Raw genomic sequence first — 230686 nt, forward strand, 5'->3', positions numbered from 1 at the left:
CCCCAACCAGGTCACCGGCGCAAACCGGAACCCCGTGAAGAAAAACTGGATTGTGTTCGCCAGGCACTTCGTACAACCTCGTGTCACTCACCCTCGCAGGTGGGAGTCGGTGTCCGTGTCGCTCTGACCTGGACAAAGTTACGCGAAGATCAACACAACACCAAATCGCCAGGTCAGAGCACTGCTGCGGGTTAACAACCGAGAATTTCCTCGAATTTTCTTCTACCGCGATGATTTTCTGTCGCCGCTGCGGTCTGTATGAGCAGGAACCAACAGGAACCGAAGCGATCAGTAATCAGTCAACCGACTTCAAGGAGCACTCCATGTCTCGTCTTCTCTTCGTCAACATGCCCGTCAAGGACGTCGCTGCCACGCGGGAATTCTTCAGCGGCCTCGGCTTCGAGTTCAACGACATGTTCAGTGACGAGAACACCGTCTCGATGATCGTCAGCGATTCCGCCACGGTCATGTTCCTGAACGAACCCCGTTTCGGGGACTTCATCTCCGACGACATCTGTGACACGTCGAAAGCTCGCGAGGCACTGATGTGTGTGTCGGCCGACAGCAGGGAAGAAGTCGACGCCTTCGTCGACGCAGCGATTGCTGCCGGCGGTAGCAAGTGGATGGAGCCCCAGGATCACGGCTTCATGTACGGACGCGCATTCCGCGACCTCGACAATCACGTCTGGGAGGTCATGTGGATGGACCCGGCTGCGACTGTTCCCCAGCAGTAGCGCAAAGCAACAGCAGTAGCGCATAACAACAGCAGTAACGAGTAGCCGCGCGGGTCCTCCACACGGGAGGGCTCGCGCAACTCCTTGCCCCTACAACTCTGCAGGCAGTCCGAACCGTGCGAACAGACTCAGATCGAAGAAACACGTCACGTGCGAGATCCCGGACTCGGTGACATCGAGAACGTGCAACTGGAAAGCACGGTGAACCCCATCGGGCTCGCGCATATAGAGGCCGAACGCCGGCTGGCCATTGGCGGCGGTCGGTAGTAGCCGCATCGCGCCTGGTCCGTCGGCCGGGCATTTGGTTCCGATGAGCTGCCCGATTGCCTCGGGGCCTTGGTACCAACCCTCGAACGGCGGCATCTCCCAGATGGCTTCGCGCGTGAACAGCTCCACGATGGCCTCGACGTCGTAGCTCTCGAAGCTGTGCACGTAGTCGCGAAGCAACTTCCGGGCAGCCTCGGTACTCGGTTCCACGAGATCGTCCTCAGTGGGCCCGATGTGATTGATCTGCGCGCGAGCCCGCTGCAGCAGGCTGTTGACCGCAATGGTTGTGGTGTCCAGGGCCTCCGCAACTTCCGACGCCTTCCACTGCAGAACGTCACGCAGGACTAGAACCGCACGTTGGCGCGCGGACAAGTGCTGCAAAGCGGCAACAAGCGCGAGCCTGACCGAATCGCGATTGACGACCATGACAGCCGGGTCATTGACGTCGCCCAACGCGGAATCCGCGATCGGTTCCAACCAGGCAATCTCGTTGCGTTCGATCAAATCGTCGGCCGGGTCCGAACTAGGTGCGCCGAGGCCGGTCGGGAGTGGACGCCTCGATCGCCCCTCCAGCGCGGTCAGGCAGGTATTCGTCGCGATGCGGTAGAGCCAGGTCCTGAGCGATGACTGGCCTTTGTAACCGTCGAACCCGCGCCAAGCCCGGATGAACGTCTCCTGGACTTGGTCTTCGGCGTCGTGGATCGACCCCATCATGCGATAGCAGTGCGCCAGCAACTCGCGGCGGTACGGATCGGCAAGAGTGAGGAAATCACTGTCCAACGCCTGATCGACTGTCATTTGTTCAGACTAGTGGCCGAGCGCCCGAAACACAGGCGCCGGCGAGAATTGGATCAGGCGGGCGCCTGCACCGCGGTCAACCGGGATTTCTTCCGGAGCACGAATCCCAGTGCTTCGTAGAGTCTGATCGCATTCGTATTCGATTGCACTGCATGGAGAAACGGCAGCTCGCCGCGCTCGCGAATCCCGGCAGCTACGGCACGGATCAGCGTCGTACCCAGGCCTCGACCCCGAAAGTCGCTGTCAGTGCACACCGCACTGATTTCCGTCCATCCCGGAGGGTGCAACCGCTCCCCCGCCATGGCAACAAGTCTTCCGTCGACGCGAATGCCGCAATAGCTGCCCATCTCGACGGTACGAGGAAGAAACGGTCCGGGCTTGGTGCGCTCGATCAATGCCAGAATTTCGGGAACGTCGCCCGTTCCGAGAAGTTCGACCGACGGATCAACGGAGACTTCGAGTGCGGACCCGTCCATCTGCACCGAGCCGAACTGATCCACAACGCGCCATCCTTCCGGCGGGCGATGATCAAATCCTCGTAAACCTACTGTGCCGCCTGGCCCTACGAGTGCGAGTAGGTTCTCCCAGTCTTCGGCGTCCAACTCGGGCGGATGACCGACAAACGGCGCGACAGTCGGGTCGTATCGCGCAACTCTCCCTGCCCAGCGAGCGAATTGCGCATGATGTCCGCGAAGTCCTTGTCGCACAGGGTCGTCCAGTGGATGGGTGTCGACATCCGTGTCAACCGTCTCGACAAACGACGCCAGGGTAGCCTCCGTGGTCATCGAACCTCTTCCTACCCAAGTCTGCCAGTGATGGAAGCGAACGAAACTCCCCGTCCACCTCGATCACAACGCTATGAACACTTGCTGTCGTAGTCTCCGGATAGAATCAAGATGATTCTGATTTCAGCCGCACTCCCGGCGACAACCAGGGTTCGAGCGCAGATTCTCACCAAGACTTTCGTCGCGACACCTGACCAACCGGAAGGCTGTTTGTCATGAGCAACCCCGACCCGATCAGATCCGCATTCCACCAGCTGCCACTGAAGGAGATGGACGCTGCGACGCTGGTCTTCGCCATCGAGAGCGCCGTCGACGAGATGGCACTCCCGGGCGAAACCTTGCGGCTCGCCATGGAGGTCGCGACCCTCGCGCACCTCGATCAGTTCAGAAAAAACGGAATCAAGTCAAACGAGGATCCCTACATCGTTCATCCCCTTCGGAATGTGTTGCGGCTGCTTCGGTACGGGTGCTCCGACGTCGAGATCCTGAGCGCAACCGCGCTTCACGACACGGTCGAGGACCGACCACACGCCGTCATCGCACTCCTCGGTGGCCAGACTGCGGACGACATGTCCGCATCCGAAGCGCAAGAACGTGCGTCAGCACTTATCGCCTCGCACTTCACCCACAAAATCGCCGAACTTGTTGAGGCAGTGACTAATCCAATCGACTACCCGCACGACAACACCACCGGCTACCAGGATCACGTCATCCGCGCGATCGCGGATCCCGCAGTGTTCCTCGTGAAGTTCAGCGACTTCGTCGACAACGCGGGAAGCGTGAAGTACCTGAACGAGATCGACAGACTGAGACTGGTCACGAAGTACGAACCGCTTGTGGAGCACTTCAAGCGGACTTCACTTGCTCTCGGCAACGCATCGCAGCTCCCTTCCGGAGGACTCGACGCGATCGCACAGCACATCGCAACCATCGAAGGCGATTTCTCGAATACGGTCCGACTGGACGTAAAAAATACTCGCCAGTAGTACCGATCAGTAATAATCGAGCAATCGGGAGAATTCTCCGAATACGCGATTTTGTTACCAGTGAGTATTCACTTTCTTGCCAATTTCATTACCATCGTGATCCGTGTCACAGAGCCGAATCTTATTGCACCACAATGACTTAAGGCTATAGGTGTAACCGTGGTTCACGTTGACTAATATTCTTCAATTCGCCCAGGTGACATGAGCGTCGACATACTGCATTCTTAGATAAACCAGGGATTCCCTGGAAGCAGACACAATATGTTGCTGATTCGTGATTGGAGCGGTTCTGAGTCCACGCCTGCAGGGTGGCACACAAGGCACACGTGGTGCAGCAGCGCACACGGTGCTTCGGCGCAAGGGACTCGACGAACCGGAAGGGCAATCACCTGCCGACGCGCAACCGGGGGAAACACAGCGCATCGCGGCGTAGTTCACGAACCGGACAATCCGGGTATGTGGGACACGGTCGGCTCATATCGCAACGTACGTGACGAAGAATCTCATCAAGGGACGGTGGCAGTGACAATGTTCAAACGAATCGCAGTGGTCAATCGAGGTGAGGCCGCGGTCCGCCTGATCAGGGCTGTACGCGAACTGAACGCCGAACACGACCACGGCATTCGCGTCATTGCACTGCACACAGAGGCCGAGCGGCGCGCCATGTTCGTCCGCCAGGCCGACGAGGGCGTGACGCTGCGCAGCACCGGCGCCGGCAGTCCGTATCTCGACTACGCCGAACTCGAGCGAGCACTTCTCGCAGCCAAGGCCGACGCCGTCTGGGTCGGCTGGGGCTTCGTGGCCGAGGACCCCACGTTCGCCGAGATCGTCGCGAAACTGGGCATCACGTTCATCGGTCCGAGTGCCGACGCGATGCGTCTACTCGGCGACAAGGTTGCCGCCAAGATCCTCGCCGAAAAGGTCGGCGTACCAGTCGCACCGTGGAGCGGCGGGCCGGTCGAGACCCGCGCCGACGCACGCCGTCACGCACAGGCAATCGGTTACCCACTGATCATCAAGGCTCGCAGCGGCGGCGGTGGACGCGGCATCCGCAAGGTGTGGGCCGAGGACGAACTCGAAGTTGCGCTCGAGCGCACTCAGGGTGAGGCCGAGCGCTCGTTCGGCGACCCCGTCGTCTTCCTCGAACGCCTTGTCACCGATGCGCGCCACGTCGAGGTACAGATCATCGCCGACAACCACGGCAACGTCTGGGCTCCGGGCGTTCGTGACTGCTCGATTCAGCGTCGCAACCAGAAGGTCATCGAAGAATCCGCTTCCCCCGTCCTCACCGAAGAACAGTCGGACCATCTCAAGGAGGTCTCGGCCGAACTCGTCAAGGCAGCCGGATACCACGGCGCCGGCACGGTCGAATACCTCTACCAGCCCGAGAACAAGCTCTTCACCTTCCTCGAGGTCAACACGCGCCTTCAGGTCGAGCATCCGATCACCGAGGTCACGACAGGCATCGACCTCGTCAAACTGCAGATTCTCGTGGCCAGCGGTGAAGAGTTGGTCGGCGACTGCCCGCCCGCGTTCGGTCATGCCGTCGAGGCTCGCCTCAACGCCGAAGACGCCGACAACGATTTCGCTCCCGCGCCCGGCACCGTTCAGCTGCTGAAGTTCCCCCTCGGCTCGGGCATCCGCGTCGACACCGGCATCGCGGCCGGCGACGTCATTCCGCCTGACTACGACTCGATGGTCGCGAAGGTCATCGCGTGGGGCCGCAACCGCTCAGAGGCACTCGCGCGTCTGCGCACCGCCCTCCGTGAAACCACCGTCGTACTCGACGGCGGCACCACCACCAAGTCTTTCCTTCTCGATCTCCTGGATCGCGACGAGGTCATCTCGGCATCCGCGGATACCGGCTGGCTCGACCGCACGGGCGCCCTCACCGGCGCCACACGCCGCGCCGACGTCGCACTGATCGCCACCGCCATCGATGCCTACGACGCCGAAGAGTCCCTCGAGCGTGCGGCCTTCCTCGCCTCGGCACGTGGCGGTCGCCCCCGCGCCAATCACGCGATCGGACGTACCGTCGAGCTCAACTACCAAGGTCAGGCATACAAACTGACAGTCGGGCGCATCGGCCCGCACCGCTACCGCGTCGACGGAGACGCAGGCGACATCGAGGTCGACGTCGATCGTCTCGGTGACTTCGAGTCACGTCTGGTGATCGGTGATCGCCGCTTCCACGTCGTTTCCGTCGTGAGCCCGGCTCGTTATCTCGTCGAGGTCGACGGCATCAGCCACCAGATCAGCCAGGACGACGCCGGAGTGGTCCGCGCGCCAGCTCCTGCCGTCGTGGTGGCCGTACCGGTCACGGTCGGCGACGACGTCGAAGCCGGCTCCACTCTGGTCGTGCTCGAATCCATGAAGATGGAGACCGCAGTCCGCGCTCCCTACGCGGGCAAGGTGCGAGAAGTTCTCGCTACCGTCAACTCGCAGGTAGATGCCGGCGCGCCGCTCCTGCGTGTCGACCAGGTCGGCGAGGAAGCTGTCACGGAAAAGGCTCCGCGAGTCGAATTCGATCTTCCTGCTGCGACTTCCGGTACCGACGCCCGCGACGACGCACTGGCACAGCTCGAAGCGCTGACCGCGATGCTCAGTGGTTACGACGTCAGCGGCAAGCACGCCAACGCTGTTCTGGCCGAGTACGACGCACTTCGCAGTACACTCGAATCCGAGGACCGCGTACTGGTGCAGGCCGAACTGGCCGTGCTGACCACCTTCGCCGACATCTGCGAGCTCTCGCGCAACAAGCCCACCTCGGGTGAGTCGGCGAAGGACGAATCCGTCCACAGCCCCCGCGAGCACTTCCACACCTTCCTGCACTCGCTCGACGCCGAGCGTGAAGGTTTGCCCGCGTCGTTCCGCACGAGACTCGAACGCGCACTTCGCCACTACGACGTCACCGATCTGGAAGATCGCCAGGCAGTCGAGGAAGCGGTCTACCGACTCTTCCTGGCTCTACAACGCATGGAAGCCCAGATCCCGGTCATTGCAGCACTTCTCGAAGGCTGGCTGGTCGGTGACAAGGCTCCCGGTTGCTCGGCTCAGGAGCTGAACGAGGTTCTCGATCGACTCATCGTCGCGACGCAGGTCCGCTACCCCGTCATCGGCGACGTCGCCCGCAACCTTCGCTTCCGGTTCTTCGACGAGCCACGAATCCGTAAGGTTCGCGAAGACGTCTACGACGGGGTACGCGGCAACCTCGCCTACCTCGAAGAGCAGCCGGACGCTGCTGATTTCGACGAGCGGATCGCCAACCTCGTCGCCACCCCCGAACCGCTCCTGGACCTGCTGGGTCGAAAGATCGGCCTTGGCAACCGCGATGGCGGGCCGCTGCTCGAGGTCATCACACGTCGCTACTACAAGATTCACTCCTTCGAGGACGTACGCGTTTTCGAGCACGTCGATCGCCGTTTCGTGACCGGTAACTTCGATCTGAAGGGCGACGGTCTGCACCTGGTATCGACGGTGGCCGAATTCGACGCTCTCGGAACCGCTCTCGACGATGTCGCCACGATCGCGCAGGATGCTCCGTCGGGTCGCGGCCTGGTGGTCGACATCTACCTCGACTGGCCGAATCAGCCCGCTGACGGCGACACGCTCGTCGAGACACTGCGTACCGAACTCTCGCGCAACGAGACGATCACCCGTTCACGGCGCGCTACGGTGATCATCTGCAACCCCAACGGGGATCCGGTCCGATGGGTCACCTTCCGTCCGGTCGACGGTGAACTGGTCGAGGACCACATCATTCGCGACATGCACCCGCTCACGGGTCAGCGTCTGGACATGTGGCGCCTGAAGAACTTCAACGGAAAGCGCCTCCCTGCTCCGGAGAACACCTACCTGTTCCACCTCTCCGCCAAGGAGAACCCGAAGGACGAGCGTCTGATCGCTCTGGCCGAAATCCGCGACGTGACACCGCAACTCGACGACGAAGGTCAGATGGTTGCTCTGCCGGCCATCGAGCGCACTCTTGCCGCCTGCCTCGACGGCATCCGCCGTGCGCAGTCCCAGCGCGGGGACAAGCGTCGACTCGCAGCCAACCGCGTCGTGCTCTACGTGTGGCCGGTCGCCGACGTTCCCAGCGAACGCTTCTCGGTGATCGCCCAGAACGCAGCCCGACTGACCGTCGGTGCCGGAATCGAAGAGATCACGCTCATCACCCGCCTGAAGGACCGAAAGGGTGGCGCACCCAAGGAAGTTGCGCTGCGCTTCTCCTACCGCGCGGGTGCCGGTGTGGTCATCAACAAGACCACTCCCCCCACCGAACCGCTGCTCCCCCTCGACGCCTATGCGCAGAAGGTTCAGAGTTCGCGGGCACGTGGCACGGTGTACCCGTACGAGCTGATTCCGCTCCTGACCGGCACCAAGGGCACCTTCGTCGAGCACGACTTCGACGAAGCGGGCGTCCTGTCCCCCGTCGAGCGTCCGTACGGACTCAACAAGGCCGGCATCGTCGTCGGTCTCGTGAACACTCCGACGCCGCGTTATCCCGAGGGGATGACCCGTGTCGCGCTCTTCGGTGACCCCACCAAGGCGCTCGGTACCGTCGCCGAGGCCGAGTGCTCACGCGTGGTCGCTGCCATCGACCTGGCCGAGAAGTTGAACGCTCCGGTCGAGTGGTTCGCACTGTCTTCCGGTGCCACCATCTCGATGGAGAGCGGCACCGAGAACATGGACTGGGTCTCGCGTGGCCTGCGCCGGATCATCACCTTCACCCAGAACGGCGGCGAGATCAACATCGTCGTCACGGGAATCAACGTCGGCGCTCAGCCCTACTGGAACGCCGAAGCCACCATGTTGATGCACACCAAGGGCATTCTGGTGATGACCCCGGACAGCGCAATGGTGCTGACCGGCAAGCAGTCTCTCGACTACTCCGGCGGTGTGTCGGCCGAAGACAACTTCGGTATCGGTGGTTACGACCGCGTCATGGGCCCCAACGGCCAGGCTCAGTACTGGGCCCCCGACCTCACCGCGGCGTGCGAGATCCTGTTCCGCCACTACGCACACTCGTACCTCGCTCCCGGCGAACGGTTCCCGAGGCGCGCGGCGACCACGGACCCCGTCGATCGCGACGTGCGTAGCTTCCCGCACACCCACCCGTCAAGCGACTTCGAGACGGTCGGCGACATCTTCTCCTCGGCGAAGAACCCGGATCGCAAGAAGCCCTTCGACATTCGCACCGTGATGCGTTCGGTGGTCGACCAGGACCACTCGGTACTCGAGCGTTGGGCCGACATGGCCGGCGCCGACACCTCGGTCGTTCTGGACGCGCACCTCGCCGGACATCCGGTCACGGTGGTGGGCATCGAATCCCGCGCGATCCCGCGTAAGGGTCGTTTCCCCGCCGACGGACCCGACACCTGGACATCGGGAACGCTGTTCCCGAACTCGTCGAAGAAGACGGCCCGCGCGATCAACGCCGCAAGCGGCAACCGTCCGATCGTGGTGCTGGCCAACCTGTCCGGCTTCGACGGTTCGCCGGAGTCGCTGCGCAACATCCAGCTGGAGTACGGCGCCGAAATTGGCCGCGCCATCGTCAACTTCGACGGACCGATCGTGTTCTGCGTCGTTTCCCGCTACCACGGCGGCGCGTTCGTCGTGTTCTCCGGCGCGCTCAACGACAACATGGAAGTTCTTGCTGTCGAAGGTTCGTTCGCCTCGGTGCTCGGTGGCGCCCCGGCCGCCGCAGTGGTCTTCACCCGTGAGGTGAACACCCGCACCAACAACGATCCGAAGGTGCAGCAACTTGAAGCAGACTTGGCAGCAGCCAAGGACGACACGGAGAGAGCACATCTGCGCGTCGAACTGAACGCTCAGCGCATCGCCGTCCGCTCCGACAAGCTCGGCGAAGTGGCATCCGAATTCGAAGCGATCCACAATATCCAGCGGGCCCGAGAGGTCGGCTCGGTGGATGAGATCGTCCCTGCCGCAGAACTGCGTCCGCAGATCATCGCAGCAGTCGAACGCGGCATGAAGCGCGCACTCGCGCAGTAAGTTTCTCCACACGTCGAGCGGCCCCCGCGAAATGCGGGGGCCGCTCGATGTGTATTCGGACCGCCGAATCGTCTCCAGACCGCACTTCGCTCAGACACCTTCGAGGGCCTCCCCGATCTCTTCGAGGACGTGATTGTGCCGCCCCATTGCGATCAGATGCCCCGCAGAGATGGTCGATCAGATGCCCCGCAGAGATGGTCACCGCCGCTGGCCCCTCGATTTCGAAGGCCACCATCAGTCCCATCACCGCAAAGTAGGCAAACAGTCAATCCACCGACACGGCCGTCGAGGAGCATGGTGTTGGCGTCGCCGGATCGCTGTCGGTCGACGCCGCCGATCCCCTAACAGCAGTCCATCGAAGAATTCAGCATTCGGACCCAACCCAACACCGACGGCGGCAATCACGATCCGATACATTTTTCGGCGAACCTGGCGAGGGCGCGCCATCGTCAGTGCTATGAGAGGGTACGGTGCGGGATGCAGCGACCACCTTCATCGACGGGAGTTCCACACAGTGGCGATCATCGGAAATTCGGACCTCGACATCTTCCGACTTAGCTTGGGCAGCAACCCTTTCGGTTGGACCGCAGACGAGCAGACATCCTTCGAGATCCTCGACTCGTTCGCCGAAGCCGGTGCAAACTTCATCGACACCTCCGACTCGTACACGGCGTCGGCTCCCGGAAATTCCGGTGGGGAATCCGAAACGATCATCGGGAAATGGATCACCGATCGCGGACTACAGAACGACATCGTCGTCTCCACCAAGGTGGGTAGCCATCCCGATTTCAAAGGGCTGAAGGCAGACAACATCGCAGCCGCAGCAGAGGCGTCGCTGCGCCGTCTGCAGACGGACTGCATCGATCTGTACTACGCGCATTTCGACGACCCGCAGACTCCGCTCGAACAAACGCTCGAAGCCTTCAATTCGTTGGTCGTCGCGGGCAAAGTTCGCTACCTCGGAATCTCCAACTACAGCCCCGACCGCATCCGGGAGTGGTTGCGGATCACCGAAGAGAACGGGTACGCCGCGCCGATCGCGCTGCAACCGCATTACAACCTGGTGCACCGTAAGTCGTACGAACCCGAACTAGCGCAGATCGCCACCGACAACAACATCAGCGTCTTCCCGTACTTCGCTCTCGCGTCCGGCTTCCTGACCGGAAAGTACAAGACCCGCGCGGACATCGAAGGCAGCTCCCGCGAACGGCTGACCGCCGGATATTTCAGCGACGCCGGACTCGACGTCGTCGCGGAACTGGCGACAATCGCGCAGGCACACGACAGCGAGATCTCGACCGTCGCGCTGGCCTGGCTGCTGACTCGACCGGGCATCACCGCACCGATCGCGAGCGTCAGCCGGCCGGAGCAGCTCCCGGCGCTACTGGACGCCCCGAATCTGGTGCTGTCGTCGAATGAACTGGACACTCTCGAACGGGTGTCGGCGGCAGTCGGCGCCTGAAATCAGGCAGTTTTGAGATGAGCGCCGAGGGCCGTGTTGTTGATCGTCCAGAACGACCAGCCGTCATGACTCTCGGTGTCGCCTGATATGTGACCGGTGACGGCATTTGCGGCGGCGGTCGGATCGGGGAATCGGCGGCCTTCCATCGGTCCGCGCATGATCTCGACCATCTCGGTGGTTTCGTCGAAGCGTCCGACCCAGCGGTATCCGTGGCAATCAGCCGTCATCTCGAGGCGATTGTCGACAACTTCGATCTCCTCGACACCGCTGGCGCGGCGCTTCTTCGCCGCGACCGGCGAAGCCTTGCGCTTGGCTGCGACCGGTGTCTCGACGTGAATGCTCGGATCCTTTACGGCAGCGAGGCCCAGAGCATCCCACCGATCGTGACCGTGCACGACGCGTCCGCGCGGGATCGCGTGATGACCTGTGCGATTGCGTCCGGGGCTGTCCATGATCCAGAGGTCGACCTCGGCGCGGATGTCGTCCGCGACCTCGTTGGAGGGCAGCATGAAGAACTCGTGCGGATCTGCTGCCAGGTCGACGAAGACCCAGAACTGCGAGCGCGTGTCGTCACTCTCGAGCGACTCGTCCTGACGCCTGGCCTGCCAGTCACCGTCGAGTTTGGAACGTACTCGGACGATTCGGCTGATGCCGTCTGCGCCCGTCACCTCGACGGGGTTACGACGTGAGTGCGTGAGGCGGACAGCCTTGCCCCCACGCTGCGTAGCTTCGGAAATGAACGCATTGATGCCGCGGCTTGCGGTGTCTTCCATGATCGACCTGTCTTGAAGCGGATACGCCCGCATCACCGGATCGGCACGGGGTTGAGCAAGGAGCGAATTCTCGGCCAGTTCTTCGTTCGTGCGGCCGGTCAGTACCTCCGACCTTACAGCTCCGACGTCGGCCTGACTACGGCGCCCGACGGTCGTTCCCAGAGGTCAGCAGTGCAATGTCCCCGTAAAGAGCCGCGCGGTGAGCGAACATCAGCTCTTCCACACCGTCGAATTGATCCCCGACGTAGTGCGTGTTTGCGGCCGAAAGTTCACGTGAACCGGAGCGCGCAAGGAGGTCGTCGATCCGGCTGTCGAGGCTCGCTGCATGCGCAACCGCGCGCTGCGAACTCAACTGATCCTCGGCCCGTGCGACCAGGTCACCGATCCGCGCGAGCGCCGCGACGCGTTCGACCAACTGGTCCCAGACCGCGCCGAGCGCTTCCTTGCGCGAAGCGATCCCGGCTCGGGTTCCCTCGTCGCGTGCCAACGCAGCCGCGTCGTCCAACTCCGCGAGAATCGAACGCAGCGCTACGGTATCGACCGCGATCTGGGTGATCTCGTCGGCCAGGTCGAGTTGATTGCGTTGGATGACAAAGTGGTCGGAATGCCAAGCGCTGGAGCTTTCGATCCGGTCGAACAGATTTCCGGCGAGGTAAAGAAGAGCGTCGTACTCGCCTGCACGTCCTTCGGGTTCGGAATCGACCAGTCCGTCGAGGACCTCCGCGATCCGCCTACTCGCGTCGGCGATGACGCCGGTTCTCTGGACCCGGCCCAGCTGGGCGGCGAGTTTGTCGAGCGCAGCGTTTCCGCCACTTGCCACGACGCCCAACCCCACCGGCAGCTTGGCTGGAACCGGGGTGCGGGTGAGCCCGGCAAAAAGTGCCTCACGTTGCTCGACGTCGAGATGAAGGCCGTCGCGGCGGTCCTTGCGAATGGCACGGACACTGCTCGCGAAGTGACGATTGGAATGCACTATCGCCGAACGCATCGACTGAACGCGCTTGTCGAGCGTCTGCACCCGCCGTTCGAGGACTACCTGAACAGGACCGATGCGAGTCGAGAACAGTCTGCGTCTGGTGCGGGCCAGTTCGTCGGTGAGGTAGCGCAACTCCGAGAAGCCGCCGATCTCCGGGAACGAGCGCCCGACACTGCGCCGGTTCGCCAGGATCGATCGCGTCGACTCGTCCGCATAGCCACCGGCAATCAGCAGTGCGACATCATCGGACAACTCCGGCCGGTTCGACTCGACGGTCCCCGCCGCACACCACTCCCTGACTCGAGTGGAGATGAGCGTTCGCCGTTCGGTCACCGACGCCACGACAAAGACGTCGTCAGTTCCGTCTGTCATCTCACGCCTCCTGCTGGTCGCCGGTTACCACTGTTCCAGAATCTGCCGACACGCGCCCGACCCTGCCCCTGAGCCCGACGCACCCCTGCCATACCGTAGGCGGGTGACCTCCCTGCGATCAGACGCGCACGCAGGTCACTCGCGCGCATCGAGGACTCCTCCAGCAGTTCAACCGCTGCTTCCCGACCTCGCGATCGAACAACTTCAGTCCCTGTTGCAAGTTCGTTCCTGGACTCTCGCGGAATGGTTCGCGATGGCCGACCAACGCGGATTCCTCGCGCCCGCTGCCAGCGTTCCGCTCTTCATGGAAGCCGCGCTGAAGTATCCCGAGCACCGCGAGGCGCTACTACGCCTCGCCGGTCGACGCGGGCAGTATCTGGCGGAGCAGAACCCGGATTGGGCCCAGCTACGACGAATCGGATCACGCCGGGACGAGCTGTGGCTTTCGCCCGATCCGGACGACCGTACGGCATGGTTCGATTACATACGTACGGTCGACCCGGAACTGGCGAGTGAAGAGCTCGAAATCGCCTGGAGCGAGGCGCCGACGGCAACTCGCCTCCATTTCCTCGACCATCTCGACGTCGGGCTGGGTGAACACGACTACGCACTCCTCGAGCGCGCACTGGACGATTCAGCCGTGCGGGTCCGTGAGCGCGCAATTCAACTCCTGCGGCAACTCCCCCGATCTCCGTTTGCCTCTCGCATGGTCACTCGCGCTCAGTCGTGGGTGCGGCTCGAGACGAAGCCGTTGCGACCCCGCCTGGCCGTCCGATTGCCGGGTTCGCTCGACGACCTCGCATTCCGAGACGGCATCGAAGACGTCCACTACAAGAACAAAGGCATCCGGCGCTGGTGGTTGCGTCAAGTTGTGACCGCCACTCCGCTGGCACTGTGGGAATCGATGGCCGGGTCGGCACGCGGCGCCCTCACCATCCCCGTAGAGAAGCAGTGGCGCGACGTGATGATCGAATCATGGACTGCGGCAACCGTCCTCCAGAAGAACACCGCGTGGGCGTCGGCATTTCTGGAGCGGGACGGGCGCACGACGGACCGGAGAATCGTCGCCATCGCGGACCCGCGCGAGCGCGTCGAGTACATCGTCGCCGGACACGCGGACGAGTACCTTCTGGGAGTCGACGGCAGCGCGCTACTCGACGGCATCGACCGCCCGTGGCCACTGCCCGTCGCCGAAAAATTGTTGAATGCCTTGGAAAACGAAGCGATGGAGCATGCTGCGACGGGCGAGGACTTGGGCATCCACTCGCGTCACAGTCACTTCTCCACCCTACGAAGTGTGCAGGCGCGCTTCCCTTTCGACGCGATTCCGCTTCTGCAAGACGCGGCGTCCCGGACGGGTGACGTCGGATGGAAACAAGCGTTCACCGACAGCGCCGTCAATATCGAGCAGCGCCGTCTCCGCTTGGATGTATTGCGCAACCACCACTGAACGGCGAAGGGGCCGCGCCCCGCTAACGGAGTGCGACCCCCTACCTGAGTCGTGAAAGGTCAGACCACGCTGACCATCTCGTGATCAGCCACACCGGCAGCCAACACCCGCAGGTGGTCTTCGGTGCTACCGAGCGTGTGCTCGATCGCAACGAGTCGGCTCACGTAATGACCCACCGGGTATTCGGCGGTCATACCGATGCCACCGTGCATCTGAATTGCTTCCTGACCGATGAGCCGAGCCGAACGCCCGATCTGCAACTTCACCCGCGAAGCGATCACGGGATCGACGACGCCGTCGGCAAGGGACATCGTCGCGTAGAGACTCATACTGCGCGCCAACTCGAGCGAGACGTACAGGTCGGCAGCGCGGTGCGTCAGCGTCTGGAACTTCGCGAGCGGAACACCGAATTGCTTACGCGTCTTGAGGTATTCGGTGGTCAGTCGCAGCGCCTCTTCCATCGCTCCGACAGCCTCGGCACACAGAGCAGCCTGCTCACGGATCTGCGCGGCTTGAATCAGAGCGGAAGCGTCGCCGCCCTCACCGAGCGCTTCGGCCGGAGTGTCGGTGAACTCGATCTGCGCACCGCGCAAACCGTCGTGAGTGGCGTAAGACTTGCGCACCAAACCGGAGGCATCGCTCTTGACGAGGAACAGTCCGACGCCACCGCTGGGGAGCGCAGCGCTCACGACGAGGATGTCCGCCGTCGCGCCGTGCCCGACGGGATTCTTGATCCCGGTCACGGTCCAGCCGCCGTCGACCTGCGCCGCGGTCGTAGCACGTTCGGTTGCCGGCCAACGGATTCCGGGTTCTTGATCGGCGAACGCCAGGAACGTGACGCCTTCGGCAACACCGGGAAGAATCGACGACCGCTGCTCTTGGCTGCCGCCTTCGGAGATGAGTCCGCCCGGCGTCACGACCGCGTCGAGTACCGGCTCAGGGGCCAAGCGTCGACCGATCTCGGTCATGACCGCGCCGGTTTCCACCGGACCCGCGTCCATGCCGCCGTCGTCCTCGGAGAACGTCAGGCCAAGCAAGCCGACCTCGGCCAGCTGCTTCCAGACCTGCGGGCTCCATCCGGGATCGGAGTCGATGATCGCATTGCGCTTCTCGGCGTCGTAGCTGCGCGCGAGGAGATCCTTGGTGGTGTCGCGGAGAAGTTTCTGCTCGTCGTTGAGTTCGAAGTCCATGCCACGCCTCACAATCCGAGGATCGAGGAAGCGATGATGCTGCGCTGCACTTCGCTCGATCCGCTGTAGATGGATACCTTGCGGTAGTTCAAGTACGTCGGGGCAGTGAGCTGCGCCCAGCTCGCGGAGGCGATGTCGCTACCCGCGTCGTACGGCAGTGAATCGGGGCCGGCCACGTCCATCAGCAGTTCGACACTCGCCTGCTGCAATTCGGAACCGCGAAGCTTCAGCAGCGACGACGCCGGATTCGGCTGTCCGTCAGCAGAACTGGCGACCACCCGGAGCTGAGTGAGCTCGAGGGCAAGCAATTCATTTTCGAGTTCGGCGAGTCGGGCAGCGAAGAGCGGATCTTCGAGCAGTGTTCCGTTGCCGACCTTGACCTCGGCAGCGCGAGCCTTGGCCTGCGCGAGACGAACCTTCGAAAAACCGACGCGCGTGACACCCGTGCGCTCGTTGCCGAGCAGGAATTTGGCGTAACCCCAGCCCTGGTTCTCTTCACCGACCAGGTTCTCTCCCGGGACGCGGACGTCCTCGAAGAACACTTCGTTGACCTCGTAGCCGCCGTCGATCAGCTTGATCGGGCGGACCGTGACGCCAGGCGTCTTCAGGTCGACGAGGATGAACGAGATGCCCGCCTGACGCTTGGGCGCATCGGGGTTGGTACGCACGAGGCAGAAGATCCAGTCAGCGTACTGTCCCAGCGTCGTCCACGTCTTCTGGCCGTTGATGACCCAGTCGTCTCCGTCGCGGACCGCACGAGTCTTGAGCGAAGCGAGGTCGGAGCCGGCCTCGGGTTCGGAGAATCCCTGGCACCACCAGATGTCGAGGTTCGCAGTCGCCGGAAGGAACTTCTCCTTCTGCTCCTGCGAGCCGAAGGCTGCGATGACCGGACCGACCATGTTGGCATTGAACGCCAACGGTTCGGGGACCGACGCGAGCTGAAGTTCGTCGAGCCAGATGTTGTGCTGGACCGGAGTCCAGTCCTTGCCTCCCCACTCGACCGGCCAGTGCGGTACCGCCAGACCGTGAGCGTTGAGGATCTGCTGCGCCTCGACCATACGGTCGCGCCCCAACTCCTCACCGTGGGCGTACGCCTCCCTGATGTCCGCGGGGATTTGCGTACGGAAGAACGTCCGCATCTCGTCGCGGAACGCTAGTTCCTCGTCGGTCAATGCCAGGTTCATCGGGATTCCTTCGCACTCGAAACCGGATTCATGTTCGGTTTGACCGTACCCCGACGACTCTGGAGGCGGAACAGGTACCGCAAAAAACGGCACTCAGGGCCGACTCCCTACACGGTTTTGAGGACCAACAAGTAACCCCCGCCCGCAGCGTCGATGCTCGTTTCGACGTTCAGCGACGGAGCCAGCCGCGACAACCGATCGATCAACCAGTCCGACGCTTCCTGGGCGTCGTCCTTGCCGGGGCAGCGAGCGACGGCGACGCGGCCACCCTTTCGCTCGAGTTGCTCCACGACCCCGATGATCGGAGCGGGATCCACGACGAACAACCGATCCGGCCATTCCACAACAGGTTTGACCGCACCCTTCTTGGTGTTGCATGCGCGGTGTGCCAAGCGTTCGACGCCACCTTTAGTTTTGCCACCCTTTTTTGCGGTGTTGATGCTGTCGATACTCGGTCCGCGCGGATCGTTGACGGACATGTCCGGATCGACCGTTTCGTCACACAGCCAGCAGCGCCAGGATTCACGTTCGCCGACTTCTTGAAGGGTGCTCATGTGGCAACGGTACCGTGCGCACTTTCGACTGCTTCCGCTACCAAAAGTGCGCACGGGCCGAAGGCCCTACATGTCCGCAATCGCCTCCAGCGGCTTCGTCTTGGCCGCTCTGTTGGCCGGCCACAGCGCCGCCAAGACGCCGACCACACCGGAGCCGATCAACATTCCGACCACCTGTCCCCACGGGATCGTGATCTTGTCGAGGCCCTGATCCGCGAGAGTGCTGACGAACGCCCACCCGAACGCGATGCCGAGAACAACTCCGACCGCCGCGCCGTACACCGCGATGAGCACCGATTCGAGGTAGATCGTGCGTCGCATCTGTCCACGCTGCATGCCGACGGCTCGCAGCATTCCGATTTCTCGTCGCCGCTCGACCACCGAGAGTGCCAACGTGTTGATGATGCCAAGGATCGCGATCACGACCGCGAGTGCAAGGAGACCGTAGAGGATTGCCAACAACGTGTTGATCTGCTGCCCCTGAGTTCCCTTGAACTCCTCACGATCCTGCACCTGGACGACAACGTACTTCTCCGTCGCCGTTTCGAGTTCGGATCGCAGCGTCGTCAGATCCGCCCCCGGCTTCGCCTTCACCAGAACCACGAAGTCCGGCAAGCTCTCCGCCGGCATCAGCTTCCGGTACGCCTCGTCCGAGACGATCCACGAACCGATCAGCTGGTTGTCCTCGAACACTCCCGCGACAACGGTCTGGTACTCGACGCCGCCGGGACCGGTCAGCGTCTGAGTCGAGCCGACAGTCCACCCTTTGTCGTCCGCAGTCGACTTCGAGACGAGCATGTTGTTGCCGGTCAGATCGACCGTGCCCTCGAGGATCTTGTACTCGAGCACGCCTTCGATCGGGCCGTCGAACGAAGCGCCTTGCTCGTCCTCACCGTCGACCTTCGCGCGCACTCCGTGCAAGGACGTCGCGCTCTGCACGTCGGGCACCTGCCGGACGGCGTCGGCCGCACCGCGCGGCACACCTATCGCGTTGGGTCCGGTCAGGATGTAGTCGGCCGAGACACCCACGTCGACAAGAGCATTGATACTCGCCTTGGCCGAGGAACCGAACACTCCGATGACCGTCACCAGCATCAGACCGAGAGTCAGCGCGAATGCCGTTGCGGCCGTACGACGAGGATTGCGCACCGCATTGGTGCGAGCCAGCCGCCCGATGGCGCCGAACGGCTTGGCGAACACGGCACCGAGCGCGCCGACGATCGGCCGCGACAGCGCCGGTGCCCCGAGAAGAACTGCGATGATCAACGAGAACGCACCGAGCCCGACGATCAGAGCCGCGCCGCCGCCGGTACCGCGAGAGCCGAACACGAGCAGTGCCACACCGACCACGCCGAGGATCGCACCGATCAGCGTCCGCACTCGCAGTGAGTCACCGGTAGAGGCGAACTCCTCACGCATGGCCGCCACAGGTGGGATCTTCGACGCACGACGAGCCGGGGCGTAAGCGCTGAGCGTCGTGACGACGACGCCGACCACCAACGCGACGATGATCGTGCGGGCACCCACCTGGAGCGGGCCTTCCGGCAGACCGACGTCGAATGTGTTGAGCAGACTGCGCAATCCGTAGGCGAGACCGATACCGCCGAGCAGACCGATGATGCTGCCGATGAGTCCGACCACGAGCGCCTCGGTGACCACGGAACGGCCGACCTGCGCTCGGCTGGCACCGATTGCACGCAGCAGTGCCAGCTCACGAAGGCGCTGCGCCACGATCATCGAGAAGGTGTTGTAGATGATGAACGTTCCGACGAGCAGAGCAATCGCACCGAACGCCAACAGGAAGTAGTTGATGAAGCTCAGCGCCGAGTCGACCTCGGCCTTGGTCTCCTCACGAACCTGGTCACCGGTCTGCACCTTGAGATCAGGGAATACCTGCTCGACGCGTTGCTGCAGTTCTGTCTGCGAGACCCCGGCGCCCGCAACGTCGATGTATTCGACGTGCCGACCGTCGGTGAAGAGTCCTCGTGCCTGTTCGTCGGTGAAGAGGGCACCGATGAATCCACCGGTGTCGCTACCGGCACCTTCGTAGATGCCGGACAGCGTCACGTCCACGATTCCGCGGGCCGGTGCCAGAACCTTGGCGGAGTCCCCCACCGTCAGTCCGGCTCGCTCGGCGGCGCTGGTGTTCAGCGCGACCTGGCCGGTCTGTGTCGGAGGCGAGCCCTCGACGAAAGTGTCGGGTTCGGCAATCGCCTGGCCCGGCGGTAGGTAGGACTGACCGATACTTGGCGCGCCGCCGGTCTGAACAGCACCGCCGTCTGCATTGATCAGGACGATTTGTCCGCTGACGGCCGGGGCTACCGCCCGGACGCCGTCGACCGCCGCAAGTTTGTCGACGTCCTCCACTGGAACGCCGCTGGTGTTGCGGTCTTCCATCGATACCCGGACGTCGACGCCCTGGGCGGTGTTCTCGAAAATCGAATCGAAAGTCTTCTGGAGGGTGTCGGTGAAAACGAACGACCCCGCGACAAAGGCCGTGCCCAGCACCACTGAGAGAACCGTCAGCGCAAGTCGCACTTTGTGTGCCGCCAAGTTGCGCAGGGAAACCTTGCGCATAGGCGAGTTGCTTACCGAAGCCATGTGCTCAAGCCCCGGCTTCCACGTTCACGACCGCCTGCGGAGCGTCCAGACGCTTCATCCGGTCGAGGACCGAATCCGCCGTCGGCTCGCGCAATTCGTCGACGATCTTGCCGTCCGCGAGGAATACCACCCGATCGGCATACGCCGCTGCCCGCGGATCGTGCGTCACGATCACCACGGTCTGATTGAACTCGTCGACCGCTGCGCGCAGGATCGAGAGCACCTCCCCGGAGGACTTCGAATCGAGGTTTCCGGTCGGCTCGTCGCCGAAGATGATCTCCGGCTGACCCGCCAGCGCACGCGCACACGCCACACGCTGCTGCTGACCACCCGACAACTCGCCGGGCCGATGATCGAGCCGATCCCCGAGCCCCAGCTTGGTCAGGACGCTGTCCAGCCAGGTCTGATCCGCTTTGCGTCCTGCGATGTCGAGCGGCAACGTGATGTTCTCGAGCGCCGTCAGCGTCGGCACCAGGTTGAACGCCTGAAAGACGAATCCGATGCGGTCGCGTCGTAGTTGCGTCATCTGTTTGTCGGAGAGCGTCGTGAGTTCCGTGTCGCCGATGAGGACAGAACCCGAACTGGCGGAATCCAGACCGGCGAGGCAATGCATCAGCGTCGACTTGCCGGAACCGGATGGCCCCATGATCGCCGTGAACTCACCGCGGGCAAAATCTGCGGACACCGAACTGAGGGCGTGCACCTGGGTATCTCCGGTGCCGTAGGTCTTGGACAGGCCGACTGCGCGGGCCGCGACATCCTGGGCGTGCGAACTCATGATCGCCTTTCCTGTTCACTTCGGTGCTACTTTGCGGGCGTGGCGGGCGCCCGTGAAAACACGGACGCCCGCAATGGTTGGTTCCATCCTGTCGGGTGTGGGGCCCGCCCGCCATCGGGGACCACCCTGATATCCACGGCCGAGCCGATCAGGGTCTGAGAATTGACGGCCATCCCAGGGGCGTGCATTGGCGAGAAACAGCGATATGAATGGCGGGCGCACACTAACCTTGTGACACCAATCACACGAGAGAGGCGGCCGAATGTCCGACGCCACCGCTGGAATCATTTTCGATCGGCTAGAGCACTGGGCGACGGTCAAGCCTGATCAAGCAGCGATGACCTTCCAAGGGACCGAGTACACGTGGGCACAGTGGCGGGACCGCATCTTGCGTATCGCCGCCGCCCTCGCCGAATCCGGCATCGGCGCCGGCGACACTGTCGCGTTCGTCGACAAGAATCATCTGTCCTGCCTCGAAGTCACCTACGCCGCCTCACTGCTCGGCGCCGCGAATGTCATTCCCAACTGGCGACTTTCGGGCGAAGAGCTGGATTACGTCCTCGCGGACTGTGGCGCTCGCATTCTGTTCGTCGGCAGCGATCTCCTGCCCCAGATCGTCGCCATGCGCGACCGATTGACGGCCGTCGAATCGATCTTCGCCGTCGGCGGTGAACACGACGAGTTCGAACCGTGGATCGACGAGGTCACACCACTGCACTCCCGCCCCGAGGTGAGCCCCGATGCCACCGCTCTTGTTCTCTACAGTTCCGGGACGACCGGTCGCCCCAAAGGTGTCCAGCTCACGCATCGAAACCTGTTCGCGCACAGCAGTAATGTCCTCGAAATCCTGCCGGCCCACGAGGATCACCGATTCTTGATCGCGATGCCGATGTTCCACGTCGGCGGAACGTGCTACGCCATCATGGCAATTCACACCGGTGGGCGCTGTTACTTCACGAGAGAAGCCGACGGACCGTCGATCTTCGCCGGTCTCGCCGCCGGAGCCAACATCGCCTTTCTCGTCCCACCGGTCATTGCCGGAGTCCTCGCCGCAGGCGAGCAGGCGGTCGCCGCCTTCACGGCATTCAAACGCATTACGTACGGCGCCGCCCCCATGCCCCTTCCGTTGTTGCGAGCAGCACTCGAGGCTTGGCCGGACACCGAGTTCGTCCAGGTCTACGGTATGACCGAAATGGCAGGTGTCATTACTGCGTTGATGCCGGACGTTCACCGCGACGAGGCGCAGGTCGAGCGCATGGCATCTGCAGGTACGGCGATCCCCGGCGTCGAGATGCGCGTGGTGGACCCGGTCACGCTCGAGGACGTGCCCACCGGTACGACCGGCGAACTGTGGTGGCGATCCGAACAGTGCACACCCGGATATCTGGGCAAGCCCGAGGCGACGGCCGAAACCATCACCGCCGACGGATGGTTGCGCAGCGGCGACATGGGCCGCGCCGACTCCGGCGGCTTCGTGTTCATCGAGGACCGTCTCAAGGACATGATCATCACCGGCGGCGAGAACGTCTACTCCCCCGAGATCGAACGCGTATTGGTGGAGCATCCGGCAATTGCGGAGGTCGCGGTCATCGGCGTTCCCGACGACCGCTGGGGTGAAACCGTCAAGGCCGTCGTGGTTCTCACCGCCGATGCGCAGATCGACGAAACCGAACTGATCACCTACACACAAGAACGCCTCGCAAAGTTCAAGTGCCCGACCAGTATCGACGTCGTCGAGATCCTTCCTCGCAATCCCACCGGAAAGATCCTCAAACGCGACCTCCGCAAACCCTACTGGGAGAACCGCGAACACAAGCTGGTCTGAGAACCCGTGCTGTAATGGGGCGGTGACTTCGCGCCGCCCCACCACACCCCGACCGAACGATCCGTGCCCGTGCGGCAGCGGCAACGCGTTGGTCGAGTGCTGCGGCAAGTACCTCAGCGGGGCGGCGCATGCCCCGACCGCCGAAACCCTGATGCGTTCGCGCTACACGGCTTTCACTCTGATGGACAACGAATACCTCACGCGGACTTGGCATCCCGACAATCGCCCCACCGAACTCGATCTCGATCCCAACCAGAAATGGCTCCGGTTGGAGATCCTGGACACCGAACGAGGCGGCCTGTTCGATCCCGACGGCGTCGTTGAATTTCGCGCTCACTACGCATTCGGGCGCGAGCGGGGAATGCTCCACGAACGCAGTCGATTTGCGCGAACTGACGGCAAGTGGCTCTACATCGACGGCGATATCGGTTAGGTAACTCCGGGCACCGCCGCCGCGGAACCCGATAACGCGAGCCCTACGATCGAGTCATGACAACGAACCGGACGAGATCATTTGCCGCTGTCGCTGCCATCGCAGTGGGCGTGAGCCTGACTGCCTGTTCGCAGGACGCGGAGACCACTCCCACGGCAGCCACCTCGGCCGTCACCTCGACTTCGAGCGCCGCAGCGTCGACCACAGAACCAGTCCCGACGGACAGCTCCGACAAGACATCGGCAGCGGGCACCGAATCCAAGCTCACCGTCGTCGACGTCCGCGTGGGCGAGCACGACGGATTCGATCGCGTCGTCTACGAGATGGGCGGCACCGGCACACCCGGATGGCGCGTCAAGTACGTCGACGCGGCCACGCAGGAAGGCAGCGGAAAGCCCGTGGACATCCAGGGCGCCGCAGTGATCCAGGTCCTGATCGACGGTTCCGCCTATCCCTTCGACAGCGGAGTCGAACAGTACTCCGGCCCCAACCCGATTCCCGGCGTCGGCGGAGTCGTGACCGAGGTCAACGGGTCGAACGTGTTCGAAGGAGTCACGCAGTCGTTCATCGGTGTGACCGAGAAGCAGCCGTTCACGGTGACGACGCTCAGCGATCCTCCGCGAGTGGTGGTCGACGTCGCCCGCTGAGGCCGCACTTGACCTGAAGTTTGGTTTAGGTTCTACCTTCGTGTCGTACCGGCCGCGTAATCTTCGTGGCCGGCGACCGGAGGGGCGAAGTCATGAGCATGGAAGTCACCGCGTGGAACGCGATGTACAACGCGATGCACGCGCAAGAAGATCGGCGCCCGTTCTCGAAGGCGACACTGAAGCGGATCGCGACGTTCGCAGTCCCGCAGAAACGCAATCTCAGCTGGTACCTCGCACTGAGCGTCGTCACGGCTGCGCTTGCCGTGGCAACACCTGTCCTCGCCGGGCGCGTGGTCAACGCGATAGTCGGCGGCGACGCCGTCGACGTGGTCGTCAAACTTGCCGCCCTGATCGCATTGGTCGCAATTCTCGAAGCCGCTCTGGGCCTGCTGACCCGGTGGCTCTCGGCCAGCATCGGTGAAGATCTGATCCTGCATCTGCGCACCACCGTCTTCGATCACGTCCAGAAGATGCCGATCGCGTTCTTCACCAGAACTCGAACCGGAGCGCTCGTCAGCCGTCTCAACAACGACGTCATCGGCGCTCAGCGCGCCTTCAGCGACACATTGTCCGGAGTGGTCAGCAATCTGGTCACGCTGGTGATCACGCTGATCGTCATGCTCGGGATCTCGTGGCAGATCACCGTGCTCGCGTTGGTACTTCTCCCCATCTTCGTGATCCCCGCACGGCGGATGGGCGCAAAACTCGCGGCACTCAATCGTGAAGCTGCCAACCATAATTCGATGATGAGCACCCAGATGACGGAACGGTTCTCCGCTCCCGGCGCGACTCTGGTCAAGCTGTTCGGTCGCCCTTCGCAAGAGTCTGCGGAGTTCGCGGTTCGTGCCAGGCGTGTGCGCAACATCGGAGTCCGGACCGCGATGCTGCAGTCCGTCTTCGTCACAGCACTGACGCTGGTCTCCGCGCTTGCCCTTGCCCTCGTCTACGGCCTCGGCGGCTTCTACGCGCTGCGCGGTCAGTTGGACGCAGGCTCCGTCGTCGCGATGGCGCTACTGCTCACGAGGCTGTACTCGCCGTTGACCGCACTGGCCAGCGCCCGGGTGGACATCATGAGCGCTCTGGTCAGCTTCGAGCGCGTATTCGAGATTCTCGATCTGGCACCGCTCATCACCGAGAAGCCCGATGCACGCAAGGTGCCGGAGGGCCCGGTATCCGTCGAGTTCAAGAACGTCACTTTTGCTTACCCGTCTGCCGACAAGGTGTCACTCGCTTCGCTGGAGGAGGTCGCGATACTCGACACCCGCGGCGGCGAGGACGTGCTGCACGACCTCTCGTTCCGCACCGAGGCGGGACAGATGATTGCCCTGGTCGGCACATCCGGAGCCGGAAAGTCGACCGTGGCGCAGATGATTCCGCGCCTTTACGACATCGACTCCGGATCGGTCGAGCTGGGCGGCGTCGACGTCCGAGACCTCAGTTCCGATTCCATCCGTGAGACCGTCGGCATGGTCACGCAGGACGGGCACCTGTTCCACGAGAGCCTTCGATCCAACCTGCTCCTCGCGCGACCGGATGCCACCGAAGAAGATCTGCGTGAGGTCCTGGAGCGAGCACGGCTCACCGACCTGGTTGCGTCGCTACCCGACGGATTGGAGACAGTGGTGGGTGAACGCGGATACCGCCTCTCAGGCGGTGAGCGTCAACGCCTGACCATCGCACGACTGCTCCTGGCCCAGCCTCGCATCGTCATCCTGGACGAGGCCACCGCGCATCTCGACTCGACGTCGGAAGCCGCGGTTCAGGAAGCACTCGGCGAAGCACTCGCCGGGCGGACTGCTGTGGTGATCGCACACCGTTTGTCCACGATCCGGGCAGCCGACCTGATCCTTGTCATCGAGGCAGGCCGGATCATCGAGCGCGGCAATCATGAGGATCTGCTTGCACGCGGTGGTCGCTACGCCGAGTTGTACCGCACGCAGTTCGACACCAACGCCAGGAAGAACAGCGCTCTCGAGCCGACGCCGATCTGATACTGCCCGCCCCCCTGCCACCACCCCACAAAAAACAGGCGCTGACCTCCTCACGGAGGTCAGCGCCTGTTTCAGTCTTTATGTCAAGACGTTGAAGCTGTACGTCAGTCGTTGTAGCGTTCGCGTCCGCCACCACGGCGGTCGTCACGTCCACCGCGTTCATCACGGCCACCACGCCCACTCGGACGTCCCTGCGGCGGGCCGAAATCAGGCTGCAGCTGGATCAGAACTCCGGAGATGCGTGTGCGACGCAGAGCTTCGAGAGTCTCATTGGAGAGGTCGGCCGGCAGCTCGACAATGCTGTGATCCGGGCGAATGCTGATGTGCCCGAAGTCGCTGCGACGAAGCCCGCCCTCATTGGCGATGGCACCGACGATGGCACCCGGCACGACGCGGTGACGCTTGCCGACTGCGATGCGGTACGCGGCCAATTCCTGACCCTCGGGTCCACGCGAGCGAGGAGCCGGGCCGTCGTCGAAACGGCGAGGGGGACGAGGTTCACGGGGCTCACGCTCACGACGCGGCGGTGCCGGCGGCTCGGGAGCCAGCAGGAATGCCTCACCGTCGCGCGACTGCAGTGCCAGGGCGGCAGCGATGTCGATGAGCGGAACGTCATGTTCCTGGTCGTAGTCCTCGATCATCTTGCGGAACATCGCGAGATTCTCCGATGCCAAGCTCTCGGTGATGGAGTCACCGAACTTGGTCACACGCTGGGCATTGACGTCGTCGACACTGGGAAGTTGCATCTCCGCAAGCGGCTGACGCGTCGCCTTCTCGATGGACTTGAGCAGATGACGCTCACGCGGAGCGACGAACAGCAGCGCGTCACCCTGACGACCGGCGCGACCGGTACGACCGATGCGGTGAACGTACGACTCCGTGTCATGGGGGATGTCGTAGTTGACGACGTGGGAGATTCGATCCACGTCGAGGCCTCGAGCAGCAACGTCGGTCGCGACGAGGATGTCGAGGGCGCCGTTCTTGAGCTGACCGATGGTCCGCTCACGCTGTGCCTGGACGATGTCGCCGTTGATCGCGGCAGCCGAGTGCCCGCGGGCGCGCAGCTTCTCCGCCAGGTCTTCGGTGGCCTGCTTGGTACGGACGAAGATGATCATCGCCTCGAAAGCCTCGACCTCGAGGACCCGGGTCAGTGCATCGAGCTTGCGCTGATGAGCAACCTGAATGTAGCGCTGCGTGATGTTCGAGGCGGTCGACGTCTTGGACTTGACGGTGATCTCGACCGGATTGTTCAGGTACTGCTTCGAGATCCGGCGAATCGAGCCGGGCATCGTTGCCGAGAACAGGGCAACCTGCTTGTCGCCGGGGGTGTCGCGGAGGATGCGCTCGACGTCCTCCTGGAAACCCATCTTGAGCATCTCGTCGGCCTCGTCGAGAACGAGGTACTTGAGATTGGTCAGGTCCAGGGTGCCCTTTTCGAGATGGTCGATGACACGACCCGGGGTACCGACGACAACGTGCGCACCACGGCGCAGGCCGGACAGCTGGACGCCGTAGCTCTGGCCACCGTAGATCGGCAGGACGTTGAGTCCGGGGATGTGGGCGGAGTACTTGCCGAATGCCTCGGCAACCTGAAGCGCCAGCTCACGCGTGGGAGCAAGCACCAGCGCCTGGGTCTGCTTGATCGACGTGTCGATCCGCGACAGAACGGGAACTGCGAAGGCTGCGGTCTTGCCGGTACCGGTCTGTGCGAGACCGACGACGTCCTTGCCTTCGAGCAGTGGCGGAATGGTGGCAGCCTGAATGGGCGAGGGCGACTCGTAGCCCACGTCTGACAGTGCCTTCAGTACCCGATCATCGATGTCGAGGTCGGCAAATGTTGGGGGTTCGGGGTCACGCTCAATATCACTCATTTGACCAGCAGTTTAGCGGATAGAGTATAGACACGACGACATACCGGGGGTGCATTTACGACAGATCCACCCTCCCAGCGGGTTTCGCCTAGCGTAGGAAGCATGACCGCAGCCACCACAGCCACCCCCGCCCAGACCGTTGTCGCGATTGCCCAATTCGCCCCGGGGACGGACAAGAAAGCCAACCTCGAATCACTGCGATCACTGGCTTCCGATGCAGCAGCACGGGGCGCGAAAGTTGTCGTGGCGCCGGAGTACTCGATGTTCACCGCACCGAAGACGGACGAGCGACTGATCGAGTCCGCGGAGGACCTGGACGGCGAATTCGGTTCGGCACTTGCGGCGGTCGCCGCGGAGTTCGGAATCTTCCTCGTGGCAGGAATGAACGAGCGAATCGACGACGTGAGCAGAATCTCCAACACCCTCGTCGCGGTGGACCCCAACGGCGAACTGGTGGCGACCTACCGCAAACTGCATCTCTACGACGCCTTCGGCTACCAGGAATCGGCCGTGATCCGTGCGGGCGACATCACCGAACCGCAGACTTTCGGGTGCGACGGCCTGACCTTCGGCCTCCAGACCTGCTACGACCTTCGTTTCCCGGAAGTCACCCGGCGCATCGTCGACGTCGGCGCTGACGTCTTGCTCCTGCCCGCCCAGTGGGTGCCCGGGCCGCTCAAGGAAGACCACTGGACCACTCTCGTGCGCGCCCGGGCCATCGAGAACACGATGTACATCGCAGCGGCGGATCAGAGCGCGCGCGGCGGCGCGGGTGCCAGCATGATCGTCGACCCGATGGGCGTCGTGATGTGTTCACTGGGCGAGCAGGTCGGGGTCGCCACCGCGGCTGTCACGGCCGCACGAATCGCCGAAGTACGCGAGAAGAATCCCGCTCTCGCGCTGCGGAGGTTCACGGTCTCGTCTCGGTGACCTGCAGCGAGTAGCGTCGAACAGGTCGGGGTTCGAGCTTCTCGAGGACATCGCAGTGACCCAGTATCGGGATCGATCTTCCGCCGGCAAATTTCTGGCCGGGCGGCTCGAGTCTTTGCGTATCGACAAGCCGGTCGTTCTCGGACTCCCACGCGGCGGAGTACCGGTCGCAGCGGAGGTGGCGGCGGCACTGAACGCTCCGCTGGACATCGTGGTGGTGCGCAAGCTCGGTAGTCCCTACAACCCGGAACTGGCGATGGGCGCTATCGGTGAGGGCGGCGTGCGGGTCCTCAATCACGACGTCATCGCAGCGGCTCGCGTCTCGAAAAGAGAACTCGTCGCCGTCGAACGCGACGAACGACTCGAATTGGAGCGGCGAGCGCGACTCCTTCGCGAGGGCCGGACCCCGGTTTCCCTCCTCGGACGCACTGCGGTGATCGTCGACGACGGAATGGCCACAGGTGCGAGCGCTGCAGTTGCCTGCCGGTGTGCGCGCACCGCGGGTGCCGCCTCGGTGATCGTCGCTGTACCCGTCGCCTCCCCCGAAGCCATGAGAGTGATCGCGTGCACTGCCGATCGCGTCATATGCCCCTTCGTTCCGGCACTGTTGGGCGGCGTCGGTGCCGCATTCGAGGACTTTCATCAACTCAGTGACGACGAAGTGCTGACCTTCCTCGCCTGAGAGGCCACCTCTCGAGCCTGAGCGCAGTCCAAGAGATCTCTGAGAATTTGTGATGTGTGCAACATTTCGCTCCTCGGTGCCGATAGCCCAAATGGAACAAAAAGAATTCGGCTTTCTGGAGGAACCGTGACCATCTCGACCGATACCGTCGACGCCGTCGCAGCCGCGTGCCGTGACCGCCTGGGCGACCCGTCCGCATGGGTTGCGTCAGACGCTTATCGACAGAGCCTCGCCCTGTGCATCATCGAATCCGTTCAGTCCACGTCGGGCCACAGCGAAGTGACCGTCGTCGATCGCTACCTCGCCTACCGGAAAGCCCGCGAAGACAAACCCGTCACGGACGGCGCACGCGAACTCCTCCGCACGTTCGAGGAAGCCGGGAGCTCGGATCAGTGGGCAGGCAAGATCGGCTCGTACAAGCGCCGCTACACGGCGACGGGTGTCCCCATCGAGGCACGTCACATCCAACAGGTCGCCGAGAAACTCCATCACTTGCGGATCAACAGCGTCGAGGACCTGCTTTCCGCTGCTGATTCCGACAACGCACTCGATGCGGTTCACCACGCCTGGGTCGACGCCTGCGGAGACGGTTCCGAAGTGACCTGGGCGCACCTGTTGATGTTGGCGGGAATCCCCCACACCGATCTGGGCACCGCTGCCGACACCTTCATCAGCGCAACACTCGGCACCAGCGAACTGCCGGGAGACACCTCGGAGATCCTTGCAGCTACTGCAGAGCAACTCGGAGTGGATCCGGACCGATTGGACTACGCAATTCGCCGCTGGTTGTCCGTACACGGCCGCACGCTCCAACACGTCGCCTGAGTAACCGTAAACAGCCGGTCACACTAAACTGCAGGTCAGCGCCCGACCAGTTCTACCGAATAGTAACGACAGTGCAAAATGCCGACTAATGTGATGCAATGCACATCAGAAATGTCAGTAGTCACTGGAGGGGTCAATAGTGCGCGAGTTCTCAGTTCCACAGTCGTTCTCAATTCCGGAGAACGTTTCAATGGCCGACTCCGTGTTCCGTCATGCCGAAGAAGACCCCACATTCGTGCCGTTCAAGAGGCCGTCGAACGGTGGATGGGTCGATGTCACCGCAGCTGAATTCGCGAAGCAGGTCTCCGCAGTTGCCAAGGGCCTGATCGCTTCGGGTGTCGAGCTCGGCGACCGCGTCGCTATCCTGTCCGCTACTCGATACGAGTGGGTCGTTCTCGACTACGCCATCTGGACTGCCGGCGGATGCACCGTCGCGATCTACGAGACCTCCTCCCCTGACCAGGCGCAGTGGATCCTCGAGGATTCCGCGACGACACTTCTGGTCGTCGAAACGGCCAAGCACGCGGAGACCCACAAGGAAGTCACCGACGGCGCAGAATCCCTCCGCGAAGTTCTGGTCATCGAGTCGGGTGCCATCGACGAGTTGTCCAGCCGCGGTTCCGCAATCACCGACGAAGAACTGCACACTCGTCGTCACCAGGTCACCGCAGCCTCGCCCGCGACCCTGATCTACACCTCCGGAACCACCGGACGCCCCAAGGGCGTTCAGCTGACGCACTCCAACTTCTACGCCGAGTCCAACGCCTGCCGCCTGGCCATGCCGGAGTCGATGGTCCCCGGCAAGAAGACGCTGATGTTCCTGCCGCTCGCCCACGTATTCGCGCGAGCGATCTCCTTCGGCGCTTTCGACGCCAAGGTCACCGTCGCCCACACGTCGGATCTGACGACGCTCCTCGAGCAGTTCGCCGGCTTCAAGCCCAACTTCATCCTGTCGGTGCCCCGCGTGTTCGAGAAGGTCTACAACTCGGCTCGTCAGAAAGCTGTCGACGGCGGCAAGGGCAGCATCTTTGACAAGGCTGCTGCCACGGCCATCGAATACAGCGAATCCCTCGAAAAGGGTGGCCCCGGACTGGCACTCAAGCTCAAGCACGCGGTATTCGACAAGCTCGTCTACTCGAAGCTGCGCGCAGCACTGGGCGGCGAGTGCGAGCGTGCAGTCTCCGGCGGCGCAGCCCTCGGTGCGCGCCTCGGCCACTACTTCCGCGGCGTCGGCATCCCGATCTACGAGGGCTACGGACTCACCGAGACCAGCGCCGCGATCACCGTCAACACCTCGAGCGCGCAGCGCGTCGGCACCGTCGGCAAACCGATCAACGGCCACGCCGCCAGAGTCGCCGAAGACGGCGAACTCCTCCTGCAGGGCCCGGTAGTGTTCGCCGGCTACTGGCACAACGAGAAGGCCACAGCGGAATCCATCGTCGACGGCTGGTTCCACACCGGCGACCTCGGATCGATCGACAACGAGGGCTACGTCTCGATCACCGGCCGCAAGAAGGAAATCATCGTCACCGCCGGCGGTAAGAACGTCGCACCGGCAGGCCTCGAGGACTCTTTGCGCGCGCACGCTCTGATCAGCCAGTGCCTCGTCGTCGGTGACGGTCAGCCGTTCATCGGTGCACTGATCACCCTCGATCCGGAAACACTGCCCGGATGGGTCGAGCGCAACGGCCTACCCGCGAACACCGCGATTGCCGATCTGGTGAAGAACGCCGATCTGATCGCCGAGATCGACTCGGCCGTTGCCGACGCCAACAAGAAGGTCTCCAACCCCGAGCAGATCAAGAAGTACACGATCCTCGAGGTCGACTTCACCCAGGAAACCGGCGAACTGACGCCGACGCTCAAGCTCAAGCGCAACATCATTCACGAAGCTCACAAGACCAAGATCAGCGACCTGTACGCCTGATCCTCGTCTTTCACGCGTCTGGCCCGGTTCGAATGCGAACCGGGCCAGACGCGTTTCAGTCTCCGGCGGACAGAAGTTCTCTTTCGATCTCCGGAGGCAGTCCGTGCACCGCACGATCCTCCCGCTGGGTCGGCAGAGTTTCCTGCTGCATCCACTCCCAGGTATCGCGCACGGTGCCTTCGACGGGACGGCACTGCAACCCGGTCCGCGCTGCCTTGGCGGTGTCGGCTTCGAGGAAACCCGCGAACTCGCCCTTTTGCGGGACCCAACACGGCAGTTGTGTCCACGGCTGCGCTCCAGCGGCCGCCAGCCTGTCCTCGTCGATCCACACCAATTCCGCGCCCGAACCGGTGGCGTCCACGCACGCCTGAAGGAGCCCGGAGGTTGTGGTGTGCCCGGACGGGCTGATGACGTCATATGCCCCGCCGATCCCTGCGACCAGTCCGGACAGGACAAAAGATGCGATGTCACGAACATCGACGTATTGCAGTGGCCTGGTCGGCACCCCGGGAGCAACGACGCGGCCTCCTGCGCCGATGCGCTGCAGCCACCACGGCAATCGCCCGATGTCCTCGTGTGGTCCGAGGATCAGCCCTGCCCTCGCGAGCAGTGCATTCGGGAAGAATTCCAGGACAGCGAGTTCGGCGCCGCGTTTGGCGGACGCGTAATCGCTGCCGTCGTCGGACGTCGCGGAAGCGGCGACCACAGGTGAGCACTCGTCGACGTGCGAGCCCCACTGGTAGACGGATCCGCTGGAAATGTATGCGTACCGTTCGACGTGACCACGCAAGACGCGTGCATTCTCACCGACCACCCGAGGGCTACCCGACCACGTGTCGACGACAAAGTCCCATCGACGGTCACCGAGCGCCTCGGCCATCGCTCGCTGATCGGTGCGATCCGCGAACAGGACCTCCGCATCAAGCGGTGGCGCTCCGGTGAGCCCCCGATGGAGCACTGTCACTTCCCAGCCCCGCGCCAGAGCGTCGTCGACGAGGGCGCGGCCGAGGAACCGTGTTCCTCCGAGCATCAGCAGCTTCATGACGGCCATCGTCACTCGAAAAGCGTCGTGCGGCAACATGTTCGTCTGGTAGCGCAATTTCCGGCGAGTGAGGCTCGGACGAAACGCTCAGATACCTCGCCCCGGATTGAGAATGTTCTTCGGATCGAATGCGGCCTTCACTGCGAGCATCATTTCGCGTTCGGTCTCGCCGACCATGTCTGCCATGTACGGCGCTTTGAGAACACCGATACCATGTTCGCCGCTGATCGTTCCGCCCAACGCCAGCGCCCCGGCGACGATGTCGTCGAACGCTCCGCGGGCACGATCCTGCGCTCCGGCTTCGGCGGCGTCGAACACGATGGTCGGGTGGAGATTTCCGTCGGCGGCATGACCGAAGGTTCCGATCGTGACACCGTGACGCTCGGCCGCCTCGCGGATGCCCCCCAGCATGGACGGTAACGCAGGCACGGGCACCGCGACGTCGTCGAGTAGCACCGTGCCCAACGCCTCGAGAGCAGGTAATGCCATCCGGCGAGCCGCGGTGAACTCTTCACCTTCCACCGGATCGTCGGTGTGGAAAACTTCTCGCGCCCCGACGCTTTCGCACGCCGCGGCACAGTCCGCTGCCTCGGCGGCCGCTGACCTACCGTCGCACTGGATGAGCAGCATCGCCCCGGCCGATTCGTCCAACCCCATCTTCGTCAGGCGATTGACCGCGCCGATTGTGACGTCGTCCATCAACTCCATCTGACACGGTTCGGCCACTGCCGACACGGCGAGGACGGCATCGATTGCGGACTCCGCGGAATCGAAAAACGCGACAACGGTGGTCGCGACTGTTGGCGCTGTACGCAGACGCATCGTGGCTTCGACGATGACCGCCAGAGTCCCCTCCGACCCCACGAGCAGATGTGTCAGGTCCAGCCCCGCAACATTTTTGCGCGTCCGTGCACCGGTACGGATCACACGCCCGTCGGCCAGCACCGCCGTCAGGGCCGCGACGTGATCACCGGTGACGCCGTACTTGGCGCAACAGATGCCGCCCGCATTTGTCGCCAGATTGCCGCCGATACTCGAGATGGCCCGGCTTCCCGGATCCGGTACGTACCAAAGTCCCTGCTGTGCAGCAGCTTCGGCGAGGTCGCCGTTGATCACTCCGGGCTCCACCGTGGCGGTGCGCGCGGCGGGATCGATCTCCAGAATGCGATTCATGCCCGCGACGCTCAGAACGATGCATCCGTCGAGCGCGTTGGCGGCGCCGGTCAATCCGGTACCCGCCCCTCGCGTCACCACCGGAACGGAGAGTTCGTGGGCCACCGTCATGACGGCGACGACGTCGTCGACCGTCTTTGCCTTGACCAGCGCGGCGGGTCTTCCGGCTGCGGTGAGCAGTGATTGATCCCGGACGTACGCACCCATTCGGTCGGGATCGGTTGTGGCCCTGTCCCCCAGCGCTTTCTGCAAGTGTTCGCCCAACAGATCGATACTCGTGGTCATTCCGTTCGTCCTTCGTAGAATCCGCGCACGTGGCGCTCGACCAAATCGGCAGCCTCGTCGGAGGCGCCGCGCTCGATCGCGTCGGCGATACCCTCGTGTTCTTTCAGCAGTGCGCCGAGTGTGGCTGCCGAGTTCTGTCGCGCGTCGAGTTCGCTCAGCAAGTAGCCGGCGATGCTGTCGCGCAGAACCGCCATGACCAACCCGAACGCCTTGTTCCCGCCCGCTCCGGCAAGCGCAACGTGAAAGTCGACGTCTGCGTCGTGGAAGGCGACCGAGTCGTCGGCAAGCGTCGCGACGCGCATCCGCTCGATCGCGTCCCTGGCGTCGCCTGGCACCGCACCGACTGTGCGCAGTGCAGCGGCTTCGAGCAGCACTCGTAGTTCGACAAGATCGCCCAGGGGAACTGCACCCACCTGCAACGCGGTACTGAGGGCGGTGGCTGCGGAATCGGCCGTATGCTCGTGCGTCACCCGAGGTCTGGCTGTCGACGTTGTGTCCGCGCCGGTCAGCAATCCCTGCGCCTGTAGGACGCGAAGTGCCTCACGGACCGTCGATCGACCCACCGAGAACGTCTGTGCAAGTTCCTGTTCGGTCGGCAAAGCCTCACCGACGGGAAGCGAGCCGTCGAGTATTGCAGCGCGGATTCTTCCCGACACGGCAAGGCTGAGCGGCATGCGCGACAACGGAGTCGTATCCATGCCGCGACGCTACCACCCCTTGCCTGCTTGTCTGACAAACTGTTTAATTAGTTTGATTCGTGACCCGGACCACAACAGAGAAGGTGCCGACCATGACCGACAAGCTCGAATTGGATCCCGCAACCACCGCCGTCGTGCTCATCGAGTACCAGAACGACTTCACCACCGAAGGCGGCGTCCTCCACGAGGCCGTCGCACCGGTCATGGAATCGAACGGACTCCTCGCGAACACCGCCGCGCTGGTGGATGCGGCCCGCGCGGCGGGTGTCACCGTGATGCACGCACCGATCACCTTCGCCGAGGGGTACAACGAAATCACCTCGCATCCGTACGGAATCCTCAAGGGCGTCGTCGACGGCAAGGCTTTCGTGAAGGGCTCGTGGGGCGCCGCGATCGTCGACGACCTCACCCCGAAGGACGGCGACATCGTCATCGAGGGCAAACGCGGACTCGACACATTTGCCAGTACCAACCTCGATTTCATTCTGCGCAGCAAAGGAATTCGCACGATCCTTCTCGGCGGTTTCCTGACCAACTGCTGCGTCGAATCGACCATGCGCACCGGATACGAGAACGGCTACCGGGTCATCACTCTCACCGATTGTGTAGCCGGAACTTCGGTCGCCGAACACGAGAACGCGATCACCTACGACTACCCGATGTTCTCGCATCCCGTCACGTCGAAAGAGGTGCTTGACGCACTCGCCTGAGAGGCCTACCTGGAATGCGCGAGAAGGAATTCACGGGTGACGCCAGTGACACTGGCGTAAACCTTCTCGTGCAGTAGGTCGTGACCGGCGTCCTCGAACTCGCGCATCTCGACGTTGCGCAGCGTCCGGGCCCAGCCTCGGACCGGATCGACCGGCGCGATCCGGTCGTCGGTGCCGTGAACGACCAACACCGGAATCCCGGCTTCGGAGAGTTCCGCCCACCCGTGTTGCTCGACCGCGCTGCGCGGAATGCCGCACAGCACCGCGGAGGCAAAATCGTGGTCGCGATGAGCCAGCATCGTCAGCGCCGCCACCGCACCCAAGGAATGGCCCATCACCGCCTGCGGGACGTCGGGCAGTTCCGCCAAAGCGATGTCAGCCAGCGCGGCTGCGTCGGCAGCAAGATCGGACAGCGGAGCGCCAACCCCCGGATCACCCTCCGACAAGCCGTGCCCGGTGTGATCGATCGCCCACACGTCTATCCCCGACGCCGTCATAGCACCCGCGAAGCGGTGGTACTGACCGCTGTGCTGACCGAGACCGTGAAGAAAGACCAATGACACCGTGGGCACCGCACCCCCTGCCGCCGGCCAATGCCGAAAGTGCACCTGACCGGTTCGTCCGTCGAAGAAGGGCATGATCGTCATTCTGCACTCCGCGACCGGTATCCGCGGCGCGTGGGCGATTACTGGCGGGTTGCCTTGTCGGTGAGCGATGGCACAATCGCCCTGTGTTCCTACTCGATGATCAGATCGTCTACAGCGCCAGCGACCTCTCTGCTGCTGCCTCGTGCGAGTTCGCGCTGTTGCGGCAACTCGACGCCCGTACAGGTCTGATCGCGGCCGAGGCCGTCGAGGCGGATCCGATGCTCGAGCGAACGTCGAGCCTCGGCGACTCGCACGAGCGCGAACAGCTCCAGAAGTTCATCGATCAACACGGTGACGGCGTCGTCATCATGCCGCGCCCGGAACACTCACGCTCGGGATTGACCGCCGCCACCCTGGCGACCGTCGAAGCAGCCCGATCAGGCGCTCCCGTGATATATCAGGGAACATTCTTCGACGGCCGGTTCCTCGGGTTCTGCGATTTCCTCGTCCGCGAAGGCGACACCTACGCCGTCTACGACAGCAAACTCTCCCGGCACGCCAAGGTGTCGGCGCTCCTCCAACTCGCCGCGTACGCAGACGCGTTGGAGCGCAATGCAATCGCCGCCTCCGCTCAGGTTCACCTGCTGCTCGGCGACGGCAGCACATCGTCACACGACATCGGAGACATCGCACCGGTGTTCGCGGCGCGCAGAGCTGAACTCGAACGAGTCCTCGACGAGCACCGCGCCGAGGGAAAACCAACCCAGTGGCTCGACGATCGGTACCTGCGTTGCGGCCGATGTGACACCTGCAGCGTCGAGGTCGAAAGCCATCGGGACCTCCTGCTGGTTGCGGGTGTCCGCGGCAATCAGCGCGAACAACTGATCGTCTCGGGGATCACGACAATCGACGAACTCGCCTCGAGCACTGGCCCAGTTGAGGGAATCCGCCGGGAGACCCTCGACAAACTCCGTGCGCAGGCAGCTGTTCAACTCCGCCAGGAACTATCCGGCGACGCCGAATTCGAGGTCTACGAGCCCTCGGCGCTCGGCGGTCTACCCGTCCCCGACGCCGGTGACATCTTTTTCGACTTCGAGGGCGATCCACTCTGGGCCGAGGACGGATCCACCGACTGGGGGTTGGAGTACCTGTTCGGCGTGGTCGAAGGGCCGGCGGACGACTACGTGTTCAAGCCGTTCTGGGCACACGACCGCGAGGGTGAGCGCCAAGCGCTCCTCGACTTCCTCGACTACGTCACCGCCCGCCGCGAAGCCCACCCCGGGATGCACATCTATCACTACGCCGCGTACGAGAAGTCGGCGCTGTTGCGCTTGGCCGCCCGTCACGGTGTCGGCGAGCAGACGGTGGACACGCTGCTCAGCGAGAACGTGCTCGTCGACCTGTATCCGATCGTCCGCGCCTGCCTACGGATCGGGCAACGCTCGTACAGCATCAAGAAACTGGAGCCGCTCTACATGGGTGAGCACGGCCGCGACGGTGACGTGACCAACGCCGCCGCCTCGGTCGTCGCTTATGCCGACTACTGCGAATTACGCGACGGCGGACAAGCCGACCAGGCCAGGGATCTTCTTCAGGGCATCGCCGACTACAACGAGTACGACTGCGAATCCACTCTCCGCCTGCGTGATTGGCTCGCCGAGCGCGCCGCAGAACACGGTGTCGAACTTCGTGAGCCGACCGGACAGATCAAGATTCCACTCGAAGAACTCACCGAATCGGAAATCGCGCTCCGCGACTTCGCCGGCCACAAGGCCGGTTCGACACGCACCCCCGATCAGCAGGCTGCTGCTCTATTGGCCGCAGCAGTGGGATACCACAATCGCGAGCGGAAGCCGTACTGGTGGGCCCACTTCGACCGATTGGTCACACCGATCGAAGACCTCGTGGACATCCGCGACGTCATGGTGGTCGAGCAGTCCGAAATCGAAGCAGACTGGCACAAGAGCACCCCGCGGCAGAAGAAGTTTCGTCGCCACATCCAGTTGACTGGGAGTTTCGGCACCGGAACGTCTTTGAGCCCGGGCAGTGACCTTTTCGCGCTCTACGCAACCCCCTCCCCGGATGCCGTTGCAAGCGAGAACCCCACCCAGCGCGGCACCAGCAGCGTCAAGGTCACCGCCGTCGTCAAGTCCGAAGGGCTCGACGTGGTCACCGTCGAAGAACTGCTCAGCGGTGACGAATACATCGATTCCCCAGTCGCATTGGCACCTGGTCGCCCGATTCCCACCGGACGTATGGAGAAGTCCATCGCCGCTGCCGCGTCCGCCGCCAGTGAGACCCTGCCCGAACTGCCACACATCGCAGCCGTCGACATCCTCAGGCGCAGCACCCCGAGAACCCTCTCGGGTTCACCGCTGCCAGCTGTCGGCACCGACAACAACTACGCGGACGCCATCACTGCCGCACTTCTCGACCTCGATGATTCCTACGTGGCGGTGCAAGGTCCTCCGGGTACGGGCAAAACCTACACCGGCGCTCGTGTCGTCAAGACACTGATCGAACAACACCATTGGCGAATCGGAGTGGTGGCACAATCACATTCGGTGGTCGAGAACATGCTCGGCGGCATTCTGAAAGCCGGCGTGGACCCCGCACTGGTCGCAAAGAAGGGCAGCCGCAGCAAGACGGCGGAATGGCAGGACATCGCGTCCGAGGAATACGCCGGTTTCATCGCCGAAGCGGAAGGCGTCGGCTGCGTCATCGGCGGCACTGCATGGGACTTCGCGAACACAGATCGTGTTCCCGCCGGCAGTTTGGACTTGCTCGTGGTCGACGAGGCAGGTCAATTCGCGCTGGCCAACACCATAGCCGTCGCGATCTCCGCGCGAAACCTGTTGCTACTGGGCGATCCACAGCAACTGCCGCAGGTCAGCCAAGGCACTCACCCCGAACCTGTCGACGAATCGGCACTCGGTTGGCTCGCCGAGGGACACGGCGCACTGCCACCCGAACTCGGCTACTTCCTCGAGAAGACTTGGCGGATGCACCCGGATCTGTGTGCGCCCGTGTCCGCACTGTCGTACGAGGGCAAGCTCCATTCTCAGGAAACCGTGAGTGCGGCAAGAAAACTCGACGGACTCGCTGCCGGAGTGCACACGGTGTTCGTCGATCACCGCGGTAATTCCACGTACTCTCCGGAAGAGTCGCAGGAGATCGTTCGCCAGATCCAGGGCCTTCTCGGTACGCCATGGACCGACCCGAGCGAGTTCGAGGGAACCAGGCCGCTGGAGCAGTCGGACATTCTCGTGGTCGCGGCGTACAACGCACAGGTGGGCACCGTCGAGCGCGATCTCACCGAGGCCGGTCTCACGGAGGTCGAGGTCGGCACCGTCGACAAGTTCCAGGGCCGCGAGGCCGCGGTGGCAATCGTGTCGATGGCTGCCTCTGCCGTCGAGGACGTCCCGCGAGGAATGTCGTTCCTGCTGTCGCGGAACCGCCTCAATGTTGCTGTCTCCCGCGGCAAGTGGTGCGCGATCATCGTCCGATCACACGCGTTGACGCAGTACATGCCCAATACGCCCGCAGGGTTGGTGGAGCTGGGCGCGTTCATGAGGTTGACGAGCTAGCCGAGTATTTTCACACCCAAAGCCTGTCCTACCCGAAGCATTGCCCTTCGCCGCGGTAGGTGGGAACCGAGGTTCGGGTGCCGTCGGCTTCGACCACGTACACGCGGTCGAAGCGCTCGCACAACTCGCCGGCCTTGGCGTGCCGGAACCATACCCGGTCGCCGATCGCGATGTTTCCGGCTTCCTTTCCGGTGACCGGGGTCTGAACTTCGCCTGCACCTTCGTTGCGGAGCAGTTTGAGACCGGCAGGCCAGATCGGCGACGGAACGCGGGTGGCTCCCGCAGGTCCCGACGCGATGTATCCGCCGCCGAACAGGGTCGTCACGGACGGGGTCGGCTTGCGCACTGCCGACAGAGCGAAAAACAGCGCAGGATCGGGTCGGAAGGCGCGGTAGCGGTCGAACAGGGTCGGTACATACAACCCGGAGCCTGCTGTTACCTCGGTCACCACAGGATCGGCCGAGCTGACCTCCAGCGACCCCGTGCCGCCGCTGTTGACGATCTCGAGTGCACCCACGGCATCGGTGACGGCCGCGACCACAGCGCCCCTTCTGGACGCCAATTCGCGCGCAGAGGCTTTCTTGACCCAACCGATCGGAGCACTGGTGTCAGGAAGGCCGGCAATCTGAGCTTCGTAGAACATCACTCCTACGACGGAGAATCCGCGCTGGCGAGCACGCGCCGCGAGTGCGGCGACCGCGGCAGGTTCGCGCAGTGGCGAGCGTCTTACGCCCAGATGGATCGGGCCGATCCGTAGTGACGCGTCGACGTCGAGACACACCCGGACAGGCGCATCCCCCGTCGACGCCGAACGAATGAGATCCAACTGTGCATCGTCGTCGATCATCAAAGTGATCGATTCGAGGGCGGTGTCGTCGGCCGCGAGATCCGCGATGGCGCCGCGATCCGCGGTCGGGTATCCCATCAGGATGTCCCGTGCGCCCAACCCGACCAGCCACAAAGCCTCTCGCAGTGAGTACGCCATGATTCCGCGGAATCCCCCGGACGCGGTCAGTGTGTCGCCGAGAGTTTCAGCCAGAACCGTCCGACAACGAACCGATTTGCTCGCCACTCGCACTGGTGTTCCACCGGCGCGGCGCACCAGGTCGGCTGCATTACTGCGAAGTGTGGTCAGATCCAGAGCGGCCAGAGGCGGGTCGAGTTCTCGCGTGGCAGCAGTGAGTCGATCGAGGGTCCGGGTCACAGATGATCCAATCGTCGCGGCGTGCGACCAGTCAATCACCAATACTGGACGTATGTCCAGGATGGAGCCTTTACTGGGGCGCGATCACAGCTTTGTTGGCAATCACCTGAACCATTTCTCCGAACTCCGCGATAGTCGCGTCGGAGTCACGATCGACCAGCCATCGCAGGACGAGACCGTCGATAAGGGCAAGACTCAGGCGCGCAATCGAACTCAACGGCTCGGTCCACACGGTGCCGGAAATCTTGGCGCACTCCTCGAGAAACGAAACCGCAAGCTCGTCCATGATTCGGTACTGCTCGAAAGCAACAGCCCCAGCACGTTCAGCGCCGAGATTACGACTGCGGAGAGCCTGCGCGGTGATTTCGTAGGTCAACAACTGCCTGTCCGGCGTTGCCTCGATAGTGGGCCACATTCCCGTCAACCCGATATGCAGCAATTCCTTGAGCCCCTGTACGCCGCTGAGATCCGGCGCGTGTCGCACCTGCGCGAACGCGTACTGCATCGACGCACTGAGCTGCAAAATGAGCGTTTCACCCATCGCCGCGATCAGCGCTTCCTTGCTCTCGAAGCAGTAATGAACGACGCCGAGCGATACGCCGGCCTCTTCTGCCACCGCCCTTACCGTCACAGAACTGACACCGCGTTGTTCCGCAATCGACAAAGCGGACTCGACCAATTGTGTGCGGCGTTCGTCCGCCGGGAGCCTGTTCAGCATCCAATGATCGTAGAACGCAAATGACAAAATCTTCGCGCAATACTTGCCTGGACGACCGTCCAAGTACATTATTGCGTAATGGCTTCGGACACTTGGCAGAACTGGGCGGGTACTCAAAGTGCCTCGCCGCGTCGCTTTGCGACGCCGACAAATACCCGTGAACTTTCGTCGTTGGTCGCCGAAGCTGCGGCGCGTGGCCAACGTGTGAAGGCAGTCGGCGCAGGCCATTCGTTCACCGGTGTCGCGGTCACCGACGGTATCCTCGTCAGCCTGGACAACCTGAACGGAATCGATTCGATCACGCCGACCGACGACGGCGCGCTGGTCACTGTTTTTGCAGGCACTCGCCTTCACGCCCTCAACGACGCCCTGTGGCAACGCGGATATGCGATGGCCAATCTCGGCGACATCGACGTCCAGTCACTGGCCGGCGCGACATCCACCGGCACGCACGGAACCGGCGCCCGATTCGGCGGTATCGCCACACAGATTCACGGAATCGAGATCGTTCTCGCCGACGGATCCGTCGTTACCGCAAGTGCCGACGAAAATGTCGAATTGTTCGAAGCAGGGCGTCTCGGATTGGGTGCAATCGGCATCATTTCGAAGATCACTCTCGCTTGCGTACCGCGATTCACGCTCCGCGCAATCGAGGAACCCGACACGCTGTCTCACATACTGGACACCCTCGAGAGCGATCGCCTAGGCCTGGATCACTTCGAGTTCTACTGGTTTCCGCACACCGACCGCGTGCTCACGAAGAGCAACACCCGACTCCCCGGAGATACCGAACCCGATCCGGTGGGCAAGGTCCGCGCGTTCGTCGACGACGAGCTCCTCTCGAACACACTCTTCGAAGGTGTCAATCGCGTCGCCACCCTGGCACCGGCCGCGATCCCGAGAATCAACAACGTGTCATCTCGACTGCTCGGCGCCCGCGAGTTCACCGATCGCAGCTACCGAGTATTCGCGTCCTCGCGCCGGGTGAAGTTCAAGGAGATGGAATACGCGATTCCCCGCGAACACGTCACCGAGACGCTCCACGAAATCGATCGCTGGATGAAGAAGTCCGGAACAAACGTCGCTTTCCCCGTCGAAGTACGTTTTGCTGCCGCCGACGACCTCTGGCTTTCGACCGCTCACGGTCGCGACACCGCCTATATCGCAGTCCATCAGTACCACCGCCGACCTGAAACCGAATACTTCGCCGCAGTGGAAGCCATCGCGCGCGCCGTCGACGGCCGGCCGCATTGGGGAAAAATGCACAACCGGACCGTCGACGACCTGCGTCCTACGTACGATCGACTGGACGATTTTGTCGCCGTTCGAGACAAGTACGACGCGAATCGAGTGTTCGACAACGAATACCTACGTCAGGTGCTCGGCGACTGACGGTCAGTGCCGCAGCAGTTCCGCTTTTCGCGCGTCACTGGCGAACGAGGCTTTGATCGAGTTCCGGGCGAGAGTGTCGCGCTCGGCCTCGGTCAGCCCCAAGGCTCGGCCCAGTTCGGTGAAGTTGTCGTCGACGTATCCCCCGAAATAGGCCGGGTCGTCGGAGTTGACCGTGACGATCAAACCCATCTCGAGCATCGATCGAAGCGGATGATCCGACAGCGAATCGAACACTCGCAGACGAACGTTCGACAACGGGCAGACCGTCAGTGGAATCTCCTCGTCGACCAGACGTTCGATGAGGGCAGGGTCCTCGAGCGCCCGGACTCCGTGGTCGATACGCTCGGCGCCGAGAATGTCGAGCGCCTGCCAGATGTACTCGGGCGGTCCCTCCTCACCGGCGTGAGCAACGACGTGCAAGCCCTCGGCACGCGCACGGGCGAACACGTCTTCGAACAGTGAGGGCGGGTTGCCGACCTCGGCGGAGTCGAGTCCGAGCCCGACGATCGGCGCCTGCAAACGAATGATTTCGGAGAAGATCTCTTCGGCGTCCTTGACCGGCTGATCACGGAGAATGGCGGCGATTGCCGCACTGCTGAGCCCGAACTCGCGCTCACTCGATGCCACCGCATCCATGATCCCGTCCAGGACCTCGGTCAGCGGAACACCACGGACTACGTGCGCCTGCGGATTGAAGAAGAACTCGGCATGCGCGACTCCGGCGGCAGCCGCCCGACGGAAATACGCCCGCGTCAGGTCGGCAAAATCCTCCGCGGTACGCAGGACGGCCATGTTGGCGAAGTAGAGATCGAGGAACGACTGCAGGTCGGTGAACTCGTACCTCGACTTCAGATCGTCGATGTCCTTGTACGGCAGATCCATTCGATTGCGCTCGGCGAGCCGGTAGATCTGTTCGGGTTCCAGCGAACCCTCGATGTGCATGTGCAGTTCGGCAACAGGAGTAGCCATGTCCGTTCAGCGCCCCTTCCAGACCGGGGCACGCTTCTCTGCGAACGCCGTTGCACCCTCGCGTGCATCTTCGGATGCGAACACCGGCGCCATCACCTGCAATTGCTTCGCGAAAGCTTCGTCGTCGGACCACCCGCCGGCCTTGACGATGATCTCCTTGGTGACCGCAACCGCGAGCGGTCCGTTGCGGGTGATTCGATCTGCCAGGTCGAGTGCGCCTTCGAGCGCCTTGCCCGGCTCGGTCAACGTGTTCACGAAGCCGTAGCGGTATGCCTCCTCGGCGGTGAAACTGTCACCGGTCAGGGCCAGTTCCAGAGCCTTCTGGTACGGAATCCGCTTGGGCAGGCGCAACAATCCGCCGCCACCTGCAACCAGTCCTCGCTTGACCTCCGGGATACCGAACTTCGCTTCGGACGACGCCACCACCAGGTCGGTGGCGAGCACGAGTTCCGTGCCGCCTGCCAACGCGAAGCCCTCGACCGCCGAAATGATCGGCTTGCGCGGGGGCCCTTCCGTGAATCCGAGACCGCGTCCCGGCACGAGTACGTTCTCGCCGGCCACGAATGCCTTCAGATCCATACCGGCACAGAAGTTTCCGCCTGCACCTGTCAGCACCGCCAAGGACAGATCGTCGTCCGCATCAAGCTCTTCGACCGCAGCGGCCAACGCGTGACTGACCGCCGAGTTGATGGCGTTGCGCGCCTCGGGTCGGTTGATGGTGATGATCAGCGTCCGCCCGCGCCGCTCGGTGAGAACCTCGTCCGCCATGATGTCCCTCTCGTTTGTCGACGATACTCGCGTGACTACGCGACGTTGCGTTCGACAATACGGACGAAGCCATCGGGGTCGATCTGCGCGGTGTCGTGAGTGCAGAACCACCCCTGGGTGAATCTCTGCGAGGTCGCTTCCGGCGAATTCCAATACCGACGCGTGACACTCGGCCCGCGGCACAGCAACTCACCGAAACCACCCGGCGCGTCCGGGCCGTACAACGCCACTTCCATTCCGCCGAAGGCGATTCCGACGCTGCCGAGGTGTGTGGGTGCCGACTCGGCCGGCAGAATGAGACCGGCCCCACAGGTTTCGGTTTTACCCCAACCGATCACATGTCGAGCGGCCGGGAACATCGTCAGCAGCTTCGCTTCTTGCTCGGCCGTGATCGGCGATCCGCTACAGTCGATCCACTGCACCGACCTCGAACCGGCACGCGCCGCCGGTCCGAGCGTGAGCAACCGTGGCTCGAGCAAGTCCTCGGGCCGCCCGGTCACGATGTCGACGGTATGCACACTCTCGCGCCAGAAGTCGCCGGCGAGGACCACCGTTCCACCGACCACCAGCGTCGCGAGCACGTGCACGAACTGACGCACAGACTTGAAATCATTGTCCACCAGCAGATTCCGCACACCTTCGACGCCGTAGTCGCGCGAGTGCAGAATACCGACGATAGCGGAGAGCACGTTCTCGTTACTCAACTCGACGCCCAGCATCTCGCCCGAAGAATCGGCGGTGTACGCGAGGATAGCCATCTCGTCCGGGGCCGCACCGTCGTCGATGAACGGAACACCTTGTGGGAGTTCACCATCGAGCACGAGCACCGAGCCACTGTCCGCGATGACGAAGTCCGCTGCATCGTCACTCAAGTGCACACCGACAGAGACCGGGACACCTCCCGCGAGGATGACGCCGAGGCACCCCTCCATCCATCGCACCCCCGCGGCGAAACGAATCGCCACACGATCGCCGATCTCGACGCCTCGCGACTTCAACCCGCCTGCGACCCGCGACGCTTCGGCCCACAGTTCCGCGAAGGTGACCTGCTCGCCGTCGACCTCCTCGACCGCAATGCGTGAAGAGAACCGATGGACGGCGATATCGAGGAGTTCGGACAGCGACGGGTCCAGTTGGCTGTACCGGAGCACCCCGTCACCCGCGCGAGTGACGCGGGCGTCGGCGAGGAGCAGATTTGAACACGGGTATTCCACAAGCGTCGACCGCATCGATACCTCCACGTCACTGACGAACCCACCGGCCCTTCGACTATATGACGTGGATCACAGTTCGTGGAGGTCTCTGACGATAAATGTCGGATATCTAATTTCCGGAGTAGACGGCCTTACCCGGGCCGACGTCGAGGAAACTGCGGACGGCGCCGCGCAGGTCGTCGGTGTCGAACAGCGCACCGGACACCCCGGGAGTCACCGAATCTGCATGAGCGATGCCGCCGGAACGCCACGCCGCCACGATCTGCTTGGTGGCGTCGTGGGCTCGCGTGGGTCCGTCCGCCAACCTGGTCGCGAGGGACCGCGCCGCACCGTCGACGTCGTCGTGGACTGCATTGACGACGCCCCAGGCGTGCAGGGTTGCGGCGTCGTACAGATCGCCGGTCATGACCAACTCCCGAGCCCGTCCGGAACCGGCGCGCTCGGCCAGGCGTTGCGGTCCGCCCATAGACGGCGTCAGACCGACCACAGTCTCGACCAGCCCGAACTTTGCCTTGGGCCCCGCGAGGATGATGTCGCAGGCCAAGGAGATCTCGAATGCCGCAGTCAGAGTCAACCCGTGCGCCGCGTAGATCACCGGGCACGGCAATGCCTCGAGCGGATGGCAGATCTGGGCGAACAGTTCGCGCCACAACTCCGCGCCCTGCTCCGGGTTCAGTCCGTCGAAGACGTGGACGTCGACGCCGGCCGAGTTGACCTTGCCCTCCGCGCGCAGGAGGACAGCTCGCGGCGGATTCTCGGTCAACGCTGCAACGTCGGCGATGACCGCGTCGAACATGGCCTGATCGAACAGATTGAGTGGTCCGTGCGCGAACGTCAGGACAGCCACCTCGGCACCACCATCGGTGGTGAAGCGCTCGAGACGGGTGGGGTGCGATTCGGGAGCAGTCATGCCGCCACACTGCCACATGGAACCGGCCTACGATCGTCGGGTGGACGGTCTGAGAAATGCGCTCGCGGACGTTGTGGGACACCGGTTCGTCGTCGACGACACCGACGTGTTGGCGACCCGTTCCACCGACCAGACGGGGCGCTACAGCGGGCACGCCAGCGCCCTGGTCCGACCCGGAAATACCGCCGAAGTCTCGGCAGTGCTGAACGTGTGCCGCTCCCACGGTGTACCGGTCACCGTTCAGGGCGGACGAACCGGCCTGGTCGCGGGCGCGGTGCCGGAGCACGACGACGTCCTGCTCTCCACCGAACGTCTCACGACGATCGGTGAAGTCGACGCGGCTGGCAGGCGGATCACCGTCGGCGCGGGAGTGACACTCGCGCAGGTACATTCCGCTGCGGCCGACGCCCGCCTGAAATTCGGCGTCGACATAGCGTCACGGGACACGGCGACCATCGGCGGCATGGTCTCCACCAATGCCGGTGGCTTGCACACGGTTCGATACGGGAACATGGCCGAACAGGTGCTCGGCCTCGAGGTAGTGATCCCCGACGGAACCACGATGCGCCGGTCACCGAAAGTGTTGGCCGACAATTCCGGATACAACCTGCCTGCACTGTGGGTGGGCAGCGAAGGAACTCTTGGTGTGGTCACGGCAGTCGATCTGAAACTGCGCCAGGTGCCGGCACACCGGGTCACGACACTGACCGGTTTCGACAGGCTGGAGGACGTCGTCGACGCGGGGCGAACGTTGCGCACTCTCGACGGCGTCGACGCACTGGAATTGTTGGACGGCCGCGGACTCGAACTGGCCGCACGACGGTTGAACGCGGCAGTGCCGACGGGGCGCGCGTGGTATCTCCTCGCCGAGGTATCCGCGGCTCACGATCCGATGGAAAGCCTGGCCGAAGCACTCGAACGCATCGCCCCGCCGGAAACTCCGTCGGTGGCAGTCGACGGCCCAAGTTCGACGCGCTTGTGGGCGGCGAGGGAATGCTTCGCCGAAGTGGTCGGACTCTTCGGTCCCCCACTGAAATTCGATGCGGCACTGCCCCTGGACTCGCTCGCAACCTTTGCCGAGGACGCCGCCGCGGTGATCGCGAATCGCGCACCGGAGGCGATCCCCGTTCTCTTCGGACACATCGCCGAGGGAAACATCCACCTCAATGTCCTGAACTGCCCGAACGCCGACACTGTCTACCGCAACGTCCTCGAACTGGTTCGCGATCACGGTGGAAACGTCAGCTCCGAGCACGGAGTGGGCTCGCTCAAACGCAACTATCTGGACCTGGCGCTCTCGGCGGAGGACATAGCCACGATGTGGGCGATCAAGCGAGCCCTTGACCCGAGCGACTATCTCAATCGCGCAGTGATGTTTCCCGACGCGCTTCGGCACTGACGGCCATCGCGTCGTCGTGGGCGTCGCCGCGTAGAGGCCGAGCGAAGCACACCGAGGCGACGAAACCGATGAGCAGCACACCTGCGGGCAGCCAGATCGACTCCGACATCGCCGTGCTGAACGGTTCACGGACGAACTCGGGTAGGTGACCCACCCCGGCTTCGGAACTACCGCCGGTCAGACCCTGGGCAGCCAATCGCGCGGTGATCAGAGCGCCGATCGCAGCGCTGCCGAGAACCGCACCCACCTGCCTGGTGGTGTTGTAGACGCCGGCGCCCGCGCCCGCCTGCATCGGAGGCAGGTTATGTGTGGCGGTGGCCGCGAGCGGAGACCAGATGCACGCGTTGGCGAAGCCGATCAGACCGATCGGCAGAAGCAGTTCCCAGATCGCGACGTCGGGAGACATCACCAGTGCCAGCCAGCCCAGGGCGATCGCGAACAGCAGGAAGCCGGTGCCCGCAATGTAGCGCGGATGCGTCTTGTCGACGAGCTTGCCGATGATCGGGGCAAAGATGCCGGTCAGCACGGCCATCGGAACGAGGAGGAGCGCCGACTGCGTCGGGGAGAGTCCGCGAACTGCCTGGGTGTAGAACATCAGCGGAAGGACCATCGACGTGATCGCGAAGCCCATCGCGGTGATGGCGACATTGGCGAGTGAGAAGTTGCGGTCCTTGAAGAGTTCGAGGGGAAGCAACGGCTCGTTCTTGTTGCGCGACTGGTAGAACACGAACACCGCGAGCAACACCACACCGGCGCCGATCAGACTCCAGACGAATCCGTTCCAGTCGTACGAACTGCCTTCCTGGATTCCGAACACGAGCAGGAACATGCCTGCGGCGCTGAGGATCACGCCGGGGATGTCGAACTTGTGCTCGCTCGTCGGCAGCGACGGAACCAGCTTCCAGGCGAGCAGGAAAGCGATGACACCAACCGGGACGTTGACGATGAAGATCCATTCCCAGCCGAGATTGTCGACCAACACACCACCGGCAAGCGGACCGACCAGCGTCGCAACGCCGGCAACGGCGCCCCACAGGCCCATTGCGGCACCACGCTTGTTCGGCGCGAAGGTGCGCGTGATGACCGCCATGGTCTGCGGAGTCATCATTGCGGCACCGAAGCCCTGGAAAGCCCTTGCCACGATGAGCATCTCGACGCTGCCGGACAGACCACACCACAGTGATGCGCCGGTGAACAGTACGAGGCCGATCATGTACAGGTTCTTCGGTCCGAACCTGTCACCGAGTCGGCCGGTGACGAGCAGCGGCACCGCGTACGCCAGCAGGTACGCGCTGGTGACCCAGACGACCTTGTTGATGTCGGTGCCGAGGTCCTCCATGATCGCAGGGTTGGCGACAGCAACGATGGTGCTGTCCACCAGAATCATGAAGAACCCGATACACAGCGCCCACAGCGCGTGCCAGGGATTGACCTGCTTTTCCATCTTCAGTCCTTAGGTAGTGCGGACGAGCCTGCGGAGCCGGCCAGCCGGTCGAGAAGTTCTTGTGAGAGCCAGGGCATTTCGCCGCTCTCGATGTCTGTCACCAACGCGCCGATCCACTCTCTTTCGGCGATCGTGAGTGCGTGGGCGTAGTCCGCACCCACCGTGAAGATTCGTGGTTTTTCCGCGGCCTTCACCGCTTCGTAGTCGACCTCGAATTTCGCAATCGTCTTGTCGAGGTGTGCGAGACGGATCCGAAGCATCTGACACGCAGTCGATGCGGAGAGGTTGTGCATTTCGGCGAGCGCGAGCGGCAACCGCGGATACTCCCGCACCGGAACCGCCAACATCTCACGTAGTTGGTGCTCGAGAGCATCACGGCCTCGGGCGGTGATCTCGTACGTCGTCCGTTCCGGTCGATTGCCCTCACGATCGGTCCCGATCGAAGCCAGCAATTCCTGCTTCTCCAGCCGGGAGACCGTGTGATAGAGCGATCCCGGCTTGATCTTCACCAGCTGATCGCCCCGTCGAACCGAGGCGAGTTGATACATCTCGTACGGGTGCATCGAACGCTCGGACAGCAGGCCCAGAACTGTGATTCCCAAAGGCGTCAGTGACACGTCACCCATGAGTCCCCCTCCCTGACAGGCCGCAGGTGCCTGACGAGCCGTATTTGACTATTTCTTGACTATTCCACGCGAAATAGTCCACATGGAATATACGACCTTCGGCCATCTCGATCAACCCGTTCGAACCGGACTAGCCTGTAGCGAGTGGACGATCATCACCTCGACATCATCCGACTCGCATGGGCACGCGAACTGGGCCTCGGCGACTCCGCGTTGCGACCAGCACACACCGCCAGAGTGGTAAGCGCCGACATCCACGTGCTGGACCTGGCCGGCGGTGGCGCGATTGTCGGACCACAGTGGTTCATCGAGCGCACGACGGACATCTCCGTCGAAGCGCTACTACAACCTGCGCGTCTACTCGACATCACCGGCGATCATGGCGGCCGAATCACCGGACCCGTCGACCTCGCTTTCCTCGGCGACTACACCGAGACACCACCAGAGGAACAACTGTTGATCTCCCACGAGGTCGACGACGCCCTCGCCGTTGCCGCTCTGTGCCCACCCGACGACAGCACCACCGCCGACCTCGAGACCCGCACGCGGTGGTTCACCGCACTCACCGATGACAACGAGGTACTCGGATGCGCGGCGTACTCCGAATTCCAAGGTTTCGTGGCAGATCTCACGACCCTGACAGCCCCAGCGCACCGCCGGCGCGGAATCGGCTGCGGAGTAACACTTCTGGCCGCGGAGGACGCACTGGATTCGGGATTGATCCCACAACTACGCACGAGTCGGGGCAGTGCGATCAGCGCAACGCTTCCACGTAAAGCCAAATTCGACGTTCTGGGGGCATACGCTCGGGTACACGTGCACCTGCCCAGTTGACACTCGAACGAGAGGAACCGCAGATGAGTACGGAAGATGGCGCGAGCGAACCGACATTCGTCGAAGAGGGTCGTGAATTCAAGCGCGACACCAACTACATCCAGACCCGGATCACCGAGGACGGTCGCGACGGTTACCCCGTCGAACCGGGGCGATACCGGTTGATCGTGGCGCGTGCCTGCCCCTGGGCAAACCGCGCCATCATCGTCCGCCGCCTGCTCGGCCTCGAAGACGTACTGTCGATGGGCATCTGCGGTCCGGTCCACGACAAGCGAAGCTGGACCTTCGATCTCGATCCCGGTGGCGTCGATCCGGTACTGAAGATCCCACGACTACAGGACGCGTACTTCGCCCGAGATCCCGACTACCCCAGGGGAATCACGGTACCCGCCATGGTGGAGATCTCCACGGGCAAGGTGGTCACGAACGACTACCCACAGATCACCCTCGACTTCTCGACGCAGTGGAAGAAGTACCACCGCGAAGGTGCACCGGATCTGTACCCGGAGCCTCTGCGAAACAAGATCGACGAAGTAGCCGAGTACGTGTTCCGCGACGTGAACAACGGCGTCTACCGCTGCGGGTTCGCCGGTTCACAGCAGGCCTACGACGAGGCATACGACACGCTGTTCGCCCGTCTCGATTGGCTCACCGAACGTCTTGCGCGGCAACGCTTCCTGGTAGGCGACACCATCACCGAAGCTGACGTACGCCTGTTCACGACACTGGCGCGATTCGATCCCGTCTATCACGGCCACTTCAAGTGCAACAGAAGCAAACTCAGCGAGATGCCGGTGCTGTGGGACTACGCGCGCGATCTGTTCCAGACTCCCGGATTCGGTGACACCATCGACTTCACACAGATCAAAGCTCACTACTACATCGTGCATTCCGAGATCAATCCCTCCGGAATCGTGCCCAAGGGACCGGAATTGACGCACTGGCTCGAACCACACGGCCGCGAACAGTTGGGCGGCCGACCGTTCGGGGACGGCACACCGCCTCATCCGCCCATCCCGTCGGAAGTGGTTCCAGCGCAGCACTGGGCCACCAGATAGATCGGGGCGACGCTACTCCCCTGCGTACGTCCCGAAACTCCAGTACACACCTTCTGGATCACGGCAGGTGAAACCTCGCGAACCGTAGTCTTCGTCGCGCAATCCCTGCGTGATCGTGGCACCGGCCGCGACAGCGCGTTCGTAGAGTGCATCGGCGGCGTCTGCGTCGTCCACCACGATGTACACCGAACCGATTCCGGGTGGTAGGCCGGCGATCGCCGAATCGGTCCGCGGGGAACCCAGCATGATGCCGCCACCGCCGGGCCAGTCGAGTTGGGCGTGGTCGACCACGTCCCCCTCTCCGTAGACGGCCTTCTCCACGAAACCGAAGGTGCTCACCAGAAAGTGGATTGCCGATCGGGCGTCGAGGTAGCGCAGTGTCGGCCAGATGGTCGTCGAACGAGGTTCCGAAGTGGCGGTCATAACACTCGAACTCCTGCCTGGGAAAACTCACGAAGAAAACCGAGTCTCGTACGAGCCTATGGCCCCTGCGATCACCGCCGCTACCGAAAACTTCACCTATTCTCGAGATACGGTCCACCTCGCTTCAGAGGAGGACAACTGTGGAGGGGCAGCAATGAGCAAGTCGACGAACAACGACAGCGGGCGTATCGAGAAGGTCCTCGTTTCCGTTCTCGACAACGGAAGCCGCCTGCAAGCGCCCGCAGTGGCCAAATACGTCAACCATGTCCGTAAGGCGCACCCCGACGAGTCACCCGCTCAGATCGTCGAGCGGATGGAGAAGATGTTCATTCTCGCCGTGACCGGAAGCGGCAGTGCCGTCGGTGCCACGGCCGCGGTGCCGGGCGTCGGAACGGTCGCGTCCATCGCTGCCGTCGGTGCGGAATCGGCTTTCTTCCTCGAAGCGTCGGCGCTGCTGACGTTGGCGATTGCGTCAGTGCACGGAATCTCCGTGCAGGATCACCAGCAACGACGCGCCCTGGTCCTGGCAGTCGCCCTCGGCGAATCCGGCATGGAGATCGTCCAGAAGGCCACCGGAATCACGGCCAAGAACTGGGGAACCGCGATCACGAGCAAGATTCCCGGACCCACGATGAAGGGAATGAACAGCACCCTCGTGCGGAAGTTCGTGACCAAGTACGCCGCCAGGCGCAGCGCACTGATCCTCGGCAAGCTCGTTCCCGCCGGGATCGGTGCCGTCATCGGTGGCGCGGGTAACCGGGCCATCGGCAAGGGCGTCGTCAAGAACGCGCGCGAAGCCTTCGGACCCGCGCCCGCCAGGTGGACCGATCACCTCATCGTGATGCCTGCCGACGATGCCGCACTCCTCCCCGAAACGCAGACACGCCGGGCCATCCGCAGATAGCTGTCCGGGCCGTAGGCTCGCATCACGTATTCGCCGCCGACCCGGGAGCAGCATTGACGAACACCGCAATGGGATCCTTCTCTGCGCCCATCGAGATTCGTGGGTTGACGAAGACGTTCAAGGCGGCGCACGCGGTCAACGACCTGAGCTTCGACGTCCAGGCAGGTTCGATCACCGGGTTTCTCGGCCCCAACGGTTCAGGCAAGACGACAACGTTGCGGATGCTCCTCGGGCTGGTGTCGCCGACTTCGGGATCGGCCACGATCAACGGCGCGCCTATGCGTTCGCTGCCCAACCCGGCGCGAACCGTCGGTGCCGTCCTCGACGTGGGCAGTCTCCATCCCAAGCGGACAGCGCTGGCGCACCTCGAGATCTACGCAGCCGCCATCGGTATGCCCACTCAACGCGCCGCGCAGGTACTGGGAATGGTCGGTCTGAGTTCGGTCGGAGCCCACAAGACCGGCACCTTCTCGCTCGGGATGCGCCAACGCCTGATCCTTGCCACGGCGATGCTCGGTGATCCCGAGATCCTTGTGCTCGACGAACCCGCGAACGGACTCGACCCCGAGGGCATGGCGTGGCTTCGTCAGTTCCTGCAGACCTTCGCCGGTTCCGGCCGAACGGTTCTGATCTCGAGTCACGCGCTTCGTGAAGTGGAAGCGACCGTCGACAGCGTGGTCATCGTCAGCGCCGGCTCACTCGTCTACCAAGGGACCATGGACGAACTTCGCCGCTCCCAGCGCAGTCGACTGCTCGTCTCGTGTTCCAACCCAGCGCTCCTCGCCACGGCATTGGCCGCTCGCGGAATCATCGACACCCAGATCACCCAGGACGGACGGCTCGCGGTGGGCGGCACCGATACGTCGGTGCTCCCGCCGGTGGCGTCGGCGGCCGGTGTCACGATCTTCGGTGTCGCGACCGAAGGCGCAGATCTCGAGCAACTGTTCCTCGCGATGACAACACCGCAGTACGCGGTTCCCCAGGTCGGTTACCACCGGCCTCCCGGCCCGGGTTCGGGACCGGGCTACTACGGCCCTGCCGCATACGGACCTTCCGGAGGACACCGATGACCACGCTCGTGCGCGCGGAGACACTCAAAGTCCTCACCCTGCGCTACTGGTGGGCACTGGCAATCGCACCGGTCGTCGTGGCTGTGCTGATTGCTGCCTCGACTCGGACGTTCGTCGAAGTTGTGGCCGATTCGGCCGACACCACTTTCGACGTCGATGTCGTGTCCACCGGCGTCAGCCTGGGTGTCTCGAACACGCTTGTCCTGGTGTTCGCGGCTGTCTTCGGAGCGCTCACCGCCGGATCCGAATTCGGCTACAAGACTCTCACCACAACGTTCCTCACAGCTCGCGGCCGCGACGGAGTTCTGGGCGCAAAACTTGCCGTCGTCGCGGTATTTGCCGTCGGCTACGCACTGGCGGTCGAAGTAGTCAGCATCGGCACGATGTTGCTCTTCGGCCGGGACTTCAGCTTCACCACCGATCTCTTCGCCATCTGCACCGCAGGCATTCTGGCGTGTGCGCTGTGGGCACTACTTGGCGCCGGGGTGGCCCTGCTCACCGGTTCGTCGATGGCCGGTGCCCTCTCGGTCATCCTGTGGTTCGTCTTCGGTGAATGGATCGTCCGCGCAGTGCTGCTCGCGATGGATCTCGGTGGGATCGGGGCCGCGCTTCCGGTGTCGGCCACGATCGGCACGATCGTCAACGCGGCACCGTCGATCGACGTCGACGCCTTTGCGTCCTGGCCGAGTGGCCCGATGATGTTGGCCGCTTGGGTCGTTCTGTTCTGCGGGCTCGGTTGGCTGCGAACCCGGACCCGCGACATCACCTGAAAAAGCTGTCTGGGGCCGGGTCTACCGTGGATCTCGATGAACACGATCAACACGGGCAGTCCGGTAGTTGGAGAGGCGGATCGAGCTCCGGGCTGGATCCGCCGCTTGGCCCACGCATGCTGGTTGCACCGGAGAGTTGCGATCGGCGCGCTTCTCGTCACCGTCATCGCTTCGGCGATCGACATCTCGTTTCCGCTCCTGACCCGCTATGCGCTCGACGCCGCCGGCCAGGAGAACCCGGGCAAGGTGATCGGGTTCGTCGCGTTGGCGATCGCGTTGCTCGCGATCGTCCGCTTCGCGTGCCAGTACGGCCGACGGATGCTTGCCGGCCGACTCTCGCTCGACGTTCAACACGACTTGCGGCTCGCCCTGCTCGGTTCGCTGCAACGCCTCGACGGACGAGGACAGGATCAGATCCGCACAGGCCAGGTGGTCTCCCGGTCCATCACGGATCTGCAGCTCGTCCAGGGTTTGCTCGCGATGGTGCCGATGTCCGCGGGAGCGCTCCTGCAATTCGTGCTGGCGATCGGCATCATGGCGTGGCTCTCGCCGCTGTTGACTCTCGTCGCTGTCGCCGTCATCCCCGCAGTAGGGCTGGTGGTGTTCCTGATGCGACCGATGCTCTTCGCCGCAACGTGGTCCGCGCAGCAGCGGGCCGCCGACCTCGCCCAACACGTCGAGGAAACCGTCACCGGCGTTCGCGTCGTCAAGGGATTCGGGCAGGAACAACGAGCCGTCGACCAGCTGGAGAAACATAGCCGCACGCTGTACTCCGAGCGCCTTCGCGCCGCGTGGTTGAACGCGAAATTCGCGCCAACCATGGCAGCCTTGCCCCAGCTCGGGCAGGTGGGAGTGATCGCTCTCGGCGGGTATCTCGCACTGCACGACAAGATCACCGTGGGAACGTTTCTCGCGTTCGCCACCTACATCGTGACGATGACCGGAGTCACCCGAACTCTGTCGTCGGTCATCGTCATGGCGCAGCTGGCGCGCGCCGCTGTCGAGCGTGTCTACGACGTCATCAACGCCCAGCCCGACATCGCCGATCCAGACCATCCGGTGGACCTGCCCGACGGTCCTCTCGGAGTCACCTTCGACGACGTGGCATTCGGATTCGACACCGAACGCGACGTCCTGACCGGGCTGAACCTCCGCATAGAACCAGGCGAGACCGTCGCCGTCGTAGGGCCGGCTGCGTCGGGAAAGACTGCGTTGTCTTTGCTTCTCCCCCGGTTCTACGCGCCGACATCGGGTCAGGTCAGCGTCGATACAGCCGACGAGACGTTCCCCATCGCCGAACTGCGTAGCGAGCAGCTTCGTGCGGCGGTCAGCCTGGTCTTCGACGAGCCTTTCCTGTTCTCCGACACCATTGCCGCCAACATCGCGCTTGGCCGCGAGGACGCCTCCGGCGAGGAGATCCGTGCTGCCGCTGCTTTGGCACAGGCAGACGCCTTCATCGAGGCACTCCCGGACGGGTACGACACCGTCGTGGGCGAACGCGGCCTGACGCTGTCGGGTGGACAGCGTCAGCGCATCGCGCTTGCCAGAGCCCTGCTCGTCGACCCGAGGATCCTGGTCCTCGACGACGCGACCTCCGCGGTCGACGCGGCAACCGAAGCCGCGATCTTCGACGCGTTCCGAGCCAGACGACGGCAGACCACCCTGATCCTCGCTCACCGGCGGTCCACCCTCACGCTGGCGGACCGGGTCGCGGTACTCGACGGCGGACGGATCATCGACTCCGGAACCGTGGACGAGTTGGAAGCGCGATGTCCCCTCTTTCGGGCGCTGTTCTCCTCCGCATCGGAACTACCGGCCGAACTCGACCAGGGCGACTCCGATGCCTTCGATCATGACCACCGCGAGCCGACAACCGCGCAGTTGTGGCCGCAGGCACCGGAATCCGAAGCCGACAACACCACCAGTGCCTCGCAGGGTGCCGGCGGTCCGATGGCCGGAGCACTCAGCGGAATCGCGGTGACGCCGTCCCTACGGGCAGCAGTCGACGCTCTTCCGCCCGCTCGCGAAGATCCCGGAGTCGCACCCGAAAGTCTGCGCGAATCGAATCCGCACTTCTCACTCCGACAAATCCTGAGGCCGGTTCGCTGGGTTCTGCTGGCAGTTGTCGCATGTCTTGCTCTGGACTCGGCTGCCGCGATCGCGTTCCCCTCCCTCGTCAGATATGCAATCGACCACGGGGTCGTGACCGCGGACAGCAGCACGCTCTGGATTGCGACGGCTTTCGGCGCGCTCCTGGTTGCCGCAGATTGGGTTGTCGTTGCGGTCATGACGGTGCTCACCGCCAGGGCAGGCGAACGCGTGTTGTTCGGACTCCGCGTCCGCAGCTACTCGCACCTGCAGCGGTTGGGCCTCGACTACTACGAACGAGAACTGTCCGGGCGCATCATGACGCGCATGACCACCGACGTCGACGCGCTCTCTTCGTTCATCCAGACCGGCATGTCGACGGCGATTGTGAGCGTCCTGACCGTCGGCGGAATTTCGATCGCGCTCCTGGCGACCGACGTGACGCTCGGCCTGGTGGCGCTGGCCGTCATCCCACCGCTCGTGGTCGCAACCGTGATCTTCCGCAAGATCTCCTCGGTGGCCTACCGCCAGTCCCGCGAGCGGATCTCGCTCGTCAATGCCGACTTCCAGGAGAACATCGCCGGCCTGCGAGCGGCCCAGGCCTACCGCCGTGAGGAAGGTGCGGCGCGCAGGTTCGCAGAACGCTCCGAGAGCTACCGCCGATCGCGGATGCGGTCGCAGCGAGCCATCTCGATCTACTTCCCATTCATCTCGTTCTTGTCCGACCTCGCGTTGGCCGCGGTCGTATTCGTCGGCGCGCACCAGATCGCCAACGGGTCGACGTCGCCCGGCGTACTGATCGCGTTCGTGCTCTACCTCGGTCTGCTGTTCGGACCGATTCAGCAACTCTCACAAGTCTTCGATGGTTACCAACAGGCAAACGTCGGATTGCAACGAATCGGCGACCTGCTGCGCACTCGAAGTTCGATCGAGACTGCCGACAGCGAGGATCTGATCGCGATTTCCGGACGGCTCGACGGCGCCGTCCATCTCGACGGAGTCGGGTTCCGGTACTCGGGCGCGGACGTCGACGCGCTCTCCGACTTCGATCTGCAGATTCCGCCGGGCACAACGGTCGCTCTCGTCGGCCGAACCGGTGCCGGTAAGTCGACAGTGGTGAAGTTGCTCGCCCGTTTCTACGACCCGACGTCCGGATCCGTCGACGTGGACGGAACCGACATCCGGAACTTCCACCTCCCGCAGTACCGACGTCGCCTCGGCGTCGTCCCACAAGAAGCGCATCTGTTCACCGGCACGGTCGCCGACAACATCGCGTACGGCAGGCCTTCGGCTTCGCATGCCGAGATCGAGGAAGCGGCGCGTTCCGTCGGCGCCCTGAATTCGATAGCCGACATGCGTGGAGGCATGAATCATCCCGTCGGAGAGCGTGGCCAGGGGCTCTCGGCGGGCCAGCGCCAACTGATCGCATTGGCCCGTGCCGAACTAGTCGACCCGGATCTTCTGCTCCTCGACGAGGCGACCGCGACGCTCGATCCCGCGACCGAACGAATGGTGCTCGAAGCAAGTCGGTCGGTCACCCGGAAACGGACGTCAGTCGTCGTGGCTCACCGCCTCGCCACCGCTGCCCGAGCAGACCTCGTTGTCGTAGTTGACCGGGGACGTATCGTTGAATACGGCCCGCACGATGTTCTGCGGTATGCCGGTGGTCACTACTCGGGACTCTGGGATGCATCGCAGGCACGTGAGGGGAATAATCTGACGTCGAGAACTGTCATCGAAGGCAACCCCGTCGTTTGACAGTCGGCACGGATTTGTACCGCCGAGAGGGAGTGCGCGATCGCAAGATCACGGACTTCCGTGAGACAGCTCACAAATTGTGTGCCGCACAATTGCTCGTCACACGCTCGGGCTAATCTCATATATATAGGCGCTCTGATCGGGTACCGAAATAGAAACGAGGCGAACACCTGCCGTGAGCAGCAGTTCTACATCCCAATTCGGACAGAACCAGTGGCTGGTTGACGAGATGTACCAACGCTTCCAGGACGACCCGTCGTCCGTGGATCCCAGTTGGCACGAATTCTTGACCGATTACGCGCCGGACTCGGCGAACACGGGAGGTGGAAACGGGACTGCCTCGAACGGCAACGCGGCTGCACCCGCCGCTGTTGTAGCTCCACCTGCTGCTTCCAAGGCCACGCCTCCCACCCCCAAGACCGCACCTCCCGCGCCGCCTGCCAAGGCTGCCGCACCGGCCCCCGCGAAGAAGGCAGCGCCCGCCGCCAAGGCTGCTCCGGCCAAGCCCGCAGCAGCCAAGCCCGCGGCGGCTTCTGCGAAGCCCGCCCCTGCCGGCGGAGCCGAGGAAACCAAGGTTCTCCGCGGCGCCGCAGCCGCGGTCGTCAAGAACATGTCGCTCTCACTCGAGATCCCGACAGCAACCAGCGTGCGTGCCATTCCCGCGAAGCTGATGTTCGACAACCGCATCGTCATCAACAACCATCTCGCGCGTACTCGTGGCGGCAAGATCTCGTTCACCCACCTCCTGGGTTACGCGATCATCCAGGCAGTCAACGCGTTCCCCAATATGAACCGGCACTTCGCCGAAATCGACGGCAAGCCGAACGCGGTCACGCCCGAGCACACCAATCTCGGACTCGCAATCGACCTTCCCGGCAAGGACGGCAACCGCTCACTGGTAGTTGCCGCCATCCGGAACACCGAGTCGATGAACTTCGTCCAGTTCCACGCGGCATACGAGGACATCGTCCGCCGTGCACGCGAAGGCAAGCTCACCGGCGAAGACTTCACCGGCGTCACCATCTCGCTGACCAACCCGGGCGGCATCGGCACGGTTCACTCCGTTCCCCGCCTGATGAAGGGCCAGGGCGCCATCATCGGCGCTGGCGCGATGGAATACCCCGCCGAGTTCCAGGGCGCCAGCGACGAGAAGCTGGCCGAGATGGGCGTCGGCAAGCTGATGACCCTCACCTCGACCTACGATCACCGCATCATCCAGGGTGCGGAGTCGGGCGATTTCCTGCGCACGATCCACAACCTGCTGATCAGCGACGAGTTCTACGACGAGATCTTCCACGCGCTCGGCAACCCGTACGAGCCGGTGCGTTGGCGCAAGGACGTGCCGGAAGGCGCCGTCGACAAGAACACCCGTGTTCTCGAACTGATCGCTGCATACCGTGACCGCGGCCACCTCATGGCCGACACGGACCCGTTGCAGTTCGTCAAGGACAAGTTCCACAGCCACCCCGACCTCGACGTCATCAGCCACGGCCTGACGCTGTGGGATCTGGACCGCGAGTTCAAGGTCGGCGGCTTCCACGGTCAAGAGAAGATGAAGCTGCGCGACGTGTTGAGCGTGCTGCGCGACGCGTACTGCCGCCACGTCGGTGTCGAGTACACCCACATCCTCGAGACGGATCAGCGTCAGTGGATCCAGGACCGCGTCGAAGGCCATCACGCCAAGCCTTCGGTCGCTCAGCAGAAGTACATCCTGAGCAAGCTCAACGCCGCCGAGGCCTTCGAGACGTTCCTGCAGACCAAGTACGTCGGCCAGAAGCGCTTCTCGCTCGAGGGCGCCGAAGCCGTCATCCCGATGATGGACGCCGTGATCGACCAGGCCGCCGAGCACCAGCTCGACGAGGTCGTCATCGGTATGCCGCACCGTGGTCGACTCAACGTGCTGGCCAACATCGTCGGCAAGCCGTACTCCAAGATCTTCACGGAGTTCGAGGGCAACATGAACCCGGCAGCCGCCCACGGCTCCGGTGACGTGAAGTACCACTTGGGTGCCAGCGGAACGTACATCCAGATGTTCGGTGACAACGACATCGCTGTCTCACTGACCGCAAACCCGTCGCACCTCGAGGCCGTCGACCCGGTTCTCGAAGGCCTGGTTCGCGCCAAGCAGGACATCCTCGACAAGGGCGAAGAAGGCTTCACCGTCCTGCCGCTCATGCTGCACGGTGACGCTGCATTCGCAGGTCAGGGTGTTGTCGCCGAGACGCTGAACCTCTCGCTGCTGCGCGGTTACCGCACCGGCGGCACCGTGCACATCGTCGTGAACAACCAGGTCGGCTTCACCACTGCACCGGAACATTCACGTTCGTCCGAGTACTGCACCGACGTCGCGAAGATGATCGCCGCACCGGTCTTCCACGTCAACGGCGACGACCCCGAGGCTTGTGTCTGGGTTGCTCAGCTGGCCGTCGACTTCCGTGAGAAGTTCGGCAAAGACGTTGTCATCGACCTCATCTGCTACCGCCGCCGCGGTCACAACGAGGGCGACGACCCGTCGATGACTCAGCCGGCCATGTACGACGTCATCGACACCAAGCGCAGCGTTCGTAAGAGCTACACCGAGTCCCTCATCGGTCGCGGTGACATCTCGCTCAAGGAAGCCGAAGACGCACTTCGCGACTACCAGGGCCAGCTCGAACGGGTCTTCAACGAGGTCCGTGAACTCGAGAAGTTCCAGCCCGAACCGTCCGAGTCCGTCGAACTCGACCAGACTCCGCCGGCCCGCCTTACCACGGCTGTCGCTCCCGAGGTTCTCGAGCGCATCGGAGACGCGTTCGTCAACGTCCCCGAGGGCTTCACTGTTCACCCGCGCGTCAAGCCTGTTGCCGAGAAGCGCCGCGAGATGGCCCGTGAGGGACATGTCGACTGGGCGTTCGCAGAATTGCTCGCGTTCGGCTCGTTGGCCGAGCAGGGTGCTTTGATCCGCCTCGCGGGTCAGGACTCCAAGCGTGGAACGTTCACGCAGCGTCACTCGGTTCTCATCGACCGCAAGACCGGCAACGAGTACAGCCCGATCGCCAAGATCGCTGCCGACGCCGAAAATGGCGGCAAGTTCATGGTCTACGACTCCGCACTCACCGAGTACGCGGGTCTGGGCTTCGAGTACGGCTACTCGGTGGGTAACCCCGACGCTCTGGTCCTGTGGGAAGCGCAGTTCGGTGACTTCGTCAACGGCGCGCAGACCATCATCGACGAGTTCATCTCTTCGGGTGAGGCCAAGTGGGGTCAGCTCTCCGACGTCGTGCTGCTCCTGCCGCACGGTCACGAGGGTCAGGGTCCGGACCACACCTCCGGTCGCATCGAGCGTTTCCTTCAGCTGTGTGCAGAAGGCTCGATGACCGTTGCGGTTCCGTCGACTCCGGCCAGCTACTTCCACCTGCTGCGTCGCCATCACCTCGACGGCATCCGCCGTCCGCTGGTGGTCTTCACGCCCAAGTCGATGCTGCGTAACAAGGCTGCAGTCAGCAACGTCGAGGACTTCACGACGGGCAAGTTCCGTTCGGTCTTCGAGGAGCCGGCATACGAGAGCGGTGAAAGCGCACGCGAATCGGTCAAGCGGGTTCTGCTGGTCAGCGGCAAGCTGTACTGGGAGCTTCTGGCGAAGAAGCACAAGGACGAGCGCGACGACATCGCCATCGTGCGTATGGAGCAGCTCTACCCCGTGCCGAAGCGTCGCCTCAAGGAGACCCTGGACCGTTACCCGAATGCGGATCAGTTCCGTTGGGTCCAGGAAGAACCCGCGAACCAGGGTGCGTGGCCGTTCCTCGGACTGGCACTGCCGGACCTTCTGCCGGAGACCTTGACCGGCATCAAGCGCATCTCGCGTCGTCCGATGTCCGCTCCCTCCTCGGGATCGAGCAAGGTGCACGCGGTGGAGCAGCAGGAGATCTTGGACGAGGCGTTCCTGCCGACCAACTGATCGGTGGCGTTCCTGCCGACCAACTGATCAGTGGCAAGCAATAAGGGCCGGGCCCCACATTCCGCAAGGAGTGTGGGGCCCGGCCTTTTGCGTGCATGTCAATTCGATTGCAGCAGACCCAGATCCGGCCCGGCATCGAAACCGACGGCGGCCAGTGCCAACGCGGGCAACGACTGAACCGTCAGGTCGATCAGTTCCTCGCGGGCGATGGCCGGCGCGCGGAGCCAACTGATGGTGGCTTCCTCGACAAACGCAATCCAACCGCGAACGGCCAACTCCACCTGAGGCGTTCGCGTCAGGCCGATCTTCGGGAGCTGATCGAGGGTCCTCTTCGCCATGATGTCGCGGGTCTGCTCGAACACCTCGCGCATCTGCGGATCCCCGCTGGCGGTCCCCCGGAGCAGTGAGACGTACGTATTGCGGTTCTCGGTCACGTAGTCGACATACGACGCCAGCACTGACCGGAGGGTGAGCATCGGATCGTCCGATTCGCTCGGCTCGGTGCGCTGGAGCATCTGTTCACTGCTGTGTCGGACGATCGCCAGATGGAACTCGCTTTTCGACGCGAAGTAGTGGAACAGAAGCCCACGCGAGACACCCGCTTGATCGGCGATGTCCTCGACGGAAATCTGTTCGAGCGGCCGTTCGGCCAGCATCCGCGCCCCGAGGTCGATGAGTTGCGCTCGGCGTTGCGCAGGGTCGAGCCGCGTTCGCTTTACTGCGTCCATGCCCAATAGACTACTGAATATTCGTCAATAAGCTATTGACCGTGACTCAATAAAGGCATATCGTTCCCTACATGAGTCTTCCAGTTACAGATACCTCAGCACCGGCCGCGGATACTCGCCACGTCGGCACACTGATCATCGGCAGTGGTTTCGCCGGTCTCGGTGCGGCGATCAAACTGGCACAGGCCGGCATCACCGACTACGTTGTCCTCGAGCGCGGCAATGACGTCGGCGGAACCTGGCGTGACAACAGCTACCCGGGCGCCGCATGTGACGTGCCGTCGCATTTGTACTCGTACTCTTTTGCACTCAACCCGGAGTGGACACGCTCTTTCTCCACCCAGCCCGAGATCTACAAGTACATCCAGTCGGTGGCCAACCGCCACAAGGTGCTCGACAAGCACATCTTCGACTGCGACGTACTCTCCGCCCGATGGGACGAGTCGTCGGCTCAGTGGCACGTCAGCACCAACAAGGGTGAATTCGTCGCAAAGATCGTCGTCTCGGCCGTCGGCGCACTGTGTGAGCCTTCACTTCCCGATATCAAGGGAATCGACGGCTTCAAGGGCGAGATCTTCCACTCCTCGCGCTGGAACCACGACGCCGATCTGACCGGCAAGCGCGTGGCCGTCATCGGAACCGGCGCCTCGGCCATCCAGATCGTGCCCGCCATCGGCAAGAAGGTCTCACATCTCGACGTGTACCAGCGCACGGCGCCGTGGATCCTGCCCCGCGCAGACCGCGAGTACACCAAGATCGAGCACCTCGCGTTCAAGTACCTTCCCGGCTTCCAGAAACTGTGCCGCACCGGCATCTACTGGATGCGAGAGACGCAGGTCGTCGGCCTGGCCAAAGCGCCGGTCTTCATGAAGCCGCTGCAGTTCGCCGCCGAGCGTCACCTGAAGGCTCAGATCAAGGACAAGGATCTTCGTAAGAAGGTCATGCCCAACTTCCAGATCGGCTGCAAGCGCATGCTGATCTCGAACAACTACTTCCCCACCCTCGCCCAGGACAATGTCGACCTGGTGACCGAAGGCATCGAGGAGGTCACCGCCAACGGGATCGTCTCGAAGACCGGCACCACGCGTGAGATCGATGCCATCGTCGTGGCGACCGGTTTCCACGTCACCGACTCCCCCACCTTCGCCGGAATCTTCGGCAAGGACGGGCGCTCGCTCGCCGAGGTCTTCGAAGAGACCGGCATGCAGGGGTACAAGGGCGCGGCAGTTGCCAACTTCCCCAACATGTTCTTCCTCGTCGGACCCAACACCGGCCTCGGACATTCGTCGATGGTCTTCATGATCGAGTCGCAGATCAATTACCTGGTCGACGCGATCACCACCATCGACAAGTACGACATCGGCACCATCGAGGTGCGCAAGGACAAGCAGGACAAGTACAACAAGGACCTGCAGGCAGCTATGTCCAAGAGCGTCTGGAACAACGGCGGTTGCGCCAGCTGGTACATGGACAAGCACGGAAACAACACCACCCTGTGGCCGGGCTTCACCTTCCAGTTCCGCAACGCCACCAAGCATTTCGACCTCGCGGCATACCGCAGCGTCGCCACCTCGGATCTCGGCGCCGTCGGCACCGCGAGCACTTCACAGATCGACCTCGACGACGAGAAGGCAGTAGCACAATGAGTGATTTTGCAGGCAAGGTCGTAGTCATCACCGGAGCAGGATCGGGCATCGGTCGCGCTCTCGCACTGAACCTGGCCGGCCAGGGCGCCAAGTTGGCGATCTCCGACGTGGATACCGTGGGTCTGGCCGAGACAAAGCGTCTGGTGGAGGCCATCGGAGCCGAGGTGAAATCGGACCATCTCGACGTCACCCAGCGCGAAGCGGTTCTCGAGTACGCAGACGCGGTTGTCGCCCATTTCGGCAAGGTCAACCAGATCTACAACAACGCCGGAATCGCGTACCACGGCACCTTCGAGAAGTCCGAGTTCAAGGACTTCGAGCGCGTCATGGACGTCGACTTCTGGGGAGTTGTCAACGGCACCAAGGCATTCCTCCCCCACGTCATCGCCTCCGGCGACGGGCATATCGTGAACGTGTCGAGCCTCTTCGGCCTGCTGTCGATGCCGGGTCAGAGCGCATACAACTCGGCTAAGTTCGCAGTTCGCGGCTTCACCGAGTCACTTCGACAGGAAATGCTGATCGCCAAGCACCCGGTGAAGGTGACCTGCGTGCACCCGGGCGGAATCAAGACCGCCATCGCGCGCAACGCCACCGCAGGCCCGGGCGAAGATCTTGCGGTCTTCTCCGAGTTCTTCGACCGCAAGCTCGCGCGCACCACTCCGGAAGATGCCGCCAAGACGATCGTCAACGGCGTTCGCAAGAGCAAGCCGCGCGTTCTCATCGGCATGGACGCAATCGCACTCGACGCCTGGGTTCGCCTCGTAGGATCGGGCTACCAGCGCATCGTCTCGATCGTCGCCGGCCGAATGATGCCCAAGTCCAGCTGAATTCGTTTTACAGCGCAGTTCGCATACAGAGTCAGGAGCCCTGCCGGTGAGCACGTTCACCCTTCCGCTGCCCGTGGTCGCGTTCTTGTTGAAGCCGTACTTCCGTCTGGCTTTCAACTCGCGACTGCCTTATCGGATTCAACGTCTGCTGCTCGAGGCCGGGGCACCACTGCAGCAGGTTCCAGCGGGCGCCGTCGTGCGCCCGCTGGAGCTCGCCTGCCGACCGGCGGAGAAGATCACCGTCGGCGCAACCGAGCGCCCCACCGCAGTTCTGTACCTGCACGGCGGTGCGTACACACTGGGTTCGCTGGCCACCCACCGTTCTCTCGCAGCGCATCTCGCGCGTGAATCGTCCAGTGCGGTCTTCACCTTGGACTACCGTCTCGCACCGGAGAACCCGTATCCCGCCGCTCTCGACGACGCGGTCTCCGCCTTCATGCAGTTGGTGACCGAGTTCGACTATTCCGAAGACCGCGTTGCCATCGCCGGCGATTCGGCCGGTGGCGGTTTGGCCGCCGCGACCGCTCTGCGTCTGATCGAACGTCACGGTGTGACCCCGGGTGCGCTTGCACTGATCTCACCGTGGGTCGATCCCGGCGATCGGGGTGCCACCAAGAAGGCCGACCTGGTGGTCAACACGGCGTGGTCCTTCGATGCCGCCGACGCTTACCTTGCCGGCGGCGATCGCACAGATCCCGGCTACGCACCGATGCACGGCAAGCTCGACGGGTTGCCGCCCACCCGGATTCACGTCGGTATCGAAGAAGTTCTCTATCCGCAGATCATGACGTTCACCGACAAGCTCTCCGCTGCCGGCGTCGATGTATCCCTGGTCGAGTACGCAAGACTGTGGCACGTGGCCCACGCACAAGCGTCACTGGTCAAGGAAGCAGCAGACGCCGTCGCCGATCTGGGCCGCTTCATCGCATCGAAACTGATTCGTGCCAAGGATGATTCGAGTTCAGCGGTGGGATCGAGCGCTCACTGACGGGTGTCCCACTCCGTCTATGTCACTGACGGGTGTCCCACTCCGTCTATGTCACTGACGGGTGTCCCACTCCGTCTATGTCACTGACGGGTGTCCCACCAGGTGCGGGCGACTTCCGAGGCTGACGCCTTGCCGGTCCGGACCTGATCGATCATCGCAGCGAGGTCGGTGGTGGACAGTTCACCGGCAACGACGCTGAGCGCCTTGACAGCCGAATCTCCCAGTGCGCCCGTTCGGAAGAGTGGAACGACGTTCTGCGCAGCCAGAACGTGATTCGAATCAGCGAGCACTGTGACGGCATCGGACTGCGCCAGCGCTGACAGCGTCGTGGTTCCGAATACCTGTGCACCGGGTACGTCCGCCGGTGTTGCCTGTTCGACACCGGCGAAGACACACTCGGCGCCCTCGGCCAACTGTTCTACCGCCCCGTCCTCGACGAATCTCACAGAGACGAGCGACGTCGCCGCGGCACACGAAGGGGCAAAGGCTTCTATCGTCTTCGCTCCCAACGACTGTGCGAATGCGGTGTCGAGTGCAACGACCGCACGGTCTTCGGCCATCGCATAGTCGGACACCGAAAGACCCTCCGGCAGAGAGCGACTCAAGGCTTCGAAGACGTCGTCGGCCTTGCGGGCCGGGGATGACGGGTCGTAGTGATCGAGCAGCGCGCCGGTGAACTCGGGTACCAACGTGACTCGGGCTGCGTCCAGGGCCTCTAGTGATTGGTTTCTGCCACCACCCACCGATTCGACGCGAGCCGACAGACCGGAGGAGGAGAGCACCGTCGAATACACCTCGGCCAACACCGAACTCTCCACCGATGCGTCCGCGGCCACCACGATCTGGTCGCGAGACTCCACTTCGGCGCTCTCTACCACCGAATCACCGTTTGCGCATCCGCTGAGAATCTGCAGGACCATCAGTGCTGCAACAACAGTCGAATACTTCGTGCGTGTGCTCTTCACCGAAATCCTCACATCCAATCCCATGGATCGAAAACCGTGCCATGTCGGTACCTATCGTTACACTTGTCGGGCGATGCGCGGTAACCAGTCTTGACGCAGCCACTCGGTGGCGGCGCCGTCGAAGCCACTTGGGTGGCTTCTCCACAAGGGATGGTTACCGACGCCCGAAACACGGGACGCCCGAAAAACCGGAAGGACGCTCATGCGCACCTCACGCTTTCGTTCCAACCGTTGGCTCGTAGCCGCGGCAACTGTCGTCTCGCTCACTGCGCTCACAGCGTGCGGTAGCAGTGACGGTGACTCCAACAGCGATCCCAACGCGGTCGTCGTCGGCTCCGCCAACTTCACCGAATCCGAGACGATCGCCAACATCTACGCCGAAGCACTGCGTGTCAACGGGTTCGATGTCTCCACGTCGTTCAACGTCGGCAGCCGTGAGGCGTACATTCCGGCGCTCGAGGACGGGTCCATCAGCGTCATTCCGGATTACACGGGAAACCTCCTGCAGTACTTGGATCCCGACAGCACAGCCACCAGCTCCGCTGACGTCCTCGCTGCCCTTCCCGCAGCCCTCGGGTCGGAATTGGCGATTGCGACGCCCGCGTCCGCCGAGGACAAGGACGCCGTCGTCGTCACCAAGGAAACCGCGGACAAGTGGAATCTGAAGACGATCGCGGATCTGGCTCCGCACTCCGCCGAGGTCAAGTTCGGTGCTCCGGCCGAGTTCCAGGAACGCCCAGCCGGATTGCCCGGTTTGAAGTCCAACTACGGTCTCGACATCTCGTCTGCCAACTTCGTCCCGATCGCCGACGGCGGTGGACCGGCAACCGTGAAGGCGCTCTCGTCCGGCGACATCACCGCAGCAAACATCTTCACGACGTCGGCCTCCATCCCGGCAAACAACTTCGTGGTTCTCGAAGACCCGAAGAACAATTTCCCGGCCCAGAACGTGGTGCCGGTACTGCGTGCGTCGAAGTCTTCCGACAAGTTGAAGTCGGTCCTCGATGCGGTGTCCGCCAAGCTCACCACCGAAGAATTGTTGGCACTCAACGTCCAGGTGTCCGGCGACACCAAGACGGAGCCGGCAGCGGCGGCCAAGGCGTGGGTGACGGCGCAGGGCCTCGACAAGCCGGTCTCGTAGTCACGTGATCACCTTCGAGGGTGTCACCAAGCAGTATCCGGACGGCACTACCGCCGTCGACCGTCTCGATCTCACCATCGAGGCCGAGTCGTTCACGGTGTTCGTGGGGCCGTCCGGGTGCGGTAAGACGACGTCGATGCGCATGATCAACCGGATGATCACACCGACGTCGGGCAAGATCTTCGTCGATGGCCGGGACATCGCCCAGACCGACGCGGTGAAACTCCGTCTCGGTATCGGGTACGTCATCCAGAATGCCGGCCTGCTTCCGCACCGCACCGTGATCGACAACGTCGCAACGGTTCCGGTGCTGCGCGGCGAGTCCCGCCGCGCCGCACGGAAAGCCGCGTTGAGTGTGCTCGAACGAGTCGGTCTGGACATCTCACTTGCCACTCGCTATCCCGGGCAACTCTCGGGTGGCCAGCAGCAACGTGTGGGAGTTGCCCGTGCTTTGGCAGCCGATCCGCCGATCCTGTTGATGGACGAGCCCTTCAGCGCCGTCGATCCCGTGGTGCGTGAGGATTTGCAGACCGAAATGCTCCGTCTGCAAAGCGAACTGAAGAAGACGATCGTCTTCGTCACCCACGACATCGACGAAGCAGTCAAACTCGGTGATCACATTGCCGTCTTCGGTCCCGGTGGGCGTCTTCAGCAGGTGGCGGCGCCTCGCGACGTGTTGGCCGCTCCGGCAACGGATTTTGTCGCCGGATTTGTCGGACGCGATCGCGGCTATCGGGGATTGTCGTTCCGCGCTGCCGACGAGGTTCCTCTTCACCCGGTCCGTACGGCCGTCGAGAACGAATTGAAGGCTCTGCGTCTCGAATTGGGCGAATGGGTTCTCGTGGTCACGGACAGTGGAAGCCCCCAGGGATGGATCGACGTGACCGGCGTCGAAGGCCTGCGCTCGGGACGCACCCTTGCTCAGTCGACGTCGGCCGGTGGTTCGCTGTTCTCCCCCGGCGGCGATCTCCGCCAAGCACTCGACGCGGCAATCTCGTCGCCTTCCGGTATCGGCGTTGCCGTCGACGGCGAGGGTTCGGTCGTCGGCGGGATCCTCGGTTCCGAAGTCGTTGCGAAATTGGCAGATCAGCGTCGACGCGAGGACGAGGAACGCAACCGAGTCGCCTTCACCGAGGGATTCGGGGCGTAGCGGCATGCGCTGGCTCATCGACAATTTCTCGACGGTTGTGGACTACTCGAAGACCCATCTGTATCTGGCGCTGTTGCCCTTGCTGATCGGCCTCCTGATTGCCGTGCCGGTAGGAACAGCGATCCGCAACGTCCGGTGGCTGCGCCGAATCACGTTGACCCTGGCGAGCATCGCGTTCACGATTCCGTCGCTCGCGCTGTTCGTCACGATCCCCCAGTTGTTCGGTCTCAAGACCCTTGATCCGCTCAACGTCGTGATCGCACTCAGCGTGTACGCGACGGCACTGCTCATCCGAGCTGTACCCGAAGCACTCGACTCGGTGCCGGACAACGTCATCGACGCCTCTACCGCCGTCGGGTTCACGCCACTACGACGCGCCCTGACTGTCGAGTTGCCGTTGGCGCTGCCGGTGATGATCGCGAACATCAGAGTTATTGCCGTTACCAATATTTCGCTGGTTTCGGTCGGATCACTGATCGGAATCGGTGGGCTGGGAGTTCTGTTCAAACAGGGCTACGACCGTGACTACCCGGATCAGATCGTTGCCGGCATCATCGCGATCGTCGTGCTGGCGCTCGCACTCGATCTGATCCTGTATCTGATCGGCCGATTCCTGACCCCGTGGACCAGGACGTCGAGCTCGTCGAAGGTTCCTGCCGTCCTGTCAGCCGAGGGGGAACCCGTATGAGCATCTTCACCGGAGCCTGGGACTTCATCGTCGATCCCGACAACTGGAGTGGCGACACCGGAATCGGCACCCGCATTCTCCAGCACCTGTGGTACAGCGTTCTGGCCGTGGCACTTTCGGCCGTGATCGCGGTGCCTGTCGGATTGCTCATCGGCCATCTGCGCCGCGGTGAGATCGTGGTCGTCAGTCTGGTCAACGCGCTGCGGTCACTGCCCACACTCGGCCTGCTGACCTTCCTCGTTCTGCTCATGGGACTCGGAGTCATGCCGCCGATTCTCGCGCTGGTGATCCTCGGCATTCCTCCGCTCCTCGCCGGCACCTACGCCGGAATCGCCAGCGTCGACCGTGGCGTCGTCGAGGCCGCGCGAGCGATGGGTATGACCGAACTCCAGGTACTCTTCCGCGTCGAGATTCCCAATGCACTCCCGCTGATTCTCGGCGGACTGCGTAACGCGACGCTGCAGGTGATAGCCACAGCGACCGTTGCCGCCTACGTCAACCTCGGCGGCCTCGGCCGGTACATCTTCGACGGTCTCGCGCTCTACAAGTACGACCGCGTGGTCGTCGGCGCAATCCTGGTCGCGGTTGTGGCTCTTGTCGTCGACGGTTTACTGGCACTGGTGGTCTGGGCTTCCGTTCCCGGTACCGGCAGGCTGCGCCGAACACCCGACCTCGCTCGTCTGTAGCTCGGTACCCACGAAAAAGCCCCGATCGGAACCTTGTGTGCGGGTTCCGACCGGGGCTTTCGTAGTCCCTCTTAGCTGGTCACGCCCTCAGCATGCGCTGCGGCCGCGACGGCTTCCGCTACTGCGGGTGCCACGCGAGGGTCGAGTGGGCTGGGGACGATTTTGTCCGCTGCCAACTCGTCGCCGACCACCGACAGGATTGCCTCGGCGGCAGCGAGCTTCATGCCTTCGGTGATGCGACGGGCGCCGGCGTCGAGCGCGCCCTTGAACACCCCAGGGAAGGCGAGAACATTGTTGATCTGGTTCGGGAAATCACTGCGACCCGTAGCCACGATCGCCGCGTACTTCGACGCGGTTTCGGGGTGAATCTCCGGGTCCGGATTGGAGAGTGCGAACACGATCGACTCGGGAGCCATCGAAGCGATGAGCTCCTCGGGGATCTTGCCCGCCGAGACACCGAGGAAGACGTCCGCACCTTCGAGTGCCTCGATGGCACCACCGTGCAGGTCGCGCGGATTGGTGCGGGCCGCGAGTTCTGCCTTCACCTCGTTGAGGTCGCTGCGCTCACCCGAGATGATGCCCTTCGAGTCCAGCACGATGACGTCGGCGATTCCCGCAGCGAGCAGGATGTTCGCGCAGGCAACACCAGCAGCACCGGCGCCGGAGATGACGACCTTGAGTGCGGTGATGTCGCGGCTCTGGACCTTCACTGCGCCCTTGAGTGCCGCCAGGACCACGATCGCGGTTCCGTGCTGATCGTCGTGCATGACAGGGCAGTCGAGAGCTTCGATGACGCGCTTCTCGATCTCGAAGCAACGCGGCGCCGAGATGTCCTCGAGGTTGACCGCGCCGAAGCTCGGACGCAGACGGATGAGCGTCTCGACGATCTCGTCGGGATCCTTGGTGTCGAGAACCAGCGGAATGGAGTTCAGTCCGGCGAAGTTCTTGAACAGTGCCGACTTGCCCTCCATGACGGGCAGCGAGGCGCGCGGGCCGATGTCGCCGAGTCCGAGAACCGCGGTGCCGTCACTGACCACGACAACGAGTCGGTTGGTCCAGGTGTATCGGTCGGCGAGGGTTTCGTCTGCAGCGATGGCGCGGCTCACCTGAGCAACACCCGGCGTGTAGGCGATCGAGAGGGCGCGCTGCGTATCGAGCGGCGCGGTGGTCTCGACCGAGAGCTTGCCACCGACGTGAGCGGCAAAGATTTCTTCGTCGGTCAGCTCGACCTTGGGTACGTTGATGGCTTCAGTCACGAGGGACACGATGACACTCCTGATTAGTCCAGCCTCATTCGGGGCTGGGTTACTGGGAAGTAATCCTCCGGACCGGTGCAAAATTTACGTTCACAACGGTCAGAGATCATTTCTTCCGCGAACGACTACTGAGAAGAAGAGCATTCGGCGTGCGCGAGAAAGTGGGCCGCAATACATCCGAAGCGTCATGGTGTGGGGCGGGTGAGCCCTGGCGTATCCATGCAATCTAGGTTCCGGGAGAAATTCTGACGAAACCTGCACTTCGGGGCCGGGCTGTGGCGCCGCCTCGAAGTAACTCCAGTTTGCCACCAGAGTCGGATCACAATCAAATCCTCCAAGCGGTCGGATTCCTCACCACACTCGAAACCCAGCCGTCATCCCCACCCAGTCATCCCCACCCAGTCATCCCCGCCGTGTCATCCCCACCACTGCGTCACCAACAACAGCCCCGCCACCACGAGCACGACCACCGATCCGGCAACCGCCGCGATACCCCGCCTGCGGTCACACCAGATCTGCGCGGCGAGAGCAACCACCGAGGCCGCAATGTGCGCAGTGATCGATGTCGTTCCCGGCCCCGGGAATCCGCGGTTTCCGCCCAGATATGCCGAACCGATGATCACGAGTGTCAAGACCACGATCCCGGCCGCCACGGTGCCGCTCAGGGCACGTAGAGCGCGGACCAGTAGCCATTGACGATTGTCGGCGGGATACTGGCCGTAGTCGTCTTCGTACTGATAGTCCTGATAATCCTGGTACTGGTATTCGTCCTCGTACCTGTCGTTCCGGTCGTCGTATGTCATCTCTTACGCTCCCGCGACGAATCCGCGGACTGATTCCGCAATGAGTTGAACCGCGATGGCGGCGAGCAGAAGACCCGCGATGCGTGCCAGCAGGCTGATGCCGCCCTCGCCCAGTATCCGGATCAGTGCCGTCGAGAACCGCAGGACCACGAACAGCACGAGGTGGATGGACAAAATCGCCAATGCGATCGCCAGGTACGACCCCGATTCACCGTCGGCTTGGGCGACAAAGACGATGACGGCCGCAATCGCGCCGGGACCGGCCATCATCGGCGTCCCCAGGGGAACGAGCGCGACGTTGACGTCGTCGGCTCCCTGCGGCCGGTTGGAGGCCTTGCCGGTCAGCAGTTCGAGTGCGATGAGAAGCAGCAGCAGACCGCCTGCGCCCTGCAACGCTGGTATGCCGATGTGGAGGTAGTTGAGAATCGCCTGACCGCCGATGGCAAAGACCGAGATGACCGCAAGCGAGACGGCCGGGGCCTGCCATGCCGCCCGATTGCGATCTTCACGGCTCTTGCGGCCGACCAGTGACAAGAACACCGGGATGACTCCGGGTGGATCCATGATCACGAACAGCGTGATGAACACGGTGAGGTAGAGCGTCGTGTCGAGCATCAGCGCCCCAATACCTCCACGCCGGTGGCGGCAGAGACGAGTTTGTCGAACTCGGCCTCGTCCGTGAGCTCGTCTCCGAGTCCGATCGTCTTGTTCTCGCCGTGGTAGTCCGAGGATCCGGTGACTGCCAGTCCGAGGTCGCCGGCCAGGCGCCGCAAGACGTCACGATCGTCGCTGCGATGGTCCGGGTGATCGACTTCGAGACCCCCGAGACCCAGCGCCGCCAGATCACGGATGTGGTCGAGTGCAAGCAGCCCGCCGCGCGAACGCGCCCGTCCGTGCGCAAGGACGGTCACTCCCCCGGCCGCTGCCACCAGCTCGACGGCGTACTCGAGCGGAGTGTCGTACTTGGGCACGTCGTATCGCCCACGACTGGACAACAGGTCGGAGAAGGCTTCGCTGATACTCGACACCACGCCAGCTCGCATCAGGGCCGCTGCGACGTGCGGGCGTCCGACAGACGGACCGGCGTCGGCGAGGATCTGATCGGGATCGACGGGCAATCCGTCGCGCGCCATCATCGTCGTCATCACCCGGATGCGTTCGACGCGTTCGGCGCGCAGTCGCTCACGTTCTTTGGCGAATTCGGGGTGCGTCGGATCGAACAGATACGCCAGCAGATGAACAGCCACGGGCCAACCGCGCTCACCTCGACCTTCGCACGACATCTCCATCCCACGAACCAGGGCGACGCCGGCTGGTAAGGCATGCGCGGCCTCGGCCCAGCCTGAAGTCGTGTCGTGATCGGTGATGGCGACTACGTCGAGTCCGGCGTCGGCTGCGGCACGCATGAGGGCAGCCGGGGTATCGGTGCCGTCCGATGCGTTGGAGTGGGTGTGAAGGTCTATTCGCACTGTTCCAGTGTGTCAGCAATCGGCAACTTCATCGCGCTCCGGTGGGCGAGCCGGAAGCTGACGTACGATTACGCCGCAGCGGCAGCGCAATTCGATCACGTGTCGCTGCAGTGCCGTTCCACTGCATCACTGGTTCCACTGCAATACAGACCGCGAAGGAGCGAGCGTGCCAACCATGCCGTCACTGCCGAATTGGTCGAACGGCAAATCGACGCAAGCTGATGCGCCCAAGATCCCCGTTCCTGCTGCACGCGCGATCGTCGACTGCGCGGTCTACGTGGACGGCGTGCGTTTGCCGGGCAAGTACACGCATCGCGCCGCGTTGGCCGAGGTTCGTAGTCGCGACAACGCCTTCGTGTGGGTAGGAATGCATGCACCCGACGAAGGTCAGATGCAAGACGTCGCAGCAACTTTCGGACTGCACGAGCTGATGGTCGAAGATGCCGTCCATGCACACGAGCGTCCGAAACTCGAACGCTACGACGACGTCATGTTCCTGGTGCTGCGCACGGTTGTCTACGTACCGCACGAGTCGGTGGCGACGGCGAGCGAGATCGTCGAAACCGGTGAGATCATGGTGTTTGTCGGTCCTGACTTCGTGGTGACCGTCCGCCACGGGGATCACTCCGAGCTGGCGAGCGTGCGCAAGTCACTCGAGCAGAACCCCGAGCGCCTCACCATGGGCCCGTTCGCGGTTTTGCACGCGATTACCGACCACGTCGTCGACAGCTATCTCTCCGTCATTCAGCTGGTCGAACAGGACGTCGACAGCATGGAAGAGCTGGTATTCAATCCGCGAAACACCGTTGCCGTCGAGCATATCTACCTGCTCAAACGTGAAATCGTGGAACTACGACGCTCGGTCACTCCACTCGGATTGCCACTGCTCCAACTCACCCAACCCGCGGGCGGCCTCGTCCCGAAGGAGATCCGCCGGTACTTTCGTGACGTCCGAGATCACCACACGATCGTGTCCGAACGCATCTCGGAATACGACGAGGTGTTGAGTTCTCTGGTCGATGCAGCACTCGCGAAGATCGCGGTGCAACAGAACACCGACATGCGCAAGATCTCCGCGTGGGTCGCCATCGCCGCCGTGCCGACCGGCGTCGCAGGTATCTACGGGATGAACTTCGAGAACATGCCGGAACTCGGATACAAATACGGCTATCAGTCCATCCTGTTTCTCATCGCCTCGGTGTGCGTCGGCTTGTTCTTTCTCTTCCGTCGCAACAACTGGCTGTGAACAACTCCTTCTGACTCCCTGTACTTGCCACCGTCGCAGGCGGACAATGGATATGGGTACGCATTTTCATTCCGTTCCCGAAATCCATTTTGCGACAAGCAAATTCAGATCCAAGGAGAAGTGGAGGGACAACCATGCCTACAGTCGAGCAATCCGTAGAGATCGCGTTGCCACCCAAGGACGTCTGGGAGTACATCGCCGTCGCCGAGAACTGGCCCAAGTGGGAAAACTCGATGGTCGAATGCACACAGATCACCGAGGGCCCGATGGGCGTTGGAAGCCGCTGGCACGGCGTCTCGAGAATCTTGGGCAAGCGTCTCGAGTGGACATCCGAATTCACCGAGTACGACCCACCGAGATCGTCGAAATCGACGTCCGTCGAGAGTCCGGTCAGCTTCTCGCAGACCATGACCTGCGAAGAAGTCGGTGACGGCACTCGGGTCACCTACCGACTCGACAGCGAAAGCGGACTAGGAGGCGTATTCGGCAAGATGGCCGACCCGATCGTCACGAAAGCATTTTCACGGACGGTTCGGGTAAGTCTCGAGAACCTGGCAGACATACTCGTGCACGCCGAATGATCTGACGGACAAAGCGCCAGAGCAGCCGGTACCACAGGGGCAGCCGGAACCTTAGAGCGAGGCGGCGGAACGGTGCGGATCGCGGATGTCGATCCCCGCCTCGGTCCACGCTTCCCGCAGTGCCTCTGCGCCGCGCAGGCGCACCCAGGCGGCTTCGGTACCGGTCAGGGGGACCACACCGAGGAAGCGCACCGGATCGAACGGCTCCGGCAGCGTCAGATCGGCGATCCCGCTGTCACCGAGAAGCACCGCCGTGAACGCAGTGTCCTTCCACAGCGGCTCACCCAGGTCCAACAGTGCGTCTTCGAGCAGCACGACCCCTTCGACGGACGGCGCCGCAGCCAGCACCGCGAGCATCCTGGCCACACCTGACGCAACACCCGTGCCACCGCGCAGGGTGAGCACCAACTCGGCGCGAGGACCGCGTGTGGGGTCTGCGACCAGTTCGTTGGGGTCACCCATCGGATGACGTGAGCACCCCAGTGTGGCGTAGCGAACCAGGCCGTCAGGCGACTCGAAACGCAGCACGTCCAGCGGTTCGACACCGAGGAACGTCACCGAGGCCGCGGTGGGGTCCGGCCCCTCGATACTGCTGACGAGATGGGCCCGGACGGAAGATACGACGCTGTCTGACACTCGTCCATCTAAACACCGTGCCCGCGAGGTTCGCAGCGCAGATACCTCGCGGTGGCGGTAGCGTCGTCGAAATGGTCTCCGTTCTCGCTGTGAGCGACGAGACCGTCGAATTCCTGTGGAGCAGTCAGGTTCGTTCCCTCGGAGTCGACGTGATCCTCGGCGCCGGCGATCTGCCGTTTGCGTATCTGGAGTACCTGTCGGATCAGCTGAATGCGCCCTGCGTGTTCGTTCCTGGGAACCACGACGCCGATCTTTCCGGATATTCGAACAAGAGATCGGGTTGGATGCGGGCCGGGATGCCGGCGCAGTGGCCAGGGCCGACCGGGGCGGTCAACGCCGACGGACGCATCGTGACCGTCGCCGGTCTGCGGATCGCCGGCCTCGGCGGTTCCATCCGATACAACTCGGGTCCCAATCAGTGGTCCGAGCGCCAGCAGAGCCGACGCGTCCGCTCACTCACCTGGCGAAACGCCTGGCAATCGCGGCTTCCCGGCGGTCGGGCGGGCGTCGATGTGCTGCTCACACACAGCCCCGCCCGCGGTGTCGGCGACGCCGAGGATCGGCCACATCGTGGGTTCGAATGCTTCACCCCCTTGATCCGCACCCTCGATCCGACAGTCATGATCCACGGACACATCCACCCGCACGGGCGAACACCTCTCGATCTGGAGGTAGGCCGGACTATCGTGCTCAATACCGTCGGCTTCACGCTGATGGAGATTTCCCCAGGTAAACCGCCGACGATCGTGAGGCGCCGACATGGCTCGTGACACCGGATTTCCCACAGCCGACGCGGAAAACGACTTCGCTCGTCAGCGTCGACGTGCCGACGTTGCACGTCTGGTCAGTTGGCTACGACGCGAACCGGACGACGTCAACGCGATCCTGCCGTTCGACGAAGTTGTCGCAGCTCTCGGTAAGGTCGGCGAGAAGTCTCTGGGCCTGCAGGTCGTCACCATCGAATCGATAGTCGGAAGTGTCGACCGCACAGGTGATTTCGACAGGTACTTCCGTCCGACGTCCACTCACTCGCGTGCTCGTTGGGAGCGACTTGCGGTGGCGCAACGACGCGGCGAATCGGTGCCACCTGTCCAGTTGTATCGCGTCGGCTCCATGCACTTCGTGATCGACGGACACCACCGAGTGTCCATTGCGTGTGCGATGCACCAGAAAACCATCGACGCGTACGTCACCGAAATCATCACGCGTATCTCACCGGAAGGCATCACTCAGCGCGCCGATCTGCTCATCAAGGACCATCGCCGACTATTCCTCACCCGCGTTCCGCTACAGGGTTCACAACGCGAAGCCGTCCAGGTCACCGACCCGTGGGAGTACGCCGAACTCAGTGAGTGTGTGGAGGCCTGGGGTTTTCGCCTCATGCAGGAGAAGGGCGAGTTCCTCGGGCGAGACACCGTGGCCCGCCGCTGGTTCGGTGAGGAGTTTCTCCCCGTCGTGCGAATGCTGCGGGGCGCCGACATGTTGCCCGAGCACACCGACGCCGAAGCATACTTGTGGATCGCCCGGGAGCGGTACCGACTGGTGCGGCGTCACATGTGGAATGACGAGATCGTAGCCGAACTACGCGATCGGGCACCACGAAAGCACAAGCCCGCTACGTAGCTACAGCGAACCGCACCTCTCGGGTCGGGATCTTCGGGTGCATGAACTTCAGCAACGAACGCGCTTCTTTCTCGATGGACGCGAGCGCGGTCTTCGGTTGCTGCGCAAACAGAGTCGCGCTCAACTCGACCGTCTCCTTGGCCGGCGTCACCGTCGCGAATCCCACCACCTTTCCGCGCACCAGGATGGCGGGCTTGATGATGCCGTTGATGGTGAAGACACGAGTTCGGTACTGCTCGTCCATGATTCGCGAGCGGTCGGCGTGCGAGAGCAGGATGTTGTCGAACGGAGCAAGGATTCTGACCGGCGGTGTTCCGGAGGTCGGTCGTGGCGCGTCCGGTAGATCGAATACCTCGGTCCCATTCTCGTTGACAAAGGTGATCAAGCCGGGACGTAGCCTCTCGAAGACCTCGGCGAGTCTCGTAAGCCCTGACCACGCTTGCGCATCTTTCACACTCGCGGGCCCGAACGCAGCCAGATAGCGCAGCACCATCGCGTCGGGATCTGGAGTTGAACTCACTTCTGTGCCCAGCCAATTCTCCAAGGTCGTCAGTGCCGGTGCTCCGGATCGTCCCCACAGACCTCGCGGTGGGACCTGGACCATCGGCAGAAGTCCTCGAACGCCGTGCGCCAGACCCTCGGCCGCGTGGCCGGGAAAGCGCTCTGCCAGTATCGGTCTCAGCTGCATCTGCGTGAGCGGCCCGTCCGCTACCAATTCGCGTCCCGCCTGCGCCAGCGCGTCGAGATCCAACCCGGTGAGCGCCGCACGCTGAGTGCTGTTGGTGTGGAGATCGCGTTCCATGATCGTCTGAACCGTGGCCCGGAAGGGACCCGCATCGGCGGCCGAGAGAGCAAAGACCGTGCCCCGCATGGCAACCAACCGCACCACCTGGCGCTTCTCGACAAGAGTGGAGAGGTCTTCTGCCGCGAAGTTCTTCAGCCGCGCCCACAGCGCCAGGTAGGGCGGATTCGGCGCCTGGGCCTGGAGTCCTGCCAAGTGCTCGATCGCATCCAACGCGCTGACCTCGGCCCGCCGAAGCAGGAACTGCCTCGCCAGAGTCGCAAGGTTGAGCTCACGATCGGTGATCAGCGTCATCGACAACTCCTCAGCGATCGTGGTCAGTGGCAGGGGCAGGGGCAGGGGCGATCTGGAACGGTATCTCGACTCGCGCGAGGGTTCCGGACTCTTCACCCGGTCCGACCGAGAACGAGCCACCCGCGGCAACAACCCGCAGTTCGTGCGAGAGCAACCCTATGTGGCCGGCCGCCCGCCGTTCGGCAATCCGATCGGCGCTGATCCCCCTGCCGTCGTCCGAGACCACCAGCACCGCACGGTAATCCAGTCGTGCGAGCTCGATCCGAACATTGTGCGCGCCGGCATGTTTGACGACGTTGCCCAGCAGCTCTCGGGCGGCGCCGAACAGGACGTCGTCCGCGGACGTGCGCAGATCATCGTTCCAGCCCGAAGTGTCGACGTCGACCACCACTCCGCCGCGTCCCTGCGCCGATCGGGCGAGGTCCCCGATTGCGCTGGCAAGGCCCACGTGAACTAGGACAGTGGGATGCAACTCCGAGACGGAAGATCTCAGCAGCGCTGTCGCTTCACCGAGCGCTTTCGCGGCTCGCGCCAAGGCGACAGGCTCCGCGCTGTCTGCCAATTCGTCGAGATCCATCCGCGCCGCGAGTACGTACTGGAGCGCCCCGTCGTGCAGTTGCTCGGACAGTTCTGTGCGCTCACGCTGTTCGAGCCCCATGAGCTCGGCCAGAAGGCTCGTGCGATGCCCGACGAGTTGTCCGATGGTCAGCACTCGTGATCTCTGAATCCGAGTCAATCCGACGGCGCCGGCTCCCACTCCGACCAAGGCCATGGTGCTCAACAGAATCGATGGCCACGGCTCGGAGTTCGAAGTCATCGTTGCCCAACTGGAAGCAAAAAATACACCGATCGTGCAGGCAACAACGCCGACACACACATCGGTCCGCAGTTGTGTACACGCCAGGACCGGAATGACGAAGAGTCCGTTGCTCAAGATGTCGGCGGTCCAACTCTGCTCGGCGGCGAGACCGGTCAGCAATGTCAGAGTTGCGAGCACGGCGAGGTCGACGAACAAGCCGAGCCAGATCATCGTCACCGGGCCGGTGCCCCCCTTGCGGATCCACAGCGCCACGGCTGCCGACCAGAGGGCATACGCGCCCAGAATCGCGAAACACCATCCCGCGTCGTTCATCGGCGGGACGAAGATCAGTGTCAGGGCGATGAACAGCACCAGAGCGCCGCGCACCGTCAGCTGCAGGTACGCACCGCGGTAGGCGTGTTCGCGCAATATCCGTTCGAGGTCCGGGCTGCCGGGCAGGTGCTCGGTTCGTACCGAGGATCCGTTCATCTGTCCTCCTGTGCCGCCCATCCCAGTTCCCTGTGAATGAGCTTCGCACACGAGATTTCACAATCAACCCGCAATACCGTGAATGGCACAGCATTCACCGAACCTCGACACCACGCAGGAGTGCTCATGATCTCGACCCGAGCAAGCAAGCGCCGCATCGCCACTCGATTTGCCCTCGCCGGCGCCATGGCAGCTGCACCGATCGCCGTGGTGGCCGGGACAGCACAAGCCGCCCCGGCCTCCACCCATCACGAGCAATTCGGCCGGTTGATCCCCCTGCCCGAGCCGGCCGACGTCGCACCCGGCCCCGAACAAGTACCGCTCCCTTGGGTCGCGACGTATTCGGTCACCTGGCCCGGATAGAGATTCACAGCAGCAGATTGGCTCCCGTACCGCCGTCGAACACTGCGATCTTGGCGGGATCGAACCACAGATCGATCGACCTGCCCTGAGCCACCGCGGACTCGGACGAGAGCCTGGCGACCAGTTGGCCGCCACCAGCGACGGCCGTTCCCGAATCTGCGGCGAGTTCCTCTAGTTCACGAGAATTGACGGCAGGACCACCGGCAAGGAAATACGCGTACTTGTCCGAACCCATCGACTCCAACACGTCGACGTCGACGGTGAAGGTCCCGCCGTGCGGCTTCTGCGCTGCATCGACCAGCGCCACGTCCTCGAAATGCTCCGGCCTGATTCCGACCACCACGTCCTTACCCGAGCCGCTGCCCGAGATCTTCGACTGCGCCGCCGCGGGCAGGCGAACATCGCCGATCGGCGTGCTGACTCCGTCGGCTGTCAACTGTCCGGGGAAGAAGTTCATGGACGGGGACCCGATGAATCCCGCCACGAACAGATTGTTCGGACGATCGTAAAGCTCCTGCGGCGCACCGATCTGTTGCACGATTCCGCCGCGCAGCACGACCACCCGATCGCCGAGGGTCATCGCCTCGGTCTGGTCATGGGTCACGTAAATCGTTGTCGTACCGAGCCGCTGCTGCAGACGGGCGATCTCCGTCCTCATCTGCACGCGCAGTTTAGCGTCCAGGTTCGATAGCGGCTCGTCCATGAGAAACGCCTTGGGGCTGCGCACGATGGCGCGTCCCATCGCGACACGCTGACGCTGACCACCCGACAGGTTCGCCGGTTTGCGATCGAGATGCTGGGTGAGGTCGAGCACCCGCGCCGCGTCGTCGACCTTGGCGTTGATCTCGTCCTTGGACATCTTCGCCAATGTCAACGGAAACGCGATGTTCTGCCGCACCGTCATGTGCGGATACAGCGCATACGACTGGAACACCATCGCGATGTCGCGATCCTTGGGGGCGCGTTCGTTGACACGCTCACCCGCAATCCTCAGCTCACCGGTCGAAATGTCTTCCAGCCCGGCAATCATGTTGAGGGTCGTGGATTTTCCACAACCGGACGGGCCCACAAGAATGATGAATTCTCCGTCGGCGATAGTGATGTCAACATCACTGACCGCCTTGGCTCCGTCCGGGTACAGCTTGGTCACCTTGTCCAGCACGATCTCGGCCACAGGCTTATCCCTTCACTGCGCCGGAAGTAAGCCCGGCCACGATACGACGTTGGAAGAACAGAACAAAGATGATGATCGGAATGGTGATGACCATGGCGGCCGCGGCGATGGACCCGGTGGGCTCCTCGAATTGTGAAGCGCCGGTGAAGTTCGCGATGGCCGCCGGGGCGGTGATGGAACGTTCGGTCGACGTCAGCGAAATCGCGAACAACAGGTCGTTCCAGCAGAAGATGAACACCAGGATCCCCGCGGTGACGATGCCGGGCGCGGCCAGTGGAGCCACCACCTTCCGGAACGCCTGACCCGGCGTCGCGCCGTCCATCTGCGCCGCCTTCTCGAGTTCCCAAGGAATCTCTTTGAAGAACGCCGAGAGCGTGTAGATCGCCAACGGCAACGCAAAGGTGATGTACGGCAAGATGAGTCCAGCCCAGGTGTCGAAGAGTCCGAGCCGTCGTTCGATGTCGAACAGCGGGCTCACCAACGAAATCTGCGGGAACATCGCGATCAGCAGCGCAACGCCCACCAGCAGCTTCTTGCCCGGGAAATCCAGGCGGGCAATGGCGTACGCCGCCATCGTTCCGATCACCACGGCGATGACCGTCGAGATGAGTCCGATGCCGATGGAGTTGATCAGTGCACTGGTGAAGGCGCTGGTGTCGAAGATTCCTCGGTAGTTGTCCAGGGTCCACTTCTCCGGAATGAACTTGCCGTCCTTGATGGTTCCGGCAGGTTTGAAGGACAGGCTGGCAATCCACAGGACGGGAACCAACGCGTACAGCAAGACCAGAAGGTTGACGACGGACCAGCTGATCTTGAGTCTGGGAGTCACGGTCATGTCAGCGTCCTTCCGTATCGGATCCGGGAGCCGAGGCACCGAAGAGTTTGATGAAGACGAACGCGATCAGAGCCACACACACGAAGATCAGCACACTGATCGCCGATCCGATGCCCAGGTTGAATGCCTTGAACAGGTTGTCGTACCCCAGGATCGACACCGAGCCGGTATCGTTCGCCCCCTTTGTCAGCACGTAGATGTTGTCGAAGATACGGAAGGCATCGAGTGTGCGGAACAGCAGCGCGACGAGGATGGCGGGTTTCATCAGCGGAAGGATGATGCGCACCAAGCGAGTCCACGCACCGGCGCCGTCGACCTGAGCCGCCTTGAGGAGGTCGTCCGGAACCAAAGCCAACCCGGCGAGCAGGAGCAGCGCCATGAACGGAGTCGTCTTCCACACCTCGGCAAGAACGATGATCGCGAGCGACGGGATCTGGTCGGTGAGTGGCGCACTGCCGTCGGGCAGGAGGTTGGCGAGGTAGCCGGTTCCGGGCGTCCACGCGTAGTACCAGCTGTACGCCGCAGCGACGGTGACGATGCCGTACGGGATGAGCACCACAGTGCGGACGAGGCCTTTACCCACGATCGTCCGGTGCATCACCAGCGCGATGGTCAGGCCTAGGACGAACTCGATGATGACCGAGATGACGGTGATCGACGTCGTCACGGCAAACGCCTGCCACCAGTAGCCGTCGGTAAGCACCGATACGTAATTGTCGAACCACACGAACTTTCGTTGATCCGGGAAGCGCAGGTCGTAGCGCTGCAAACTCAACCACACGGCGTAGACCACCGGATACGCGGTCACTGCGATCATGAGTATCGCGGCCGGCGCCACCAACCACAGGCCGAGTCGACGCTCCGCCGCCTTTCCGTCCGACATCTTCGACTTCTTGGAGTGCTTCGGCTCCGGCGAGGGGTCGGCGACTGCCGTTGCAGCTCCGGAGTTTTCGCTGTCGATCGTCACGGAATCAGCCCCTCCGAATTGACTGCCTTGCGTACCTGCTCGGCCAGATCGTTCACGGTCGATTCCGGATCGATGTTTCCCACAGGGTTGAGCGTGGCAGTGATGAGTGTCGAAATACTCTGATAGGCAGGAGAAACCGGCCGGACCGACGCGGTGTCCAGGCTGTCGCGAACCTCACGCCATGCCGGGTACGCCTCCTGGAACGCCGGGTCGTCGTACAGGCTCTCGAGCGTCGGCGGGACGCCACCGGCGACCGCGTTGTTGCGCTGATTCTCCTCGTTACGCAGGCATGTGAGCGCTTCGAAAGCGAGGTCCGGATGCTGACTGGTCTTGGCCACCGCGACGTTGAAGCCGCCGATCGTGACCTCCGCCGGTTTGCCCTCGATCACCGAAGGATAAGGAGCGGCAAGGAAATTCCGTTCACCGTTCACCGTCAGCACCGTATTTCCGGTGTTCTGGCTGGTGACATTGCCCTTGTCGTCGATATACGGAAGATCGCCCTTCTCGGCGTTCTCCATGATGCCAGGAAGCACGAACGGCCAATTGACTTGGAAGGCGGACTTACCGCTCTCCATGCCCAGGCGCGACGACGCTTCGTCCCCCTGCGAAATCGAGGGATCCGCCCCCTTCGCGGTGGCCACGCGCTTCATGACGGTCAGCGCCTGCTGGGCAGCATCACCGTCGGCGACCGTCACCGTGGTCCCGTCCGGCCCCACCACCGATCCGCCCGCACTGGCGAGAAGCGTGTTGAACCAGACCATCAATCCTTCGTACTGCTTGCCCTGCACGCCGATCCAGCTGGGTCGTCCATCCGCAGCCAGACCTTCGGAGATGTCGATCATCTGATCCCAGGTTTGGGGCGGCTGGCCGTCCGGCATCAAATCCTTTCGATACCAGAGCAATTGGGTGTTGGTGTTCAGCGGCGCCGCGTAGAGTTGGTCCTGCCATTTCGCCGACTCCAGCGGACCGTCGAGAGTCCCGTCGCTCACCTCGGCCGCGACGTCAGCGGGTAGCGGCAATGCCCAACCGGCTTCGGCGAATTCGGCAGTCCACACCACGTCGAGCGTCATCAGATCGAGTGACTTGTCATTGCCGGTCAGACGCCGGGCCAACTGAAGTCGCTGGTCGTCAGCGCCCTTGGGCAGAGTTTTCTGCTCGACCCGGTATGCACCGTTCGAAGCCACCGAACAATTGGCGGCTGCCTCCGCATACTGCTCGGCGCCGTCGGCGGCGGTGTAGAAGGACAGCACCACGCCGTCGTCATTGTCTGATCCACACGCGCTGAGCAAGGGCGCCAACAACAACGTTGCCGCGCCGAGCAGGCCCACCCTGTATCTCTTGTTCTGCACAGCCGTCCTCCTCGGGCGGCGAGACGGCGCAGTCGTTACGGCTGGCCGACGCACCGCACATCGGCACTTTTGCCGGAGAAGGGACCTATTTCCTTGTCCGGCAAACGGTCACGGGAAAGTGAGTATTACCTCGCCCGCGTGTACATAAAGTAACCGAGATCACACAAGTTGGCAGCCCGAGCAAGAATGTCAGATGGCGAGCTTGGCAAGGAGGTCGCGTGCCGACTCCGCCGTCTTGGGCTCACACAGTACGTCGTAGCGTCCGGCGACCAACTGCATCGTGGAGGCGAAGTCCCGCTGCCCACGCGTCGCAGCGTACGGGATGGTCGTCGAGATGACGCCGAAGATGATGCCGCCCACGATGCCCGCGATCAGCGGGGCGAGGAATCCACCGGTGACGATTCCGAGCACCAGGCCGAAGAACACACCGAGCCAAGCACCGGAGACGATGCCGCCACCGATCACCTTGGCCCACGTCAACCGACCGAGGACTCGCTCGACCTGCATCAGGTTCACGCCGACGATCGTGACGTCCTGAACCGGAAATTCTTGATCGGAGAGGTAATCGACTGCGCGCTGCGCTTCGGCGTAGGTGGGGTACGACCCGATGGGCCATCCCGAAGGCGGTGTCGGCAACGCTCCACGGCGCGACCCATTCGACGATTGACCGAGCGGATTGGACATGGCTGGCTGCGCTCCTCTTTTCGGGCACGTCATCCACGCGGATGACGCAAAGTACATCTACCCCTATTGTGCCCTTTACAGACCTGATTCGTTCGGCTATGCGAGCGTCAGGCGTGTTCGGGTGGCGTGAATTCCGATGTGCGCGTCATCCCCGCGGCACGCCCCTTGGCCGAAATCACCAGTGCCATCTTGCGACTCGCCTCGTCGATCATCTCGTCGCCGAGCATGACGGCACCCCGCCCTCCCCCGGCGGCCGAGGTGTGGAATGCGTACGCGTCCAGGATGAGTTCCGCACGGTCGTAATCGGATTGGCGCGGACTGAACACCTCGTTGGCCGCCTCGATCTGTGTGGGATGCAGTACCCATTTACCGTCGAAGCCGAGCGCTGCCGTTCGCGCCGCCGAACGAGTGAAGGCCTCGACGTCGCGGATCTGCAGGTATGGCCCGTCGATCGCCTGGACTCCGTGTGCCCGTGCGGCCATCAAGATGGTCATCAGAATGTGGTGATAAGCATCACCGCGGTCGTAGCCGTCCGGTTGCTCGCCGACGACCAGAGTTCGCATGTTCAGGCTCGCCATGAAATCGGCCGGACCGAACACGAGCGCTTCGACACGAGGGCTCGCGGTGGCGATCGCGTCGATGTTGGTCAATCCGATCGCGTTCTCGATCTGCGGTTCGATTCCGATTCTGCCGACCTCGAGACCATTGGCTTTCTCCACCTGCGTCAACAACAAATCGAGCGCCTGCACGTGACTCGCGTCGGGAACCTTGGGCAGCAGAATGGCGTCGAGATGGGCTCCGGCGCGGCCCACTACCTCCACGACGTCGGCATACGTCCATTCAGTGGTCCAGTCGTTGACCCGGACGACCTTGACCTGTTTGCCCCACCCGTCCTCGGCCAACGCGTCGCCGATCGACTCGCGAGCAACCTGCTTCGCCAGCGGCGCCACTGCGTCTTCGAGGTCGAGGAAGATCTCGTCGGCAGGCAATCCCTTCGCCTTGTCGATCATCTTCCGACTGCTGCCGGGAACTGCCAATACCGATCGACGGGAACGGTTGCGTGAAGTCATGTGCGGACTGCCCTTCTCGATTTTCGGTGGCGCCGTTGCAGATTTTGACGCTGGACGAATTAGCCTTGCAATCATGGCAGCAGCAGGCAAGGTATTTGCAGCCAGGCTTGCCGGCCTGGTTGTACTCGGCCCGGACGGCGAATCGATAGGTCGTGTGCGCGACGTCGTCATCACGGTCCGCATCGGACGCCAGCAACCGCGAGTTCTCGGCCTGGTGATCGAAATGTTCACGCGCAAACGCATTTTCGTCCCCATGTTGCGAGTAACGGCTATCGAGCCGAGTGCGGTCACCCTGACCACGGGCAACGTCAGTCTGCGGCGCTTCAACCAGCGTCCGGGCGAGGTTCTCGCTCTGGCGCAGGTACTCGATTCGCATGTGCGCGTGGACGACCCGGAACTCGAAGAGCTTCACGGCGCCGACACGATAGTCGTCGACCTCGGGATCGAATCGACGCGAACCCGCGACTGGGTCGTCTCGAAGGTCGCAGTTCGCGGCCATCGAGGACGCCTCGGTCGACGCGCGGCGATTCACGTCGTCGACTGGCAGCACGTCGCCGGCCTCACCCAGAGCGACCTCTCGCTCCCCGGCCAGGGCGTCGCTCACCTTCTTCTGCAGTACGAAGGGATGCGACCCGCCGACGTGGCCAACGCCATGCGCGAACTGCCGGAGAAGCGCCGCCACGAACTGGCCGTGGCACTCGACGACGAACGCCTCGCCGACGTCGTCCAGGAACTGCCTGCGGACGATCAGACCGATTTGCTGATGCACCTGGAAGTCGAACGTGCCGCCGATCTACTCGAGGCAATGGATCCCGACGACGCGGCCGACCTGCTGGGCGAGCTGCCCGAGACCGAAGCCGAATCATTACTGCAGTTGATGGACCCGCAGGATTCCGAGCCTGTTCGACGCCTGCTCGAACACTCCCCGGATACCGCCGGCGGTCTGATGACGCCTGAACCGGTGGTACTGACGGCCTCGACGACCGTCGCCGAGGCTCTTGCCCGCGCCCGCAACTACGACGTCACCCCGGCCCTGTCGAGCATGGTCTTCGTCGTGCGTCCGCCGACCGCGACTCCGACCGGACGTTATCTCGGCTGCGTCCACTTGCAGAAACTTCTGCGCGAGCCTCCAGCCAGCCTGGTGGGAGGACTTCTCGACACCGACATGCCCCGGTTGGCCCCGGACGACTCGCTGGCGTCGGTCACCCGATATTTCGCGACCTACAACTTGGTGTGCGGGCCGGTCGTGGACGACGAGAACCACCTGATCGGGGCCGTGACGGTCGACGACGTGCTCGATCACCTCCTGCCGGAAGACTGGCGTGAGGATTACTCCGACGACGAGGAACTACTCCGATGAGCGAACGGGCGTCGAGCACGACCGCACGGCAACGACTGGAAACGCCTCGCGGAAGCCGCCGGTTCAATCTCGATTTCGACGTCGAAGCTGTCGGACGCGTCAGCGAACGCATCGCCCGCTTCCTCGGAACCGGGCGATATCTCGCAATCCAGACGATCATCGTGATCGTCTGGATCCTGATCAACGTCTTCGCGGTGGCTCTGCAGTGGGACCCGTACCCGTTCATCCTGCTCAACCTGGCCTTCTCCACCCAGGCCGCCTACGCGGCGCCGCTGATCCTCCTGGCACAGAACCGTCAGGAGAATCGCGACCGGGTCTCGCTCGAGGAGGATCGCTCGCGCGCCGAGCAAACCAAGGCGGATACCGAATTCCTTGCCCGTGAACTCGCAGCTCTGCGCATCGCCGTCGGCGAGGTTGCCACCCGTGATTACCTGCGACGGGAACTTGAAGAGATCAAGTCGATCCTTGCTGCCGACGGCGAACCGACCCCGAAGAAGAAGCACCGTGACTCGAATACTGCGAAACAAAGTCACAACTAGCTGAGCGTTCGCTGAGTTTTGCTGCACGCACCGTGACCGATATGTAACGTGAGTCACAGCAATATGGATATCACGGTGGGTACTCCGGAGCGGGAGCGCCAGCAAAGGGGAATCGTGCGAGTACGCGGAATGATTGCAGCATCCACACTGGTGGGGGGACTGCTCGTCGTAACAGGTCCAGCGGCCCTCACTGCCGGAAGCGCACCGACCGGAGGGTCACAGGTTCCCATCGCGCTGGCGGGCGCCGCCTCGATTGCGCAGCCGGACTCTGTCGACTTCCTCCCGACGCCCCGCACGGTCCGAACGCAAAGATCTGCCCCGCCCAGCGATACGGTCGCCGGCGCCCCGGCAGCGCCTAACGCGGCGGCTGTCGTCCTCACTTCTCTGGGTATCCCCGAGATCGTCCTGAACGCGTACCGCTCCGCGGAGCTGGTGATGATGACCGAGGCACCGGGATGCGGAATCCCCTGGCATCTCCTGGCCGGCATCGGCCGCATCGAATCCGGTCACGCCAACGGCGGCAAGACGACATCGGTGGGAACAACGGTGACCCCGATCCTCGGCCCCGTCCTCGACGGACGGCTGGCAGGCAACGAAGTCATTCGCGACACCGACAAGGGCGCGATCGACGGCGACCCCACTCACGACCGCGCCGTCGGACCGATGCAGTTCATTCCGGCCACCTGGGCCGGATATGCCAGCGACGGTAACGGGGACGGAATCAAGGACCCCAACAACGTCTTCGATGCGGCACTCTCGGCAGCGAAGTACCTCTGCAGCGGCGGACTCAACCTGCGCGATGTCGCCCAGGAGACCAAAGCTGTTCTGCGATACAACAACTCGGCCGCGTACGCGGCAAACGTGATCATGTGGTCTACGGCCTACAAGAACGGCGTCATTCCTTCCGGTCAGCTGCCGTACACCTCGGGCATCAACACCGGCAGCTCGGCGATCAACGCCGCCGCCTCTGCAGATTCCGCCGCTTCGGCCGTACTCGCCGCTGCTGCGGCTACCGATCCGGCGGCCGGCGACAAGGAATCAGCGTCGACGTCGGCAACCCCGACCACCACTCCCCTCTTCCCGGGCCTGCCGGACATGCCTGCGCTCTCACCCGAGATCCAGGCACTGATCCCGCCGGGCGTAGTGCCGAACAGCCCGACTCCCGGACCCGACGCCGCCCGGAACGCAGCTCCCGGTCCGATCATCCCGCTCCCCGTCCTGACCTCACGGGGTCTCGTCTGGCCGATTCTGACGGCCGAGGGATGGCGCTGGCCCGACGATATGTGCGTGATCCTTCCGGACCCCGCAGCCCTCGATGCCTTGCAGGACGGCATCCTTCTGCCGTGCACTGTCCCAGGCATGGCTGTGGCCGCCACGGCACCCTCAACCGCCGATGCCGCGCCCGCGGAATCCTCGCCGCCCGCCGCCTCCTCGCCGGAGCCTGCACCGGCACCGGCTCCCGCACCGGAGCCCGCTCCGGCCCCTGCGCCGGCATTCGTGCCGTTCTTCCCGGGCCTGCCCGGCATGCCCGCTCTGTAACCAAAAAATCACGAAAGAACAGTGCATATGCCCCAAACTGCCCTTCTAGATCACGGTTGAATAACGGAAACGCAACAAATCAGGTAGCCTCGACTCCGTCAGTTGAACGGAAAACCTCCTCACGGAGGTTCAGGAGGCATACACAGTGGGTCGGCACAGCAAGAAGACAGATTCGCACATCCGTCGAAATTCGGTCATCGCGCTCACCGGACTCATCCCTATCGGACTCGTCACCGCAGCCAACACGGCCGGCGCCGCCCCCAAGGTCCCGTTCTTCAACACCAGCTCCGCCGAGACGGTCGACGCTGCGCAGGCCACGCAGGAACCGCAGGCGCAGATCCTGCCCGCTGTCGAAGCTATCGCCGAGCCCGCTCCCGCCGCAGCGCCGGAGCCCGCGCCGTTGGCTCCCGTGCAAGCGACTCCCCCGCTCCCCGCCTCCATGGCCGAGGGCGCACTCGGAATCCCGAGCGTTAGCGTCGCCGCGTACCAGAACGCCGAGCGGATCCTCGCCGTCGAAAAGCCCAACTGCAACATGCACTGGACGCTCCTCGCCGGTATCGGTCGCGTCGAATCCGGTCACGCCAACGACGGTAAGGACGCCGACGCGAACGGCAACCTCTACAAGCCCGTGATCGGTCTGCCGCTCAACGGCAGCCTGCCCGGTCAGGCCGTCATCATGGACACCGACGGCGGCGCCCTCGACGGCGACACCGTCTACGACCGTGCAGTCGGCCCGATGCAGTTCATCCCGTCCACCTGGAACCAGTACGCCGGCGACGGCAACGGTGACGGAATCGCCGACCCGCAGAACCTCTTCGACTCCGCACTGACCACCGGCAAGTACCTGTGCGACGGCGGACTGAACATGCAGGACGTCACCCAGGTCGCGTCCGCGATCCACCGCTACAACAACTCCGCGGCCTATGTCGCCAACGTTCTGGCCTGGTCGCTCGGGTACTCGACCGGCATCGTCCCCGCCGCATCGGACCTGCCGCGCATCCACTGACCTACCTGGACTTACCATGGAGTCATGTCTGTACTGACCGAGTCCGACGTTCGCTCAGCGCTCGCGCGAGTTCTGGACCCAGAGATCCGCAAACCCATCACCGAACTGGGGATGGTCAAGGGGATCACTCTCTCCAGTGACAACAGCGTCGACATCGGCATCTATCTCACGACCGCCGGTTGCCCGATGCGCACCGAGATCACCGAACGCGTCACCAAGGCCGTCGCCGATGTCGCCGGAGTCGGCGCGATCCGCGTCGAACTCGACGTCATGGACGATGCTCAACGAACCGAGCTCCGCAAGTCGCTTCGCGGCGATTCCGCCGAGCCGGTCATCCCCTTCGCCCAGCCGGGTTCACTCACCCGCGTCTACGCCGTTGCCTCCGGCAAGGGTGGCGTCGGAAAGTCCAGTGTGACAGTCAATCTCGCGGCGGCCATGGCCGCGCGCGGACTGTCCGTGGGTGTGCTCGACGCGGATATCTACGGCCACTCGATCCCACGCATGCTCGGCACCGACGCCAAGCCGACTCAGGTCGAGCGCATGATCATGCCGCCCGTCGCCCACGACGTGAAGATGATCTCCATCGCGCAGTTCACCCAGGGCAACACTCCCGTCGTCTGGCGCGGACCGATGCTGCACCGCGCGCTCCAGCAATTCCTAGCCGACGTGTTCTGGGGCGATCTGGACGTGCTGCTGCTCGATCTGCCGCCCGGCACCGGTGACATCGCCATCTCAGTGGCTCAGCTCATCCCGAGCGCAGAGATCCTGGTCGTCACCACACCGCAGCAGGCTGCCGCAGAGGTCGCCGAGCGCGCGGGCGCCATCGCCCTGCAGACCCGTCAACGTGTGGCGGGCGTTGTCGAGAACATGTCGTGGCTCGAACTTCCCGACGGCACTCGTATGGACATCTTCGGTGAAGGCGGCGGGCAGACGGTCTCCGATCGCCTCACGAAGGCCGTCGGCGCCAAGGTTCCGCTTCTCGGACAGATCCCGCTGGATCCGTCCGTCCGTGAGGCAGGCGACGCCGGGACACCGATCGTCCTCAGCGCCCCCGACTCACCCGCCGCCATCGCACTCAAGGACATCGCCGACAAGTTGGCCGTCCGTCAGCGCGGGCTGGCCGGAATGTCGCTCGGTATCAACACGGTTCGCAACCTCTAGAACCCCTCATACGAAAGGGCGCCTGTCACCGATCGGTGGCAGGCGCCCTTTCGTATGTCGAATCTAGGTTGCGTCGAAGTCCACGGGAGGACGTTCGCCGGCAGTGAGTGGCTTGTCCTTCGACAGCGTCTTCGGTTCCTGCACGCCACTCTGCGGCTTCTTGTCGAAGTTACCCGTGAAGATGGAGTCGTCACCGTCGAGGAGGTGCTGGGTGATCACAGCGCGCGGCGTCATTCCGCGCAGCTTGTTCAGATCTGCGAGTGGTTTACGCAGATCCTCGAAGTCGGTGCCCAGTTCTTCCTTGAGCTGATTGGAAGCGCCCGAAGCATATTCGCGCACCTGCCTCAGGGATTTCGTGACCCAGGAGACCGCACCAGGAAGCCGCTCAGGTCCCAAGATGACCAGAGCCGCTACGAGGAGGATCATGAACTCGCCCCAACCGATGTTGCCAAACACAGGGTCAGCCTACTGTGTGCTTGCTCGGTGCGCGCATGTCCGGATCAACCTCACAGGAAGATCGCAGAGCCCGATCAGTCCGACACCGGCGTGACCGAAATGTCGACCTGCCGTCCGTCGCGGATCAACTGAACGTCGACAGGCTGATCGACGGTCGTCGCGTTGACCGCAACCACCAGTTCGTCAGCGCTTGTCACCGGTCGGTCACCGACCTTGACGATGACGTCACCCTCGACGATCCCCGCACGTTGAGCGGGGCTGCCGTCGCGGACGTTGGCCACGGCAGCGCCGCTGGTCGCGTCGTTGACTGCGGTGCGGGCATTCACGCCGATGTCGGGGTGATGGACCTTGCCGTCGCGGATGATGGTCTGCGCCACCTCGGTGACCGTGTCGATCGGGATCGCGAAGCCGAGCCCGACCGAACCACCGGACTCACTGAGCATTGCCGTGTTGATACCGATGACGCGGGCTTCGTCGTCGACGAGCGCACCACCGGAGTTGCCGTGATTGATCGCCGCGTCGGTCTGGACGGCGTCGATGACGGCGTTGGTGTCGGTGCCTTCACCCGACAACCGCAGAGGCCGATTCAGCGCACTGACGATTCCGCGAGTGACGGTTTTGCTCAACCCAAGTGGTGAGCCGACGGCGACGACGTCGTCGCCCACCTGAACATCCTCAGATTTTCCGAGCTGAGCGACCGTCAGATTGTTGGCCGACACCTTGAGCACCGCGAGGTCTGTCTTGACGTCACGGCCGACGATCTGGGCGTCGGTCTTGGTTCCGTCGGAGAAGATCACCTGGATCTTCGCGTCCTGCGCGGGCGGAACGGCAGAGGAGATCACGTGGTTGTTGGTGACGATGTATCCCTTGTCCGAGATGACCACGCCGGATCCGGTACTTCCCTGGTCGCCGACGGCAACCTGAATCGACACCACGGAAGGCAGCACCGCGTCGGCGACCTTCGCCACCTGCGACTCCGGTTGTTCGCCGCCGCCGGATTGGACGAGGGTGACGCGTGAGCTGGTGAGTGAACTGCGATCGGCAGTGATGACCGTGGCTAACAAGCCGCCGACGAGCGCGATGACGAGCGCCATCCCGGCAAGTGCGGCCAGCGCCGAGGGAGCGACCTTGCGACCGAACAACACCTCACGCACATCGAGCTTCTGGGCGGGCTGCAACTGCACCGGCGCCTCGGACTCTGCGGGATTGCCCAGGGAGACGGCGGATTCCGGATCACGCCACGGATCGCTCGGCGGCTCTTCTTCGGGCGCGTTGTTCGCCGACGCCTCGGGATCGCGGCCGATCGACTCGGTGGCGTCTGCGGGTCGACCGAATGCTTCGGCCAGAACCGGGTCCGGAGCGCTGATCACGACGTCGGAGGACGGGGTCGATCGCGCGGCCACCGGAGTGAACGAGCCTTCGACTCCACTCGGCCGACCGAACACCTGGCGCGAGGCCGGATCGATCTGGGGTCGGTACACCGGGCGGGGGTCGAGTACCGGCGCATCTGCCGGTCTGTCCACCGAACCGTTTGCCGAAGAATCCGAACTCACTCCGGAGTGCCCCCTTTTTCCGTCAGTCACATCGTCCAGTATCACTGATCCGCGCCAGGAAGCAGGCGCGCGGCGTCATTTGCGCCAGCGACGGGAAAACCTCTTGCTGATGGTGGAGAAGCCCGCGGGCTGATTACCGACGGAACTGTCGGCGTTTTCCGAATTGGGTCCGGTAGTCGGACTGTTGCACGAGGGAATCTGGCTGAGAAGTCCCACCAGGGACAACGGCATCGTCATCTCGCCGCTTCGACGCAGCGCACCACGCGCCTGCTGCTGAGCATCGACGGCTGCAGCGCACTCGGCGCAGATCGAGATGTGATGGGAGGCCCTCAGGTAGGCCTGCATTCGGAGCTCTCCGTCGACGTAGGCAGCGATTGCCTCGCTGGCCAGATGTTCGGTCGAACCGAACTGGCGATGTGCCCGCGCCTCCGTCATTCGTCCCTCCAGGTGATTGACCACGTCCCGCTCTGCAGCTCGAACCCGACCGTCAGAAACCGACGAGTTCGGATTCGGCCGCGCGCTGCGCTGCCAGATGATCACGAATCGCCTGTCGCCCACGATGGATACGGCTACGAACCGTTCCGAGCTTCACTCCCAGTGTGGCACCGATTTCCTCGTACGACAGACCTTCGATGTCACAGAGCACGACAGCGGCACGAAATTCAGGTGCAAGTGAGTCCAGTGCGGCCTGCAGACCTGCGTCGAGGCGCGCGTCGTGGTAGATCTGCTCGGGGTCGGGACCGGGTGAGGGAACGCGGTCGTAGTCCTCGGGCAGCGCTTCCATACGGATGCGGTTGCGTCGGCGAACCATGTCGAGGAACAGGTTTGTGGTGATGCGGTGCAACCAGCCCTCGAACGTTCCGGGCTGATAATCGGAGAGCGAGCGGAACACCCGGATGAAGGTGTCCTGAGTCAAGTCCTCGGCGTCCTGGGCATCGCCTGACAGTCGGTAGGCCAGGCGGTACACCCGGTCACCGTGCTGACGCACGAGTTCGTCCCAAGACGGCATGGAGGACTTCTCACCAGTTGCATCGAACACAGCTGTGCCGATCAATTCGGAATCCACAGCCGATTCCGTCGTCAAAACTTCCGACTCTCGAGGGCGAGGCTCGTCGTTGACCTGGTAAATAAGTTGATCCTCCTGCTCGGGATCGCGTAGTTCGATCACCGCGTTGTCCGAATCACGTGATGCGCGATAATCGGGAGAACCAGCCGATGCTGTGATTTGTTCCCGATCACCGAGCTGCGAAAGACCAACTTGGTAAAAATCGATACCGCCGTGCGATCTTCGATCCGGCGATGTATACACCTTTTCTCATCGCGGTGTGCACGCCATATGAGGAGCCTGAGGGATTCCTGAGAATCCTGGTGACTGCGCGCCTTGCAGCGACAATCCGAACCGCCCGATAACCTCATGAGCGTGACCCACGCCGAACAGATACTCCGCCACGTCGAGGACGTAGTTTCCGAGGACGAGATTTTGACCGCGGCGCGAGATCGAGCGCTGGATCTCGGAGCCCATCCGGTGACGCCCGCTGTCGGCGCGACGCTCGCCATGTTCGCGAGAATGCTCGACGCGAAGACAGCCGTCGAGGTGGGCACCGGAGCCGGCGTGAGCAGCCTGTGGCTTTTGCACGGCATGCGCGACGACGGCGTCCTGACCACGATCGACAGCGAACCCGAACACCAACGGGCGGCCAAGCTGACCTTCCGCGAAAGTGGAATCGCTCCGGCACGCACTCGCCTGATCAACGGACGCGCTCTCGACGTCCTTCCCCGTCTCGCCGACGGCGGCTACGACCTGGTGTTCGTCGACTGCGCCGCGATCGACCATCCGCACTACGTCCGCGAAGGTGTCCGCCTGCTGCGCTCCGGCGGTGTCATCGTTCTGCACAACGCCCTCGCCGACGGTCGTGTTGCCGACAGTTCCGCTCGCGATGCGACGACTGTTGCGGTCCGGGAAGCAGCGAAGGCCGTGACCGAGGACGAGCGACTCATTCGAGTGCTCCTCCCCCTCGGCGACGGCCTCCTCTGCGCGAGCAAGCTTTAGATCCAGACGCCTTTCCCGATGGCGACGACGCCACCCTGACTGATGGCGAACCGTTCGCGGTCACGTTCGAGGTCGACGCCGATGATTTCGCCGTCACCGACCACGACGTTCTTGTCGAGGATCGCGCGCCGTACGACGGCACCCTTGCCGATGCGCACACCCGGCATCAGCACGCTGCCCTCGACGGTCGCGCCGTCCTCGATCATCACGTTGGAGCTGAGTACCGAATTACGGACCGTTGCCGCGGACAGGATCGACCCCGCACCGACCACCGATTCCTGGGCGAGTCCGCCCTTCACGAACTTGGCAGGTGCGAGGTTCTCGGTGGCGCCGCGGATGGGCCAGCGACGGTTGTAGAGATTGAAGATGGGATGCACGGACACGAGGTCCATGTGAGCGTCGTAGAAGGCGTCGAGGGTACCGACGTCGCGCCAGTAACCGCGGTCTCGATCGGTGGCGCCGGGAACGACGTTGTCCTTGAAGTCGTAGACCGACGCCTCCCCCGCGGCGACCAAGGCGGGAATGATGTCGCCGCCCATGTCGTGGTCGGAGTCGGAGTTCTCCGAATCCGCGCGGATGGCGTCCACGAGCACCTTGGTGGTGAACACATAGTTACCCATGGACGCGAACGTCGAGTTGGGGTCGTCCGGTGTCCCGGGAGGATGGGCGGGCTTCTCGAGGAACTGGGTGATGCGTCCGGACTCGTCACTGTCGATGCAGCCGAAAGCAAAAGCCTCGCTTCGCGGTACACGAATACCCGCGACCGTCACCCCTGCCCCGGATTCGATGTGGTGCTGCACCATCTGTTCCGGATCCATCCGGTACACGTGGTCGGCACCGAAAACAACGATGTACTCGGGGTCCTCGTCGTAAACGAGATTGAGCGACTGCAGGATTGCGTCGGCGCTGCCGGTGTACCAGCGCGGCCCGAGCCGCTGCTGGGCCGGGACCGGAGTGATGTACTCACCCGCGAAACCGGACAACCGCCACGTCTGCGAAATGTGGCGGTCGAGTGAATGTGACTTGTATTGCGTCAACACACAAATACGCAGATATCCCGCGTTGACAAGGTTGCTCAACACGAAGTCGATAAGTCGATATGCACCTCCGAAGGGCACTGCGGGCTTCGCTCTGTCCGCGGTCAGCGGATACAAGCGTTTGCCCTCGCCCCCGGCGAGCACGATTCCAAGCACATGCGGCTGGCTTCTCACACCGCTAACCTATCCGCACTGGTGAACTCCCGCTAGCGAAGCAGCCCGAGAGGTCCGATCGTGTCCCTCTCCGAACGGGCGGGGAAAGCGCGATCGGTAGCCGGATCGACCACGGGCGGTTAGGTTTAGCGCGTGCGAGTCGCGATGATGACCAAGGAATACCCGCCGGAGATCTACGGCGGCGCAGGAGTACACGTAACCGAGCTCGTCGCTCAGATGAAGCGGTTGTGCGAGGTCGACGTGCACTGCATGGGCGCCCCGCGCGAAGGCGCGTTCGTCCACTCTCCCGACCCCGCACTCGCCGGATCCAACCCCGCCTTGACTACGCTCTCCGCTGAACTGCGGATGGCGGACGCAGCGGCAGGCGTCGACATCGTCCACTCCCACACCTGGTACACCGGACTGGCCGGGCATCTCGCCTCGGCACTCTACGACGTACCGCACATCCTCACTGCCCACTCACTCGAGCCCAGACGCCCGTGGAAGGCCGAGCAGCTAGGTGGTGGCTATCGGATCTCGTCGTGGTCCGAACGCAACGCCGTCGAGCATGCAGACGCGATCATCGCCGTCAGTTCCGGAATGCGACTCGACGTCCTCGACGCGTATCCCGCTGTCGATCCGAGCCGCGTGCACGTGGTGCGCAACGGAATCGATACCGCGGTATGGCATCCCGGCGGATCTGCGACGCGAGCGCCGTCCGCGCTCGCGTCGATCGGCGTCGATCCAGCCGAACCCATCGTGGCCTTTGTCGGACGCATCACCAGGCAGAAGGGAGTTGGTCACCTCGTCGCGGCGGCACACCACTTCGACCCGGAGATTCAACTCGTGCTGTGTGCCGGCGCTCCCGATACACTGGAGATCGCCGCCGAGACGGAGAAGGCGGTGGCCGAACTGGCCAAGCATCGAGGCAACGTCTTCTGGGTGCGCGAAATGCTCCCGACCGAACAGATTAGGGAAATACTCTCGGCAGCAACGGTATTCGTCTGCCCTTCGGTGTACGAGCCCCTCGGGATCGTCAATCTCGAGGCGATGGCATGCGAGACCGCCGTGGTCGCTTCCGATGTCGGCGGTATCCCCGAGGTGGTCGCCGACGGCGTCACCGGGCGACTCGTGCATTACAACGCCTACGAGCCGAACGCATTCGAGGAGTCACTCGCGGCCACCGTCAATGCCGTTGTCGCCGACCGAGAAGGCGCCGAAGCGATGGGTCGTGCGGGCAGAATCCGTGCGATCGACGAGTTCTCCTGGGCCGAAATCGCCAAACAGACGATCGAGGTCTACGCGGATGCCGTCACGAGACGCTGATCCAGGTCAGATTTTGCGGTAGGTCGAGATCGTCGCCGACGCGGTGACGGTGCTCGGCTGCGGCAGCTTCGCCACGGCGGCAGCAAGATCGGCGGGCGTCAGGTGTCTCGCCGACGGTCCCATACCCACCAGGTCGAGGATGTCCTGGTGTGACAACGGCATCGTGAACTCGACCTCGTCGCTGCTCACACGGTCGAAGTAGCCGGCCATCGACGACTCGAGGCGTTCTACTTTGCGATCGTCGACCCGGACCATCGCAAGGATGTCGATCAGCTCGCGCAGATGCCTGTCGGTGGGCGTCAACACCACCAGAACGCCGTCATCGGCAAGAACACGATGAGACTGCGGACCGTTGCGCGGAGCGAACACACAGAGCACGTGAGACAACGCTCCGTCGCGAATCGGTAGTGGTTGCCAGACGTCTGCGACGATCGAGCCGATTCTTTCGTGGACCTTAGCAGCTCGCCGTGCCGCGAACTTGGACACGTCCAAGGCTATTGCGCGAGAATCGGGCAGCGAATCCACCACGTGAGCAAGGTATTGGCCTGTGCCTGCACCGATTTCGACGATCCGCGCAGGATCCAACCCAGCCGTAGTCGAGCAGGCCAGGGAGACGGCATCCATCAGTGGGTCGAAATGGCCAGCGCCGAGCAGTCGTGCACGCGCCGCGATCATCTCGGCACTGTCGCCGGTGAACTTCGTGGCTCCGCCGCTGATCAGGCTCACGTAACCCTGGCGAGCCACATCGAATCGATGTCCGCGGTCGCACTCGGCGGCGCCGTCCACCAACTCCAACTCGGCAGCGCACTGCGGGCAGGACAGAAGATCGATCACGGCGGAAAGCATTGATCCGTCCTTTCTACCTGCGGTGCGCACACACTTCAGGCCCCGTACCGAAACGGATACGGAGCCTGCGTGCAATCACGTGCTGTTGTTCGTACTGCTACAACCTGGACCCGACTAGCTGGTGACGTTCGTGAGTTCCACACCGAGCGCTGCAGCTTCATCCGGGGTCAGCTCGACGACGAGGCGTCCGCCACCCTCGAGTGGAACCCGCATGACGATTCCTCGTCCCTCTTTGGTTGCTTCGAGGGGACCGTCCCCGGTCCGGGGCTTCATGGCCGCCATCCTCTGCTCCCTCCAGATCTGCGCTGCATTGCTCTGCGCCTCGACTAACGGTGCGCCCCGCCAACAATCAGCGAGGCTCGTACCCTCCATTGTTCCCTATGGATGCGGGAACCGGGAATCTGAGTCACATTTAGGGGTGTTCAGTCGACCGTCACACCTGCGTCGGAACCCAACAATCAGCCACGTGATCATCGACCATTCCGGTGGCCTGCATGAGCGCATAAGCCGTGGTAGGACCCACAAACTTGAACCCACGTCGCTTAAGTTCCTTAGCCATGGCAGTCGACTCGGGAGTGACCGCCGGAACCTCTGCAATTGATGTAAGTCGTCTGGTGCGTCGAGGCGGCGAGAACGACCAGAGTAACGAATCGAGGTCCAGATCGGGTGAATTCACGAGCACTCGGGCGTTGGAAATCGTCGCTTCGATCTTCGCGCGATTGCGGACGATCGCGGCATCGGAGAGCAATCTCTCGACATCCGCAACTCCGTACGCTGCGACCTTGTCCGGATCGAACCCGTCGAAGGCTTCGCGGAACGCCTCGCGTTTGCGCAGAATCGTGATCCAAGAAAGCCCCGATTGGAATGCTTCGAGGGCGAGCCGCTCGAACAGTTCGTCGCGGCCGTGCAGCGGACGCCCCCACTCCTCGTCGTGGTAGTCGCGGTACAGCGAGTCACCGGGCGTCTCGACCACCCAGCCGCACCGAACCAGTCCGTCTGCCATCAGCCGTGTGAATCCTTCGACTCGGACTCAGTAGCCGCCGAAGACTCAGGTGCTGCCGAATCAGGCCCCGCCGCAGATACTTCGGACTTGGACAGGCCTTCAGGCTGGATCAGAATCTCAGACTTCTCGTCACGGCCCAGTTGTGCACGCAGAGAATCGATTTCCATTCCGAGGCGATGCAGAGCCCAATCCACTTCGCTCGCCTTGTAACCCCTCAGCACCTGCTGAAAGCGCAGAGCGTCGACATCCGCTCCGGTGACGTCCTCAGCCGGGAGCACGGTCGCCGTCGTGCCCGGAGGCAGCGGCGGCAGCTCTTCCGAGCGCCCGAACACAGCGCTGGCGGCGAGAAAGAGCATCGCGCCGACCAGTGCCATGACAATCAGGTACAGGAGGATCGTCATCATGGACCGATACTCCCATACCCGTAGGTAAGCGGTCAGACCCCCGCGGTGCGCACTATCGAATTCATCGGCGGTCGATCGACCAGCGATACCTCCGTGGTCTCGGGCACGAAAGAATCACCGTCGACCAAGAATTGGGTCAACCCGGCACCCGAATCCTCGATCCCGCACCGCCTGAGCATCGTTCCGATGATCTGCCGACTCATCACGCCGAGGTCGGCGAGCGGCCGGTTGCGATGCTTGCGCACACCGAGATTGACCTGACCGATCGCCGCCAGCCCCAACGTGTCGTACGTGTCGAGCAGCAAGCCGATCTCGACGCCGTAGCCGGGGGCGAACGGAACAGCCGAGAGCAACTCACGGGTGCCGGCGTATTCACCGCCGAGCGGTTGCAGTACCGACGTGAGTTCGGGCCGCAGCGCAGCCAACATGGGCCGCGCAACCAATTCCGTGACTCGTCCGCCGCCGTTGGCGTCCTCCGTGCCGCTCACGCGCAGCGGACGGCGGTAGTAGCCCTTCACCAGATGGATGCCGTCAACGGTGAGCAGCGGCCCCAGCAGTTTGGGCACGAACGCCGGATCGGGATTGATGAGATCGGAGTCGACGAATGCGATCAGATCGCCGGTGGTCGCTGCCACCGAACGCCACAGCACCTCACCCTTGCCCGCCGTCGGCGGGATGGACGGGACTGCGCTCTCACGACTGATCACCGTCGCTCCGGCAGCGCGAGCACGCTCGGCGGTTCGGTCGGTCGAACCGGAATCGAGAACGATCAACTCGTCGACCAAGCCACCGAGCAACGGATGAATGGTGTCGACCACCGCGGCAACGGTGTCCTCTTCGTTGAGTGCGGGCAACACCACCGAGACGGTTCGGCCACCCTTCGCCCGTTCGAGTTCAGCGACCGTCCAACTCGGATGGTCCCAACTGTTGGCTTCTGCCCATACGCGGGTCGGGCCCGCACCGGTGATGCTCATGCCAGACCTCGAACCGTACGTACCGGGGCGCGGCGTCCTTGGATCGCGGCCACCATGTCGACTACTCGGCGGGTGGACGCCACCTCGTGAACACGGAACACCCGGGCGCCGCCCGCCGCGGCCATTGCTGTCGCTGCCAATGTTCCCTCCAACCTCTCGGAAAGCTCCACACCAAGAGTCTCCCCGATGAAGTCCTTATTGCTCAGCGCCATCAGCACTGGCCACCCGGTGTTTACAAGAACGTCCACTTTTCGCAACAACTCGAGCCCGTGGAAGGTGTTCTTGCCGAAGTCGTGGGTGGGATCGATCAGAATCGCGTCACGCGGAACACCGAGAGCCAGGGCGCGTTCTGCCGCCGACACCACCTCGGAGACCACATCTGCGACGACGTCGTCGTAGCGCACACGGTGCGGGCGGGTGCGCGGAACCGCGCCGCCCGTGTGCGAGCAGACGATGCCGGCGCCCGTCTCGGCGGCGACCACAACGAGTTCGGGATCCGCACCGGCCCACGTGTCGTTGATCAGGTCGGCGCCTTCGTCGCGTGCCAGCCGTGCGACGCCACTGCGCCAGGTGTCGACGCTGATGATCAACTCGGGGTACTTGGCCCTGATCGCGGCGACGAACGGAACCACTCGCCTGACTTCCTCGTCGGCGTCGACGAGGTCACCCGGTCCGGCTTTCACTCCCCCGATGTCCACCAGATCGGCGCCTTCGTCGACGGCACGATCGACGGCAGCCATCGCCGCCGAGTCCGAGAACGTCGCACCCTGGTCGTAGAAGGAATCGGGAGTGCGATTGACGATCGCCATCACCAATGCGCGGTCGACCGCGACCGGACGCCCACACAGGGTGGGCGCCGGACCTGGCTGCGCGGTAGAACCGGAGAGTGAAGACATGCCACTCATACTGGCATGACGGAACTCGGTCTAGCCCTTGGGTACCGAGCCCGCCGCGACCTTTCCGACGTATTCGTCGTACGAGTCCACATAACCACCCTCGCGGCCCTCGAGAAGGTACAGAGTGTCGGCGCCGACGTCGTAACCCTCGTTGCGCAATTCCACCTTGCGCGACTTGAAAGTGCTGGTGTGTTCGAGTGAGTCGACGATGCGGATGAACAGCGGGACCGCGTAGTTGGGGAGCTTGCCGTAGAGGTGAGCCGCGACTTCGCTGCCCTCAAAACTCTGGCCGTCCCGTAGCTTCACCGCCGCCATGCCCGCGCGCCCGTCGGTGCCCGGAATCTCGACGCCGTAGACAACTGCTTCCTCGACGGCCGGGTGCGAACTCAGCGCGCCCTCGACCTCCGTGGTGGCGACGTTCTCACCCTTCCAGCGGAAGGTGTCACCGAGGCGGTCGACGAAGGCGACGTGGCCCCATCCCTGCTTGCGCACCAGGTCTCCGGTGTCGAACCAGGTGTCGTCGTCCTTGAATCCCCCGCGCACCAGTTTGCTGTTGCTCGCAGCTTCGTCTGTGTAACCGTCGAAAGGCGCCCGGTCCGTGATCTTGGACAGCAGGAGCCCGACCTGACCCGTGGAAACCTTGCGGAGTCGACCGTCGGCGGCGCGCAACGCTTTTCCAGTGTTCTCGTCGAACTCCACGACGGCGTGCGGCAACGGACAGATGCCTGCCGTCTTGTCCACGTTGAGTGCGTTGACGAACGCGATGTTGCATTCGCTGGCACCGTAGAACTCGGCGACGCGGGGAATGCCGAACCGCTGGGTGAATTCGGCCCAGATCTCCGGGCGCAGACCGTTACCCACCATGAGCCGAACAGCGTTGTCGCTGTCGGTCGGCTTGACCGGCTGATTGAGCAGATAGCGGCACAGTTCGCCGATGTACGTGAAGGCGGTCGCCTTGTTGACTGCGATATCGTCCCAGAACCGTGAGGCCGAAAACTGGCGTCCGATCGCGATGGTGGCACCGGACGCGAGCACCGAGGACAACGAGACCGTCAACGCGTTGTTGTGATAGAGCGGCAAGCAGCAGTACAGAGTGTCCGAGCCGCGCAAGCGCACGCCCATCAACCCGAGTCCTGACATCGACTTCAACCAGCGGAAGTGAGTCATCAAGCTCGCCTTGGGCATTCCGGTGGTGCCCGAGGTGAAGATGTAGAACGCCTTCTCTTTCGCCAGCACCTCGGCGGTAACCGCCGGGTTGGACGGATCAGCCGTCTTCGCCAGATCTTCGAGTTCGCTGACAAGAAGTTGAGCGGGCCCGGCAAATCCGGCAGGCAACGATTCGAGGGCTTCTTCGCACTCGTCGGCGACTACCAGGACGCGAGCGTCGAGCAGCGTAAGGCTGTGTGCCAGAACGTCGTCGCGCTGATTGTAGTTCAGCATGCCCGCTGCCGCACCGAGTTTGACGGCAGCGAGTGCGATCAACAGGGCTTCGGGAGTGTTCTTGGCCAGCACTCCGACGACGTCTCCGCGGTCGACTCCTCGTCCGCGGAGGACGTCGGCGTAGCGGTTCACCAGTTCGTTGGCCTCGGCATAACTGGTCGCGTGCCCCTCGAACCGGATGAAGGGGCGCGACGGGTGCGCGTGCGCGGCCTTCTGGAAGATCAACCCGATCGATTCCTTGGCCGAAGGCTTGCGAGTGAGCCCGGCGGCCCCCCGCGCCAGGATCGGTACCTCGGTGATCATCGACGGCAGTTTTGCCGCCAGATCCAGCAGGCTTACGGTCGAACGGGCTTCCGAACTCATGGCTCCCCTAACACGTATCCGGCGCCCATTCGGCCGCTCAGTCTGCGGCCACCTTACTGCACGGTAATAAAGCTCGCCATGCCCCAGGTCAGGGTTTCACGCACGCGTCTGATCAGGATCTGACGCACGCGTCGAGCGCCGCCTCGACGTCCGTCCGCACCAACAGTGTGTCCAGCGCCTGACGCCCGACGAAGCCGGTCCCGTCGAGCTTGTTCAACCACTCGAGCAGGCCGGTGAAGTGCCCGACGGGATCGAGCATCACCACTGGTTTCTCGTGCATTCCGAGGTAGCCGGCGGTCCATGTCTCGAACAGCTCTTCCAGCGTCCCGATTCCGCCCGGCAGCGTGATGAACGCGTCGGCGTGATCTTCCATCAGCTTCTTGCGTTCGCGCATGGTGTCCGTGACGATCAGCTCGTCGGCATCGACGTCGGCAACTTCCTTGTGCACCAGGGCCTTCGGAATGACGCCGACGGTCCAAGCGCCCGCCGCGCGAGCGGACTCGGCGACAGCGCCCATCATCGAGACGTTGCCACCGCCCGAGACCAACTGCCATCCGCGGCGACCGATCGCGGTTCCCACCTCTGCCGCCAACGCCAGGAAAGACTCGTCCACCGGCCCCGACGCGCAGTAGACGCAGATCGAGTACTTCTTGTCGGAATCGGTCACCATTCTTCTTCTTTCCCCAGATCTGCGGCCTCGTCGACGCCCTTGTCTGCGTTGAGGACGATTCGTACTGCTTCTTCCACGCTGTCGGTGACGTGCAGCAGGTTCACGTCGCCTTCGGAAATCTTGCCGTCACGCTCGAGGGTGCCGCGAATCCAGTCGACGAGTCCGGACCAGTACTCGGTACCGAACAGGACGATCGGGAAGCGCGTGACTTTGTGGGTCTGCACCAGGGTGAGTGCTTCGAACAGCTCGTCGAGTGTTCCGAAGCCGCCTGGCAGGCAGATGAATGCCTGGGAATACTTCACGAACATCGTCTTGCGTGCGAAGAAGTACCGGAAGTTGATTCCGAGATCCACCCACTCGTTGAGCCCCTGTTCGAACGGCAACTCGATGCCGAGACCGATCGAATATCCGCCTGCTTCGCTGCAACCACGGTTGGCAGCTTCCATGACTCCCGGCCCACCACCGGTGATGACGGCGTACCCGGCTTCGGCCAAGGCCGTTCCCAGTTCACGGCCGGATTGGTACTCGGGATGATCGACCGTGGTGCGGGCCGAACCGAACACCGTGACCGCACGGGGGACCTCGGCGAGCGCTCCGAAACCTTCGACGAATTCGCTCTGGATACGCAACACACGCCACGGATCGGTGTGTACCCAATCCGTGGGTCCGCGCTTGTCGAGCAAACGCTGATCCGTCGTGGTCTTCTCGTCCTTGCGCTTGCGTCGAAGCTGAACGGGGCCGCGGTGCTTGATCGACGAGCTCTGCTTCTTCGAAGCCGAATTCTTCTCTGGTGCCATGCGGCAAGGCTAACGGTCAGGCCGACAGATACTTCCTCAGCACGGCCGCGACGTCGGTGATCTGCTGCACCGGAACGTGCTCGTCGCGCTTGTGCGCGAGGTTCGGATCACCCGGTCCGTAGTTCACGGCAGGAATGCCGAGCGCCGAGAACCTGGACACGTCGGTCCACCCGTACTTCGCACGGAACTGACCACCGGCCGCCTCGATCAGGGCGGCAGCGGACGGGTTCGCCAAGCCAGGCAACGCGCCGGGTGAGGAGTCCGTGACCTCGAATCCGAGGCCCAGACCGTCGAACACTTCGCGCACGTATGCCTCAGCTTGCGCCTCGTTGCGATCGGGCGCGAATCGGAAGTTGACGTCCATCTCGGCTTCGTCCGGGACGACGTTTCCGGCGACACCGCCGGAAATCCGCACCGCCGACAAACCTTCGCGGTAGCCGCAACCGTCGATGTCGACCGAGCGCGGCTGGTAATTCGACAACCGCTCCAACGCTCCGCCGAACTTGTGAATGGCGTTGTCCCCCAGCCAGGACCTGGCCGAATGTGCGCGAATTCCCGAAGCCGTCAACCGAACCCGCATCGTGCCCTGGCACCCGGCCTCGATGAAACCGGCCGTCGGCTCACCGAGAATTGCGACGTCGGCCGTGAGCCATTCCGGGATCTCGCGTTCGATTCTTCCGAGTCCGTTGAACGTCGCGGCGATCTCTTCGCAGTCGTAGAAGACGAGAGTCAGGTCGTGGGCCAAGTTCTCGATGGTGGCCGCCAGGTGCAGGAACACCGCATCGCCCGACTTCATGTCCACGGTCCCGCAGCCGTGCAGGATGTCGCCGTCGCGTCGCGAAGGAACATTGTCGGCGATCGGCACCGTGTCCAGATGTCCGGCGAGCATGACGCGGCTCGGCAGCCCACGCGACGTACGCGCCAACACGGCGTTGCCGTTGCGGATGATCTCGAAGCCCGAAGTCTGCTCACGCAGCGCATCCTCGACGGCCTGCGCGATGACGGATTCGTCGTGCGAGACGCTGGGGATGTCGACCAGGGCGGCCGTCAAGTCGATGGGGTCCGAAGCAAGATCGAGGGTGCTCACACGCACCAGCCTAGGCCGGTGCACCCACCACCCAGTAATCTCTAGTCCCGTGAGCGCACAGGGAGCAACAGCAGTAGGTATCGCCAACGTGACCGCGGACGGAGCCGTCCTCGACACCTGGTTCCCGGCACCGGAGCTGGGAACATTCGACAAGACCGGTACCGAGAACGTCGAGGGAACAGACATTCCTTCCGATCTTGCGCTGCTGGCAGGCACTGACGACGCTCGCGAGGTCTCGCAGGTCGTCGTTCGCACCACCATCGCCGATCTCTCCAAGGCACCGGTCGACGCCCATGACGTCTACCTGCGCCTCCACCTCCTCTCGCACCGTCTCGTCGCGCCCCACGGCGTCAACCTCGACGGCCAGTTCGGCCTGCTCAGCAACGTCGTGTGGACCAACTTCGGCCCGTGCGCCGTCGAGGGCTTCGAGCAGGTTCGCTCGCGTCTGCGCATCCGCGGAGTCGTCACCGTGTTCAGCGTCGACAAGTTCCCCCGCATGGTCGACTACGTCGTGCCGTCCGGAGTTCGCATCGGTGACGCCGACCGTGTCCGACTCGGCGCACACCTCGCCAGCGGAACGACCGTCATGCACGAGGGCTTCGTCAACTTCAACGCCGGCACCCTCGGCAACTCGATGGTCGAAGGCCGAATCTCCGCGGGCGTCGTCGTCGACGACGGATCCGACGTGGGCGGCGGCGCCTCGATCATGGGCACCCTCTCCGGCGGTGGCAAGGAAACCATCTCCCTCGGCAAGCGCTGCCTCCTCGGCGCCAACGCCGGCCTCGGCATTTCACTCGGCGACGACTGCGTCCTCGAAGCCGGCCTCTACGTCACCGCGGGCACGAAGGTCACCGGCCCGGACGGCACCGTCGTCAAGGCCAAGGAACTCAGCGGCAAGTCCAACCTTCTCTTCCGTCGTAACTCGGTCTCGGGTGCCGTCGAGGTCGTGCCGTGGAAGGGCACCGGCGTCGAACTGAACGCTGCTTTGCACGCCAACGACTGATGAGTAGCACCGACGTCTCCGACGGAACAACCACCGCTCTCGGCCACGGTCTCAAGGTCCGCCATCTGACGATGATGGGCCTGGGCTCGGCCATCGGCGCCGGACTGTTCCTCGGAACCGGCGTCGGTATCGCCAAGGCCGGCCCGGCTGTCCTGATCTCCTACATCCTTGCGGGCGCCGTCGTGGTGTTCGTGATGCGCATGCTCGGTGAAATGGGCGCGGCGATTCCGGCCAGCGGTTCCTTCTCGCACTACGCGCGCTTGGGGATCGGCGAGTGGGCCGGCTTCGTGATGGGCTGGCTCTACTGGTTCATGCTCATCATGGTGCTGGGCGCCGAGATCACTGGAGCGTCGGCGATCGTGAACGACTGGGTGCCGTCGATCCCGCAATGGGTTGTCGCCCTCGTCTTCGTGGTGTTCTTCGCCGTCGTGAACCTGGCCAAGGTCAGCAACTTCGGCGAGTTCGAGTTCTGGTTCGCCGCAATCAAAGTCACCGTCATCATCGGCTTCCTGATCATCGGTGTCCTGCTGGTGTTCGGCCTCCTGCCTGATACCGACCCGGTCGGTACGAGCAATCTGTTCGGGCAGGGCGGCTTCATGCCCAACGGGTTGTCCGGCATTGCCGCAGGACTTCTCGTCGTGGCGTTCGCTTTCGGCGGGATCGAGATCGTCACCATCGCCGCAGCCGAATCCGAGAATCCGGAACGCTCCATCGCCGTCGCTGTCCGAAGCGTCGTGTGGCGCATCAGCGTCTTTTACATCGGCGCCATCTCGATCATGGTTCTGCTGCTGCCCTGGAACGACCCCGAACTCGAGAGCGGCCCGTTTGTGGCCGTCTTGAACAAGGCGAACATTCCGGGTGTTGCCGGGTTCATGGAACTCGTCGTAGTTGTGGCTTTGCTCTCCGCGTTCAACGCCAACATCTACGGCACCTCTCGTATGGCGTTCTCACTGTCGCGCCGCGGCGACGGGCCCGCTTTCATGGCGAAACTGTCGAGCACCGGAGTTCCGACGAATGCCGTTCTGCTGTCGGTGTTCTTCGGCTTCGTCAGCGTCCTGCTTAACTGGCTGCTCCCCGACGACCTGCTCGGCATCCTGCTCAACGCAGTCGGCGCTGCGCTGCTGGTCATCTGGATCTTCATCGTCGTCTCGCATCTGCGACTGCGTAAACAACTCGAAGCGTCGGGCAAGCTGACAGTTCGTATGTGGCTGTTCCCGTATCTGAGCTACGCGACACTCGCGATGCTCGGCGTGTTCGTCGTCCTCATGCTCTTCGACGCCGATGCACGTGCGCAGTTGATCTCGACCACCGTGTTGTTCCTCGTGATCGCGGCATTGGGTTTCCTGAACGCCCGCTGGCGTAAGCAGAATCAGCCCGCTTGATCTGTGTGCCTATGCATCTCGTCTGTTCACTACGACGACGCTGAGACCGAAGACGACGAGTACGAAGAGGGCGAAGTAGATCAGGCTGCCCCAGGGTCCCCAGTGGAAGTCGACGCTACCGCCGGAACCGAGAAAGTTGTTGGCGTTCATGAACGGCAGGAACGGCATGATCTTCTCGCCAATGCTGCCGAACAGGTTGAACAGATTCTCGATGAGCAGGGGCCACAACAGCAGTAGCGCGATAGCACCTGCAGACTGCCGGAGCAACGCTCCCACTCCGACTGCCAGAACCACGCAGAAGAACGCGTAGATCGGTGTTCCGTAGACGACCCGCCAGTTCTCGTCGCCGGACAGCGTAAGGAATCTTCCGGCGTCACCTGCTGTGGCCTTCGTCAGAGCGAAGGCGCCGAACGACAATACGAGAGTCAATACCGCTCCGAAACCGCCGATGAGGCCGGCCTTGGCGATCAGCACCGAAGCGCGATTCGGAACTGCCTGGAACGTGGTTCGGATGGTCCCGAAGCGGTATTCGCTGGTGATCGCGAGGGCCGCCATGATCATCAGAACCAACACCCCGAAGCCGGTCACTCCGCTGAGCGCCCCCGACACGGTCGGCATCATTGCACCGTTCGAATTGCGGAGCGACGACTTGGCGCTGAGTCCGAAAGCGGTCGCGAGCCCCAACCCGAGAACGACGATGATGATCGTGCACCACAGCGGCGACTTGGTCGTGGTGATCTTGATACGTTCAGCACTGAGAACAGCCATTACAGTGCACCTCCCATAGCCTGCTGTGTGTTTGCCTGCTGTGCATTTACATGGTGGGCTCCGGCACCCGGATCGATACCGGACGCGTGGTACTGGACATCGTCTCCGGTCAACTTCATGAACGCATCCTCGAGCGACCCCTGCTGAGACGCCAACTCGTACAACACGATTCCCTGCGAACCCGCCAAACCACCGATCACATCAGTGGTCGAATCCACCACCACCAACACCGGCTCCGATCCTGAATGCTCCTCGCGGACAGTCAGTCCGTGGGCAGTCAATGCGGCATGGAGAGCGTCCAATTGTGGGCTGCGCACGCGCACAGTCGACTCCGACGAACGATCCACGAACTCCGCCACCGTCGAATCCGAAATCAACCGACCCCGACCGATCACCACCAACTGCTCCGCCGTCAACGCCATCTCCGAGAGAAGATGACTCGACACGAGCACGGTGCGGCCCTCGGCCGCCAACCGCTGCATGAACTTACGAATCCAGACGATACCCTCCGGATCGAGACCGTTGACCGGCTCGTCGAACAACAACACCTTCGGATCACCCAACAACGCACCCGCCAACCCCAGACGCTGCGACATACCCAACGAGAACCCGCCGGCCTTCTTGCCCGCCACCTCGGACAACCCGACCAACCCGAGCACCTCGTCGACCCGGGACTTCGGAATCCCGTTCGAAGCAGCCATCCACTGCAGATGCGCCCGCGCACTGCGATTGGGATGCACCCACTTCGCATCCAACAACGCCCCCACCGTCCGCAACGGTGTCTTCAGCTCCCGGTACGGCTTGCCGTCGATCAACGCCGCACCCGACGTCGGCTGATCCAAACCCAGGATCATCCGCATCGTCGTCGACTTGCCGGCACCGTTCGGGCCCAGAAAGCCCGTCACGATGCCCGGCTTGACCGTGAACGACAAATCGTCCACCGCTTTCGTCGGTCCGTAAACCTTGGTCAATCCCCTCAGCTCGATCATGTGGACCAGTCAACCACGAAAACCGAACTGTCGGAACTTTACGCCGCTCACAGAGAAAACCGTTGCGCAAGTTCGTTGTCGACGCTATTGTCGAATGTATGTTCGACACTACCGGGGGGTAAAAGTGACGACGCCAGTAATTGAACAGGCGGTATCCGAACAGGCGATGTCTGAAGAGGCGATCGGACAATTCCGAGCTTCACTCGTCAGCATGGATCGTTCCATCGACAATGCAGCACGCGTGGACCTTTTACGCGCATTAGAAGAATTGAAGGCCAGTTGCGCTGGGGCCCAAGCCTTACTGGCTGCCGACCTCGATGCGTTCACCCGCAAGGACCGCAGCGAACGAGGTGTTCCGCGCTCATACCAGGGCCGCGGAATCAACGCGCAGATTGCACTCGCACGGAGGGAGTCGGCGTGGTTCGGAACTCAGCATCTGAACCTGGCCCGCGCACTGAACGACGAGATGCCGCACACACTTCGATTACTCGTCGACGGCTCCATCAGTGAGCATCAAGCGACAATCCTCATGCGCGAGACTGCGTGTCTCACCACCCAGGATCGCGCTACATTGGATCGCGAGTTCTGCTGCGAAGCTGCAATCTTGGACGGATGCGGCAACCATCAACTGACAGAAAGAATCCGCGCACGCACTGCCGAAATCGACGCCGACAGTGTCGCCAGACGAGCACGCAAAGCCGTGGGAGACAGACGAGTGACGGCGCGGCCTGCGCCCGACACGATGTGCTGGCTCAATGTGTTTCTTCCCGTCGCCGAAGGTATCGCCGTACATGCCACGCTCGGGCGCGACGCAGATTCCGTTCTTGCGGGCGGGGATGAGCGCACGCGAGCTCAGATCATGGCTGACCTCCTGGTCGAGCGCGTCACCGGAATCGGCCGCGCCACACCGACACCCGTTACCGTGAATCTGGTTGTCTCCGATCAGTCACTGCTGGGCGACAGCACCGACCCTGCACACGTCCACGGGTACGGACCTGTACCAGCCGACATTGCACGCGAATGGATCGCCAAGTCCAGCGAAGACTCCGAAGCGATGGCAACGGTCCGAAAGATCTACGCATGCCCCGACACCGGTGCGATGACCGCGATGGAGTCAACGGCGAGAACCTTCCCGAAGGGGTTGGCGCGATTGATCGAACTCCGTGATCGAAGCTGCCGCACTCCGTGGTGCGACGCGCCGGTTCGCCACCGCGACCACATTCGCGATCACAACAAGGGTGGACCCACCAGTGCAGCCAACGGCGCAGGATTGTGCGCGGCGTGCAATTACGCCAAGCAGGGCTTGGACTGGTCTGCCGAACCTGCACCAGGCAACCGGCATACCTTCACCACGACGACACCTACCGGGCACCGATATTCGTCTGCGGCTCCGCCACTTCCGATACCGTGGGCCGGTCCCGATGCGGCCTAAGTTCCTCGGTGCGCCAGTGCATTCACGAACACCTCGGAAATCTCCGAGGGATCGCGAGCGATGTACGTCGAACCGCCCGTCACGCGGGATATATCGGCGAGCGCCGCGGCATCAGCGTCGTCGGTGATGCCGATAGTGACGATGATGACCGGTCGAGCCGGATCCTGCTCGCGTGCAAGTACATCGAGCAGCTGCTCACGGCTGATGCTGTCAGGGTCTTCGTTGGCACCGTCGGTCAAGATGATGACGCTGTTGACCGCTCGCGGATCGTACGATTCCTGAACCTTACGGAAGGCGGCCAAAGTCGTGTCGTACAAACCTGTGGCGCCACGCTTGAGTTCGGTGAGCCGGTTCGCCTGATCCGCCATCAACTTTCGTTGAGTCACGCCGTCAACAATGGTGTCGTAGCGCCTGATCGGCACCAATTCCTGGAAGTCCTGGGTTCCGTTCATACCTTGGGAGAACGCCCACAGACCGGCAGCGACGCTGTCCGGGAAGACCTGATTGCCGGCAAGGGCCGCAGCAGTGGTCAACTGCATGCGTGTCTTGCCGCCGGCCGCCGGATAGTCCATCGAAGCCGACACGTCGATCGCGACGAGCGTTCGGATCGGCTTGGCCATCAACGCCCAAGCACCCAGTGTCTGATCGGCCACCGACTGTTCGGACACGGTCAGTGCCGTGACGTCACCGACTCCACCTTCGACAGCACCTCCGCCGGAAGTACGGAAACCGCTGCGTGTCAGAACTTCCTGTGCAGATTCACTGTGCAACAGGTCGGCGATGGCCTCACTCTTCTTGGCTGCGGCATAGTGCCGATCCGGTGCCGAAGCACTGACCACCAGGGGGTAATCCATGACCATGGTTCCCGTCGCCGGCACGGTCGCGGAAATCTTCGACTCGACCTTCGTGAACTCGACTACCTGCTGCTCAGTCGAAACACCGACCTTGCCGGAGCTGACCAATTCGGTGAGCATCTTCTGTCCAACCGGCTGATCTTCGGTACGAACACTCTCGGCTTGGGCATGAGGTACGAGGGCAGCTCGAACCGATTCGGAGGTGGCTCCGGTCTCCGCGAGAGCTCCGAGAATGGGCGCCGATGCAACCCCGGTGAACAACGGATTGCCCAGCGCAAGATCGGGGACCTGTAGCGCCGTGAGCCAACTGGCAAACTGTTCGCCACCGCCGGAGGCGAGGACGACGGGCGAGGTGGCGATGGAACCGCCGGCGGCAGCGACCGGTCCCTTTGCCGTCAATGCAGCTTTGCCGACCCACGCTGTCGAATCCGGTATCCACATGTCCGGAGCGTCCACACCTTTACCCAAAGTTCCCGCGACGTCGCCCGGCAGCGCAGAAGTGACCGTGATCCGCGAACAGCCTGTCTGCTCCGGCGACGATTCTGCGAGGATCTCCGTCACTGCAGGCGCGATCGCAGGATCTGCTGCCAGCGAGTACTCGTCGACGCTCTCGCATGAATCGGACTGTGTTGCCTTGAAGACCACCACCCCGGTGGCGACTACCGCGACGGCAACCAACCCACCCACTGCGTAGAACCCGATCGACCGCCCGCTGTCAGGACTCGAATGCCGTCCGCCCGCCATGAAATCTGCCCTTCCGAGGCCACTCGCACTAGGGCATACCGACGGCATGCGTGCGACTGGAGCTATCCCTACCGGGCGGTAGTGTAGCCAAGAACACAGAATTTCCAACTAGCGCTGAATCATCGACGAACCGGCGGGCCCACATTCCGGGACAGGCGGGCCGAACTCACGAAGCCTCGAGCGCCGGAGCGACTTTTCAGCAATCGGCTCCGCTCACCACAGGTCGCGCTTCTGGACCTTACCCATCGCGTTACGCGGCAGAGTCTCGGCAAAACGAACTTCGCGGGGACGCTTGTGCGCCGATAACTCTGCCCCGACCAACTCGACCAATTCGGCTTCGGTGACCTCGGGACTGCCTGGCTTGCGGACGACGACGGCGATGATCCTCTGCCCCAGATCGGCGTCGGGGACACCGATCACCGCAACTTCGGACACCGAGGGGTGCCCGAGGATGGCAGTCTCGATCTCGCCGGCGCCGACTCTGAATCCGCCGGTTTTGATCAAGTCGATGGATTCGCGGCCGACGATTCGGTGGAACCCACCCTCGTCGATGACGGCGACATCACCGGTCTTGAAGTAGCCGTCCTCCGTCCAGGACTCGGCGGTTGCGTCTGGACGGTTCAAGTAGCCGTCGAAAAGCATCGGCCCGCGTACCTGTAGGCCGCCGATGCTCTGGCCGTCGTGTGGCACGTCGTTGCCCTTCTCGTCACGAAGGCGAGTCTCGACACCGTGCAGCGGCACTCCGACCCACCCCGGGCGTCGCTCGCCGTCGAAACGCGTGCTCAGGGTCAGCATCGTCTCGCTCATGCCGTAACGCTCGATCGGCGTCAATCCTGTTCGCTCACGGAGCTTTTCGAAGACCGGCACAGGAAGCGGCGCGCTACCGGAAACCAGAAGTCGGGCACCGGACAACGCCCTGGCAGCTTCTTCGTCTTCGGCGATACGCGACCAGACGGTGGGGACACCGAAGTAGAGGGAGCCTTTGGCCCGTGCGTAGTTTTCCGGTGTCGGCTTGACAGTGTGGATCACTCGGCTACCGATCCGGAGGGGGCCGAGGATTCCGAGAATCAGTCCGTGTACATGGAAGAGAGGAAGCCCGTGCACCAGGGTGTCTCGCCACGTCCAGTCCCAGGCCTCGCCGAGCGCGTCGATCCCGGCTGCGATGGCCGAGCGACTGAGCAGAACACCCTTGGGCGGGCCGGTAGTTCCGGACGTGTACAGGACGAATGCTGTGGACTGCGGTGCCGGTTCGGGATAGCTGTGCCACGAGCGAGCGTGCAATCGGACGGGAACTACGGGCAGTCCTTCGCAGTGCTCGTCCGTTTCGCCGAGCCATGCCTGGGCACCGGAGTCACGCAGCATGTGCTCTCGCTCAGCCCTCCCCGAGTCCGGCGGGACCGGCACAACGGTGACGCCGGCAATCAAAGCCCCGACGACGGCGAGAATCGTTTTTGCTGTGGGAGTTGCCAATACGGCAACCCGATCGGCCTGCGCCACTCGCTCCGCGACCGAGGTCGCGGCACCGAGGATGGCACTCCGCGAGAGAACCATGTCACCGATCGTCACGGCGTCGTCGAGGTCGTCACCGCGGGCAACAGCAAGGGGGTTCAGGGATCTCAGCAGCACCACGACAGCATCTCACAGCGCGGATGGTCGCAAAATTTCTCCTGCCCGACGCGCGTCCATCGAGTGCGGCGGGAACAGCGTCACCAGTGCAGCCCCCAAGAGAGCCCCGGAAAGAACGGCAAATCCGTGCGCGTCGTCGACCGTCACCAGGGTTGCGCCGCCGACCACAATCACGGCAGTCAGAACAATCTCGGGCATTCGCGGGCGCACCAGTACGCCGATCCCCGCGGCCGCCGCTGCCAGAGCAAGTGTGGCGCCGGAGTTACCTGCGCCGGTCGACGGGAAAACTGCGGTGGTGAGCAAACCGAACAGCAGTTGACCGAGCAGGAAGAGAGCCAAGCCGCGTGCGGCGCCCCAGAGCCGAAACGCCGGCGGCGCAATCACCGCCAGCGTCACGAGATTGGTGACGGTTCCTGCGACCCCTCCGTCCTGGACGAGCACCGAGGTCAGAATGCGCCACCATTGACCGTCGCGAATCAAAGCGGGATCACGACGAAACATGTCCAGCAGTCCCGGCATCAGCGCCTGCAGGATCGACGGAACTGCCACCACCAGCCAAAGGAGCGCGGCTGAAAGAGGGAAGTCTCCGAATATTCGACGATCCTTCAGCCAGGTGAGCATCAGCGCAACCGAGGCAAGAACGACGGCGACGATCAGTACCGCGTCCAAGCCGCCGGTCCCTGAGGTGGTCACAGCGCGACCTTACATCGGACTGATACCGACATCAGGGAACCTGACACCTGCGAAAGCACACAGTTCAGGCGGAGAGGCGCTTTGCTGCTGCGGCGATTCGTTCGTCTGTCGCGGTGAGAGCGATCCGAACGTGCTTGCTTCCGCTCGGTCCGTAGAACTCACCGGGAGCAACGAGGATCCCGCGATCGGCGAACCAACTGACCGTCGCTCGGCATTCCTCGCCGCGGGTTGCCCAGAGGTAGAGGCCGGCCTCGGAATTGTCGACGGTGAATCCGGCGCCGCGAACAGCTTCGATCAACACGCTGCGACGCTCGCGGTACCGCTCGCGCTGGATGTTCTCGTGTTGGTCGTCGCCCAAGGCTGCGGTCATCGCGGCTTGGATCGGCAGCGGCAAGATCATTCCCGCATGCTTGCGCACCTCGAGCAGTTCCGACACCAGAGCAGGGTCACCGGTGACGAACCCGGCCCGATAGCTGGCAAGGTTGGACGTCTTCGAAAGTGAGTGGACCGCAAGCAAACCGGTCAGATCGCCGTCGTTGACGCGGGGATCGAGAATGGAGAGTGCATCCGCTTCCCACGTCAATCCGAGGTAGCACTCGTCGGAGACGACGATGGCGCTGCGCTCGCGTGCCCAGGCCACGACCTTCTGCAAGTGCTCGAGGCCGAGCACTTTGCCGGTGGGGTTGGACGGCGAGTTCACGAAGATCATCGCCGCCGACTCGGGACCGAGCTTGTTCAAGCCGTCGGCGCGCAGGACGCGTGCGCCTGCCAACTTCGCCGCGACCTCGTAGGTCGGATAGGCCAACTCCGGAATGACCACTAGATCGTCGGCTCCGAGACCGAGTAGTTTCGGCAGCCACGCGATCATTTCCTTGGTACCGATGGCCGGCAGCACCGCTGCCGGATCGATGTCGGGAATGTTGTAGCGGCGATCCAGTGACTCCGCCACGGCCTCGCGAAGCGCGAGCGTGCCATGAGTCGTCGGATATCCGGGCACCTCGGCAACAGAGGCCAGAGCCTCCTGTATCACCGGATCCACCGGATCCACCGGCGTACCCACGGACAGGTTCACGATGCCGTCGGGATGAGAGTGCGCCTTGGCCGTGACCTCGGCGAGCGAATCCCACGGAAAATCAGGAAGCCCAGCGGCCACCGGAGTACGAGGCAAGATCTCTATTCCTCACCCATGGGAGGCAGCGCCTTGATGAACGGCGTGTCGTAGTCGACCTTGCCGAGCTTGGCGGCTCCACCAGGCGAACCGAGATCGTCGAAGAAATCGACGTTGGTGCTGATGTACGCATTCCACTGGTCCGGGACGTCGTCTTCGTAGAAGATGGCTTCGACGGGACAGACAGGCTCACACGCGCCACAGTCGACACACTCGTCGGGGTGGATGTAAAGCATGCGTCCACCCTCGTAGATGCAGTCGACAGGGCATTCTTCGATGCACGCCTTGTCCATCACATCTACACACGGTTCAGCAATCGTGTAGGTCACTGCCGATCTCCCTGCCTTCCTGTCGTGCATCGCCGCTGCAACACGCAGTTGCTCGGGGCCGAAAATCCGATACGACTCTCACGTACCGCGGGAACAGCCTATTATCCCCCTGCCTACCGACTCTGAGCAGTCGGGGGTAACACATTTCAGCCTACTGCGGTGATGTTCCTCGACCGAATCGCGATCCATTTCTCCCCCAGGGCGGCCGCGCGTACCAGTGCGCCCCGCTCACCGAGGTAATCCGCCACGACGCCGACCACCGGAATCTTGCCGAGAATCTCGTACGGTTTTGTCCGCGACGGCCGCTTGTGCAGTTCGTCGGTGATGGCACGGAAAGTCTTCGACGTGCGCCACAAGGTCCCGATCAGTGCGAACGGGCGCCAGGTCTCGTCGGTGCCGCTGACCGACTTTTCGGCGAAATCCTCACCGGCGAGCAGATCTCGGGACTTCGTCTCTCGCCCGCACAGCACCGACGCCAGCAGGTCTACCTGCTGATCCCGTTCGGTCACTCCGTGTTCACGGGCAACCGCAACAAGCACAACGGCCTGATTCGCGAAAGCCAGCAGGTCCTGGATCGGCAACCGATTGAGGAGGACGCCGAAGATGCCGGGGAACGCGACGGCAACGGTGTTGAGTGCACCCAACCTGGTCGTCCACCACTTCGAGCGCTGCTCGTCCGTCATCACCGACCACGCCGCCGTCCCGGGGAACTTGACGACATCGAGGACCCAAGCGGCTGCGTCCAACACCATCGCGGCAGCGTTTCGCTCGGGATCAGTCGGCTCGAAGGTCCGACGCTTGATACCGAGCGGATCGCTGTAGGCGAGGTCGAGAACCGGGTTGATCCCCCACACCGCTCGATCGAGAACCTCGACGACCTTGCGGTCCCCCAATACATCAGCCATCAGGCAATCGCTCCTTCGCGTCGTGCATGTGTGGTGGTTCGCTCGCGCGCCGGACGTCCGATTCCCTCGGCGATGGCGCGCAGTTCTGCGACGGTCTTCTCGGACCCGTGTTCGGAGCCGGCCATCCGCGAGATCGTCTCTTCCATCAGCGTTCCGCCGAGGTCGTTGGCTCCGCCGTTGAGCATCATCTGTGTTCCGGTAATGCCAAGTTTGACCCAGCTGGTCTGGATGTTGGGAATGCGGCCGTGCAGCATGATGCGTGCCAGCGCATGCGCAGCGCGGTTGTCCCGATTGGTCGGCCCTGGTCGTGAAGCGCCTGCCAGGTACAGCGGCGCGCTCTGGTGGACGAACGGCAGAAGCACGAACTCCGTGAACCCGCCTGTGCGGTCCTGGATTCCGCGAAGAACGTTCAGATGCCCGACCCAGTGGTGAGGCTGGTCGACGTGTCCGTACATCATCGTCGAACTCGAACGCAGTCCTACCTCGTGGGCAGTGGTGACCACTTCGATCCACTCCGCCGTCGGCAGTTTGCCCTTGGTGAGGATCCAGCGCACCTCGTCGTCGAGGATCTCGGCTGCCGTGCCGGGGATGGTGTCGAGACCCGCCTCACGAAGGGCCGTCAGCCAATCCCTGATGCTTTCACCGCTGCGCGATGCGCCGTTCACGATCTCCATCGGCGAGAACGCGTGGACGTGCATCGACGGCACGCGCTTCTTGACGGCCCGGACCAGGTCGGCGTAACCGGTGACCGGTAGCTCCGGATCGATACCGCCCTGCATACACACCTCGGTCGCGCCGGCGACGTGCGCTTCCCACGCACGGTCGGCGACCTGGTCTGCCGACAGTGTGAAGGCGTCGGCGTCGCCCTTGCGCTGCGCGAACGCACAGAACCGGCAGCCCGTGTAGCAGATGTTGGTGAAGTTGATGTTCCGGTTCACGACGTAGGTGACGTCCTCGCCGACGGCATCCTTTCGTAGCGCATCCGCCAGCGCCACAACGGCTTCCAAGCCCGGACCCTCCGCAGTGGCAAGGGCAAGATATTCGTCGTCCGAGCATCCGGCGGGATCGCGTTCGGCACTGCGCAGCGCAGCCAACAGATCGGTGTCGACGCGAATCGGGGCGCTCAGCTCGAGTACCTGTTCGCGCACGGTCTCCCAGTCGCCGAACGCACTGCCCAGGTCACTGCGGGTCTCGGTATTGCGCCCGTCCGTGTCGATCTCGCTGTTGAGATCGACGCGTCCGCTCGATTCCCAGGACTCGTCCGGCTCCTGCCACGGCCGACCCACCGGCTTGGTGTCGGGCAAGGCGAGGCCGGTCTTGGGATCCGCGAGCGCCTGAACGTGGCCTGCGATGCGCGGATCGATCCACGGAGCTCCGGCCAGGACATACGCCGGCTGAGCCGCGGTGCGTTCGGTCAACGTGAAGCCACCCTCCGCACTGATCTCGGCCAAGGTCTCGAGGTTCGGCCACGGGCGCTCGGGGTTGACGTGATCGGGGGTCAGCGGTGATACCCCACCCCAGTCGTCGACGCCTGCGCCGAGCAGCGCGAGGCACTCGCTGTTCGAGACGAGGTTCGGCGGACTCTGAATCCGCATCGTGGGCCCGAGCAGTAGGCGCGCGACGGCGATGGCCGCGAGAAATTCGTCGAGTCCTGCATCAGGGGTGTTGCGCATCGCGGTATCAGGCTTGGCCAGGAAGTTCTGAATGATCACTTCCTGGATGTGGCCGAACGCCTTCTGCGACTTGCGTATCGCCATGATCGACTCGGCGCGCTCGAGGAAGTTCTCCCCGATGCCCACGAGAATGCCGGTGGTGAACGGAATGTTCAGTCGGCCTGCGTCGGTCAGGGTGCGTAACCGAACCGCCGGATCCTTGTCCGGGCTTCCGTAGTGGCATTCGCCCTTGTCGGTGAACAGCCGAGTTGCCGTCGTCTCGAGCATCATGCCCATCGACGGCGCGACGGGCTTGAGCCGCGAGAGTTCCTGCCAGCTCATCACACCGGGATTCAGGTGTGGGAGCAGTCCGGTCTCCTCGAGCACCCGAATCGACATCGCTCGCACGTAGTCGAGGGTGGAATCGTAGCCGCGTTCATCCAGCCATTGCTTCGCTTCCGGCCAGCGAGCCTCGGGGCGATCCCCCAGCGTGAACAAGGCTTCCTTGCAGCCCAATTCGGCGCCTGCCCGGGCAATTTCCAGAACCTCGTCCGGCTCCAGGAACATGCCGTGCCCTTCGGCACGCAGCTTCCCCGGCACGGTGACGAAGGTGCAGTAGTGGCACTTGTCCTGGCACAGACGAGTCAGCGGAATGAAAACTTTCCGCGAATACGTCACGGTGTTCGGCCGACCCGCTGCCAGCAGACCGGCATCGCGAACCTTGGCCGCCGAGGAACACAGATCGGTGAGATCGGTCCCACGTGCCTGCAGCAGCGTTGCCGCCTCGTCGACATTGAGGGTCGCTCCGTCGCGTGCGCGACGGAGAACTCGCCGCATCGCCGACGCTGACGGGCCGGGCGACGGACTGGACGAGGCGGACGCGGAAATACCTGGCATCGGAAGCATGGTGGGTTTGCCGGAGTCATCACCAGTTCGGTTCACCTAGCGATCATGCGCCATGTGAGACGACTAGTGCCACCCGGTGCCAGAAGTAGGAGGCCTCACCGCCCCGACAGCGCCTCGATCACGACGGCCGGTAGTCGTCGTCGACCTCGACCTCGACGCGTTGATCCACCACGTCAGCCACTGGCGCGTCGAGTGGAATGTCGGTCAGATCGGGTTCTTCGGGGGCGTTTGGATCTACGGGTGTCGATTGTTCGAGCGCATCTGATTCCGGAGCCTCCGGGTCGAATGTCGCATCTTGTTCGGTCATCACGTGCTCCCTTCGCGGTCGCCACACTCCACGATAGGGCCGATGTCGACAGATCGCCCCTCACTCGACCAAAGTAGTGCCCATGACTGCGCCGCAACCGCTGACCATGGCCGACCCATTATGGCGACCCAGCACCAAAGCCCCGAGGCTGTGGGCAATCACTGCCTCACTTTTCTGGGTACCCGTCATCGTCGCCGAAATCGTCTGTGCCGTCTTGATACCCGGAATCCCGTCCTGGGTGGTCGGCACCGTATTCGCGGTCACCGTGCTCTTCGCTGCGACCTACATTCTGATGGTCCCGGCGTGGCGGTATCGAGTCCACCGATGGGAGATCAGTGACACCGCGGTATACACACGCACCGGCTGGTTCACCCAGGAACGACGCATCGCACCGATCTCGCGCGTGCAGACCGTGGACACCGAGCGCGGACCGATCGACCGCATGTTGGGTCTGGCAACCGTGACGGTCACGACGGCGTCGTCGGCCGGGGCCGTGAAGATCTCCGCGCTCGACCAGGAAATCGCCGACCGCACGGTCGCTCAACTGACGGAGATCGCGGGCACCAACGTGGGAGACGCAACGTGAACGAGAAACAGTTGGGCGACCCGACCGCGATCGACATCCCCGCCGAGGCGGAAACGGCAGCTGCCGAGGCAGCCGAAGAGGAGCAGCCCTGGCTCCGCCTCGACCGACGCATGCTTCTGGTCCACCCCGTCAACGAAGTGGTCAAACTGCTCCCGGTCCTGCTCGTCTCCGTTGTTCTCGGCAGCCAATCCGGGAATCACTGGTGGGGACTCGGCGTCGTCACTCTGCTCGTCATCTTCGGTCTGTTGCGGTATTTCACCACCACATACCGAATCGGGCCCGTTCACGTACAACTGCGCACCGGGGTCTTCCAGAAGAAGCTGCTCTCCGTCCCGCGCAGCCGCATCCGTTCCGTCGACGTCGAGGCCGGGGTCATGCACCGGTTGCTCGGACTGTCGATCGTGCGCATCGGGACCGGCCAACGCGCTGGGAGCGGCCATGATTCGAACAAGTTCGAACTCAATGCCCTCTCGACCACCCTGGTTCCGGATCTACGTGCCGCACTGTTGGCCGGCGCACAACAGGCACGCAACCCCGAGGTCCCCGGTACCCCGGTCGAAAACCTCGGCGAACCAGTCGACACCGAGATCGGTCACTGGGAGCCGAGTTGGGTTCGCTACGCCCCCTTTTCGTTCACGGGAATCGCCATCATCGCAGCGATCATCGGCATCTCTTTCCAGTACGGCATCGGCACTGCCGTCGCGAAATCGTCGGCAGTAAGCGACAGCTTCGACTCACTCGAGAGCCTCGGCATCGCACTGATGGTCGTCATCGCACTCGTCGTGTTGCTAGTGCTCTCGAGCGCACTCGCATGCGTTCAGTATCTGATCGCGTTCGGCAACATGAAACTCACCGACAACGGCCGCATTTTGCACGTCAGCCACGGCCTGTTGAAGACCCGGCAGACCACACTCGACCGAGCCCGACTTCGCGGCACGACGCTCAAGGAACCGCTCCTGCTGCGTCTGGCCCGCGGCGCGCGCCTCGACGCCATCATGACGGGAGTGAGTGCCGAGAAGAAGGAATCCTCGCTACTGCTCCCGCAGGGACCACGGGGGGAGGCCGAGCGAGTGATGGCCACCGTGATCGGTGACTCACGCCAAGCGTCTGCTCCCCTGATGAATCACGGCCCGGCCGCGCGGCGTCGCCGGTACACCCGAGCACTGTTCCTCGCAGCGGTGGCGTTGCTGGTCTGCGTGGCGTGCGCGGCTTCTGGTCTGAATGTACCGATCTACGCGTGGTTCGGGGTCGCCGTACTCACCATCGGTGGCACTGCCCTCGCCTACGACCGATACAACGGCCTCGGCCACGCAGTCCTACCCGGGTGGTTGATCACCCGAAGCGGTTCGCTAGATCGCCAGCGTCACAGCCTCGAATCCGAAGGTGTCATCGGATGGACGGTGCGCGAGACGTTCTTCCAACGACGCGCAGGCGTGGCAACCGTCGTCGCCGCGACGCCCGCGGGCACCGGAAGCTACGAGGTGATCGATCTCCCCGCCGAGAACGCGTGGGTATTGATCGAGGCCGTCACTCCGGGCGGTGGCGACGTCTGGGCAGGTCGTCGATGATGAGCCTCGCCAGCGAACCGAGACGGGATCGCTCCGGCTGGATCGTCGGAACACCGAGGAGTTCCAGGGGAGCGGCCGTCACCGGTCCGACACAGTAGGTCGGTACCGGTCCGCGCATCGCTGCGACGAACCGCTCCAGCTCGCCCATTTCTTTTGCCGTGCTGAGCATCGAGGAGACCGCGGGGGCGCTGGTGAAGGTCAGCGCGTCGATTGCGCCGGAACGAACTGCAGCAACCAGTGCGCGGACGGGCGACTGATCCGGCGGCCGGATCCACCGATACACCGACACCGGAGTGACGATCGCGCCGGTATCGGCAAGGGAAGCGCTCAGATCCGTCAACGGTTCCCATTCGGTGATGGTGCCGTGCAACTGGACTGCGACGCGTAAACCTGCCACTCCCTCGCTTCCGAGGTGCGCCAGAACTTCCTCGGACGACTCACCCGAAGGTGACCACTCCTCACGAAGTCCAGCACCTCGAATGGCGCCCGTCGCCTTGGGGCCGCGGGCGATGATGCGTGTCCTGGCGAGAGCCCCGAGGAACTCGTCGGTCAAACCCCAGGACGCGACGGCGTCGAGCCATCCGCGAAAGCCGATTCCGGTACTGATCACGACCAGATCCGGTGGATCGGCGATCAGGGCGGAGGTCTGGGTGCGCAGGTCTCGATCGTCCACCAACGGCAGCACATGGATCACCGGCGTCCGAACGATCTCTGCACCTCGACGTTCGAGGAGCGTCGCAAATTCTTCGGCACGCCGTTCTGCGGTCAAGGCGATCGTCGCACCCGCCAGATCAAGTTCAGCCACAGGGTGAGTGTCCCTTATGTATGGGTTACTTTCCTACGCGCGCGCCGAGATCTATTGCGAACTGAGGGTGGCAAGCCTGTTGATCGCCACTTTGAAAAGGAAAACTGCGGCCGGGGCGATCGCACCGACCAAAAGCAAGAACGTCAGAGGGGACGACAGCACCAGCACATCGCCGCCGGGGCCGCCCACCATGCACACCAAGAACCCGAAGATCCAACCGGCGAGCGGCAATGCGGCCCTGCCCGGAGTCGTGACAGTGCGGGCCGCGATCACCAACACGAGGTTCGCAACCGCGGCTACGAGAATGCTGATGGGAAATGCCGTCGTACCGAGATGAGTCGGCAGGAATAGAACGGACAGCACCGCGCACAGGAATCCGTCGAAAATCAGGACGCCGAGGATGACAGGGTCGAGCCATGACAGCGACGTTCCTGTCGAGGCGTCCGAGTTCTTCTCGACCGTGATCATGGTTTTGATAGTGGTCTATCGGTCGTCATCGCGCGAGCGCGGGGTCCCCTCCCGACAAGTACCCCGGCTCGCGCCCGAAAAGTACGAAACCGATCAGGGAACCGGCGGGAACCCGAGCAGCGTCAGCAGATGACTTTGCTGATCTGCGAATGCGTAGAGCGATCCGTAATACATGTCGTGGTAGTAACCAGCCATCGGACGCAACGAATCGACAAAGGCGACGATCTGGTTCTGCAGGTCCCAGTTGTACATTTCTTCAGCCCCCAGGCTTTGCTGTTACCGAAAGGACCACCCATCCGGTGACACGCATCACACACCACTACGGCGTCGATCGCAATGCCTGTGAGCCGACGCCCAGGTCAGCTGTGCAGCCCGCCGAACAGATCGCTCTCGCGACCGTCCTCACCCACAGGACCGAGTGTCCCCGCCACCAACACAAAATGCTCGACCGCCAGGATCGGCTGGACCACGTTGTTCGATAATGCGAACTCGGCTCCGCTCGGGGCTACCGTCACCTGAGTGGCGTGGGCGCTCAATGCCCGCGCCTTCGCATCGATGACGCCGCGAACGTCGATTGCCGTCGTCACGTCTCCGTCGTCGACGCTCGGCAATTCCGCGGGCTCGGGCAGACGCCAGTTCGCTGGGAATTCGGAAATCGCCGCGATGCCACGCTCGAGTCCGCTGCGCTCGGTCACGGTCCAGTAGAACTTCGGTGTCGACCACGGCTCGCCGGCCTCGGGATACGCCGTCGTTGCTGCAGCTTCGACGGCTGCTGTCGTGATCGCGTGTGCCTGGATGTGGTCCGGGTGCCCGTAGCCGCCGTTGGGGTCGTACGTGATCACGACGTGCGGCCTGATCTCACGAATGACGGCGACCACCGCGCCGACTGCCTCGTCGAGTCGTGCATTGACAAAAGCACGGGGATTGGCGGCCGAGGGTGTGCCGATCATTCCGGAGTCGCGATACCGACCGGCACCGGCGAGGAATCTAGGAGCGGCACTACCCAGGGCTGACAGAGCAGCGCTCAGTTCCGCAATCCGATAGCCGCCGAGTTGGTCCGCCTCGGCAGCCACGAGCCCGGCCCACAGGTCACCGATGACTTCGCCTTCCTCCCCCAACGTGCAGGTGAGGACCGTGACCTCGGCACCTTCGGACGCGTAACGCGCGATGGTGCCACCGGTGGTAATCGTTTCGTCGTCCGGATGGGCGTGCACCAACAGCAGTCGTTTCGCCGACGCGGTCACTTTGCCACCCTCACCCAGTCCGTAGCGTTTCCGAATATCCCGACCTGCACCGGCCCGTCGAGGACGACGCCCTCGACTCCGGTCCCGACCGCGACCAGCGCTCGGCTCTGCACGATCGGCAAGACCGCCGCAAGATCCCACAGCTTGGGCTCCGCATCGGCGACCAACGATCCGAGATCCCCGACGCCGCTGAGCGCTTCGTCGATCCGGCCTTGCAGCGCAGGATCGCACAGCCCGGACAGATTGCTCGGAGCCTCGATGCTTGTCGTGCGGACAGGCTCCGGAGACTGGGACGGCGACGGTGTGGGTACCACCGAACCTGTTGCAGGAGTGGAAGGCACTGTCGGGCAACTGAATCGAGAGGCCAGTGAAGTGGCGGTGTCAGCGCCTGCCCGGCTCCAACCGACGATCATGTCGACGCGTCCTGCAGTCAGATCCTCGCCATAGAGCTCCTCCGGCGGCACCGATTCGACGGTCGCCAGGATTCCCACGTCACGCAATTCGTCGGCAGCGGTGTTTGCCACGGCGATCGCGATGTCGTCGTTTTCGGGAGCGCCGATCAGCAGGGTCAACTGAGCACCGTCCCGGACGATCGATCCGACCGTTCCAGTGCCCGTGACGATTCCGGTGGGCGGTGCCGTCAGGTAGCCGGCTGCGGTCAGCTCGCCCAGCGCCTGCTCTCTGGTCGGTTTCGGCGGCGCGGTGGGCGCATATCCCGGATCCGACGGAGCGAGGATCTGAGCTTTCACCGGAGCCGACGCCGATTCACTCCCGGCCGCCACTACGGCGAGCAGGTCCGGATCTAGCAGTCCCAGAACACCTTTACGCACTCGAACGTCCGCGAAGTTCTTGCTTCGCCCATTGACGTTGATGTCGAGAGTGCGCGGAACGTAGGAGAATGCCGTACTGACACCCGGGATGGCAGACAGCTGAATATCCGTGGCACTACCCGAATGAACTTGCGCCACTTGAGCATCGTCGGTACGCAATGCATCCGCCAACTGCGCAGCCGTTCCCCCGCGTCGCAAAACTATCTGATCCGGGTCTGAAGGCTTGCCCCAGAATCGGTCGTTACGTTCCAACACGATTTCGTCTCGACCGCGGTCGACTGAGCGCACGTGAAAGTGGGCTCCCGACACCGGAATCCCCTCACTCAAGCCGGTGCTGAAACCGCCGGGAGTGTCCTTGATCAGGTGGGACGGAAGAATATCGGTGAACAACTCTCGCCACGCCGGATACGGCGCACGCATCACGACGTTGACCGTCTTGCCACCGCCGGACGAGTTCACGTCGTCGATCATCTGGTAGCCGGCGGGGTTGACCACACCGGGAACCGAGATCATCTGTTGCCACAGGTAGCGAAAGTCTTCTGCCGCAATGGGAGCACCGTCCGACCATTGGGCTTCGTTGTGCAGTTGGTAGCGAATCGTGAACGGGGCTTCCGACGTCACTTCAGCCGAAACGAGAAAAGAATCGTCGATCGCCCACTCCGTCGCACCAGGTTGCGTCGGCGAATTGATCGGGCGAAACGCACTGGGCAGTACGAGGTTGCCGACTGCGGAGTTGACCGGCGACTGATCCGCGAGCAGGTGCGGGTTGAATCCGCCTCCCACCTCGTCGATTGCCACAGTGACCTGCTTCATCGCAGGAACGACCGGAGTCGGTGTGGGCTTGACGGTTTCGGTGCTCTCGACCGGAGGCGGCGGATCGGCTGTACATGCCGTCAGCGACAACGCCGTCACTGCCACTACCAACGCCAAGTAGCGACGTCCTGAGGCCACAGACAATTCCTTCCGTACGGGGCCGCGTCGCCCCTTCACACTCGATTTCCGGACGGAACTTTCGCCCGGAAACCATGAAGGCGAATGTACCTTTCCGCCGAAAACTCGGCTGAAAGGCACATCCGCCTGTCAGGTTGTAACCGACGAAAGACTACAGAGCAGCCTTGTCGCGAGACTTGCTGCGCGAACGCTCGCGAGCGCGCTCGGTTGCATTGAGATGCACCTTGCGGACGCGGACGTCCTCGGGGGTGACCTCGACGCACTCGTCGCCGGAGCAGAATTCCATGGCCGCTTCGAGCTCGAGCTTGATGGGCTTCGCGAGGGTCTCCATCACGTCTGCGGACGACTGCCGCATGTTGGTCAGCTTCTTCTCGCGGGTGACGTTGATGTCGAGGTCTTCTTGACGGGGGTTGATACCGACGACGTGGCCCTCGTAGGTGTCGGCGCCGGGCTCTACGAAGAAGGTTCCGCGGTCAGCCAGCTGGATCATGGCGAACGGCGTCACTGTGCCGGAACGGTCCGACACGAGCGAACCGGTGTGGCGTGCACGAATCTCGCCGGCCCAGGGGCCGTACCCGTCGAAGACGGCGTTGGCGATGCCGGTTCCGCGGGTATCCGTGAGGAATTCCGTACGGAAGCCGATAAGGCCACGTGAGGGAACGATGAACTCCATACGAACCCAGCCCTGCCCGTGGTTCGACATCTGAACCATCTTGCCCTTGCGGTTGGCCAGAAGCTGAGTGATGGCACCGAGGTATTCCTCGGGGCTGTCGATGGTCAGCTCTTCGAAAGGCTCGTGGATCTTGCCGTCGACAGTCTGAGTGACCACCTGCGGCTTTCCGACGGTCAGCTCGAAGCCTTCGCGACGCATCTGCTCGACGAGGATGGCGAGCGCGAGCTCTCCACGACCCTGGACCTCCCACGCGTCGGGACGACCGATGTCGAGGACCTTGAGCGAGACGTTACCGACCAGCTCCTGGTCCAGGCGAGCCTTGACCATGCGCGAGGTGAGCTTGTGACCCTTGACGCGGCCGACCAGCGGTGAGGTGTTGGTACCGATCGTTACCGAGATAGCCGGCTGATCGACAGTGATGCGAGGCAGCGCAACCGGGTTGTCGAGGTCGGCGAGCGTGTCGCCGATCATGATGTCCGGGAAGCCCGCAACTGCGCAGATATCGCCGGCAAGCGCAACCTCGGCGGGAACACGCTCGACACCGATGGTGGTGAGCAGTTCGGTGATCTTGGTCTTGGTGATGACAGGCTCGCCGTCGACCTCCCTGCACCAGGACACGGTCTGGCCCTTGCGCAGTTCGCCGTTGTGGATGCGGACGAGTGCGAGGCGACCGAGGAACGCCGAGGCGTCGAGGTTGGTGACGTGGGCCTGAAGCGGCGCGTCGACCGTGCCCTTGGGGGCCGGGACGTACTCCATCAGAACCTGGAACAGAGCGGCGAGGTCTTCGGCGTCGGGAGCCTGACCGTTCTCGGGCTGCACCGTCGAAGCCTTGCCCTCGCGGCCGGAGGCGTAGAGAACCGGTAGCCCGAGCGCAAGCTCGGCGGCCTCGGCGGCCTCGTCGGAGAGATCGGACGCGAGGTCCAGGAGCAAGTCCTGAGCCTCGGAGACAACCTCTTCGATGCGGGCGTCGGGGCGGTCCGTCTTGTTGACGACCAGGATGACGGGCAGCGAAGCGGCGAGCGCCTTACGCAGCACGAAACGCGTCTGCGGAAGCGGGCCCTCGGACGCATCGACGAGCAGGACGACGCCGTCGACCATGGACAGACCGCGCTCGACCTCGCCACCGAAATCGGCGTGGCCCGGGGTGTCGATGACGTTGATGACGGTCACCGAACCATCCTCGTTGCGCTTGTGCACCGAGGTGTTCTTCGCGAGGATCGTGATGCCCTTCTCGCGTTCGAGGTCGCCGGAGTCCATGACGCGATCGACCAGCTCGGCGCGCTCCTCGAACGCGCCGGACTGACGAAGCATGGCGTCGACGAGGGTGGTCTTGCCGTGGTCGACGTGTGCGACGATGGCAACGTTACGGAAGCTGGTGGTGGTCACGCGATGGCTCTCCTGGCTGAGTTGATTCGGCCACGCGAAAGTCAAGTCGCACGGCTCTTCTGGTGGCCGCTGCACGAGTGTGTGATCCGAATCAGGGCACGAATCGCCTGAATAGGCACCGCGGCCTAGTAAATACTACTCGCTCCGAGCGGATATTCCTGCATTGTGCGGCCTCGATCACCGCCCCCACCAGCCAATAGTGATCTGCACCACGCTGAAGCGCGTAGGATTACGACCTGGAGAAACAGGATGTTTAAGGGTACGCTAACCTCGTTCCAAGAGCGGGCTCTCCGCCGTAGCGAAACAGGAAAGCCGCAGCGTCACATGGGAAAAGTCAAGGCAAGCAAGGTCTCGAAGCTCAAGCCGAAAAAGAAGTGCTGCCGCAAGAAGACGCGGTGCATCAAGTGCCCCGTCGTCATCATGCGGATGAAGAAGCTCGAGAACGAGGGTGCATCCAAGAAGGAACTCAAAGCCGGCCTCAAGAAGGCCCGTGCGGCGTAGGCGCCCTCAATTCCTCCAGCAGCTCGGGGATCCAGGCCCGATCGTTGTCGACCAGATCCATCGACAGGAGTTCTTCGGCGTCGACCCATGCCAACTGAGCATGGTCGAGCGCGACCGGTTCACCGGACACCAACTCCGCCCGGTACGCCCGCAAGACCAACCCCGGCGACAGTGGCACATCGACACCGATTCTGGCGCCGCACCGAACTTCGACCGCGAGTTCCTCGAGTAGCTCCCGCACCAACGCGCTCTGTGGTGATTCGAACGCTTCGACCTTCCCGCCCGGCAGTTCCCAGCGGCCGGCCAACGCCGGCGGACTCGTCCGCTGCGCGAGGAGCAGCCTTCCCCCACGGAAGATCGCACCGGCAACAACTTCGCGATCCCTTGCAGGCACATCACTCATCGCACCATGATGGAGTATGGCCACTTTGTTGTCCGACTCCGCAATCCAAAGCGCACTCGACGAACTGCCTGCCTGGCAGCTGTCCCCGGGCTCGATCACTCGCACCGTCGACTCCGCGACCTTCCCGGACGCGATCGCCCTTCTCCAACGCATCGCGGCCGTCGCCGAGGCCGCAGATCACCATCCCGACATCGACGTTCGATGGCGCAAGGTCACGTACACGCTCTCGACACACTCGGCCGGCGGACTCACCGATCTGGACTTCGACCTGGCCCGCCGAATTGACACCCTTGTCGACGATTCGGTCCGTTTCGACTGATCTTCGAGTGAACATTCCTCGCAATCTGACGTAACAGTTGCATCAACTTTCACATAGATCACTTCAGTCACAGGTATGGTCGCCGTAAATCACGATCGAGGCCGGTCATGCCATAGACTCCCCCCGGTGCGTAGCTGCTCAGCAACTGAACAGCTGTACAACCCGGGGGCTCTGTACATAGAGTGACCCCTCGAGCCGTCAAACGCGGAGATCGCCTAGGCGCCCGCGCGGTATGACTAAGGATGGGGAAACAGTGCTTCGAACCCGAGGTATGCGAAGGGCGTTCACCGCCGTCGCTATTGCCGCAGCAGCAGGACTGGCATTGCCGGCACAGGCAATGGCCGATCCGGCAGCACCGCCCGCACCCGAAAGTGTGCCGATCGAGTTCCTCGCATCGTTTGCGCCCGCCATCATCGGCGCCGCTGCAGGTCCGGCTGACGTCGCCGGCGGCCCGCAGCAAGCGTTGCTCGACCAGGCTCGTGCGATCCTGAACTCCCCCGGCATTCCGCCCGAGATCAAAGCCACCCTCGAGAAGGTCATCACCTTCCTCGACGGCAGCGGCGGCGGCGGACCGGAAATCCCGAACGAGAACGCCCCCGTCATCGCGCAGTTCCTCTACCCGACGTTGGGCAAGGGCTGCATCTCGGCAACCGCCGATTCGGTCGGCACCGCACTTGCTGTCCCCGGCCCGGCTCACCTGCCTCCTCCCGGCCCCGCTGCCGGTCAGGCCGGATTCGTCTTCACAGCTCTCGGTACGGCTCCCGCCGTCGACGACCAGCCGGTGCCGATGACCGTGACCTGGGTCAACATCGACAACCAGCGCAGCGCCACCCAGAACCTGACCAACGCCGCGCGCATCAATCCGGACGGCCCCGCCACCCTGTCGGCTATCGCCGACACGGGCCCCGGACGCGTCCTCTCGGTGATCAGCGGTTCGCTGACAACCCAGCCGGAAGGCGCAGATCGCATCACTTGCAGCTTCCTCCCGACCGTGGGCATGTTCGCGGTCGCTTGATCGAAGTCTTGTGAATGGGACCCGCCGAATTTCGGTGGGTCCCTTTTGCTTCTCCGATCACCGTGATAGACCCGATAGATGGGACATCTACGAGTGGACATCACGCATGGCCGTTCAGACCGGAAATCGAGCCCAGACGACCAGTCCATACGGTCACACAAGTCGACTCGATCGATACTGTCCATCCGATCCGAGGGGTCCATTCTGTCGATCGGATCGGCGTACTCGATTCTGTCGATCGGCAGTGTCGGATCTTTCCTGTCCATCGGAAGCATCGGATCTACGGCATCGGTCCTGAGTTCGGGCTCGTTCGCCAGTCTCGGGTCCGCACTGTCCGGTCTGTCGCGCTGGTCGTTACTCTCCTGGCGTGGAAATCATGCAGCGCCCGAGGAACATCCGAAACTAGTTGTCATTGCGCCGGAATCAGATTCGAGCGATCCGGATCGCTCGCTGCGGTCCGTTTCGCACTCTCAGACCTGATTCGGTCGCGGCCAGTCGCGGCCCTCCAAGTTCTCCACCGAGCGATTGAATTGCCGGAGTAGATCACCGAGCGCAAGACGCTGCTCCGGCGTCCACTCGCGCAGGACCTTTTCGACGCCCGCTGTCGAATGTTCGCGATCAGCACGAAGTTTCGACAGCCCCTGCGCTGTCGGCCGAACCTTTCGCGCCAGGCCACCGTCTGGATCCTCCACGCGCTCCACCAAGCCCAACCGGCGTAGGGCACCAATCTGCCGGTTGATGGTCGAGATGTCGAGGGAGAAAGCGCAGGAGAGTTCCTTGAGGCTCATGGGATGCTGTAGTTCCAGTCGTCCGAGCAGCAGATACGCCGACCGGTCCAGATGAAGTTCCGCTCGTTGAGCGAGCGCGTGATAGCGCGAGAGCAGAGTCAACTCGTACTCGATCTTCACCAGTTCGGGGTCCCGGTCCATCCTCATATTGTGCAGACTACACACGATGTGTAGCGTGCACACTGGGGCGAACGCACCGAAACAGCACATGCCATGGCGGGAGCCGAATGTCCGTTCAGACAGGGTCGTCGAATGTCGACGAGAATACCCCGGACGAGAAAACCACGGACACGAACTACGCACCCTCGGGTCCCGTGCTCACCGTTCTCGGCCTGTGCGGAATCGTCGTCGCCCTGATGCAGACGCTTGTCGTCCCGATCATTCCCCAATTGCCGCACCTGCTGAACTCTTCTCCCGCCGACACGTCGTGGGCGGTCACCGCAACGCTCCTCGCCGCTGCCGTAATCACTCCGATCAGCGGACGCCTCGGCGACATGTTCGGCAAGAAACGAATGCTGCTGGTCAGCCTCGGGATGGTCGTCCTGGGCTCGGCCATCTGCGCGATCGCGCCCTCACTGATCGTGCTGGTGATCGGACGTGCACTTCAAGGCGCATCGGTCGGGGCAATTCCGTTGGGTATAGCCATCATTCGCGACGTTCTGCCGCCGAAGAAGGTGCCCGGTGCCATGGCGGTCATGAGCGCAACCCTCGGCGTCGGCGGCGCGATCGGACTGCCGATCGCCGCAGTGATTGCACAGAATGCCAACTGGCACTTCCTGTTCGTCACTTCGGCGGCACTCGGCGTGATCTGCATCGCACTGGTTGCGTTTGTCATTCCGGAATCGAAAGTACGTCGCCCGGGACGTTTCGACTTCATCGGAGCGTTCGGCCTCACCCTCGGACTGATCACCCTTCTGCTCCCGATCACGAAGGGCGGAACCTGGGGGTGGGGCGATGCGAAAACACTGGGACTCCTGGCGGTTTCCGCCCTCAGCTTCCTGGTGTGGGGATGGTGGGAACTTCGACGCAGCGCACCGCTGGTAGACCTTCGCGTATCGGCCCGGCCGCAGGTTCTCTTCACCAACTTCGCGTCGATCGCCGTCGGCTTTGCCATGTACGGCAATTCCTTGACGCTCCCCCAACTCCTCATGGCACCGACGTCCACCGGATATGGCCTCGGATTGTCCATGGTCGCAGCAGGACTCGCGCTTGCCCCCGGGGGGCTTGTCATGATGGCGCTCTCACCCGTCTCCGCTCGGATTTCAGCTTGGCGAGGTCCACGAATCACGTTGATGCTTGGCGCCCTCGTGATCGGATTAGGTTATGCCTTCGCATATTTCACGGTGTCGAGCGTCTGGCAGGTCGCTGTGGCCGGAATGTTCATCGGCGCGGGCGTCGGGCTCTCGTACTCGGCCATGCCCGCCTTGATCATGGGCGCAGTACCCCTCACGGAATCTGCGGCCGCGAACGGACTGAACTCCCTGATGCGATCGATCGGCACGTCGACGTCTGCCGCGATCGTGAGCGTCGTTCTGGCCGGGATGACCATCACCGTCGGCACCGCGGTGATCCCCTCGTTCGAGGCGTTTCGTGCCACGTTCCTGATCTCCATCGCCGCCGCAGTCGTGACAATGGTGTTCGCCGGATTGATTCCCAAACAGAAAGTCTCGTAGGGGAATCAACCCGGCGGAGGACTCACTTCTCCGAAGAGCCTTCGATGCTGCCCGTCTGCAACTTCGACAGAAGTGTGTAGATGAAATTGATGATGATATCCACGTGGTGCCCTCTCACATAACGGGTCCCCGACCCGCCAACGACGGTACCGCAGAACTCTTCTACATCGAATCACCGACAATCAATTCTGCAACGTGTTCTAATTTGAGGCGACGACTACCCGAGGAGCCTTTCATGACCTGGACACGCACCGAACTCGAAGACGCCTTCGCGGGTTACCAGAACACCGTTGTCGAGTGCACTCGTTCCGGCGACTGGAATGCCTTCGCGGACATGTTCACCGAGGACGTCGTCTACGTGGAACACGCTTTCGGCACCCTCGACGGCCGAGAGGCCGTACGCAAGTGGGTGACTCGCACGATGACCGAGTTCCCGGGACGCCGGATGACCGAATTCCCGGCCAACTGGTTCGTCGTCGACGAGCAGCGTGGATGGATCGTGTGCGAGATCGACAACCCGATGGAAGATCCGGGTGACGGATCCAAGCACGGCGCCGCCAACATCACGATCCTGCACTACGCAGGCAACGGATTGTGGTCTCGCGAAGAAGACGCCTACAACCCGATGAACTTTCTGTCGATGGCAAAAGCATGGTGCCTCGCCGCCGAAGCGGCAGGTACCCTCCCCGATGACGCTAAGGCCTGGCTCGCCAAATTCGGCGCTATGGTGCGATAGATCCCGTCGGCAACGAGGATCCGACGGGCTGAGCCGGACCGACCGAGCCGGCCAACGACCACTGCCCGTAGTCGCGAGTGAGGATCGAATTCAGATCCACGCCAACGCCGTCGACCTTGCGCTTGTCGATCTCGAACTGATGCAGGTTTGCCCGCGGGTGCACATACCCTGCGGGCGAACCCCAGTTATGCTGCCAGAACCAGGTTCCCACGCCTGCACTGATCATCGCGTCGATCACGCGAGTGTTTCCGTAGACACCGAGCGCTCCGTTGCCGACAACCGAGGCCCACCCCTCGAGGTACGGAGTGATCAGCGCCGTGATCTCGGTACTGGTGGGATTGTCGTCGATCGACGCGTAGATCGGCCGACCAGAGGGCCCACCGGCCGCAGCGTGTAGTTCGAGGCCACGGGAAGCATGACGCTTGCCGGCTTCGCGAGCTCCGCGCCAGTCCGCCGTTCCGCCCTTGCCGAATTGATAGCAGGAAACGACTTGGAGCCCGGCCGCCGTCAGCGCGTCGGTTTCCCGCGCCAGTACGGGCTTGCCGACCATCCAATCGGCGCCCGGGCGCCTGTCCGAAACGTATCGAATGGCGCCTGCATACCCGGCGGCCTTGATTGCCTGAGCGGACGGCACACCGGCGGCATAGTCGAGCAAGGTCCCGAGCGAACCGGCATTGGCCACCGACGTCGTACCGCTCAATGCAGCGAGTCCGGCAGCTGCCGATCCAGCGGCGGCATACTTGAAGAGGTTCCTTCGCGAGACGTGCACAAAGCTCCGATCATCGGCGTGTCCCGCTCGAAGTGGCGGGCCGGCAAGCTATCTTCTTTCGCTCGCATTCCACCACAGTCACATCATCCCCGCCATGCACTTGGCCAACATGAGCCACATTTGCGACAAATGGGCTCAGTGCCCGCTCCACCACGCAGCTGGACGAGACAGAGAAGCGCCCCCGAGCCACAGACTCGGGGGCACTTCGCTCTGCGGATCTGCTCGCCGACAGGCCTTCAACGCTTCCGGAGATGAAGTCGAGGAATCCGAAGAGGTCAGCGAAAGCGCCGAGGAAGTCTGAGATGTCGCCGAAACCGATAGTAGGCATTGATATTGCTCCTGTCAGTGATGAACTGTCCGTGATGGCGGGCCACTGGCTGGCTGCCGGGGCTAACACTAGAGCCCTTCCGTTACTTTTGCGACACCAAATGTGTCCGGGACGTTACATTTCAGGCCCGCTCAACTGACCTCATATCCACAGGTAACAACCAGTCATGGTGAACAATTTGTCACCATATAGCGCATTCTTGACAAAACTCGAACATGGTTCCCGAGAGCAGTTATCGTGCAGCGTCACTGCACTTCCGTGGTTGCAAGTGCGAAACGCTCGACTTCCCCGCCCTGAGAGATTCGCCGTCAAAGTCTCTTACTTGCGAATCGGCGCCAAATCGCCCCCTCTCGGGCACATGCACCCTGAGGATGTGCGCAATTTTTCAGCCATAACTTCGGTTAGCGAGATCTTTACGCCGAAAACGACCGCCCCGACGGCCCGCAGGACCGTACCTATCAGTCATCATAGTGACGCTATTCACACTGATTCGAGCAACTCGAGGCACCGATAACAACCCGATCTCGACACCGATTGGACGTTCGAGGGCAAAGTGGAGTTCATGAACGTCACAAGGAAGAAGTCTTGGAGTGAGCTGTCACCCGCGCAGCGCCGCGTCGTCGCCGTGCTCGCAACGATTCAGTCCCTGTTGGCGATCGCCGCGTGGACAGACCTGGCGCGACGCCCTGCCAATACGGTCAACGGCAGCAAGAAGAAGTGGGCGGCGATCATCTTCGTCAACTTCTTCGGGCCGCTCGCTTACTTCCGCCGAGGCCGGATTCAGTCGAAATAGTCCCAGAACTGCAGCCACTTCACGGACGCGAAGAGCGTCAGAGTCATTGCGTACACCGCAATTACCGCAGCGACACCGCGCCAGTTCGTGCGGGGAACGGCGCCGTCGACGGGGTCCAGCCAATGGCGGAACCACCTCGTGACCGTCGGCATCAGGAACCACGTCATGGCGCCGACGCTGACTATCTGGCTCAGCCACATCGAGAGCCATGGCGGCGCTCCGATCCCGTCGAGCAGCGGACCGAGAAACCTCGACAGCGTCATCACCGTCGGATAGAGAACTAGCAGGATGATCATCGCCGTCTTCCAATTCGGCGTCGCACGGGTCTGCCCGTTCTCCGTGCGCAGAATCGTGCCGAACGGTGTCGACCGCGTGGTCTCGGTGAAGTCCTCGACTAACTCCGCTCGCAGTTTCGGTAGTGCCGCGGCCCTTTCGGGCGACGCCATCCACACCGCCAACTGCTGCTCGGTCCTGAACCGAAGGACGGACTTCCACTGGGTGGAATCGGTGACCGACCGCAACAACATCACCGACTCGTAGCCTGAAAATCGCGAACTGAGATCGATGAGATGCCGTTGCGTTCGCAGAAACTCGTTCTCCTTACCCACGACGACGGCGTGGTCGTACACACCGATACCCGGCGGCGGCAGAACGCCGTCGACCAGTACCAGATCGCTCGTCTGCGCGAGAATTCCCGTTGCCGCAGCGAATCTTTCGAGATCGCGGCGTTCGCCCGACTCCAGCCAACGATGAAGATCGTCGGCACTGTCGAAAGTGACGGACAACCCGTGCGACACCGGTTCCGGTTGATCACTGATGCCACAGCTCACGTAGCCGTCGAATCGACCGGCGATCTCGGCCGCACGCTCTACCCACGCCCGGAATCCCGAACTCGTTCGGTGGTACCCGGTGATGGCGGTTGCGGACACGTCAGCCCGACACCCGGCGCCCTTGCACGTACACGTGCGCAATCGCAGGTTCGCGCATCGCCATCAGAAGCCCGAACAGCGTCTGGTCGCGGGCGAGTATCGGATCATCCGAACGCGTTCCATGGTTGACGAGCCCGGCGAGCGGCGGCCACCCGGACGGATCGATCACCAGGAAGTCGGCCTCTTTGCCCTCGTCGAAGTTGCCGATCCGGTTCTCCATGTCCAGCGCGCGAGCGCCGGCGAGAGTTCCGGTGAACAACAGTTCGGCGGGATGCATCGACACGCCGTCGTCGCCGGCCTCGGAGATGTGAACCTTGAAGGCGTCGCCGAGGACTCGGGTGAGCAGGCATTCGTCGCCGCCGCCGAAGTCCGATCCGATCGCGATGTTGACCCCTGACGCAACGGTTCGTTTCCACGGCATGGTGCCGGAGCCGAGAAACTGTTGGGACGTCGGACAATGTGCGATCGAGGTTCCGGTCTCGGCCATTCGTGCGAGTTCGGAATCCTGGCAATGCACCGAGTGCGCGAGAATCGCGCGCGGACCAAGGAAGCTCTTTCCACCGACCTGCGAGCCGGGTAGGAATTTGCCGTCGTACGTGTCGAGGTAGGTCTCGACCTCGTACTCGGCAAGTGTGGTTGCCACCTCGCCGGTCCCGGGCCGATTGTTCTCGTTGAGGTGACTGTGGAAGTAGACGCCGCGGTCGCGGACCGAGTCGTACAACTCCCCCAACTCCTTCAGCGTCCGGGTCGTCACCGCGAGGGAGAACCGCGGAACCACCGCGACGTGAACCAACGCAGTGTTCACGTCACCGGTGTCGGCCGCGTGCCACTGGTCGATCTCCTCGCGGGTGAGTCTGATCGCGTCCTCTTCCGAGGTGATCAGTGCGGCAGCGGAGGCCGGGCCGGTGGTTTGAATACCTCGGCCGCTGACTACCCGAAGGCCGCGTTTCAGAGTTTCCGAGAACAACGAGTCCTGCGCGTGCGGGAAAGCCGATCCGAACACCATCGCGGCCGTGGTTCCCGTGGCGATTCGGCGAGCGCAGAAGGCCTCGGCAGCGTGCTGGGCGAACTCCGGATCAGCGAATCTCGATTCGGAGGGAAAGACGCACAGGTCGAGCCACTCGAGTAGTTGGCCGCCGCCGTATGCATCGCCGGCGTAGGTCTGCGGGAAATGAATGTGTGCATCGACGAATCCGGGCAGCAGGAAACCCGGTCGGTGGTCGTGGGTTTCAGCGCCCTCGAGATCGCTCGGGAGTGATTCGAATTCTCCGCAGTAGACGATCGTTCCGGCATCGTCGATCGCCAAGACGCCGTCGGGGATCGAGACGAGCGACTGCGCCGCATCCTCAACCGTCGGACGACCGGAAATGTGGAAGACATGGCCTCGATGAAGGTGCGTCACTCACTGAGCAAAGCACAAAACTACCCGACGCCGCGCGGCGAATGCTGTCCTTTTTGTCAGATATTGGGATCAAGCAAGAGTTGCATGCCAAACAAGAGCCGCAGCCAGCGCACCTGCACCGTTCAACGACCAATGCAGAGCAATCGGCGCAATCAGGCTGCCGCTGCGATGACGAAGCCAGGTGAAGACGAGACCGGCTGCAGCGGTGGCGAGAACAGCCCCGAGGATTCCGGCGACCTGACCGACAACTCCGGTACCGAGAAAGCCGGAAAGCCCTTCGTTGCCGCTGGTCAAACCCATCGACGACGCGATGTGCCACAGGCCGAACATCAATGAACCGGCCGCTGCGACGCCCCGGAATCCACTGACCCGGTTCAATGTGCCGTGCAGGACGCCGCGGAAAGCCAACTCTTCGGGAATGACGGTCTGGAGCGGAATGACGATCATCGACGCGATGATGGCGCCGGAAATTGTGGCGTAGCGATCCGCCATGAAGAAGGGGCGCGTAAGCGGAAGTAGCGCGCCGACGGCGACAACCGTCAGCACCAGGCCGACGGCGGCAAGGGCGTACTTCGAACCCTTCCGCAGATCACGAGGCGACAGCCCGAGCTCCGCCCACCCCATCCCCCGGCGTTTGGTGAGCGCCAACAGAACAAGAGCAGAGATAGGTACCGTGGCGATGCTCGCCCACGCGGTGGTGAAGTGTGCAATCAGATTGGTTCCCACCAGCACCACGATCACAACAGCAATATCCACGTATGCATGCATCCGCGGAAAACGAGGAGCGGTCGCTTCGATCTCCACTGGGGCGATCTTCACGGAGGCGCCGCTCGTTAGCTGAAAGTTCACTTTTTCCAGTGTACCGACGCACGAGAACCGCCCGCCACTGTTTGCGAACACGCTCACAGTGACGGGCAGGTCCCGAAACAGCTCTGATCAGGCCCCGAGTGTGCTCGCAAACTTCGGAACGGCGTTGTCGATTGCGTAGGTCAACCCCGGTACCGAGCCACTCGAGAACGCATTGACGAGTGCCGGGTCATCGAGGATCAACAGATGTCCCTGCTGAGCCGACGGGATTGCGCGCAGTAGCGGATCGCTCGTAAACGCACTGCTGTCGAGGAAGATCGGGAACAGCACGGTGAGATCGGCGTCGAACAGATTGAGGTTCTCGTTGGCGACCGGAACGTAGAAGTTGCCGGTGGCCTTCTCGGTGATCGCGGCCGGAATCGTGAAACCGAGACGCATCATGAAGTCCGCGCGTGCGTCGCCGGGTACGTAGGCGCCGTAACCGTCTGAACTGTAGGCGCCGACCGCCGCGGTCTTGCCCGCGAAGTTCGGATTGGCGGCGATTGCGGCGTCGAACTTGGCGTCGAGGCCGTCGAGTAGCGCCTTGCCTTCCGATTCTTTGCCGAGTGCCTTGGCGACGAGTTCGGTCTGCTGCTCGACCGTCGTCCCGTAGGCCGTGGCGAGACCTGGTGGCGGCCCGACCGTCGGCGCGATGGCACTGAGCTTGTCGTATGTCGCCTGGTTGTTGTCGCTTCGCGTCCACAGAATGAGGTCCGGTTCGAGTGCGATGACGTCTTCGACGCTCAGGTCCATCGTTCCGAGGATCTTCGGGTCGGCGGTGAACTCGTCCGCAATCCACGGTCCGACGCCCTTGCCGCCGAACGCCATCCAGTCCGCGACGCCCACTGGTTGAGTGCCCAGAGCGAGTGCCGTCTCAGCATCCGACCAACCCAGCGCCACGACGCGCTGCGGGTCGGCCGGGACCTCGACGTCGCCGAACATCGTCGAAATGGTTGCGCCCGCCTCAGCCGGTGCGTCAGCACTGTCGCTGGTGCAACCGGCAAGCCCGACGACGGCAAGCGAGGCTGCCAGCGCCGTGACTGCAACCTTCATTCGAGAGACTTTGATCCGCATGGTTACCAGCACTCCTCCAACGCTCCAGCGAGAATTAGGGAAGGCTAGCATCAGCTAAGGAAGACTGTCGCCCATCGGCCAGATCGTGTTCAGGATGCGTTGGCGGCCTTGTCGAGTTCCGCGATATCGATCTTCTTCATCTTCATCATCGCGTCCGTGACGCGTTGCGCCTTGGCTCGATCTGGATCCTTCATCAGTTCGAGAAGACGATTCGGGACTACCTGCCAGGACAGTCCGAACTTGTCCTTGGCCCAGCCGCACGGGCCTTCTTCCCCACCCTCGGTCAGTCGGGACCAGTAGTGATCGACCTCAGCCTGATCGGTGCACGGAATCTCGAAAGACACGGCCTCCGAGAACGTGAACATCGGTCCGCCGTTCAATCCGGTGAATCGCTGACCGCCGAGTTCGAAGCTGACGGTCATCACCGAGCCTGCCGGCATTCCGGAGGGCGATCCCTCGACGTACCTTTCGATTCCGAGAATCTGCCCGGAACCGAACACCGAGATGTAGAAGTTCGCTGCTTCTTCTGCTTGGTTGTCGAACCACAAACAGGGAGTGATGGAAGGCATGTTCTGTCCTTGTCGGAGAGGTTACGAATCACGTGTACAGGGTTATAGACCCGACCCGAAACGAAAACTCATCGCCAGGAACTGCTCAAGCGGACAACGCAGATTCGAGCATCGGCCAGGAGCGAACGAGTTCGTCGCGCCAGTATGGCCAACCGTGCGTCCCCACCGGTTGCGCGCTGCGGGTGACATCGACTCCTCGATCGCGCAGCACCTGCGTGATCTGGTCGGTGCACACGTTCGATCCCAGTTCCATGACTCCGCCCACGACCAGTACACGACCGAGCGCAGGAGTATCGAGGGTTTCGTGCGGGCCTGGCAGTCCCGATCCCGACGCAAGGTACACCTTGGTTCCACGGAGCTTGTCGGCATTGGCGAAGATGTCGTGCTCTTGCCAAGCCTCACTGCCGGCCGGACCCCACATCTGCTCCGAACGGGCATTTCCGTTGATGACCACAAGATCGGTCAACGCCTTGCCGAATCCTCCGACGGTTGTGTAGCAGCCGCTGTAGCCGGCGACCGCGTCGTACAACCCGGCCGAGCGTTGGGCCAGGATCAGCGCGGCCTCCGCGCCCATCGAGATCCCGCCGATTGCGTTGTGCCCGTTGGTTGCGAACCTCGTGTCGATCAGTGGGGGAAGCTCTTTCGTCAGGAACGTCTCCCATTTCAGACGACCGAATTTCGGGTGGTCTTCCTGCCAATCGGTGTATATGGTGCCGGTTCCACCGATGGGGAGTACGACGTTCACGTTCTTGTCGGCAAAGAACGGGACGATATCGCCGTTGGCCGGGGCCAGCCAGTTGTTCTCTTCGATCTGCCCGGAATTGCCGTCCAGGAGATACAGCGTCCCGCGCGGTTCCGAGCGGTCGGCAGGAAGCAGTACTTTCACCTGCATGGTGCGCCCCATGGCGGGACTCGCGACGTCGAGAAGAACCAAGCGCGAAGACAGTTCGGTGACACTTGTTATCTTCGGAGCCTCGTCGGCGAGTGCGGTCGACGGCAGTACAAGAAGTGAAGTCAGGGCGAGCGCGCCGACAAGAACAACGCTTCGAAGGCTCGCTCGACGGGAACTCACACGCCGAGCGACGCGGCGATCACCGGCCACGAGTCGTGTAAGTCGTCTTCCCAGTATCCCCATGAATGTGTTCCTGCCGGCTTGAAGTTGTAGCGAATGTTGTTCATACCCAATGCGTTCGTCTTGTCCGCAAGCTGGGTGGTGCAGTGGTGAGTTGCTGCCTCGATTCCGCCACCGAGAACAAGCTGCACCGCGAAATCTGTGACATCGCTGCCGATCTGTGGATCGACAAGCGTGTCGTACGGACCCGGAATCCCGGTTGCGGTAGTGATGTACATCGGGATTCGAGGTAGCTTGTCCACGTTGACAACCGGGTCGTGAGCCGGCCAACCCGGACCATCGTACGGACCCCACATGTTGACCCCGTTGTTGTCGCCGGATTTCGCGAGGCCGGGGTCCGGCCACTCCCAATCGGTGTAGTAGCTGAACGCCCCATCGACGGTGAGTACACCGAGATGTCGACCAGCCTGCTGTCCACTGACTGAGCGTGACCTGGTGCTGTGAGGAGCTCGGGCCCACATACGGCCGTGGTCAACGCCACGAAGACGCGGAGAACCGTTCGCAAAGCGCAAGTCTCGATCATCGGGGTCAACCTCTTCGGCAGCGGAACTTTTCGAACGGTACCGCCTGAAAGAGACAACCCGACGTGATCGGAAAAACTCGATCCGGTCGACACGGAAAGGCTCACGCACCGAGTGCGTGAGCCTTTCTCGTCAGACGACGCTTACTTGGGCGTAACCGTGCCGCCGCTGAGCTCGGTCAGCGCATTGAAGAATGCGGTGCCGACGCTGTTGACAGCCGTGACGACGGTTCCCACGATTTCGATGGATCCCATGAAAACTCCTACAGTTGTTTAGGTCTCGGTCACCCGAGCGGAAGTTGTGTGACAGAACAGTCCGATTCCGACGAGCGGAATCAGCCGAGCGGCTTGAGGCTGCCCGTGTTCGTCTGAACCGAACCGATGAAGGTTTCGAACAACTGGTCGCCGGCACCAACCGAGCCGAGGCCCTTGAGTGCAAGTTCGACGATCGACATCAGTGAACCCATGTGAATCTCCTAGAGAAGTCAGAGGTCAGCTGTCAAGAAGCACCCGACAGTGCTGTGACAGCTGCGTCACATCTGTAATGTATCCGTGACGTGGGTAACATTAATCATACGAACGACCAGTTGGCAAAGAATTCCGGCAATGGGGTCATTATTTCGACTAATAAGGTCTGCTACTGAAAAAATTCCGGCAAATCGGTCGGATTTTACTGATTCTGTTGCCGCGATCTTCAACCGCCCCAAATCCTGCGGTTACCCACCAGTAAACTGAAATCATGTCTAGCGCAACCTCACTCACGCAGGTAGCTAATTTCCGGTGGCACCGCCATCAACTCGACACCCCCCTTGCCGGTGATGCCGATCACCACGATTGCGACATTCTCGATCTCGGGATTCAGAACACCGGACCGGACGGCGCCGCCTGGGCACTACAGATCCGCGGCGTACGCGTCGACGCCACTGACCTCGCTCTTGCCTGGACGTTGCGCGGAGCTCCCCACTACTACCGTCGTCGCGACCTGCCTGCCGTCGCTGTCGCCACCTCGCCGTTCAGTGAAGCCGATGCAGCCAAACGCATTTACGACGCGAACCGGCCGCTGAAGGCCGCCGGCATCCCGACGCTGACTGCACTGCAAACAGTTGCTACTGCGATGCGGGACATCGTCTCGAAACCAACCGTCAAGGGCGAGATGTCCGCGCAATTGACCACGCGGGTCACCGAGCCCTATTTGCGATTCTGCCGACCGTGCAACGCCACTCATCTGTACGAGATGCCGTTCCGGCTCGCGGCGCTTCAGGCAGGCCTCGAACTGCAGCCGGGCACATCTCCCCCAGTGCTCGAACGCATTCCGGGTTGGCGCCGACGCCCGTACACAGCCACAGGTTCTGACGCCGATCCCCGCTTCGACGTGATACGCGGGTATCTGCGCTTCTACGGCCCCGCCACTCCTGCTCACGTCGCCTCGTTTCTCGATGCTCCGGTCAAGGACGTCAGAGCCCACTGGCCCACCGATGCCGAGGAAATCGAGGTGAACGGCGAGAAGCGGTGGATTCTCGAACAGGACCGCGAAGACTTACTCGGCTGCCCTACCGATTCGAGTACGCGCCTGCTCGGGCCTTTCGATCCGTATGTACAGCTCAGGGATCGGGAAACCCTGGTTCCCGACCCGGCCGTCCAGAAGACGGTATGGCCGACCCTCGGGCGACCGGGCACGGTGATGGTTGGCGGCACCATCACCGGACTGTGGCGACCGCGAGCGTCCGGAAAGAAGCTGAAGGTCGCGGTCACCCCGTGGGGAACGTGGTCACGATCGGCCCGCGCAGCAGTGGCCGAGCAGGCCGAAATACTTGCCGAATTTCGCGGCGTCGAGCTCTCCGAACTGGTCGAAGTATCTTGATCGAGCCAGTGGTATCCGGATAATTCCAGCTCACACCCGCCCCGATTCAGAGAAGGAAACCCCCAACGATAACCTGAATGCGACCTTCGCACGCACCCTTGTTCAGGAGAGATGATGGCCGACTTCCTCTATGAGGACCTGTTGCCGATCGGTGATGACACCACCGAGTACCGATTGCTCACCACCGAAGGGGTGTCGACAGTCGAGGGACCGGACGGCCGCACCTTCCTGCAGGTCGAGCCGGAGGCGATGCGTCTGCTGACCGAAACGGCGCTGCACGACATCTCTCACTACCTGCGCACGGATCACCTGACGCAACTGGCGAGCATCCTCGACGATCCCGAAGCGTCGAACAACGACAAGTTCGTAGCGCTCGATCTTCTCAAGAACGCCAATATCGCCGCTGCCGGCGTTCTGCCGATGTGCCAGGACACCGGAACCGCCATCGTCATGGGCAAGCGCGGTCAGCACGTGCTCACCCCCGGCGACGACGAGCAAGCCATTGCCCGCGGCGTCTACGACGCCTACACGCGCCTGAACCTGCGCTACTCGCAGAACGCCCCCATCACGATGTGGGACGAGAAGAACACGGGCAACAACCTGCCCGCGCAGATCGAGCTGTACGCCGATACTGCTGCCGGACACGAGAACTCGTACAAGTTCCTCTTCATGGCCAAGGGCGGCGGCAGCGCCAACAAGTCCTATCTGTACCAGGAAACCAAAGCGATTCTGAACCCCGACTCGATGATGCAGTTCCTTGAGGCGAAGATCCGCTCACTCGGTACCGCGGCCTGCCCGCCGTACCACCTCGCGATCGTCGTCGGCGGTACTTCAGCCGAGTTCGCGATGAAGACGGCGAAGTACGCGTCGGCGCACTATCTCGACGAACTGCCTACCGAAGGCGCCATCACGGGTCGCGGCTTCCGAGATCACGAGCTCGAGAAAAAGGTCTTCGAGCTCACGCAGAAGATCGGTATCGGCGCCCAGTTCGGCGGCAAGTACTTCTGCCACGACGTCCGCGTCGTCCGACTTCCCCGCCACGGCGCTTCCTTGCCCGTCGCCATTGCGGTGTCTTGCTCGGCCGATCGACAGGCGAAGGCCAAGATAACCCCAGAGGGCGTGTTCCTGGAACAGCTCGAATTCAACCCTGGCCGTTTTTTGCCCGAGGTCACGGACGCTCAGCTCGACGAAGAGACGGATGGCATTTCGGGTACCGGCAAGGGTGCTGCGGTCAAGATCGATCTGACCAAGCCGATGTCGGAGATCCTGGCCGAGCTTTCCAAGCACCCGGTGAAGACCCGTCTCTCCTTGACCGGTCCGCTCGTCGTAGCACGCGACATCGCGCACGCCAAGATCAAGGAACGCCTCGACGCCGGCGAAGAAATGCCGCAGTACCTCAAGGATCACCCGGTGTACTACGCCGGCCCCGCCAAGACTCCCGACGGTATGGCGTCCGGTTCGTTCGGCCCGACCACGGCCGGCCGCATGGACTCGTACGTCGAGCAGTTCCAGGCTGCCGGTGGCTCGATGATCATGCTGGCCAAGGGGAACCGCTCCAAGCAGGTCACCGACGCCTGTAACTCGCACGGCGGTTTCTACCTCGGATCGATCGGTGGACCGGCCGCTCGCCTGGCGCTCGACTGTATCAAGAAGGTCGACATCCTCGAGTACGCCGAACTGGGCATGGAAGCCGTCTGGAAGATCGATGTCGAGGACTTCCCCGCCTTCATCGTCGTCGACGACAAGGGCAACGACTTCTTTGCGCACACCGGTGAAGTGACCTTGACGATCGGCAAGCGTCCGGGCCTGTAGATACATCAACAGCAAAGAGCCCCGGCGGGTTTCGATCGCCGGGGCTCTTTTTCGTGTGTGGTCAGGTCCAGAGCGCAGCGACGAAAACGGTCACGATCGACAACCCGCCGACGACGTGCACCAGATTCGGATTGGCATGCCCCTTCTTCTGCTTCGCCCGGGTGATCTCGGCCAGCGCCACGATGACCAGCGAAAGCACCAACTTCACAGCGATCTTCGCGTGAATGTAGTTCTTGTCCAGGGCGCCCTCACCCAGACCGACGATGATCAGGCCGGACACGAATTGCATCCTGGCACCCCACACCATGACCTCGGTGATCGAAGGAGCCTTGAGGACGGTGAAGTAGCTACCGACCAGGGCGGCCATACCGAGTAGGTGAATCACTACAAAGATGTTGTAAAGAACAGACATACGGCTACTCTATCCCGTACTTCGTTCCAGGCGAACGGAACTGAGAGTTCTCTCAGACAATTCCGGCTTCGGATGCGGCGGAACGATATTTCGCTGCCAACGTGTCCACGGTCTCGTGTGCGTTGAGACCGCTGGGATTGGGCACAATCCACAGTGCTGCCCCCTCGAAGGCTTGATCCTGCCGCCCCGCTTTGGCTCGTTTGTCACCGAAAGCAGTTCGATAGGCGGTGATTCCGGCAAAGGCAACGACTACAGGTTTGTTTGCGCGCACGATGTTTCGGACCCGGACTCCACCAGTTGCGAGCTCCTCCGACGTCAATTCATCTGCGCGCGCAGTTGCCCGGACCGCCAAGTTGGTGATGCCCACTCCCCGATCGATCAGATGTTGTGTGTCAGCGTCCGACATACCCGCGGAGGGATCGATCGCACGCTCGATGATGCCTGCCCGCAGCAGTGCCGGATAGAACCGATTACCCGGCCTCGCGAAATGCGCGCCCGTCGCGGCAGTCCACAGTCCCGGATTGATACCGACGAACAACAGCCGACAATTCGGCCCGATCAGATCCTCGATCTCGGCGTCTCGGAAAGACTCCAGCTCGGCGCGCGTGAATCCCATGCTCCCAGTAGATCAGGCCGTCACGACAGCGCTTCGCGTACCTCGTCGATCGCGTCGTGCATCATCTGCTCGTACACGTCCATGTCCGCGATCGAGGCCGGACTGCTGGTGATGCTGATCGTCACCGTGTCCCCGATCCCGTGTACGCCGTGGGTCAACGACATGACCGGTGACAAACTCGGGAAGCCAGCTGTGAACCGAACGACGCCGCCTCCGAGCACCAGATCCGCGTCACCGCGCGCGACACTCGACACCACGGTGTTGCCGGTGACCTCGTCGGGCACTGCCGTGAAATCGTATTGCTGCACGCCCCAACGGACCAGCGGGCCGGGAACAGCGTTCAGCGCGAGATCCGACGCTGCGCTGGATGGATGGGACGCACGTGCGCGACGCTCGTCCATCGACTCCTTGATCAGTTGGGCTCGCTCACGAAGATCATCGACTTCCGGGAACAGTCCGACACCTGCATTGCGGAAGTGATTGCGCGCCGTGGGTGTACCTGCCTTGGCGATGGTCACCTCAGCTCCCAATTCGGGCGGTACCGAGCCGTCTCGTTCGGTGAGGTAGTTCGCCATCGCTACCGAGATGGCCGTCATCGCTCCGACTGTGACGGACACGCCGCCGCGGAAATCTGCACTGTCCCGCACGACCATGCGGACCAGTCGGTGAGGTCCGGGTGGGATGTTGGAGCGCACCTTGGGACGGCTCGCCGCTTGCGGCGCAACAACTCCCGATTCGGTATCCGCCTGCAGGCGCAACTGCGCTTTGTGCCCCGCCCGGCCGTCGCGGAACAGCGAGACAAGCTGACCTGGCAGACGCAGGGCCGCGCGGCCCAGTATTTCGGCTGATCCGCTGCGTCGCTCGTCCATCTTCTGTGGTGTGGGAGGTTGCGGCGAGAACAGCAAGCGAGCAATTGCCGACGCCCGTTTGCCGTCTGCCAAGGAATGTGCGACCTGCAGAACTGCGATCAGCGCCGGGCCGCTACAGCGCGGCACGCCGGTGACGCCGAGAAACAGGTGCAGCGCCCACGGCGACTCGCGCGAGTCGACGTGGTTCTCGAGTAGTTTCTCGATTCCCTGAATGCACGAGAGCCACGAGTTTTCGGGCAGCTCATGCACTCTCACCAACGAGGAATCGACCGGCATGGGCTCCCAGACCGGATAGTCGAGGTGCCACGGTGATTCGCGAATCCGAACATTGAGATCCGGAATGAGCGACGCTCTTTCCACCACCGCGCGTCGTAGCTCGTCCATGGACTGGCTCTGCCCGTCGAAGCAGTAGAGCAGCAGCTGATCGTTGGGGATCTTCTCCGAAATCCAGAAGGTTTGGGCGTCGGTGGGCGTCATCCGTAACACCGGGAGACGGTACCACCGGCTTGTCAGCTCTTTTCTGCAGCAGCTTTCAGCTGAGACAGGCCCTTCTCGAAATCCTTACCGACGAGCTTGTCCATGCTGAAGATGAAACCGAAGATCTTGAAGAACAGATTCTTCTTCCCGGTCATCTTCCACGTCACCTGAACTTCACCGGCATTCGGCGAGACACCGTTCGGCGAGATGAGAAAGGTGGTGACGTTCTGCGCCTTGAATGGCTTGAGGAAAGCCAGGTCCAAAACTACGCGTTCATTCGGGACGGATTCGGTGATCACCATCGAACCGGAGCCCGCCTTCTTGTTTCCCGCCCAGGCATACGAAGCCCCGACGCCCGCGTCAGGACTCGCGTACGTGCGCTGCATCGCCGGGTCGAGACCTTCCCATGGCGACCACTGAGTCCACTGATGGAAATCGTTGATCAACGCAAAGACGACCGGTGCTTCTGCCTTGACGATCGTCGTACGTTCTACCAGGAATTCGTCGGAATTCTGCGAAGCCATCGTCGATCTCCAATTCTCGGGCGTGACAAGTGTTCGGAATTATCCACGGTCGACGAGTTCGGGGCGAGTCGACACTCAGTCCCGCAGGCACAGGCAGAAATAGTGGCCGACCGGGTCGCGGTAGACGCGGAAAGTCTGATGCTCCGGGATGCTGGTCACCCGCTGCGCACCCAGGCTGATCACCCAGGATTCCGCAGGGTCGAGAGAAGCCACAAGCAGATCCAGATGGATCCCGACGCCGGAGGTCGGCCAGTCCACCGGAACAAAATCCGGAGCGAGCTGAAACGCGAGCCGCTCCCCGCCGGGTCCTTCGATCACGTGCCAATCATCCTCGTCGCGAACGCTTTTCCAGTCGAGGACCTGGACGTAGAAGTTGGCCAATGCAGCCGGATCGGGGCAGTCCAGGACTGTGTAGTCCATACCGATATTCGGGCGCGTCACTGTGCCTTCTTCTCCTGAACTTTCTTACGCACGAACAACAACGGAAGAACCAGCGTCGCAACTGCGGTTACCAGCCACACGACGACGGTTCCCAGAATCCACGTCGAGACACCGGAGATCGACAGATTGGAGAAGAGGGACGCCACCAACAGAGCCACAAATGTCGACACCAATCCGATTCCGCCGAGAAATGCCGGTGCATGTCGCTTTGCCACCGTCGCGATGAACGGCGCCAGGACCGACTGCGCAATCGCAAAGATCACGACGGCAACGATGAATCCGGATGTAGGCGCCGAGAAGCCCGAGAAAATCAACGACGCAACAAGAAGCCCGACAGCGGCAGAACCCAGGAAGATCGCGGCGCGAATCAGGAAGCTGATCATTTGTTGATCCTATATGTCGGATATCGAGGACAACAGATATTCACAATCCCAGAGATTGCTGCACCTCTTGCAATGTACGGGCGGAAGATCGGAGCCCCGAAGCCTCCTTTTCGGAGAGCGGTACTTCGAGGACTCGACCGGCACCTTCGCGACCGACCATCGTGGGCAGTGACAGGCAAACGTGCTCGAGTCCGTGGACGCCGGTCTGCAAAGTCGATACCGGCAGCACCCGTTGTTCGTCCCGCAACACGACTTCCACGATGAACGCGCTCGACAATCCGATGGCGAGGTTGGTGGCACCTTTTCCTTCGATGATCTCGTAAGCACTCTCGACCACCGACTTCGCGACATTCGCGCGTAGGTCGAGGCCGAGGACACCGCCCGACGGTCCCACGAACGAGGTTGCCGGCACTCCACCGATGGTCGCGCTCGACCAGAGCGGAATCTCGGAGTCCCCGTGCTCGCCGACGATGAAGGCGTGGACGTTTTCGACCGCGACTCCGAGTTCGGTGGCCAGCAGGAATCGCAATCGGGCCGTGTCCAGCACCGTTCCCGATCCGAAGATTCGGCCGCCGTACGACGGTCCCGCGGCCTGGATCGCTGCGTAGGTCGCCACATCGACCGGGTTGGTGACGAAGAGAAGAACCGCGTCCGGCGACACCGCCAACAGTTGTTCGGTCAGTGTCTGTGCAATCTTGACGTTCACCGCGGCAAGTTCGAGACGCGACTGACCGGGATGCTGTTTGGCGCCTGCGGTGACGACGACCAAGTCGGAGCCCGCGGTGACCGAGATGTCGTCACCTCCCTCGACGGTGCACGGCGGGGTGAACTGGGTTCCGTGGTTGAGATCGAGAACTTCGGCCCGGACCTTTGCGCTGTTGGTGTCGTAGAGAGCGAGCGCGTCGGCTGATCCGCGTATCAGGCACGCATACGCAATTGCAGTGCCGACGCTTCCCGCCCCGACCACGGACACTTTTCGCCTGGATGACCGATTCGGCGTCGTCATGGGTAAATGGTGCTCGCTCCATAACGATTTCGCAGCACAACGGATTGCCAGTCTCTTCTCAGGGTTTGGATGCCGACCTCTCAGAATCGACGTGGATGATCGCTGACATGGCTGAGGTAACCGTTCTTGCAGTTGGCGGCACCGGCGAATCCCACGTCGGCGACAACGGCGCCCGCGTGCTCGGACTCCTCAGCGCCGTCACCGACGAACTCGACAGTCGATTCGATTCTCACTGGGTCGCTTATCCCGCGTCGTACGGTCCGGTCGCCGACGGCGGCTTGAGCTTTCGGCACAGCACCGCGATGGGTGTGAAGGCCCTCTCGACTGAAATCGCGCGGACAGACGGCCCCGTGATGCTGATCGGATACTCACAGGGATGCACCGTGATCCGCGCGGCTCTTCCGACATTGACTTCTCCGACGCTGAACGGCGCCAACATCATCGGAGTCGGACTGATCTCCGATCCACAACAACCGGCCGGTGTGATCGAAGGTTGTGAGGGTCACGGTGTTGCCGGCGACGGACCCGAAGTCCAGCCGTGGATTCCGGTCAAGTGGATCGGGCACCCGCAGGACATGATCTGTAATGCCAGCGACGACAGCTATATTCGCGACATCGCAGACTTGACACGCTGGATGTCCTTCTCGCAGGCGCGCGTGTGGGCACGAAAGGTGTGGGAACTACTTCGTAGCAATGCTTTCCAGAATGCGCAGAAGACTCGTTTTAGTCCGAAACAGTGGCGCACCGATCTACGACGCATTCGCACCGCGTTCCTCGAAGTCCTCGGCTATCTGCCGACGCGGTTGAACCTGAACCGCTTTCAGCTGGAGAACCCTCGCGGCGGTAGACACATCAGCTACGCGATCGAACCTCTCGACGAGAGCGGACTGACCGGGTGCGAGCTTCTGGCGTCGTGGATGAAGGTCCAGGCAAACGGCGTCGAGCAGCGCGTTCACGCAGCCTGACCTTTACCGTTAGTTTACCTAACGAACCCCGGCGAGCCATTCGACGCCCTTACGTTCCTTTCATGCAACTGAGCAGAATATTGTCGTGTGCCGCCGTGACCGTCGCACTCCCCCTCACCGCCCTGGCGACCCCGGCCGGCGCATCGCCAACCGGCAGTCTCGACTGGTCCGGTTCGTTCGGTAGTTCAGCGCCCCAGCCGGTTTCGACGTTCGACGTCCAAGCCCACCGCGGCGGGCTCGGCCTGTACACGGAAAGCAGCCTGGCCGCGTTCGCGAATGCCCTCGAAATGGGCGTCAGCACACTGGAACTCGATACACAGATCACCGAGGACGGGATCGCTGTCGTCACGCACGATCGCAAGATCTCGAACAAGAAATGTCTCGACACCGCGCCCGCAACTGCGGGTGACCCGGAGTTCCCGTACGTCGGCAAATTCGTCAACACGCTGAGCCTGCAGCAGATCAAGACCATGGACTGCGGCACCCTCCCCCTTGCCGGATACCCTGAGCAGCAGAATGTTCCGGGAGCGAAAATGCAGACGCTCGAAGAAGTGCTTGCCCTGGTGAAGTCGTACAACGCACCCGGAATCAAGCTCAATATCGAGACCAAGGTGGAAGCGGGAGCGCCTCACGAGACCGCCCCGCGTGAGCAGTTCGTCTCTGTAGTCCTCGATACGATCCGGGCAGCCGGATTGTTGGACAGCGTCACCATTCAGAGCTTCGACTGGGGCTCGCTCATGCTCACCCGTCAACTCGCGCCGAGTGTGCCCGTGGTCGCGCTCACCAACGGCGACTTTCTCCAGGTAGGCAAGGACGGAGCGTCACCGTGGCTCGGCGGTCTGGACATCGATGATTTCGGTGGCGACGGCATCGCGGCGGTAGCAACCTTTGGTGCCTCCGCCTACTCCCCTGTCCAAGGAACTCCGCAGGGCGGAAAGGTCGGCGACCCCAGTTTCGCCTTGTACCCGACAGCCGACATGATCGCGAGCGCACACGCGCGTGGCATGAAGGTCATCCCGTGGACCGTCGATGATCCCGCCACCATGCACGCCCTCATCGACCTCGGTGTCGACGGAATCATCACCGATTACCCTGACCGCCTCCGCGCCGTCCTGGCCGAGCGCGGCATGCCGCTACCTGCGCCTGCGGTCAAGAAGTAGCCTGCGGCCCACTCCGAAGCAGGTACCTGAACAGGTACTACGGCCGATGTCCGCGGGGTCCTGCCGGACGCATCCTGGACAGGTACTTGCTCGGGTGATCGGAGGTGAATTCTGATGATGTCTTTGAAGGATCAGTTGGACAACTGCGAATACCTGTTTGCCGACGCGGAAATGGCGGGTGACTGGAATGCTGTTCGGCGATTCAGGGAATACCGACTGAGGCTGGTTCGGCAACTGTGCAGGCAAAGGGCTTCCGGTCTCTGCGTCTAGGGCGCGGCCATTCCCTCCTGAGCTGAACCCGAGTCCCTCTGGGCGGTTACGATCCGCCGTCGCCCGAGTCACAGTCGGGTGCTCTCACCAATTGAGCTACAGAAGGTATGGACCGCAGCGCTTTTCGTCTGCGGTCTTTGTTTCCCGAACCATACGGACCCGCCTGTCGTCCGCGCTACTCATTTTCGACCCGACGGTCTCTGAGCGGCCGCCGCTCCGAGTTGGTCCCCGCGTCCCCGCAGGGACGTCTCCGACAAGGCCACACCGAATCACCGCTGACCAGCAGTCGATGGGATGATGACCTGCGTGTCCATGTCCCCACCGCTGCCCGTCAAGAACGGGGTTGGCCCGACGCGCCTACGCATCCCGCTCTCTGGGCCGTGGGCGACAATCGCTGAGTACGTCGTAGCCAAGTTCGACCATCTGGACGCCGAAAACCTGTATCGGCGGTTCGACGACGGCGAGTTCGTGGGTATCGACGGCCAGTCGATCTGCCGGAGCACAGAACTCAGCGCGCACCGGTTCGTCTGGTACTACCGTGAGTTGCCGGCGGAGGACCCGGTGCCGTTCCGCGAGGAGATCCTGCACATCGACGACGATCTCGTCGTCATCGACAAGCCACATTTTCTCCCGACCACCCCCAGCGGGCGCTATCTCCGCGAGTCGGCGCTTGTCCGACTACGGGTCCGCCTCGACAACCCAGATCTGACCCCGATCCATCGGCTCGACCGCGGCACCGCCGGCGTGGTGATGTTCTCGGCCCGCCCCGCGACGCGCGGCGCATATCAGTCGTTGTTCGAGAAGCGACAGGTCACGAAGGTCTACGAGGCGGTGTCAGCGCGACCGTCCCGGTGGGGCCAGGATGCACCGGGGTTCGCCGAATCCGACGGTCCCCTCGTCTACCGAAGCCACATCGAAGCTCGGCGCGGTGAGTTACGGGTCGTCGTCGACGACAGCCGTGAACCCAACTCCGAGACCACGATCGAGGCGCGAGGGACAGGTGTGAGCGCCTCCGGACGTACAGTGCTGCACACGGTTCTACGTCCGCGGTCCGGAAGGATGCACCAGTTGCGGGTGCATTTGGCGGCTCTCGGCGCCGGGATCCTGGGCGACCGGCGATACCCCGACCTGCTTCCCGACGCCCCGGACGATCATTCCCTCCCACTCCAATTGCTCGCGAGGGAACTCGAATTCACCGACCCATTGACTGGGAGAGCGCGGCGGTTTGTCACCCGTCGGACGCTCAGCGAGATGCCCGCGTCCGACTCCTGAACGCCGGCCGGTCGTCTGTGCCCTTAGCCACCTGGAGACCTGCACTGGCCTGGCATCTAGGCAAAGTCGTGCAAGTTGATCTTTGCCGACCACGCAGTCTTCTGCCGAGATGCCGGGGCTCCCCGCGTCTGACGGCAAACTCCAGATTCTCGCGGGCGGCAAAACCCGCAGTGCTGCTGACAAGCTGTTTCGAGCCTTCGCGGGTTCGGTGCGGGCAGACGGCCAACGATGGGCCGATGAGCTGAGGTTTTAGACGTTGAAGCGGAACGATAGTCCGTCGGGCAATCCCCCTCTCGCCAGTCAAAATGCCACCTATGGCGTCGGCCATTCTGTTTGATCCCTAGCGAAGCACTCACAACGGCAGCAAAGACTTTCGTGTCGACAGCAAAGTGCAGAATGCTTGAATGGCAGCAGAAGTGGTCAAGGATGCGGCCGGCCTCAGCGACGACCAGAGCGGCCACCCAACCGACGAGAACCCCGGCACACTGCCGACCGCTCACTACGCTGGAACCCAGACACAAGCCCATCGTCCACGGAGGCCAGGGTGTCGCATAGCAGCACCTCCTGGCATCGGCTCGTCAACGGCCGCGCGATGTAAACGTTGTCGAGGAAAGGCAACTGCTTCGACAACGCCCTCGTAGAAAGCTATTTCGGTCACCTCAAGGACGAGCTCTACTGCAACATCACGTTCCCGACCGTCGACGCTCTCACGACAGCAATCAATACCTGCATCAGCCTGGTTCAACACCGAACGAGGCCATTGATCGCTGAAGGGCCTGACCCAGTGCAATACTGATCTCAAGTCCTTGCCGCGTAGCCCACTACAATCTCACTCGGCCAGTCCAACTTTCGGGGACACTCACTACCCGGACAGATATTCAATCACTGCCATTACTGCGGCATTTCGCATCTGCCGTGCACGCACGTCCCCAACGTAATGTAATGATTTAAACTTCTCTTCCGAGGCGGCGAGTACATCGCCGATGGTGACCAAATCCAGTTCGGCCAGCTTCGACTTCTGGAATTCCGTGAGGTCCAGAACTTTAAAACTCTCCGCCAGTCGCGCTTCAAGAGCGACGTTGGCCTCACCCTGAATGCGAGTAAGGGGAAGGGTCTGAACCGCCTTATATGCAGAATGGTTCGCCCCGAACTCCTGCATCCGCTTGATGGAAAGGGATGATCGGATTCTGGCCCCGTAGGCGACAGGTTCGGCGTCTTGCGCAAAGTTGCATCCCAAATTAACGAAGTACCGCGTGCCAACTTCGCTCCGAGTGGCACGAATCCCTGATACCCCTTCGAGCAAGATACCGCTGTAGCAGAGCAAGCTAAGCGCCTCGCGCACCGTTTGTGGGGCGTCCCGATGAACCCATATCGCGGACGATGCCTCGTTGGCAGCTTCGTTACGAGCGTGCAGTGCGGGGAGTACGTCGCGCTCGAGGAACGAACGCCCCCAGTCGATCAGTTCTCGGTGGCCAGGGTAGCGCTCGGCGAGGTTCGAGTGTTCAGACCAAACCTCATCGCGATAGTAATTGCGAATCGCTTCCTGGGCTCTTGACCGGTTAAACGGCGCACTCGCAGCATAGGTCTTAAGCATCACGCGAGGATTCCCCATGCTCGCGTACGACAGTACGTCGAACGCCTCCCCATACTGCTCAATCAACTTCCTCGAACTTGGATCCTGCTTCAGTACGATCTGCCGCATCGCAGCGGCGTAGCCGGAGTCCGTCACCGGGCGCTCAACGTCGACCAGGGTGGCGTCATGGCTTGGCTGAAAAGAGTCACCGTACGACGTCGCGCCGGGATAGACCGCCGCCTTTACCGATACGAGTGGGCTACGCAGATCCCGCATCAAGGTAAAGAACTGGCGCTGCTGCTCGGGTATGAAAACGTGAGCCGCTTCGTCTATGAACAAAACGATGCGCGCAACTCCCAAGTCTTCACACAGGTCTTCGATGGCCTCCCGTAGCTCATCAGCATCCGGCAAGTCTGACGCTCGCTGGACTTCCTCGTCCTGCTTCCAGAACTCTTCAAACTCCTTGACAACAGTGTCATCGATGTTCAGCCTGCCCGCGCGAGTGGACGCCTGAGTCAGCTGAACCAACGCGCTGTCTTCCGGAAGCGTCAAACCGTAGTTGGTCACAGCTCGCTTGATCGCGCTCGAGATTCGAGCCGTCATCCACGGCATGAATCCATCCTCGGATCGACGGAGCAGGCCTGCACGGCTGAAAGTCAGATATACGGGTAGGACACGGCTCTGTGGGAATTCCGCCTTCAACTCCGCTTCAGTCACGCGAAGTAGGAACGACTTCCCCACACCTCTGCTCCCGCGGAGAATGATTGGCGATCGGGACTTCAGCTGGTCTACTGTTGAGCGGTCGCCTGAGGTCTCGACGTAGTACTTGAGAACTTCGTCAAGCTTAAGATCCTCAGTTCGGTAAAACAGGTTCGCAACGTCAGGCATCTGCCAGTCCTATCATTGCTCTAACTCCGTTCAAATGGCCAAAACGAGAACCTAAAGCATCTATAAGACTTTGCGACCCAAGCGCTCTGTCTGCGTACCGCACTAGAAGTAAGAATATTACGGCCTCACCCGCACCACGAGCGTTATCGGTCCAATCGACCAAAACCTTCTCGACATAGAAAACACCCTCAGGCAACATCTGAGACTGAGCTGCTTTGCCATGAATGAACTGCGAGCAGTGGCGATAGGTGGTAGCCGCTTCTTGCGCGAACGGAGGAGCCTCTCCGGCAAGTCCAGGACAAAAGGCTTCCACAAACTGCCTAGAGAGCACTCCAGAATCTTGATCAAGACCTTTTGACCACGAATAGTCGATCTTGTCGGCCACCCAACGCCGTCGTTCCAACTCGTTCACCGAGAAGTAGACTGCCGCGAAACTTAGCTCTAGAAATAGGCGTAATCCAGCGAATGCCTGTCGGTACAGACCCGACGCCGCACAATGCGCCGCGAGTGCAAGTTCACGACGCGCGATAGATAATTGATCGGTGTGCCCGTCAGCAACCAAGTCCGTCCAGAGACCGAGGTCCGCGTCCAATTGATGCAGCTCGCCAAACAACTCCGAGTGAGACCCGATGCTCTTTTGAAGGCAATCTCCCATTGCGTTTTGCAACTCAATGTAGCGATCCGCAACGCGACCAGGAGCGCCGAGTTGGTCAAATTCTTCGGTGTGGGAACACACAGCGACTCTATTCTCTCCAAAACTGGCGTCGAAGCCAACCTTGATTACACATTGAATCTGAATTCAACCACATCGCCGTCGGCCATGACGTATTCCTTACCCTCCATGCGGACCTTGCCTGCAGCCTTGGCTGCAGCCATGGAACCCGCCTCGACGAGGTCGTCGAAGGACACGATTTCAGCCTTGATGAAGCCGCGCTCGAAGTCGGTATGAATGACGCCGGCAGCCTGGGGTGCGGTGTCACCCTTGTGGATGGTCCAGGCGCGAGCTTCCTTCGGGCCAGCCGTCAGGTAGGTCTGCAGTCCGAGGGTGTGGAAGCCGGTGCGAGCGAGGGCATGGAGGCCGGGCTCGGTCTGACCGATCGAGTCGAGCATTTCCTGGCGGTCTTCCTCGTCCAGTTCGAGGAGTTCCTGCTCGACCTTCGCATCGAGGAACACGGCGTCGGCCGGAGCGACGGATGCGCGCAGTTCCGCGACCTTCGCCTCATCGGTGAGCACCGACTCGTCGGCGTTGAAGACGTATAGAAAGGGCTTGGTGGTGAGCAGGCTCAGCTCACGAAGCAACGAGAAGTCGAGCTTGTCCTTGACGCTGAACAGCGTCGTGCCCTCGTTGAGGAATGCCTGAGCCTTGAGCGCCTCGTCGTGGGCCGGCTTGAGCTCCTTGTTCTTGCGAGCTTCCTTGTCCAGACGCGGGAGAGCCTTCTCCAAGGTCTGCATGTCGGCGATCACGAGCTCGGTCTCGATGACCTCGATATCGGAGGCCGGGTCGACCTTGCCGTCGACGTGAATAACGTCGTCGTCGGCGAAAACGCGCACTACCTGGCAGATAGCATCAGCTTCACGGATATTGGCCAGGAACTTGTTACCAAGGCCTGCGCCCTCGGATGCACCCTTGACGATGCCGGCGATGTCGACGAACGACACGGTCGCGGGGAGGATGCGCTCGGAGCCGAAGATCTCGGCGAGCTTCTGCAGCCGCGGATCGGGCAGCTCGACCAGGCCGACGTTGGGTTCGATGGTCGCGAACGGGTAGTTCGCTGCCAACACGTCGTTGTTGGTCAGTGCATTGAAAAGGGTGGACTTGCCGACGTTGGGCAGTCCGACGATTCCGAGGGTAAGGCTCACGGTCTGTGGATTCTACGGCCTCGCGGCGACGTGACGGGTACTCGCCCCACCGTCACGTCGCGGCAGGTGATCAGTTGTAGGTATACGAATCGACGGACGACACGATCGCAACCAGGAAGATGACGTAGAACGCGATGAACAGCACCCAGCAGATGACGGCTATGAGGAGCGAGATCTGACCGAGCTTCTTCACCCGCTCGGACGCGTACTGCGCGCCCTGGTGATCGCCCATAGCCCACTTCGGGTAGATGTCGTGGAGATGGTTGAACGCGGCGAACGCGATAGGCCAGAAGAACAGGATCGACGCGACGGCCCATCCCGCGTTGGACTTCGGCGGACCGTACTGGGGCGCCGCGTACGTGGGAGCAGCGCTGTACTGCTGACCGGCCGGGTACTGCTGTCCGGCTGAATACTGCGGGTCAGTCGGGTACTGCTGGCCCGTCGGATACTCCTGGCCTGCTGAATACTGCTGGCCCGCCGGATACTGCTGCTCCTTCGGATCCTGCGGGTCGGTCGGATACTGCGGTTCGGTCATCATTCCCCCAAAGAGTCGGATTCGGTTCTCTATCGCAGAACCTAGTGGAGACTTACCGCTGCCGTGTCACAGTGAGCGCCTACGCTCTCGAGGTGACTCGGATGCTGATTGTGCTCTTGATATGGATAGTGGGTCTCGGCACCGCCGCTCTCGCGATTGTGGTCTCGCCCGGATGGTGGGTGATCGCGGTCGTCACTCTCGCGCTGGCGGCGATGGGCACCTACGACCTCACACAGAAGTCCCACAGCATCCTCCGTAACTATCCGGTCCTCGGGCACGCCCGATTCCTCCTCGAGAAGATTCGACCTGAGATCCAGCAGTACTTCGTCGAATCATCCACCGATGGAATGCCATTCGATCGCGAAACGCGAGATCTGGTCTACGAGCGTGCCAAGGGAACACTGGCAGAAGAGCCCTTCGGGACCGAGCGCGACGTCAATGCGATCGGATACGAGTTCATGACGCATTCGATTCGCGCACGGACCGCCCCCGACACCGTTCCGCGAGTTCGCCTCGGCGGACGCGATTGCACGATGCCGTACGACATCGCTCTCCTGAACGTCTCCGCGATGAGCTTCGGATCGTTGTCCGCCAACGCAATCGAGGCCCTCAACGCCGGCGCCGCCAAAGGCGGTTTCGCCCACGACACCGGCGAAGGTGCGATCAGTCCGTATCACCGCAAACACGGTGGCGATCTGATCTGGGAAATCGCTTCGGGATACTTCGGATGCCGGACCGAGGACGGCCGATTCGATCCTGACCGTTTTGCCGAGCGCGCCGGCTCCGACCAGGTGAAGGCCATTTCGATCAAGCTCTCGCAAGGTGCGAAACCCGGGTTGGGTGGCGTGCTTCCCGGAGTCAAGGTCTCCCCCGAAATCGCCGAAACCCGAGGGGTACCCGTCGGCCAGACTGTGATCTCGCCACCCGCGCACACCGCGTTCAGCACCCCGGTCGAACTGGTCGATTTCATCGCCACACTGCGAAAACTGTCGGGAGGCAAGCCGGTCGGGATGAAACTGTGCGTCGGCTCGCGTCGTGAATTCCTCGGAATCTGCAAAGCGATGATCGAACGCGGCATCACGCCCGACTTCATCATCGTCGACGGTTCCGAAGGCGGCACCGGCGCAGGTCCGGTGGAGTTCGAGGACCACATGGGCATGCCGTTGACCGAAGGCCTGATGCTCGTACACAACGCCTTGGTGGGAACTGGCCTGCGCCCTCTCGTGAAAGTCGGCGCCTCCGGAAAGGTGGCGAGCGGTTCCGACATCGTCAAACGCATCATCCAGGGCGCAGACTTCACGATGGCGGCCCGCGCAATGATGTTCGCAGTGGGCTGCATTCAGGCCCAGATGTGCCACACCAACCGCTGCCCGGTCGGCGTTGCCACTCAGGATCCGGCACGTACCCGCGCGCTCGACATCCCCGACAAGAGCGAGCGCGTCTACCGCTTCCAGAAGGCAACTGTCGCCAGCGCGCAACAGATGATCGCGTCGATGGGCATCGATTCCTTCGACCAACTGCAACCGGGAATGCTCAACCGCCGCGTCGACGGTCTCACCACCCGAACCTATGCCGACCTGTTCGACTGGCTGATGCCGGGAGAACTGCTCGAATCCCCGCCGCAAAGCTGGCTCACCGATTGGATCGACGCCGACGCTCACCGATTCTGACGCCGGTCGACTCCCGCGCCTCAGATCGCGCGGATTCGCCCTGCTGGTCCTACAGTGACAGATGGTCCGCTGTGACGGCGGCCACACGTGCACTAGTGGACGGAGTTCGACGATGAGCTTGACGACTGCGCCGGAACCAAATGTCGAGTACCTGAAAACCGATCCCGACCTGCCACCTGTCGGTGTTATCGACAAAACACCCATTTCCACGACTGCGCGCGTCGTCTTCCTCGTTCTCGGACTGGTCGGCGCGGGCGCCTGGTACATGATCGCGATTGTCCGCAGTGAGCACATCAGTGCCGTGTGGTTCGTGTTGGCCGCAATTTGTACCTATCTGATTGCCTACCGTTTCTATGCGCGGTTGATCGAACGCAAGATCGTCAAACCCCGCGACGACGTGGCCACTCCCGCCGAGATCATGGAGAACGGCGCCGACTACATGCCGACCGATCGTCGGGTGCTGTTCGGTCACCACTTCGCGGCAATCGCCGGTGCCGGTCCACTGGTCGGGCCTGTCTTGGCCGCGCAGATGGGATATCTGCCGGGAACGATCTGGATCATCGTCGGAGTGGTGTTCGCCGGGGCGGTGCAGGACTTCATGGTCCTGTGGATCTCATCCAAGCGCCGCGGGCGCAGCCTCGGTCAGATGGCCCGCGAAGAACTCGGCCTCGTCGGCGGCGTCGCCGCGTTGATCGGCGTGTTCGTCATCATGATCATCCTCATCGCAGTGCTCGGGCTCGTCGTCGTCAATGCCCTCGCAGAATCCCCGTGGGGTGTGTTCTCGATTGCGATGACCATCCCCATCGCCCTGTTCATGGGCGTGTATCTACGGTATCTACGGCCGGGCAAGGTCTCCGAGGTCTCCCTGATCGGCGTCGTCCTCCTCCTGCTGGCCATCGTCTCCGGTGGATGGGTTGCCGATACCGGTTGGGGCGCAGACTGGTTCACGCTCTCCAAGGTCACCATCGCGTGGCTGATGATCGCGTACGGGTTCGCCGCCTCGGTGCTGCCGGTGTGGCTGCTCCTGGCGCCGCGTGACTATCTGTCGACGTTCATGAAGGTCGGCACCATCGCGCTGCTGGCCATCGGAATTCTGGTCGCACGACCCGCGCTGAACATGCCTGCAGTGACGCCGTTCGCCTCCAACGGCGAAGGCCCGGCCTTTGCCGGTTCACTGTTCCCGTTCCTGTTCATCACCATTGCCTGTGGCGCGCTCTCGGGCTTCCACGCGCTGATCGCATCCGGTACGACGCCGAAACTGCTCGAGAAGGAAAGCCAGACCAAGATGATCGGGTACGGCGGCATGCTGACCGAATCGTTTGTCGCGATCATGGCTCTGGTCACCGCCTGCATCCTCGATCAGCACCTGTACTTCGCGCTCAACGCTCCCGCGGCGCTGACCGGTGGAACACCGGAAACGGCAGCCGAATACGTCAACAATCTGCCCCTCGGCACTGCCCCCATCACACCGGACGTGCTGACTCAGGCAGCCGAGGCCGTCGGCGAAGAATCGATTATCTCGAGAACCGGCGGTGCCCCGACGCTCGCGTTTGGCATGTCCGAAGTGCTCAGCGACGTGTTCGGCGGTGACTCGCTGAAATCGTTCTGGTACCACTTCGCGATCATGTTCGAGGCGCTCTTCATCCTCACCACGATCGACGCCGGCACCCGCGTCGCTCGATTCATGCTCTCGGACTCGCTCGGCAACTTCGGCGGTCCGGCAAAGAAGTTCAAGGACCCGTCCTGGCGCATCGGCGCTTGGCTGTGCTCGTTGATCGTCGTCGCTGCCTGGGGTGCAATCTTGCTCATGGGTGTCACCGATCCACTCGGCGGAATCAACACGCTCTTCCCGCTCTTCGGCATCGCCAACCAGTTACTGGCCGCGATTGCCCTGACGGTGGTCATGACGATCGTCATGAAGAAGGGCCTGTTCAAATGGGCGTGGATCCCCGGCGTGCCGCTGGTGTGGGACCTGGTCGTGACCATGACCGCGTCGTACCAGAAGATCTTCTCTGACAACCCCGCGATCGGTTACTGGGCTCAGCACAACGTGTTCAAAGATGCGAAGGCCGCAGGCGAGACGGCGCACGGTTCCGCAAAGACTCCGGAGGCCATCGACGCCGTCATCCGCAACACCTTCATCCAGGGCACGCTGTCGATCATCTTTGCCTCACTGGTGATTGTCGTCGTCATCGCCGGGATCACCGTGTGTGTCAAGGCAATCCGAGCCGGCGGCCTGCCGACCACCGAGTCCCCCGAAGAACCGTCGAAGATCTTCGGTCCCGCAAGCTTCATTCCGACGCCCGCCGAGAAGGAAATCCAGAAGGAATGGGACGAGCTGATCAAAGCCGGGAAGGTCCGCGCGCCCGGAGCCGCGCACGGAGGTGGGCACTGACCATGACTGCGACCATGACGGCAAAACTCACCACAGCGTTCCGCGGAACGCTGTGGTGGGTTCGCTCGGTGATGGGTGATCTCGACTATCAGCGCTACGTCGAGCACACCCGACGCCACCACGCCGACTCACCGGTGATCAGCGAACGAGAGTTCTGGCGACGCCGACACGCAGCAGCCGACGCCAACCCAGGCGCCCGCTGCTGCTGAATCCGGTCAGGGGCAGGTGGCCTTCGCGAGTTCGTAAATGTGGCCAGCCTGCTCGTCGGTGGGCTTGTTGCCGTTGTTCTCGGCCAGGTCGGTGATCTTGGTCTTGACCTCCGCCTCGTCCGTGCCGTTGGCGACCTCGGTGCACGTGGTCGTCAAGATCTCCTCGATGTCTGCGTCGTCGCGGTTTTCCGCCAACGGTGCGTAAGCCCCTCGGAAAGTGGCGACGAACAGCGTCGTCTTGCCCTGATCGATGGCGTTGCCCGCGGACTGTTTGGCTGTCTCGAGCGCCTGTTGCCCGCTCGTGACTGCCTCGCTGATCTTGTTCTGTGCGTTGTCCTGATCCTCGGTGCTACACGCGGTGAGCCCGAGAACGACGATTGCTGCTGCCCCGACTGCTGCTGCGATTCTCATGACGGAAATGTTAGTCCGAGCGGCATGCTTCAAAACACAGTATTGCAGCGCAACACACGAGTTATCGCATGCAGTCGTTACGATCAGCTCAGCTAGATCACCGGATTCTCACATCGGCGAGGAGATCCCTGCGCCGACGGAAAGGACGATCAGTGAGCGAGCAAGACAAGGGGACGTCCGTAGGGGTGCGAAAGCGCGACCGCGGCGAGATCATCGGGCAAGGGGGTATGTGGCTCGCGAAGTGGTCGTTGGTGTTGGCGTCGATTTCGCTGGGCGCCTGGATTTTCGGTTGGCTGATCGAAAAGCTCTGGGTCATCGTCCTGCCGGTGGCTCTGGCTATCGTTGTCGCGACAGTCATGTGGCCGCCGACCCGCGGCATGATCAAGCGCGGTATGCCACCGGCCGCGGCAGCCGGCATCACCCTGGTGCTCTCGATCGGAATCTTGGCCGGTGTGATCGCAGGCATCGTTCCTTCAGTGGTCAGCCAGGCCCCCGAGCTCGCGAACAAGACCACCGAGGGCATCAACCAGGTTCAGGACTGGCTCCAGGGTCCGCCGCTGAACCTGAAGGACGACCAGATCGACAACGCTGTCCACGCCGTCATCACCAAGGTGCAGGAAAGTGGAACCGCTATCGCTTCGGGCGTTTTCAGCGGTGTGAGCACGGCAAGCTCGTTGTTGGTCACGCTCGGTTTGGTCCTGATTCTCGCGTTCTTCTTCATCAAGGACGGACCGAGGTTCATCCCGTGGCTGCACGCTGTCGGCGGCGGCCGCGCCGGTCGGCATCTCGAAGAGGTCCTCACCCGCATGTGGGACACGCTCGGTGGATTCATCAGGACTCAAGCACTGGTGAGCCTGATCGACGCGGTATTCATCGGCGCCGGATTGCTGATCCTCGGGGTCCCGCTGGCACCGGTGCTGGCAATTCTCACGTTCATCGGTGGCTTCATCCCGATCGTCGGCGCGTTTGTCGCCGGCGCCCTGGCCGTGTTGGTTGCGCTGGTGGCCAACGGCCTCACCACCGCCATCATCGTGCTGATCATCATCCTGGCCGTTCAGCAGATCGAAGGAAACGTCCTTCAGCCTGTGCTGCAGAGCAAGTCGATGAAACTCCACGCCGTCATCGTGCTGCTTGCCGTTGCCGCCGGTAGCTCGCTGTACGGCATCGTCGGTGCCTTCCTCGCAGTGCCCGTCGCCGCTGTGGCAGCAGTTGTCATCCGGTACATCGGAGAGCAGATCGACGAACGCGCAAGCGACAACGAGCCGATGCCCGCCGGCGATGCGTCGGACATCCTCGAGGATCAAGACGACGACGCCGAGTCAGAGGTAGAGAACAAAAAGGCCTGATCAGCCCGCGATCACCTTCACCGAGGAGCCTGCACGTCCGCGAATGACGTGCAGGCGACTCGGGATTCGCTGCCTCATCTCGTCCACGTGACTGACGATGCCCACCACTCGTCCTCCGTCGCGAAGCTCGTCCAACACAGCCATCACCGAGTCGAGGGTGTCGGCGTCGAGAGTGCCGAATCCTTCGTCGATGAACATCGTGTCGAGAACGATTCCACCCGACTCCGCCGCAACCACATCGGCGAGTCCGAGCGCCAAAGACAATGACGCCAGGAACGATTCACCACCGGAGAGCGTCTTCGCCGAGCGAACGACTCCCGTGAAGTCGTCGCGGATGTCGAGTCCCAGACCGCCGCGGCGCCCCCGAGAACCTGCCTCGTCACTGTGCACGAACTCGTACCGTCCCCCGGACATCCGCTGCAGCCGAACCGACGCCGACACGGCAATCTCTTCCAACCGCGAAGCGAGCACATACGCTCGCAGCGACATCTTGCGACTGTTCTGACCTTTGCCTGCGATCACGTCGGCGAGGGCCGCGAGTTCGTCGTGCAGTTCCCGCTCGGGCGCAACCGCCTCGTATGCCTTCTCGAGTTGTCCGCTGAACCGTTCGAGATCCGACACACGGTTCTCGGCCAGGGATGCGGCTGCCACAGCCGAGTTCACCACCTCGGCGCACTGAACGGCGAGGCTGCGAGGACCCTCGACGTCGACTGTCTCGATTTCGCCCACGGCAACGACCTCGGGGTCGTCGAGGATGGTGCGAGCGGCCACCTCGAGGTCACGCGCTTTGGCGAGTTCGGTTTCGATCGCCGCGATTCGGGCAGGCGATCTCACCCCTTCGATCGCAGCCTCGACCGAATCGAATCCGGCAGCGGCCGCCGCAGCGGCCAGTTTGGTCGACAGTTCCGCCGATCGCGCCTGCGAACGAACGGCCTCGTCACGCATCTCAGATGCCGCCGTGGCCGCGGAGGCAAGCCTTTCGAACCGCGAGCGCCGAGCAGCGATGGTCGAATCTTCTCCCACCGCAGCGACGATCGCCGCTCGAATCTGCTCGACCGTGGCCGACAGTGTCGTCATTCGCTCGGTCAGTGCCGCCAATTCGGCAGTCAGAGAAGCCGATTCCTGTTGCAGCTCGCCGTCACGCTCGTTGAGTTGCGCGAGCTTGTCGGCCAACACTCCAACCTGACCGGCAGAGTGTGTCGCCTCGTCGACGGCGCTCTGAGCCGCGGCGCGGAGCCTGTCGAGTTCTTCGACGTCTCCATCCCCGCCGCGGGCGATCACGCGGTCGATGTCACGGTCGACGGCTACCTGGCGGTCGACTACCTTGCTCAGGACTTTCTCCGCTGCACGCTCGGCCGCGGACGCGGCTTCCAGATCGGGCTCGGTGACCGTGACGACGTCCGACTGCGCCAGGGCAGGGTGTTCACGCGAACCACACACCTGGCAAGGGTCACCGGGCGCTAGTGAACTCGCCAACTCCGCCGCCATGCCTTCGATACGCTTCTGCACGAGGTCAAGCCAGCGCCCGCGAGCACTCTGATGGACGTCGCGCGCATCCAACACCTGCACACGAATCTTCTCGGCTTGCGCACGCAGAGAGACGATTTCATGGGCCGCCGTCGCAGCATCCGACGCTCTGACGAGTGCCGCCTCGAGGCCGGGCAGAGTGGCATGCGCGCGTTGCGCGTCGTCCAATCTTCGGCCGGCCGCGCGTACCAGTTCTGGCAGTTCGGTGCGTTCAACCGCGATGGCATCAATGCGCTCGGACAAGGCGTGTCGCCGAACTCCGAGTTTCTCGACCTCGGCTTCCGCCGCATCGGCTCTGCGAGCGTCCTCCGCCATCGCGTCGAGACGAACGATCTCGTCACGCCAGGTCCGGATCCGAGTTACGACGCGTTGACGCTCATCGTCGGTGGGTGGCCACACTCCCGGCTCGAAAATCTCCGGCCCGCCCGTTGCCGAGTAGGTCGACATCGCGGTGTTCATCGATTCGAGCGATGCGACAAGACCCACGCGGGCAGTCTCTACATCGTCGGCGACAGCAGCTACCTGCACAGCCCGCCTGGCGGTCTCGAGTTCGGCGCCGATCGCAAATCGGTGCGCGGTGCCCGTGTTGAATGCTGCGAGTTCAGCAGTCGCACGATTACGGCGAACGAGCAGCTCTGCGGTTCGCTGCGCCGTTGCGAGCACCCGATTAGCCTCGGCTGCTGCATCTTTGGCGGTCACCATCTCGGCGAGACTTGCATCGCGGGTGTCCTGAGCCTCGGCGAGGAGTTTGCGCGACCATTCCAGTGGGTGCGCCTCGGCGCCCACCTCGAGCCCAGCGGCAGTCTCGACCTTCGCGAGCAGCAGACGCACGGATTGCTCTCTGGCGGCGAGCGCGGTAGCACTTGCCTTTCGTTTGGCGTCGAACCATGCCTCCACGGAGACAAAACGCTTGGTGTCGAACAGACGCTCGAGCAGTTTGCCTCGCTCGTCGCTTTCGGCGCGCAGAAATTTGGCGAACTCACCCTGCGGCAAGAGCACCACCTGGAAGAACTGATCAGCACTCATGCCCATGAGACGGTTGATCTCGTCACCGATGTCAGGGATGCGCGAAAGGTTCTCGCCGCGGCCGTCCAACCACGTCAGGGTGGCCTTGGCATTCTCGGTAATCGAACCGGTCCCGCGCTTCTTCGGTCGCGAATACTCCGGACTGCGAACGAGTTTGATTCGGCGACCACTGATGGTCGCCTCCAGTTCCACGCGCGGCACCGAACCGGCCGGCGCGTGATCCGACAGCAATCGCTTGCCCTCGTTGCGCGCGCCCGGCACCCGCCCGTACAGGGCGAACGCAACCGCGTCGAGAATCGTGGTCTTGCCTGCCCCGGTGTCGCCGTGAAGAAGGAACAACCCGTCTGCACCCAAACGGTCGAAGTCGACTTCGACCGTGTCGGCAAAGGGCCCGAAACAGCTGACTTCGAGTTTGTGCAGTCTCACGCGGTTTCACCCAGTTCTACCGTGGACTCCTCGGCGCGCGCGGCAGCGCTGAGCGCTTCGGTCATCAACGAGACCTCACGCTCGGACGGGTCACTACGCACTGCCGAGACAAAGCCGCGGGCGATCTCCATGTCGGTTCGACCACGAACCGCGTCGCGGTACTTGAGATCCGATTGTCCTTCCGGCCTTTGCCATTCGAGATGAACGGCAAACGGGAAACGGGCTTGAAGTTGCCTCATGGCATCGACCGGACGGACCGGGTCGGTGAGCAATGCGGAGACATAGCACTGCTCGGAATCGGCATATTTCGACTCGGTGAGTAGTTCGTCGAGTGTCCCCACTACCTGGCTCAGCCCCCGAATGACCGGGAGATCCAGGCGCTGCACCGACGACAGGCCGGCGGCGTCGAGTTCGATCAGCAGCGCCGCCTTACGGTGGCTGCGCTCACCGAACGAATACGGCAACGGTGAGCCTGAGTATCGAACACTCTCCGAGAGCATCTGCGGAGAATGCAGGTGCCCGAGGGCGACATAATCGACGCCGTCGAACTCGCCCAATGCGACGGTTTCCACTCCGCCGACCGAAATGGAGCGTTCCGACTCAGAGGCCTCACCGCCCACGACGAAGGCATGGGCGAGCAATACCGATCGAGTCGACGGGTCGGCAGCCGTTCGCTCGGCGAGATCTCGCCGAACACGTGACATGGCCGCTCCGAGGATGTCGGAATGGGTACGAGCCCGGGGCACGTCCAACTCGACGCGCGTGATCTCCGGCTCGAGATATGGAATCCCGTAAAACGCGACCGGCCCGAATTGATCGCTCAGCATCACCGGAGTACCGATCTGGCCGACGCGGGTGATCAAGTGCAATCCGCCGGCAGCGGCGAAGGATGCCCCGGCCCCGAGCCGCACCGCGGAATCGTGGTTGCCGGACGTGGCAACGATGACCGCTCCGGCAGCCCGGATCGCCTCGAAGCCTCGATTGCACACCGTGACCGCGTCGGAACTGGGAATGGAGCGGTCGTAGATGTCACCGGGCACGACCACGACGTCGACGCCGTGTTCGCGGACGGAATCCGCGATGGAACCGAGCACACTCGCCTGATCGGCCAACAGATCGACGCCGTGAAAGGTGCGACCTATGTGCCAGTCGGAGGTGTGCAGAATCTTCATGAATCCGACGGTAGAGCAGCCCACCGACACCGCGGATCTCCCACGCTGACGGCTTCGGCGGTGTGCCCCAACCCACGAGCGTCCGGTGACCCTGCACACAATCCGTCCGGTTCGTTTGACGAAGAACCCGAAACCATCGCGCCATCGCGCCGATAAATGCGCCAGCCACGACCCGCACAAACACGGCCGACAACGCAAGAACCGCTAATGTCGTTATGTGTCTGCAACCCAACGTGCTCGCTCCGGGGTACCGCTGGACAAGCGATCGCTCATCGTGACCGTCCCCGGCCTGCCCTGGTGGGGAGTGATCCTGCTTGCTGCCGGCGTCACCGCCGTCGGCGTACTGATCGATGCCACCGGAGGTGGCGGCGAGCTCACAGCGGTGTTCTCGACGTTCTACTTCCTGGGCTGTCTCTTTGCCGTGGTTGCCGCTTCGAACAAGGCTTTGTTCACCGCAATGGCCCAACCGCCTCTGCTGCTCTTCGCTGCGGTGCCGATCGGGCACACGCTCATCGGTAAGGACAACAGCACCGCATTGCGCGACATCGCGATCAACATCGCGTACCCGTTGGTCAACCGCTTTCCGATCATGTTGGCCGCAACCGTGGTCGTGCTGATCATCGGAGGCTTCCGATACTTCCTGCTCAATCAGCGCCCCACCGGGCCTGCGCGCTCGACCCGCTCCCGCCGTTCGGCAACGTCAGCGTCTGCCACTCGAGACACATCCTCGGCGTCCAACACTCGAGACACCTCCTCGGCGTCCAACACTCGTAACTCCTCCGCAGCTACCACTCGAGACCCCGCGCCCGAGACCGGGCGTCGTCGCCGAGTGACCGAGGCACCCGTCTCCGAGCCCCCTCGTCGCCGTGCCCCCGAGGTGGACGAACAGTCCGCTTACCGAAGCACCCCCAGGCGCGAGCCGATCCAGGACGAGCGCCCGCTGCCGCCTCGGAGAAGCCCACTGCCACCCAGGGTCGATCGCACGCACCAACCGCCCACGCGTCGCCCTCAGCCGGACAGCAGACCGACAGCAGACGACGACTACCCGTCGTACGGTCGCCGCCGGGCGCCCGAGCCCACTCCGTCGCCCAGGCGTGAGGAGCGGATGGAGCCCTTCTTCGCTTCGGGTGACGACGTATCGCCGCCGCTGCCCCCTCGCCGCCGCCCACCTGGAGTCGATCTTCCGGCGTATCCGCCGCCGAGAGTTCGGTATCGCGATCGCGACGAGCCCTGACAGACGAGCCCAGTACCAAAAAATGCGGGGCACCTTCCAGATGGAAGGTGCCCCGCATTTTTGTGCTGTTCTACGACGTGCGCGCTGCCCGCAATTCACGGGGAAGAGCGAACACCAGAGTCTCGTTGGCTGTGGTGACGGGCTGAACGTCGTTGTATCCGTGCTCGGCCAAAAGTTCGATCACACCGCGCACGAGCACCTCGGGCACCGAAGCACCCGACGTGATGCCAACTGTCTGGACACCCTCGAGCCACGCGAGATCCACCTCACGGGCGTAGTCGACCAGGTACGACGCGGCAGCGCCCGCCCCGAGCGCAACCTCGACCAGGCGAACCGAGTTGGACGAGTTCCGAGAACCCACCACGATCACGAGATCACACTCGGGAGCCATCGCCTTGACCGCGACCTGCCGGTTCTGTGTGGCGTAGCAGATGTCGTCGGACGGCGGGTCCTGCAGATTCGGGAAACGCTCACGCAGGCGTGCGACGGTCTGCATCGTTTCGTCGACGCTCAGAGTGGTCTGGGAAAGCCAGATGACCTTCGACTCGTCGCGAACCGTAACCGCGTCGACCGAATCCGGGCCGTCGACGATGGTGACGTGATCGGGAGCCTCACCTGCGGTGCCCTCGACCTCCTCGTGGCCTTCGTGGCCGATGAGCAGGATGTCGTAATCGTCGCGAGCGAACCGCTTCGCTTCTTGGTGCACCTTCGTGACCAAGGGGCACGTCGCGTCGATCGTGCGCAGGTTCCGCTCGGCAGCCGAGTCGTGGACGGCCGGCGACACACCGTGCGCCGAAAACACGAGCAACGATCCCTCGGGAACCTCGTCGGTTTCGTCGACGAAGATCACGCCCTGATCTTCGAGCGTCTCGACGACGTGGCGATTGTGGACGATCTCCTTACGCACGTAGATGGGTGCGCCGTGCTTCTCGAGCGCCTTCTCGACGGTCTCGACCGCGCGGTCGACGCCGGCGCAGTAGCCGCGAGGCTCGGCGAGGAGCACGCGCTTGGCGCTGCCCTTGCGGGTGGACGGCGAATCAGCCGAGTGCGCGATACCGAGATTGAGAGGAACAGCCGAAGACATGTGACCAGCCTACTGGCACCTCGAACGTGAGACACTCCGGCAAACATGAACACCTCGTTTCGCGCGCCGATCGAGGGGTGCGAGGTGAACGAGTACGGCCGTCACAGGCAAGTCGGCTACCGATTGTCGGTGCTTTGCGGCAAGCTGTGGGAATGATCCGACCACCGTTCGTGGCGCGCGTTGCCGCGGGACTCGCCGTCACCGCGATGGAAGAGGCAAAGAAGTTGCCCACCACCGCCGTCGCCCTGCCGATGACCGCCGTGAGCCAGATGCTGCAGACAAGCATGCGTGTGCAGCAGTCGATCACCTCGTTGGCAATCAAGGGCGATCAGGCATTTGCCCTGATCAACTGGTCTTCCGAAGACGAACAGCCCGAATGGGCAGTCTTCGACGAGGATGCCGACGCGCCTGCTGACTCGACCTCTTCCACAGGATCGACCTCGGCTGACACCCCGACCAACGCCGGTCGCTTCGCGCTCTACTCTCTCGAGCCGACTGCCCCCATCGAGGAGCCCACACCCGGCGCCGAGTCCGAATCCGCAGCACTTACGTCGGACAAGCCTGCCGAAGAGCCTAAGATCGTCACCGAACTCGACTACCCCAACCTCACACTGGCACAGCTCCGTGCGCGCATCCGGACGCTCAGCATCGACGAGCTGACCGCCGTCCTGGATTACGAGAACGCGACGCTCGCCCGCGCACCGTTCCAGACCATGCTCGCCAACCGCATCACCACAGCCAAGGCAAAGTGACTTCCGCAACGCCCCCCGCTTCATCGCAGCGTTCGTCCGGCGCCAGTAGCGCTGAGCAGCCGTGGCCGGTCCGCACGGTTTCCGCCAAGGTAGCTGGCTGGATCGATCGGCTCGGCAGCATCTGGGTCGAAGGTCAGATCACCCAGATCAACGCACGCCCCGGTACCCGAACGGCCTTTCTCGTTCTGCGCGATCCGTCGGCAGACATGTCGCTGTCGATCACGTGCTCCCCACAGTTGTTGCACAACTCTCCGGTGCCGTTGACCGAGGGCTCGCGTGTCGTGATGTTCGGCAAACTCTCGTTCTACACCGGACGCGGAACGGTGTCGTTGCGCGTCACCGAGATTCGCGCCGTGGGGATCGGTGAACTGCTGGCCCGCATCGAGAGACTGCGCGCCTTGCTCGCCGCCGAGGGCTTGTTCGATCCGCGGCTCAAACGGCCGCTTCCGTTTCTGCCCGGCACGATCGGCCTGATCACGGGCCGAGCCAGTGCGGCTGAGAAGGATGTCGTCTCGGTCGCCCACCGTCGTTGGCCAGCCGTTGCTATCGCGGTGCGTAACACCGCGGTTCAGGGCCCGACTGCTGTTCCCCAGATCATCGAAGCACTGAAGGAACTCGACGCCAACCCGGTAGTCGACGTCATCATCCTCGCTCGCGGCGGCGGTAGCGTCGAGGATCTCCTGCCGTTCTCCGACGAAGCGCTGTGCCGCGCCATCGTGGCTTGCACGACGCCGATTGTCAGTGCCATCGGCCACGAGCCGGACAGCCCGCTCAGTGACCACGTCGCCGACCTGCGTGCAGCCACACCCACCGACGCGGCCAAGCGCGTCGTACCCGACGCGGTTGCGGAAGCTGCCCTGGTTGCGGATCTGCGTGACCGCAGCGCTGCGGCACTGCGCAGCTGGGTCAAGCGTGAGTCTCATCTGATCGAACAGTTACGTACTCGACCGGTCATGGCCTCACCGCTGTTGGCGGTGGATCACCGCGCCGAAGAGGTCGAAAGGCTCCAAGCCGCGGGACGACGCGACGTAACTCGGCTGATCGACTCGGAGTCCCGAACGATCGAGCATCTGCGTGCCCGGCTCACCACTCTGGGCCCCGCCGCGACGTTGGCCCGCGGGTACGCCGTCGTGCAACGTGTTGTCCCCGACGGTGATCCGGAGGTTCTGCGCTCGATCGAGGACGCGCCACCCGGTACCCAGATTCGCGTTCGACTTGCAGACGGCGCCGTTCGCGCCGCAGTGATGGGAAGAGAAAAATGAGCAACGCCACCGACACCGACATCAACGAACTCGGCTACGAAGCCGCCCGCGACGAACTGGTGAGCGTCGTGAAGATTCTCGAACAGGGCGGTCTGGACCTCGACGCGTCACTCTCACTGTGGGAGCGCGGCGAAGCGTTGGCCAAGCGCTGTGAGGAGCATTTGGCCGGCGCCAGGGCCCGCGTCGAAAAGGCTCTGGCCGAAGCGGACGAATAACGTCCGCTCCGACCGCAGATCCTATGGCGTGATCGGCTGCGCTGCGCCGACCTTCTCGGCAAGAATCCGGAACTCTTCCGGCGTCGCCGCGCCCGTGAGCAACAGGCGAACGTCTCCGACGTCCGTGACCCAGATCGACTCGACACCTTCGCCGCCGAAGACATTCCACGTATCGGCACCGACGGTCTCGACTCCGGTCGCGAATCGCTGTCCACCGGCAACGTGTGACACCAAGGGGAATTCCTCGGCGTTGCTCTGCGTCAGCTGAATGTAGCGACCACTGGTCGTGATGAATCCCACAGTGCTCGAATCACCGCCGCCATCGCCGGAAATGATCTTGCGACTGCCGGAGTTCGGGGTCCACCCGTCCGGAACGCCGGGATTACGGATGGGGAATCCGAGTTCCTTCGCGTCGTAGTTCAGAGCTGCGTCCACGTCGACGCTCGGGATAGGCCCCTGCGTCGGGCCGCCGGGACTGAACGTGCACTGGCTGGCGATGCCCGCAATGATGATGCAGAACAGCACCAACGGTACGAGAGACCAGACCATGTCTTTGTTGTCTTCGAGAATGCGGGGTTTCTTCGATGCCACACCCCCAGTATCCAGGTACTCCGCAGTAGATACGATTCCCGGTCCCCCTCCAGCGCGACAAAACGTCCGTGCGGCGACCCGACAGCGCACGTAGCCGCTCCCATCTGGGACAATGACGCTTGAAGAAACCACTGCGTCGACACACCCCGTCGACCGCGACCGCGCCAGGAGGCACCGCACATGACGGCCAGCAGCACTCATCGTGAGACCCCGGACCGTAACCTCGCACTCGAATTGGTCCGAGTCACCGAAGCCGGTGCTATGGCTGCCGGCCGCTGGGTAGGCCGCGGCGACAAGGAAGGCGGCGACGGAGCAGCCGTCGACGCAATGCGTCAGCTCGTCTCCTCCGTCTCGATGCGCGGCATCGTTGTCATCGGCGAAGGCGAGAAGGACGAAGCGCCGATGCTGTTCAACGGCGAAGAGGTCGGAAACGGCGACGGTCCCGACTGTGACTTCGCTGTCGACCCGGTTGACGGCACCACGTTGATGTCCAAGGGCATGCCCAACGCCATCTCCGTTCTGGCTGTTGCCGAGCGCGGCGCGATGTTCGATCCCTCGGCCGTGTTCTACATGGAAAAGATCGCCGTCGGACCGGATGCTGCAGATGTCATCGACATCAGCGCACCGATCGCCGAGAACATCAAGCGCGTCGCCAAGGTCAAGAAGGCGTCGGTTTCCGACATCACGATCTGCATCCTGGACCGCCCGCGTCACAACCAGCTGATCCAGGACGTGCGCGACACCGGCGCTCGTATCCGGTTGATCTCCGATGGTGACGTTGCCGGCGCAATCGCCGCGGCGCGTCCGGAGTCCGGCACCGACATGCTCGTGGGCATCGGCGGAACGCCCGAGGGCATCATCGCCGCAGCCGCCATGCGCTGCATGGGCGGATCGCTGCAGGGCAAGCTTGCGCCCACCGACGACGAAGAGCGTCAGAAGGCCATCGACGCCGGTCACGATCTCGATCGGATCCTGTCCACCGAAGATCTCGTCTCGGGCGAGAACGTCTTCTTCTGCGCCACCGGCGTCACCGACGGTGACCTCTTGCGCGGCGTCCGCTACTACGGCGGCGGCGCCAGCACGCAGTCCATCGTGATGCGTAGCAAGTCCGGCACCGTTCGCATGATCGACGCGTACCACCGTCTCGAAAAGCTCCGTGAGTACAGTTCCGTCGACTTCGACGGTGAAGAGGGCGCGGTTCCCCCGACGTTCTGATCGGCTCCGCCCCGTGAGTGGTTAGGGAGTCCCTGCACTCCTTAACCGCTCACGGGGGACGTAGTCCCCTGCCCGCTCTCCAAAAGTGGCAATGTGGAGCCATGACGGAGAGCAACGATCAACAGTTCCGAATCGAACACGACACCATGGGCGAAGTTCGGGTGCCCATCGACGCACTGTGGCGAGCACAGACCCAGCGCGCGGTCGAGAACTTCCCGATCAGCGGGCGCCCCCTCGAGCGCACCCAGATTCGCGCAATGGGCTTGCTGAAAGCAGCGTGCGCGCAAGTCAACAAAGACCTCGGGCTGCTCGACGCGGACAAGGCCGACGCAATCATCGCCGCCGCGAACGAGATCGCCGAAGGCAAGCACGACGATCAGTTTCCCATCGACGTCTTCCAGACCGGTTCCGGAACCAGTTCGAACATGAACGCAAACGAGGTCATCGCGTCCATCGCGAAAGCCGCCGGCGTGGACGTTCATCCCAACGATCACGTCAACATGTCGCAGTCCTCCAACGACACCTTCCCCACCGCCACGCACGTCGCAGCTACCGAGGCAGCGGTCACCGATCTTGTTCCGGCACTGGAACATCTGCATGCTGCACTCGCCGCGAAGGCGTCCGAGTGGAAGACCGTCGTCAAATCCGGACGCACCCACCTGATGGACGCTGTGCCGGTCACGCTCGGCCAGGAGTTCGGCGGCTACGCACGTCAGATCGAGGCCGGAATCGAGCGCGTCAACGCAACACTCCCCCGCCTCGGCGAATTGCCGATCGGCGGAACAGCAGTCGGTACCGGTCTCAATGCTCCGGATGGATTCGGCCCCAAAGTTGTTGCCGAGCTGGTCAAGTCGACAGGTGTCGACGCTCTGACTCCGGCGAAGAACAGTTTCGAAGCGCAAGCTGCGCGCGATGGGCTGGTCGAGGCATCGGGCGCGCTGCGGACCATCGCCGTCTCACTGACGAAGATTGCCAACGACATTCGGTGGATGGGATCGGGTCCGCTGACCGGGCTCGGCGAGATCGCCCTGCCCGACCTGCAGCCGGGTAGCTCGATCATGCCCGGCAAGGTGAATCCAGTCCTGCCGGAGGCGACCACACAGGTTGCGGCTCAGGTGATCGGAAACGACGCCGCCATCGCATGGGGCGGCGCTGCCGGAGCTTTCGAACTCAACGTCTACATCCCGGTCATGGCCCGCAACCTGCTGGAGTCGTTCACCCTGCTGGCCAACGTCTCTCGACTGTTCGCGGACAAGTGCGTCAGCGGACTGGTCGCGCACGAGGAGCACCTCAAGACACTCGCCGAATCGTCGCCGTCGATCGTGACGCCGCTCAACTCGGCGATCGGTTACGAGGAAGCCGCAGCCGTCGCGAAGCAGGCGCTCAAAGAGAAGAAGACGATCCGTCAGGTCGTCATCGAGCGCGGACTCGTCCCGGACAAGCTGAGCGAGGAAGAACTCGACAAGCGTCTCGACGTTCTGGCGATGGCGAAGGTCAAGGACTGAACAAACAACAGAGTGGCGGTTTCCACTTCGGAAACCGCCACTCTTTCCCTACACCGCGGTGGATGCCCGCCACTCGTCGGTGCGGTCGGGGCTGGCCTCGGCTAATGCCTTCAGCGTCGCTTCGCGATCGAAGTCCTTGCCGTACACGGGAGTTCCCGGCTGCTGACGCCAGGAGTCGTCGATCGTTCCCGCATCGACGGGATCGAAGCCTAACTGATTGATCAGATCGAAAACGATCTGCTTGTTCGCGTCGTCGTCGCCGGCGACGGGTAGCGCGATGCGCCCCTCCGCACCCTCCGGAAGCCCCTTCTCGAGGAGATGCTTCCACCAGATTCCGTTGAACGCCTTGAATACCGGTACACCCAGGCGCTCCTGCACCCATCCGCTTTCGGTCTGTCCGTCCTCGATGGCCGAGATCAGACCGTCACGTTGTTGCGGGTAGTAGTTGTTGGTCTCGATGACCGGGGCACCGGCGACCGCACCGCTGAGGATCCCCGCCGGTAGATCGACCACGTTCTTCTGCGGGATGCTCACGATGATCAGCTCGGCGCCCTCGGCGGCCTCGGTGCTGCGGACTGCCTTCGCGCCCGTCTCCGCTTCCAGTTCTGCAAGGGTGTCCGGTGTCCGCGAGTTCGAGACGCGCACATCGTGGCCGAGCGCAGCGAGCCTACGTGTGAGCGTGCCACCGATCTGACCGGCTCCGATGATTCCGATGCGCATGACCCTGCTCCTTCGTCGTGTGCAGTGGCGATCGCGCCACCGCTGCATTCGTCAACGACGAGAACGCACCGGGTCATTCCGTACCGACTACTTCAACTCCCGTTGATTCAATCGGTTGACGGATCGAGTTCGAGCCTGATGCGAACACTGACCGGATCGGTCTGCAATCCGCGAAAGGCAGAGGCCGTCAGCGCCGATCTGAATTTCCCCGACGTGAATGTCTTCACCCGCGCCGGCACGTCGTCGTCCGGCATGATCTGGGCCTGTCCGTCCACCCACTGGCCGCGGCGACGGATCCGAACCTTCGGCGTCGCAGAGATATTGGCGCCCCAGCCCCTGTCGATGCCGTGCTGCGCGATGACCCACGCCTCGTCGCCGTCGTAGGTGATCGCAACGGGCACTCGGCGGGTCAGACCGGTTCGGCGTCCAACCGTCTCGATCTCGGTCATCAACGACGGCATCAAACCGATCCGATTCAATCCGGTGACCAGCGGATTGGCGAAATACTTCCCGACTGCGACTTCGATTCTTCGTTTTCGTGCAACTGACGTCGGTACCGGCATGCCGTTTCCTCTCCTCCGGAGCTGGCGCTCGAAGCAACAGCTCTATACCGCACGATATAACCACTGATCCGGGAGTCTTGCCACCATGAATATCGATCAATACCCACTACCTGCACACAACACTTGACTGTGTCTGTCGGTTACATCTAGTCTCAGATTCGTTCCTATACCGATCGACATACTGGGAGGCAGTGATGAACACACCTCGAGACGCCTCGTTGCCATGACCGGCCCGCAGACGCGTTGTCCGATCGCCGCAGCGCGTCGCAAGTGGGGAGTACCAAGAGAATCAGCGGCACCAGATGAATCGAACAGCTCTGCGATTGCATACGATGGCGGGATGGCCGACTCCGATTCCCGCACTCTGATGCTGGTCGGCGCCATCAATGCCTTCCGTGAACACGGGATCGCGACGACCTCGCTCACCGAGATCGTCGAACGCTCGGGAGCTCCCCGCGGGTCGGTGTACCACTACTTTCCCGAAGGCAAAGGACAGCTGGCCGGCGAAGCAGTTGCCTACTTCGGCCGAGGCGTCAGCGCCGCCATCAGTTCGATGATCGCCCAGTCTTCCCCACCGGAGATCATCGACGCGGTTGTCACGATATTTCGAAACAGCTTGGTAGAGAGCGATTTCACCTCCTCCTGTCCGGTCGCAGCCGCGGCGGTGGAGGGCGCGTCGACGCCGGCGGCATTAACTGCTGCGGGCCAATCCTTCACCTCGTGGGAATCGCTTCTCACATCGTTCTTCTGGCAGCAGGGACAGCCGTCCGAGACTGCAGCACAGTGGGCAACCGTCGTGATCGCGTCGATCGAAGGCGCGACTCTGATGGCAAAAGCTCAGCACACCACCGCGCCTCTCGATCGGATCGGCGCTCACCTCAAGGCTCTGGTCTCGGCCCCGAGCTGACCAACCCCTCTACTTCCAACCGCTGCTGCCGTCCGCGCAGGAGCAGAGATGGCGTACAAACATGTCTCACACACTTGCACCGGCGCCCTCGGTGCCCATGATGACCAAGTCCCGTCGATTCACTGCGCTGATCTTCATCTGCCTCGCCGAACTCCTTGTCGTGCTGGACAACACAGTGGTCAACGTCGCACTTCCGACGATGAGCGTCGACCTGTTCGCCAGCGTCAGTGACCTGCAATGGATCGTCGACGCGTACACGTTGACCTTCGCCGGGTTCCTACTCACTTTCGGCCACCTGGGTGACCGCTTCGGACGCCGCCGAGTGATGATCATCGGTCTGATCGGCGTCGGCGCGATGTCGCTCGTCGGCGCGTTGGCTTCCAACCTCGAACAGGTCATCATGGCGCGCGCTGCCATGGGTGTCTTTGCCGCAGCGGTCTTTCCGGCAACTCTGGCCATGATCACGAACATCTTCACCGACGCCAGAGAGCGAGCCATCGCCATCGCTGCCTGGACCGCAATGGCCGGCTTTGCGATTGCGATCGGTCCGACGGCAGGCGGTTGGCTTCTCGAGCACTTCTCCTGGCACTCGGTGTTCTGGATGAATGTTCCGGCTGCGTTGCTGGTCATCGTCGGTGTGCTGCTGGTTGTTCCGGAATCGAAGGCGCTTCACGTCGGCCGATTCGATTTCGTCGGAACAATCTTGTCGCTCCTCGGCATCGTCATTCTGGTGTGGACCATCATCGACGCGCCACATCGCGGATGGGTGTCGCCATTCAGCATCACGGGATACCTCTCTGCAACAGTGTTGTTGGCGGCATTCGTCGCATGGGAACTGCGCACCGATGCCCCGATCCTGAACATGAATCTCTTCCGAATCCGGCGGTTTTCATTCCCCGCCTTGGCTATTGCGGTCAGCTACTTCAGCATGTTCGGGTTCTTGTTCTTGATCACGCAGTACTTCCAGGGTGTTCGGGAGTATTCGCCGCTCGAATTCGGCATCCACTCTTTGCCTTTCGCTGCCGCCGTTGCCGTGGGCGCCCCGGTCGCCACTTTGGCGGCACAGAAACTCGGCACAACGGCAGTGATGGTGTTCGGCCTCCTCGTCCTCAGCGGCGGCATGTTCCTGGCAGGCCAGACGACCGTCGACACCCCCTATCTCGGACCCGTCGTGATCTCGATGGTTCTCATGGGTCTCGGCCTCGCGATTGTCCAGGGCCCGGCGACCGACTCCATCATGTCCTCGGTCCCCCTCGACGAAGCCGGCGCAGGATCGGCAGTCAACGACACGACGCGTGAACTCGGCGGGACACTGGGCGTCGCCGTCATCGGCTCGATCGTCGCGTCGTACTACACGTCCAAGGTGGCCCCGATCGTCGACGCCATCCCTGACGCCGTGATGTCCGCCCAGGAGAAGGGCTTTGCTCGCGAGTCGGTACTGAGCGTCATCGAGATCCGCTCCCGCGACATCAGCCCGCTCTTCGAGCAACAGAAGGAAAGTCTGATCCTGACGATGAAGACCGCGTGTTTGGAAGGCTTCGCCATCGCGTCGTACTTCACGGTCGGAGCAGCACTGATCACCGCTCTGCTGGTCGCGGTGTTGCTCCCCTGGAAACCCGTCACCGAAGGTTCGATCCTCAGCAGCCTGACAACAAAGGCTCCGAATTAGGCATACGGTTTTCCGATTTGTCCCACTATGGGCCGACGATTCCCGATACTGGATTGACCGAGTGGTACCGACGACGCCCCGTTAGGGAGAATCTCGTGTCCATCACCAGTAGAAACAGCTCTCGACTGTCGGCTGCGGCGGTTCCGGTCGTACTGACGGTCGCCCTGCTCGCCGGGTGCTCGTCCGATTCGGACACGACCTCAGCGCCCGGGCCGGTCGTCAGCGACGCCAGCCCGGGCCTCGATGCCGGGGTACCGATCCCGGACGGGCAGATCGACGACGCCGTCGGAAAGCTCGACGGCCTCGCGAACGATCTCATGGAGAGTTCCGGTGTTCCCGGCATGGCGATAGCCGTAGTGCACGGCGGCAAGACTGTGTACGCAAAGGGATTCGGGGTTCACGAGTTGGGGAAGAGCGCCACCGTCGATGCCGACACCGTGTTCCAACTGGCGTCGGTGTCGAAATCGGTGGGGGCGACGGTGGTCGCCCACGAGGTCGGAATCGGGACCGTCGACTGGGACACTCCGGTGATCTCGAAACTGCCGGGGTTCGCGCTTGCCGATCCGTGGGTGACCGAGCACCTCACGATCTCCGATCTCTACACACATCGGTCTGGACTACCGGACCACGCCGGCGACGGACTCGAGGACCTGGGCTACAACCGGGCTCAGGTGCTCGAGAAACTTCGCCAACTACCGCTCAATCCGTTCCGAATCACGTACGAATACACGAACTTCGGCGTCACTGCCGGCGCGGAGGCCGTTGCTGCTGCGGCAGGCACCGATTGGGAAACGCTGTCACAGAACGCGATCTACGGTCCGCTCGGGATGACGTCGACGTCTTCGCGGTTCTCCGATTACCAGGCCCGAGAGAATCGAACAGTCGGCCACATCCTCGAGGACGGGAAGTACTCGGTAGGACCGGTCCGGAACGCTGACGCTCAATCGCCCGCCGGTGGAGTCAGCTCCTCGGTGAACGACATGGCCAAGTGGTTGGACATGGTGCTGGCCGGCGGTCGGTATCAGGGGCAGCAGGTCGTTCAGACGGATGCGCTCGTGCCCGCGGTCAACCCGGAGATCGTCTCGCGGCACGCGCAGGAAATCGGCGAGCGCTCCGGCTTTTACGGCTACGGGTTCAACGTCTCCGACAGCGCTGCCGGCCGTGTCACAGCCAGCCACTCCGGAGCCTTCCTGGTCGGAGCCGGGACGAATTTCGTGACGATTCCCTCCGCTGACGTCGGCATCGTCGTTCTCACGAACGGCACTCCCACCGGTGTCGCGGAGACCCTGACCGCCGAGTTCGCCGATCTGGTGCAGTTCGGAAAGATCACTCGTGACTGGCGCCCACTGTACGAAGCGTCGTTTGCCTCGCAGACCGATCCTGAGGGCGAACTCGCTGGGAAGACACCACCGGCCTCCCCTGCTCCAGCCCCGCCGACAAACCAAGTGACCGGCGACTACGGCAACGCGTACTGGGGTCCCGCGCTCGTGACGCAGAAGAACGGTGCGCTGACCTTGACCATGGGACCCGCGGCCGTGACGTACCCACTGACCCACTGGGACGGAAACACCTTCACGTTCCCCCTCAGCGGTGAGAACGCACCGGCTGGGACGGTCTCGAAGGCCATCTTCGACGGAAACTCGCTAACCTTGGAGTACTTCGATCATGATCACCTCGGTACCTTCATCCGGGAAACACCACCCGAATAATCAGCCAAGGACACCCCATGAGTAGTTCGACAGCCACGGTGAACGCAATGTTCGCCGCCCTCACCGATTTCGACGTGGACACCGCAGCCGAATTGATGACAGACGACATCGTCTGGCAGAACGTCTCGCTCCCCACACTGCGAGGCAAGAAGACCGTCGTGCGAGCGCTCCGTCTGGTCACCAAGCCTTCACTGAAATTCGAGGCGGAGATGCACCACATCGTCGGCGACGAGTCCACGGTGCTCACCGAACGCACCGACATCCTGACCGTCGGGCCGCTGCGCATCGAATTCTGGGTGTGCGGAACCTTCGAACTGCGCGACGGCAAGATCTCCGTCTGGCGAGACTATTTCAGTCTGCGAGACGTCGCGTGGGGTGTGGTGACCGCGGTCGGCCGCGCAATGGTCGGGAACGGGTCACGAAGTAGGCTTGCTCCGGCCTGAAAAAACCTGCCGAAAGCGAGCGAACCTTCCATGCCCGAAAACACCACGCCTGACTCCTTCGATGCCGGCTTGGCTGTGCGAACCGAAGTCATGGGCGCCGATTTTGTCGACGCTGCCTTCGAACGCACCCGCGGCACCGACAGCGAAGAACTGCAGAACTTCGTGACGGCCAACGTCTGGGGTTCGGTGTGGACGCGCCCAGGACTGGATCGCCGCAGTCGCAGTCTGATCAATCTGGGGATGCTGATCGCACTGCGCGCCGAGAACGAACTCAAAGGCCACGTACGCGGGGCACTACGAAACGGCTTGACGCGCACCGAGATCGTCGAAACCGTGATCCACGCCAGCGCGTACTGCGGCGCTCCGGCCGGACTCGCGGCAATGCGTGTGGTGCAAGAGGTTCTCGACATCGAGCTTGGGCCGTTGCAGGGCTGAACTACTAAAACCTGAACTCCCCGTGCAGACCGAAGTCTGCACGGGGAGATCGCCTCTCAAGAAGTAGGGCCGAACTCCTCGAGCATCTCGGTCACCAACTCGGCGATCGGCGACCGCTCACTGCGAGTGAGGGTGATGTGCGCAAAAAGCGGGTGCCCCTTGAGCTTTTCGATGACGGCCGCAACTCCGTCGTGCCTGCCTACCCGCAGGTTGTCTCGCTGCGCGACGTCGTGTGTGAGAACCACTCGCGACCCGGTTCCCAGACGAGAAAGCACTGTCAGCAGAACATTTCGTTCGAGGGACTGCGCTTCGTCGACAATCACGAACGAATCGTGTAGCGACCGACCGCGAATGTGCGTCAGCGGCAACACTTCCAGCATTCCGCGGGCGAGAACCTCCTCGAGAACCTCGGGCGAGGCCAACCCGTCGAGAGTGTCGAAGACGGCCTGAGCCCACGGGCCCATCTTCTCGCTCTCGCTACCGGGAAGGTAGCCGAGTTCTTGTCCACCAACGGCATACAGCGGACGGAAGACGACAACCTTGCGCTGAGTGCGGCGCTCGAGAACGGCTTCCAAACCTGCCGTCAGAGCCAAAGCCGACTTACCGGTGCCTGCCTTACCACCGAGAGAGATGATGCCGATACTCTCATCCATGAGGAGATCGAGCGCAATGCGCTGCTCGGCGGAGCGGCCGTGCAACCCGAATGCCTCGCGCTCACCGCGCACCAACTGGATGCGCTTGTCGGGAGTCACCCGTCCGAGCGCGCTCGACGAACCACCCAACAGCCGAAGGCCCGTGTGACACGGCAGATCTCGCGCCTCGTCGAGGTCCAGGAACCCCTCGTTGAACAGTTCGTCGATGTCCGTCGAGACGACGTCCAGTTCGGTCATTCCCGTCCATCCGGAGGGGACAACGTCGTGAGCGTGGTACTCGTCGGCCGGCAACCCCACCGCGCCTGCCTTTACACGGAGCGGGATGTCCTTGCTGACGAGGACTACGTCCTTGCCCTCCGCCGCAAGATTCAATGCGCACGCCAGAATCCTCGAATCGTTACTGTCCGTGCGGAATCCGACGGGTAGGACCGCAGGGTCGGTGTGATTGAGTTCGACCTGCAGCGTCCCGTTCTCGGTGCCGATCGGCACCGGACGGTCGAGTCGGCTGTATTCGATCCGGAGATCGTCGAGCATGCGGAGCGACTCTCGGGCGAACCATCCTAGTTCGTGGTGGTGTCGCTTGCCTTCGAGTTCGCTGATCACTACCAGTGGCAGTACCACGTGGTGTTCGGCGAATCTGGTGACAGCCCATGGATCGGACAGTAGTACCGAGGTATCCAAGACGTACGTGCGAAGTGCATCTCCCGAATGATTCCCGGCTGATAAATCAGCCCGGGCCGAGTGGGCAGAGACGGAGCGTGATGCAGTCACGTTGGGCTCCTAGGTCTGCGCGGCACCCGCGCAAACTCAGCTCGCTGGGCCGGACCGGCTCTGGTGTCAGGTGACGCTGTGTCAGCTGATACAAGGGCCGGGCGCCGGCCCTCTCGTACTGAGTGTTTCAGTCACGATCAGAACCTCCCGCACAAGTAACTTCTGGTTACTCGTTACTGCCGACGGTACTGCGGATCGGACACTCGCGCCACGGAACGAGCCGCACATCTGGTGAACGCCAGGTAACAAAATGCCACTCGTGTGATTCGGCGTCACTCAGGACTCGATCAGACCCCACTTGGCGGCGCGCACCGCTGCCTGAACCCGCGAATTGGTTCCGGTCTTGACGAAGATGTTCTCGAGGTGGGTTGCGACCGTACGACGGCTGACGAACAGCTCCTCGGCGATCTCGCCATTGCCCGCGCCCTTGGCCACCAATTGCAGAACCTGAATCTCCCGTGGGCTCAGGCGGACGCGATCGAGCGCCACCTGGTCCCCCACGACGCGGGAGCAGGCCGCGCTGGACGCCGCCACCACCTCCCGCACGCGATCGACGACGCCGGAATCCGCGAAGCTCATGTGCAGCAATCCGGTCACCTCACGGCCCGAGAACCCCAATGCGACCGACGCACCCTCGGCGTACCCGGACGGCCGGAGCACATCGGTGACCATCTCGACCTGCTCGAATCGTGGCACGTCCTGCCAGAACACCGGCACGCCCGAGGCCTCGCGAATGATGCCGAAGAGATTTCGATCGGCCACGAAGTCGTCGAGCAGGAACTCGAGCACCCTGGCGTTGTATCCGGAACTCGCCAGAGCCCGATGCCGTCCGGTCGCCGGTTCTCGGTAGGTAACCGCGGCAGCCGAGTACTCGAGTCCACGCGCGCGAAGTTCTTCGGCGCACAGGCCGAGAATGCCGTATGCGCCGGCCGCCGGCGATCGCGGCGCGAACATGTCAGGTCCAGCGCCGCGATCAGGCAGTACAGACGTCATCACACCAATCTAGCCAATCGTGTGAGCTAGGCCACCACCAGCGAATCTGCAGGCTTCTTGTCGGCCCACGGACGAGCCGCCTCGAAGTTCGCAGCCGCTCGCAGGACCAGTGCGTCCTGACGGTGGCGTGCGGCGATCTGCAGCCCCACCGGTCGGCCGTCGGCGGTGAATCCGGCAGGCACGGTGATCGCCGGGTTGTTGAGCATGTTGTACGGGTAGGTGAAGAGCCAATCGAGCAACTGCTCACGCAGCGACGCACCTTCGAGCCACGACGGTGCAAACTGGCTGAGCGGGAACGTGGCCGAAGCCAAGGTCGGCGAGACCAACACGTCGTAGTCGTTCATGAACGTGGTCCACGTGTCCCACATGACGCCGCGAAATGCGTCGGCCCGCCCGACGTCGACACCGGTGAGTCGTTCGGCCTCGTGCATGATCTCGATGAGGTTGTCGTCGACCTCGCCGCGCTGGTTCTCCCAGTCGAGCAAGTCGTACTCCGAAGCGAAACCGGGAACCCAGATGCCGTTCCACATCGACTCCGACGGATTTCCCCACTGCGGGGTCGCCTCGGTGATCTGGGCGCCCAGTTCTCCGAATGCCGACAACGCGTCGAGACACACCGCCAGCACCTCCGGATCGACATGGCCGAGCCCGAGATTCGTCGACCACGCCACGCGAAGTCCCTTCACGTCACCCTTCGTTGCTTCGACGTACGAGGTCTCGGCACGCTCGATCGAGAGCGGATCCGCATTGTCCGGCCCGGCCATGATGTCGAGCATGAGCGCGTTGTCGGCAACCGTCCTGGTGATCGGACCGTGGTACGCCCAGTTGTAGAAGCGTCCGGCCATAATGGTTTGCGGGATGACACCGGTGGTCGGCTTCAGCCCGACAACCCCGCAAAGAGCCGAGGGTATACGCACCGATCCGGCGCCGTCACTGCCCTCGGCGAGCGGCCCGAGGCCTGCGGCCACAGCAGCCGACGCACCGCCGCTGGACCCACCCGCGCTGTTGCCAAGCTTCCACGGGTTGTGCGTCGGCCCGTACAGGTGGTTGTCCGTGCCACCGTAGTAACCGCTTTCGGGAGTGTTCGTCTTTCCCAGGAACAGTCCGCCCGCGGCGCGCAGCCTGTCCACGACGACGGCATTTCCCGTCGCGATGTTGTCGGCCATCGGCTTCATCCCGAACGTGGTCGGCAACCCGTCCACTGCCGTCAGATCTTTGATCGTGAACGGAACACCGTGCAGCGGGCCGAGATTCTCGCCCGATTCCTGCTGCCGTGAGAGTTCTGCCGCGTCGTGCGTGACCTGCTCGCGATCGAACTGCACTATCGCGTTGATCGACGGGTTGACGGCGTCGACGCGCTGGATCATCGCTTCGGCAATCTCGTTGGGCGAGAGACTGTTCGACGCGACCGACGCCGCCATCTCGGTAGCGGAGAGCCAATGCAGATTCTGTTCGGTCATGGGGTTTCCTTCGCCGGAGGGGTGATGCTCTCAGGCTAGGAAGCACCGAACTCCGCCACCATCGGTCATGTGACCGATGCCACAAGTCCGTAAACCGCAAATCCGTGAACTGCAAATCCATGAACACCGACGGCCCGGCCCCTCGAAAGGGACCGGGCCGTCGGTGAAGTAATTCCTAGACGTTCTTGCTGAGCAGGCCCCAGTTCTCGAGACCGTCGTACAGCGGAAGATCGAGGGCGAGCTTGGCGACGCGCGCACGCAGCGCCGGCAGATCCGCGTTGCCGGCCAGAGCGGTACCGATGATGTCGGCGACCTCGGTGAACTCGGCATCGCCGAATCCGCGGGTGGCCAACGCTGCGGTACCGATACGCAGACCGGAGGTGGTCATCGGCGGGCGGGGATCGAACGGAACAGCGTTGCGGTTGACCGTGATGCCGATTTCGTGCAGAAGGTCCTCACCCTGCTGGCCGTCGAGCTGCGAGTTACGCAGGTCCACGAGAACGAGGTGGACGTCTGTGCCACCGGTCAGGACGCTGATGCCCTGATCAGCGACGTCCTTGTTCCCCAGACGCTCGGCAAGGATGCGCGCACCGGAAAGCGTGCGTACCTGACGATCCTTGAACTCTTCGCCCGCAGCGATCTTGAAGGTGACGGCCTTGGCCGCGATGGCATGCATGAGCGGTCCGCCCTGCTGACCGGGGAAGACAGCGGAGTTGAGCTTCTTTGCCCACTCCTTCTTCGCCAGGATCAGACCTGAACGCGGTCCACCGAGGGTCTTGTGGACGGTCGAGGAGACGACGTCCGCGTACGGGACGGGCGACGGGTGCAGGCCTGCCGCAACCAATCCGGCGAAGTGAGCCATGTCGACCCACAGGTACGCCCCGACCTCGTCTGCAATCGCACGGAAGGCCGCGAAGTCCTGCTGACGCGGGTACGCGGACCACCCGGCGACGATGACCTTCGGCTTCTCGGCGAGGGCGATCGAGCGCACCTCGTCCATGTCGATGCGGTGATCTTCCTTGCTGACGCCGTAGGACGCGACGTCGTACAACTTGCCGGAGAAGTTGAGCTTCATGCCGTGCGTGAGGTGGCCGCCGTGTGCAAGGTCGAGGCCGAGCAGCTTCTCACCCGGGTTCATCAGTGCCATCAGGACAGCAGCATTGGCCTGTGCGCCCGAGTGCGGCTGAACGTTCGCGAACTCCGCACCGAAGAGTTCCTTTGCACGGTTGCGCGCCAGATCCTCGATGACGTCGACGTGCTCGCAACCGCCGTAGTAACGACGTCCCGGGTAGCCCTCGGCGTACTTGTTGGTCAGGACGCTGCCCTGAGCCTGCAGAACCGAGCGGGGAACGAAGTTCTCCGACGCGATCATCTCGAGCGTGTCGCGCTGACGAGCCAATTCACCAGCCATCGCCTCGGCGACTTCGGGGTCGAGTTCGGCGAGTGATGCAGAGTTGACGTCGGAGCCGGGCACAGCGGTCATCGAAGAATCTCCAAGCTGGATGCGGAAACGAATGCGTCCAGTCTACGAAGTTCGCTCCCGCCATCTCCACCCGGCACTAGGCAGCACGCAGAGAGCTGGGGACCAGCGGCTCGTCGAGCAGCCTGCGGAAGCGTTCGGTGCGCTCTGCGCCTACCGGCACCTCGTCCAGCCAGCCCCCGAGCAATCGGTAGCCCTCGACATACGTGCTGGTGTACGCCCGCCACAGCGGTGAGGACAGGAACTTGAGCGACTGCCGCGCGCGTTCCGGCGTCGACAGCGACCACCGTTCGAGGAAGAGCGCCACGTCGTCGAGGCTGCGGCCCTCGTCGTGCAACATCAGAGCGGCGTCCTGACGAACGCTCAGCAATTGCCCCGACGCGGTGGAGAGCCGTTGTGCCTTATCCCCGTCGAAGGACAATCCGAGATCGGCGTAGATCTCCTGCGCCCACAAACCCCAGTCCGGGCCGACGATCGCTTCGAGCGCCAGGTCCGCGAGTCCTTCGGCCATGATGCACTGCGGCGTGTTGACCAGGAACAGCGTCTGCTCGAGTTGGCCGGTGCCGACCAGGCCGGCTTCCTTGCGGCAATGCTCGGTGTGATGGCCGGGGTAGGACTCGTGCGCGATCAGCCGCGGCAGGTTGGCCATGAACTGCGGCAGGTCCGAATTGATCGCAACCTTGGAGCGGTAGTCACCGAGGTAGTAGTTGAAGCCGGACCACGGCTTGTCCCCCACCACTTCGTATTCGACGGTTTCCGACGCGGGAAGCCCGAACGTGCCGCGCACCAGATCGCGCAGCGCACTCGACATTGCCTCGACGCACTCGTTCAATCTCGCCGCGGGGATCTCGTCGGCCTTGCGATGCGCCTGCACCCGCTCGGCCAGCGGTCCCGGACCGGGCAGAACTTCACCCATCAATCGGTGAGCGTCGCTGTAGGCGTCCTCGTTTCCCTTGGCGATTCGTACGTCGAAGTACGCCTCCACCTCGTCCACGAAGCCGATGTCCTCACCCGCGAACTTGCGCCCGGAGCATTCGAGGGCGCGCAGGTGAACGTCGATGAAGTGAGCGCGCTCGGCGTTCAGACCACTTCCGGCCAGTTCGCCGCGCAATTCACGTGCCGTGCGGGCAAGTTCACGCGGATCGGGCTTCGGGGCGCTCTCGACCTGCTTACGCAGCGCCGGGTCGCCGGTGAACGCATCGACGAATCCGTCTTCGAGACGGTCGAAACCCAGTCCGAGCAGCAGATATTGGCGAACAAGTGTGTCTGGATCCATAACGACCGAGCCTAGCCGCTCGCTCCGGAATGCCACCCGGCGAAAGTCCCCGACGTGGCACCGAGCACAATCCGACTATGCACTCGGATCGTGCGCACTCGCGCCTGGCTTGCTCGCATAGCTGTTTCGTCCGCCGGGCTCCGGGTTCACTACGCGCCGGTGAGCTGGGCTGATGGCGCGTACCAACGAGTCGAGTCCCTACGTCGAGTTCGACCGCAAGCAGTGGCGGACACTGCGTAAGTCGACGCCGCTGGTGTTGACCGAGGACGAGTTGTACGGCCTGCGTGGTCTCGGCGAGCAGATCGATCTCGAAGAGGTCGCCGAGGTCTATCTCCCCCTTGCACGTCTGATCCACCTGCAGGTGGCGGCGCGTCAACGACTGTTCGCGGCCACCGCCACGTTCCTCGGCGAGAAGCATCCCGATCGTCAGGTGCCCTTCGTCATCGGTGTCGCCGGTTCGGTTGCGGTCGGAAAATCCACAACAGCTCGTGTGCTGCAAGCTCTCCTGGCCCGCTGGGATCACCATCCGCGCGTCGACCTCGTCACCACGGACGGATTCCTGTATCCGACCAAGGAGCTCCAGCGTCGAGGCATCATGCACCGCAAGGGTTTTCCCGAAAGCTACGATCGTCGCAAGCTGTTGCGCTTCGTCACGGAAGTCAAGTCCGGCGCGGAAGAAGTAGCGGCGCCGGTGTATTCACACACGTCGTACGACATCATCTCGGGCCAGTACCATCTGATCCGCCAGCCGGACATCCTCATCATCGAGGGCCTCAACGTCCTGCAGACCGGCCCGCGTCTGATGGTCTCCGATCTGTTCGACTTCTCGATCTACGTCGACGCCCGCATCGAGGACATCGAAGCCTGGTACATCGAGCGGTTCCTCGCGCTGCGCAACACGTCGTTCGCCGATCCGAACGCTCACTTTCACCACTACTCCGGCCTCTCCGACCGCGACGCGACCATCGCGGCGAAGGAGATCTGGAACTCGATCAATCACCCGAACCTGGTGGAGAACATTCTCCCCACCCGTCCCCGCGCAACCCTGGTGCTGCGCAAGGACGCCGATCACACGATCAACCGGCTCCGACTGCGCAAGCTCTGAGCCGGCTCAGGCGCCGAACCGGCGGTGGCGCGCTGCGTAGTCACGCAAGGCTCGAAGAAAGTCGACTCGGCGGAACTCGGGCCAGTACGCCTCGGTGAACCAGATCTCCGAATAGGCGCTCTGCCACAACAGGAATCCGGAGAGCCGCTGCTCGCCGGAGGTGCGGATCACCAGATCCGGATCGGGCTGCCCCGACGTGTAGAGGTGACCGTCGATGCCGTCGACCGTGACGGCCTGGATCAGTTCGTCTCCGCTCAGACCGTCACCGATCTTGTCGCGCAAGAGCGATTGGACGGCGTCGGCGATCTCCTGCCGTCCGCCGTATCCGATCGCGACGTTGACATGCGTCCCGGTTCGGCCACTGGTTCCGGCTGCAGCTTCCCGCAGTCGCCTGGATTGCTCAGGGGGCAGAAGATCGAGGGCACCGACGATCTGCACACTCCAGTTCTTCCCGGGCCCGGAGATCTCTTCGACAACGTCGGTGATGATCTCGAGGAGGGTGTCCAACTCTTCCGGTTCGCGGCGCAGGTTCTCGGTCGAGAGCAGATAGATGGTTGCCATCTCGATTCCGGCGGCGTCGCACCATTCCAGCAATTCGGCGATCTTGAGCGCGCCCATGCGGTGCCCGTGACTGACATCGGTGAAGCCGTTCTCGCGGGCCCATCGCCGGTTTCCGTCACACATCACGGCTACGTGCCGTGGGTGCGCGAGACCGTCGAGATGGCTGAGGAGTCGTCGCTCGTAGATGCTGTACAGCAGTCCGCGCAGATTCACCGTGACATCACCATGGTGTCAAAGACTACGCCCGGCAGTGACAGCCACATGCGAGCGCCGTCACGCTTTTTGTACACGCCGAAAACCTGCAGGTAGGTTATGCTACTGGTGCGTAACCTACGGTACCGTAGGTTACGCGGTTCGCAACAGCACGGAACGAGAGGGGTTGCACATGACGGCATTCGGGCTCGACGAGCTTCCGGTCAAACCACGCATGCGCGGTTGGATCCACCTGTGGGCGCTCGGTGTCTCCGTCGTCGCGGGCATCGTTCTCGTGTCCGTGGCGGGCGCTCAGGTAGGCGCCAAGGCGGCCTGGGCAACCGCAATCTACAGCATCACGATCTGCGGCCTCTTCGGCATCAGCGCGACGTATCACCGCATCCAGTGGCAGACAGTCAAGGGCCGTACGTGGATGAAGCGCGCGGACCATTCGATGATCTTTCTCTTCATCGCCGGCAGCTACACACCGTTCGCCATGCTCGGTCTCCCCACTGACACCGGCAAGATCATTCTTGCGATCGTGTGGGCCGGCGCGCTCGCCGGCGTAGCACTCAAGATGCTCTGGCCCACCGCCCCGAAATGGGTGGGAGTCCCGCTCTACCTGCTCCTCGGCTGGGCGATCGTCCCCGTGGTCGGTGAACTGACACACCAGGTCGGTGTGGCGCCGATGGTGCTGCTGCTCGTCGGCGGAATCTTCTACAGCGTCGGCGCAATTCTGTACGCGACAAAATGGCCCAACCCGTGGCCCACGACGTTCGGTCACCACGAGTTCTTCCACGCCGCGACGGTCGTCGCGGCGATCTGCCACTACATCGCGGTATGGCTCGTCGTGTTCAACTGACTCGCCAGTTCCACCACCGTCGTCACCGGCCGATCGCACACGAATCCCCGGCAGATGTACGCGGCTTCACCACCGTCGACAAGGGGTCGATCTGCAAGCAGCGGTGAAGAATCCGGCGCTCCGCCGACCACCACTGCACCACCCGGGGCAAGCCGGCGGGCATCGCCCAACAGCGAACCTTCACCGACGACGGCCACCTGTATCGGACCGCGCAACGACGCTTCCGCCACCGCGAGCCAGTGTCCCGCCGACCGAGGCGCACGCTCGAGCGGCAGCGTGGCCCTCGCCATCGCGTCCGCCGCGGCCTGGGCGTAACGAGACGAGCGCTCGGCATCGGTCAACGCCGCTGCGGTCAACAAAGCCTCCGCGACGCTCGACGCACCGGAAGGCGTCGCGCCGTCCAGCGGGTCTCGGGGCCGAGTAACGAGAGACTCCGCGAAATCGGCTGTGTCGAACCAGCTTCCCGGCTCCGCCGGATCGGCGAAATGATCGAGAGTGACGTCGAGCAGCTGCTGCGCCGCATCAAGCCATCGCGCAGATCCCGTTGCTTGGTAGAGAGCCAGGAGGCCCGTCGCAAACGTTGCGTAATCCTCGAGCACTGCCGTCGGGGTGCCGACAGTCCCGCCGAGGGAAGCACGGCGCAGATGACCGTCTACCGGATGAAGGTCGAGAAGAGCGCCGGCGCACTCGGCTGCCGCGTCGATCCAGTCGGGTCGGTCCAGGGCAAGGCCCGCTTCCGTCAAAGCCGTGATGGTCAGCCCGTTCCAGGCAGTCACCACTTTGTCGTCGCGGCCAGGCTGTGGACGCTGGGCCCGGACGGCACGTAGAGCGTCGGAGACCGTCTGCCAGCGTGACCAGTCGTCGGGATCACTTGGCAATTGCAGCACCGACGCGCCCTCTTCGAAGGTGCCGGTGTCGGTGACCCGGAACAATTCCGACGCCCACTGCCCGTCCTCCGCGCCGAGGATCTCGACCAATTGCGCCGGAGTCCATACGTACGTGAGGCCTTCGACGCCGTCGGTGTCGGCATCGAGAGCCGAAGCGAAGCAACCGTTCTCGGTCAGCAGATCGGCGAGCAGGAACCCTGCGGTCTCCGCGGCGACGCGGGTGGCCAGGTCCGATCCGGTTCGCCGCGCCCAATGCGCGTAGAACCGCAGGAGCAAGGCATTGTCGTAGAGCATCTTCTCGAAGTGCGGAACCACCCACTCGGCATCGACCGAGTACCGCGAGAAACCGCCACCCAGTTGGTCGTAGATGCCGCCACGTGCCATTGCTTCGGCGGTGCGCTCGATCCCTCCGAGGATCTCGCCCGAACCCGTGCGCTCGAACTGTCGGAGCAGTCCCTCCAGAAGTGCCGACGGCGGAAACTTCGGTGCCCCGCCGAATCCCCCACGCGGAATGTCCTCGTCGCCGAGGATCGACAGGCCCGCCGCATCCAGCAGCTCCGCATCGACGGGCGCGCCGCCGTACGGGATTCCGCCGGACGCGCGCTGAAGTTCCGTGACGATCGACTGTGCCGCGTTGTCGACCTCGTCGCGCCGATTGGTGAAGGTGTCCGCTATCGCTTCGAGAAGCTGTGTGAACGAGGGCATTCCGCCGCGAGGCGTCGGCGAGTAATACGTACCGCAGTAGAAAGGTGAACCGTCGGGAGTCAGGAAACAGGTCATCGGCCAGCCGCCCTGACCGGTCATCGCGACCGTAGCGTTCATGTAGACGGCGTCGATGTCCGGACGTTCTTCGCGGTCCACCTTCACGCAGACGAAGTTCGCGTTCATGATCGCCGCGATCTTGTCGTTCTCGAACGACTCGTGCGCCATGACGTGGCACCAGTGGCACGCCGAGTACCCGATCGAGAGGAGGATCGGCACGTTGCGCTCGCGCGCCCACTCCATCGCCTCTTCGCCCCACTGTTGCCAGTGGACCGGATTGTCGGCGTGCTGACGCAGGTAAGGGCTCGAGGACCCACCCAGGTTGTTCCGCATCCGTGGGTCCATCGTCGCTACCTCGTCCGTCTCAGGATTCTTGCTTCGGCTTCTTCTCGGTAGAGACGTTCGGTTCCGCCGGGCTCGGAGCTGTGATCGCTCCCCGGTCGGTGCCTTCGTCCGCCTGCTGATCGAGTTCGGGATGATCCGGTTCGAAGGTTTCCGGCAGCTTCTTGAGCTGGCGATTCATCGACCGAACCAACAGGATCACACCGATGAGCAGCGCAAGAATGACCAGCAATCCGACCGGAGACGACTTTCCGAACTCCGGGCCGGAAGGATTACTCGGGGTCTGAGCAAGAAATTGTGTGGTGCCGAGAACTACCTCGGCGGACAGAGCATTCACTTCTGAGCGTCCTCTTCGAGACCTGCGAACAGGTCGGTTTCCGGAATGGACGTGGTGACCCGCGTCTTGGCGAGCTCGAATTCCTCGGTGGGCCAGATCTTCTGCTGAATGTCGAGCGGCACAGCAAAGAACGAACCGTTGGGATCGATCTGCGTCGCGTGCGCACGCAGAGCGTCGTCACGCTGAGGAAAGTAATCGCCGCACGTGACCTGAGTGGTCACCCGGACCATCATGTCTCCACGCTCGGTCTTCCATTTCTTGAGCCAGTCCGCCATCGGGAACGGCTCACCCCGGAGTTCGTACTCCTCCTGGAAGAGTTCGAGGCGCTTACGGATGAATCCGTGCGAGTAGTAGAGCTTCTTGATCTCCCATGGCTGACCGTCCTCGGGGAAGTACTCGGGATCGGCGGCGGCTTCGTACGCAGCCATCGACACCTCGTGGCACCGGATGTGGTCCGGGTGCGGGTATCCGCCGTTCTCGTCGTACGTCGTGACGACATGGGGACGGAATTCGCGAATCACCTTGACCAGAGCGCGCGTGGACTCTTCGAGCGGAACGAGGGCGAAGCACCCTTCGGGCAGCGGCGGAAGAGGGTCGCCCTCGGGGAGCCCGGAATCGACGAAACCGAGCCAGCGCTGCTTCACGCCCAGGATGCGAGCGGCCTCGGCCATCTCCTCCTGGCGGACTTCGCTGATTCGATCGCGGACGCCGGGAACATCCATGGCCGGGTTGAGAATGTCGCCACGCTCACCCCCGGTGAGCGTCAGGACCATCACTTCGTGGCCTTCGGCTGCATAACGGGCGGTGGTGGCCGCACCCTTGCTCGACTCGTCGTCGGGATGGGCATGGACGGCCATGAGCCGGAATCCGCTCACGTGTTCGTTCACCTCAACTTCACCTGGAGCCGTTGCCGGCAGTTCACCTGTAGCCGTCACCGGCAATTCACCTCTAGCCGTCACCGGCAGTCTTCGACTAACACGCTTTGCACCTCTCGGATTGCTCCGAGCCTTTGCCGTCAAACGTACCGACTGCCGTCAAACCTACCGACGGCGCGACGGGACACGTCCTCTATAGTTCCACCCGAGAGTTCCTGGCGCAGCCGTGACCCCTTCAGTAGTTCGGTGGGGGCGCAGTCAGTTGCTGCACGACACGTGAACTCGAGTCTTCGAGAGCAGAGTGATGAGCAAACCGCTTCCCCAAGATCGGTACCCGAGCACTACTCGCACGGGCAGTCCCCGCAAGTGGATGGTGTGGGCTCTGACCGCTCTCGTCATCGTCGTCGGTGGCGGAATCGCGTACTACGCGTACGGCAAATTCGCAGTCAAGGAAATCGAGACCGAGACCATCTCGTTCGACATCGCCAACGACGCCACGGTGAAGATCCGCTTCACCGTCACGCGCGACGATTCGTCACGTGAAGCGATGTGCATCGTGCGCGCCCGCTCGAAGGACGGCTCCGAAACCGGTCGACGTGAGGTCTACGTCCCGCCTTCGGAACATCAGACCCTCGAGTTCAACACCGAGGTCAAGACGTCCCAGCCGCCAGGCATGGCCGACGTCTACGGCTGCAGCTTCGACGTTCCGGAGTACCTGACCAAGAGCTGACCTCGGACGCACCCACCCTGCCGGACGTTTGGCGCCGGACAGGGCGGGTAGTCATGCGTGATAGAATTGCCCGATACACGGTTCCGGGTGGAACCGTGTATTGCTGCATTGACGCAAGGTTTGACGGCAAGGCTGCACCCCTGTTGGTGCTTCTGCGTCGTTGTTCGCTGCTGTTGCAGCGATCGTCGAGGGAGCCCCCGGCTCCGACTACTAGGGAGTGATCGAGATGACCGAGACCCAGGTGACCTGGCTTACCCAGGAATCACATGACAGGCTCAAGAACGAACTCGACCAGCTCATCGCCAATCGCCCTGTCATCGCCGCCGAGATCAACGAGCGTCGCGAAGAGGGTGACCTGAAAGAGAACGGCGGCTACCACGCTGCCCGCGAAGAGCAGGGTCAGCAGGAAGCCCGCATTCGCCAGCTCCAGGAGCTGCTGAACAGCGCCAAGGTCGGAGAAGCCCCCACGCAGTCCGGTGTTGCACTGCCCGGATCCGTAGTCAAGGTCTACTACGACGGCGACGAGAGTGACACCGAGACGTTCCTCATCGCCACTCGCGAAGAAGGCGCCCGTGACGCCAAGCTCGAGGTTTACTCCCCGAACTCACCACTGGGCGGCGCACTGCTCGAAGCCAAGGTCGGCGACACGCGTGAGTACAACCTGCCCAACGGCAGCACCATGAAGGTCACGCTGCTGAGCGCGGAGCCTTACCACAGCTGATCTGCTGCACGAGCTCTGAAAGAAGTACCAGCACTGAAAAGAAGCGCCACCCGACTCGGTCGGGTGGCGCTTCTTGCAACTCCGGCGCACTACACCACGCGGCGAGCCTTCATTCCGGCGAAGATCGGGCCGACCTTCACGACGTCACCGAACGTGGGTGCGTGAAGCATTTGGCCGTTGCCCACGTAGATCGCCACGTGGCCGGGTCCGCCTGCCTGCCAGTTGCCGAACAACAGGTCACCGGGCTGCGCCTGATCGAGCGGGATCTCGACGCCGACGCCCCACTGCGTCTCGGATGTCCGCGGGAGAGTCACGCCAGTTGCCGCGTGGATCGCGTACGACGTCAGGCCCGAGCAGTCGAACCCGCCCATCGACGGCCCGTTGACGTTTCCGCCGCCCCACACGTAGGGCAATCCGAGAAACTTCAGACCGGCCTCGACGACGCCGCCCACCGCAGCGGCGAGGTTGTTGTAGTCGAAGGGTGCGAGCATCAGGGCGAACGAGTCCTGCAACGATTTGATCTGGGCAACGAACGGAGCGGCGGCCGCCTGCTCCGCGGGAACCTCGCCCGACTTGTCTGCCGGAACGCCGCCCGCTTCTCGAACGGCGTCGGGTCCGACGTCGTATGCCGCGAGCGCGAGGTCGACGGTATCGCCCTCGACCTCACCGGACTTCTGCCAGGACTGCGCTTGCTTGACGAGATCGCACAACCGGTAGCCGGTTGTCATCACCGGGTCGGCGACACCCAGGATGTCCATCTTTCCGTCGCCGTCGCCGTCCTTGCCGTAAGCAGTCCACGCCGCGGTGGTGAAACGGCCAGGCCCGCGCCCACCTTCCGGTGAGATGTCGGTATCGGGACCGTACTTGAATCCGTTCTCGACCGAGTACAACGAGGCGATCACCGCAGGGGTGATCTCGGAGCACAGTGCGCCGGCCTTCTTGATCCACGGCGCGAACACCGCCACCGCTCCCACGGGCGCCAACGTCGCTCCCGGAAAGTTGGAGGGTACGGACGGCACGATTCCCTCAGGCGTGTCCTGAGTTCGTGCCGGTCCGTTCCAGGCTGCAAGTGAGACTGCAGCATTCGAAGACTCGTTCTTCTCGACTTGTGCGGGCGCTCCGAGAGTTCCACTCATCACGCCCAGTGCGGTGCCGATCGACACAGCGATCGCCAGGACACCGACTGCCATCCGAACCTCCGATAAACCTCTGAAAATCTACGTACGTGGTCGTACCCGAAACTTGTCGGTGCGAACATCTACTCTTTCGAACATGCATTCGACACGGCTCAGTCTCGCAACTCCTGTAACCAATGTCTCATTTATCTCGGTGGGCGTTACGCAAATGACTACAGACGCCAAGGCTTTTCTCAGGTTCGGCGTGCAAGCTGAGTGCATGAGCGACGATCGGCCACGACCCGCCCGGGGACGCACTACGGTGTATCGACCCGTTCGCCTCGCCCTCGCAGCCACGGCTGTGGCGGGAGCACTCGCAAGCGGCGGACTTTCTCTCGTTTCTTCTCCCACTGCCACGGCACTCGCGCCGGACACCTCGGCTTCTCACATCAAGAATCCCGCTGTAAAGCGGCCCGTCGTGGTCGCCGGATTCGGAACCCCGGACGCCATCTCCAACGGTTCGTGAGCACTCCGCGCTCGGCCTCCGAGTGGCTCACCTGGGGGGTGCAGGCCCGGGTCGTCGTCACCGACCCTGAAGTCCTGCCCTCCGCTGCCAGCCTGGTTCGCGGTTACCTCACCGCGGCCGACGCCGCCACCAATCGAGATCGCGCCGATTCCGAAATTCGTACCTACGTCAGCGCCGCAAGCAACGTCGACGGCGTCGGGGTGACGCCCATGTTCGCGCACTTTCTCGAGGACGCGTTGGCTGTCGCACGACTGACCGACGGCAAACTCACCCCTACGGCCGGCTCGGCAGACCCTCACTCCTGGTGGAAGATTCGCGTCGAGAACAATCGTGTGTACAGCCCGGACGACGTAGTCCTCGACCTCTCCGCGACCGCCCGTGCCAGTTCGGCGGATCACTGCGCGGCATCGACTGCCACGCTTCTCGGGTGCGGAGTGCTGGTCGGCCTCGGCGGCGACATCGCAGTTGCCGGTCCGGCGCCCGAAGACGGCTGGCAGATTCAAGTTCAAGACCTGCCCGGGGATCCGACGTGCCAAGTGGCTCTCCCGTCCGACTGTGGGATCGCCACGGCCAGCACCGTCAAACCACTGCACCGCGAATCGACGGCGACGCCGATGTGGCGCACGGTGTCGGTGATTGCATCTTCCTGCGCCCAAGCCGCCGCATTCAGTCGGGTTGCGGTCGGCATGAGCGGTTCGGCCATCGACTGGCTACATCAACTCGACGTACCCGCCAGGCTGGTCGACCAGGAGCACCGCGTAACGGTTCTGGGCGGCTGGCCTGACGAGTAACTCGAGTCAGTTCTGCAAGCGCACTGCGTAGCCGGCGCGGTCGAAGGCAGTGAGAAGTTCTGCCTTGTTGTCCGGACCACGGGTCTCGACCGTGAGGAAGACTTCCACTTCGTCTAGCGCGAGTTCGCCACCGGTACGGGAGTGGATGACGTCGACCACGCTGGCGCCGTTCGCCCGAACCACTTCGAGCAGCGACACCAGTGCGCCCGGCCGATCGTCGATGGTGATGTGAACACCGAGGAACCGTCCGGCTGCCCGCAGTCCGTGGGAGATGACGTGTGTGAGCAGCAGCGGATCGATGTTGCCGCCGGAAAGAACGGCGCACACCGGCCCGGTCACTCCCAGCTCTTCCGGAGAGCACGTCATCAACGCCGCAACGGCCGCGACGCCTGCCGGTTCGACGATCAGCTTGGCGCGTTCGAGGCACAGCAGGAGCGCTTTGGACAACGCTTCCTCGCTGACCGTCACCACCGCGTCGACATGGGCGGCGACCTCGGCGAACGGAACCTCGCCGGGGCAGCCCACGGCGATACCGTCTGCCATCGTCGACATCGACGCCAATGCGGTCGGCTTCCCGGCTGCCAACGACGCCGGCCAGGCAGCCGCGGTCTCGGCCTGCACTCCGACGATGCGCACCTGTGGGCGTACAGCTTTGACTGCGGCAGCCACCCCGGCGATCAACCCACCACCGCCGGTGGGAACGACGATCGTGCCCACCTCGGGGAGTTGCTCGAGGATTTCCAGGCCCACCGTGCCCTGCCCCGCCACGACGTCTTCGTGGTCGAACGGGTGGACCAGAACCGCTCCGGTCCTGTCCGCGAATTCGCGAGCGGCGACGAGCGCTTCGTCGACAGTCGAACCGTGCAGGTAGACCTGGGCCCCATATGCCTTGGTGGCCACCAACTTCGGCAGCGGCGCACCGGTCGGCATGAAGACCGTCGACTTGATTCCCAATTCTGTTGCAGACCACGCAACTCCCTGCGCGTGGTTACCGGCGCTGGCCGCCACCACGCCCGCGGCTCGTTCCTCCGGGGATAGATTGGCGATGCGATTGTAAGCACCGCGCGGCTTGAAAGAGCCGGTGCGTTGCAGGTTTTCACATTTCAAACTCACGGCGAAGCCTGTGGTTTCAGACAACACTCGAGAGGCCACCACCGGGGTGCGGCGCATGACCGGGGCGAGAAGTTGGTGTGCAGCCTTTATCTGTTCGAGATTCACGCATGCCTCCAGAAAGTGCGCCTCCACACCCTCGTGAGGTGTGAAGGCGCACTGCAGGTTCGAATTCGAATTACCGTAGAGCGAAGGTCAGGACAGTGCTTGCTCGATGTCGCCGACCAGATCAGAGGCGTCTTCGATGCCGACCGACAGACGAACCAGATCGTCGGGAACCTCGAGCGCGGAACCGGCCGTCGAGGCGTGGGTCATCGCACCGGGGAACTCGATGAGGGATTCGACTCCGCCCAGAGATTCTGCCAGCGTGAAGATCTCGGTGCGCGAGCACAGGTCGAGAGCTGCCGCCTTGCCACCCTTGAGGCGCACGGAGATCATGCCGCCGAAGCGCCGCATCTGCTTGGCCGCGACCTTGTGCGACGGGTGCGAAGCCAGGCCGGGGTAAATGACGCTGGCAACCGCGGGGTGACCGTCGAGCAATTCGACGACCTTCTCCGCGTTGTCGCTGTGCCGCTCCATGCGCAGCGCCAGTGTCTTGATTCCGCGCAACGTCAAGAACGCGTCGAACGGGCCGGGAACGCCGCCTGATCCGTTCTGCAAGAACGCGAAGGCGGTGTCCAGTTCTTCGTCGTTGCAGACGAGAGCGCCACCGACCACGTCGGAGTGTCCACCGATGTACTTGGTCGTGGAGTGCAGCGCGATGTCGGCACCGAGCTGCAGCGGCTGCTGCAGGTACGGCGAAGCGAAGGTGTTGTCCACCACGATCTTTGCGTTGCCTTCGTGGGCGACCTCGGTGAGGAGCTCGATGTCACCGATGTTGAGCAGCGGGTTCGTGGGGGTCTCGACCCAGACCAGCTTGGTGTTGGACTTCATCGCCGCGCGCACCGCATCGACGTCGGACACCGGAGCCGGGGTGTACTCGATCCCCCACTGTGTGAAGACCTTGTCGATGAGACGGAAGGTTCCGCCGTACGCGTCGTCCGGGATGACCAAGTGATCGCCGGGTCGAAGTACCGAACGGAGCAGGCAGTCGGTGGCCGCCATTCCCGAACTGAACGCTCGACCGTAAGTTCCGGATTCGAGTGCGGCCAGGTTCGCTTCGAGCGGGCGACGGGTGGGGTTACCCGTTCGCGCGTACTCGAAGCCACTGCGCATTCCACCGACGCCGTCCTGGGCGAAGGTGGAACTTGCGTAGATCGGCACGTTGACCGCACCGGTCAGCGGATCGGGTTCGTAACCCGCATGCACCGCTTTCGTGGAGAAACCCTGCCAGCTGATGTTGTCGGCCTTGCTGCGTTGCTCACTCATGGTCCCCAGCCTAATGGCGCCGGTGCCGGCGCAGGAATCCGAACTCAGGAATCCGAACTCAGGAAACCCAGGAGATCGTGGCGCGTGATGACACCGACCGGCTTGCCGTCGTCGACGACCATGAGTGCGTCGGTGTCACCGAGCGCCTTCGTGGCAGCCGAGACCGGCTCGCCGGAACCGATGAGCGGGAACGGCTTGCTCATGTGCTTCTCGACGGAATCCGCAAGGTGCGCACGGCCTTCGAATACCGCGCTCAGCAGATCTCGCTCGGACACACTTCCGGCGACCTCGCCTGCCATGACCGGCGGTTCCGCGCCGACGACGGGCATCTGGGACACGCCGTACTCGCGCAGGATCTCGATCGCGTCGCGCAGGGTCTCCGACGGGTGAGTGTGAACGAGGTCCGGCAGCTCGCCCGACTTGCCGCGCAGAACGTCGCCGACGGTGGGGACGTTCGTCTTGCCGTCGAGTGGGGTGCGCAGGAATCCGTACGACGCCATCCACTGGTCGTTGAAGATCTTGGACAGGTAGCCGCGGCCACCGTCCGGGAGGAGCACGACGATCAGGGCGTCGGGGCCCTCGCGCTTGGCTACTTCGAGGGCGGCGACGACGGCCATACCGCAGGAACCGCCGACCAGCAGTCCCTCTTCACGGGCGAGGCGACGCGTCATCTCGAAGGAATCGGCGTCCGAGACGGCGATGATCTCGTCCGGGATGGACGGGTCGTATGCGGTCGGCCAGAAGTCTTCGCCGACACCTTCGACGAGGTACGGGCGACCGGTGCCGCCGGAGTAGACGGAGCCTTCGGGGTCTGCGCCGATGACCTTGACCTTGCCGCCCGAAACTTCCTTGAGGTAGCGGCCGGTGCCGGTGATGGTTCCGCCGGTGCCGACGCCCGCGACGAAGTGCGTGATCTTGCCGTCGGTGTCGGCCCAGATCTCGGGACCGGTGGTCTCGTAGTGGCTCTCCGGTCCGCCCGGGTTGGAGTACTGGTTGGGCTTCCAGGCGCCGGGGATCTCACGAGTAAGTCGGTCGGAGACGCTGTAGTAGCTGTTCGGGTTGTCCGGCGCGACGGCCGTGGGGCACACGACAACCTCGGCGCCGTAGGCACGCAGGACGTTGCGCTTGTCTTCGCTGACCTTGTCGGGGCAGACGAAAACGCACTTGTATCCACGCTTTTGCGCCACGAGCGCCAAGCCGATTCCGGTGTTGCCCGAAGTCGGTTCGACGATGGTGCCGCCAGGCTTCAGTTCACCCGAAGCCTCGGCTGCGTCGATCATCTTGACGGCGATGCGGTCCTTGGAGCTACCGCCCGGGTTGAGGTACTCGACCTTGGCTGCCACCGTGCCGAAGTTTTCGCCCGTGACGGACGTGAGCTTGACGAGTGGGGTGTTGCCGATGAGGTCGACGACGTGTTCCGCGATGCGCATTCGTCCATGTTCCCAGATGAAAGAAAACGGTGCGCGCGGACGTCGGGCGAAGGTGGTGCAATCCGGCTAGATTGGCAAGTGTGAGTCGAACCGGACTGAAAGCGTCGGTGGCCACGGTGGTGGCCGGATCGAGTGCAGGCACGCTCTCCTGGTTGGGCTACAACTATCTGATGTCGCAGGCAGGTGCGGCGCGTGGGGTGATCGGTCGCAATATCGCCAAGCCACCCGAGGCGGACGGTGTGTACGCGCCCGGCGCCGACAACCCGGAACTCTGGTGGCGGGCCGTGCCCTTCGATCTCCACTTGATGATCTTCGGCGATTCGTCTGCAGCCGGCGTCGGCGCGCTGACGGCGTCGGACGTTCCGGGTGTGCAGGTCGCGAAGCTGCTCGCGAGTGAAACCGGTAAACGAATCCGCTTGAGTACCAAGGCCATCGGCGGCGCCACCTCACGCGGGTTGAGCGGGCAGGTCGACGCCATGTTCGTCGCCGGCCCTCCCCCGGACGCTGCGGTGATCCTGATCGGCGCCAACGACGTCACCGCCAAGAACGCGATTCACGCTTCGGCAAAACGCCTCGGCGACGCGGTACGACGCTTACGCGAGAGCGGCGCCGTCGTAGTTGTCGGCACCTGCCCGGATCTGGGGGTGGTCACGGCCATCCCGCAACCTCTGCGCTCCGTGGTGCGTGAATGGGGTCATCGTCTCGCGCTCGCCCAGGCGGCCGCGACCAGAAACGCCGGGGGTCATCCCGTTCCGCTGGCTGACCTGCTGGCCAAGGAATTCCTGGCCTCGCCCGACACGATGTTCTCCGCCGACCGTTTCCACCCCTCCGCAGCCGGATACGAACTCGCGGCGAAGCAGATCGTCCCGGTTCTCGCGTCGGCTCTGGGTGAATGGCAGGGTGGTCCGCTACCCGAACTCCCCCACGTCTCGGAGGCGGCGCAAGCTCGCACCGTCGCGGCCCGACTGACGGCGGCGGCAACCCAGTGGAAAGCCTTCGCGCGACGCACCAAACCTGCAGGTCAGCGCCACGACGTCAACTGAGTGAGACTGCGTGACCACCATCTGGGAGTGGCAACGTAAATTGTAAGTCGAAGCTGCATTCAACTTGCCCTGCTCGACGGCGTTTCAAGCCGCCCGCGAGCAGTACACAAAAGGAGTTTTCATGCCCGAGGCAGTAATCGTCTCAGCAGTACGGTCGCCCATCGGCCGCGCAATGAAGGGTTCGCTCAAGGACATCCGCCCGGATGACCTCGCAACTCAGATGGTTGCCGCCGCGTTGGCAAAGATCCCCGAGCTCGACCCCACCGAGATCGACGACCTCATGCTCGGTTGCGGCCAGCCCGCCGGCCAGTCGGGCTTCAACATCGCCCGCGTCGTCGCCGTCCAGCTCGGCTACGACTTCCTCCCCGGTGTCACGGTCAACCGTTACTGTTCCTCCTCGCTGCAGACCACCCGCATGGCACTGCACGCCATCCGCGCAGGCGAGGGCGACGTCTTCATCTCCGCCGGCGTCGAGTCCGTCTCCAGCTTCATCACGGGCAACGCCGACGGCCTGCCCAACACCAAGAACCCGCTCTTCGACGCAGCCCAGGCTCGTAGCGCCAAGCTCGCCGAAGGTGGAGTCGCCTGGACCGATCCTCGCGAAGAGGGCCTGATCCCCGACGTGTACCTGGGCATGGGCCAGACCGCGGAGAACGTCGCGTCCGCCACCGGCATCACCCGCGAAGACCAGGACCGCTGGGCAGTTCGCAGCCAGAACCGCGCCGAGGAAGCCATCGCTCGCGGCTTCTTCGAGCGTGAGATCACCCCCGTCACCCTCGCCGACGGCACCGTCGTCTCCAAGGACGACGGCCCCCGCGCCGGCACCACCTACGAAGGCATCAGCGGCCTCAAGCCCGTCTTCCGTCCCGACGGAACCGTCACCGCGGGCAACGCCTGCCCGCTCAACGACGGCGCAGCCGCATTGGTGATCATGTCCGACACCAAGGCAAAGGCACTCGGCCTGACCCCGCTCGCTCGCATCGTCTCCACCGGCGTTTCGGGCCTGTCCCCCGAGATCATGGGCCTCGGCCCGATTCAGGCCGTCAAGAACGCCCTGAAGATCGCCGGCAAGTCGATCTCCGACATCGACCTGTTCGAGATCAACGAGGCATTCGCCGTGCAGGTCCTCGGATCCGCTCGCGAACTCGGCATCGAAGAAGACAAGCTCAACATCTCCGGTGGCGCGATCGCACTGGGCCACCCCTTCGGTATGACCGGTGCCCGCATCACCAACACCCTGATCAACAACCTGCAGGAGCAGGACAAGACCTTCGGCGTCGAGACCATGTGTGTCGGCGGCGGACAGGGCATGGCAATGGTGATCGAGCGCCTCAGCTGATCCCCTGAGCACGTAGAAAGCGGCCGCCCGGCTTCTACCGGGCGGCCGCTTCCGTGTGGTCGTGTTTCAGGTAGTCGTGAATTTCTGAGCAAAACTCCCCAACTCGCGAATCAACGCTCGTGCAGCGTCGTCCTCACGCTGAACTGCGGCGCGGGCTTCGTCGGCCCAACCGTGGCGGAGCAGTCCCTTGGCGGCAAGCACTGCCGGTCCGATGTTGGCCGCAATCTGCTCGGCGCTCTCCCGAGCACGGATGTGAACCTCGTCGGCCGGTACGGCGTCGGTCGCCAGTCCGTAGGCGGCTGCTTCGACGCCGCTGAGCCACCGGGCCGACAGGATCAGCTCGGCGGCGCGCTGCGTTCCGATCACCTTGGGCAGTAACCAACTACTGGCAGCTTCGGGAGCTGTACCCAGCGACGTGAACGGCGCCCGTAGACGTGCGTCCTCGGCGACGTAGACGACGTCGCAGTAGAGCAGCATGGTCAGGCCGATGCCCACGGCAGCGCCGTGCACCGCGGCAATCAAGGGCTTCGGGAACTCCACCAGCGCGACGATCAGCGGCGCGAATGCGTGGCCGAAGTCTGTATTATCCGTGCCTGGTTCGGCGAGCGCACGCAGGTCGACACCACTCGAAAAAGCCTTGCCTGCACCCTCGACTATCACCACGGCCACGGAATCGTCCGACGCCGCGTCGTCGAGCGCCTTGGTCAACGCTCGAAAGCCGGCTGCGTTGAAAGCGTTCAGGCGGCTCGGGTTGTTGAAGGTCAGCGTTCGCACCGCTCCGGCATCCGCCACCAGCACGGGTTCGGTGGTGTTTGTCGACATTCGCTCCCCTTTGTTCCAAACCAAGCAGTTGCTAGGTACCCAAGCACCGTAACCGCCCACAGACGACAAAAAAAGGGCCCCTCGCGGGGCCCTTCTTTGGTGTTACGGAACGACTGGAGAACTAGTCGTTGTTGAAGTAGCTCAGCAGACGGAGGATCTCGACGTACAGCCAGACCAGGGTGACGGTGAGGCCGAATGCAACGCCCCAGGCTGCCTTCTCCGGAGCCTGCGCGCGGATCAGCTGATCAGCTGCGTCGAAGTCGAGCAGGAAGCTGAAGGCCGCGATGCCGATGCAGACGAGGCTGAAGATGATGGCAAACGTTCCGCCGTCACGCAGTCCCAGTCCACCCTCGGTGAAGAAGCTGGCGACGAGGTTGCCGAGCGCCAGAACGACAACACCGATGAGCGCACCGATGATCATTCGCGTCAGACGCGGGGTCACCCGAATCGCACCGGTCTTGTAGACCACCAGCATGCCGAAGAACACGCCGAAGGTACCGAGGACTGCCTGCGCGATCAGCATCGATGCGTCGGCGCCTTGGAGATTGAAGGTGAACATGAACGACAGCGCACCGAGGAACAGACCCTCCGCGACGGCGTAAGCCAACACGATTGCCGGGTTGTCCATCTTGCGGCCGAACGTGGCGACCATGACCAGGACCAGGCCGACGAGACCGCCGCCGATGACCAGCGGGCCTGCGAGGTCGGAGTTGTTGTTGACGAGGAAGTACGACACCAATGCCGAGATCGTCAGCACACCGAGCGTGATGCCCGTCTTGGTGACGACGTCGTCGATCGTCATGGCCCGCGAGGTGGGACCGGTCTGGTACGGCTCGGCCGGAGCGTACTGCGGCTGACCGAACTGCTGGGTTGCCTGCGAGGCGCCCGCCGTCGCAGATCCGAACGAGGCGTATCCGTTGCCCTCTTGCTTGGGCAGATTGCGGAACACCGGGTTGCTGGTGGTGCGCACCGTGATCATCCCTTCATCGTGGTGGCCTACGACGGGTGCGTCGCGGGTTCGCCGGACGGATCCGAGTTTCCGACACGGTCCGTGTACCTAACTAAAAGTAAAGCACTCGTAATTTACAACGTCGAAGCATCCGTTGTAGTTCCCGGCGCGTTTCCGGAAGGTCAACACTCTTCGACACTCGTCCCTTTTCGATACTAGGACGGTTTGACCGACTTCATCACGATGAACTTCGCGTTCTTCGCCATCGCCTCACTAGGACCCACCGCGGCTTTCAGCGGTTCGCGATAACCCAGATGCGCGTTGTGGACAGTCCACAGCTCCCCACCGGGGCGCAGGACACGACCAGCTGCTTCGAACATCTTGAGCGCTCCACCGGTGTGAACCGCCGCGCCGACGTGGAAAGGCGGGTTCAACAAAACCAGATCAGTGCTCGCATCGGGCAGCGAGCTCATCGCGTCGTCGCGCAGACCGCTCACCCGATCGCCGACTCCGTTCGCGGACGCGGTCGCCAACGACGAAGCGACAGCTGCCGAGGACTGATCCGTCGCGATCACGTGCACGTCCGGGAACTTGCGTGCGATCGCCGTCGCGAGAATGCCGCTGCCACAACCCAGATCGACCACATCGCTCAACGGGTCGACCGCTATCTTGCCGAGATTCTCCAGCAACAGCCGGGTGCCGATGTCCAGGCTCGCCCCGGCGAACACTGCGCCGTGAGCAACGACGTCGAGATCGAACTCGTCGAGGCGTTCGGTCAACGGGAACGTGATCGCAACATCGGCCTTGGGTTCCGAAGCCTTGAGTACGCGCGACTTTTGACGCCCACGCGAGGCGCTGACGTCGGAAAACGATTCGCCGAGAACCTTGTTCATCGCCGGGGTGATGTGCTTGTCACGCCCACCGGCGAAGACACGAACCGCCGGGTCGGCGTGGAGCGCGATCAGCTGAGCGATCTCGGCAAGTTCGGCGAGGCTACGCGGCAATTGCATGAGCACGACGCGGGCGCCGCTGAGCAACTCCTCGTCCAGTCCGTGGGAGGTGAAGGCGTCACTGAATCCGAGTTCGCGCGCATTGTTCGCGAGGGCCAGCTCTCCAGTGAGCGGATCCTGGTGAACCCGCACGCCGGCGATTCCGTGAACGAGCGCAACACCGGCGGTCAGCGCACCGTAGTGATCGCCGATCACGACGACGGTGCCCGCCGGCGCGGCGGCCAGAGCGTCGGCGGCCTCGTCGAGGATCAGGCGATCGGCCGCGTCGACGGCAAAGAGATTGGGTGCCTCGACATCGGGAAATCGGCGCAGACGATCGAACAGTTCGGGTGTGTCGGACATGCCACCAGTCTTTCAGGTGGAACTGCGCAACACTCAATCCCCCGACCAGCAGGTGATCAGTTCGACATCCCGGTTAGTTCGACATCCACTGCACGACGTTGTCGACGGTTTCGCGTTCGGTGCGGAATCCGTTCACGGGGTGGTCGGTGTCGGGGTATCCGAACGAGATAGCGCACACGACTTTGCGGGTGTCGTCGATGCCGAAGTGTTCGTGAATGAACTTGGAGCTGCCTGCGAGCGCCGCCTGCGGAATGGTGGCCACCCCCAGACTCTGCGCCGCCAGCAGGAAGCTGTTCACGTACAACCCGCAGTCGACGGCTCCGTAGGTGCCCAATGCCTCGTCGGTGGTGATGATCGCGACGTGGGGAGCGCCGAAGAGCTCGAAGTTCTTCATCGTCTGTGCCGCGGAACCGGCGCGGTCACCGTGCTCGATTCCGACGCTCGAATAAAGCGCCATCGCACAGTCGAACCGACGCGACTTGTAGATGCCCTGGTACTCGCGGGGGAACTCGAAGTCCGACTCCTGGGCGTTGGTCATCACGTACTCACCGAGGCCTGCGCGGAATCGTTCTGTGCCCTCCCCTTCGGTGATCGCAACCTGCCACGGTTGCGTGTTGCACCACGACGGCGTCTTCTGCGCCAGCCGAAGGATCTCCTCGATCACCTCACGCGGCACCTGACGGTCCTCGTAGGCGCGGCAGCTGATCCGGGCATCGAGCAACGCTTCCAGGCTCGTATCCACGACGATGCACTCGGTCATGTGTTCTCTCCTCGATCAGGCTGCACTACAACACTTCGCACGATAGAACTATCGCTTCGACGCAATGGTCATCGGGTCACCTTTGCGAAGGCCGACACCAACTCGCCGAACTCCGACATCGCCGTGTCCGGATCCGGATCTACTGCTGCCAGCGCGACCAGCACATCGGTAGCCCCGGATTCGAGCAGCTGTTCGGCACCGATCATCGTCGCCGGGAGATCGATCGAACCGTCAGCCCCGCGAACGACGGTCAGTCGCCCACGGACCTGCAATTCCGCTGGATCGCGTCCGAGGTCAGCCATGGCCTTCCCGATGACGTCGATCCCTTCACGTAGGTCGTCGTCCGCGGCGCCCATGATCGGAATCCACCCGTCGCCCCAGGTTGCGACGCGTCGTACCACGGCCTTGGAGAGCGAACCGGACACCCAGATCGGGATTCCTGCGGACGGCCGGGGCGCGCAGTACACGTCGTCGAACTTCAGGCGAGGTGTGTCGATGCTCGCGGGCGCCGAACTCCACAGGGCCCGGCACACCGCAAGTGCGTCGTCGAGCAGCGGTCCCCTCTTACCGAAGTCCATGCCGACGGCGTCGTATTCGCGTTCCTGCCAACCGGTTCCAACGCCAAGGTCGAGTCGGCCACCGGACAGCAGATCGAGTGTCGCAGCCGTCTTGGCAAGTACCGCTCCCCCGCGCAGCGCCGCGATGACGATTCCGGTACCCAAGCGAATTGTCTTCGTCTGTCCGGCAACAAAAGCCAGGACGGTCAGCGGTTCGAGCCAGTTGGCGTCAGGCTCGGTGGGGAACGCCGACCACGTGTATGCCGAGTTGTCCGAACCCATCACCACATGATCGGTGACGAGGACCCGGTCGAAGCCGGCAGCTTCCGCGCTCTGGCAGACCTGCACGAGTTTCCCGTAGGAGTCCTCCGCGAGAGTGGCGCCGAAGTTGGGAACGTTCAGACTGAAAGTTGTCATGTGTCAAGCCTTTCGGGGCCGGTTGGTCCAGCCGCCTTCTTCGGTGGGGAACCAGCCGCCGGCAGCGTGCGAGCCGCCGTCGACGTGGATGACGGTTCCGGTGATGTATCTCGCCAGGTCTGAGGCCAGGAACAGCGCGGGGCCGGCAATGTCGACGGGCTGGCCCGGTCCACCCAGCGGTGCCCACCCCGGCCACTTGTCCCAGTCGTCGGCAGAGACGATCCTGCGATACGGCACCTGTACCGACTCGATCAGATCCGGGGCAATGGCGTTGACGCGCACTCCGGTTCGACCGATCTCCACACCAAGACTTCTGGTGAACTGTGTGAGCGCCGCCTTGTATGCCGAGTACATCGTGTGGCCCGGGATCGCTCGATGCGCCTCCACCGTCGTGAGGTTCACGATCGATCCACCCAAACCGCGGTCGATCATGCCGGGAAGCAAGGCATGGGTCAGACGCACGACGTGATCGAAATTGATGCTGCCGGCCTCGGACCAGAAACCCGGATCAGTTCCGGTGAACGCTGTCGGCGGTTTCAGGAAATGCCCCACATTGTTCACCAGGACATCTGGTGCGAACTCGGTCAACGCGACGGGGACTTCCGGCACCCGCACGTCGTAGTCGAGATAGGTGATCGAACCACCTGCAGCGGAGTCGAATTCGACGCCGTTCAGCGGAGCCACGTCGACAACCAGAACTGATGCGCCATGCGATGCGAATGCCCGAGCTATCGCTGCTCCGATTCCCTGGGAGCCGCCTGTGACCACTGCCTTCTTACCCACCAGCATCGGCCCTGGGGAGTACGCCGATCCCACCTCCACGAAGACACCCTTCTGCAGTTCGATGTGAATCACTTCGGCGTACCGTCACACATCGATTCGCAAAACGGGCACTAAGTTCTCACTCAGTGGTAGCCGCTACACCCCGCCTGCTCGGACCGCCGAGTCGCCGCCGAGAGATTGCCGGGAGAGCGTCAGGGCGGCAGTACCCGATGCTGTACCCGATCTCCAACCGTGTGCCTGCCACTGTGATCGGATCATGGAGTGCTTCGATGTAGCGGCCGAGCAGAGTTCGCACGTGCGAACTGTCACCCACATCGGTGAAAAGAATCGCGAACTCGTCTCCGCCCAAACGCGCGAACAACTGTGACACCCCTCCGGCTTCGGACAGGCGATCTGCGACCTCCCGCAGAACCGCGTTGCCAACCGTGTGTCGCAGTGTGTCGTTGACCGATTTGAAGTTGTCGAGGTCGAGCATGGCCAACGCGAGACGGCTTTCGCTTGTGTACGGATCGTGCAGCAGTCGTTCCAACCCGGTCCAGAAGCTGTGCCGATTCGGCATTCCGGTGAGTGCGTCCACCCGACCCATCCGTACGATTTCGTCACTCTGCAGTTTCACTTCGGTGACGTCGGAACCGGCTCCTCGCCAGACGAACTCGTCGGACAGGAAAGGCCACAGGCGCGGCAACAGTCCTCTGTCCGGTGGAATCACATACAACGCCGACCCGAGCGTGACGACGAGGTGGACGGCTGCGGCCCATGGCAGCACGCCGAAGGTGACGGCCATCTGTTCACGCGTTACGTCTTCGCGCTGCGCGGGAGTCCGTCTTACTCTCGGGTGCGGTTGCAGACAAGAGAGGACCGACATCACTTACCCCCACTCACACGCCGCAATTTCGAATCGGACGTGCGACTGAGCAATTCTCCCGTAAATGGGCACTGCTGCGTGTCCACGGGTTGAAATTCGGATATGAGGGACAATGGCCGGAGATCGCCGATCACGTCGGTGGAGATTCCTCGACGGGTAACACGATCGGACTCATTCGAGTTCAGACAAGGACTATCACGATGGCAATCGACTACACCCGACGTTCCAGCGAGTCCACACCGTCGCAGGCACCGGTCAGCTTGAGCAAGATCACGCTCACCAAATCAGCGCCGACGGTCAACCTCGCGAAGGCGGGTGAACGACAAGGCAATATGCGCGTGAACCTCAACTGGTCACAGGGAGCGCCAGCGAAAAAGACCGGTTTCCTCGCCAAGCTCGCCGGCGCAGGCTCTGGCGCGGTCGACCTGGACCTCGGATGCCTCTACGAACTTGCCGACGGGTCCAAGGGAGTAGTCCAGGCCTTGGGCAACAGTTTCGGTTCACTGACTTCTCCGCCGTACATCTCCCTCGACGGCGACGACCGCAGTGGTGCGAACACCGGCGGCGAGAACATGCACGTCAATCTTGGTGACCCCAGCGCTTTCCGGCGAATCCTGATCTTCGCGATGATTTACGACGGTGCCCCCAACTGGGCGGCCGTGGACGGCGTCGTCACCCTCTATCCCACCAACGGACCCGAGGTGGAAGTGCGGCTCGATTCGGCCAGCAACCAGGAGCGTTTGTGCGCAATCGCTCTCATCCAGAGTTCAGGTCAGGGCGTGACGGTCACCCGCGAGGTGCAGTACATCAACGGCAGCCAGTCAGATCTCGATCGGGCATACAACTGGGGAATGAAATGGGCGGCCGGACGAAAGTAGGTGTCGCGGGCGGTTTGTCCCCTATCCGAATGACAATGTCCGAATCTTCCACAATGTCGCAAGTTACTGGATAGTGTCGAGAAGTGGGGTCGGACATGAGGGGTCACGCTCGACACCGATAGTGGGTCGGTGACGCTATGTGCTTGGCGACGCCGACGTTCAACAGGAAAGGCCCTCGATTTCCCCCGATATCGAGGGCCTTTTCGTATCTTGCGTCACTGTTCGCACCCTTTCATTAGTTGATCGTTAAACTAGGCGTTCGTCCAACATGCACCGATGGAGAACGTGAATGTCCACGAATTCAGATCGACGCCCGCGCCTGCCCGTGAGAATTGGCTACCTCGCTGCAGGAGTTCTTTTTGTCGCCGCCATGCTCCTACTGGCAAGCGTCGTCAACCCTGACCGGGACCGCGACTTCTCGATGAACCACCTCCCCGCGGGGACGCCGACGACGGCCGTCGTTGCCACGGCTGACCTCGGCTAACGAAGGTACTGGTACGTAAGTGGCGCGCGTCACGAAGTGTGGGTACCTTCAACGCCAATGGTTCGCCGTAGGTCGGTATTGAGAGGGACGGCAAGCCACTGCCCTGCCTGGTTGCCCCACCCAAGCAGGCAGGGCACCCCCGGTAATTCAAGTCTCAAGTAGCTGTTACCCGGGGAAGACTTGTATCAAACCGAGACGAATCGTACATTTCATCCGGCAGTCGGCCTTTCGTCCGACGCCTTCGCCGTCAATGTCGACGGAACTTCTCTGAATACCACCACAAGTCGGCCACTTGTCGTGACCGCATTCGTCCTCGCGAAAGGCTCGCCCATGTTCGATTTCTTCGGCGCAATCTCCGGCTTCTTCGGTCTACTGTTCGGCACCGGCTCGTCGAGCGGAAGCTCGGGAGGAAGCAGCGACGCACCCGTCGCACCGCCTACCTGATCCACAAGCCTCACCCGACGCCGATCCGCCGGGTGAGGCTCTCCCGAATCTCTTTGAAACACAACGTAACAGCACTTCAACTCCACCGACTCTTCTGCGGACCCACGCCGACACACTCCGGCGTCCGGACGGTTTCACCGCAGCGCCTGCAGTAATGGGTCCGATGCCCGCCATTCTCGGTCGAGGCACACCCGCACACCTCCCATCCGACAAGGCAGGTGTTCGCCGTGAGCCGGTGTCCGTTCGGGCAGCGGTCCGGAGATTGCTCGGTCAACCGCATCTCCACATCTTCGCACACATGTTCGATGATTTGGTACTGCACACTGCAATTTCAATTGCACCGGCCGCTTCCGGTCAGCCCGAACGCAACTATCCCTTCTGTCACTTCGGTCTGCTTTAATGCGAAGGCTTTGTCGGGGGTTTACCAATGTCCGAAGTTGTCGAGTTTCTGCGAGCACACGCAGGCGAACACGGGGTTGAACTATGGGTTTCTTCAAGAAGGCGGCTGTGACTGCTCTAGCGGTCGCTGCAGTCGGAGCATCAACAGGGATCGCATCAGCTGATCCGTCGACCGACGTGAATTACGAAGCGAAGGTCGTCGACAAGTCGATCGTCACCACCATCGACGCCGGGCTGTTCAAAGTGTCCGGCGACGGCAAGTCTGTCGTCTTGCAGGACAGCAAGGGCGCCGACCTGGTTTCCCTGCCTCTCGCATACAACCTCGGAGATCTGCAGTTTCCCTTCGATCGCGCGATCAGTGAAGACGGTAAGACCCTCACGCTGACACCGATCACCGATTCGGCGAAGGCCACCCCTCGGCCCGAGAGTGCGCCTGCAGCAAAAGAATGGACGCCAGTAGCGTCGCCTGAGGAAAATGATCGAGCAATCGCGCACTTCCAGAGCCAACTCGGTCTCGGCACTCAGGTCGGGAGCCTGCTCGGCACCATCGTCGGCGCCGGAATCGGTTGCGCTGTCGGTGCTCCGCTGGGCTTGACCATCGTCGGACTCCCCGTCGCCGCGGCACTGTGCTTGGGCGGTCTCGCGACAGGAGCCGGAATCGGCGGGGTCGCCGGAACGATCCTCGGCGGCGGCGGCGCCGCAGTCGTGGCCGGCATCGATCTCGTCAACACGCTGAATGCGCCTGCCGGAACGACTGTCTGGGCCCAGTAGCCACTTGGTGAGCAGTCGTTGCTCCACGAAAAACCCCGCCCGCCCGAATAGGACGAGCGGGGTTTTTCGATATCTCACCGAATGTTGGACTGACCTGTGCCCCCAGTTGGACTCGAACCGACACTTGACGGATTTTAAGTCTGCAGGATACGCGCCAGGTGTCGCCACAGAACGGCCCCACCTGGCTATATCCGGATCCCGACGTCGCTGCGCGCCACAGATCGTGACACGAGTCGTGACAACTTCACGAATTCCTCTACCGAATACAAGGTGCGCTGCGAGAGGAATTGAACCAAGCTGATCGAGCGTCGCCAACTGTCTGGTATGTATCTCCCATGGCAGACAAGTGGCTCAGAGCTTTTCGATCGGCTGGCGATGGCTGCGCACGATGCGGCACCAAGACCCGATTGCTCCAGAGCTATTGCCCCGAGTGCAAGACGTTCGCCAATACAACCCTCGCGCAGTACGCGGCAGCTGCGAGGAACGTGCTGGCGCACTCGGGTCCTCTCTGACCTGAATGGATCGCATTGCACGAATGGCTGTACGGGGCGCGTATTCCTCGGAAACATGCTCTTGACACGATTCGTGGGGACGCACTCAATTGGCTCAACAGGTACGCCACATACGCGCTCAGTGACGGCATCATCACCGACGACGAACTCGCCACCTTCCGACGAGCAGCGCTCGCTTTTGAATTGGAACCCGCCGCGGTCACCCCTATCGAATCTCAACTACTCAGAGAGCAGATGCTCGGTGGGATCCGCCAAGGTCGCCTACCAACCGTTCAAATCTCAGGACTCCACTTGCCCACCGACGAATACTGCTATATGGTCGCCGGCGCAACCCGCTGGCGCGACCTTCAAGCAGGACCCACTCCGACCCAGGGACAACTAGCGATTACCAACCGCAAGATCCGGTTTATCGCTCAGCAGCATGGCGGCGAAATTCCACTAAGCAAGGTGCAGCGGGTGTCATACCTCGACCGGACCACCGTTCTCATCGAGTCGACAGCACGGTCGCTCAGCGGGCGCTTCTCGGTTCCTGATGCTGAATACGCATCCATCCTGGTGGACACCGCACTTCGGATCGATCGCCGAATCCTCCTACCAGACAACGGGGACCGGCCATCGCGGCACATACCAGCGCACGTCAAATCTGCTGTCTATCGGCGAGACCGTGGGGCTTGCGTGGAATGCGGCGCGAATTCCTACCTTGAATACGATCACATCATTCCGTTCTCCAGAGGAGGCGCGAGCACTGAAGGCAATGTTCAACTCTTGTGCCGGGCGTGCAATCTAGCGAAGGGCGCCAGGGTTTAGTTCCACAGTGTCCGGACTGTCTGGTATGTATTACGGACACTTCCCGAAAGGCCAGTCATGGACGACAAGCGAGTTCGCGGCGCCCTCTACCTTGCAGGCGTGCTCGCTTTCGCGATCATCGTTGGTGGCGGCGCATTGGACGAAACATCACCAGCGCAAATATTCCTGTTCCTCATCTTCATCGTCCTCCCGATTACATTCGTCGCCCTCGTAATCCGCGCGCTCATCAGAGTGGGCGACAAGCGGCCACCCGCGGTGCAGTTCGTCGCGCCACCATCAGGCTTGAGTGCGGGCTGGTATCCAGATCAGCAGAACCCCGCATGGATCCGTTGGTACGACGGCACTCAATGGACGCACCACGTCCAGCCGGCAACGACTCCCCCGCCCCCACCGAATTACTGAAAGACGCGACGATGAACTCACAGCCCGGCTGGTACCAAGACCCGCAGAGCCCCACAGTCGTGCGGTACTGGGATGGGCAGCAATGGACCAGCCGAACGCAGGTACGCACGGCGAATCTAGCAGCGGTAAATCCGAAGCCTCCGATGACTTCGTTGACAAAGGTGATCTGGTTTCTCATTGCCTTAGCCGTGGGCGTAGTTGCGCTTATTGTGGGCACAACGGTCGTTGCCAACCTCGCGGGATCGAAGCCTGAAACGATCACAATCGATAACGCCAAAAACGCACAGCTGACGCTACGCAAGGATCCCACCTTCACGGACCCCGCAACGTATGAGGCGATCGACAGTCGAGACTTCGCCTTGGTGGTCAAGAATCCGTGGGCGAATAAAGACCGCCGGATCGTCCTCCACGGAAAGATCTTCCAGTTCGACACGACTACCGGACCCGATCGATTCCTAGCGGACGTCGGCACGTCAACTATTGGTATAGGCAACAATCAGACCGCGCATTTCATCGGGATGAGCAAAGAACTCGACTCGCTAATCGAAGGCGACGAGGTGACCCTGTACGTCGTTGTCGACGGCGAATATGGCTACACAACGACAGCAGATAAGTACACAACTGTTCCTCAGTTTCAGGTCGGCATCATCCAATCCGTCGAGTAGCTGTCACGTCGCGAAGGCCCCACTAAATGGTGAGGCCTTCGCTGCTTTCGGATGTTTATTTGCGCACCATAAAATAGCGAAATCGCGATTTTATCGCCGAATGAAACACAGATCTCAGTGCGTTTTCCAGACGTAGTCGACACGGTGTGGGTCGAGTCCGTCGCGGCCGCGTCGATCGGTGGGTTTGACTGTGAGGTGGTCGACGACGATGGACACGACATCGCGGCGCCGGCGCTTGTCCGCTTCTTCCCACCACTTCACGATGTTCTCCTCTGATGGTTCGGGGAGGTCGATGAGAACTTCCCGTTGCGCCATCTTCAGTTCAGTTGCGGCCAAGTTCGCGCGTACTCGGTCGGTGCCAGCGCGCATGGATTCGCGATCGATGAGTCCGTCGGCGAAGTCCTCCCCCAACGCGGTGAAACGGGCATTGAGTTCGGCTACCCGGTTCTCGCCTTCTTCAAGTGAGCCGAGCTCGTTGATCGACTTCGTCAACGCCTTCCGGTACTTCGGTGACGGCAACCGCGCAAGGACCCGCTCGATGACGTCCGCCTTGAGCAGTTCAGCTTGGACGGACACGATGGAGGGGCAGTCGCTGCTGCGGGTGGAGCAGGCGTAGACGGTGGGGCGGCCGACGGCGGATGCCGCGTACATGGGTCGGCCGCAGCCTCCGCACCTTGCGAGCCCGCCGCCGAGGAGTGCCACTTGGGTTCGGTCGCCGGTTTACTTCGCTCGCTCCGGATCGAGGAGCAGTTCGCACAGCCGCTTGTAGGTTCGGGGCTGCAGGATCGGTGGGATGGTGGTGGCGACTAGTGTGTCGCCGCTCTGCTTCTTTCCGATCATGCGGGGGTTGGTGAGTGCGCGTTTGATGGTGATCGGTTTCCACGCTTTGCCGGAGACGGTGGAGATGCCTTCGGTTTCGAGGTGGTCGACGAGTCCGCGGAGTGAGCCGCCGTCGAGGAGGGTGGCGGCCATCATGCGGATGACTTCGGCTTCCTCGTTATCAAGAAGGCTGGCGTCCCAGCCATCCGCCTTCACGATGCTCTTCACACGTGCGCGACTTTGATGCATCTACGTGGGGTTCCGATCGCCGTCATCGCGGCATGGATGGGGCATGCATCGGCGGCTTTCACTCTGTCGACCTCTGCGCACGCGCAAGATCCGGCTCTGCTCGATGCCGCGAGTTACGCACCAGTTGTGACAATCCGTGACAAAAAGGCGTCCAGCTAGCAGGCGAATCCCTTCGAAACGTCTGCTGACCTGTGCCCCCAGTCGGACTCGAACCGACACTTGACGGATTTTAAGTCCGTTGCCTCTGCCAATTGGGCTATGGGGGCCTTGACGCACCCGACTCGTCGGGTGCGTCGGGAATCAGACTATCGGGTGGGTCTGAGCTATCGACATCGCGATGCCGTCGAGGATGTCGTGTTCGCTGACAACCAGTTCGGTGATCCCGGCTTTGGCCTCGAAGCTCTGAGCCAGCACCGTGGTGATGATCGCTCCGCCGCCGATGACGTCTACCCGCCCCGGATGCATCGGACCGAAGGCAGCACGCTCAACTCGCGGCATAACGATAAGGCGCTCACACACGTCGAACAGTTGATTGAACGGAATCCTCGACAGGTGCACCTTCTCGGCGTCGTACTCCGGAAGATCCTGCGCGATCGCGGCCAGCGTCGTCATGGTTCCAGCGACACCCACCCACGTGTGCGCCTTCTCGACGGGTACGGCCTCGAACGCCTCGGCCAATTTCGCGGTCGCAAAAGCCGTCGCCTCGGAAACCTGCTCTGCCGTAGGCGGATCCGACGGTAGGCACCGCTCCGTGACGCGCACGCAGCCGATGTCGGTGGAGTACGCAGCTTCGACGCCTGAAGCACCGCCGAGGACGACTTCAGTGGATCCGCCGCCGAGATCTACCACCACGAAGGGGCCCTCGGACGGATCGAGTTCTCCCACAGCACCGCTGAACGAGAGGCGTGCCTCTTCGTCACCGGTGATCACCTCTGCTCCTGATCCGGGAATCACCGCACCGAGCACGTCCCGCGTCATCGTGAAGAAGTCTTCCCGATTCGCAGCGTCGCGAGTAGCCGAGGTGGCGACCATGCGAACGGCGGTTGCTCCGGCGTCGGCAATCATCGACGCGTACTCGACCAGCGCGACCCGGGTGCGTTCGATGGCTTCGGGCGCGAATGTCCCTGTCGCATCAACACCTTGACCGAGTCGCACGACGCGCATCTCGCGCCGGACATCCACCAGACGACCGTCGGCGCCGACGTCGGCGATCAGCAGTCGAATGGAGTTGGTACCGCAATCGACTGCGGCGACACGGCGAGTCACTGGTCGGCGTTGTCGGCATCGTCGATGCCAGGCCAGTCCGCGGGAATTGCAGTGCCGCGGAGCTTTCCGTGACCGGCCAACGCGACGGACTCGTCACCGAGCGGATTCACGCCGGGACCCTTGGCAAGCGAATGCGCCATCAGCACGTGCAGGCACTTGACACGATCCGGCATCCCACCACCGGCAAAGTCGGTTCCGAGAGATTCGATCGCGTCACGCTCGGCGAGGTACGACTCGTACGCCCTGCGGTAAGCCGCGGCCAGTTCGGGATCCTGCGTCAGACGTTCGGTCATCTCTCGCATGACGCCGGCGGATTCCTGACGGCTGGCTTCGGCAGTCAGTCGCGGGTCGGTGAGGTAGTACAACGTCGGGAACGGTGTTCCGTCCGGAAGTTTGGGGGCAGTCTTGACGACGCCCGGCTGACCGTCCGGGCTGCGGTACGCGATCTCGATCACTCCGCGTGGCTCACGGCCCAATTGAGCGGCAACGGCGTCGAGGTCCGCCTGTGAAACCTGCGGGGAATTTTCGGACGTGTTGCTCACCCGGTGGGTACTCCTTGTTCTTCTGGCTCTATCGGCGCCAACGGCATCGGGGCCGGTGTCGTCGTCTCGGGAACCACTGGCGGTTCCGAAATCGTTTGCCACAGATCGCGATACCACGGACCTGTCAGCGGTGTTTCCTTTTCCTGCTTCTTCTCTGGTTCCTTGTAGTCACCGGGAAGCTGAACCTGATAAGGTGTCTCGCCCGGTTTGACGTACCGAAGGCGTTCTCGTGCAAGAGCTTCGATGTATGCAGGGTCGTCGAAGCGTGCGTTCTGCCCCTGCAGCTTTCGCAGCTCTTCCTCGAGCACCTGACGTTCGGCCGCCACCTGGGCGGCGTCCGATCGCTGGCTGATGTAAGTACGCAGCGGCACTGCCAGTGTCAGCGCCAACATGAGTACAACCATCGCGAGCACCACGGCCCGGCTGGTGGACAACCCGAAAATGGTGTTGTCCGACTTGGGAAGCCGAGACCAGAACTTGTTGGTTCCGCTCTTCCCTCGAGCCGACTTCGACCCGCGCGCCGACGCCTTCTCTGTCGAGGCTCCCGACTGCGCGGGGTCTGTCACAGCAGAATCAACCGCTGCCGGATCTACCGAAGGTTCCGACGCCCGTGAGCGTCGGGCGCTGTCGCGACGCGTGCGAGACGGTGTGTCTCCACGACGGGAACCACGACCCCCCGGACTTCCGCCGGGGGATCGTGGCTTACCGCGCTGTGCAGACACTACTGAATCTTAGATTTCCGTCAGGCCTCGAAAGCGAAGCGCGGGAACGCGACCTCGCCGGCGTAACGTGCTGCATCGCCGAGGTTCTCCTCGATACGCAGCAGCTGGTTGTACTTGGCAACGCGCTCGCTGCGGGCCGGAGCACCGGTCTTGATCTGGCCGCTGCCGACGGCAACTGCGAGGTCGGCGATGGTGGTGTCCTCGGTCTCGCCGGACCGGTGGCTCATCATCGTCTTGTAACCGTTGCGGTGAGCGAGATCGACAGCGTCGAGGGTCTCGGTCAGGGTGCCGATCTGGTTGACCTTCACCAGGAGTGCGTTGGCCGCGCCCTTGACGATGCCTTCTTCGAGACGCTCGGGGTTGGTGACGAAAAGGTCGTCGCCGACGAGCTGGATCTTGTTGCCGATCTGATCGGTGAGCGCAACCCAGCCGTCCCAGTCGTCTTCGTCGAGCGGATCCTCGATGGAAACGAGGGGGTATGCGTCGATGAGGTCGGCGTAGAACGCCGCCATCTCGGCCGCAGTGCGGTTCTTGCCCTCGAACTTGTAGCCGGTGCCGTCGGTGTAGAACTCGGTGGCAGCGACGTCGAGAGCGAGCGCGACGTCGGTACCCAGCTTGAGGCCGGTCTTGTTCACGGCGATCGTGATGAGGTCGAGTGCTTCCTTGGTGCCAGCGACGTCCGGAGCGAATCCGCCTTCGTCACCGAGACCGGTGGAGAGGCCCTTCTCCTTGAGAACGGACTTCAGGGAGTGGTAGACCTCGGTGCCCCAGCGCAGCGATTCCTTGAAGCTCGGTGCGCCGATGGGCGCAACCATGAATTCCTGGACGTCGACACCGGTGTCGGCGTGTGCGCCACCGTTGAGGATGTTCATCATCGGGACGGGGAGTACGTGAGCGTTGGGGCCACCGACGTAACGGAACAGCTCCAGGCCCGAGGACTCGGCAGCGGCGCGAGCGACGGCAAGCGAGGCACCGAGCAAAGCGTTTGCGCCGAGGCGGGACTTGTCCGGGGTGCCGTCTGCGTCGAGTAGCGCCTGGTCGACCGTGCGCTGCTCGGTCGCGTCGATGCCGATGATGGCAGGAGCGATCTCGCCGAGCACAGCCTCTACGGCCTTCTCGACGCCCTTGCCGCCGTAGCGCGCGCCACCGTCGCGCAGTTCGACGGCTTCGTGCTCACCGGTCGAAGCGCCGGACGGCACCGCAGCCCTGGCGAAACTTCCGTCTTCGAGCAGAACCTCGACCTCAACCGTGGGGTTGCCACGGGAATCAAGGATCTCGCGAGCTCCGACCTGCTCAATACTGGCCACTGTGTGGTTCTCCTTCGAATGGGCTTCGCATTGGGGCACGCACTGCGTGCTTGACACTTGGGCTCCGACCCCTCCGGTCGACAGAGGACCACGATCGCGGCTGGGCCTCTGCAGTGCCAGCACCTCTGTAGTGCCAGCACACAGCCTAACCGCACCGGCCGAAGGCTTCTTTATCGACGCGCGGTCATGTCCCCGACCTGCGGATCGACCACCGTCAGTCCGGCCGAACCCCGACTGAATATGCCGACGCACGATCACGAACCAGCGCGAGATAGTCACCCGAGAGGTTGTACGCCATCAGCGCCTGCTGCCACCCGGCAGCGGTAGTGAGGTCTCCCCCACGTGCACACAGGTAACGGGCAGCGGTGAGGGCGGCGTCGTCGATGTTGTCCGGGTCCACGCGGCCGTCGCCGTTGGCGTCGACACCCCATTTGAGCCACGTCTCAGGGATGAACTGCATGGGCCCCATGGCGCGGTCGTGCACGGGATCGCCGTCCATCGCTCCGCCGTCCGTGTCGGGAATCTCGGCGACTCCCGGGCCACCGTCGAGAGGGATTCCCCGAATGATCGGGGCGACCTGACCCAACGCGTCGACCGACGAACCGTCGTATGTCCCGTGGCGGCTCTCGACGCTGCCGATACCGGCCAGAGTTGTCCACCCGATTCCGCAGCCGGGAAGCGTCTCGGCCATGACCGCAGCGGCATACCCGTATGCCTCGAGCGCAGTGGTACCGATCCCGATGTCGTCGGACAATCCCGCCGCCCAATCAGCAAGTTGATCAGCACTGCGGCCGGGAGCGTTGATGTCGATCGGCGGTGTCGGAGAGCCGCTACCTGGGGGTATACCCTCGGGAATAGCAACCTTCGGTTCATTCGATCCACACGCCACGGCACCTACACACAGCAAAGCTGTTCCAGCAGCTACTGCGGCAACGGCTCGCGAGAGACGCCGGGGACTTCTGCGGGCAGCGAAGGTTCGGTACACCCTTCCATCATCCACATGCGAGCGAACTACTCCCCGATCCATTGGTAAAGAACAGCAAAAGTACAGGTCAGGGCATGGTTCCCCACTGATTGTGGAGTATCTTTTTCTGAGTTAAGGCTGGCCTAGCCTGATGAAGCTGTCCGAACCTGTTTCACCCACTCAGTCAGGAGTCGCCCGTGCCCGTGTCGGTACTCGCTGCCGCGAGCACACCGTCAGTTGCCACTCAGCTATTCGGTAGTGGCCTGATCGGTCTGCGCGAAGGCCTCGAAGCAGGCATCGTGGTGATGATTCTCGCTGCCTACCTAGTGAAGGCTCAGCGCAAGGACGCACTCAAATGGGTGTGGCTCGGCGTCGCGATCGCCGTCGCGATGGTGGCGATCATCTTCTTCGCGATCCACTACGGAACATCGACGGTCGACGGCTTGACCGCCGAGATCATCGCAGGCGTTGCCTCCCTGATCGCCGTTGTCATCGTCACGATCATGGTCCTGTGGATGCGCACGGCAGCGAAGAACATTTCCGGGGATCTGAAAGCCGGAATGGAAAGGGCGCTGATCGCCGGCCCCGTCGCCATTCTGTCGCTGTCGTTCTTCGCTGTTGGTCGTGAAGGCGTCGAGACGGCGTTGCTCATGGTCGGATATGCCGAGAACACCGCGGGCAGCTCCTGGCCGTTGGTCGGATTGCTCCTCGGAATCCTCGTGGCCGCCGTCTTGACCGTCGCCATGTACTTCGGCGCCCTCCGTCTCAACCTGACGACGTTCTTCCGGTACACAGCGATCTTCCTTATCGTGGTTGCCGCCGGAATCCTCTCGTACGGTGTTCGCGCTCTACAGACCGGAAACGTCTTGCCGGGCGGTTCGAATCTCGCGTTCAACCTGACGCCCGGCTATGACCCGTCGACCTGGTACGGCACCGTCCTCGCCGGAATCTTCAACTTCCGCCCGGACCCGACCGTCCTGCAAGCCGTCGCGTGGGTCGTCTACCTCGTAGTCGTCCTCGCGCTCTTCCTGCGTCCCCTTCCGTCTAGCCCTTCGGCGCCGACAACCCCGCCTGCGCACGACACACACGTTCCCGAGAAATCCTGAGAGGCATTGCCGACATGCGTAAATCCACCCTCGTACTGGCCACGGCTGCGGTACTTCCCTTCTCCCTCGCCGCGTGCACCGAGAAGACGACGGCGAGCGACGGCGACATCGTCGTCACGGCCACCGACGATTCGTGTGACGTCAGTGCCACCACCGGAACTACTGGCAGTTCGACGTTCCAGGTGACGAACAACGGCTCGAAGGTCACCGAGTTCTACGTCTTCGCCGAGGGTGATCGAGCGATGGGTGAAGTCGAGAACATCGGCCCCGGCCTTACCCGGCAGCTGATCGTCTCTCTCCCCGAGGCTGCGACCTATCAACTCGCATGCAAGCCGGGCATGGTCGGAACCGGCATCCGTCAGGACTTCGTCGTCACGGGCGATTCGCAGGCGGCCACCGACGAGAGCGGCCAACTCGCCGAAGCTGCCGACGGTTACCGGCGGTACATCCGCAGCCAGATCGTCGCGCTGCAGGACACCGCAGCTCAGTTCGTCGCCGCCGTCCAGTCCGCCAACGTCGACCAGGCGAAGGCACTGTTCCCGATCGCACGTACCTACTACGAGCGCATCGAGCCCGAAGCCGAGAGCTTCGGCGAACTCGATCCCAAGCTGGACCTGCGCGAAGCAGATCTGGAGCCCGGTCAGGTCTGGACGGGATTCCACCGCCTCGAGAAGGATTTGTGGGTCACCGGACTGCAGCCGGATACCAACGCAGTCGCCGATCAACTGCTCGAAGACATTCAATATCTTGCCGATCAGGTGAACGCCGAGGACTACACGATCGATCCAACCAAGATCGCCGGCGACGCCCAAGGACTGCTCGACGAGATCTCGACTTCCAAGATCACCGGTGAGGAAGACATCTTCTCGCATACCGACCTGTGGGACTTCCAGGCCAACGTCGACGGCTCGCAAGCTGCGATCGCGGCACTGAACCCGATTCTGCAGGAACGTAATCCAGAGCTCGCCCAGCGCATCGCCGACCGATTCGCCGACCTCGACGCCGCGCTGGCACAATTCCGCGTCGGCGACGGATTTGTTTACTACGACACCGTTACCGAGGCGCAGCGTCAGGAACTCTCACGTAAAATCGATGCCCT

217 protein-coding genes, 2 tRNA genes and 2 pseudogenes (1 of these 221 cut by a window edge) are annotated in these 230686 nt (G+C 62.9%); 93 read left to right on the forward strand and 128 right to left on the reverse strand.

What is annotated here, in order from left to right; all coding sequences use genetic code 11:
* Window positions 1-323 precede the first annotated feature (323 nt).
* Window positions 324-734 carry a VOC family protein gene (locus ACSW29_RS13020; protein WP_448277445.1) on the forward strand — a complete coding sequence of 137 codons (411 nt, stop codon included), beginning with the start codon at window positions 324-326 and terminating at the stop codon, window positions 732-734.
* A 90-nt stretch (window positions 735-824) separates the two neighbouring features.
* Here the strand turns inward: ACSW29_RS13020 and ACSW29_RS13025 are convergent, their stop codons facing one another.
* Both ACSW29_RS13025 and ACSW29_RS13030 read right to left on the reverse strand, forming a co-directional pair.
* Window positions 825-1799: a sigma-70 family RNA polymerase sigma factor gene (locus ACSW29_RS13025; RefSeq protein WP_448277446.1), complete on the reverse strand. Its 975-nt coding sequence runs from the start codon at window positions 1797-1799 to the stop codon at window positions 825-827.
* Between the two features lie 53 nt (window positions 1800-1852).
* Window positions 1853-2584 carry a GNAT family N-acetyltransferase gene (locus ACSW29_RS13030; protein ID WP_448277447.1) on the reverse strand — a complete coding sequence of 244 codons (732 nt, stop codon included), beginning with the start codon at window positions 2582-2584 and terminating at the stop codon, window positions 1853-1855.
* 215 nt (window positions 2585-2799) lie between these two features.
* On the opposite strand from ACSW29_RS13030, the gene ACSW29_RS13035 reads away from it, so the two are divergent.
* The 3 genes from ACSW29_RS13035 to ACSW29_RS13045 all read left to right on the forward strand — a co-directional run bounded on the left by ACSW29_RS13035 (window position 2800) and on the right by ACSW29_RS13045 (window position 11044).
* Window positions 2800-3570 carry a hypothetical protein gene (locus ACSW29_RS13035; protein ID WP_448277448.1) on the forward strand — a complete coding sequence of 257 codons (771 nt, stop codon included), beginning with the start codon at window positions 2800-2802 and terminating at the stop codon, window positions 3568-3570.
* Window positions 3571-4098: 528 nt separating this feature from the next.
* Window positions 4099-9582, forward strand: a complete 5484-nt coding sequence (locus tag ACSW29_RS13040) for an ATP-binding protein (protein WP_448277449.1) — start codon at window positions 4099-4101, stop codon at window positions 9580-9582.
* Window positions 9583-10096: 514 nt separating this feature from the next.
* Window positions 10097-11044, forward strand: coding sequence for an aldo/keto reductase (locus tag ACSW29_RS13045; RefSeq protein WP_448278153.1), 948 nt, complete (start codon window positions 10097-10099; stop codon window positions 11042-11044).
* A 2-nt stretch (window positions 11045-11046) separates the two neighbouring features.
* Here ACSW29_RS13045 and ACSW29_RS13050 read toward each other — a convergent pair whose 3' ends face one another.
* Together ACSW29_RS13050 and ACSW29_RS13055 are read right to left on the reverse strand one after the other, a co-directional pair.
* A complete protein-coding gene (locus ACSW29_RS13050) occupies window positions 11047-11817 on the reverse strand; it encodes a hypothetical protein (RefSeq protein ID WP_230817469.1) in 771 nt (256 codons plus the stop codon).
* Between the two features lie 136 nt (window positions 11818-11953).
* On the reverse strand, window positions 11954-13165 hold the full coding sequence (locus ACSW29_RS13055; protein ID WP_448277450.1) for a hypothetical protein: 1212 nt from the start codon (window positions 13163-13165) through the stop codon (window positions 11954-11956).
* 103 nt (window positions 13166-13268) lie between these two features.
* Between ACSW29_RS13055 and ACSW29_RS13060 the strand changes: the two genes are divergently transcribed.
* A complete protein-coding gene (locus ACSW29_RS13060) occupies window positions 13269-14615 on the forward strand; it encodes a DUF5691 domain-containing protein (RefSeq protein WP_448277451.1) in 1347 nt (448 codons plus the stop codon).
* 59 nt (window positions 14616-14674) lie between these two features.
* Here the strand turns inward: ACSW29_RS13060 and ACSW29_RS13065 are convergent, their stop codons facing one another.
* The 5 genes from ACSW29_RS13065 to ACSW29_RS13085 all read right to left on the reverse strand — a co-directional run bounded on the left by ACSW29_RS13065 (window position 14675) and on the right by ACSW29_RS13085 (window position 20922).
* Window positions 14675-15805 (reverse strand): acyl-CoA dehydrogenase family protein, encoded by a 1131-nt coding sequence (locus tag ACSW29_RS13065; protein WP_317829003.1) that lies wholly within the window; start codon window positions 15803-15805, stop codon window positions 14675-14677.
* 8 nt (window positions 15806-15813) lie between these two features.
* Complete coding sequence (locus ACSW29_RS13070; protein ID WP_317829004.1) at window positions 15814-16989, reverse strand: acyl-CoA dehydrogenase family protein; 1176 nt, start codon at window positions 16987-16989, stop codon at window positions 15814-15816.
* Between the two features lie 107 nt (window positions 16990-17096).
* Entirely contained in the window at window positions 17097-17543 is a 447-nt protein-coding gene (locus ACSW29_RS13075; protein ID WP_230817457.1) for a hypothetical protein, read from the reverse strand.
* A gap of 66 nt (window positions 17544-17609) precedes the next feature.
* Complete coding sequence (locus ACSW29_RS13080) at window positions 17610-20144, reverse strand: ABC transporter permease (RefSeq protein WP_448277452.1); 2535 nt, start codon at window positions 20142-20144, stop codon at window positions 17610-17612.
* A gap of 4 nt (window positions 20145-20148) precedes the next feature.
* On the reverse strand, window positions 20149-20922 hold the full coding sequence (locus ACSW29_RS13085; protein WP_230817455.1) for an ABC transporter ATP-binding protein: 774 nt from the start codon (window positions 20920-20922) through the stop codon (window positions 20149-20151).
* 262 nt (window positions 20923-21184) lie between these two features.
* Between ACSW29_RS13085 and ACSW29_RS13090 the strand changes: the two genes are divergently transcribed.
* The 4 genes from ACSW29_RS13090 to ACSW29_RS13105 all read left to right on the forward strand — a co-directional run bounded on the left by ACSW29_RS13090 (window position 21185) and on the right by ACSW29_RS13105 (window position 25818).
* On the forward strand, window positions 21185-22747 hold the full coding sequence (locus ACSW29_RS13090; protein WP_448277453.1) for a long-chain-fatty-acid--CoA ligase: 1563 nt from the start codon (window positions 21185-21187) through the stop codon (window positions 22745-22747).
* Window positions 22748-22769: 22 nt separating this feature from the next.
* Window positions 22770-23180 (forward strand): YchJ family protein, encoded by a 411-nt coding sequence (locus tag ACSW29_RS13095; RefSeq protein ID WP_448277454.1) that lies wholly within the window; start codon window positions 22770-22772, stop codon window positions 23178-23180.
* Between the two features lie 56 nt (window positions 23181-23236).
* Window positions 23237-23827 carry an AMIN-like domain-containing (lipo)protein gene (locus tag ACSW29_RS13100; protein ID WP_317829009.1) on the forward strand — a complete coding sequence of 197 codons (591 nt, stop codon included), beginning with the start codon at window positions 23237-23239 and terminating at the stop codon, window positions 23825-23827.
* Window positions 23828-23919: 92 nt separating this feature from the next.
* Entirely contained in the window at window positions 23920-25818 is a 1899-nt protein-coding gene (locus ACSW29_RS13105; protein ID WP_448277455.1) for an ABC transporter ATP-binding protein, read from the forward strand.
* Between the two features lie 104 nt (window positions 25819-25922).
* Here the strand turns inward: ACSW29_RS13105 and ACSW29_RS13110 are convergent, their stop codons facing one another.
* Window positions 25923-27689, reverse strand: a complete 1767-nt coding sequence (locus tag ACSW29_RS13110; protein ID WP_448277456.1) for a DEAD/DEAH box helicase — start codon at window positions 27687-27689, stop codon at window positions 25923-25925.
* 102 nt (window positions 27690-27791) lie between these two features.
* Here ACSW29_RS13110 and ACSW29_RS13115 point away from each other — a divergent pair, with 102 nt between their 5' ends.
* The 4 genes from ACSW29_RS13115 to ACSW29_RS13130 all read left to right on the forward strand — a co-directional run bounded on the left by ACSW29_RS13115 (window position 27792) and on the right by ACSW29_RS13130 (window position 32053).
* Window positions 27792-28619, forward strand: coding sequence for a carbon-nitrogen hydrolase family protein (locus tag ACSW29_RS13115; RefSeq protein ID WP_448277457.1), 828 nt, complete (start codon window positions 27792-27794; stop codon window positions 28617-28619).
* 55 nt (window positions 28620-28674) lie between these two features.
* Window positions 28675-29301, forward strand: coding sequence for a phosphoribosyltransferase (locus ACSW29_RS13120; RefSeq protein WP_448277458.1), 627 nt, complete (start codon window positions 28675-28677; stop codon window positions 29299-29301).
* 126 nt (window positions 29302-29427) lie between these two features.
* Window positions 29428-30126, forward strand: a complete 699-nt coding sequence (locus ACSW29_RS13125; protein WP_448277459.1) for a heme peroxidase — start codon at window positions 29428-29430, stop codon at window positions 30124-30126.
* A gap of 139 nt (window positions 30127-30265) precedes the next feature.
* Window positions 30266-32053 carry an AMP-dependent synthetase/ligase gene (locus ACSW29_RS13130; protein ID WP_448277460.1) on the forward strand — a complete coding sequence of 596 codons (1788 nt, stop codon included), beginning with the start codon at window positions 30266-30268 and terminating at the stop codon, window positions 32051-32053.
* 55 nt (window positions 32054-32108) lie between these two features.
* On the opposite strand, the gene ACSW29_RS13135 is transcribed toward ACSW29_RS13130, so the two are convergent.
* From ACSW29_RS13135 to ACSW29_RS13145, 3 genes are read right to left on the reverse strand one after another with little or no spacing between them, the layout of a single operon-like run.
* Complete coding sequence (locus ACSW29_RS13135) at window positions 32109-33134, reverse strand: NAD-dependent epimerase/dehydratase family protein (RefSeq protein WP_448277461.1); 1026 nt, start codon at window positions 33132-33134, stop codon at window positions 32109-32111.
* A 48-nt stretch (window positions 33135-33182) separates the two neighbouring features.
* The gene (locus ACSW29_RS13140; RefSeq protein ID WP_448277462.1) at window positions 33183-34553 is read right to left on the reverse strand and encodes an FAD-binding oxidoreductase; all 1371 of its coding nucleotides are present in this window, start codon (window positions 34551-34553) and stop codon (window positions 33183-33185) included.
* Window positions 34550-35251 (reverse strand): FadR/GntR family transcriptional regulator, encoded by a 702-nt coding sequence (locus ACSW29_RS13145; RefSeq protein ID WP_317829016.1) that lies wholly within the window; start codon window positions 35249-35251, stop codon window positions 34550-34552. Before ACSW29_RS13145 ends, ACSW29_RS13140 begins: the two co-directional genes overlap by 4 nt.
* 92 nt (window positions 35252-35343) lie before the next feature.
* Between ACSW29_RS13145 and ACSW29_RS13150 the strand changes: the two genes are divergently transcribed.
* Window positions 35344-35961, forward strand: coding sequence for a cysteine hydrolase family protein (locus ACSW29_RS13150; RefSeq protein ID WP_317829017.1), 618 nt, complete (start codon window positions 35344-35346; stop codon window positions 35959-35961).
* Between the two features lie 5 nt (window positions 35962-35966).
* On the opposite strand, the gene ACSW29_RS13155 is transcribed toward ACSW29_RS13150, so the two are convergent.
* The gene (locus ACSW29_RS13155) at window positions 35967-36608 is read right to left on the reverse strand and encodes an alpha/beta hydrolase (protein ID WP_317829018.1); all 642 of its coding nucleotides are present in this window, start codon (window positions 36606-36608) and stop codon (window positions 35967-35969) included.
* An 83-nt stretch (window positions 36609-36691) separates the two neighbouring features.
* On the opposite strand from ACSW29_RS13155, the gene ACSW29_RS13160 reads away from it, so the two are divergent.
* Entirely contained in the window at window positions 36692-40135 is a 3444-nt protein-coding gene (locus tag ACSW29_RS13160; protein ID WP_317829019.1) for a TM0106 family RecB-like putative nuclease, read from the forward strand.
* Window positions 40136-40163: 28 nt separating this feature from the next.
* Here ACSW29_RS13160 and ACSW29_RS13165 read toward each other — a convergent pair whose 3' ends face one another.
* Together ACSW29_RS13165 and ACSW29_RS13170 are read right to left on the reverse strand one after the other, a co-directional pair.
* Entirely contained in the window at window positions 40164-41339 is a 1176-nt protein-coding gene (locus tag ACSW29_RS13165; protein WP_230817439.1) for an amino acid deaminase/aldolase, read from the reverse strand.
* Window positions 41340-41409: 70 nt separating this feature from the next.
* The gene (locus tag ACSW29_RS13170) at window positions 41410-42057 is read right to left on the reverse strand and encodes a TetR/AcrR family transcriptional regulator (protein ID WP_230817438.1); all 648 of its coding nucleotides are present in this window, start codon (window positions 42055-42057) and stop codon (window positions 41410-41412) included.
* A 78-nt stretch (window positions 42058-42135) separates the two neighbouring features.
* Here ACSW29_RS13170 and ACSW29_RS13175 point away from each other — a divergent pair, with 78 nt between their 5' ends.
* Window positions 42136-43449, forward strand: coding sequence for a D-arabinono-1,4-lactone oxidase (locus ACSW29_RS13175; RefSeq protein WP_317829020.1), 1314 nt, complete (start codon window positions 42136-42138; stop codon window positions 43447-43449).
* Window positions 43450-43452: 3 nt separating this feature from the next.
* Here ACSW29_RS13175 and ACSW29_RS13180 read toward each other — a convergent pair whose 3' ends face one another.
* The 4 genes from ACSW29_RS13180 to ACSW29_RS13195 all read right to left on the reverse strand — a co-directional run bounded on the left by ACSW29_RS13180 (window position 43453) and on the right by ACSW29_RS13195 (window position 47310).
* Window positions 43453-44418, reverse strand: a complete 966-nt coding sequence (locus ACSW29_RS13180) for an adenosine deaminase (RefSeq protein ID WP_003945144.1) — start codon at window positions 44416-44418, stop codon at window positions 43453-43455.
* Window positions 44419-44424: 6 nt separating this feature from the next.
* Window positions 44425-45186, reverse strand: coding sequence for a crotonase/enoyl-CoA hydratase family protein (locus ACSW29_RS13185; protein ID WP_230817435.1), 762 nt, complete (start codon window positions 45184-45186; stop codon window positions 44425-44427).
* A gap of 35 nt (window positions 45187-45221) precedes the next feature.
* Window positions 45222-46415: a class I adenylate-forming enzyme family protein gene (locus tag ACSW29_RS13190; RefSeq protein ID WP_317829021.1), complete on the reverse strand. Its 1194-nt coding sequence runs from the start codon at window positions 46413-46415 to the stop codon at window positions 45222-45224.
* A 94-nt stretch (window positions 46416-46509) separates the two neighbouring features.
* Window positions 46510-47310, reverse strand: a complete 801-nt coding sequence (locus tag ACSW29_RS13195) for an enoyl-CoA hydratase/isomerase family protein (protein WP_317829022.1) — start codon at window positions 47308-47310, stop codon at window positions 46510-46512.
* On the opposite strand from ACSW29_RS13195, the gene ACSW29_RS13200 reads away from it, so the two are divergent.
* Window positions 47309-48709 (forward strand): FAD-binding oxidoreductase, encoded by a 1401-nt coding sequence (locus tag ACSW29_RS13200; RefSeq protein ID WP_317829023.1) that lies wholly within the window; start codon window positions 47309-47311, stop codon window positions 48707-48709. The genes ACSW29_RS13195 and ACSW29_RS13200 overlap by 2 nt on opposite strands.
* Here ACSW29_RS13200 and ACSW29_RS13205 read toward each other — a convergent pair.
* Both ACSW29_RS13205 and ACSW29_RS13210 read right to left on the reverse strand, forming a co-directional pair.
* Window positions 48669-50153 carry a DHA2 family efflux MFS transporter permease subunit gene (locus ACSW29_RS13205; protein WP_230817431.1) on the reverse strand — a complete coding sequence of 495 codons (1485 nt, stop codon included), beginning with the start codon at window positions 50151-50153 and terminating at the stop codon, window positions 48669-48671. The two genes, ACSW29_RS13200 and ACSW29_RS13205, sit on opposite strands and share 41 nt — an antisense overlap.
* A 2-nt stretch (window positions 50154-50155) precedes the next feature.
* Window positions 50156-50779, reverse strand: coding sequence for a PadR family transcriptional regulator (locus ACSW29_RS13210; protein WP_230817430.1), 624 nt, complete (start codon window positions 50777-50779; stop codon window positions 50156-50158).
* Window positions 50780-50923: 144 nt separating this feature from the next.
* On the opposite strand from ACSW29_RS13210, the gene ACSW29_RS13215 reads away from it, so the two are divergent.
* Together ACSW29_RS13215 and ACSW29_RS13220 are read left to right on the forward strand one after the other, a co-directional pair.
* A complete protein-coding gene (locus ACSW29_RS13215; RefSeq protein ID WP_317829024.1) occupies window positions 50924-51613 on the forward strand; it encodes a GNAT family acetyltransferase in 690 nt (229 codons plus the stop codon).
* Between the two features lie 23 nt (window positions 51614-51636).
* Entirely contained in the window at window positions 51637-52671 is a 1035-nt protein-coding gene (locus ACSW29_RS13220) for a glutathione S-transferase family protein (RefSeq protein ID WP_317829025.1), read from the forward strand.
* A gap of 12 nt (window positions 52672-52683) precedes the next feature.
* Here ACSW29_RS13220 and ACSW29_RS13225 read toward each other — a convergent pair whose 3' ends face one another.
* A complete protein-coding gene (locus tag ACSW29_RS13225) occupies window positions 52684-53094 on the reverse strand; it encodes a VOC family protein (RefSeq protein WP_317555185.1) in 411 nt (136 codons plus the stop codon).
* A gap of 154 nt (window positions 53095-53248) precedes the next feature.
* Here ACSW29_RS13225 and ACSW29_RS13230 point away from each other — a divergent pair, with 154 nt between their 5' ends.
* The 5 genes from ACSW29_RS13230 (at window position 53249) to ACSW29_RS13250 (ending at window position 63621) form a co-directional block, all read left to right on the forward strand.
* Window positions 53249-53998: a hypothetical protein gene (locus ACSW29_RS13230; protein WP_230817426.1), complete on the forward strand. Its 750-nt coding sequence runs from the start codon at window positions 53249-53251 to the stop codon at window positions 53996-53998.
* A 68-nt stretch (window positions 53999-54066) separates the two neighbouring features.
* Window positions 54067-55068 carry an ABC transporter ATP-binding protein gene (locus ACSW29_RS13235; RefSeq protein ID WP_317829050.1) on the forward strand — a complete coding sequence of 334 codons (1002 nt, stop codon included), beginning with the start codon at window positions 54067-54069 and terminating at the stop codon, window positions 55066-55068.
* Window positions 55065-55838: an ABC transporter permease gene (locus ACSW29_RS13240; protein WP_317829026.1), complete on the forward strand. Its 774-nt coding sequence runs from the start codon at window positions 55065-55067 to the stop codon at window positions 55836-55838. Before ACSW29_RS13235 ends, ACSW29_RS13240 begins: the two co-directional genes overlap by 4 nt.
* Window positions 55839-55874: 36 nt before the next feature.
* Window positions 55875-59684: an ABC transporter ATP-binding protein gene (locus tag ACSW29_RS13245; RefSeq protein ID WP_448277463.1), complete on the forward strand. Its 3810-nt coding sequence runs from the start codon at window positions 55875-55877 to the stop codon at window positions 59682-59684.
* Between the two features lie 175 nt (window positions 59685-59859).
* Complete coding sequence (locus tag ACSW29_RS13250) at window positions 59860-63621, forward strand: multifunctional oxoglutarate decarboxylase/oxoglutarate dehydrogenase thiamine pyrophosphate-binding subunit/dihydrolipoyllysine-residue succinyltransferase subunit (protein WP_448277464.1); 3762 nt, start codon at window positions 59860-59862, stop codon at window positions 63619-63621.
* Window positions 63622-63719: 98 nt separating this feature from the next.
* Here ACSW29_RS13250 and ACSW29_RS13255 read toward each other — a convergent pair whose 3' ends face one another.
* Complete coding sequence (locus ACSW29_RS13255; protein ID WP_054187351.1) at window positions 63720-64349, reverse strand: TetR/AcrR family transcriptional regulator; 630 nt, start codon at window positions 64347-64349, stop codon at window positions 63720-63722.
* A gap of 71 nt (window positions 64350-64420) precedes the next feature.
* On the opposite strand from ACSW29_RS13255, the gene ACSW29_RS13260 reads away from it, so the two are divergent.
* From ACSW29_RS13260 to ACSW29_RS13270, 3 genes are read left to right on the forward strand one after another with little or no spacing between them, the layout of a single operon-like run.
* Window positions 64421-65995 (forward strand): flavin-containing monooxygenase, encoded by a 1575-nt coding sequence (locus ACSW29_RS13260; RefSeq protein WP_317829029.1) that lies wholly within the window; start codon window positions 64421-64423, stop codon window positions 65993-65995.
* A complete protein-coding gene (locus ACSW29_RS13265; RefSeq protein WP_230817421.1) occupies window positions 65992-66822 on the forward strand; it encodes an SDR family NAD(P)-dependent oxidoreductase in 831 nt (276 codons plus the stop codon). Before ACSW29_RS13260 ends, ACSW29_RS13265 begins: the two co-directional genes overlap by 4 nt.
* 46 nt (window positions 66823-66868) lie before the next feature.
* Window positions 66869-67810 carry an alpha/beta hydrolase fold domain-containing protein gene (locus ACSW29_RS13270; RefSeq protein WP_230817420.1) on the forward strand — a complete coding sequence of 314 codons (942 nt, stop codon included), beginning with the start codon at window positions 66869-66871 and terminating at the stop codon, window positions 67808-67810.
* 80 nt (window positions 67811-67890) lie between these two features.
* Here the strand turns inward: ACSW29_RS13270 and ACSW29_RS13275 are convergent, their stop codons facing one another.
* The gene (locus ACSW29_RS13275) at window positions 67891-68775 is read right to left on the reverse strand and encodes an ABC transporter substrate-binding protein (protein WP_317829030.1); all 885 of its coding nucleotides are present in this window, start codon (window positions 68773-68775) and stop codon (window positions 67891-67893) included.
* 202 nt (window positions 68776-68977) lie between these two features.
* Between ACSW29_RS13275 and ACSW29_RS13280 the strand changes: the two genes are divergently transcribed.
* Genes ACSW29_RS13280 through ACSW29_RS13295 form a run of 4 tightly spaced genes read left to right on the forward strand, consistent with a single transcriptional unit; the run spans window position 68978 to window position 72440 of the window.
* Entirely contained in the window at window positions 68978-69916 is a 939-nt protein-coding gene (locus tag ACSW29_RS13280) for an ABC transporter substrate-binding protein (protein ID WP_317829031.1), read from the forward strand.
* A gap of 4 nt (window positions 69917-69920) precedes the next feature.
* Window positions 69921-71066: an ABC transporter ATP-binding protein gene (locus ACSW29_RS13285; protein WP_317829032.1), complete on the forward strand. Its 1146-nt coding sequence runs from the start codon at window positions 69921-69923 to the stop codon at window positions 71064-71066.
* Window positions 71067-71070: 4 nt separating this feature from the next.
* Entirely contained in the window at window positions 71071-71754 is a 684-nt protein-coding gene (locus ACSW29_RS13290; RefSeq protein ID WP_230817416.1) for an ABC transporter permease, read from the forward strand.
* Window positions 71751-72440, forward strand: coding sequence for an ABC transporter permease (locus ACSW29_RS13295; RefSeq protein WP_230817415.1), 690 nt, complete (start codon window positions 71751-71753; stop codon window positions 72438-72440). Before ACSW29_RS13290 ends, ACSW29_RS13295 begins: the two co-directional genes overlap by 4 nt.
* A gap of 71 nt (window positions 72441-72511) precedes the next feature.
* On the opposite strand, the gene ACSW29_RS13300 is transcribed toward ACSW29_RS13295, so the two are convergent.
* From ACSW29_RS13300 to ACSW29_RS13315, 4 genes are all read right to left on the reverse strand, one after another.
* Entirely contained in the window at window positions 72512-73705 is a 1194-nt protein-coding gene (locus ACSW29_RS13300; RefSeq protein WP_230817414.1) for an NAD(P)-dependent malic enzyme, read from the reverse strand.
* 407 nt (window positions 73706-74112) lie between these two features.
* On the reverse strand, window positions 74113-74499 hold the full coding sequence (locus tag ACSW29_RS13305) for a hypothetical protein (protein WP_347874251.1): 387 nt from the start codon (window positions 74497-74499) through the stop codon (window positions 74113-74115).
* Window positions 74500-74502: 3 nt separating this feature from the next.
* On the reverse strand, window positions 74503-75117 hold the full coding sequence (locus ACSW29_RS13310; RefSeq protein WP_374228148.1) for a MarC family protein: 615 nt from the start codon (window positions 75115-75117) through the stop codon (window positions 74503-74505).
* A complete protein-coding gene (locus ACSW29_RS13315; protein ID WP_230817411.1) occupies window positions 75114-75968 on the reverse strand; it encodes a PHP domain-containing protein in 855 nt (284 codons plus the stop codon). Before ACSW29_RS13315 ends, ACSW29_RS13310 begins: the two co-directional genes overlap by 4 nt.
* Window positions 75969-76143: 175 nt before the next feature.
* Here ACSW29_RS13315 and ACSW29_RS13320 point away from each other — a divergent pair, with 175 nt between their 5' ends.
* Both ACSW29_RS13320 and ACSW29_RS13325 read left to right on the forward strand, forming a co-directional pair.
* Window positions 76144-77214 (forward strand): magnesium and cobalt transport protein CorA, encoded by a 1071-nt coding sequence (locus tag ACSW29_RS13320; protein WP_003945070.1) that lies wholly within the window; start codon window positions 76144-76146, stop codon window positions 77212-77214.
* 134 nt (window positions 77215-77348) lie between these two features.
* Window positions 77349-77795, forward strand: a complete 447-nt coding sequence (locus ACSW29_RS13325) for an SRPBCC family protein (protein WP_317829034.1) — start codon at window positions 77349-77351, stop codon at window positions 77793-77795.
* A gap of 51 nt (window positions 77796-77846) precedes the next feature.
* On the opposite strand, the gene ACSW29_RS13330 is transcribed toward ACSW29_RS13325, so the two are convergent.
* A complete protein-coding gene (locus tag ACSW29_RS13330; protein ID WP_448277465.1) occupies window positions 77847-78431 on the reverse strand; it encodes a suppressor of fused domain protein in 585 nt (194 codons plus the stop codon).
* A 71-nt stretch (window positions 78432-78502) separates the two neighbouring features.
* Here ACSW29_RS13330 and ACSW29_RS13335 point away from each other — a divergent pair, with 71 nt between their 5' ends.
* Both ACSW29_RS13335 and ACSW29_RS13340 read left to right on the forward strand, forming a co-directional pair.
* The gene (locus tag ACSW29_RS13335; protein WP_448278154.1) at window positions 78503-79201 is read left to right on the forward strand and encodes a metallophosphoesterase family protein; all 699 of its coding nucleotides are present in this window, start codon (window positions 78503-78505) and stop codon (window positions 79199-79201) included.
* Window positions 79191-80054 carry a hypothetical protein gene (locus ACSW29_RS13340; protein WP_003945080.1) on the forward strand — a complete coding sequence of 288 codons (864 nt, stop codon included), beginning with the start codon at window positions 79191-79193 and terminating at the stop codon, window positions 80052-80054. Before ACSW29_RS13335 ends, ACSW29_RS13340 begins: the two co-directional genes overlap by 11 nt.
* On the opposite strand, the gene ACSW29_RS13345 is transcribed toward ACSW29_RS13340, so the two are convergent.
* Entirely contained in the window at window positions 80047-81150 is a 1104-nt protein-coding gene (locus ACSW29_RS13345; RefSeq protein WP_448277466.1) for a winged helix DNA-binding domain-containing protein, read from the reverse strand. The two genes, ACSW29_RS13340 and ACSW29_RS13345, sit on opposite strands and share 8 nt — an antisense overlap.
* Before the next feature lie 10 nt (window positions 81151-81160).
* Window positions 81161-82438, reverse strand: coding sequence for a sensor histidine kinase (locus tag ACSW29_RS13350; protein ID WP_448277467.1), 1278 nt, complete (start codon window positions 82436-82438; stop codon window positions 81161-81163).
* Window positions 82439-82564: 126 nt separating this feature from the next.
* On the opposite strand from ACSW29_RS13350, the gene ACSW29_RS13355 reads away from it, so the two are divergent.
* Window positions 82565-82801 (forward strand): hypothetical protein, encoded by a 237-nt coding sequence (locus tag ACSW29_RS13355; protein ID WP_448277468.1) that lies wholly within the window; start codon window positions 82565-82567, stop codon window positions 82799-82801.
* 4 nt (window positions 82802-82805) lie between these two features.
* On the opposite strand, the gene ACSW29_RS13360 is transcribed toward ACSW29_RS13355, so the two are convergent.
* The 6 genes from ACSW29_RS13360 to ACSW29_RS13385 form a co-directional block, all read right to left on the reverse strand.
* Entirely contained in the window at window positions 82806-83975 is a 1170-nt protein-coding gene (locus ACSW29_RS13360) for an ABC transporter ATP-binding protein (protein WP_317829039.1), read from the reverse strand.
* A 4-nt stretch (window positions 83976-83979) separates the two neighbouring features.
* Entirely contained in the window at window positions 83980-84810 is an 831-nt protein-coding gene (locus ACSW29_RS13365) for a carbohydrate ABC transporter permease (RefSeq protein ID WP_019749348.1), read from the reverse strand.
* 1 nt (window position 84811) lies between these two features.
* Complete coding sequence (locus ACSW29_RS13370) at window positions 84812-85693, reverse strand: carbohydrate ABC transporter permease (protein ID WP_230817475.1); 882 nt, start codon at window positions 85691-85693, stop codon at window positions 84812-84814.
* An 80-nt stretch (window positions 85694-85773) separates the two neighbouring features.
* Window positions 85774-87126: an ABC transporter substrate-binding protein gene (locus ACSW29_RS13375; RefSeq protein WP_448277469.1), complete on the reverse strand. Its 1353-nt coding sequence runs from the start codon at window positions 87124-87126 to the stop codon at window positions 85774-85776.
* 189 nt (window positions 87127-87315) lie between these two features.
* Entirely contained in the window at window positions 87316-87810 is a 495-nt protein-coding gene (locus ACSW29_RS13380) for a general stress protein (RefSeq protein WP_003945065.1), read from the reverse strand.
* A gap of 107 nt (window positions 87811-87917) precedes the next feature.
* A complete protein-coding gene (locus tag ACSW29_RS13385; protein ID WP_317829041.1) occupies window positions 87918-88880 on the reverse strand; it encodes an HpcH/HpaI aldolase/citrate lyase family protein in 963 nt (320 codons plus the stop codon).
* Window positions 88881-88953: 73 nt separating this feature from the next.
* Between ACSW29_RS13385 and ACSW29_RS13390 the strand changes: the two genes are divergently transcribed.
* From ACSW29_RS13390 to ACSW29_RS13410, 5 genes are all read left to right on the forward strand, one after another.
* Window positions 88954-90240, forward strand: a complete 1287-nt coding sequence (locus tag ACSW29_RS13390) for a magnesium transporter MgtE N-terminal domain-containing protein (RefSeq protein ID WP_230817403.1) — start codon at window positions 88954-88956, stop codon at window positions 90238-90240.
* Window positions 90237-90779 (forward strand): DUF1003 domain-containing protein, encoded by a 543-nt coding sequence (locus ACSW29_RS13395; protein WP_003945067.1) that lies wholly within the window; start codon window positions 90237-90239, stop codon window positions 90777-90779. Before ACSW29_RS13390 ends, ACSW29_RS13395 begins: the two co-directional genes overlap by 4 nt.
* Window positions 90780-90854: 75 nt before the next feature.
* The gene (locus ACSW29_RS13400; RefSeq protein WP_448277470.1) at window positions 90855-92318 is read left to right on the forward strand and encodes a lytic transglycosylase domain-containing protein; all 1464 of its coding nucleotides are present in this window, start codon (window positions 90855-90857) and stop codon (window positions 92316-92318) included.
* A 145-nt stretch (window positions 92319-92463) separates the two neighbouring features.
* Window positions 92464-93324, forward strand: a complete 861-nt coding sequence (locus ACSW29_RS13405; protein WP_230817400.1) for a lytic transglycosylase domain-containing protein — start codon at window positions 92464-92466, stop codon at window positions 93322-93324.
* Window positions 93325-93348: 24 nt separating this feature from the next.
* The gene (locus tag ACSW29_RS13410; protein WP_230817399.1) at window positions 93349-94485 is read left to right on the forward strand and encodes an Mrp/NBP35 family ATP-binding protein; all 1137 of its coding nucleotides are present in this window, start codon (window positions 93349-93351) and stop codon (window positions 94483-94485) included.
* 63 nt (window positions 94486-94548) lie between these two features.
* On the opposite strand, the gene tatB is transcribed toward ACSW29_RS13410, so the two are convergent.
* The 4 genes from tatB to sigE form a co-directional block, all read right to left on the reverse strand.
* A complete protein-coding gene (gene tatB / locus ACSW29_RS13415) occupies window positions 94549-94941 on the reverse strand; it encodes a Sec-independent protein translocase protein TatB (protein ID WP_003945177.1) in 393 nt (130 codons plus the stop codon).
* Window positions 94942-95015: 74 nt separating this feature from the next.
* A complete protein-coding gene (locus ACSW29_RS13420; protein ID WP_347875206.1) occupies window positions 95016-96494 on the reverse strand; it encodes a S1C family serine protease in 1479 nt (492 codons plus the stop codon).
* 75 nt (window positions 96495-96569) lie between these two features.
* Window positions 96570-96929 (reverse strand): RNA polymerase subunit sigma-70, encoded by a 360-nt coding sequence (locus ACSW29_RS13425; protein ID WP_448277471.1) that lies wholly within the window; start codon window positions 96927-96929, stop codon window positions 96570-96572.
* A gap of 52 nt (window positions 96930-96981) precedes the next feature.
* Window positions 96982-97578, reverse strand: coding sequence for an RNA polymerase sigma factor SigE (gene sigE / locus ACSW29_RS13430; RefSeq protein WP_029255812.1), 597 nt, complete (start codon window positions 97576-97578; stop codon window positions 96982-96984).
* 330 nt (window positions 97579-97908) lie between these two features.
* Between sigE and ACSW29_RS13435 the strand changes: the two genes are divergently transcribed.
* Complete coding sequence (locus ACSW29_RS13435; RefSeq protein ID WP_007736091.1) at window positions 97909-98544, forward strand: O-methyltransferase; 636 nt, start codon at window positions 97909-97911, stop codon at window positions 98542-98544.
* On the opposite strand, the gene glgC is transcribed toward ACSW29_RS13435, so the two are convergent.
* A complete protein-coding gene (glgC, locus tag ACSW29_RS13440; RefSeq protein ID WP_230817397.1) occupies window positions 98541-99755 on the reverse strand; it encodes a glucose-1-phosphate adenylyltransferase in 1215 nt (404 codons plus the stop codon). The two genes, ACSW29_RS13435 and glgC, sit on opposite strands and share 4 nt — an antisense overlap.
* A 132-nt stretch (window positions 99756-99887) precedes the next feature.
* Here glgC and glgA point away from each other — a divergent pair, with 132 nt between their 5' ends.
* On the forward strand, window positions 99888-101060 hold the full coding sequence (gene glgA, locus ACSW29_RS13445) for a glycogen synthase (RefSeq protein ID WP_448277472.1): 1173 nt from the start codon (window positions 99888-99890) through the stop codon (window positions 101058-101060).
* Between the two features lie 6 nt (window positions 101061-101066).
* Here the strand turns inward: glgA and ACSW29_RS13450 are convergent, their stop codons facing one another.
* The 10 genes from ACSW29_RS13450 to dapE form a co-directional block, all read right to left on the reverse strand.
* Window positions 101067-101906, reverse strand: coding sequence for a putative RNA methyltransferase (locus ACSW29_RS13450; RefSeq protein ID WP_317829045.1), 840 nt, complete (start codon window positions 101904-101906; stop codon window positions 101067-101069).
* Between the two features lie 114 nt (window positions 101907-102020).
* Window positions 102021-102188, reverse strand: coding sequence for a DUF3117 domain-containing protein (locus ACSW29_RS13455; protein ID WP_003945169.1), 168 nt, complete (start codon window positions 102186-102188; stop codon window positions 102021-102023).
* Between the two features lie 151 nt (window positions 102189-102339).
* Entirely contained in the window at window positions 102340-102909 is a 570-nt protein-coding gene (locus ACSW29_RS13460; RefSeq protein ID WP_317829046.1) for a DNA-3-methyladenine glycosylase I, read from the reverse strand.
* A complete protein-coding gene (locus ACSW29_RS13465; RefSeq protein WP_448277473.1) occupies window positions 102909-103313 on the reverse strand; it encodes a DivIVA domain-containing protein in 405 nt (134 codons plus the stop codon). The genes ACSW29_RS13460 and ACSW29_RS13465 overlap by 1 nt, the downstream gene beginning before the upstream one ends.
* A gap of 32 nt (window positions 103314-103345) precedes the next feature.
* Window positions 103346-104287 (reverse strand): glucosyl-3-phosphoglycerate synthase, encoded by a 942-nt coding sequence (locus ACSW29_RS13470; RefSeq protein ID WP_230817392.1) that lies wholly within the window; start codon window positions 104285-104287, stop codon window positions 103346-103348.
* The gene (gene folP, locus ACSW29_RS13475) at window positions 104284-105183 is read right to left on the reverse strand and encodes a dihydropteroate synthase (protein ID WP_230817391.1); all 900 of its coding nucleotides are present in this window, start codon (window positions 105181-105183) and stop codon (window positions 104284-104286) included. The genes ACSW29_RS13470 and folP overlap by 4 nt, the downstream gene beginning before the upstream one ends.
* A gap of 30 nt (window positions 105184-105213) precedes the next feature.
* Window positions 105214-106986 carry a long-chain-acyl-CoA synthetase gene (locus tag ACSW29_RS13480; protein ID WP_230817390.1) on the reverse strand — a complete coding sequence of 591 codons (1773 nt, stop codon included), beginning with the start codon at window positions 106984-106986 and terminating at the stop codon, window positions 105214-105216.
* 112 nt (window positions 106987-107098) lie between these two features.
* Window positions 107099-107656, reverse strand: a complete 558-nt coding sequence (locus ACSW29_RS13485; protein WP_020908470.1) for an LOG family protein — start codon at window positions 107654-107656, stop codon at window positions 107099-107101.
* Entirely contained in the window at window positions 107650-108453 is an 804-nt protein-coding gene (locus ACSW29_RS13490) for an LOG family protein (protein WP_230817389.1), read from the reverse strand. Before ACSW29_RS13490 ends, ACSW29_RS13485 begins: the two co-directional genes overlap by 7 nt.
* A 16-nt stretch (window positions 108454-108469) precedes the next feature.
* Window positions 108470-109540: a succinyl-diaminopimelate desuccinylase gene (dapE, locus tag ACSW29_RS13495; RefSeq protein ID WP_448277474.1), complete on the reverse strand. Its 1071-nt coding sequence runs from the start codon at window positions 109538-109540 to the stop codon at window positions 108470-108472.
* A 49-nt stretch (window positions 109541-109589) separates the two neighbouring features.
* Between dapE and dapD the strand changes: the two genes are divergently transcribed.
* Both dapD and ACSW29_RS13505 read left to right on the forward strand, forming a co-directional pair.
* Window positions 109590-110543 carry a 2,3,4,5-tetrahydropyridine-2,6-dicarboxylate N-succinyltransferase gene (gene dapD, locus ACSW29_RS13500; RefSeq protein WP_230817387.1) on the forward strand — a complete coding sequence of 318 codons (954 nt, stop codon included), beginning with the start codon at window positions 109590-109592 and terminating at the stop codon, window positions 110541-110543.
* Window positions 110543-111925 (forward strand): amino acid permease, encoded by a 1383-nt coding sequence (locus ACSW29_RS13505; RefSeq protein WP_230817386.1) that lies wholly within the window; start codon window positions 110543-110545, stop codon window positions 111923-111925. Before dapD ends, ACSW29_RS13505 begins: the two co-directional genes overlap by 1 nt.
* Before the next feature lie 9 nt (window positions 111926-111934).
* Here the strand turns inward: ACSW29_RS13505 and ACSW29_RS13510 are convergent, their stop codons facing one another.
* Both ACSW29_RS13510 and ACSW29_RS13515 read right to left on the reverse strand, forming a co-directional pair.
* The gene (locus ACSW29_RS13510; RefSeq protein ID WP_230817385.1) at window positions 111935-112693 is read right to left on the reverse strand and encodes an ABC transporter permease; all 759 of its coding nucleotides are present in this window, start codon (window positions 112691-112693) and stop codon (window positions 111935-111937) included.
* On the reverse strand, window positions 112693-113682 hold the full coding sequence (locus tag ACSW29_RS13515; protein ID WP_448277475.1) for an ABC transporter ATP-binding protein: 990 nt from the start codon (window positions 113680-113682) through the stop codon (window positions 112693-112695). The genes ACSW29_RS13510 and ACSW29_RS13515 overlap by 1 nt, the downstream gene beginning before the upstream one ends.
* Before the next feature lie 124 nt (window positions 113683-113806).
* On the opposite strand from ACSW29_RS13515, the gene ACSW29_RS13520 reads away from it, so the two are divergent.
* Complete coding sequence (locus tag ACSW29_RS13520; RefSeq protein WP_448277476.1) at window positions 113807-115114, forward strand: DUF222 domain-containing protein; 1308 nt, start codon at window positions 113807-113809, stop codon at window positions 115112-115114.
* Here the strand turns inward: ACSW29_RS13520 and ACSW29_RS13525 are convergent.
* The 8 genes from ACSW29_RS13525 to ACSW29_RS13560 form a co-directional block, all read right to left on the reverse strand.
* Window positions 115111-116712, reverse strand: coding sequence for a substrate-binding and VWA domain-containing protein (locus ACSW29_RS13525; RefSeq protein WP_230814132.1), 1602 nt, complete (start codon window positions 116710-116712; stop codon window positions 115111-115113). The genes ACSW29_RS13520 and ACSW29_RS13525 overlap by 4 nt on opposite strands.
* 213 nt (window positions 116713-116925) lie before the next feature.
* Window positions 116926-118338 (reverse strand): acyl-CoA synthetase, encoded by a 1413-nt coding sequence (locus ACSW29_RS13530; protein WP_347874264.1) that lies wholly within the window; start codon window positions 118336-118338, stop codon window positions 116926-116928.
* A 12-nt stretch (window positions 118339-118350) separates the two neighbouring features.
* Window positions 118351-119031, reverse strand: a complete 681-nt coding sequence (locus tag ACSW29_RS13535) for a rhomboid family intramembrane serine protease (RefSeq protein ID WP_448277477.1) — start codon at window positions 119029-119031, stop codon at window positions 118351-118353.
* Window positions 119032-119095: 64 nt separating this feature from the next.
* Window positions 119096-120199, reverse strand: a complete 1104-nt coding sequence (dapC, locus tag ACSW29_RS13540) for a succinyldiaminopimelate transaminase (protein ID WP_448277478.1) — start codon at window positions 120197-120199, stop codon at window positions 119096-119098.
* Between the two features lie 5 nt (window positions 120200-120204).
* Window positions 120205-120528: a ferredoxin gene (gene fdxA / locus ACSW29_RS13545; protein WP_003945248.1), complete on the reverse strand. Its 324-nt coding sequence runs from the start codon at window positions 120526-120528 to the stop codon at window positions 120205-120207.
* A gap of 146 nt (window positions 120529-120674) precedes the next feature.
* A complete protein-coding gene (locus tag ACSW29_RS13550; RefSeq protein ID WP_347874266.1) occupies window positions 120675-121433 on the reverse strand; it encodes a hypothetical protein in 759 nt (252 codons plus the stop codon).
* Window positions 121433-123991, reverse strand: coding sequence for a bifunctional FO biosynthesis protein CofGH (locus tag ACSW29_RS13555; RefSeq protein ID WP_317827407.1), 2559 nt, complete (start codon window positions 123989-123991; stop codon window positions 121433-121435). Before ACSW29_RS13555 ends, ACSW29_RS13550 begins: the two co-directional genes overlap by 1 nt.
* Window positions 123992-124109: 118 nt before the next feature.
* Window positions 124110-124298, reverse strand: a complete 189-nt coding sequence (locus ACSW29_RS13560; protein WP_230814137.1) for a hypothetical protein — start codon at window positions 124296-124298, stop codon at window positions 124110-124112.
* A gap of 82 nt (window positions 124299-124380) precedes the next feature.
* Here ACSW29_RS13560 and ACSW29_RS13565 point away from each other — a divergent pair, with 82 nt between their 5' ends.
* Together ACSW29_RS13565 and ACSW29_RS13570 are read left to right on the forward strand one after the other, a co-directional pair.
* A complete protein-coding gene (locus tag ACSW29_RS13565; RefSeq protein WP_214885416.1) occupies window positions 124381-124884 on the forward strand; it encodes a PH domain-containing protein in 504 nt (167 codons plus the stop codon).
* Window positions 124881-126452 (forward strand): PH domain-containing protein, encoded by a 1572-nt coding sequence (locus ACSW29_RS13570; protein WP_448277479.1) that lies wholly within the window; start codon window positions 124881-124883, stop codon window positions 126450-126452. The genes ACSW29_RS13565 and ACSW29_RS13570 overlap by 4 nt, the downstream gene beginning before the upstream one ends.
* Here ACSW29_RS13570 and ACSW29_RS13575 read toward each other — a convergent pair.
* The 6 genes from ACSW29_RS13575 to typA all read right to left on the reverse strand — a co-directional run bounded on the left by ACSW29_RS13575 (window position 126412) and on the right by typA (window position 132809).
* Window positions 126412-127257, reverse strand: coding sequence for a uroporphyrinogen-III synthase (locus ACSW29_RS13575; protein WP_448277480.1), 846 nt, complete (start codon window positions 127255-127257; stop codon window positions 126412-126414). The two genes, ACSW29_RS13570 and ACSW29_RS13575, sit on opposite strands and share 41 nt — an antisense overlap.
* A 51-nt stretch (window positions 127258-127308) precedes the next feature.
* A complete protein-coding gene (locus ACSW29_RS13580; RefSeq protein WP_347874269.1) occupies window positions 127309-127725 on the reverse strand; it encodes a hypothetical protein in 417 nt (138 codons plus the stop codon).
* A 93-nt stretch (window positions 127726-127818) separates the two neighbouring features.
* Complete coding sequence (locus tag ACSW29_RS13585) at window positions 127819-127977, reverse strand: hypothetical protein (protein ID WP_019744522.1); 159 nt, start codon at window positions 127975-127977, stop codon at window positions 127819-127821.
* A 107-nt stretch (window positions 127978-128084) separates the two neighbouring features.
* Window positions 128085-128969, reverse strand: coding sequence for an N-acetyl-1-D-myo-inositol-2-amino-2-deoxy-alpha-D-glucopyranoside deacetylase (gene mshB / locus ACSW29_RS13590; protein WP_448277481.1), 885 nt, complete (start codon window positions 128967-128969; stop codon window positions 128085-128087).
* Complete coding sequence (locus tag ACSW29_RS13595; RefSeq protein WP_448277482.1) at window positions 128966-130750, reverse strand: ABC transporter family substrate-binding protein; 1785 nt, start codon at window positions 130748-130750, stop codon at window positions 128966-128968. Before ACSW29_RS13595 ends, mshB begins: the two co-directional genes overlap by 4 nt.
* A gap of 151 nt (window positions 130751-130901) precedes the next feature.
* Window positions 130902-132809, reverse strand: a complete 1908-nt coding sequence (gene typA / locus ACSW29_RS13600) for a translational GTPase TypA (protein ID WP_230814143.1) — start codon at window positions 132807-132809, stop codon at window positions 130902-130904.
* Between the two features lie 324 nt (window positions 132810-133133).
* Between typA and ACSW29_RS13605 the strand changes: the two genes are divergently transcribed.
* Window positions 133134-133310, forward strand: a complete 177-nt coding sequence (locus ACSW29_RS13605) for a hypothetical protein (protein ID WP_230814144.1) — start codon at window positions 133134-133136, stop codon at window positions 133308-133310.
* On the opposite strand, the gene ACSW29_RS13610 is transcribed toward ACSW29_RS13605, so the two are convergent.
* The gene (locus ACSW29_RS13610; RefSeq protein ID WP_347874270.1) at window positions 133288-133713 is read right to left on the reverse strand and encodes a (deoxy)nucleoside triphosphate pyrophosphohydrolase; all 426 of its coding nucleotides are present in this window, start codon (window positions 133711-133713) and stop codon (window positions 133288-133290) included. The two genes, ACSW29_RS13605 and ACSW29_RS13610, sit on opposite strands and share 23 nt — an antisense overlap.
* A gap of 16 nt (window positions 133714-133729) precedes the next feature.
* On the opposite strand from ACSW29_RS13610, the gene ACSW29_RS13615 reads away from it, so the two are divergent.
* From ACSW29_RS13615 to ACSW29_RS13625, 3 genes are all read left to right on the forward strand, one after another.
* Window positions 133730-134032 (forward strand): 4a-hydroxytetrahydrobiopterin dehydratase, encoded by a 303-nt coding sequence (locus ACSW29_RS13615; RefSeq protein ID WP_347874271.1) that lies wholly within the window; start codon window positions 133730-133732, stop codon window positions 134030-134032.
* Window positions 134033-134303: 271 nt separating this feature from the next.
* Window positions 134304-135047 (forward strand): Rv1157c family protein, encoded by a 744-nt coding sequence (locus ACSW29_RS13620; protein ID WP_230814722.1) that lies wholly within the window; start codon window positions 134304-134306, stop codon window positions 135045-135047.
* A gap of 78 nt (window positions 135048-135125) precedes the next feature.
* Window positions 135126-135527, forward strand: coding sequence for a hypothetical protein (locus ACSW29_RS13625; RefSeq protein WP_347874272.1), 402 nt, complete (start codon window positions 135126-135128; stop codon window positions 135525-135527).
* Here the strand turns inward: ACSW29_RS13625 and ACSW29_RS13630 are convergent.
* On the reverse strand, window positions 135518-135976 hold the full coding sequence (locus ACSW29_RS13630; RefSeq protein ID WP_448277483.1) for a MarR family winged helix-turn-helix transcriptional regulator: 459 nt from the start codon (window positions 135974-135976) through the stop codon (window positions 135518-135520). The two genes, ACSW29_RS13625 and ACSW29_RS13630, sit on opposite strands and share 10 nt — an antisense overlap.
* 86 nt (window positions 135977-136062) lie before the next feature.
* Between ACSW29_RS13630 and ACSW29_RS13635 the strand changes: the two genes are divergently transcribed.
* Window positions 136063-137508 carry an MFS transporter gene (locus ACSW29_RS13635; protein WP_448277484.1) on the forward strand — a complete coding sequence of 482 codons (1446 nt, stop codon included), beginning with the start codon at window positions 136063-136065 and terminating at the stop codon, window positions 137506-137508.
* Between the two features lie 235 nt (window positions 137509-137743).
* On the forward strand, window positions 137744-138244 hold the full coding sequence (locus ACSW29_RS13640) for a nuclear transport factor 2 family protein (RefSeq protein ID WP_448277485.1): 501 nt from the start codon (window positions 137744-137746) through the stop codon (window positions 138242-138244).
* On the opposite strand, the gene ACSW29_RS13645 is transcribed toward ACSW29_RS13640, so the two are convergent.
* The gene (locus ACSW29_RS13645) at window positions 138231-139013 is read right to left on the reverse strand and encodes a DUF1906 domain-containing protein (RefSeq protein WP_317827160.1); all 783 of its coding nucleotides are present in this window, start codon (window positions 139011-139013) and stop codon (window positions 138231-138233) included. The genes ACSW29_RS13640 and ACSW29_RS13645 overlap by 14 nt on opposite strands.
* Before the next feature lie 890 nt (window positions 139014-139903).
* Here ACSW29_RS13645 and ACSW29_RS13650 point away from each other — a divergent pair.
* Window positions 139904-140134, forward strand: coding sequence for a PLD nuclease N-terminal domain-containing protein (locus tag ACSW29_RS13650; protein WP_347874276.1), 231 nt, complete (start codon window positions 139904-139906; stop codon window positions 140132-140134).
* On the opposite strand, the gene ACSW29_RS13655 is transcribed toward ACSW29_RS13650, so the two are convergent.
* The 8 genes from ACSW29_RS13655 to ACSW29_RS13690 form a co-directional block, all read right to left on the reverse strand.
* On the reverse strand, window positions 140122-141063 hold the full coding sequence (locus ACSW29_RS13655) for an antibiotic biosynthesis monooxygenase (RefSeq protein WP_347874277.1): 942 nt from the start codon (window positions 141061-141063) through the stop codon (window positions 140122-140124). The two genes, ACSW29_RS13650 and ACSW29_RS13655, sit on opposite strands and share 13 nt — an antisense overlap.
* 1 nt (window position 141064) lies before the next feature.
* Window positions 141065-142465, reverse strand: a complete 1401-nt coding sequence (locus tag ACSW29_RS13660) for an amidohydrolase family protein (RefSeq protein WP_448277486.1) — start codon at window positions 142463-142465, stop codon at window positions 141065-141067.
* Window positions 142466-142534: 69 nt separating this feature from the next.
* A complete protein-coding gene (locus ACSW29_RS13665) occupies window positions 142535-143233 on the reverse strand; it encodes a CPBP family intramembrane glutamic endopeptidase (RefSeq protein WP_283303001.1) in 699 nt (232 codons plus the stop codon).
* Between the two features lie 168 nt (window positions 143234-143401).
* A complete protein-coding gene (locus ACSW29_RS13670; protein WP_448277487.1) occupies window positions 143402-144364 on the reverse strand; it encodes an ABC transporter substrate-binding protein in 963 nt (320 codons plus the stop codon).
* 110 nt (window positions 144365-144474) lie between these two features.
* On the reverse strand, window positions 144475-144954 hold the full coding sequence (locus ACSW29_RS13675) for a VOC family protein (protein WP_317827164.1): 480 nt from the start codon (window positions 144952-144954) through the stop codon (window positions 144475-144477).
* A gap of 85 nt (window positions 144955-145039) precedes the next feature.
* The gene (locus ACSW29_RS13680; RefSeq protein WP_448277488.1) at window positions 145040-146026 is read right to left on the reverse strand and encodes an alpha/beta hydrolase; all 987 of its coding nucleotides are present in this window, start codon (window positions 146024-146026) and stop codon (window positions 145040-145042) included.
* Entirely contained in the window at window positions 146023-146598 is a 576-nt protein-coding gene (locus tag ACSW29_RS13685) for a hypothetical protein (protein ID WP_448277489.1), read from the reverse strand. Before ACSW29_RS13685 ends, ACSW29_RS13680 begins: the two co-directional genes overlap by 4 nt.
* 343 nt (window positions 146599-146941) lie before the next feature.
* Window positions 146942-147073 (reverse strand): hypothetical protein, encoded by a 132-nt coding sequence (locus ACSW29_RS13690; RefSeq protein WP_269068115.1) that lies wholly within the window; start codon window positions 147071-147073, stop codon window positions 146942-146944.
* 272 nt (window positions 147074-147345) lie between these two features.
* Between ACSW29_RS13690 and ACSW29_RS13695 the strand changes: the two genes are divergently transcribed.
* The gene (locus ACSW29_RS13695; protein WP_347874282.1) at window positions 147346-148467 is read left to right on the forward strand and encodes a winged helix DNA-binding domain-containing protein; all 1122 of its coding nucleotides are present in this window, start codon (window positions 147346-147348) and stop codon (window positions 148465-148467) included.
* Between the two features lie 114 nt (window positions 148468-148581).
* Window positions 148582-150279, forward strand: coding sequence for a fumarate hydratase (locus tag ACSW29_RS13700; RefSeq protein WP_230814724.1), 1698 nt, complete (start codon window positions 148582-148584; stop codon window positions 150277-150279).
* 61 nt (window positions 150280-150340) lie between these two features.
* On the opposite strand, the gene ACSW29_RS13705 is transcribed toward ACSW29_RS13700, so the two are convergent.
* From ACSW29_RS13705 to ACSW29_RS13735, 7 genes are all read right to left on the reverse strand, one after another.
* Entirely contained in the window at window positions 150341-150691 is a 351-nt protein-coding gene (locus tag ACSW29_RS13705) for a hypothetical protein (protein WP_448277490.1), read from the reverse strand.
* Between the two features lie 52 nt (window positions 150692-150743).
* Complete coding sequence (locus tag ACSW29_RS13710) at window positions 150744-151307, reverse strand: mismatch-specific DNA-glycosylase (RefSeq protein ID WP_448277491.1); 564 nt, start codon at window positions 151305-151307, stop codon at window positions 150744-150746.
* A 20-nt stretch (window positions 151308-151327) separates the two neighbouring features.
* The gene (locus ACSW29_RS13715; RefSeq protein WP_448277492.1) at window positions 151328-152653 is read right to left on the reverse strand and encodes a WS/DGAT domain-containing protein; all 1326 of its coding nucleotides are present in this window, start codon (window positions 152651-152653) and stop codon (window positions 151328-151330) included.
* Between the two features lie 32 nt (window positions 152654-152685).
* Entirely contained in the window at window positions 152686-153177 is a 492-nt protein-coding gene (locus tag ACSW29_RS13720) for an SRPBCC family protein (protein WP_448277493.1), read from the reverse strand.
* A 75-nt stretch (window positions 153178-153252) separates the two neighbouring features.
* Window positions 153253-153618, reverse strand: a complete 366-nt coding sequence (locus ACSW29_RS13725; RefSeq protein WP_448277494.1) for a VOC family protein — start codon at window positions 153616-153618, stop codon at window positions 153253-153255.
* Window positions 153615-154001 (reverse strand): phage holin family protein, encoded by a 387-nt coding sequence (locus ACSW29_RS13730; protein WP_230814165.1) that lies wholly within the window; start codon window positions 153999-154001, stop codon window positions 153615-153617. Before ACSW29_RS13730 ends, ACSW29_RS13725 begins: the two co-directional genes overlap by 4 nt.
* 40 nt (window positions 154002-154041) lie before the next feature.
* Window positions 154042-155007, reverse strand: a complete 966-nt coding sequence (locus ACSW29_RS13735) for an L-lactate dehydrogenase (protein WP_448277495.1) — start codon at window positions 155005-155007, stop codon at window positions 154042-154044.
* Between the two features lie 107 nt (window positions 155008-155114).
* Between ACSW29_RS13735 and ACSW29_RS13740 the strand changes: the two genes are divergently transcribed.
* Both ACSW29_RS13740 and ACSW29_RS13745 read left to right on the forward strand, forming a co-directional pair.
* Window positions 155115-155972, forward strand: coding sequence for a PE-PPE domain-containing protein (locus ACSW29_RS13740; RefSeq protein ID WP_448277496.1), 858 nt, complete (start codon window positions 155115-155117; stop codon window positions 155970-155972).
* Between the two features lie 95 nt (window positions 155973-156067).
* Window positions 156068-157132: a glycerophosphodiester phosphodiesterase family protein gene (locus ACSW29_RS13745; protein ID WP_448277497.1), complete on the forward strand. Its 1065-nt coding sequence runs from the start codon at window positions 156068-156070 to the stop codon at window positions 157130-157132.
* A 303-nt stretch (window positions 157133-157435) separates the two neighbouring features.
* On the opposite strand, the gene ACSW29_RS13750 is transcribed toward ACSW29_RS13745, so the two are convergent.
* Window positions 157436-157508 (reverse strand) — tRNA-His (locus tag ACSW29_RS13750).
* A 188-nt stretch (window positions 157509-157696) separates the two neighbouring features.
* On the opposite strand from ACSW29_RS13750, the gene ACSW29_RS13755 reads away from it, so the two are divergent.
* Together ACSW29_RS13755 and ACSW29_RS13760 are read left to right on the forward strand one after the other, a co-directional pair.
* The gene (locus tag ACSW29_RS13755; protein WP_448277498.1) at window positions 157697-158674 is read left to right on the forward strand and encodes a pseudouridine synthase; all 978 of its coding nucleotides are present in this window, start codon (window positions 157697-157699) and stop codon (window positions 158672-158674) included.
* Between the two features lie 601 nt (window positions 158675-159275).
* A complete protein-coding gene (locus ACSW29_RS13760; protein ID WP_448277499.1) occupies window positions 159276-159470 on the forward strand; it encodes an IS3 family transposase in 195 nt (64 codons plus the stop codon).
* A gap of 66 nt (window positions 159471-159536) precedes the next feature.
* Here the strand turns inward: ACSW29_RS13760 and ACSW29_RS13765 are convergent, their stop codons facing one another.
* The 5 genes and pseudogenes from ACSW29_RS13765 to ACSW29_RS13785 all read right to left on the reverse strand — a co-directional run bounded on the left by ACSW29_RS13765 (window position 159537) and on the right by ACSW29_RS13785 (window position 163533).
* Window positions 159537-160859 (reverse strand): hypothetical protein, encoded by a 1323-nt coding sequence (locus tag ACSW29_RS13765; RefSeq protein WP_448278176.1) that lies wholly within the window; start codon window positions 160857-160859, stop codon window positions 159537-159539.
* 105 nt (window positions 160860-160964) lie between these two features.
* Window positions 160965-161135: pseudogene (locus ACSW29_RS13770) on the reverse strand (ORC-CDC6 family AAA ATPase); the annotation flags it as partial.
* A complete protein-coding gene (locus ACSW29_RS13775; protein WP_448277500.1) occupies window positions 161128-161871 on the reverse strand; it encodes a hypothetical protein in 744 nt (247 codons plus the stop codon). The gene ACSW29_RS13775 and the pseudogene ACSW29_RS13770, both read right to left, overlap by 8 nt.
* A gap of 44 nt (window positions 161872-161915) precedes the next feature.
* Window positions 161916-162995, reverse strand: a complete 1080-nt coding sequence (gene ychF / locus ACSW29_RS13780) for a redox-regulated ATPase YchF (protein ID WP_030536245.1) — start codon at window positions 162993-162995, stop codon at window positions 161916-161918.
* Window positions 162996-163065: 70 nt separating this feature from the next.
* A complete protein-coding gene (locus tag ACSW29_RS13785) occupies window positions 163066-163533 on the reverse strand; it encodes a CD225/dispanin family protein (RefSeq protein ID WP_448277501.1) in 468 nt (155 codons plus the stop codon).
* A gap of 89 nt (window positions 163534-163622) precedes the next feature.
* Here ACSW29_RS13785 and ACSW29_RS13790 point away from each other — a divergent pair, with 89 nt between their 5' ends.
* The 3 genes from ACSW29_RS13790 to ACSW29_RS13800 all read left to right on the forward strand — a co-directional run bounded on the left by ACSW29_RS13790 (window position 163623) and on the right by ACSW29_RS13800 (window position 167804).
* Complete coding sequence (locus ACSW29_RS13790; RefSeq protein WP_230814725.1) at window positions 163623-165200, forward strand: FMN-binding glutamate synthase family protein; 1578 nt, start codon at window positions 163623-163625, stop codon at window positions 165198-165200.
* A gap of 112 nt (window positions 165201-165312) precedes the next feature.
* Window positions 165313-167595: a carbon starvation CstA family protein gene (locus tag ACSW29_RS13795; RefSeq protein WP_448277502.1), complete on the forward strand. Its 2283-nt coding sequence runs from the start codon at window positions 165313-165315 to the stop codon at window positions 167593-167595.
* Window positions 167596-167597: 2 nt separating this feature from the next.
* Entirely contained in the window at window positions 167598-167804 is a 207-nt protein-coding gene (locus ACSW29_RS13800; protein ID WP_230814173.1) for a YbdD/YjiX family protein, read from the forward strand.
* Between the two features lie 6 nt (window positions 167805-167810).
* On the opposite strand, the gene ACSW29_RS13805 is transcribed toward ACSW29_RS13800, so the two are convergent.
* Window positions 167811-168215 carry a hypothetical protein gene (locus ACSW29_RS13805; RefSeq protein ID WP_448277503.1) on the reverse strand — a complete coding sequence of 135 codons (405 nt, stop codon included), beginning with the start codon at window positions 168213-168215 and terminating at the stop codon, window positions 167811-167813.
* Between the two features lie 152 nt (window positions 168216-168367).
* On the opposite strand from ACSW29_RS13805, the gene ACSW29_RS13810 reads away from it, so the two are divergent.
* The gene (locus ACSW29_RS13810; protein ID WP_230814174.1) at window positions 168368-169561 is read left to right on the forward strand and encodes an AI-2E family transporter; all 1194 of its coding nucleotides are present in this window, start codon (window positions 168368-168370) and stop codon (window positions 169559-169561) included.
* Here ACSW29_RS13810 and ACSW29_RS13815 read toward each other — a convergent pair whose 3' ends face one another.
* Together ACSW29_RS13815 and ACSW29_RS13820 are read right to left on the reverse strand one after the other, a co-directional pair.
* Window positions 169562-172540 carry an AAA family ATPase gene (locus tag ACSW29_RS13815; RefSeq protein ID WP_448277504.1) on the reverse strand — a complete coding sequence of 993 codons (2979 nt, stop codon included), beginning with the start codon at window positions 172538-172540 and terminating at the stop codon, window positions 169562-169564.
* A complete protein-coding gene (locus tag ACSW29_RS13820) occupies window positions 172537-173712 on the reverse strand; it encodes an exonuclease SbcCD subunit D (protein ID WP_448277505.1) in 1176 nt (391 codons plus the stop codon). Before ACSW29_RS13820 ends, ACSW29_RS13815 begins: the two co-directional genes overlap by 4 nt.
* A gap of 217 nt (window positions 173713-173929) precedes the next feature.
* Between ACSW29_RS13820 and ACSW29_RS13825 the strand changes: the two genes are divergently transcribed.
* Window positions 173930-174946: a DUF6542 domain-containing protein gene (locus tag ACSW29_RS13825; RefSeq protein ID WP_448277506.1), complete on the forward strand. Its 1017-nt coding sequence runs from the start codon at window positions 173930-173932 to the stop codon at window positions 174944-174946.
* A gap of 70 nt (window positions 174947-175016) precedes the next feature.
* Here ACSW29_RS13825 and ACSW29_RS13830 read toward each other — a convergent pair whose 3' ends face one another.
* The gene (locus ACSW29_RS13830; RefSeq protein ID WP_003945273.1) at window positions 175017-176030 is read right to left on the reverse strand and encodes a 4-hydroxy-3-methylbut-2-enyl diphosphate reductase; all 1014 of its coding nucleotides are present in this window, start codon (window positions 176028-176030) and stop codon (window positions 175017-175019) included.
* Between the two features lie 152 nt (window positions 176031-176182).
* Here ACSW29_RS13830 and ACSW29_RS13835 point away from each other — a divergent pair, with 152 nt between their 5' ends.
* The 3 genes from ACSW29_RS13835 to ACSW29_RS13845 are packed head-to-tail and all read left to right on the forward strand — an operon-like array spanning window position 176183 to window position 178259.
* A complete protein-coding gene (locus tag ACSW29_RS13835) occupies window positions 176183-176782 on the forward strand; it encodes a lipid droplet-associated protein (protein ID WP_448277507.1) in 600 nt (199 codons plus the stop codon).
* Entirely contained in the window at window positions 176779-178044 is a 1266-nt protein-coding gene (gene xseA / locus ACSW29_RS13840; RefSeq protein ID WP_448277508.1) for an exodeoxyribonuclease VII large subunit, read from the forward strand. The genes ACSW29_RS13835 and xseA overlap by 4 nt, the downstream gene beginning before the upstream one ends.
* Window positions 178041-178259, forward strand: coding sequence for an exodeoxyribonuclease VII small subunit (locus ACSW29_RS13845; RefSeq protein ID WP_003945276.1), 219 nt, complete (start codon window positions 178041-178043; stop codon window positions 178257-178259). The genes xseA and ACSW29_RS13845 overlap by 4 nt, the downstream gene beginning before the upstream one ends.
* A gap of 21 nt (window positions 178260-178280) precedes the next feature.
* On the opposite strand, the gene ACSW29_RS13850 is transcribed toward ACSW29_RS13845, so the two are convergent.
* Window positions 178281-178850 carry a DUF4245 domain-containing protein gene (locus ACSW29_RS13850; protein ID WP_003945206.1) on the reverse strand — a complete coding sequence of 190 codons (570 nt, stop codon included), beginning with the start codon at window positions 178848-178850 and terminating at the stop codon, window positions 178281-178283.
* Between the two features lie 180 nt (window positions 178851-179030).
* Here ACSW29_RS13850 and glpX point away from each other — a divergent pair, with 180 nt between their 5' ends.
* Entirely contained in the window at window positions 179031-180065 is a 1035-nt protein-coding gene (glpX, locus tag ACSW29_RS13855) for a class II fructose-bisphosphatase (protein WP_003945202.1), read from the forward strand.
* Between the two features lie 101 nt (window positions 180066-180166).
* Window positions 180167-181570 (forward strand): class II fumarate hydratase, encoded by a 1404-nt coding sequence (locus tag ACSW29_RS13860; protein WP_230814180.1) that lies wholly within the window; start codon window positions 180167-180169, stop codon window positions 181568-181570.
* A gap of 48 nt (window positions 181571-181618) precedes the next feature.
* Here the strand turns inward: ACSW29_RS13860 and ACSW29_RS13865 are convergent, their stop codons facing one another.
* Together ACSW29_RS13865 and ACSW29_RS13870 are read right to left on the reverse strand one after the other, a co-directional pair.
* Complete coding sequence (locus tag ACSW29_RS13865; RefSeq protein WP_317827184.1) at window positions 181619-182338, reverse strand: NADPH-dependent F420 reductase; 720 nt, start codon at window positions 182336-182338, stop codon at window positions 181619-181621.
* A 59-nt stretch (window positions 182339-182397) separates the two neighbouring features.
* The gene (locus tag ACSW29_RS13870) at window positions 182398-182853 is read right to left on the reverse strand and encodes a nitroreductase family deazaflavin-dependent oxidoreductase (RefSeq protein ID WP_317827185.1); all 456 of its coding nucleotides are present in this window, start codon (window positions 182851-182853) and stop codon (window positions 182398-182400) included.
* Window positions 182854-183193: 340 nt separating this feature from the next.
* Between ACSW29_RS13870 and ACSW29_RS13875 the strand changes: the two genes are divergently transcribed.
* From ACSW29_RS13875 to ACSW29_RS13895, 5 genes are all read left to right on the forward strand, one after another.
* Window positions 183194-183760: a TetR/AcrR family transcriptional regulator gene (locus tag ACSW29_RS13875; RefSeq protein WP_317827186.1), complete on the forward strand. Its 567-nt coding sequence runs from the start codon at window positions 183194-183196 to the stop codon at window positions 183758-183760.
* Between the two features lie 97 nt (window positions 183761-183857).
* Window positions 183858-185429, forward strand: a complete 1572-nt coding sequence (locus ACSW29_RS13880) for an MFS transporter (protein ID WP_317827411.1) — start codon at window positions 183858-183860, stop codon at window positions 185427-185429.
* 95 nt (window positions 185430-185524) lie between these two features.
* The gene (locus ACSW29_RS13885) at window positions 185525-187138 is read left to right on the forward strand and encodes a serine hydrolase domain-containing protein (RefSeq protein WP_448277509.1); all 1614 of its coding nucleotides are present in this window, start codon (window positions 185525-185527) and stop codon (window positions 187136-187138) included.
* A gap of 17 nt (window positions 187139-187155) precedes the next feature.
* On the forward strand, window positions 187156-187581 hold the full coding sequence (locus ACSW29_RS13890) for a limonene-1,2-epoxide hydrolase family protein (RefSeq protein WP_317827188.1): 426 nt from the start codon (window positions 187156-187158) through the stop codon (window positions 187579-187581).
* 30 nt (window positions 187582-187611) lie between these two features.
* Entirely contained in the window at window positions 187612-188016 is a 405-nt protein-coding gene (locus tag ACSW29_RS13895) for a carboxymuconolactone decarboxylase family protein (protein ID WP_317827189.1), read from the forward strand.
* Window positions 188017-188072: 56 nt separating this feature from the next.
* Here ACSW29_RS13895 and ACSW29_RS13900 read toward each other — a convergent pair whose 3' ends face one another.
* From ACSW29_RS13900 to ACSW29_RS13920, 5 genes are all read right to left on the reverse strand, one after another.
* Window positions 188073-189440, reverse strand: coding sequence for a PhoH family protein (locus tag ACSW29_RS13900; RefSeq protein ID WP_230814187.1), 1368 nt, complete (start codon window positions 189438-189440; stop codon window positions 188073-188075).
* Between the two features lie 276 nt (window positions 189441-189716).
* Entirely contained in the window at window positions 189717-190433 is a 717-nt protein-coding gene (locus ACSW29_RS13905) for a helix-turn-helix domain-containing protein (protein ID WP_448277510.1), read from the reverse strand.
* 26 nt (window positions 190434-190459) lie between these two features.
* Window positions 190460-191893 (reverse strand): amidase, encoded by a 1434-nt coding sequence (locus ACSW29_RS13910; protein WP_448277511.1) that lies wholly within the window; start codon window positions 191891-191893, stop codon window positions 190460-190462.
* A gap of 175 nt (window positions 191894-192068) precedes the next feature.
* Window positions 192069-193376: a serine hydroxymethyltransferase gene (glyA, locus tag ACSW29_RS13915; protein WP_214885240.1), complete on the reverse strand. Its 1308-nt coding sequence runs from the start codon at window positions 193374-193376 to the stop codon at window positions 192069-192071.
* A 76-nt stretch (window positions 193377-193452) separates the two neighbouring features.
* Window positions 193453-194649, reverse strand: coding sequence for a DUF885 domain-containing protein (locus tag ACSW29_RS13920; RefSeq protein ID WP_317827191.1), 1197 nt, complete (start codon window positions 194647-194649; stop codon window positions 193453-193455).
* A gap of 172 nt (window positions 194650-194821) precedes the next feature.
* Between ACSW29_RS13920 and coaA the strand changes: the two genes are divergently transcribed.
* Complete coding sequence (gene coaA / locus ACSW29_RS13925) at window positions 194822-195754, forward strand: type I pantothenate kinase (protein WP_347874301.1); 933 nt, start codon at window positions 194822-194824, stop codon at window positions 195752-195754.
* Between the two features lie 6 nt (window positions 195755-195760).
* Here the strand turns inward: coaA and ACSW29_RS13930 are convergent, their stop codons facing one another.
* Window positions 195761-196528 carry an isoprenyl transferase gene (locus ACSW29_RS13930; protein WP_448277512.1) on the reverse strand — a complete coding sequence of 256 codons (768 nt, stop codon included), beginning with the start codon at window positions 196526-196528 and terminating at the stop codon, window positions 195761-195763.
* Between the two features lie 172 nt (window positions 196529-196700).
* On the opposite strand from ACSW29_RS13930, the gene trhA reads away from it, so the two are divergent.
* Window positions 196701-197369, forward strand: coding sequence for a PAQR family membrane homeostasis protein TrhA (gene trhA, locus ACSW29_RS13935; protein ID WP_230814192.1), 669 nt, complete (start codon window positions 196701-196703; stop codon window positions 197367-197369).
* Here trhA and ACSW29_RS13940 read toward each other — a convergent pair.
* The 3 genes from ACSW29_RS13940 to mca are packed head-to-tail and all read right to left on the reverse strand — an operon-like array spanning window position 197336 to window position 200572.
* Window positions 197336-199363, reverse strand: coding sequence for a thioredoxin domain-containing protein (locus tag ACSW29_RS13940; RefSeq protein ID WP_448277513.1), 2028 nt, complete (start codon window positions 199361-199363; stop codon window positions 197336-197338). The two genes, trhA and ACSW29_RS13940, sit on opposite strands and share 34 nt — an antisense overlap.
* A gap of 19 nt (window positions 199364-199382) precedes the next feature.
* Window positions 199383-199697, reverse strand: coding sequence for a hypothetical protein (locus ACSW29_RS13945; RefSeq protein WP_007726381.1), 315 nt, complete (start codon window positions 199695-199697; stop codon window positions 199383-199385).
* Window positions 199694-200572, reverse strand: coding sequence for a mycothiol conjugate amidase Mca (gene mca / locus ACSW29_RS13950; RefSeq protein WP_230814728.1), 879 nt, complete (start codon window positions 200570-200572; stop codon window positions 199694-199696). The genes ACSW29_RS13945 and mca overlap by 4 nt, the downstream gene beginning before the upstream one ends.
* Window positions 200573-200876: 304 nt before the next feature.
* On the opposite strand from mca, the gene ACSW29_RS13955 reads away from it, so the two are divergent.
* A complete protein-coding gene (locus tag ACSW29_RS13955; RefSeq protein WP_230814194.1) occupies window positions 200877-201302 on the forward strand; it encodes a DUF4307 domain-containing protein in 426 nt (141 codons plus the stop codon).
* Window positions 201303-201528: 226 nt separating this feature from the next.
* Complete coding sequence (gene greA / locus ACSW29_RS13960; protein WP_007726385.1) at window positions 201529-202023, forward strand: transcription elongation factor GreA; 495 nt, start codon at window positions 201529-201531, stop codon at window positions 202021-202023.
* An 89-nt stretch (window positions 202024-202112) separates the two neighbouring features.
* On the opposite strand, the gene ACSW29_RS13965 is transcribed toward greA, so the two are convergent.
* Window positions 202113-203213, reverse strand: coding sequence for a C40 family peptidase (locus ACSW29_RS13965; protein ID WP_230814195.1), 1101 nt, complete (start codon window positions 203211-203213; stop codon window positions 202113-202115).
* Window positions 203214-203418: 205 nt separating this feature from the next.
* On the opposite strand from ACSW29_RS13965, the gene ACSW29_RS13970 reads away from it, so the two are divergent.
* Both ACSW29_RS13970 and ACSW29_RS13975 read left to right on the forward strand, forming a co-directional pair.
* Window positions 203419-203664: a hypothetical protein gene (locus ACSW29_RS13970; RefSeq protein WP_317827196.1), complete on the forward strand. Its 246-nt coding sequence runs from the start codon at window positions 203419-203421 to the stop codon at window positions 203662-203664.
* The gene (locus ACSW29_RS13975; RefSeq protein ID WP_347874303.1) at window positions 203661-204455 is read left to right on the forward strand and encodes an FAD:protein FMN transferase; all 795 of its coding nucleotides are present in this window, start codon (window positions 203661-203663) and stop codon (window positions 204453-204455) included. Before ACSW29_RS13970 ends, ACSW29_RS13975 begins: the two co-directional genes overlap by 4 nt.
* Before the next feature lie 6 nt (window positions 204456-204461).
* On the opposite strand, the gene ilvA is transcribed toward ACSW29_RS13975, so the two are convergent.
* The 3 genes from ilvA to ACSW29_RS13990 form a co-directional block, all read right to left on the reverse strand.
* A complete protein-coding gene (gene ilvA / locus ACSW29_RS13980; RefSeq protein ID WP_448278155.1) occupies window positions 204462-205625 on the reverse strand; it encodes a threonine ammonia-lyase in 1164 nt (387 codons plus the stop codon).
* Window positions 205626-205760: 135 nt separating this feature from the next.
* Window positions 205761-206933 carry a cystathionine gamma-synthase gene (locus tag ACSW29_RS13985; protein WP_230814198.1) on the reverse strand — a complete coding sequence of 391 codons (1173 nt, stop codon included), beginning with the start codon at window positions 206931-206933 and terminating at the stop codon, window positions 205761-205763.
* A 44-nt stretch (window positions 206934-206977) separates the two neighbouring features.
* Complete coding sequence (locus ACSW29_RS13990) at window positions 206978-208363, reverse strand: cystathionine beta-synthase (RefSeq protein WP_230814199.1); 1386 nt, start codon at window positions 208361-208363, stop codon at window positions 206978-206980.
* A gap of 80 nt (window positions 208364-208443) precedes the next feature.
* Here ACSW29_RS13990 and ACSW29_RS13995 point away from each other — a divergent pair, with 80 nt between their 5' ends.
* Together ACSW29_RS13995 and ACSW29_RS14000 are read left to right on the forward strand one after the other, a co-directional pair.
* Window positions 208444-209406, forward strand: coding sequence for an SGNH/GDSL hydrolase family protein (locus ACSW29_RS13995; protein ID WP_347874305.1), 963 nt, complete (start codon window positions 208444-208446; stop codon window positions 209404-209406).
* 121 nt (window positions 209407-209527) lie between these two features.
* Entirely contained in the window at window positions 209528-210745 is a 1218-nt protein-coding gene (locus ACSW29_RS14000) for an acetyl-CoA C-acetyltransferase (RefSeq protein ID WP_019744600.1), read from the forward strand.
* Window positions 210746-210811: 66 nt separating this feature from the next.
* Here the strand turns inward: ACSW29_RS14000 and ACSW29_RS14005 are convergent, their stop codons facing one another.
* From ACSW29_RS14005 to ACSW29_RS14035, 7 genes are all read right to left on the reverse strand, one after another.
* Window positions 210812-211567 (reverse strand): enoyl-CoA hydratase/isomerase family protein, encoded by a 756-nt coding sequence (locus ACSW29_RS14005; protein ID WP_448277514.1) that lies wholly within the window; start codon window positions 211565-211567, stop codon window positions 210812-210814.
* 121 nt (window positions 211568-211688) lie between these two features.
* On the reverse strand, window positions 211689-212537 hold the full coding sequence (locus ACSW29_RS14010) for a Bax inhibitor-1/YccA family protein (protein ID WP_317827200.1): 849 nt from the start codon (window positions 212535-212537) through the stop codon (window positions 211689-211691).
* Window positions 212538-212731: 194 nt separating this feature from the next.
* Window positions 212732-213868: a class I SAM-dependent methyltransferase gene (locus ACSW29_RS14015; RefSeq protein WP_347874307.1), complete on the reverse strand. Its 1137-nt coding sequence runs from the start codon at window positions 213866-213868 to the stop codon at window positions 212732-212734.
* Window positions 213869-213941: 73 nt separating this feature from the next.
* Entirely contained in the window at window positions 213942-214628 is a 687-nt protein-coding gene (locus ACSW29_RS14020) for a nitroreductase (RefSeq protein ID WP_448277515.1), read from the reverse strand.
* Between the two features lie 68 nt (window positions 214629-214696).
* Entirely contained in the window at window positions 214697-215602 is a 906-nt protein-coding gene (locus tag ACSW29_RS14025) for a TIGR03619 family F420-dependent LLM class oxidoreductase (protein WP_448277516.1), read from the reverse strand.
* 3 nt (window positions 215603-215605) lie between these two features.
* Window positions 215606-216457, reverse strand: coding sequence for an SDR family NAD(P)-dependent oxidoreductase (locus ACSW29_RS14030; protein ID WP_448277517.1), 852 nt, complete (start codon window positions 216455-216457; stop codon window positions 215606-215608).
* A gap of 46 nt (window positions 216458-216503) precedes the next feature.
* The gene (locus ACSW29_RS14035; protein ID WP_317827205.1) at window positions 216504-217169 is read right to left on the reverse strand and encodes a GGDEF domain-containing protein; all 666 of its coding nucleotides are present in this window, start codon (window positions 217167-217169) and stop codon (window positions 216504-216506) included.
* A gap of 281 nt (window positions 217170-217450) precedes the next feature.
* Here ACSW29_RS14035 and ACSW29_RS14040 point away from each other — a divergent pair, with 281 nt between their 5' ends.
* The 7 genes and pseudogenes from ACSW29_RS14040 to ACSW29_RS14070 all read left to right on the forward strand — a co-directional run bounded on the left by ACSW29_RS14040 (window position 217451) and on the right by ACSW29_RS14070 (window position 222612).
* On the forward strand, window positions 217451-218128 hold the full coding sequence (locus ACSW29_RS14040; protein WP_230814208.1) for a TerD family protein: 678 nt from the start codon (window positions 217451-217453) through the stop codon (window positions 218126-218128).
* Between the two features lie 289 nt (window positions 218129-218417).
* A complete protein-coding gene (locus ACSW29_RS14045) occupies window positions 218418-218612 on the forward strand; it encodes a hypothetical protein (RefSeq protein WP_347874310.1) in 195 nt (64 codons plus the stop codon).
* A gap of 927 nt (window positions 218613-219539) precedes the next feature.
* On the forward strand, window positions 219540-220226 hold the full coding sequence (locus ACSW29_RS14050; protein WP_214885212.1) for an ammonium transporter: 687 nt from the start codon (window positions 219540-219542) through the stop codon (window positions 220224-220226).
* An 827-nt stretch (window positions 220227-221053) separates the two neighbouring features.
* Window positions 221054-221545 (forward strand): HNH endonuclease, encoded by a 492-nt coding sequence (locus ACSW29_RS14055; protein ID WP_448278156.1) that lies wholly within the window; start codon window positions 221054-221056, stop codon window positions 221543-221545.
* A 57-nt stretch (window positions 221546-221602) separates the two neighbouring features.
* Window positions 221603-221947, forward strand: a complete 345-nt coding sequence (locus ACSW29_RS14060; protein ID WP_448277518.1) for a DUF2510 domain-containing protein — start codon at window positions 221603-221605, stop codon at window positions 221945-221947.
* Between the two features lie 11 nt (window positions 221948-221958).
* Window positions 221959-222042, forward strand: a pseudogene (locus ACSW29_RS14065) (DUF2510 domain-containing protein); the annotation flags it as partial.
* Between the two features lie 48 nt (window positions 222043-222090).
* Window positions 222091-222612 carry a hypothetical protein gene (locus ACSW29_RS14070; RefSeq protein ID WP_448278177.1) on the forward strand — a complete coding sequence of 174 codons (522 nt, stop codon included), beginning with the start codon at window positions 222091-222093 and terminating at the stop codon, window positions 222610-222612.
* 114 nt (window positions 222613-222726) lie between these two features.
* On the opposite strand, the gene ACSW29_RS14075 is transcribed toward ACSW29_RS14070, so the two are convergent.
* The 8 genes from ACSW29_RS14075 to ACSW29_RS14110 all read right to left on the reverse strand — a co-directional run bounded on the left by ACSW29_RS14075 (window position 222727) and on the right by ACSW29_RS14110 (window position 228544).
* The gene (locus tag ACSW29_RS14075; protein WP_448277519.1) at window positions 222727-223314 is read right to left on the reverse strand and encodes a zinc ribbon domain-containing protein; all 588 of its coding nucleotides are present in this window, start codon (window positions 223312-223314) and stop codon (window positions 222727-222729) included.
* A gap of 18 nt (window positions 223315-223332) precedes the next feature.
* The gene (locus ACSW29_RS14080) at window positions 223333-223659 is read right to left on the reverse strand and encodes a recombinase family protein (RefSeq protein ID WP_448277520.1); all 327 of its coding nucleotides are present in this window, start codon (window positions 223657-223659) and stop codon (window positions 223333-223335) included.
* 213 nt (window positions 223660-223872) lie between these two features.
* Window positions 223873-223946, reverse strand: a tRNA-Leu gene (locus tag ACSW29_RS14085).
* Between the two features lie 34 nt (window positions 223947-223980).
* Window positions 223981-224946, reverse strand: a complete 966-nt coding sequence (locus tag ACSW29_RS14090; RefSeq protein WP_448277521.1) for a Ppx/GppA phosphatase family protein — start codon at window positions 224944-224946, stop codon at window positions 223981-223983.
* Window positions 224943-225488 carry a DUF501 domain-containing protein gene (locus ACSW29_RS14095; RefSeq protein WP_448277522.1) on the reverse strand — a complete coding sequence of 182 codons (546 nt, stop codon included), beginning with the start codon at window positions 225486-225488 and terminating at the stop codon, window positions 224943-224945. Before ACSW29_RS14095 ends, ACSW29_RS14090 begins: the two co-directional genes overlap by 4 nt.
* Window positions 225485-226210, reverse strand: coding sequence for an FtsB family cell division protein (locus ACSW29_RS14100; protein WP_448277523.1), 726 nt, complete (start codon window positions 226208-226210; stop codon window positions 225485-225487). Before ACSW29_RS14100 ends, ACSW29_RS14095 begins: the two co-directional genes overlap by 4 nt.
* A 20-nt stretch (window positions 226211-226230) precedes the next feature.
* The gene (eno, locus tag ACSW29_RS14105) at window positions 226231-227517 is read right to left on the reverse strand and encodes a phosphopyruvate hydratase (protein ID WP_347874312.1); all 1287 of its coding nucleotides are present in this window, start codon (window positions 227515-227517) and stop codon (window positions 226231-226233) included.
* A 214-nt stretch (window positions 227518-227731) separates the two neighbouring features.
* A complete protein-coding gene (locus ACSW29_RS14110) occupies window positions 227732-228544 on the reverse strand; it encodes a lytic transglycosylase domain-containing protein (protein ID WP_448277524.1) in 813 nt (270 codons plus the stop codon).
* 140 nt (window positions 228545-228684) lie between these two features.
* Here ACSW29_RS14110 and efeU point away from each other — a divergent pair, with 140 nt between their 5' ends.
* Complete coding sequence (gene efeU, locus ACSW29_RS14115) at window positions 228685-229587, forward strand: iron uptake transporter permease EfeU (protein ID WP_230814730.1); 903 nt, start codon at window positions 228685-228687, stop codon at window positions 229585-229587.
* A 14-nt stretch (window positions 229588-229601) separates the two neighbouring features.
* On the forward strand, window positions 229602-230686 hold the 5' portion of the coding sequence (gene efeO / locus ACSW29_RS14120; RefSeq protein ID WP_230814227.1) for an iron uptake system protein EfeO. Its footprint extends 46 nt past the window's final position; the window shows 1085 of its 1131 coding nt (coding positions 1-1085); it begins with the start codon at window positions 229602-229604; the stop codon falls past the right edge of the window.

The sequence above is a fragment of the Rhodococcus sp. GB-02 genome, assembly GCF_053470465.1.

Excerpts from the sequence above, each read along its gene's own strand:
- ACSW29_RS13020 (WP_448277445.1), top strand. The coding sequence starts at position 324 with ATGTCTCGTCTTCTCTTCGTCAACATGCCCGTCAAGGACGTCGCTGCC.
- ACSW29_RS13025 (WP_448277446.1), bottom strand. The coding sequence starts at position 1,799 with ATGACAGTCGATCAGGCGTTGGACAGTGATTTCCTCACTCTTGCCGAT.
- ACSW29_RS13030 (WP_448277447.1), bottom strand. The coding sequence starts at position 2,584 with ATGACCACGGAGGCTACCCTGGCGTCGTTTGTCGAGACGGTTGACACG.
- ACSW29_RS13035 (WP_448277448.1), top strand. The coding sequence starts at position 2,800 with ATGAGCAACCCCGACCCGATCAGATCCGCATTCCACCAGCTGCCACTG.
- ACSW29_RS13040 (WP_448277449.1), top strand. The coding sequence starts at position 4,099 with ATGTTCAAACGAATCGCAGTGGTCAATCGAGGTGAGGCCGCGGTCCGC.
- ACSW29_RS13050 (WP_230817469.1), bottom strand. The coding sequence starts at position 11,817 with ATGGAAGACACCGCAAGCCGCGGCATCAATGCGTTCATTTCCGAAGCT.
- ACSW29_RS13055 (WP_448277450.1), bottom strand. The coding sequence starts at position 13,165 with ATGACAGACGGAACTGACGACGTCTTTGTCGTGGCGTCGGTGACCGAA.
- ACSW29_RS13065 (WP_317829003.1), bottom strand. The coding sequence starts at position 15,805 with ATGGACTTCGAACTCAACGACGAGCAGAAACTTCTCCGCGACACCACC.
- ACSW29_RS13070 (WP_317829004.1), bottom strand. The coding sequence starts at position 16,989 with ATGAACCTGGCATTGACCGACGAGGAACTAGCGTTCCGCGACGAGATG.
- ACSW29_RS13075 (WP_230817457.1), bottom strand. The coding sequence starts at position 17,543 with ATGAGCACCCTTCAAGAAGTCGGCGAACGTGAATCCTGGCGCTGCTGG.
- ACSW29_RS13080 (WP_448277452.1), bottom strand. The coding sequence starts at position 20,144 with ATGGCTTCGGTAAGCAACTCGCCTATGCGCAAGGTTTCCCTGCGCAAC.
- ACSW29_RS13085 (WP_230817455.1), bottom strand. The coding sequence starts at position 20,922 with ATGAGTTCGCACGCCCAGGATGTCGCGGCCCGCGCAGTCGGCCTGTCC.
- ACSW29_RS13090 (WP_448277453.1), top strand. The coding sequence starts at position 21,185 with ATGTCCGACGCCACCGCTGGAATCATTTTCGATCGGCTAGAGCACTGG.
- ACSW29_RS13100 (WP_317829009.1), top strand. The coding sequence starts at position 23,237 with ATGACAACGAACCGGACGAGATCATTTGCCGCTGTCGCTGCCATCGCA.
- ACSW29_RS13105 (WP_448277455.1), top strand. The coding sequence starts at position 23,920 with ATGAGCATGGAAGTCACCGCGTGGAACGCGATGTACAACGCGATGCAC.
- ACSW29_RS13110 (WP_448277456.1), bottom strand. The coding sequence starts at position 27,689 with ATGAGTGATATTGAGCGTGACCCCGAACCCCCAACATTTGCCGACCTC.
- ACSW29_RS13115 (WP_448277457.1), top strand. The coding sequence starts at position 27,792 with ATGACCGCAGCCACCACAGCCACCCCCGCCCAGACCGTTGTCGCGATT.
- ACSW29_RS13135 (WP_448277461.1), bottom strand. The coding sequence starts at position 33,134 with ATGTTGCCGCACGACGCTTTTCGAGTGACGATGGCCGTCATGAAGCTG.
- ACSW29_RS13140 (WP_448277462.1), bottom strand. The coding sequence starts at position 34,553 with ATGACCACGAGTATCGATCTGTTGGGCGAACACTTGCAGAAAGCGCTG.
- ACSW29_RS13145 (WP_317829016.1), bottom strand. The coding sequence starts at position 35,251 with ATGGATACGACTCCGTTGTCGCGCATGCCGCTCAGCCTTGCCGTGTCG.
- ACSW29_RS13150 (WP_317829017.1), top strand. The coding sequence starts at position 35,344 with ATGACCGACAAGCTCGAATTGGATCCCGCAACCACCGCCGTCGTGCTC.
- ACSW29_RS13155 (WP_317829018.1), bottom strand. The coding sequence starts at position 36,608 with ATGACGATCATGCCCTTCTTCGACGGACGAACCGGTCAGGTGCACTTT.
- ACSW29_RS13170 (WP_230817438.1), bottom strand. The coding sequence starts at position 42,057 with ATGCTGAACAGGCTCCCGGCGGACGAACGCCGCACACAATTGGTCGAG.
- ACSW29_RS13175 (WP_317829020.1), top strand. The coding sequence starts at position 42,136 with ATGGCTTCGGACACTTGGCAGAACTGGGCGGGTACTCAAAGTGCCTCG.
- ACSW29_RS13180 (WP_003945144.1), bottom strand. The coding sequence starts at position 44,418 with ATGGCTACTCCTGTTGCCGAACTGCACATGCACATCGAGGGTTCGCTG.
- ACSW29_RS13185 (WP_230817435.1), bottom strand. The coding sequence starts at position 45,186 with ATGGCGGACGAGGTTCTCACCGAGCGGCGCGGGCGGACGCTGATCATC.
- ACSW29_RS13190 (WP_317829021.1), bottom strand. The coding sequence starts at position 46,415 with ATGCGGTCGACGCTTGTGGAATACCCGTGTTCAAATCTGCTCCTCGCC.
- ACSW29_RS13200 (WP_317829023.1), top strand. The coding sequence starts at position 47,309 with ATGCCGCCACACTGCCACATGGAACCGGCCTACGATCGTCGGGTGGAC.
- ACSW29_RS13195 (WP_317829022.1), bottom strand. The coding sequence starts at position 47,310 with ATGACTGCTCCCGAATCGCACCCCACCCGTCTCGAGCGCTTCACCACC.
- ACSW29_RS13205 (WP_230817431.1), bottom strand. The coding sequence starts at position 50,153 with ATGGAAAAGCAGGTCAATCCCTGGCACGCGCTGTGGGCGCTGTGTATC.
- ACSW29_RS13210 (WP_230817430.1), bottom strand. The coding sequence starts at position 50,779 with ATGGGTGACGTGTCACTGACGCCTTTGGGAATCACAGTTCTGGGCCTG.
- ACSW29_RS13220 (WP_317829025.1), top strand. The coding sequence starts at position 51,637 with ATGAGTACGGAAGATGGCGCGAGCGAACCGACATTCGTCGAAGAGGGT.
- ACSW29_RS13225 (WP_317555185.1), bottom strand. The coding sequence starts at position 53,094 with ATGACCGCCACTTCGGAACCTCGTTCGACGACCATCTGGCCGACACTG.
- ACSW29_RS13230 (WP_230817426.1), top strand. The coding sequence starts at position 53,249 with ATGAGCAAGTCGACGAACAACGACAGCGGGCGTATCGAGAAGGTCCTC.
- ACSW29_RS13235 (WP_317829050.1), top strand. The coding sequence starts at position 54,067 with ATGGGATCCTTCTCTGCGCCCATCGAGATTCGTGGGTTGACGAAGACG.
- ACSW29_RS13240 (WP_317829026.1), top strand. The coding sequence starts at position 55,065 with ATGACCACGCTCGTGCGCGCGGAGACACTCAAAGTCCTCACCCTGCGC.
- ACSW29_RS13245 (WP_448277463.1), top strand. The coding sequence starts at position 55,875 with ATGAACACGATCAACACGGGCAGTCCGGTAGTTGGAGAGGCGGATCGA.
- ACSW29_RS13255 (WP_054187351.1), bottom strand. The coding sequence starts at position 64,349 with ATGGACGCAGTAAAGCGAACGCGGCTCGACCCTGCGCAACGCCGAGCG.
- ACSW29_RS13260 (WP_317829029.1), top strand. The coding sequence starts at position 64,421 with ATGAGTCTTCCAGTTACAGATACCTCAGCACCGGCCGCGGATACTCGC.
- ACSW29_RS13265 (WP_230817421.1), top strand. The coding sequence starts at position 65,992 with ATGAGTGATTTTGCAGGCAAGGTCGTAGTCATCACCGGAGCAGGATCG.
- ACSW29_RS13280 (WP_317829031.1), top strand. The coding sequence starts at position 68,978 with ATGCGCACCTCACGCTTTCGTTCCAACCGTTGGCTCGTAGCCGCGGCA.
- ACSW29_RS13290 (WP_230817416.1), top strand. The coding sequence starts at position 71,071 with ATGCGCTGGCTCATCGACAATTTCTCGACGGTTGTGGACTACTCGAAG.
- ACSW29_RS13295 (WP_230817415.1), top strand. The coding sequence starts at position 71,751 with ATGAGCATCTTCACCGGAGCCTGGGACTTCATCGTCGATCCCGACAAC.
- ACSW29_RS13305 (WP_347874251.1), bottom strand. The coding sequence starts at position 74,499 with ATGACATACGACGACCGGAACGACAGGTACGAGGACGAATACCAGTAC.
- ACSW29_RS13320 (WP_003945070.1), top strand. The coding sequence starts at position 76,144 with ATGCCGTCACTGCCGAATTGGTCGAACGGCAAATCGACGCAAGCTGAT.
- ACSW29_RS13325 (WP_317829034.1), top strand. The coding sequence starts at position 77,349 with ATGCCTACAGTCGAGCAATCCGTAGAGATCGCGTTGCCACCCAAGGAC.
- ACSW29_RS13335 (WP_448278154.1), top strand. The coding sequence starts at position 78,503 with ATGGTCTCCGTTCTCGCTGTGAGCGACGAGACCGTCGAATTCCTGTGG.
- ACSW29_RS13340 (WP_003945080.1), top strand. The coding sequence starts at position 79,191 with ATGGCTCGTGACACCGGATTTCCCACAGCCGACGCGGAAAACGACTTC.
- ACSW29_RS13345 (WP_448277466.1), bottom strand. The coding sequence starts at position 81,150 with ATGACGCTGATCACCGATCGTGAGCTCAACCTTGCGACTCTGGCGAGG.
- ACSW29_RS13350 (WP_448277467.1), bottom strand. The coding sequence starts at position 82,438 with ATGAACGGATCCTCGGTACGAACCGAGCACCTGCCCGGCAGCCCGGAC.
- ACSW29_RS13355 (WP_448277468.1), top strand. The coding sequence starts at position 82,565 with ATGATCTCGACCCGAGCAAGCAAGCGCCGCATCGCCACTCGATTTGCC.
- ACSW29_RS13365 (WP_019749348.1), bottom strand. The coding sequence starts at position 84,810 with ATGACCGTGACTCCCAGACTCAAGATCAGCTGGTCCGTCGTCAACCTT.
- ACSW29_RS13370 (WP_230817475.1), bottom strand. The coding sequence starts at position 85,693 with ATGTCGGACGGAAAGGCGGCGGAGCGTCGACTCGGCCTGTGGTTGGTG.
- ACSW29_RS13380 (WP_003945065.1), bottom strand. The coding sequence starts at position 87,810 with ATGTCCAATCCGCTCGGTCAATCGTCGAATGGGTCGCGCCGTGGAGCG.
- ACSW29_RS13385 (WP_317829041.1), bottom strand. The coding sequence starts at position 88,880 with ATGACTTCACGCAACCGTTCCCGTCGATCGGTATTGGCAGTTCCCGGC.
- ACSW29_RS13390 (WP_230817403.1), top strand. The coding sequence starts at position 88,954 with ATGGCAGCAGCAGGCAAGGTATTTGCAGCCAGGCTTGCCGGCCTGGTT.
- ACSW29_RS13395 (WP_003945067.1), top strand. The coding sequence starts at position 90,237 with ATGAGCGAACGGGCGTCGAGCACGACCGCACGGCAACGACTGGAAACG.
- ACSW29_RS13410 (WP_230817399.1), top strand. The coding sequence starts at position 93,349 with ATGTCTGTACTGACCGAGTCCGACGTTCGCTCAGCGCTCGCGCGAGTT.
- ACSW29_RS13425 (WP_448277471.1), bottom strand. The coding sequence starts at position 96,929 with ATGACGGAGGCGCGGGCACATCGCCAGTTCGGTTCGACCGAACATCTG.
- ACSW29_RS13435 (WP_007736091.1), top strand. The coding sequence starts at position 97,909 with ATGAGCGTGACCCACGCCGAACAGATACTCCGCCACGTCGAGGACGTA.
- ACSW29_RS13450 (WP_317829045.1), bottom strand. The coding sequence starts at position 101,906 with ATGCTTTCCGCCGTGATCGATCTTCTGTCCTGCCCGCAGTGCGCTGCC.
- ACSW29_RS13455 (WP_003945169.1), bottom strand. The coding sequence starts at position 102,188 with ATGGCGGCCATGAAGCCCCGGACCGGGGACGGTCCCCTCGAAGCAACC.
- ACSW29_RS13460 (WP_317829046.1), bottom strand. The coding sequence starts at position 102,909 with ATGGCAGACGGACTGGTTCGGTGCGGCTGGGTGGTCGAGACGCCCGGT.
- ACSW29_RS13465 (WP_448277473.1), bottom strand. The coding sequence starts at position 103,313 with ATGATGACGATCCTCCTGTACCTGATTGTCATGGCACTGGTCGGCGCG.
- ACSW29_RS13470 (WP_230817392.1), bottom strand. The coding sequence starts at position 104,287 with ATGAGCATCACCGGTGCGGGCCCGACCCGCGTATGGGCAGAAGCCAAC.
- folP (WP_230817391.1), bottom strand. The coding sequence starts at position 105,183 with ATGTCTTCACTCTCCGGTTCTACCGCGCAGCCAGGTCCGGCGCCCACC.
- ACSW29_RS13480 (WP_230817390.1), bottom strand. The coding sequence starts at position 106,986 with ATGAGTTCGGAAGCCCGTTCGACCGTAAGCCTGCTGGATCTGGCGGCA.
- ACSW29_RS13485 (WP_020908470.1), bottom strand. The coding sequence starts at position 107,656 with ATGGTGACCGATTCCGACAAGAAGTACTCGATCTGCGTCTACTGCGCG.
- ACSW29_RS13490 (WP_230817389.1), bottom strand. The coding sequence starts at position 108,453 with ATGGCACCAGAGAAGAATTCGGCTTCGAAGAAGCAGAGCTCGTCGATC.
- ACSW29_RS13505 (WP_230817386.1), top strand. The coding sequence starts at position 110,543 with ATGAGTAGCACCGACGTCTCCGACGGAACAACCACCGCTCTCGGCCAC.
- ACSW29_RS13510 (WP_230817385.1), bottom strand. The coding sequence starts at position 112,693 with ATGGCTGTTCTCAGTGCTGAACGTATCAAGATCACCACGACCAAGTCG.
- ACSW29_RS13515 (WP_448277475.1), bottom strand. The coding sequence starts at position 113,682 with ATGATCGAGCTGAGGGGATTGACCAAGGTTTACGGACCGACGAAAGCG.
- ACSW29_RS13525 (WP_230814132.1), bottom strand. The coding sequence starts at position 116,712 with ATGGCGGGCGGACGGCATTCGAGTCCTGACAGCGGGCGGTCGATCGGG.
- ACSW29_RS13550 (WP_347874266.1), bottom strand. The coding sequence starts at position 121,433 with ATGGCTGATGTATTGGGGGACCGCAAGGTCGTCGAGGTTCTCGATCGA.
- ACSW29_RS13555 (WP_317827407.1), bottom strand. The coding sequence starts at position 123,991 with ATGCTTCCGATGCCAGGTATTTCCGCGTCCGCCTCGTCCAGTCCGTCG.
- ACSW29_RS13560 (WP_230814137.1), bottom strand. The coding sequence starts at position 124,298 with ATGACCGAACAAGATGCGACATTCGACCCGGAGGCTCCGGAATCAGAT.
- ACSW29_RS13565 (WP_214885416.1), top strand. The coding sequence starts at position 124,381 with ATGACTGCGCCGCAACCGCTGACCATGGCCGACCCATTATGGCGACCC.
- ACSW29_RS13580 (WP_347874269.1), bottom strand. The coding sequence starts at position 127,725 with ATGATCACGGTCGAGAAGAACTCGGACGCCTCGACAGGAACGTCGCTG.
- ACSW29_RS13585 (WP_019744522.1), bottom strand. The coding sequence starts at position 127,977 with ATGTACAACTGGGACCTGCAGAACCAGATCGTCGCCTTTGTCGATTCG.
- ACSW29_RS13605 (WP_230814144.1), top strand. The coding sequence starts at position 133,134 with ATGGGAAAAGTCAAGGCAAGCAAGGTCTCGAAGCTCAAGCCGAAAAAG.
- ACSW29_RS13610 (WP_347874270.1), bottom strand. The coding sequence starts at position 133,713 with ATGAGTGATGTGCCTGCAAGGGATCGCGAAGTTGTTGCCGGTGCGATC.
- ACSW29_RS13615 (WP_347874271.1), top strand. The coding sequence starts at position 133,730 with ATGGCCACTTTGTTGTCCGACTCCGCAATCCAAAGCGCACTCGACGAA.
- ACSW29_RS13620 (WP_230814722.1), top strand. The coding sequence starts at position 134,304 with ATGCGAAGGGCGTTCACCGCCGTCGCTATTGCCGCAGCAGCAGGACTG.
- ACSW29_RS13625 (WP_347874272.1), top strand. The coding sequence starts at position 135,126 with ATGGGACATCTACGAGTGGACATCACGCATGGCCGTTCAGACCGGAAA.
- ACSW29_RS13630 (WP_448277483.1), bottom strand. The coding sequence starts at position 135,976 with ATGGACCGGGACCCCGAACTGGTGAAGATCGAGTACGAGTTGACTCTG.
- ACSW29_RS13635 (WP_448277484.1), top strand. The coding sequence starts at position 136,063 with ATGTCCGTTCAGACAGGGTCGTCGAATGTCGACGAGAATACCCCGGAC.
- ACSW29_RS13640 (WP_448277485.1), top strand. The coding sequence starts at position 137,744 with ATGACCTGGACACGCACCGAACTCGAAGACGCCTTCGCGGGTTACCAG.
- ACSW29_RS13650 (WP_347874276.1), top strand. The coding sequence starts at position 139,904 with ATGAACGTCACAAGGAAGAAGTCTTGGAGTGAGCTGTCACCCGCGCAG.
- ACSW29_RS13665 (WP_283303001.1), bottom strand. The coding sequence starts at position 143,233 with ATGCATGCATACGTGGATATTGCTGTTGTGATCGTGGTGCTGGTGGGA.
- ACSW29_RS13670 (WP_448277487.1), bottom strand. The coding sequence starts at position 144,364 with ATGAAGGTTGCAGTCACGGCGCTGGCAGCCTCGCTTGCCGTCGTCGGG.
- ACSW29_RS13675 (WP_317827164.1), bottom strand. The coding sequence starts at position 144,954 with ATGCCTTCCATCACTCCCTGTTTGTGGTTCGACAACCAAGCAGAAGAA.
- ACSW29_RS13690 (WP_269068115.1), bottom strand. The coding sequence starts at position 147,073 with ATGGGTTCACTGATGTCGATCGTCGAACTTGCACTCAAGGGCCTCGGC.
- ACSW29_RS13695 (WP_347874282.1), top strand. The coding sequence starts at position 147,346 with ATGTCTAGCGCAACCTCACTCACGCAGGTAGCTAATTTCCGGTGGCAC.
- ACSW29_RS13700 (WP_230814724.1), top strand. The coding sequence starts at position 148,582 with ATGGCCGACTTCCTCTATGAGGACCTGTTGCCGATCGGTGATGACACC.
- ACSW29_RS13705 (WP_448277490.1), bottom strand. The coding sequence starts at position 150,691 with ATGTCTGTTCTTTACAACATCTTTGTAGTGATTCACCTACTCGGTATG.
- ACSW29_RS13710 (WP_448277491.1), bottom strand. The coding sequence starts at position 151,307 with ATGGGATTCACGCGCGCCGAGCTGGAGTCTTTCCGAGACGCCGAGATC.
- ACSW29_RS13715 (WP_448277492.1), bottom strand. The coding sequence starts at position 152,653 with ATGACGCCCACCGACGCCCAAACCTTCTGGATTTCGGAGAAGATCCCC.
- ACSW29_RS13720 (WP_448277493.1), bottom strand. The coding sequence starts at position 153,177 with ATGGCTTCGCAGAATTCCGACGAATTCCTGGTAGAACGTACGACGATC.
- ACSW29_RS13730 (WP_230814165.1), bottom strand. The coding sequence starts at position 154,001 with ATGATCAGCTTCCTGATTCGCGCCGCGATCTTCCTGGGTTCTGCCGCT.
- ACSW29_RS13735 (WP_448277495.1), bottom strand. The coding sequence starts at position 155,007 with ATGACGACGCCGAATCGGTCATCCAGGCGAAAAGTGTCCGTGGTCGGG.
- ACSW29_RS13740 (WP_448277496.1), top strand. The coding sequence starts at position 155,115 with ATGGCTGAGGTAACCGTTCTTGCAGTTGGCGGCACCGGCGAATCCCAC.
- ACSW29_RS13755 (WP_448277498.1), top strand. The coding sequence starts at position 157,697 with ATGATGACCTGCGTGTCCATGTCCCCACCGCTGCCCGTCAAGAACGGG.
- ACSW29_RS13765 (WP_448278176.1), bottom strand. The coding sequence starts at position 160,859 with ATGCCGTGGATGACGGCTCGAATCTCGAGCGCGATCAAGCGAGCTGTG.
- ACSW29_RS13785 (WP_448277501.1), bottom strand. The coding sequence starts at position 163,533 with ATGATGACCGAACCGCAGTATCCGACCGACCCGCAGGATCCGAAGGAG.
- ACSW29_RS13795 (WP_448277502.1), top strand. The coding sequence starts at position 165,313 with ATGAGCTTGACGACTGCGCCGGAACCAAATGTCGAGTACCTGAAAACC.
- ACSW29_RS13800 (WP_230814173.1), top strand. The coding sequence starts at position 167,598 with ATGACTGCGACCATGACGGCAAAACTCACCACAGCGTTCCGCGGAACG.
- ACSW29_RS13805 (WP_448277503.1), bottom strand. The coding sequence starts at position 168,215 with ATGAGAATCGCAGCAGCAGTCGGGGCAGCAGCAATCGTCGTTCTCGGG.
- ACSW29_RS13820 (WP_448277505.1), bottom strand. The coding sequence starts at position 173,712 with ATGAAGATTCTGCACACCTCCGACTGGCACATAGGTCGCACCTTTCAC.
- ACSW29_RS13830 (WP_003945273.1), bottom strand. The coding sequence starts at position 176,030 with ATGTCTTCGGCTGTTCCTCTCAATCTCGGTATCGCGCACTCGGCTGAT.
- ACSW29_RS13835 (WP_448277507.1), top strand. The coding sequence starts at position 176,183 with ATGATCCGACCACCGTTCGTGGCGCGCGTTGCCGCGGGACTCGCCGTC.
- ACSW29_RS13845 (WP_003945276.1), top strand. The coding sequence starts at position 178,041 with ATGAGCAACGCCACCGACACCGACATCAACGAACTCGGCTACGAAGCC.
- glpX (WP_003945202.1), top strand. The coding sequence starts at position 179,031 with ATGACGGCCAGCAGCACTCATCGTGAGACCCCGGACCGTAACCTCGCA.
- ACSW29_RS13860 (WP_230814180.1), top strand. The coding sequence starts at position 180,167 with ATGACGGAGAGCAACGATCAACAGTTCCGAATCGAACACGACACCATG.
- ACSW29_RS13865 (WP_317827184.1), bottom strand. The coding sequence starts at position 182,338 with ATGCAGCGGTGGCGCGATCGCCACTGCACACGACGAAGGAGCAGGGTC.
- ACSW29_RS13870 (WP_317827185.1), bottom strand. The coding sequence starts at position 182,853 with ATGCCGGTACCGACGTCAGTTGCACGAAAACGAAGAATCGAAGTCGCA.
- ACSW29_RS13875 (WP_317827186.1), top strand. The coding sequence starts at position 183,194 with ATGGCCGACTCCGATTCCCGCACTCTGATGCTGGTCGGCGCCATCAAT.
- ACSW29_RS13880 (WP_317827411.1), top strand. The coding sequence starts at position 183,858 with ATGATGACCAAGTCCCGTCGATTCACTGCGCTGATCTTCATCTGCCTC.
- ACSW29_RS13890 (WP_317827188.1), top strand. The coding sequence starts at position 187,156 with ATGAGTAGTTCGACAGCCACGGTGAACGCAATGTTCGCCGCCCTCACC.
- ACSW29_RS13895 (WP_317827189.1), top strand. The coding sequence starts at position 187,612 with ATGCCCGAAAACACCACGCCTGACTCCTTCGATGCCGGCTTGGCTGTG.
- ACSW29_RS13905 (WP_448277510.1), bottom strand. The coding sequence starts at position 190,433 with ATGACGTCTGTACTGCCTGATCGCGGCGCTGGACCTGACATGTTCGCG.
- ACSW29_RS13910 (WP_448277511.1), bottom strand. The coding sequence starts at position 191,893 with ATGACCGAACAGAATCTGCATTGGCTCTCCGCTACCGAGATGGCGGCG.
- glyA (WP_214885240.1), bottom strand. The coding sequence starts at position 193,376 with ATGACCGCTGTGCCCGGCTCCGACGTCAACTCTGCATCACTCGCCGAA.
- ACSW29_RS13920 (WP_317827191.1), bottom strand. The coding sequence starts at position 194,649 with ATGGATCCAGACACACTTGTTCGCCAATATCTGCTGCTCGGACTGGGT.
- coaA (WP_347874301.1), top strand. The coding sequence starts at position 194,822 with ATGGCGCGTACCAACGAGTCGAGTCCCTACGTCGAGTTCGACCGCAAG.
- trhA (WP_230814192.1), top strand. The coding sequence starts at position 196,701 with ATGACGGCATTCGGGCTCGACGAGCTTCCGGTCAAACCACGCATGCGC.
- ACSW29_RS13940 (WP_448277513.1), bottom strand. The coding sequence starts at position 199,363 with ATGGACCCACGGATGCGGAACAACCTGGGTGGGTCCTCGAGCCCTTAC.
- ACSW29_RS13955 (WP_230814194.1), top strand. The coding sequence starts at position 200,877 with ATGAGCAAACCGCTTCCCCAAGATCGGTACCCGAGCACTACTCGCACG.
- greA (WP_007726385.1), top strand. The coding sequence starts at position 201,529 with ATGACCGAGACCCAGGTGACCTGGCTTACCCAGGAATCACATGACAGG.
- ACSW29_RS13965 (WP_230814195.1), bottom strand. The coding sequence starts at position 203,213 with ATGGCAGTCGGTGTCCTGGCGATCGCTGTGTCGATCGGCACCGCACTG.
- ACSW29_RS13970 (WP_317827196.1), top strand. The coding sequence starts at position 203,419 with ATGAGCGACGATCGGCCACGACCCGCCCGGGGACGCACTACGGTGTAT.
- ilvA (WP_448278155.1), bottom strand. The coding sequence starts at position 205,625 with ATGCGCCGCACCCCGGTGGTGGCCTCTCGAGTGTTGTCTGAAACCACA.
- ACSW29_RS13985 (WP_230814198.1), bottom strand. The coding sequence starts at position 206,933 with ATGAGTGAGCAACGCAGCAAGGCCGACAACATCAGCTGGCAGGGTTTC.
- ACSW29_RS13990 (WP_230814199.1), bottom strand. The coding sequence starts at position 208,363 with ATGCGCATCGCGGAACACGTCGTCGACCTCATCGGCAACACCCCACTC.
- ACSW29_RS14000 (WP_019744600.1), top strand. The coding sequence starts at position 209,528 with ATGCCCGAGGCAGTAATCGTCTCAGCAGTACGGTCGCCCATCGGCCGC.
- ACSW29_RS14005 (WP_448277514.1), bottom strand. The coding sequence starts at position 211,567 with ATGTCGACAAACACCACCGAACCCGTGCTGGTGGCGGATGCCGGAGCG.
- ACSW29_RS14015 (WP_347874307.1), bottom strand. The coding sequence starts at position 213,868 with ATGTCCGACACACCCGAACTGTTCGATCGTCTGCGCCGATTTCCCGAT.
- ACSW29_RS14020 (WP_448277515.1), bottom strand. The coding sequence starts at position 214,628 with ATGACCGAGTGCATCGTCGTGGATACGAGCCTGGAAGCGTTGCTCGAT.
- ACSW29_RS14025 (WP_448277516.1), bottom strand. The coding sequence starts at position 215,602 with ATGACAACTTTCAGTCTGAACGTTCCCAACTTCGGCGCCACTCTCGCG.
- ACSW29_RS14035 (WP_317827205.1), bottom strand. The coding sequence starts at position 217,169 with ATGGCCGTCACCTTCGGCGTGCTGCCATGGGCCGCAGCCGTCCACCTC.
- ACSW29_RS14040 (WP_230814208.1), top strand. The coding sequence starts at position 217,451 with ATGGCAATCGACTACACCCGACGTTCCAGCGAGTCCACACCGTCGCAG.
- ACSW29_RS14045 (WP_347874310.1), top strand. The coding sequence starts at position 218,418 with ATGTCCACGAATTCAGATCGACGCCCGCGCCTGCCCGTGAGAATTGGC.
- ACSW29_RS14050 (WP_214885212.1), top strand. The coding sequence starts at position 219,540 with ATGGGTTTCTTCAAGAAGGCGGCTGTGACTGCTCTAGCGGTCGCTGCA.
- ACSW29_RS14055 (WP_448278156.1), top strand. The coding sequence starts at position 221,054 with ATGGTCGCCGGCGCAACCCGCTGGCGCGACCTTCAAGCAGGACCCACT.
- ACSW29_RS14060 (WP_448277518.1), top strand. The coding sequence starts at position 221,603 with ATGGACGACAAGCGAGTTCGCGGCGCCCTCTACCTTGCAGGCGTGCTC.
- ACSW29_RS14070 (WP_448278177.1), top strand. The coding sequence starts at position 222,091 with ATGACTTCGTTGACAAAGGTGATCTGGTTTCTCATTGCCTTAGCCGTG.
- ACSW29_RS14110 (WP_448277524.1), bottom strand. The coding sequence starts at position 228,544 with ATGGATCGGGGAGTAGTTCGCTCGCATGTGGATGATGGAAGGGTGTAC.